Origin of the sequence: Streptomyces sp. NPDC055243, assembly GCF_044544025.1 — a bacterium.
Taxonomy (GTDB): Bacteria; Actinomycetota; Actinomycetes; order Streptomycetales; family Streptomycetaceae; genus Streptomyces.
The window spans coordinates 1-227,410 of record NZ_JBITWR010000007.1 but is presented as its reverse complement, the minus strand read 5'-3'; the positions used below and the strand labels follow the sequence as shown (position 1 = coordinate 227,410).

The window sequence follows — 227,410 nt, the reverse complement described above, 5'->3', positions numbered from 1 at the left end:
GCGTGGTGCGGAGCCGCGGGGGCGACCCCGGCCTGGTCCCGGGCCGTGCGGGCCTAGGCCCCGGGGCCCAGCCTCCGGGCGGGTCTTCTCCCCTGGCCGCCCTCATCACCGGCTCCGCCGAGTCCGTCCTCGTACGCCGGACGGGCCGGAGATCCAGGCCCCGGGGCGGCACCCTCCCGCAGGCACCGCCCCGGCCCCCTCAGCCCGCCACCGCGGCCTCCACCGCGGCGACGACCTCTCCCGGCGCCTCCATCTGCGCCATGTGACCCACCCCCTCGATCACCCGGACGGCGGCCCTCCCCTCCAGGGCCGCCGCGTTCGACGCCGGGATCACCTGATCCGCCGCTCCCCACAGCGCGATCGTCCGTACGCCGTCCGGGAGCAGGGACGCCACGTCCAGGGCCGCCCCGCCGCCCGGGGCCACCAGTGTCGGCAGGAGCGTGCGCAGCGCCGCGTCGACGCCGTCCAGGCGCTTGTACTTCAGGAGGTCGTCGACCAGCTGCCGCGTCACGAGCCCCTCGTCGGCGAACAGCTTGCCCAGGTGCGGGCGGAGTGCGCGCCGGTTCCCGGCCTCCGCGAAGCCCCGCAGGTAGGCGGCGTCCACATCCGGGCCGTACCCGGCGGGCGCGATCAGCGTCAGGGAGCGGACCCGGTCGGGGATTCCCGCCGCCACCGCCGTGACCACCGCACCGCCCAGCGAATGCCCCACCAGGTGCGCCCGCTCGATGCCGAGCGCGTCGAGGAAGCCCGTGACCACCGTCGCGAGGGAGGCCAGGCTGCCGTCCCCCACCTCCTTGGCCGACTCTCCGTGACCGGGCAGGTCGAGCGCGTACACGGTGTGCCGGGCCGCGAGCGGCTCCTGCACGAAGAGCCAGGAGTTCTTGTCGCCGCCGTACCCGTGCACCAGGACGACCTCCTCCGCGCCGCCGCCCGACGTCGCGTACGCCAGCGCCCTGCCGTCCACCTCCGCGATGCCGCTCACCGGGCTGCCCTCGTCCTCCGCGGGAACCCCGCGCGCCAGCTGCTCCCGTGCCTCGGCGGCCACCCGCTCGATCTCCGCCTCCGGGACCTCCGGCCCGGCGATGACCGCGATGACACAGCCGACGGGCGCCTCACCGCCCGCCTCCGCGACGATCCGCCGCAGGACACCGCCGCGCGGCGCCTCCAGCGTGCCCGCGATCTTGTCCGTGTCTATCTCGGCGAGATCGTCGCCCTCCTCGACCTCGTCGCCCTCCCGCGCGATCCACTCGGTGATCTTTCCGGTCTGCATGGACAGGCCCCACTTGGGCATGGTGACCCGCTCGACGAACGGCATCCTCACGGGCTTCCTCACGGCTTCCAGTCGACGACCGACGTGACCGCGGCGGCGACCCGCGCGGCGTCCGGCATATAGAGGTCTTCGAGCGCCGGACTGAACGGCACCGGCGTGTGCGGCGCGGTCACCGTCCCGATCGGCGCCCGCAGCGCCCCGAACGCCTCGCGCGCGACGAGCGCCGAGATGTCGGCCGCCATGCCGCAGCGCGGTCCCGCCTCGTCGACCACCACCAGGCGCCCGGTCGCCGTGACGCTCTCGATGATCGTCTCGGCGTCCAGCGGGCTCGTGGTGCGGGGGTCGACGACCTCGCAGCTCGTCCCGGACGCGGCCAGACCGTCCGCCGCCTCGCAGGCGACGGCCACCATGCGGCCCAGCGCCACGATCGTCACGTCCCGGCCCTCGCGCACGATGCCCGCCTCGCCGAAGGGGATCGTGTAGCTCTCGGCGGGGACCTCGCCCACCTCGTCGTACATCGCCTTGTGCTCGCAGAAGATCACCGGGTCGTCGTCCCTGATCGCCTGGATCAGCAGACCCTTCGCGTCGTACGGCGACGACGGCAGGACGACCTTCAGTCCTGGCACGGCCGTGAACGCCGGGTACATGGCCTGCGAGTGCTGGGCCGCCGCCCGCAGACCGGCCCCGTACATCGTCCGGATGACGACGGGAGTGACGGCCTTGCCGCCGAACATGTACCGGAACTTCGCCGCCTGGTTGAAGATCTGGTCGAAGCACACCCCCATGAAGTCGATGAACATGAGCTCGGCGACCGGCCGCAGGCCGCGTGTCGCGGCGCCGATCGCCGCGCCGATGAACGCGGACTCCGAGATCGGGGTGTCCAGGACCCGTCCGGGGAAGCGCGGATGGAGCCCCTTCGTCACGCCCAACACCCCGCCCCAGGCATCGGATTCGCCGGGCGCGCCCGCGCCGCCCGCGTTGTCCTCGCCCATGACGACGACCGAGGGGTCGCGCTCCATCTCCTGCGCAAGGGCTTCGCCCAGCGCCTCGCGATAGCTGATGCTGCGTGCCACGGTCGGCTCCCCTCAGAGGTACGAGATGTAGACGTCGGTCTCCAGGTCCGCGGCGGTCGGCGGCGGCGCCGCCCGAGCCTGCGCCACGGCCTCGTCGATCAGCCGGGCGACCTCGGCGTCGACCGCGTCGAGCTGCGCCGCCGTGAGGTGGCCGGCCACCTGCTCCCGGAAGCGTTCGATGCAGTCGAGTTCGGCGCGGGCGTGGCGCACCTCGTCCGCCCGGTACGTCTGCTGGTCGCCCTCGAAGTGCCCGTAGTAGCGGGTCAGTTGGACCTCGATGAGGGTGGGACCGCCACCGGTACGCGCCCGCTCGACCGCCTCGCCCACCGCCCGGTGCACGGCGAAGAAGTCGAAGCCGTCGACCGTGACCCCGGGCATCCCGAAGGCCGCGGCGCGGGCCGCGATGGAGCCGCCGCCCACGGACCACTCGGCCGAAGTGGCCTCCGCGTAGCCGTTGTTCTCGGCGACGAAGACGGCGGGCAGCTGCCACACGGAGGCGAGGTTCAGGGATTCGAGGGTGGTGCCCTGGTTGCTGCCGCCGTCACCGAAGAAGGCCACGCCGACGCCGCCGTCCCCGCGCACCTTCGCGGCGAGCGCGGCGCCGCAGATCAGGGGCGGCCCGCCGCCGACGATGCCGTTGGCGCCGAGCATGCCCTTGGAGAGGTCGGCGATGTGCATGGAGCCTCCCTTGCCGCGACACGCCCCGGTCGTGCGCCCGTAGATCTCGGCCATCATCGACTTCACGTCGACGTGCTTGGCGATGCAGTGGCCGTGGCCCCGGTGCGTGGAGGCGATGACGTCGCGGTCGTCGTCGAGATGGGCGCACACCCCGGTGGCGGAGGCCTCCTCACCTGCGTACAGGTGGACGAAGCCGGGAATGTCGCCGGTGGCGAACTCCGCGTGGAGCCGCTCCTCGAAGTCACGGATCGTACGCATCGTGCGGTACGCGTCAAGGAGTGCGGGGCCGTCCAGGCCGTGCTCATCAGGGACTTGAGGTGTCCGGAGAGTGTCGGTCACGGAAGAACTCCTTTGCCTGCGCGGGTGCGGAGTTGCGTGCATGGGGTATGGCACTGCGGCCTGGGCCGACCGGCAAGGGTTGCCCGGGGTTGCAAGCCCGCACAGGACGTACGCAATCGACTGAGGAGAAGCAGACGAACGACAAGCAGAGCAACACCCGGAAACAAGACAACTCACGCGTACCGAGCGGCACTTCGGAGTCCGAGAAGCTGCTCTTCGGCGGACCCCTGCGGTACGACACCGGCTGGGCCCAGCACGAGGAGGCCGTCCTGCAGCTGGGCTTCCTGCCCATGCTCAAGCGCCTGCCCGCGCTCCTCTCCGCCAGCTTCCGGCTCGCCTGGCAGGCCGACCGGCGCGCCGCGCGCATCGTCATCGGCGCCGAGGTGGGCCGCGGGCTCGCCCAGGCCGTGAGCCTGCTCGCGGTCAACAGCATCCTCGGGCGCCTGATGACGGACGCCCCGGTGGCCGACCGGCTGCGCGGCGCGGCCCCCGCCCTGGTGACGGTGGCGTCCGTCCTGTTCGTCGCCGCGCTGCTGCGCGCCGCGTCGACGTACGCGACGGGACGCCTCGAACCGAAGGTCGAACGCGTCGCCACCGAGCAGTACTTGGAGCGGTCCGCGGCGGTGGAGCTGTCGGCCATCGAGGACGACGCGTTCCACAAACTGCTCGACACCGCGCAGTACGGCGCCGCGTCCGCCCGCCGCATGATCGGCATCTCCACGCGCGTGGTGAACGCGCTGATCTCCCTGATCGCGGCGGCGGGCGTCCTCACCGTCCTGCACCCGGCGCTGCTCCCGCTCCTGGTGACCATGACCCTGCCGAGCGCGTGGAGCGCCCTGACGATCGCCCGGCGCCGCTACATCTCCTTCCACGCCTGGGTGCAGCACGCCCGCGCGGGACGCCTCATCGGCAGCCTGCTCACCGAGGCGCGGGCGGCCCCGGAGATCCGGGTGCACGGGGTGGGGCCCTTCCTGCTGCGGCACTTCCGGTCCATGTCGGAGGCGGCGGAGGAGGAGCAGGCGCGGCTGGCCCGGCTCGCGGCGCGGACGGGTCTGATCGCGGCGGCGTGGACGGGTGTCGCCACCGTGGCGACGTACGCGACGCTCGGCGGGCTGCTGCTCGCCGGGGCGATGGCGCTGTCCGTCGCGGGCACCGCCGTCATCGCGATCCGCACCGGCGCGTCCAATCTCGACACGCTGGTCCTTGAGGTCAACTCCCTGCACGAGGACGCCCTGTTCGTCGGCGACCTGGAGCGACTCTTCGTGGAGGCGGCGCAGCGAGCGATCCCCGTGGGCGGGGCCGAACTGCCGCCCGATCCACGGGAGATACGGTTCGAGAACGTCACCTTCCGCTATCCGGGGGCCTCGGGCAGGGACGCGCTCAGCGACGTCTCCCTCACCCTGCCCACCGGGAAGATCGTCGCCCTCGTGGGTGAGAACGGCTCCGGCAAGACCACGCTGGTGAAGCTGCTCGCCGGGCTGTACCCGCCGAAGGACGGCCGCATCCTGTGGGACGACGTCGACGCGGCCACCGCGGACCGGCAGCAACTGGCGGAGCGCATCGCGATGGTGGCGCAGGACTTCAAGCGCTGGCCGTTCACGGCGCGCGTGAACATCGCGATCGGCCGGTCGTCGGTGCCGCTCACGGACGACCGGATCGGCGCCTCGGTCGGTGAGGCCGGTGCCGGGGACGTCGTGGCCGACCTGCCGCGCGGGCTCGACACGCTGCTGGCCCGCGCGTTCACCGGCGGGCACGAGCTGTCGGGCGGTCAGTGGCAGCGGCTGGGCATCGCACGCGCCGCGTACCGGCGCGGCAGCATCCTCATCGTGGACGAGCCGACGGCGGCGCTCGACGCCCGCGCCGAGCTGGAGGTCTTCGAGAAGATCAGGGCCCTGGCAGGGACGGGCCAGACCGTCATCCTCATCACCCACCGCCTGGCGTCGGTGCGCCACGCGGACCTGGTCCATGTCCTGGACGGCGGGCGCCTGGTGGAGTCGGGCACTCCGGACGAGCTCCTGCGCACGGGTGGTGTCTACGCGGAGCTGTACGCGCTGCAGGCCGACCAGTTCACGGCGAAGATCCCCTCCCCGAACGGACACGCCGAGCGCTGAGGGGCGCGCCGAACGCGGAGGGGCGCCTCGAGCGCTGAGGGGCGCGCTCGGGCGGCCTACGCGGCGGCGGCCACCTCGCTGATGTCGGTCACCGTGCTCGCCTCCGTCTCGCGCACGATCACCAGGAAGGCGTCGGAGGCGAGGTCCATCACGACCTCGGCCTGCTGCCCCTCCATGCGGCGTGCGCGCGCGAACTCCTCCGCGGGCCACGATCCTCGCGGCCCACCGGCCGGAAAGCGTTCCAGAACCACTCGGTTGTTCATGATTGTCCTTCTGCTCCCCCGTTGGCAGTCCTCACGGACTCTTTCGGAGTAGAACGCGCCGAGGGGCCAAAAGGACTCGCAACGTGACGGACCTGACACCTGGTTGTGCCGGTTCGTCACATCTCGTACTCGTCGTGGTAGCGCACTCGCGGACTGCCGGCCGGCGCCCCGAGCCCGGTCGCCCTGCCCTTCGGCTCCTCCCACTCCTCCTGGCGGCCGAGCGCGGTGAGGTCGAAGAGGCTGGAGTACGAACCCACCCAGTCGAGGCCGCGTGCGTACGTCGAGTACGTGTGGAAGACGCGGTCGCCGTCGCGCAGGAAGCAGCTGAGGCCGGGCTGCTCGAAGGAGTCGTCGCCCTCGCCGACGGTGGCGTCGAAGTCACGGTTGAAGTCGCTGTCGTTCGAGGAGTACCACGGCACCGTCCAGCCCATCCGCGCCTTGAAGGGCAGGATCTTGGTGAACGGCGCGCGCGAGACGGCGATGAAGTTCGTGCTGCGGGCCCGCAGGTGGGCCAGGTGCCCGATCTGGTCGAGGAAGGCCGAGCAGCTGCGGCAGCCCGCTTCCCAGTCCGGGGCGAACATGAAGTGGTAGACGATCAGTTGGGCGTCTCCGTCGAAGAGGTCGAACAAGGTCGCCTTGCCGTCGGAACCGTCGAACAGATACTCCTTGTCGATCTCGACCATCGGAAGCCGACGCCGCTCGGCGTTGAGCGCGTCACGCGCCCGGGTCTCCGCCTTCTCCTTGGCGAGCAGTTCCTTGCGCGCGGCGAGCCACTCCTCGCGCGTGACGATGCCGGGAAGTCCCATGGTCCCTCAGTCCCTCCTGCGGACCCGCCCCTCGGATCCGTACTTCTGCGAGGGGTGACCTGCGCAATCGCCGGAACTCATCGGTCTGGGCGAAGAATCTTCAAAAGAATCCGGAACGCCGCCCCGGGCGCTCCCGGTCCTGCGCTCCCGGTCCTCAGCCCTCGTAGTCCTGGATGCGCTTGCCGTGGCTGCGGTCGATCAGCGCGGGCAATTCGGCACCCAACTCCCGCACGATCTCCGGCACATCGAGGGTCAGGAGCCGGCGGTCGCGCATCAGGACCCGTCCGTCGACGATCGTCGTGGTGACGTCCGCCGAGCGCGCGCTGTGCACGAGGGTGGCCGCGAGGTCGTGCACCGGCTGGGTGTGCGGCCCCGCGAGGTCGACGAGGACGATGTCGGCGCGGCGGCCCGGCGCGAGGCTGCCGATCTCGTCGCCCAGGCCGACGGCCCGCGCGCTCTGCAGCGTGGCGTGGTCCAGGGCCTGGCGCGCGGTCAGCCAGGCCGGATCGCGCTGCGTGGACTTCTGCACGAGGGCGGTGAGCGCCATGGACTCCCACACGTCCAGGGTGTTGTTCGACGCGGCGCCGTCCGTGGCGAGGCCGACGGGGACGCCGATCTCGCGCAGGGCGCGCACGGGCGTGGTGTCCCAGCCGAACTTGAGGTAGCCGCGGGGCGCGGACGCCACGGCGACGCGGCCCGCGGCCTGCCGCAGCACGGGCAGGTCGCGGTCGAGGATGCCGGTGCCGTGCGCGATGAGGACGTCGACGTCGAGGAGTCCGGTGCGGTGCAGGATCTCGATGGGGGTGCGGCCGTGGCGCTCCAGGCTGTTGTCGGTCTGGGCGCGGTTCTCGGCGGCGTGCAGATGGACCATCAGGCCGTGTTCGCGGGCGAGTTCGGCGGTCGCGGCGAGGTCAGCGTCGTCGACCGTGTACGGCGCGTGCGGGGCGAGCGAGGTGGTGATGCGGCCGTCGGCGGCGCCCCGCTGCCGCAGCGCGAACTCCAGCGAGGCGGCGCGGCCCTCGGGCCCCTGCGAGGAGAAGAAGGCCGCTCCGAGGTTGGCGCGCAGGCCGCTCTCCGCGACGGCGGCGGCCACGGTGTCCATCGAGAAGTAGTGGTCGGCGAAGGTCGTCACGCCGCCCCGGATCATCTCGGCGCAGGCGAGCCGCGCACCGAGCCCGACGACGCGCCCGGTCAGATTGGACTCGATGGGCCAGATCCAGTCGTTGAACCACTCGTGCGCCGGCAGATCCTCGGCGAGGCCGCGCAGCGCCACCATCGGGGTGTGCGTATGGCAGTTGATCAGGCCCGGCAGGGCCGCCTGGCCGCGTGCGTCGATGTGCTCGGCGGCCTGGAGTCCGGCCACGGCCGGGGTGGTGGTGACGGCGTCGATGACACCGCCGCGTACGACGACGGCCGCGTCGTCGAGGAATCCGATCTGACCTCCTTCGTCGTGGACGAGGGCCGTGCAGCCCGTGATGACGAGATCGGCGGGGCCGTGCGCGGGATGCGGCGTCATCTCTTCACGGTACGGGGAGTGCGCATCCCGTGCCCTGTCGCGTCGCCCGTTTCGCGAGCACCCTGTCGTCAACCCACCGACCGCTCGCGACCAGTTGGAGCCCGTCATGCTCGTCGGCACGTGGAACCTGGAGAACCTCTACCGGCCCGGCGGCAGGTTCGGGCCCAAGGACAAGGCCGCGTACGAGGCGAAGCTGGCCTCGCTCGCGGCGACGATCAGGGCGCTGAACCCGAGCGTGCTCGGCGTGCAGGAGGTCGGCGACCCCGAGGCCCTCACCGATCTGGCCGGGATGCTGGAGGGCACCTGGCACACCACGCTCTCGGAGCACACGGACGAGCGCGGCATCCGCGTCGGCTTCCTCAGTCAGCTGCCGGTGTTCGTCGTGGCCGACGAGACCCCCTTCCCCGCGCCGCTGCGTCCGGTGCAGGTCAGCGACACGGGCGAGCCCGTGGCGCAGGCGGGGCGCGGGGCGCTCGCGGTGACGGTGACGACGCGCGCCTTCTTCTTCGACGCGGCCGTCTGCCATCTGAAGTCGAAGCTGCTCTCGTATCCCGGCGGCCGGTTCCAGCCGCGAAACGAGGGCGAGCGGGCCCGCTTCGGGGCGTACGCGCTCTACCGGCGCGCGGCCGAGGCGACGCTGGTGCGCTCGCTGGCCGACCGGCTCCTGAAGGGCGACGGCCGCCACCACGACGTGGTGGTCCTTGGCGACCTGAACGACGAGGTGTCGGCGGCGACGACCCAGATCCTGCTCGGCCCGCCCGGCTCCGAGATCGGCACCCCCGGATTCGACCAGCCGGACAGGGGCGACGCGCACCGGCTGTGGAACGTCGCCCCGCTCATCCCCGCCGAGCAGCGCTACTCCCGCATCCACGCGGGGCGCCGCGAGCTGATCGACCACGTCCTGGTGAGCCGCGGCTTCCTGAACCTGGTCAAGGCGGCGGGCACGGGCATGCCGGGCGCGACGGCGACCGCGCTGCCGTCCGTCGGGGACGGGGACCCGGCGGAGCGCAGGAACGCGACGGGCTCGGACCACGCTCCGGTGTGGATACGGATCGAGCGCTAGCCTCGCCCGTTCCCTTCCCGGCGGTGCTTCGTCCCGGCGGAGCTTCATCCCATCAGTGCTTCATCCCAGCAGTGCTTCAGCCCTTCGCCGCCATCGCCGCTTCCTGGCGCCGCCAGGCCTGCTGGAGCCGCAGCGTGTCCTCCAGGACCGTGTCCTCGACCATCCGTCCCCAGCGGATCTTGACCCACTGGATGCCCTCGTTCTCGTACGCGCTGCCGTCCGCGAGGGTCGCCTCGATACGCAGCCGGACGACGACGGTGGTGTTCCAGGGCCAGCCCTTGACGACCACGTCGACGAGGCTGAGCCGCATGCCGGGGAAGCACCGGCCGGCCTTCTCGAACCAGTCGGCGAAGGCTTCGCGGCCACGCAGTTCGGCGCCCAGGATGGTGTCTCCGATGAAGCGGAACCGCAGGTCGGGGGCTGCCATGGCGACGGCGGGGTGGTAGTTGCCGCTGCCGTCGCCGGTGGTGCGCCAGAGGGCTCGGACCTTGCTGCGGACGATGGCGTGGTACATCGGGGCGCCTCCAGTGGCCGTGACCGTGACCGAGTAGCTTGCATTTCGCAAGGGACCATCACCTGCCACCCTAGGCTGGTCACTTGCAAACAACAAGCGAGTACCGTGGGCGCCATGAGAGGCGAACGCTTTGCCCGGATGCACTGCTCGGTGGCCCGCGCGGCGGCCGTGACGGCCGACCAGTGGACAGTGCTGATCCTGCGCGACCTGTTCCTGGGCCTGAACCGCTACGAGGACCTCCGCGGCGACCTCGGCATCGCGACGAACATCCTGGCGGACCGCCTCGACCACCTGACCGCCGAGGGCATCGTGGAGCGCCGGGCGTACCAGGAGCGTCCGGTACGCCACGAGTACGTCCTGACCCCCGCGGGCCGGGACCTCTACGGCACCGTCCTGACCCTCATGACCTGGGGCGACCGCCACCGCCCCGAAGGCGGCGGCCCGCCCCTGCTGCCCGTCCACGACACCTGCGGCCACCCGGCCGAGCCCCGGGTGACGTGCGCGCACTGCGGCGGGGAGCTGACCCCGGAGACGGTGACGCACACGCCGGGGCCCGGCGGGCGGACGGCACCGGGCACGGCGCTGGTGCACACGGTGCTGGGCGCACCTCGGCCCGCTTCGGCCCCCTAAGCGGCCGTCCCCTCCACCGCTCCGGTCAAGTCCTGGGAAACGTATGAGAGTTGTGTGCCGGTAGGGAGGACGGCGGCCTACGGGCAGGGAGAGATATCCAGCCGTGCGGCCGGGCGGGAGAGGGCGGGGAGCGTGGCGTGTCCGCTACCGTCTGCGCCCGTTATGGATCAACGTACTCAGAGATCCGCAGAGCTGTAGATCAGGGATCCGCACAGCTGTAGAACCTCGAGAACCAGAAAGGGACCCCCCATGGCCCTCACCCTCTCCCGCATCTCCCGCACCCGTCTCGCCGTGACCGCTGCCGCCGCCACGGTCCTCGCCGTCGGCGCCCCGGCCGCGTACGCCTCGCTCGACACCGACACGCGCCCGTCCGGCCCGACCACCACGTCGCAGGTGTCCCGCGGCGAGGCCTACACCGAGACCCGGCTCTTCTTCGGGACCGAACGCCCCGACGGCGGGCCCGATGTGACCGACAAGCAGTTCATGGAGTTCATCGACAAGGAGGTGACGCCGTCGTTCCCCGACGGGCTCACCGTGCAGGACGGCCGCGGCCAGTGGCGGGACTCGAACGGCAAGATCGAGCGTGAGCGTTCGTACGAGCTGATCCTGCTGTATCCGACGAAGCAGGCGCCCAAGCGCGACGCCCTGGTCGAGGAGATCCGCGAGGACTACGTGAAGAAGTACGCGCAGGACTCGGTGGCGCGGCTCGACGACCGGCTGCGCGTGGACTTCTGACGCCGGGTCGGCCGACCGGGGTCACGCCACCGTGGTGAGCTCCGCTAGCAGCGCGTCGAGGCGCTCCGCGTGCCGCCGCGGCAGGCGCCCCGTGTCGTCCACGTGCACCGCGCAGGCGGTGGTGGTGTCGACGAGGCGTTCGAGGGTGGCCGCCACCTTCTCCGAGCCCTCGGAGTGCCGTGCCAGGGTCGGGAGTTCGGCGGCCGCCAGGTCGATCGCGGCGCGGGCCTCGGCCAGCGTCCGGTAGGCCTCGCGGCGCAGGGCCCAGCGGGCGGCGCGGTGGTCGGCGCCCGCGGGCCCGCCCTCGCCCGCGCCGCTCAGGACGTGGCGCAGATACGCGTGCGCGGACGCGCGGGCGGCCGACAGCCGGTCCTGCACGCGGCCGCCGCGCTGCGCCGGCCACGGCAGGTGCCCGACGAGCAGGACGATCCCGCAGGCGAGCAGGGTCTCGCCGATCCGCCCCCAGGAGGCCTGCGGCTCCCCGCCCACCATGACGAGGGCGAGGACCAGGACGGTGACGACGGCGGTCTGGGCGGCGAAGTGCCGGGTGGCGACGGGGATCAGCGCGCCGCACACGGCGACGACGGCGACGAGCCCGGCGGGCCGTGGCAGCAGGGCGGCGAGCCCCGCGAAGAGGACGGCGCCCAGGACGGTGCCGAGTGCGCGGCACAGGACGCGCGACACCAGCGGCCCGAGGTCGGGCTTGACCAGGAAGACGGCGGTGGCGGGCAGCCAGTACCAGTGCGGGTGGTGCAGGGCCTGCGCGACGGCGGTGCTCGCCCCGAAGCAGAGCGCGACCCGCACGCCGTACTCGCGCCCGCCGGGCCCCGCCACCGTGCGCAGTACGTCGACGGGGCCGTGCCCGCGGCCGTGCGGGGGCCTTGCGGTGCCGCTGTCGAAGGCCTCGGCGGCGTGCAGCAGCGCGTCGTCGAGGGCGCGGAGCCCGGCGCCGGAGCGGGCGGGCGCGGGCAGCGGCCCGCAGGGAACGCCGTCGCGGACGGCGGCGGCGAGGCGGCGCGGCCCCTCCCCCGTACGCGCCGGGAGCGGCTCACCGGCCCAGGCGAGCGCGGTCGCCGCCTCACCGAGCGGCAGGGCCGCGAGGTACTGCGCGTGCAGCCGCCGCTCGGCGGCCGAACTGGCATGCCGTCGCAGGCGCGGCCCGGTGAGGGCGTCCTGCGCCTGGTCGAGCGCGGCGGTGAGGGCGGCGCGGCGGGCGGTGGAGTGCGGAGTACCGGCGGAGTCGAGCAGCGAGGCGACGGCTTCGTAGACGGCGGACACGGCGGCGCGCTCGCCGTCCAGGCGGTAGGGCCGACTGGCTCCCGCGGCCGAGGCGGCACCGGTCCACCCCTTGCCGGGCGCCGGTGAGGGCAGCACGAGCCGCAGCACGATCAGCCACCCGGCACCGGCGAGGAAGAACAGCGCACGCTGCCAGCCGGGCTCGGGCAACGGCATGCCGGCCCCGATGGCTGCGGCGACGAGCAACTGCGTGCCGGCGGCCGAGGCGACGGGCCCGACGGCGCTGAAGGCACCGGCGAGAAGTCCGAGCAGGGCGAACAGGAGGGGCAGCGGATACGACACCCCGCCGACCCGCTCACCGACGTACGCCCCGATGACGAGCCCGCCCGCTCCCGCGAGCGCGGGCACCCCGAGCCGCCGCACGGCGGCCCGACGGCTCCCGGGCCGGTCGTTGATCCCGGCCAGCATGGCCCCGAGCGCGGCCACCACCCCCACGGAAGCGCGCCCGGCGACCACGCCCGCGCACAGCACCGGCCCCGCGGCCAGCGCACCCCGCACCACGGAGTGCCACGGCACGGGCCCACGCTGCGTACGCAGGGCATGGCCGAGCCAAGGCGGAAGAGAAGCGGACGTCGGGCGCGGGATCACCGGGCTCACCGTGTTCCTGTCGTCGTCGGGACGGGTACGTGCCGCCGGACGACTTCGGCCTGGGCTTGTGATCAACCGTAAACGGTGTTCCTGGTGAGAAAGGGACGTAAGTATTTCCGTGATGTGACGATCTCGCGGACGCCACGGTCGGTGGCCGACGGATGGTCAGCGGCTGGTCTGCGGTGGTCCGTCTCCGGCTGGTCTGCGGTGGTCTCCGGATGCCCTGCGGATCAGGCGACCCGCCCCGGCTGCTTCCTGAGCACCTCGACCAGGGCGGAGATGCTGTGGTCACGGTGGCCTTCGGCGACCGCGCGGCGCAGCAGGTCGTTCATGGGCTCGTGCCAGGAGAGGTCGATGCCCGCCTCCGTGCCCGTCTGGTCCTCGTATCCGATCGCGTCGTGGAAGAGACCGACCGAGGAGGCGGGCTCGGTGTAGTCGCCGGAGTCGATCTCCGCCGCCAGGCCGGGCAGGATGGCGGCGATCATCTCCAGCCATTTGACGCTGTACCGCACCATCGTGCGCGCTTCCAGGCCGCGGGCCGTGATGAGCGCGGCGCCCTCGAAGAAGCCGAGGAGGGCGGGGAGCAGGGTGGCGCCCACGGCTGACTCGTAGAGCGCGGCGAGGTCCACGTCGGTGCCGAGGTGGACGGTGTCGCCGCCCAGGACGCGCAGGGTCGCCGCGTACTCGTCGAAGACGGCCCTGTCACCGCTGTAGTAGAGGAGCGTGTCCGGCTTCCCCACGGCCGCGGGTACGTTCTTCACCGCTCCGTCGAGGAACCGGGCACCGCGCGCGGCGGCCCAGGCGGCCGTCTCACGGGCCCCGGCCGGGGTTCCGCTGTTGAGCGTCACGAGAGTACGTCCGGCCAGCGCGGCGGAGGCCGATTCCAGGCTCCGCATCGTGGCGTCGTACGTCGAGAGGCAGGCGACGACCAGCGGACTCGCGGCCACGGCTGCCGCGATATCCGGCTGGTGAACCGCTCCCTGGTCGACGAGCGGGGCGGCTCTCTCGGGGCTGCGGTTCCACACGGTGGCTGGATGCCCGGCATCGAGGTACGCGCCGGCCAGCGCGCGCCCCATCGAGCCAAGCCCTATGAGGGTCACGGGGGTTGAGGTGTGTGCAGAGGCGTGTGCAGACATCAGTCACTCCGGTCCGAAGGGGGCGATCGGGGGCGTGATCCATGCTGGGTCTTCACGGAAATTCCGACAAGTACCTACAATTTTGTTAGGTACTCACAGTTTTGTCAGTGAGAACGGAGATGGGAATGCCGACGCAGAAACGGACGTACACGTGCGGCCTGGACGCCGCCATCGATGTCATGGGCGGCAAATGGAAGGGCCTCATCCTCTTCGCCCTCCACGAAGGGCCCGTACGCTTCGGCGAGTTGCGGCGAGCCGTGCCCGGCATCAGCGAACGAATGCTGATCCTCCAGCTGCGGGAGATGGAGAACAGCGGCCTGGTGCACCGCGAGGCATACCACCAGGTCCCGCCGAAGGTGGAGTACTCCCTGACGGAGTTCGGCCAGTCGCTCAACACGGCGATGGCGCCGCTCGGCGAGTGGGGCGAGGAGCACATGGAGCGGATCGAGGCGATTCCCTGAGCGGGGCCTACGACGAACCCAGGCTTCAACTCTTCGCAGGCGCAGGCGCAGGCGGCAGCAACAGCGCCCGCGCCGCGGCGTAAGCAACGCCCAGGGAGTCCGAGTCCTGCCCCATCCCCGCCACTGCCGCGGCCCGCTTACCCACCCCGCCTTCCCGCCACCGCGCCGTCACCGCGCCGAGTCGAGCTACCGGCCGCTCACGCCTCCCACCGTCCCGCTCTGGATCACCGTGCCGTGATACTCGCCGCCATGGATGGTGTTGTGTACGGCTCCGATGCGCCCCTGCCCCGCGTCCGGTGGCGTCAACTCGTCCAGCAATGCCCGGAGTTCAGCGGCTGCCGCCGGATCGGCGCGCAGCGTGCGCCGCATCCGCGCGCGCCACTCCGCCAGCACGTCCGCCGCGATCTCCTCGCCCTCCCCCTCCGGCGCCGCGACAAGCTCGGCGCGTGCCGCATCGAGCTCTCCGGCGACGGCGTCCGCGTCGCCCTCGCTCCCCCGCGAGAAGAACCCGGCGACGCGTCCCCTGACCTGCGCCCATCCATCGGTCACCATCTGCTGCACGAGAGCGGTCGCCCCCGCCGTCGCCAGTGCGGTCAACTCAGCGTCCACCGGGCCCCCCTTCGGCTCGCCACGGGTCGCGGTCCGGTTCTTGACCCGTGCTTCACGGTAGCGCGCACCACCGACAATCGGGTGGCGAGCGGGGGCGCACAGGCCGCAGGCTGGCTGCCATGAACCGCACCGACTCCGCCGATGCCTCCACCGACACCGTCACCACCACCGCACCGCCCACCCGCCAGATCCGCGCCCTGCACACGGAGTCGACCGTCACCGTCTACCAGGCGTACGCCCCCGGGATCGGCGCGCCCGCGGCCCGCACCGGACGCTTCCCCGACGCCTGGAAGCGGGACCGCATGACGTGGACCATGCCGCGCTCATAGCCTTTTTCCATGACAGCAGACGACAAGGACCAGCAGACAGACGCCCGATTACGCCGAGCCTTACGGGCCAGGCAGGCAGCCGGGACGGAGCGGTCCAAGAAGCACCGTTCCGACTGGGCAGGCGAGTCCGCAGCAATCTACTGCCGGATCTCGCACGCCAACGATGACGATCAGACAGGCGTAGAGCGCCAAGAGGGCATCTGCCGAGACGTGGCCGAACGTCTTGGGCTCACCGTCGTGGAAGATCAAGTCTTCGTGGACAACAACCGGTCGGCATGGCAGCGGAACCGGAAGCGGCCGGGGTGGGAATCGCTTCTCGCCGAGGCCAGCAAAGGCCGTGTCCGCCACGTACTCACGTACCACCCAGACAGGTTGATGCGTCAGCCGCGCGATCTCGAAGAGCTGTTGCAGATCGCCGACGATCACGACATCACCTTGCACGGCCAGGCGAACCGGCGTGATCTCGCGGACCCTGATGACCGGTTCTTCCTGCGCATCGAGGTGGCGCACGCCTGCCGGTCCAGTGACGACACGTCGCGCCGACTGATCGATTCAATGATCGACCGAGTGCAGGACGGAAGGCCGCACACCGGCAGACGCCGCTACGGGTACGACAAGACCGGCACCGTGATCGTTCCCGAAGAGGCCGCCATCGTGCGGGAGATCTTCACCCGATTCCTGGACGGGGAAAGCCCGGTTCAACTGGCGAAGAGGCTGTACAACCGTGGCGAGAAGACCGCCCAGGGGCGCAACTGGACAGCTCCGCGCGTGCGCGATGTCCTGGACAACCGCCACGTTGCCGCAATCCGCGTCTTCCGAGGCGAGGAGATCGGCGATGGCGAGTGGCCCGCGATCATCGACCGGGGGCTGTGGAGGGAGGTGCGGGAACGCCGCGCCTATCGAGCCGCAGCACTGGCGAAGGGTAAGCAGCCGGGCAGGTTCTACCTGCTACGCGGCGTGGTCACCTGCACAGGATGCGGGAGGGTGATGGGCGGATCCGGAGGGTCTGGGGCCAAGTACGTCTGCAACCACACCCATCGGCTCGATGTTCCGCGCTGCAACAGGGCAGTCTCCGCCCCCATCTTGGAGGACTTCGTGACGGAGGCCGCGATCAACCTCCTTGAGCGTCTTGATCTCGCCGAAGCGCCGACGCCTTCCGCCCTGTCGGAAGAAGATCAGGCAGCCATCGAAGCCGATCGCCAGGAACTCGATGATCTCAAAGACATGTGGGAGAGCCAGGAGTTGAAGACGCGGGAGTACCGCGTCATGCGCAAGACGGTTGAGGCGCGCATCGCCGAGGTGGAGCGCAAGATGATCGTCCGCCCGACAACGGAGGTTCTTGAGGGGCTCGTCGGCTCGAATGCCCGGGAGAACTGGAAGGCTCTGGAGGAAGCCGAGAACTACAAGCGCATGAATGCCGTCATGCGCTTCCTGTTTGCTGCCGTCAAGATCAAAGAGGCCACGAAACGAGGCCGCCAGTTCGATTACGGCAGGATCGACATTGAGCAGAATCCCATCTGGACCTGATCGAGAGAGACGAGAAGGGGCCCTCACTGAGGGCCCCTTCTGTTGTGTCACGCAGTCCGCCTCACTCGATCTTTCCTCCTGACTGGCGATCCAGAAGCCTGGCCAGGCGTCTCGCCGCTGACGGGCTGATCTTGGTCGAGAACTTCCCGCAGACTCGCTCCAGGTGACGGGCCCGCTCTGCCTCGCGGTTGTGCTTCGTCATCAGTACGACACCTCCCCGCAGGCCAGGGCATCGCGCACGAGCTCACGGTTGAGTGCGATGTCTTCGGCGATGCCTGCGGCGAAGAGAGCAGCGCCGGGGGTGTAGCCGGATCCGAAGTAGCGCCAGGCGGATTCCTTGATCAGGTTCGGATCATCGTCAGGTCCGGAGCCGCCACGAGCGAAGTCGGCCCGTTCCTCGCGCAAGGCCGTGTACGTGGTCGAGTAGCGGCGGGACTTGGTGAGGATGTGGCCCCGGTAGCCGAGCGTGTGAGCCCACCCGCGCAGCCGCAGAGGCTCCAGTTCCACCAGGCCTCCCAGGCGCCAGCAGGTGCCCATCAGGGCCCGGATGTGAGGCGGGACGACCGCAGCCCGGATGTCCGTCAGGCTCCGCACCGCGTAGTCGAGTCCGGCCCCAGTATCGGCGGCTCCCTTGGACACGTACTTGGCCACATACGCGGCTACCGCGTCATCACTCAAGCCGTCGTCATCGCCGAACGCCTGGATCGGCCGGACATCCAACTGAGCGCCCAACGACAGGATTTCAGTCCCGTACGCCTGTGATTCGGGCACCCGCACACTGGCCGACGCGGCAGCCGCCCGAACCACGTCCGTCAGCAGTTGACCCGTGGCCCAGTCCGGGGGTGGATCACCGGGACCGCTTGGACCGTCGAGGCGGACCACGGCATGGAAGTGCACCGCCGCTCGCTTCTGGTACTCGGCAACCTTCGCGAACGACACCACCAGGTGCTCACCGAGCCGGGAGCGCGGTATCCCGCCAGCCGACGCCAGGAAACGGCGCACACCAGTGGTGAACCGGTCCCAGAGCCGCCCCGCGTGCGCATGCCACAGCACGTGGCCCACGTAGTCGTAGCAGTCCACACACAGCGGCCGACCCACCAGCGGATCATCCTCACCGTGCAGACGGGCACAGCCGAGCCGCCGCCCGTGCTCGCACCGCGGATCATCCCGACGAGGACGGCACCGCTCTCCCTCTCGATGGACCATCCCGAATGAGGGCGCAGTCAAGGTGACGAACAGGCGGGGCCGCTCCCTGACTTGATCAGGCACACTCTTGCCGCCGAGCAGGCCCGAACGCACCAGATGGAAGGTGTCCCCGGAGTGCTGATACGAGCACGGCGCACAGACCGAGGAACGCCGGTTGCGGCAGCGCACGGCCAGCCGTTCACCGGGCTCATCCGCAGTCGAGTAGGCCGAGACCGCCTCACCCGTCGTGGTGTCCCATGTGGTGGTGGAGCCGGACAGGTGCACCGGATGAGCACAGCCGCCGATAGCTTCGATCTGCTCTAACCAGCGGGAGAACCGAGGGTCACTGACGATTCTTATGACGTCACGGTCCACCTCTGAGAGGGCATGCATTCGTTTCTCGCGTTCCAGCTCCGCAGAGCGTTCCTGCGGGGCGGACGTTGATACGGACGGACGGGTATTGCGTGTGGTGCTGGAGTCGAATTCGGCAGACATGACGCGGCCTCCAAAGCCGGAAGTCGGGAAGTAGGTTGCGTGTATCCATGAGCAGTTCTCTCCTCTGCGCTAACAGGGCGCTTAGATCTCAGAGCGCCCAGTCCAGGCGCGTTCAACTTGCCTTCCAATTATACGAGTTGAGCCCGGTAATGGTTCCCGAATTTATCCCCGGAGGAGCCTCAGGGAGGACGCCCCGACGAAGGGGGTTCCGCGCTGAAGCCAGAAGGCTCCACGCCACATCAGCTCGTGCCGCACCCAGGCTGTACGCTCCCCAGACGCCCGCGATCGGACCTTGCGGGGCAGGGGTGGCGGAGACTGTCTTCACTTACTCAAGGGCGCGCCTGCGGCGCGCCGGGCGGCTTCGGCCGCACCGGCCGGGCTTGCGGCCTTCGGCCGGTCCCGTCCGCACGGCCACCACCCGGCGACCGCAGGCAACCCCACGACGTGAACAGCAGCCGCATCCCTCCCACTGACCCATCGCGGCCACCAGGAGCCGCAACCAAGAGCGGACGGCCTCAGGCTGTGAGCCACCTCCCCGCACGGAACCCCGCACCAGGCGACCCCCAGAGCCCGCCCGAGCAGCAACCGGGGTCCACCCAGACCCTTGCTGGGGCCGACGGCCTTCGAGGCTTTAGGCAGCCACCATGGGGCGAGCCTCGAAGAACAGGGGGCCGATCGGGCTACTGCGGGCAGGCTCCAAGAGACTGCCCGATCCGCTGGCGAGCGTAAGGCCCCCTGTTCACTCGCCCCATGGCAGCTCCCGCCCAAAGCCTCTGCGGCCGGCGGCGCGATCACCGTGCACCATTACCCCAGCTCAGCCCAGGTACGGTGTCGACCTGTCATCGAGAAAGTGCGCCAGCCGCAGCCGCTGCGTGTGATGTATGTCGAGCCCCGCCAGCTCTCCGGGGTCGACGAATCGGAGCTCGGTCGACTCGGCCGAGATCGTCAGCTCACCGCCGATCACACGGGCACGAAAGCAGACGTTGAACTGTCGCCGGACCTCACCATCGGTGTAGGCGATCACGTGCCGGGGATCGGTGTACGTGCCGACAAGCCCCGTGATCTCTACGTCCAACCCAGTCTCTTCCTTCACCTCCCGCACGGCCGTGCCGGGCAGGCTGTCGCTCATCTCCATGCCACCGCCCGGCAACGCCCACAGGCCGCTGTCGGACCGCCGCTGAAGCAGAATGCGGCCCTTGTCGTCCGTGACGACGGCTGAGGCTGCGACAACGAGACTGTTGGGCTCAGGAGCCGCCGGGTCGTCGTAATACTCGGTCCGCGCCACTAGCTCACACTTTCCACGGGCCTGGCGGTCTGCCAGACAGCATCGAAGCTCTCTGCGTAGGTGTCGAACATGCCACCTCGACCAGAGCGGCGAAGATGCCATACCGGTGAACCGTACGCATTCACGCCCCACACATGGGAATTGACCAACACTTGATCGTCAGCCCGGTAGATCGAGTTGTAAAGCGTAGTTCCGTGTGTGCGCAGTTCGATGTTCGGCGCCCCGACCAACGGGCGATAGTGCATCAGCGCCAGTCGGCACCGAGACTCAATGCCGTGACCGAACTTCTCTTCGGTACCCCGCTGCTGAACATTCGGAGATTCCGCGTCACCCAGGGAAATGCGGACGGCACAGCCCGCCTCTGCCCGTTCCTTCAGGAGGTCATTGAGCCGGGGGTAGGCCTCATGCAGGAACACCGCCGCGTAGACGAGCACGTCGATCCGTTCACGCGCTTCGGCGAGCAGGTCGACGAACATCGACACGGGCAGGTCGGCCCGCTGGTCGTACAGCGCCACCAGTTCGGGACTCACTGCCCGCGCAGCGCGTGGCTGTCGCAGGGCTGGCCAGAGTGCATGCACGTCTTCTCCCAAGGTCTCAGCGGCTTTGAGCGCCGTCGTCCGCCTCGGAGTGCGACCCAGATTGACCCAGCGTTCCACCGACTTGGGATCAACCCCCGACGCTTCGGCAAGGCTGGCATGCGTCCAGCCACCCACCGCCATCACAGCCCGCAGACGTTCGTTCGGCATGGTCAGTGTCACCCCGCACCATTGGACGTTGGTAGGGACGTTCTACACCCTGTGGGACGTCCCAAAGTGGGAAACGTTCGAGGTTCCTACGTCCCAGCGACCAACGCGACGATCCTGCGTATGGAGACGTGCGAGGGGACGGCGAACGAGATGAGCAAGGCACCAACACCCCGGACGCAGGAGCGTCCGCCCATCCCAGCAGGTGCGGTCTGCACCCGCTGCAATCAGTCGATCAATTCTGGCGAACCAGCGGAGCACTACACCCCTGAACGGGCGTCAGGAGGCGGGAACACCTTCTACCACCACACTCGCAACTGCCCGGGGCGAGGTGGTCGACCGTGACCCGAACCGTCTTCCGCTTCGTGCCGTTCACCATCACCCAGGACACGACCGCCGAGCCCACATACGAGGCCGTCTGCGTGTCAGGGGACGGGAAGGAGTGCGGTGAGCGGTCCGACGAGTGGATCACACCCCACCCCGTCGAAGTCTGGATGCGGGATCACATGAAGATCACCGGCCATGCCCGCTACCGCAGAACATTCGTCGACTACGCAGATGTGACCCGCGCCGACCAGGACCCTGGCCGCTGAACGACGGCGAGCAACGCCAGCCGCGAACCGGCAGACCCCACCAGCTATCCACGCTGGTGGGGTGTCGGCATGCAGCAGGTAAGAAAGGTCTGTGAGCGAGGCTTGACGTGGATCAAGCCGTCCTTCCTCTGGATGATGTATCGCTGCGGCTGGGCCACGAAGGAGGGGCAGGAGACCGTCCTCGCGGTGGAGATCACGCGTGAGGGCTTCGAGTGGGCCCTTCGCCACGCGTGTCTGTCGCACTACGCGCGCGGGGTGCACGCCTCCCAGGACGCCTGGAAGCGGGACCTGCGGCACGCGCCGACCCGGGTCCAGTGGGACCCGGAACGCGACCTGCACCTGCACGCCCTCCCGCACCGCTCCCTGCAGTTGGGCCTGGCGGGCGACGCCGCGCGCCGCTACGCGGACGAGTGGACGGTCTCGATCACGGACGTCACCGAGCGGGCCAGGGCCATCCACACCCACGTACGCGAGAACGACCTCGCAGCCGCCGAAATCCTCCTCCCCGAGGAGCGGCCGTACCCGGCGGGGGACGATCTGCTGGCTCACCTGCGGGCGCGAAGCGTGAGTGAGGAACGAGGACGCGTCGGGGCGCCATGGCGTCATGGCGTCATGGCGTCATGGCGTCATGAGCTGATCATGCCCGTCACCGCACCCACCGGGTCCATGTCCGCCTCCCCCTCCGGCCACCAGTCGTCGCGGCCCGGTTCGCTTCGGTAGGGGTACCAGCGGCCATCCCTCCCGTAGCGGAGTTGCAGGGAGCCGGACGCGTTCGTGAGGTGGTTGCGGTGGATCGTCATGCGGGGGAGGTCTGCCGCGATGAGGGCGCCGCGGGCCCGGTCGAAGGGGCCCGCCGGGGGGTCCCACGGGGATTCGAGGAGGGCCAGGCCCTCCTCTCCGCCCTGCCGCCAGGCCGCCGCCGCGCGGGCCAGGTCCGCGGGGGTGTGGTCCACCGACGTGGCCAGCTCCGCGAACTGGCGGCTGAAGCTGCGGCGGCCCGTCAGGCCGGGGTGGGACGCGGCCAGGCGGACCGCGTCGTGCCAGGGGTCGGCGGCGGAGAAGGGGTCGGCGCCGGTGGTGAGGTACGCGTAGGCCCGGTTCGCCGCGTCCGTGGCCAGGAACTCCAGGGACGTGGGGTTGGGGGCGCCCGGGAGGGAGGGGAGGAGCGGGGGCTCGCCCGGGTGGGCGGGTGGTGCCAGTGGGGGTGGGAGCGGGGGGCGGTAGTCCGTCGCCAGGACGTCTCGGGCCAGGGTGCCGGGGAGGGACGCGCCGCTCTCGCCCTGCGTGGTGGCGGACTGCTCGCGGGCCGCTTGGTGTGCGTTGCGCTGGGCCAGTTCGTCGAGCAGCGCCTGTTCGTCCCCGCCTCGCAGGAGGAGGAGTACGAAGGGGTCGGCGTCCAGCAGCCTGGCCGTCTGGTAGGTGAGCGCTGCCGCGTGCTTGCAGGGGCGACCGTGGTCCGGGCAGGTGCAGGACGGAACCAAGTCGCCCGCGCCGGGGAGGAGTTGGACCCCGGCTCGCTCCGCCGCCTCCACCAGCGCGTGCGGCATGTCCTTGTCCAGGAGCGCCGCGATGTGGGCGGGTTCCGTGGCGACCGCGTCCAGGAAGTTGTTCCAGTCCTCCGGCGTGAGGGTGCGCATGCGGATCTCGGCGCGGTAGGGGCGGGGGCGACTGCCGTGTACGTACGCCACGATGCGGCCCGGTGCGACCGTGATCGTGTCGACGTGCCCCTCACGTGCATAGGCCCGCCCGCGCGCGAGGCGCCCCGCGTCGAGCGACGTCCCTTCCAGCGCGCCGATCCAGGCGTTGCCCCACCAGGAGGTCGCGAACGGGGCGTGGGGGTCAGGGTGTTGCGGGAGGGGCGGGAAGACGCGCCCGGCACCGGTGGCACGACTTGCGGAGGTCATACCGGTCCGCCCGCCACGACTACCGCCACCACTCACCCCGGCACGGACAGAACCGCTACCGCCACCCATCCCGGCACGGTCGGCACGGCTGCTACCGCCCGTCCCGGCACGGTCAGCACGACTGACGCCACCGGCTTCGGTCCCGCCGGCACGGCCGCCACCGGCCTCGGTCCCGCCGGCACGGCCGCCACCGGCCTCGGTCCCGTCGGCACGGACGTCACCACCCCCGCCCCTCACGACACCCTCCGCAACGACACCAGATCCGCCAGCTCCGCATCAGACAGTTCCGTCAGTGCTGCCTCGCCGCCGCCCAGGACCGCGTCCGCCAGTGCCTGTTTCGCCGACAGGAGTTCGGCGATGCGGTCCTCCACCGTGCCCTCCGCGATCAGGCGGTGGACCTGGACCGGCTGGGTCTGGCCGATGCGGTAGGCGCGGTCCGTTGCCTGTTCCTCGACCGCCGGGTTCCACCAGCGGTCGTAGTGGATGACGTGGCCCGCCCGGGTGAGGTTCAGGCCCGTGCCCGCCGCCTTCAGGGAGAGGAGGAACACCGGGGCCTCGCCCGACTGGAAGCGGTCCACCATCTCCTCCCTTCGCGGCACCGGCGTACCCCCGTGCAGGAGCTGCGTGCCGATGCCCCGCCCCGCCAGGTGGGATTCGAGCAGGCGCGCCATCTCCACGTACTGCGTGAAGATCAGGACCGCGCCGTCCTCCGCCAGGATCGTGTCCAGGAGTTCGTCGAGCAGCTCCAGTTTCCCCGAGCGGGAGCGGCCCCCGCGCGTCGTGATCTCGCCGTCCTTCAAGTACTGCGCCGGGTGGTTGCAGATCTGCTTCAGCGCCATCAGGAGCTTCATGACCAGGCCCCTGCGCGCGATGCCCTCGGAGGCCTCGATGCGGGCGAGCGTCTCGCGTACGACCGCTTCGTAGAGCGACGCCTGTTCGCGGGTGAGCGTCACCGGGTGGTCCGTCTCCGTCTTCGGAGGCAGCTCCGGGGCGATCCCGGGGTCCGACTTCTTGCGGCGCAGGAGGAAGGGGCGGACAAGGCGCGCCAGACGCGCCATCGCCTCCTCGTCCTCGCCGCCCTCCACCAGGCGGGCGTGGCGCGCGCGGAACGACTTGAGCGGGCCGAGCAGACCCGGCGTCGTCCAGTCCAGCAGGGCCCAGAGCTCGGAGAGGTTGTTCTCGACCGGGGTTCCGGTGAGGGCGACTCGCGCCTGCGAGGGGATCGTGCGCAGCGCCTTCGCCGTCGCCGCGTGCGGGTTCTTGACGTGCTGCGCCTCGTCCGCGACCACCAACCCCCAGGCGCGGGCAGCCAGTTCGGACGCGCTCGTACGCATCGTGCCGTACGTCGTCAGGACGAAGCCGCCCGTCAGGTCGCCGTCGAGACTGCGGCCCGTGCCGTGGAAGCGGCGCACCGGCACGCCGGGCGCGAAGCGCTCGATCTCCCGCTGCCAGTTGCCGAGCAGCGACGCGGGGCAGACCACCAGCGTCGGTTCCGTGCGGGCGCGGTGCAGGTGGAGGGCGATCAGGGTGACCGTCTTGCCCAGGCCCATGTCGTCGGCGAGGCAGCCGCCGAGGCCGAGCGACGTCATCCGGTCCAGCCAGGCAAGGCCCCGCAGCTGGTAGTCGCGGAGGGTGGCGGCGAGCGCGGGCGGCGGGGCGACGGGGCGCAGGTCGTCGGTCAGACGCCCCCGCAGCCGGGCCAGGGCGCCGATCGGGACCACCTCGACCCTCTCGCCCTCCACCTCCGCCGCCCCCGTCAGCGCGACGGACAGCGCGTCCACCGGGTCCAGGAGGCCCAGATCCCGTTTACGTGCCTTGCGTACGAGTTCGGGGTCGACCAGGACCCATTGGTCACGGAGGCGTACGACCGGGCGGTGCGCCTCCGCCAGGATGTCCATCTCCGCCTCGGTAAGAGGCCCCCCGTCGCCGTCCCCATCACCGTCGGCGGGACCCAGCGCCAACTGCCATCGGAATTCCAGCAGTTGCTCGGTCTTGAAGAAGTCGAAGTTGTCGGCCGCCGTGCCGGGCGCGGGACGCACGACCGCGGTGGCCGTCAGGCCGCGCGTCAGCTCGCGCGGCCAGTGCACGGCCACGCCCGCCGCGCCGAGCCTGGTGGCCGCCGTGCCGAGGAGTTCGTACAACTCCGCCTCGCTCAGCGGCAATACGTCGGGACGCGGGCGTTCCAGAAGGCGGGTCAGCGGCGGCCACACGCGGGCCGCGCGCCGCACCGCGAGCAGCGTGTCGACGCGGGCGCGCGGCCCGAAGTGGTCGGCTCCCGACCAGAGTTGGGACGCATCCGCGACGAGGGTGGGGTCGGCGAGGCTGTGCACCTGCACCACGGCCGCCGCCGGGCTCGCCATGCTCTCGCGGGGCCCGCCCGCCTGGCCGCCGGACGCGCCGCCGTCGGACACGTATCCGGATACACCTCCGGATGCGGCATCGCCGGGCGTGTCGTCCGTCGCTCCGTCGAACACCTCATCCGCCTGGAGGTCGAACACCTCACGCGCCTGGAGATCGAGCCGCAGCGACACCCGCACCCCGGCGTCCATCCCGGCCGCCACCTCCGCGGCCCACTCCCGCGCGCCCGGCAGCCGCTGCGGCTCCCGCGCGGCGAAGGGCGCGCCGACCGCGTGCGCCGCGGCGGGTGTACGCGGCAGGGTGTCGACCACCGCGTCGACGAAGGCCCTGACCAGGGCGAACGACTCGGGGAGCAGGAGGGGCTTGCTGCCGGGCAGGGGTACGGCGTGCGCCTCCGCCGGCAGCGCGGCCGCGATCGCCCGCAGCTGCGTGACGTCGGCGGTGTCCAGCGGCCCGGCCCGCCACGCGTCCAGGTCGTCGCCCGTCAGACCGGGCAGCAGCCTGCCCCGCGCGGCCAGGTGCAGGGCGTGCCGAGCGGCGGCGGCCCAGCAGGCGACAGCGGGGTGCGCGGGCCCGGCGCGCAGCAGGAGCGCGGCGGCTTCGGCCACCGGCAGGATCAGCGCGGGGACGGTACGCGTGCGGACGCCCTTGCCGTGGGGGCGCACGACGGCGATCTCGCCCTCGGCGGCCCCGGACAGCCGGCCCTCGCCCTCGGCGGCCCCTGGCAGCCCGCCTTCGCCCCCGCCGAACGACTCGGATGGCTCGGATGGATCGGATGGATCGGACGATGCGGACGATGCGGGCGACGCGGGCGAATCGGAAGACTCGGCCACCCCAGCCAGCCCGGCCGCACCCTCGGAAAGCCCGGCAGGCAGCTTCCCCTCCGGCGCCCAGAACGCGAGCCGCCCCTCCCTCGGCACCTCGGCCGGGAGGAACACGGCGGCGCAGGAACGCATGAGCTCCCCGAGCCTCCCGGCGGCAGACGGCATCTGCCCACCGGTCGCCCCCTGCCCGCCAGCCGGCATCTGCCCGCCGGCCGATCCCTGCCCGCCAGGACGCATCCGCCCGGCCGAAGGCATGCCGGTGGCGGCATTCGTGGCCGCGGCAACCCCCGCCATCACGTTCACCACCTCGCTCACCCTCAGTCACCCTCACATCATTCCCGCACGCCACCCTAGGCCAGCCGCCCCGAGGCGAGTGGTGGTAGGAAACTTTCCTAACAATTATCGGGCGAAGTCATTGACGCGCACATGACGCCTCGACAAGATGCCTGCGAATGGCCTACGCACCGCTCACGGCCCCCCACGCCGATCTAGGAGACGGACATGCCGCCCACCCCCCGCGCCATGAACTCCCGTACCGACAAAGCTCGTTGGAACAAGACCCGTTGGGCCGTCCCGCTGGCGGCGGGCGCCTCGCTCGCCCTCGTCGGCGGGGTCCTCCTCTGGTCCCCCGCCGGCGAGGCCGACGCCGCGCCGAGCGGCAAGGACAACGCGCGGGCCGCCTTCACCGCGGTGGCCGCCGGAGACATCGCCGAACAGTGCACCTCGGACGACAGCGGCTGCGCGCACCCGAAGACCGCCGCGCTCGTCGAGAAGCTCAACCCGTCCTTCGTCCTGACGATGGGTGACAACCAGTACGACGACGCCCGGCTTCAGGACTTCGAGGACTACTACGACACCAGCTGGGGCGCGTTCAAGGACAAGACGCGCCCGGTGCCGGGCAACCACGAGACGTACGACCCGGACGGCGCCCTGGAGGGCTACAAGTCCTACTTCGGGGACATCGCCTACCCCAAGGGCAAGAGCTACTACAGCTACGACAAGGACAACTGGCACTTCATCGCCCTGGACTCCAACAGCTTCGACGACAGGGCGCAGATCAACTGGCTCAAGGCCGACCTCGCCGCCAACTCCAAGAAGTGCGTGGCCGCCTACTGGCACCACCCGCTCTTCTCCTCGGGCGAGCACGGCAACGACCCGGTCAGCAGGCCGATCTGGAAGCTCCTGTACGCCAACAAGGCCGAGCTGGTGATGAACGGCCACGACCACCACTACGAGCGGTTCGCGCCGCAGAACCCGGACGGAAAGGCCGACGCCAACGGCATCGTCGAACTGCTCGGCGGCATGGGCGGCGCCAACCCGTACAAGATCGAGGAGGTCCAGCCCAACAGCAAGAAGCGGATCACCAAGACCTACGGCGTGGTGAAGCTCAACTTCACCGACACCGGCTTCTCCTGGAACCTCGTCGGCACGGACGGCTCGACGAAGGACAGCAGCCCGTCCTACAACTGCCGCTGAGCCGCCGAGATGTATCTGGCATCGACGGACGCGGTCGCCAAGGCCAAGACCAAGGCCGGAGCCGAGGCGGAAGCCGGAGCCGAGGCTGGAGCCGAGGCCGAGAGCACCGAGCCCAAGCCCAAGCAGCGCGCCAAGACCAGGCGCGGCCGCGTCGCCGGTCCCGTCATCGCCCTCGGCGCGGTCAGCCTGGTCACCGACATCTCCTCGGAGATGGTCACGGCGGTCCTTCCGCTCTACTTCGTGCTCCAACTCGGGCTCTCGCCACTCCAGTTCGGTTTCCTCGACGGTCTCTACAACGGCGTCACGGCCTTCGTGCGACTCCTCGGCGGGTACGCCGCCGACCGCGGCGGGCGGCACAAGCTCGTCGCGGGCGGCGGTTATGCCCTCTCCGCGCTCTCCCGGCTCGGTCTGCTCCTCGCGGGCGGCGCCACGGCCGGGATCGGCGCGGCGCTCGCCGCCGACCGCATCGGCAAGGGCGTGCGGACCGCGCCGCGCGACGCGCTGATCTCGCTCAGCAGCCCGCCGGACGCCCTGGGCAGGGCGTTCGGCGTGCACCGCGCGATGGACACGACGGGCGCGCTGCTCGGGCCGCTCGCCGCGTTCGCGCTGCTCTGGGCGACGGCGGACGCGTACGACGCCGTGTTCGTGGTCAGCTTCTGCTTCGGGCTGCTCGGCGTGCTGATGCTGGTGGCGTTCGTGCCGGGGCGGGGTGACGCGCCGCCGACCCGGGCGTCGCACACGGGGACGGCATCGCACCGTGGCAAGGTGGCCGACCTCCTCCGCCTGCCCGACTTCCGGCGCATCCTCGGCGCCGCGTCCCTCCTCGGCGCCGCCACCATCGGCGACGCCTTCCTCTACCTGCTCCTCCAGCGGCGGCTCGACTTCGCGGTCAGCTGGTTCCCGCTGCTGCCGCTGGGCGCCGCCGCGGTCTATCTGCTGCTCGCGGTGCCCGCCGGGCGTCTCGCCGACCGCACGGGCCGCCGCGTCCCGTTCCTGGCCGGACATGTCGCGCTGCTCGGCGGATACGTCCTGCTGCTCTCCCCCGCCGACGGCTGGGCCCTGCTCATCGGCGTACTCCTGCTCCTCGGCATCTTCTACGCGGCCACCGACGGCGTCCTGATGGCGCTCGCCACGCCGGTGCTTCCGCAGGGGCGCCGGGCCAGCGGCATGGCGGTCCTGCAGACGGGCCAGGCGCTGGCCCGCCTCGTCGCGGCCGCCGGGTTCGGCGCGGCCTGGACGCTGTGGGGCATCGGTCCGGCGCTGACCTGCGCGGCACTCGCACTGACGGCGGCACTGGCGGGGGCCACGGCGCTCCTCCCTCGCCGGGAAAGGCAGACACAGTCATGAAGCCCCCCACCCCCTCCGAACCGAATCCGGAACCGGAACCGAAACCGGAGCCCGAACCCCAACCCGACACCCACCTCAGCCCCAGCCCCAGCCCCAGCCCCAGCCCCGACCCTGAAGCCGGCCCCGGCGCCACTCTCACCCCCAACTCCCTCCGCACCCGCATCATCGCCGTCGCCGCGGCTGCCGCCCTCCTCGCGACCGTGGCCGTCGTCTACACCCTGCGCGCGGCCGAGCGCGCCGAACCGACCGCCGCCACCTCGGAGTTCGCACTCGACCCCGGCCACCTCTACTTCCGCAGCACGGAAGCGGGCGCGGGCCGCGTAGCCCGTATCAGCGCCCCGTCCGGCGCGGGCCCCCAGGAACCCCGTGGCCCGCGCGGCCCCTCCTGCGAGCGGTTCTACGCCGCCGCGGGCACGGCGCTCTGCCTCCAGCGCCGCTCCGGCATCCCGCCCAAGTCGTACGCCCTCGTCCTGGACCGGCAGTTGCGCGAGAAGCGCCGCATCGCGCTGACCGGCATCCCCAACCGGGCCCGGGTCTCGGCGTCGGGCCGGATGCTGTCCTGGACGATGTTCGCGACGGGGGACTCGTACGCGGGGTCGTCCTTCTCCACCCGTACCTCGATCCTGGACACCCGCACGGGCTACTTGATCAAGAACATGGAGGAGATCCCCCTCACCCTCGACGGCCGCCGCTACCACTCCCCCGACGTCAACTACTGGGGCGTCACCTTCGCCAGGGACGACAACCGCTTCTACGCGACCGTCTCGACGAAGGGCAAGACCTACCTGGTCCAGGGCGACATGAAGAAGTGGGCGGCTCGCACCCTGCGCACGAACGTGGAGTGCCCCTCGCTCTCCCCCGACAACACGCGCATCGCCTTCAAGAAGCGCGTACGCAAAGGCACTTCGGACCCCTGGCGCCTCTACGTCCTCGACCTCCGCACGATGCGCGAACACTCCCTCGCCGAGACCCGCAACGTCGACGACCAGGCCGCATGGCTGGACGACGACACCCTGGCGTACGCCCTGCCGGGTGCGGAAGGCAGAAAGCAGGACATCTGGACGGCACGGGCCGACGGCGAAGGCGCCCCGAACTTGCTGGTGAAGGGCGGGACTTCACCGGCGGAGGTGCGCTGACACGCGTACGGCCGGCGCTCGCGCGGAATTCGGATGCGCACGGCGGCCCGACTCCCGCAGGATCGGACCCATGACCACCACTCGCCGCACCGTCGTGCCCACCCTCTTCCCGCCGCCCGGATACGCTCACGCCGCCGTCGTCGAGACCGGCACCAGGATCGCCTTCATGGCGGGCTCGGTGCCGCTCGACCCCGGGGGGAATCTCGTCGGGGAGGGTGACGTCGCGCGCCAGACCGAGCAGGTCGTCGCCAATCTCGACGAGGCCCTGCGCGCGATCGGCAGCGACCTGACGCAGGTGGTGGCCAGCACGGTGTACGTCGTGAGCGACGAGCCCGGCCCGCTGACCGAGGCGTGGGAGGTCGTCCGCGCCTCCGACCTGCTCGCGAAGGGCCCGCACACCTCGACGCTGCTCGGCACGACGTGCCTCGGCTACCCGGGCCAGCTGGTGGAGATCACCGCCACGGCCGTGGTCCCGTAGCACCCGGGGAAGGGGCAGGAGAAGGAATTACCCCTTCCTGGGCGCCCCAGTAGACCCCCGCACCACCAGCTTCGGATCGAGCACCGCCTCCCGGGGTTCCAGGCCCTCCCCCTCGAGCCGCTCCACCACGAACCGCACCGCGTGCTCCGCCAGGAGCGCCGCGTCCTGGCGGACCGTGGTGAGGCCGACCGGCATCAGGTGCGAGAGGTGGCTGTCGTCGTAGCCGACGACGGAGACCTGGCCGGGGATGTCCACGCCGGCCCGCGTGAACGCCATCAACAGGCCGAGCGCGCAACGGTCGTTGCTCGCCAGGACCGCGGTCGGCAGGCTCTCCTCGGCGAGCAGCAGGCGGGCCGCCTCGACGCCCGCCTCCTCCGTGTGACGTCCGGCCACCACCCGGCTCTCCGCCGTCAGGCCGTGGCGCCGCATCGCCGCGCGGTACGCCTTGCGGCGGTCCGCCGAACCCGCGTCACGGCCGCCGTCGACGTGCACGATGCGCCGGTGGCCCAGCTCCACCAGGTGGTCCATGGCCTGGCGCACGCCCTTCGCCTCGGCCGTGTGGACGTTGTCGAGCCGCGCGTCGGGGACCCTGCGGCCCACCGAGACCGCGACCGTGCGCCGCCCCACCTCGGCGAGCTCCGCGGGCTCCCCGCCGGGGCCGAGCAGGATCAGCGCCTCGCAGCGGTGGCTGAGCAGGGCCTCGATCGCCTTGCGTTCGCTGCGGCCCGGTGCGTTCGCCGACAGCAGGACGTCGTAGCCGAGCTTCTCCGCCTCCGGGTAGACCGCTTCGACCAGGTCCGCGTCGAAGGGCTGGTGGACCGTCAGCAGGACGCCGAGGGTGCGGCTGTGGCCGCGGGCCAGCAGCCGGGCCGCGTTGTCGGGGCGGTAGCCCAGCTCCTCGGCGACGCGGTGCACCCGGTCACGGGTCTCCTGGCTCGCCCCGGGCTGGTCCCGGAAGACGATCGAGACCAGCGCGCGCGACACCCCCGCCTTGGCGGCGACATCCGCCATCGTGGGGCGCCGATTGCCCGATACATCCGCCTGTGAACCCATCCGCGTCGCCGTTCCCCGTCTCACAACCTATTGACATGTCATTTGAGCAAGGATCATCCTACTGCCACTAGAGCGCACTACTAGAGCGCGCCAGTCACCGGAGGCTGAGGCCCGGGCGCCTCACGCCTTCAGCCCTGCGCCTTGGCCCCGCGCCTTCAGCCCCGTACCTTCAGCCCCGCGCCCTGCTCGCGAGCCCGAGCGCGTACTGCGGCCACCACTGCCCCGCCCTCGGCCCGCCCCGGCAGGTTCCGTCGGACTCGCCGGGCCGCTTGATCCACAGGTAGGCGTCGAGGGCGGGGTCGCCGGTGGCGGTGGTGGGCGGGATGCCGAGGGCCCGCCCCGGCGGGTTGCACCAGGCCTCGTCGCCGCCTCCGGTGTAGGGGCCGTTGCCGTTGCGGCTGCTGTCGACGACGAAGTGCTTGGCGCCGCCCAGTGCTGCGGCGATGCGGTGCCCGTACTCCGAACTGGCCGCATTGGTCTGGTAGTTGGACACGTTGACGGCGAAGCCGTCGGCCCCGGCGATCCCGGCCTGCCGCAGCGGGGCCACCAGCCGGCTCTCGTCGGGGATCCAGCCTGAGTTGCCCGCGTCGAGGTAGACCTTGGCGTGCGGACGGGCCTTGAGCCGCTCGACGGCGTAGGCGAGAAGGCCGTACCGCTCGCGGGCGTCGGCCTTCGCGCAGCCCGCGATCTTCTGCGCGACGGCGTCCGGTTCGACGATGACGTACGCGGCGCGCTCCCCGATGCCCGCGGCGAACTCGTCGATCCACCGCCGGTACTCCGCCGCGGTCGCCGCCCCGCCTCCGGAGTAGTCACCGCAGTCGCGGTGCGGGATGAAGTAGGCGACGAGCACCGGGGTTCTCCGCGCCGCGGCCGCCGCCTCCGTGGCCGCGCGGACCGTGGACCCCGGCCCCGGGCTGTGCAGCCACACGGCCTGGGGGCGGCCCGCGATGCGCTCGATGAGCCGGGCGTCGGCGGTGCGGCCCTGGCTGCGCCACGCGATGGCCTGGCGGGCGGCGTTACTGTTCGGGTCGACCCAGAAGGCGGTTTCGGGGGCGTCACCGGGCGCGGTGGCCGCTCGGGGGTCGGGGCCTGCCGCCCGCGCGCCGCCGGACGCCGCCGCGCTCAGGAGCAGCGCGGCGGCGAGGAACCGGACAAGGCGGGGGCGAGCACCACGGGTACGGGTGCGGGAACGCTCAAGTGATCGGAAGGGCGGCTGCGACACCGGGCACCTCCAGCTGCTCGGCACCGGATGGCCCCGGCGCGTTCCCCGGAGTCTGCGGTCGCCCGGCCCCCGCGAAGCCCCGTACACCGCCGTACCGGTGACAGTTCACCCGAAGAATCACTCCGACGGCGGCGCCCAAGTACGCGCGTTCGGGAGGGATTTGGCATAGCGGTCCGTCGCCGCCACCAGCTCGTCCGCGATCCCCCGCGCCCCCGCGTTGTGCCCGGTGTCCCCGACCAGGGTCAACTCAGCGTCCGGCCAGGCCCGCTGAAGCCGCCAAGGAATCCCCACCAGATTCCCGAAGTCGAGAACCCCCTGCACCACCGTCCCCGGAATCCCGGCCAGCGCCCCCGCGTCCCGGAGAACGACCTCGTCCCCGCCCAGCCAGTGGTCATGGGCGAAGTAGTGCGTGACGGTCCGGGCGAACCCCGCCCGGAACTCCTTGTCCTCGTACCGGGGAACGGACCGGGGCGCCTGCGACGCGAACGCGGTCTCCCAGTCGGTCCACGCCCTCGCGGCCGCGGCCCGCACCCCCGCGTCGGGAGACTCCAGCAACCGGTTGTACGCGGCGGCCAGATCACCGTCCCGCTCCCCCTCGGGAACCCCGTCCCGGAACGCCTCCCACGCCTCCGGGAAGATCCGGCCGAGGCCCCGGGTCAGCAGCTCCACCTCGGCGCGGCTCCCCGTGGCCAGCCCCGTGAGCACCAGCTCCGACACCCGCTCGGGATGCTTCTGCGCGTACCGGAGTCCCAGGACCGACCCCCAGGACGCGCCCCACACCAGCCACCGCTCGATCCCCAGATGCCGCCGCAACAGCTCCAGATCGGCCAGCAGATGCCCCGTCGTGTTGACGCTCATGTCGGTACGGGGATCACTCGCGGGCGGCGTCGACCGCCCGCACCCGCGCTGGTCCAGGAGCACCACCCGGTACGCGTCGGGGTCGAAGTACCGCCGGAAGAACGGCGTGCACCCCGACCCCGGCCCCCCGTGCAGCACCACCGCCGGCTTCCCAAGCGGATTGCCGCAGACCTCCCAGTACACGCGGTTTCCGTCGCCGACTTCGAGCATGCCGTGGTCGTACGGCTCGATCTCCGGATAAAGGCCCATCGGCCGAAGATAACCCGCGCCCCGCACACCCCACCGGCGGCATCGACCGCCGACATCGACCGCCGACACCGACCGCTATCCGGCCCGCAGCCCCCGCATCCGCCCGTACGCGTACACGCACCCGGCGAGCGCCAGGTCCGAGAGCAGCATGAAGCCGATCGAGTACGAGTCCTTGGCGCTGTAGATCGCCCCCATGACCAGCGGCGGGACGAAGCCTCCCAGGCCTCCCATCGCCCCGACGATGCCCGTCACGGACCCGACCTGCGCCTGTGGCGTCACCTGCGAGACGAGCGCGAAGACGCTGCCGCTCGCCGTGCCGAGGCCCGCCGCCATCACCAGGAAGCAGATCGTGCCGCCCGGATTCAGCGACGGCTCGAAGGCCTGCGCGATGGCGAAGACCGCGACGACGCACAGCGCGACCGAGGTGACCGTCGCCGGGTGGATCCGGTCGGAGAGCCAGCCGCCGATGGGCCGGAAGATGACCGTGACCAGCGCGAACCCGGCGGCCTTGGTGCCCGCGTCGGTGGGCGAGAGGTCGTACCAGGTCTTCAGGTACGTGGGCAGATAGACGCCGAACGCGACGATGCCGCCGAACCCGATCGCGTACAGCGCGGACAGCTCCCACGTCACCCGCAGCCGCCCGGCCTCCCCGAGCCGGGTCGTCAGCGGGCTCGTCGGCACCGGGCGGTCGGGCCGGTCGGTGATGAGCAGCGCCGCGAGCACGGCGAAGGCCGCCAGGCCTACCGCCACGACCAGGAACGGCAGGTTGTCGCCGTGCTTGGCGATCCGCGGCGTGAAGTACCCGGAGAGCGCCACGCCTCCCATGCCCATCCCGAAGACGCCGAGCGCGAAGCCCCGGTGGGCGGGCGGGAACCAGGAGTTGACCAGCGGGATGCCGATCGCGAACGTCGTGCCGCCCAGGCCGAGCAGGAAGCCGACCGCGAGCATCGCGACGTAGTTGTCCTTGGCCGGGATGATCAGCAGCACCGGCACGATCGTGAGCGCCGAGACCAGCGGGAACATCAGCCTCGCGCCGTAGCGGTCGGTGAGCGCGCCGACCGGGACGCGGCCGAGCGAGCCGACGATGACCGGCACGGCGACCAGCAGGGACTGCGAGAACGACGAGAGCCCGAGCCGGTCCCCGAAGTCGCTGCCGAGCGGCGCGATCAGGTCCCAGGCCCAGAAGGTGAGCGTGAACCCGACCGTGGCGACCGCGAGGTTGCGATAGGCGGCGGCCGATGGCCGAACGGTTTCGTTGGGGGTATGCGTCATGTCATCACCGCTCCGAGCGCCACGAACACGCAGATCAGTACGAACAAGATGGCGAGCAACGGCCAGACGAAGCGCAGGTACTTGTCGTAGCCGACTTTGGCGAGTGCGACGCCGCCGATGGTGACGGCCGTCGTCGGCACCCAGAGGTTCATCCAGCCGCTGGCCGCCTGCCAGGCCGTGACGACGACCGAGCGCGAGACGTCGGCGAAGTCGGCGAGCGGGGCGAGGATCGGCATGGCGAGGGTCGCGTGGCCGGAGGTGGAGGGGATCAGGAAGGCCAGCGGCAGGTTCACGACGAAGACGATGATCGCGAAGAGGCCGGAGGACGTGCCCTTCACCACGCCCTCGATGGAGTGCAGGACGGTGTCCGTGACCTTCGCGTTGTTCATGATCACCGTGACGCCGCGCGCGAGCACGATCACCAGCGCGGGCGAGATGAAGTCGGCCGCACCCTGGATGATCGTCGAGCTGAGCTTCTGCTCGCCCATCCGTGCCACGCATCCCACGAGCACGGCCGCGCAGAAGAAGAGCGCCGCCAACTGCGGGAAGGACCAGCCGAGTTCGAATCCGTACGGCTTGGCGTCCGCGTCGCCCGTGAGCGCGCTCGCCCAGGGCACCACCGAGAAGATCATGAAGGCGAAGACCAGGCCGACCAGGACGAGGACGGCCTTGTGCAGGCGCGTCAGCTCCGGCACCTCGCCCGCGTCGTCGGCGGTCTGCTCACGGTCTCCGGGCAGGAAGCCGCTGAGGGAGCGCTCCGGGTTCTTCTGTACGCGCTTCGCGTAGCGGATGACGTAGGCGATGGTGACCGCGGTCAGGACGACCCACATCACGAACCGCAGCACGATGCCGTCGCCGAGCGAGATGTCCGCGGCGGACGAGGCGACTCCGGTCGCGAACGGGTTGACCGTCGAGCAGAGCACGCCGATCCCGGCCCCCAGGATGATCGCGCCGACCGCGACCATCCGGTCGTAGCCGAGGGCGAGCATCAGGGGCACGATCAGGCCGTAGAAGCCGAGCGTCTCCTCCGCGAACCCCTCGACCGTGCCGAGGACGGAGAAGACGAGCATCACGCCGGCGATCAGCATCGCGCCGCGGTCGCGCAGCCGGTGCGCGAGACGGCCGATGCCGCGGTCGAGGGCGCCGGTGGCGAAGACGACGGTGATGAACGCGCCGATGGCGAGCACGAACAGGAACACGCCCGCGCTGCCGTAGAGCTCACCGGCCAGGTCGGGCCCGACGACGCCCGACTTCTCGTCCTGGATGCCGTACAGGCCGTTGACCGGGGCGAGGAAGAGGTCGTTGAGCCGGTCGACGAAGCTCTGGTCCGAGTCGACGCGGTGGTAGCTGCCCTCGACCGGGGCGCCCTTGCCGTCACGGTCGTAGGCGCCGGAAGGAATGAGGAAGGCGAGCAGCCAGACGGCCACGGTGACGATCGCGAGGATGGTCAGAGCGCTGGGGAAGGTGAACTTCCGTTTGTGCCGCGGCTCTTCGGTGCCGGGATCGGTCGCCGTGGTGCTCATGCTCGGCTCTCCCCGGCGGCACCGGAGCCGGTTCCTGAGCCTGAGCCTGAGCCTGAGCCGTTGAAGTCGGCCGCGTACTCACGCACGAAGGCGGCCATGGCGACGACCGTGTTGCGCAGCTCGGAGAAGAGGACACGCTCGTTCGGGGCGTGCAGATTGCACATGCTGTCCTGGGCGCCGAAGAGCAGCACCTCGGCGCCGGGTGCCGCCTGCGCGAGGCCGTTGACCAGAGGGATGGAGCCGCCGGTCGCCACGTACGAGGCGTCCTCGCCCCAGGCCTCCTTGAGGGCGGCGCGCGCGGCGCGGTAGGCGGGGCCGCCGGTGGCGGCCTCGTAGCCGGGGCCGGTGTCGCCCGGCGTGACGGTGAGGTGGACGCCGAAGGGCGTGAGCGAACGCAGGTGGTCGACCAGCTTGCCCTGCGCCTCCCTCGCGTCCTGCCGGGGGTGGAAGCGGAGGTTCAACTTGGCGCGCGCGTACGGCACGACGGCCGACGCGGCGTGCTCGACACTGGGTGCGTCCAGACCGATCACCGTGATCGCGGGGCCGCTCCAGAGCCGCTCGCCCAGGCTGCCGCTGCCGATGAGCGGCACCCCGTCGCGCACACCGGCGAGCGAGCGGAACTCGTCCTCGGTGTAGCTCGTGCCGCTCCAGTCCTCCCGCCGCAGCCCTTCCACGGCCACGTCTCCGTGTACGTCGTGCAGGGTGGATAGGGCCTTGAGGAGCACGAGCAGCGCGTCGGGTGCCGCACCGCCGAACTCACCGCTGTGGCGCGGCTCGTCCAGGGTGCGCACCTCTACGACCACTTCGGACGCGCCGCGCAGCGCGGTGGTGAGCGTGGGGGTGCCGGGCCGGAGGTTGCCGAGGTCGGCGACGACCATGGCGTCGCAGGCGAACCGCTCCGGGTCGGTGGGCGGATAGTCGTCGAAGGCGCTGCCGTACTCCTCCTGGCCCTCGATGACGATCTTGATCCCGACGGGCGGCCTGCCGCCGTAGGCCCGCAGCATGCCCAGGTGTGCGATGACGTTGGACTTGTCGTCCGCGATGCCCCGGGCGCGCAGCCCGCCCTCGATCGGGGTCGGCTCGAAGGGCGGCGACTTCCACAGGCTCTCGTCGCCGGGCGGCTGGACGTCGTAGTGGCCGTAGAGCAGCACCGTCGGAGCGTCGGGGGTCGGCGGCGGGATCTCTCCGTAGATCACGGGTGAGGTGTCCGGCAGGTCGAGCCGCTCGACGGTCGGCACCCCCGCTCCCCGCAACAGCTCGACCAGCAGGTCGTGCGCCTCCTGCACCGGTGCGGCCGGGAAGCCGGGGAAGGCGATCGAGGGGATCGCGGCGAGCCGTTCGAGGTCGGCGCGCAACGTGTCCATCAGGTCATCGACGGTGGCTTCGAGCTTCATAGGCGGCACCCCTGGGTCTGCATCCGGCTTTGTGGTGATTAGCCCGAATTATCAGACTCCGAGGGGAGCGGTATCCGAACGGCTCGCCGTGCGGCCGGGGATGCCGCACTGCTGCCGCACAGCGCCCGGCCATGAACCACCGGGCAGGCACTAAAGTCGGTGCATGGCTTCGGAGACTTCAGGCGGTGGCGACAGCGGCAACGGCAACGGCAGTAACGGGGCCGTTGGCGCTCCGGCAGGCGCGGGTCCGGGAGCAGGTCCGGGCGGGGGCGCGGGTGCGGCCGGGGGTTCCGTGCGGGCCGACGTCTGGATCTGGTCCGTCCGTCTGGTCAAGACCCGCTCCATGGGCGCGGCGGCCTGCAAGGGCGGCCATGTGCGGGTCAACGGCGAGCGCGTGAAGCCCGCTTACGGCGTGCACGTCGGCGACGAGGTACGCCTGCGTCACGCGGACGGCCGCGAACACGTCGTCGTCATCAAACGCCTCATCCGCAAGCGCGTGGGCGCTCCGGTGGCCGTCGAGTGCTACATCGACAAAAGCCCTCCGCCGCCGCCCCGCGAGGCCGTGGCCCCCGCGGGCGTACGCGACCGGGGAACGGGCCGCCCCACCAAGCGCGACCGCCGGGAGATGGAACGACTGCGCGGCTTCGACGGCTAGCCCCCGCCACGGGAGGGCTAGCCCCCACCACGGCCCCGTCCCCGCATCGAGGGCTCACCCGGCAGTGCGGGGTGGACCCTCGACACGGGGACGGAACTCCACCCCGGTGCGCCGTCCTTCACTCCCCGCGCCGCAGGACGAGACGGACCAGCTCCGCCGTCTGCCCGCGCCGCGCCCAGGCGATCCAGGCCAGCGGCAGGATCAGGACGAGCGGCGTGGCGGCGTTCTCCCCGCCGAGCGCGGTCACGCTCACGATGAACGCGCCGACCATCAGCCCGATGAGAGCCGTCGCCCCGACGGAACTGAGCACCGGAACCAGCAGCGCGATCCCGCCGAGCACCTCCAGCGCGCCGATCGTGTACATCCCCGGATCGCCCCACCCGAGCTCCTCGAAGGCCTCGACCGCCGTGGGGTGCGCGATCAGCTTCGGCGCCCCGCTCGCGAGCCCGAAGAACAGGGCGAGCACCACCTGAAGCGTGCGCAGCGTGATGCGGACGGACCGCCGACCGGCCTCGGCGGAGCCGCCGGTGACAGTGGCGGTGCTGACGGAGGCGCTGGGGGCGGAGGCGGCGGCGGTGGTGTCGGTGGCCGTGGTCATGGTGATCTCCTCGGTGAACAGGGGCTGTTGTGCTGTCACCGAGATAGACCGCCCCACCGCGCAGAACTCATCGCCCTGCGGCACCCAATCCCCACACCGGAGACACGGGGCCTCAGGAGCCACGGGGGTCATAGGGGTCATGGGAGTCATGGGAGTCATGGGGGTCACCAGAGCCACCAACACCGTTGACGCCACCGAGGTCACCGGAGCCACCACACCGTTGATGCCACCGGAGCCCCCGCGGCCCGCGTCAGCGCACCGGCACCGCCCGCACCCAGATCCCGTCCTCCGTCAGGTACTTGTCGACCCTCAGTCCCGCCTCCTCCAGCGCCTGCTCGAACTGCTCCTTCGTGAGCGGCCGGGCGCGGAACGTCTGGGTCCATACGGCGTCCGGGAAGACGTACTCCGCGTGCACCTCGTTCACCCCGTCCCCGACCGGCTCCGCCGACACGATCCGCACCGTGTATCCACCCGGATCGACCCGCTCCCTCGGCAGGTTCGTGTGGTAGTCCGCCCCCTCCCGCTGGATCAGCACACAGCCGTCGTCCGTCACATGGCTCCGGCAGGCCCGCAGCATCCCGCGCCGCACCGCCACGTCACCGGTGTGCACGAGGAACGACGCGAGCGTCACCACCTCGAACCGCTCCCCCAGGTCGAGCGTCTCGATCGGGCTCCGGATCGTGCGCACCCGCCCGTCGAGCGCGGCGACCTTCTCCAGCATCTCGGCGGACTCGTCCACGGCCGTGATCCGGAACCCCCGCTCGAGCAGGGGCCGCGTCACCCGCCCCGCCCCGCTGCCCAGCTCCAGAATGTGCGCCCCAGCCGGCACCGCACCGGCGATGACATCGGGCTCGTCCCCGGCGGTCATGCGCGCGTACAGCTCCACCGCGCAGCCGTCCGGCGTGATCGCTCCGGGGCCCGTCCCCTCGTATCCCTCACGCATCTCAACAGTCATGCCCCCTCAACGAAGCTCTCCGAGGCCCCGTTCCCACCTCTCCCCGTGGCCCCAGGGTCTACAGCGGGAACCAGCCACGCCCCCCGTAAGTACGTCCAGCACGGCCTTACCCCCGATCGACACATCTACGATCTTGAAGCCTCCGCCCCTTCCGGTCCACCACCCACGGGTGGATCCTGGAAGGTGGAGACGCGCAGGAAGCAGGGTGGAGAGGGAGGAGACGGCCTCTCATGATGCGCACAGGCAGTGAACCGGTGACCGCGCGCAGTCCGCTGCGCATGCGCTTCTGGCTCAGCGTGTGGGGCCTGATCTGGGCCACGTTCGGCACGATCGCCTTCGCCTTGGTGGGACGCCCCGAATGGGCCGCGGCCTGCGGCGTGCTCTGGCTGATCATCACCGCCGACATGGCGATGATCCTTCGCCACATCCATCAGGGCCCGCACTACCAGCCGGGCCGCGACATTCCGCCGTACGAGCCCCCGTACGAGACGCCGAGGACCGGTTAGCCCTCGGCACCCGCCCGGCCGGCGTCGCCGTCGTCGAAGCGCGCCGCCGCCAGATACTCCGGCTGCGGGTCGAGCGCCGCGGCCAGGCGGAAGTGGCGCCGGGCCTGGTCGGGCCGCGCCGCGCGTTCGTAGGTGCGGGCGAGCGCGAAGTGGGCGAACGCGTTGTCCGGCTCGCGCTCCAAAACGATGCTGAACTCCAGCTCGGCGGCGCGCAGTTGGGCCGCGGCGAAGAAGGCACGGGCCCGCAGCAGCCGCGCGGCCGTGTTCTCGGGGTGGGCCGCGATGACCGTGTCGAGCAGCTTCACCGCGCCTCGGGGGTCCCGCGCGGCAAGGAGCTGCTCCGCCGCACGGAAGTCGATGACATGGGTCTCCGGGGTAATTTCGGGCACGCGTGACTCCTTCCCTCGCTGCTCTGCGTCAACGCCCGTCACGCCGACGCCTATTCCGTCGATTCTCCCCGTGACGCGGCCCCTACACTCCGGCACCCGCCACTCACCATCCGGGACTCACCGTCCGGGACTCGCCCTTTAGGGGCCACCCCATCCAGGGCCCATCACCCTGGACTCACGGCGCCAGGACCGCCAGCGCGAGCCCGAGCACCACGACTGCCGCGCCCACCGCCACGAATCCGCGGTCGACGCCCCTGCGCTCGCGCCCCAGCAGGACGGCCTCCCGAGGGTCGTCACTGTCGTACGCGATGCGCACCCGCTCGCCCGCGGCGAGCGGCCGCTTCCTGCTCGGCGGCACCGGCGAGACGACCTCGACCACGCGCCCGTCCCCCGTCTCGAACTGCAGCAACGGCCGCTCGGCGCCCGGTCGCACCTCCTTGACCAGGGCCTGTGCCACCTCGCCCGCGGCCGTGACGCGCCGGGTCCGCCGCAGGCCGTACGCACCGGCAAGGAGCGCGACCAGACCGCCCAGAGCGGTGAACACCCCCAGTACGACCACGCCCCGCCTCCTCCTAGGCCGCCCGAGCCCGCCGCGCGAGGTCCGCCCATACGGCGCCGACCCGCTGCTCCAGGCCCTCGATCGGGCCGTCGTTGTCGATCACGACGTCGGCGATCTCCAGACGCTTCTCGCGGGTGGCCTGCGCGGCCATCCGCGCGCGGGCGTCCTCCTCGCTCATGCCGCGCAGCCGCACGAGACGGTCGAGCTGGGTCTCGGGGCTCGCGTCGACGACGACCACTAGGTCGTACAGCGGCGCCAGGCCGTTCTCCGCGAGCAGCGGCACGTCGTGGACCACCACCGCGTCCCGCGAGGCCGCCCCCTCCAGCTCGGCGGAGCGGGCGCCGACCAGCGGATGCACGATCGAGTTCAGCACGGCGAGCTTCTCGGGGTCGGCGAAGACGATCGAACCCAGCTTCGGCCGGTCGAGGGTGCCGTCCGGAGCCAGAATCTCCTGCCCGAAAGCCTCAACGACCTTCGCCAGACCCGGAGTTCCCGGCTCCACCACCTCGCGCGCGATTTTGTCGGCGTCGATCAGCACGGCTCCGGACGCGACCAGGAGACGCGATACTTCACTCTTGCCGGCGCCGATACCGCCGGTCAGGCCCACCTTCAGCATGACCGGCAGCTTAGGGGGTGGCGCCACGCGCCGCCCTCCCGGCCACACCCAGCCCTCCCAGCTACGCGTCGCCCTCGCGCTCGGCGAGGAAGCGCTCGAATTCCTGGCCGATCTCGTCGGCCGACGGGATGTCCACGGGCTCCGCGAGCATGTTGCCGCGCGCGTCGGCGCCTGCCGCGGCGTCGTACTGGTGCTCAAGTCCCTGCACGAGGGCGACCAGTTCCTCGTCGCCCTCCTGGATCTGCCGGTCGATCTCGGTCTGGGTGCGGTGCGCCTCGGTGCGCAGGCCGTGCGCGACGCTCGGCAGCACGAGGCCCGTCGCGCCGGTGATCGCCTCGAGGACCGTGAGGGCGGCGTCCGGGTACGCGGAGCGCGCGATGTAGTGCGGGACGTGCGCGGCGACGCCGAGCACGTCGTGACCGGCCTCCAGGAGGCGGTACTCGACGAGCGACGCGGCACTGCCCGGCACCTGCGCCTCGTCGAAGGGGCTGCGGTGTCCCGGCACCAGGTCGGTGCGGTTGCCGTGCGGGGTGAGGCCCACGGGACGGGTGTGCGGCACGCCCATGGGGATGCCGTGGAAGTTCACCGAGAGGCGTACGCCGAGCCGCTCCACGATCTGCCGGATCGCGGCGGCGAAGCGCTCCCACTCGATGTCCGGCTCGGGACCGGAGAGCAGCAGGAAGGGCGCGCCCGTGGCGTCCTGGAGGAGCCGCACGTCGAGCGTGGGCACCTCGTAGTCGGTCCAGCGGTCGCGTCGGAAGGTGAGCAGCGGGCGGCGGGCGCGGTAGTCGACGAGCCGGTCGTGGTCGAAGCGCGCCACCACCTGGCCGGGCAGGCTCTCCGTGAGGCCTTCGACGATCTGGTCGCCGGTCTCGCCCGCGTCGATGTAGCCGTCGAAGTGGTAGAGCATGACCAGTCCGGCCGATTCCTGGGCGAGCGCCATGTCGACGACGGCGAGGCCCTTCGGCTCCCATGCGTACAAACCCTGCGGATCAAGCACTGTGACCGCTCCTCGCCCTCTTCATCGTGACTCGTACAGCAGAACGCCCGCACGGGCGTGGGCATTCCCTCCCCCACCTCTTCACAGCGGCTTCTTGCGTCCCGTACGCGCAAGAAGTGCGTCGAGGTTCGTATGCGTGAACGCCCGCAAGGGGACGCCGAGTTCACGCATCCGCCCCGCGCACACCCGGCTTAGTCCAGACCTTGACGCGGACATGCCCCACCTCTACGTTCAGATGCACACCCAGTGTTCACGTACGAGAACCGGAGGGTCACCCCCATGCGCACCCGACGCACTCTGCTCATCGCGACACTCGCCACGCTCGCCGCGACGGCCGCCACCGGAGGCCTGGCCGTCGTGGCCACCGCCTCCCCCGTGCCGGCGGCAGCCGGGACCATCGAGGTCTCCACCGCGGCCCAGCTCAAGTCCGCGCTCTCCAGTGCCTCCCCGGGCGACACGATCCGCCTCGCCGACGGCACGTACACCGGCAACTTCAAGACGAGCACGGCCGCGAGCTCAGGCGCCCGCATCACCCTGACCGGCTCGTCGAAGGCGGTGCTCACGGCGGGCGGCGGTTACGGCCTGCACCTGAACGGCGCCTCCTACTGGACGGTCAAGGGCATCACCGTCACGGGCGGCCAGAAGGGCATCATGATCGACTCCGCGAAGGGCGTCGTGGTGGACACCGTCACGGTCCACGGCCTCGACATGGAGGGCGTCCACTTCCGGAAGTCGAGCACCGACGGTGTCATCAAGGGCTCGAAGATCTACGACACCGGGAACGACGACCGCGGCATGGGAGAGGGCGTCTACGTGGGCAGCGCCAACACGCTCTCCGACAAGAGCGACAACGTACAGATACTCGACAACACGATCGGCCCCGACGTGGGCGGCGAGGCCGTCGACCTCAAGGAAGGCACCACCGGCGGCAAGGTCTCCGGCAACACCTTCGACGGCAAGGGCCTGACCGGCAACAACTACGACGACTCGTGGATCGACGTGAAGGGCAACAACTACGTCATCGAGAACAACACCGGCAAGAACACCACGAACAACGGCTACGAGACCCACAGCCAGCAGTCCGGCTGGGGCTGCGGCACGGTCTTCCGCGGCAACAGGTCGAACCTGTCCGGCTCGACGGGCGACAAGCAACTGGCCATCAACGTGACCAACTTCAGCGGCAGCTGCAAGACGACGGTCCACGCGAGCAACACGGTGACGGGCGGCAAGGGCCTGACCAACATCACGGTCACTCCGTAGCCCTCAACTCCGTAGCCCTCGACAACGCACTGCGGGCCCGCACCCCCGAAGGGGTGCGGGCCCGCAGCGTTCAGCTGTTACCGCCTGGGGCGAGCCTCAGCTCTGGCCGCCCGCGAGCTTCTCGCGCAGCGCGGCAAGCGCCTCGTCCGACGCCAGGGCGCCGGAGTTGTCGTCCGACTCCGAGGAGTACGAACCGCCGCCGCCACCGGTGCCACCGGCAGCCGGAGTGCCGGTCGAGGAAGCGGGAGCCGCAGCGCCCTCAGCCTCGGCCTGGGCGTCCGCCTCACGGGACTTGATGACCTGCGCCTGGTGCTGCTCGAAGCGCGTCTGCGCCTCGGCGTACTGGGTCTCCCACACCTCACGCTGGGACTCGAAGCCCTCGAGCCAGTCGTTGGTCTCGGGGTCGAAGCCCTCGGGGTAGATGTAGTTGCCCTGGTCGTCGTACGACGCGGCCATGCCGTACAGGGTCGGGTCGAACTCGACGACCGACGGGTCGGCGCCGAAGGCCTCGTTGGCCTGCTTCAGCGAGAGGCTGATGCGGCGGCGCTCGAGGTCGATGTCGATGACCTTGACGAAGATCTCGTCGTTGACCTGGACGACCTGCTCCGGGATCTCCACGTGGCGCTCGGCCAGCTCGGAGATGTGGACCAGGCCCTCGATGCCCTCGTCGACGCGCACGAACGCACCGAACGGAACGAGCTTGGTGACCTTACCGGGAACAACCTGCCCGATCTGGTGCGTGCGGGCGAACTGCTGCCACGGGTCTTCCTGCGTCGCCTTGAGCGACAGCGAGACGCGCTCGCGGTCCATGTCGACGTCGAGGACCTCGACGGTGACTTCCTGGCCGACCTCGACAACCTCGGAGGGGTGGTCGATGTGCTTCCAGGAAAGCTCGGAGACGTGCACGAGACCGTCGACGCCACCGAGGTCCACGAACGCACCGAAGTTGACGATCGAGGAAACGACGCCGGAGCGGACCTGGCCCTTCTGCAGGGTCGTGAGGAAGGTCTGGCGGACCTCGCTCTGGGTCTGCTCGAGCCAGGCACGGCGGGACAGGACCACGTTGTTGCGGTTCTTGTCCAGCTCGATGATCTTGGCCTCGAGCTCCTTGCCCACGTAGGGCTGGAGGTCGCGGACGCGGCGCATCTCGACGAGGGAAGCCGGCAGGAAGCCACGGAGGCCGATGTCGAGGATGAGACCACCCTTGACCACCTCGATGACGGTGCCGGTGACGATGCCGTCCTCTTCCTTGATCTTCTCGATCGTGCCCCAGGCGCGCTCGTACTGTGCGCGCTTCTTGGACAGGATGAGACGGCCTTCCTTGTCCTCCTTCTGGAGAACAAGAGCCTCGATCTCATCGCCCACGGCGACGACCTCATTGGGGTCGACGTCGTGCTTGATGGAAAGCTCGCGGGACGGGATGACGCCTTCGGTCTTGTAACCGATGTCGAGCAGGACCTCGTCCCGGTCGACCTTCACGATGACGCCGTCGACGATGTCGCCGTCGTTGAAGTACTTGATCGTCTCGTCGATCGCGGCGAGGAAGGCTTCCTCGTTACCGATGTCGTTGACCGCTACCTGCGGGGTGGTGGAAGCGGTGGTCTCGGTGCTGCTCGTCATGTGGGTAAGGGCTCCGGTACGGACGGTGAGTCGTAGGTACTGCTAGCGCCGGAGCCGATTTCGCTCTGAAGAAGCCGGACAGCCTGGGAAGCGCCGATTCAGTTTCCGAAGAAACGGAAGGCGCCTCGACAACCGAGGGGACATGCAACAGATGCGAGCGCATCCTGCTATGTCTGAGGAAGGCAGGCTCGCAGCGCAACTTGTAGCATACGGGGGCAGCCGGACAGGGTCAATGCGCGAAGGCGCACACCCGGGGCGGAACGCCGCATACCCGGCACAAACTCTGTCGCATGAGGCCACACGGGCCGCACGGCGCCCTGTCGCGACGCTTTCACGCGACCCCGCTACTGTCCCGCTGCGGCGCAGAGCCACGACAAGCCAGACGGAAGAGTACGACGATGGAGCCGATCATCCAAGAGTCCGAGCTGCCCGAGACGCCCGAACCGGAAGCCACCCGCCGTGAGGCCGACGTCACGGAGAGCAGTCGCGCCAACCGCGGCTGGTGGGACAGGAACGCGGACGACTACCAGATCGAGCACGGCACCTTCCTGGGTGACGACCGTTTCGTGTGGGGTCCCGAAGGACTCGACGAGGTGGAGGCCGAGCTGCTGGGTCCACCCGAGGAGCTGAAGGGCAAGGACATCCTGGAGATCGGCGCGGGTGCGGCGCAGTGCTCGCGCTGGCTCGCCGCGCAGGGCGCGCGCCCGGTCGCCCTCGACCTCTCCCACCGGCAGCTTCAGCACGCGCTGCGGATCGGCGGCGGGGTGCCGCTGGTGGAGGCGGACGCGGGGGCGCTGCCGTTCGCCGACGGCAGCTTCGACCTCGCGTGCTCGGCGTACGGCGCGCTGCCGTTCGTCGCCGACCCGGTGCGGGTCCTCAAGGACGTGCACCGCGTGCTGCGGCCCGGCGGCCGGTTCGTTTTCTCGGCGACGCACCCGATGCGCTGGGCCTTCCCCGACGAGCCGGGCCCCGAGGGCCTGTCGGTCGCGGCCTCGTACTTCGACCGCACTCCGTATGTGGAGCAGGACGAGGAGGGGAACGCCGTCTACGTGGAGCACCACCGGACGTTCGGCGACCGGGTGCGGGACATCGTGGCCGCCGGTCTGCGCCTGGTCGACGTGGTGGAGCCGGAGTGGCCCGCGTGGAACACCCAGGAGTGGGGCGGCTGGTCCCCGTTGCGCGGGAATCTGATCCCGGGGACGGCGATCTACGTCTGCGTACGAGACTGAGTGCGTGATCCGTCTCCGTAACGAAGCCCTGGACCTGCCCGTGCGCGGTGCGCTGCCCGCGCTGCGCTCCGCCCTGGAGGGACCGGGCAGCGCCGTGCTGTGCGCGCCTCCCGGCACGGGCAAGACGACGCTGGTGCCGCTGGCCCTGGCGGGGCTTCTCGGGGACGGGCCGGAGCGTCGTGTGGTGGTCGCCGAGCCGCGGCGCATCGCCGCTCGGGCCGCCGCGCGGCGGATGGCGTGGCTGCTCGGCGAGAAGGTCGGGGAGAGCGTCGGGTACACGGTGCGCGGCGAGCGGGTGGTGGGCCGCCACGCGCGCGTGGAGGTCGTCACCACGGGTGTCCTGTTGCAGCGGCTCCAGCGGGACCAGGAGCTGACCGGTGTCGACGTGGTGATCATCGACGAGTGTCACGAGCGGCATCTCGACGCCGACACCGTGGCGGCGTTCCTGGTCGACGTGCGGGCCGCGCTCCGGCCCGAGCTGCGGCTGGTCGCGGCGTCCGCGACGACGGACGCGAAGGGGTGGGCGCGGATCCTCGGAAACGCTCCGGTGATCGAGGCGCACGGCACCTCGCACCCCGTGGAGGTCGTCTGGGCGCCGCCGCTACGGCCGGTGCGGCCGCCGCACGGGATGCGGGTGGATCCGGCGCTGCTCACGCACGTGGCGTCGGTGGTGCGGCGGGCGCTCGCCGAGCGGGACGGGGACGTGCTGTGCTTCCTGCCCGGGGTCGGTGAGATCGCGCGGGTGGCGGGGCAGCTGGGGGACGCGCCCGCGGAGGTCCTGCAGGTGCACGGGCGGGCGCCCGCGGCGGTGCAGGACGCGGTGCTCGCGGGCTCGGCGGGAGGCACGCGGCGGGTGGTCCTCGCGACGTCGGTGGCGGAGTCGTCCCTGACGGTGCCCGGGGTGCGGGTGGTCGTCGACGCGGGGCTCGCGCGTGAGCCGCGCGTCGACCACGCGCGCGGGCTGAGCGCGCTGACGACGGTACGGGCTTCGCAGGCGTCGGGCCGGCAGCGGGCGGGCCGCGCGGGGCGCGAGGCGCCGGGGGCCGTGTACCGGTGCTGGGCGGAGGCGGAGGACGCCCGTCTGCCGCGTTTTCCGGCGCCGGAGATCAAGCTGGCGGACCTTGCCGCGTTCGCCCTGCAGACGGCCTGCTGGGGGGATCCCGACGCCTCTGGTCTCGCCCTGCTCGATCCGCCGCCGGGTGGCGCGATGGCGGCGGCGCGGGCCGTTCTGACGGCGGTCGGTGCGGTGTCCGCGGAGTCGGGCCGGGTCACGGAGCGGGGCGAGCGGATGGCGCGGGTGGGGCTGCACCCCCGCCTGGCGCGGGCGCTGCTCGACGCGGTTCCCCTCGTGGGGGCGCGCAGCGCGGCCGAGGTGGTGGCCCTCCTGAGCGAGGAGCCGCCGCGCGAGTACGGGGACGACATCGCGGCGGCGTGGCGCGCCGCCCGGCGGGGCGGGGACGGATACGCGGCGCGGTGGCGCACGGAGGTGCGGCGGCTGACCGCTGCCGCGGGGGCTTCGCCGCCGGAGGCCGGTGCGCCGCCGGCGCGGGAGTCGCGGGCCGGCGGAAGCGACGAGCACGTCGCCGGACTCGTCGCCGCGCTCGCCTTCCCCGAGCGGGTGGCCCGGGGGCGCGGGGACGGGACGTATCTCATGGTGAACGGGACGCGGGCCGAGGTGCGGGCGGGGTCCGCGCTCACCGGGGCCGAGTGGATCACCGTGGCCGTGGCGGACCGGCCCGTGGGCGCCGGGCACGCGCGCGTGCTGCTCGGCGGGCACATCGACGGGGACGTCGCCCGGAGCGCGGCCGCGCCCCTGTACAGCGAGGGGGACGAGGTCGCCTGGGCCGACGGGGATCTCGTCGCGCGCCACGTCGAGCGGCTCGGTGCCGTGGAGCTGACGGTGCGGCCCCTCAAGAAGCCCGCCCCCGGACTCGTACGAGAAGGGCTGTTGGCGGGGCTCAAGGAGGAAGGGACCGCGCTTTTGAACTGGTCCCAGGGCGCGCGGGAGCTGCGGCAGCGGCTCGCCTTTCTGCACCGGCATCTCGGGGCGCCCTGGCCCGACGTCTCCGAAAGCGCCCTGCACGCGCGCGTGGACGAGTGGTTGGAGCCCGAGCTGTCGAAGGCGCGGCGCAGGGCCGACCTGCGGCGCATCGACGCGGGGCAGGCCCTGGGCCGGCTCCTGCCGTGGGCGACCGGCGAAGCCACCCGCCTGGACGCGCTCGCCCCGGAGCGGGTGGCCGTACCCAGTGGGTCCAGAATCCGGATCGACTACTCCGACCCCGAACAGCCCGTGCTCGCGGTGAAGTTGCAGGAGATGTTCGGGCTCGCCGAGACCCCGCGCATCGCGGACGGCGGCGTGCCCCTTCTCGTGCATCTGCTCTCCCCCGCCGGACGCCCCGCCGCCGTCACCGCCGATCTCGCCTCGTTCTGGCGGGACGGCTACCGGGCGGTGCGGGCCGAGCTGCGCGGGCGGTATCCGAAGCATCCGTGGCCGGAGGATCCGGCGGCGGTCCAGGCGACGCGGTTCACCAACGCGCGGCTCAGGCGTTGACCGGTTCCGGCTCGGGCGCCGCCGTGGCCTGCGGGTCGCCGGGCCTGCGGCTGCGGGCCTCCAGCCACAGGGAGAGGGCGAGCAGGAGCAGGCCGAGGCCCAGGAAGCCCCAGGGGAGATAGGACGTCAGGAGGAGGACCAGGACGCGCTGGGACTTCACCAGGTCGACCGTGCTCTCGATGTAGTCCTCGCGCATCTTCACGTGGCCCGCGAAGACCGTCACCTTGTCGCGTCCACCGAGGAGCGTGCCGCCGCGCAGCTCGTTCCGCTGGATCTCCTCGCCGTAGACGGGCGCCCCGGTCGTCGGGTCGACCCAGAACTTGCGGACCGTGGTGTACCAGCGCGTCGTGCCCGTCTTGGCGAGGGACTCCGGGGTGATGCCCTTGACCGGCATGGTCTTGGGGAAGGGCACCTTGGTCCAGGGGATGGTCTGCTCGAAGTAGTAGACCTCCACGCCGCGGAACGTCTGTGTGCCCTTGTAGTGGATGGGCTTGGTGACGCGGGCCTGGGCGTCGAAGTACTCGTAGTCCCGCTTCTCGGTCAGGAAGGGCCACTTGAACTCGATGCCCTCGCGCTTGACCGCGTCGCCGTCGACCATCTCGCCCTTGGCGTGCACCGGCTCCTGGCTGTGCGCGTCGAAGATGTAGCGCTCGGGGACCTTGGAGACCATCTTGCCGTCGGCGTCCTGGACGTAGGAGAGGGCGTCCCAGACGACGACGTCGCGGTCCGCGGTCTTCTCGATCTTCTCGGACGCCTCCACGTTGCCCTTGAGCGTCTGCACGATGGTGACCTTGTCGACCTTCTTGGCCTTCATCGAGCCGTAGTCGATGAGCGTCGGGTTCTTCGCCTCGAGGACCGCCTCCTGGTACTGGCTCGGCGGGATCTTGGCGAGGCGCGGGAAGGCGTACCAGCGCATGAGCGGGGACATCGCCGTGAAGAACACGGCGAAGGCGAGCAGGATCAGGCTGGCCTTGCGGCGCATCGCGGCGGCCCTCCCTACGGAGACGGGCGGTTGACGGTCACGGGTGCTCGGGGACGGTGGTGAGCAGCGGCTCGGGCGACGTCTCGCCGGGCGGGGCCCCCATCGCCGTGATCGTCAGGACCAGGGCGACGGCGACGGCAAGACCGGTCGCGGCGGCGATGAGAGCACGCATGCGGATCCTCCCGAGGCGGGAAAGCTGATGACACGGCCGTGAACTGACAGGGCGTCAGGGGTTCAGGGCTGGGGCACCGTAGCAACGCGGCGGCCAGATGAGAACACGTTGCACACATACGAACGCGCGCACACGAACGCCCCCGCGCCGGGCGGGCGCAGGGGCGTTGCGTTCAGGACGTGCGTACGTGCGGGACGTGCGGCTAGGCCGCGGGTGCCGCCACCTTCAGTTCGACCGTGAGCGTCGCGCCGCCCGCGGTGGTGACGCGCAGCAGGTACGTGCCCGCCGCGTCGTCCGCGTACATCTTGGGGAGCTTGAGCACGCCGTTCGCGTCCGTCTTGAGGGCCTTGAGCGTGCGGACCGGCTTGCCGTCCGCGTCCTTGAAGTACGGACCCTTGTCGTTGACCGTGGCGTCGGTGGCCGACGTGACCATGGTGGCCGTGGCCGCGACGCGGTCGGCGACCTCTCCCTTGTACGTCGCCTTGACCTCGACCTGGTCGGCGAATTCGCCGCCCGGCGCGCAGGTCAGCGCCTTGTCGCTGGTCCTGGCCAGGGTGTCGGCCTGCCGCGCGGCGACCGTCGCGGTGTAGTCGAGGCCGGGCAGCGAGCGGCCGACGACCGTGGCCCTGACCTTGAACGTGCCCGTCTTCTCGCCCGCCTTGAGCACCGGCGCGGTGGCCTTGCCCGTGGCGCTCGTGGTGACGGTCGCGCTGGTGGCGCCGCCCGGGAAGCGCGCGTCGGTGTCGCCGACGATCGCGAACCGCACCTTGGCCTTGGCCACGGCCGAGCCCGACGCGGACTCCGTGCGCACCTCGACGCGCTCGGCGAAGGCGTCGCCCGCCGTCGCGGAGAGCTTGCCGGTGCCGGCGTCCTCCAGGCTCGCGACCCGGTCGGTGGGCGAGGGGCCCGGGTCCGGGGTCTCGGAGCCGCCGCCGTTCGACGGCGGCGTGCTCGGACTGCCGCCTCCATTGCCGGGCTTGGAGGGCTTGGAGGGCTTGGAGGGCTTCGACGGCTTGGACGGGTCGGACGGCTTCGGCGAGGGCGAACCGGACGCCGGGGGCGTGGGGCTCGGACTCGGGCTCGCGCCCGGGGCGTTGTCGTCGCTGCGGTCGCCCGGCAGGTCACCCGTGCCGTCCGGGATCTCGTCGACACCCTTGCGGTAGTGCTCCAGCCACGTCAGGACCGTGTTCAGGTAGTCCGTCGAGCGGTTGTAGCTGAGGATTGCCTTGTGCAGATCGGCCTCGACGGACAGGTCGCGGTCGTTCGCGCAGAGGTAGCTTCCCGCGGCGAGCGCGGCGTCGTAGATGTTGTTCGGGTCCGTCTTGCCGTCGTCGTTGCCGTCCTGCGCCCAGGTGGCCCACGTCGAGGGGATGAACTGCATGGGGCCGACCGCGCGGTCGTGCGTCTTGTCGCCGTCGTACGCGCCGTCGTCGGTGTCGGTGATCTTCGCGAAGCCGTTGCCGTCGAGAACCGGGCCGAGGATCGGTGCGATCGTCGTGCCGTTCGCGTCCACGCGACCGCCACGCGCCTGGCCCGACTCGACCTTGCCTATCGCGGCGAGCAGTTCCCAGGGGAGGTTGCAGCCCGGCTTGGAGCTGGCCAGGGACGCCTCGGCCTTCTTGTACGCGTCGAGGACGGTGGCCGGGACTTCCGAGTCATCGGTTGCGGCGTCGCCGCCGTCGGGCGCCCCGGTCGGCGGGACCGGGGTCTTCAGGGGCGGCAGGTCGGTGTAGTAGGGGGAGTTGCCGGTCGCGGAGTTCTCCGGAGGCGGCGTGGCGTCGGATGCCCCGGCCCGCTCGTCGCGAGAGACGTCCGCCACGCCCGGGGCCTGGGACGCCGCGAGCGCGGCCACCGCCGCCGCGGCCACCGCGGTGGTCACCGCTCCCCTGCGCAACCGCCTGCCGAATACCGCCGCCATGACCGTGAATCCCTCCCCTTGACGACTGTGCCTGTCGCCGCCCCGCTCTGCTGTGCTCCCCGTTGTGCTCCCCAGCGGGCCGACTCAGGCGACACTACGACAACTTCCGGCGCCCAGACACCCGTTCGTGCCCGATTTTCACCGGTTGGCCGCGTCCTGTTCGGGCGGGGACTCGGGCCCGGTGTCGGGTCCGGTGTCAGACCCGGTGTCGGGCCGGGCGTCGGCCGGTACCGATCCGTCGGGCACTTCGCTGATCTCGTTCTCCGGGGTGAGCTCCTGCCCTGCGGAGCGGCCCTTGTTGAGCGCGCGGTGCACGGCTTGGGCAACGCGTTCGATGGTACGGACTCCGTACTTCATCGTGGGGTTGTCGTGCGAGAGGACGACGATGCGGTACGTGCGGCTGCGGGCCTTCCCCGCCCCGGCCCCCGTGCCCGTGCCCGCTTCCTTGGTCTTGCCCTTGCCCTTGCCCTTGTCGGCTCCGGTGAACGCGCCGATGCTGTGCACCCGCCAGCCGTGCGTGGACCGGGGCAGCCAGCCGTTCTTGAGGTACGCCTTCGTGCCGCGCGGCATGCCCGCGGGCACGCCCCAGCGCTGGTCGCGCCGCACCTCGTTCAGCTGCTTGAGGCCGTACGCGCGTGAGGTCGGGCTCAGCAGGGCGCGGGCCCTGGCTCCGGTGAGGACGCCGAGGAGGCGGAGCTGGTCGGCCGCCGAGGTGCGGGTCAGGCCCCAGAGTCCGTACGGGTTGAGGGTGGTGGCGGCGGTGCCGGCGCGGCCCAGGAAGCGGGCGATGTAGGACTGGCCCAGGTCGTCGAAGAGGCGCCGGGCCGCGGTGTTGTCCGAGCGGATGATCATGGGGCGGATCTTGCGGCGCTCCCAGGTGGTCAGGCCGCGGCCCCAGTCCTGTGCGCGGCGGAGGGCGGCCTCCATGATCATGACCTTGGCGATGCTCGCGGTGTCGTAGCGGTGGCTGCTGCCGAGGGAGCAGCTGAGACCGGTGGCGGGGTCGTGGAGGGCCACGGAGACGGTGCTCCGCCGGGCGACCAGGACGGCACGGATCTCGCGGGCCAGCTGGGCGGCGAGGGCGGGGTCGCTGCGAGCCGTGCAGGAGCCAGCGCGTTGCGCCGCGCTTGCCCCGGCGGCGGTGGCGGGGAGGGGGGTGAGGAGCGTGGTGACCAGTGCCGTGGCCATCGCTATTCGGCACTTTCGCAGGTGAAGAGCCATGCGGTCATCGTGGCGGGGGCGTCTTTGCGGGGCTCGGGGGCGAGGGCCACCCGGGTGAGGGCGGGTTTCCCCCTGGCCCGCCCCTCCCTGGCACCGGGCGGCTCCGCCCCTGGGCCCCCGGCAAAGATGTGCTCGAACTCGAAAAGGATGTCCTCGAACGCCGGACGGGCTGACATCTTCCTGCCTGCCCCCCTGGCCCCAGGCCGTTCCCGCCCCACAAGCCGTTCCCGCCCCGCAAGCCGCCCCGGGCCGCAAGATGTCAGCCCGGGGCTGCGAAGCAGGGACCAAGCAACGCCTAGTGCGCCGCGGACTCCCAGTCCGGGCCCACTCCCACCGACACGTCCAGCGGCGCCCGCAGCGACACCGCGCCCGCCATCTCGCGGCGGACGAGCTCCTCGACCTTGGCGCGCTCGCCCGGGGCGATCTCCAGGACGATTTCGTCGTGGACCTGGAGCAGCATGCGGGAGTCGAGCTTCGCCTCCGTCAGCGCGCGGTGCACGTTCAGCATGGCGATCTTGACGATGTCCGCGGCCGTGCCCTGGATGGGCGCGTTCAGGGCCATCCGCTCGGCCATCTCGCGGCGCTGGCGGTTGTCGCTGTTGAGGTCGGGGAGATACCGGCGGCGGCCCAGCATCGTCTCCGTGTACCCCGTCGCGCGGGCCTCGTCGACGGCTCGGCGCAGATAGTCGCGTACGCCGCCGAACCGCTCGAAGTAGGTGTCCATCAGGGCACGGGCCTCGCCCGCCTCGATGTTCAGCTGCTGGGAGAGGCCGAACGCGGAGAGGCCGTACGCCAAGCCGTACGACATGGCCTTGATCTTGCGGCGCATCTCGGCGTCGACGGCGGAGCCCTCGACGGAGAAGACCTGGGAGGCGACCGTCGTGTGCAGGTCCTCGCCCGAGCCGAACGCCTCCAGGAGGCCCTCGTCCTCGGAGAGGTGGGCCATCACGCGCAGTTCGATCTGGCTGTAGTCGGCGGTCATCAGGGACTCGAAGCCCTCGCCGACCACGAAGCCGCGGCGGATGGCCCGGCCCTCGTCCGTGCGGACCGGGATGTTCTGGAGGTTCGGGTCGGTGGAGGACAGGCGGCCCGTCGCCGCGACCGTCTGGTTGAACGTCGTGTGGATGCGGGTGTCCGTCGCGATCGCCTTGATCAGGCCCTCGACCGTGACGCGCAGCTTCGCCTGCTCGCGGTGGCGCAGCATGATGACCGGCAGTTCGTTCTCGGTCTGGGCCGCGAGCCAGGCCAGGGCGTCCGCGTCCGTGGTGTACCCGGTCTTCGTCTTCTTCGTCTTGGGGAGGTTCAGCTCACCGAAGAGGACTTCCTGGAGCTGCTTGGGCGAGCCGAGGTTGAACTCGTGGCCGGCCGCCTCGTGCGCCTCCTTCACGGCCTGCTGCACCGCGCCCGCGAACTGCTGCTCCATCGCCTCCAGATGGGCGCGGTCCGCCGCGATGCCGTGCCGCTCCAGGCGGGCCAGGAGGATGGACGTCGGCAGTTCGATGTCCGTCAGGAGATCACCGGCGCCGACCTCCTTCAGCTTCTCGCCGAAGGCCGTGCCCAGGTCGAGGATCGTGCGGGCCTGCGCCATCAGCGAATCGGCCTCGGCCTGGTCGTCCTCCTCCGTGCCGAAGGCGAGCTGCCCCTCGGCCGCCCCGGCGGGGGCCAGCTCACGGCCCAGGTACTCCAGGGACAGGGCGTCCAGGGCGAAGGAGCGGCGGCCCGGCTTGACCAGGTACGCGGCGAGCGCCGTGTCCATGGCGACGCCGTCCACGCTCCAGCCGTGCTCCGGGAAGACCCGCATCGTGGCCTTGGCGTTGTGCAGGACCTTGGGCTTGTCCGGGTCGGCGATCCAGGCCGCGAACGCGTTCTCGTCGGCCTCGTCCAGGCGGGACGGGTCGAACCAGGCCGCCGCTCCGCCGGCCGCCGCGAGGGCGACCTCGGTCACCGAGCCCGTGCCGAGCTGCCAGGTGTCGACCGTGGCCACACCGAGGACCGCGTTGCCGTGCTCGGCGAGCCAGGGTGCGACCTCTCCCGCGCCGAGCACCGAGCCGTCCAGCTCCACGCCGGGCTCGGCCGGGGTCTCCTCGGCCTCCTCCGCGCCGGGGTCGACGGCCAGGAGGCGCTCGCGCAGCGAGGGGTTGCGGATCTCCAGGGTGTCGAGGACCAGGGCGAGGGCCGTGCGGTCGTACGGAAGGCGCTCCAGGTCGGTGACCGTCTTGGGGAGCTCCACGTCGCGCACCATCTCCGTGAGGCGGCGGTTCAGCTTCACCGCGTCCAGGTGGTCGCGGAAGTTCTGCCCGGCCTTGCCCTTGACCTCTTCGGCGCGCTCGACGAGGTCCGCGAAGGAACCGAACTGGTTGATCCACTTCGCGGCGGTCTTCTCGCCGACTCCGGGGATGCCGGGGAGGTTGTCCGAGGGGTCGCCGCGCAGGGCGGCGAAGTCGGGGTACTGGCTGGGCGTGAGGCCGTACTTCTCCTCGACCTTCTCCGGCGTGAAGCGCGTGAGCTCGGAGACGCCTTTCGTGGGGTACAGCACGGTCACGTGGTCGGTGATCAGCTGGAAGGAGTCGCGGTCACCGGTGACGATCAGGACGTCGAAGCCGGCCGCCTCGGCCTGGGTGGCGAGCGTGGCGATGACGTCGTCCGCCTCGAAGCCGTCCACCGCGAACCGCACCGCGTGCATCGCGTCGAGCACCTCGCCGATCAGCTCGACCTGGCCCTTGAACTCGTCCGGGGTCTTGGAGCGGTTCGCCTTGTACTCCGGGAACTCCGAGGAGCGCCACGTCTTGCGCGAGACGTCGAAGGCCACCGCGAAGTGCGTGGGCGCCTCGTCGCGCAGGGTGTTCGCCAGCATCGACGCGAAGCCGTAGATCGCGTTCGTCGGCTGGCCCGTCGCGGTCGTGAAGTTCTCCGCGGGCAGCGCGAAGAACGCCCGGTAGGCCAGGGAGTGCCCGTCCATGAGGAGCAGGCGCGGACGCTGCTCGCCACTCGGCTTCGGCGCGGTCTCGGACTTCTTCTTCGCTGCTTTTTCTGCCACGTCCCCGATCCTGCCACGCCCCACTGACACTCAGGCCCAACCCTCACCCGCGACCGCGCTGTCGGCGTCGCGTGGGAGGATCGGAGACATAGCTCACGCACGTGCTCGAAGGGGAGCCGACCATGGCAAGGAAGTCGCCCAAGGGTGATCCGGTCCAGGACGCGCCGCAGGTCGCGGAGGTCCAGCACGCCGCGGCGGGCCTTCCCGCCATCGGGCACACGCTGCGCATGGCGCAGCAGCAGATGGGGGTGCGCCGCACGGCGCTGACGCTGCTGCGGGTCAATCAGAAGGACGGCTTCGACTGCCCGGGCTGCGCCTGGCCCGAGCCGGAGCACCGGCACAAGGCGGAGTTCTGCGAGAACGGCGCGAAGGCGGTCGCCGAGGAGGCCACGCTGCGCCGGGTCACCCCGGACTTCTTCGCCGCGCACCCGGTGGCCGACCTCGCCACCCGCAGTGGGTACTGGCTGGGGCAGCAGGGCCGCCTCACCCACCCGATGTATCTGGCGGAGGGCGCCGAGCGCTATGAACCCGTTCCCTGGGAGCGGGCCTTCGACATCATCGGCGAGGAACTGGCCGCCCTTGACAGCCCGGACGAGTCGGTCTATTACACCTCGGGCCGCACGAGCAACGAAGCGGCGTTCCTGTACCAGCTGTTCGCCCGCGAGCTGGGCACGAACAACCTGCCCGACTGTTCGAACATGTGCCACGAGTCGTCCGGCTCTGCCCTCACGGAGACCATCGGGATCGGCAAGGGCAGCGTCCTCCTGGAGGACCTGTACAAGTCGGACCTGATCATCGTCGCCGGGCAGAACCCGGGCACGAACCACCCGCGCATGCTCTCCGCCCTGGAGAAGGCGAAGAACAACGGCGCGAAGATCATCACGGTCAATCCGCTGCCCGAGGCCGGCCTGGAGCGGTTCAAGAATCCGCAGACCCCGCAGGGCATGCTCAAGGGCACCGCCCTGACCGACCTCTTCCTGCAGATCAGGCTCGGCGGCGACCAGGCCCTGTTCCGCCTCCTGAACAAGCTCATCCTGGAGACCGAGGGTGCCGTGGACGAGGACTTCGTCCGCGAACACACCCATGGGTACGAGGAGTTCACCGCCGCCGCGCGGGACGCCGACTGGGACGAGACCCTTGAGGCCACGGGTCTGGAGCGCGAACGCATCGAGGAAGCGCTCGCCATGGTGCTCGCCTCGAAGCGCACCGTCGTGTGCTGGGCGATGGGCCTGACCCAGCACAAGCACGCCGTGCCGACCATCCGCGAGGTGGTCAACTTCCTTCTGCTGCGCGGCAACATCGGCCGTCCCGGCGCGGGCGTGTGCCCGGTGCGCGGGCACTCGAACGTGCAGGGCGACCGCACGATGGGCATCTTCGAGCGGCCCGCCCCGGCCTTCCTCGACGCCCTGGAGAAGGAGTTCGGCTTCGCGCCGCCGCGCGAGCACGGCCTGGACGTCGTCCGCGCGATCAAGGCGCTGCGGGACGGCGAGGCGAAGGTGTTCTTCGCGATGGGCGGCAATTTCGTGGCGGCGTCGCCCGACACGGAGGTGACGGAGGCGGCGATGCGCAAGGCCCGCCTGACCGTCCACGTGTCGACGAAGCTGAACCGCTCGCACGCCGTCACGGGCGCGCGTGCGCTGATCCTGCCGACGCTCGGCCGCACCGAGCGGGACCTCCAGGGCAGCGGCGAGCAGTTCGTGACCGTCGAGGACTCCATGGGCATGGTGCACGCCTCGCGCGGCCGACTGGAGCCCGCGAGCCCGCATCTGCTCTCCGAGCCGGCCATCGTGTGCCGCCTGGCCCGCCGCGTCCTTGGCCCCCAATCGGCCACGCCCTGGGAGGAGTTCGAGAAGGACTACGCCACGGTGCGCGACCGCATCGCGCGCGTGATCCCCGGCTTCGAGGACTTCAACGCCAAGGTGGCCGACCCCGCGGGCTTCGCCCTGCCGCACGCCCCGCGCGACGAGCGCCGCTTCCCCACGGCCACCGGCAAGGCCAACTTCACCGCGGCGCCCGTGGAGTTCCCCGCCCTGCCCAAGGGACGGCTGCTGCTCCAGACGCTGCGCTCGCACGACCAGTACAACACCACGATCTACGGCCTCGACGACCGCTACCGCGGCATCAAGAACGGCCGCAGGGTCGTCCTGGTCAACCCCGACGACGCCCGCGAGCTGAACCTCGCCGAAGGGTCGTACGCGGATCTGGTGAGCGAGTGGAAGGACGGCGTCGAGCGGCGCGCGCCGGGCTTCCGGATCGTGCACTACCCGACGGCCCGTGGCTGCGCGGCCGCGTACTACCCGGAGACGAACGTCCTGGTCCCGCTGGACGCGACGGCCGACACGAGCAACACCCCCGCCAGCAAGTCCGTCGTCGTCCGCCTGGAACAATCGGGCACCGACTGAGCGTTCGCTCAGCGACAAGTGAGGACGACGAACGGAGCCGGGCCCCATGGGCGAGCAGCACAGCGTGAAGTTCCCGCAAGAGGTCATCGACGAGTACGCCGCGCTCGGCGTCGACCTGCCCGCCCTCTTCTCCGCGGGCGACCTGGGCAACCGGATGGGCGTCGAGATCGTCGAGGCGTCCGCCGATCGTGTCGTCGGCACCATGCCGGTCGAGGGCAACACCCAGCCGTACGGCCTGCTGCACGGCGGCGCGTCCGCCGTCCTGGCCGAGACCCTCGGCTCGGTGGGCTCGATGCTGCACGGCGGGAGCAAGAAGCTCGCCGTCGGCGTCGACCTGAACTGCACGCACCACCGCGGCGCGCGTTCGGGCCTGGTCACCGGCGTGGCGACGCCCGTGCACCGGGGCCGCTCCACGGCGACGTACGAGATCGTCATCACCGACGAGCAGGACAAGCGGGTGTGCACCGCGCGGCTGACCTGCCTGCTGCGCGACGTGGAGCCCAACGGCTCCGCCGGATAAGGCGGTCGAGGGCGGGCGCGCGCCCGCCGACCCGGCCCGCCCCACGCATTGTCGGAGCGTGGGGCGCCGGTCTAGCGTCCTTGCATGAGGCACCGGAAACCGCTCTGTGCGCTCGCCTTCGCCACCCTCCTCTCCACCACCCTCCTCGCCGTCACCGGATGCGGGAGCTCCCCTTCCGCCGATGACGCCCCCAGCAGGAGCACCGCACCCTCCCCCGCCACCACCTCCCCCGAGGACCTCTGCACGGCCCTGATCACCAAGTGGGGCCGGCAGATCTACGACTCGGGCAAGGAGACCTACGGCGACTACCAGTCGATGGGCCTCTCCAACGGGCAGTACATGATCCTGCGGGACACCCTCGACCTGGCCCGCGCCGAGCGCGAGCGCCACGGAGCCGACGCGGGACGGAAGTTGCTCGCCCGGGAGGCCCGCGAGCGGTGCGAGAAGCGCTACCGCCACGGGCAGCCGAGCGGCGGGCCGTGGGTGTGAACGCCATCGGCCCCATCGAGCCGGGCGACGACACCTACGAGACCCGGGCCACCGGCACCGCCTCCGCCGGCCAGGCCTGGACGCAACCCCTGCGCTCCCGCCCGCTCCTCACCCGGCACCGCCGCACCGCCCTGGCCCTCGCCACGGCCGCGGTCGTCGGGGCCGCCGGGCTCAGCCTCTACCTGACCCGTCCGCGGCCCCCGGAGCCGCCGCCACCGCTCTACCCGTCGCAGACCGTGGCCGTGACGTACAAGGGCGAGATGACGCGTCCCCGGGCCGGTGACCGCTCGTTCAGCTTCACCGTCAGCCTCAGCCAGGACTCGGGACCGCCGGTGTCCGTCCGACGGATCACCCAGCCGACGACGGCGCTGTCGGTCACCGCCGCTCCCCATACCCCATTCACGGTGAAAACCGGAACCCCTCGTACGGCACGCATCACGATGCACATTCGCGAATGTGGAAATGTGCAGCGGAATGCCGGACTCCCTTTCCTGGTCGTAACACTGCGTAATGTGCGCGCAATGCAGATACAGAGCTTCATCCTCGGCTCGGCGTACGCAAAAGATCTTTCCGCGGCCCTGACAGCTGCATGCCCCCCGAACACTGATGTCATGAGTAAAACACCCTGACAGTCCTGCAAGTTCTCAGCATGCGGGATGCACCGAAGGTGGCGTATTCCGCCACAACCGCCCCCTGAGTTCCAGCGCGGAATACTCCGTGGCATAACAAGAGCGTCACACCTTTGGCCTGACCACTCCACCAGGAACAAAGCGCCCCTTAGAGTCACGGCCAGTCACCGCGCCCACCGGATTCCTGTCAGTTCGGTTCTGCGCTCGACTCGGCCACCCAACAGGGGACGGCCGTGCCAGGGGAAAGGACTGATCGTGCGTCAACGTTCGCTCATAGCCATCACCGCTGCACTCACCGCGGGGGCACTCACCCTCACCGCCTGTGGCTCACGCGACGACAAGGACAAGGACGAGGCCGGGGGCGGCGGCACCACCGTGGTCATCGGCGTCGACGCGCCGCTGACCGGCGACTTGTCCGCGCTGGGCCTCGGCATCCGAAACTCCGTGGATCTCGCCGCCAAGCAGGCCAACGAGAAGAAGTACGTCGACGGCATCACCTTCAAGGTGCAGCCCGCCGACGACCAGGGCCAGCCCGCGTCGGGCCAGACCAACGCGACCAAGTTCGTCGCCAACAAGGAAATCCTCGGCGCCGTCGGCCCCCTGAACTCCTCCGTCGGCGAGTCGATGCAGAAGGTCTTCGACGACGCGAAGCTCGTCCAGGTCTCCCCCGCCAACACCAACCCGGCCATGACCCAGGGCCAGGACTGGAACGGCGGCAAGAAGGTGCGCCCGTACAAGGCCTACTTCCGTACGGCCACCACGGACGCCATCCAGGGCCCGTTCGCCGCGCAGTACCTGTTCAACGATGCGAAGAAGAAGAAGGTCTTCGTCATCGACGACAAGAAGACCTACGGTGCCGGCCTGGCCGCCACCTTCAAGGACGAGTTCACCAAGCTCGGCGGCAAGGTCGCCGGCACCGAGCACGTGAACCCGGACACCAAGGACTTCGGTGCCGTCGCCACCAAGATCAAGAACTCGGACGCGGACGTCGTCTACTACGGCGGCGAGTACCCCGCGGCCGGCCCGCTGAGCAAGCAGATGAAGAAGGCCGGTGCCAAGATCCCGCTCGTCGGCGGCGACGGCATCTACAGCGCCGACTTCGTCAAGCTCGCCGGCAAGGAAGGCAAGGGCGACTACGCCACCTCCGTCGGCCAGCCCGTCGAGGAACTGCCCTCCGCCAAGGAGTTCATCGCGAACTACAAGAAGGCCGGCTACAAGGAGGCCTACGAGGCCTACGGCGGCTACTCGTACGACTCGGCCTGGGCGATCATCGAAGCGGTCAAGAAGGTCGTCGAGGACAACGACGGCAAGCTGCCCGACGACGCTCGCGCCAAGATCGTCGAGGCCATGCAGAACGTCTCCTTCGACGGCGTGACCGGCAAGGTCTCCTTCGACGAGTACGGCGACGCGACCAACAAGCAGCTCACCGTGTACCAGGTCAAGTCCACCGAGGACCCGACCAAGGGCTGGAAGCCGGTCAAGTCCGGCACCTTCACCGGCTGATCCACCCCGCAGCACGACACCACCGCGCGGGGCGCTGCCTCTGCAGCGCCCCGCGCGGCGTCGCATCCGTCACCTAAGCCGTCCGGCCGGCGAGGCCCACAGCCACCGCAAACAGGCCGCACGACACCGAAAGACTCGGAGGACCTGCGGTGCACGAACTGCCGCAACAGCTGGTCAACGGCCTGCTACTGGGATCCATGTACGGCCTGATCGCCATCGGCTACACAATGGTCTACGGCATTGTCCAGCTCATCAACTTCGCCCATGGCGAGATCTTCATGGTCGGCGGCTTCGGCGCTCTCACCGTCTGGCTGTGGCTTCCGGGCGGCACCAGCATGTGGCTCGCCCTGCCGCTCATGCTCATAGGCGCCGTCATCGTCTCCACCCTGATAGCGGTCGGAGCCGAACGCTTCGCCTACCGCCCGTTGCGCGGCGCACCCCGCCTCGCACCCCTCATCACGGCCATCGGCCTCTCGCTCGCGCTGCAGCAGGCCGTCTGGGCCTGGTACCCCAACGCGAAGTCGTCCCGCACCTTCCCCGAGATGCCCGGTGACTCCATCCACCTGGGCTCCGTCACCATCCAGCCCGGCGACATCTTCCTGCTGATCACAGCCCCGATCTGCATGTTCGCCCTCGGCTACTTCGTGATGAAGACCCGCGTCGGACGCGGCATGCAGGCCACCGCGCAGGACCCCGACACCGCCAAGCTCATGGGTGTCAACACCGACCGCGTCATCGTCGTGGCCTTCGCGATCGGCGCCGCCTTCGCCGGCATCGCCGCCGTCGCCTACGGCTTCCGCTACGGAGAAGTCCAGTTCCGCATGGGCTTCCTCTGGGGCCTCAAGGCCTTCACGGCCGCCGTGCTCGGAGGCATCGGCAACATCTACGGCGCGATGCTCGGAGGCCTGGTCCTCGGAGTCGCCGAAGCCATGGCCACCGCCTACATGAACGACATCCCCGGCATGAGCCAGCTCGGCGGGCAGTCCTGGGCCGACGTCTGGGCCTTCGTACTCCTCATCGTCGTACTCCTCGTCAGGCCACAAGGTCTCCTTGGCGAGCGCGTCGCGGACAGGGCGTGACAACCATGACCACACAGACCACCGCGGCCGACGCGCCCACCCCCAAGCAGGACGACACCCCCACCGGTCTCATCGCCATCCCCGTGGGCCCCGCCCGCGCACTGGCCACCGGCGGCGGCATCCTGACCGTCATCTCCACGTTCCTCGCCTGGACCTGGACCTCCTCGTTCCCCGGCGACCTCACCGTCTACGGCTACCCCGGCGGCCTCCAGGTCCTCGTCCTGATCGCCGGCCTCCTGACGACGCTCTTCGGCCTCGCCTCGTACGGCGTCAAGGGCGTACGAGCCCTCGCTCCCGGCGGAGCCGACGCCGCGCTGAAGTACGCGGCGCTCGCCGCCTTCGCCACCACCTGGTACACGATCATCTCGATCAGCTACCAACTGGGCGGCCTCGCCAACCTGGAGCCCGGCGGCTGGGTCGCCGCGCTCGCCACCCTCGCCGCCTTCGTCGGCACCCTGGCCCTGCCCTTCACCCGGCCGCACACCTACGCGGTCGACCCCGAGGACACCGGCAGCGAGCAGTTCAAGCACCGCATGCGCAACGGGCTCATCATCTTCAAGGGCGCCTTCGCCGCCGAGGCGCCGCCCACGCCGCGCAAGCTCCCCAGCTATGTCGAGATCCTGATCATCGTCGCCGCGCTCGCCGTGGGCCTCCTGGTCTTCACGTACGGCATCGGCACCGAGTACGACGAGCTCTTCATCGGCTTCCTGATCACCGTGGCGTTCAGCTTCGCCGCGCTGTCCAAGGCGGGGCTCGTCGCCCAGGTCTCCACCTACACCGCGCGGCACCGCAACATCACACTCGGCGGTGCCTTCGCCGCAGCCGCGGCCTTCCCGTTCACGCAGAGCGACGACCAGTACGCCACCATCGGCGTCTACATCCTCATCTTCGCCACCGTCGCGCTCGGCCTGAACATCGTCGTCGGCCTCGCCGGACTCCTCGACCTCGGATACGTCGCCTTCCTCGGCGTCGGCGCCTACGCGGCGTCCATGGTCTCCGGGTCGCCGTCCTCGCCCTTCGACGTCCATCTGCCGTTCTGGGGCGCGATCCTGGTCGGCGCGAGCGCATCTCTCATCTTCGGTGTGCTCATCGGCGCCCCGACGCTGAGGCTGCGCGGCGACTACCTCGCCATCGTCACCCTCGGCTTCGGAGAGATCTTCCGGATCGTCGCGATGAACGCCGACGGCACCTCGGGTCCGGACATCACGAACGGCTCGAACGGCATCTCCTCGATCCCGAACCTCAAGATCCTCGGCTTCGACTTCGGCATCGAGCACTCCATCCTCGGCGTCACCATCGGCCGATTCGCGAACTACTTCTTCCTGATGCTGCTCATCACCCTCGTCGTCGTCCTGGTCTTCCGGCGCAGCGGCGACTCCCGCATCGGGCGCGCCTGGGTCGCCATCCGCGAGGACGAGACCGCGGCACTCGCCATGGGCATCAACGGCTTCCGCGTGAAGCTCATCGCCTTCGCGCTCGGCGCCACGCTCGCCGGACTCGCGGGCACGGTGCAGGCGCACGTCACCTACACCGTGACGCCCGAGCAGTACCAGTTCGCCAACACAGTCCCGCCGAACTCGGCGTTCCTGCTCGCCGCCGTCGTCCTCGGCGGCATGGGCACCATCAGCGGACCGCTCGTCGGCGCCGCGCTGCTCTACCTGATCCCGAGCAAGCTCTCGTTCCTGGGCGACTACCAGCTCTTCGCCTTCGGCCTCGCGCTCGTGCTCCTGATGCGCTTCCGCCCCGAGGGCCTGATCCCCAACCGCCGCCGCCAGCTCGAGTTCCACGAGGCCGACCTGGCTCCCGGCGACACGCCGCCACCCACAGTCCTCAGCAAGACAGGGGCCTGAGCCATGACCACCGACACCACCACCAGCAAGGACAGCGCCGCCGCTTCGCCGGCCGGAGAGGCTGTTCTCGATGCCCGGGGCGTCACGATGCGCTTCGGCGGCCTCACCGCCGTACGCTCCGTCGACCTCACCGTGAACAGCGGCGAGATCGTCGGCCTCATCGGCCCCAACGGCGCGGGCAAGACGACCTTCTTCAACTGCCTCACCGGCCTGTACATCCCCACCGAGGGCGAAGTCCGGTACAAGGGCAAGGTCCTGCCCAGCAAGTCCTTCAAGGTCACCGCGGCCGGCGTGGCCCGCACCTTCCAGAACATCCGTCTCTTCGCGAACATGACGGTCCTGGAGAACGTCCTCGTCGGACGCCACACGCGTACGAAGGAAGGCCTCTGGTCGGCCCTCCTGCGCGGCCCCGGCTTCCACAAGGCGGAGGCCAAGTCCAAGGCCCGCGCCCTGGAACTGCTCGAGTTCGTCGGGCTCGCCGAGAAAGCGGAGCACCTCTCCCGCAACCTGCCCTACGGCGAGCAGCGCAAGCTGGAGATCGCCCGCGCGCTCGCGAGCGAGCCGGGCCTGCTCCTCCTGGATGAGCCGACCGCGGGCATGAACCCGCAGGAGACCCGCGCCACCGAGGAACTCGTCCTGGCCATCCGGGACATGGGCATCGCCGTACTCGTCATCGAGCACGACATGCGCTTCATCTTCAACCTGTGCGACCGCGTGGCCGTACTCGTCCAAGGCGAGAAACTCGTCGAGGGCGACAGTGAGACCGTCCAGCAGGACGACCGCGTCATCGCCGCCTACCTGGGCGAGCCCTTCGAAGGTGCCCCCGGCAGCACAGAGGCCGACGCGACGGGCAACGAGGAGACCAGCTGATGACCGCACTGCTCGAAGTCGAGGACCTCAAGGTCGCCTACGGCAAGATCGAGGCCGTCAAGGGCATCTCTTTCAAGGTCGAGGCCGGCGAGGTCGTCACCCTGATCGGCACGAACGGCGCGGGAAAGACCACCACGTTGCGCACGCTCTCCGGACTGCTCAAGCCGGTCGGCGGCTCCATCAAATTCAACGGAAAAACGCTGCGGAAATACCGCGCCGACCAGATCGTCGCGCTCGGCCTCGCCCACTCCCCCGAGGGCCGGCACATCTTCCCGCGCATGACGATCGAGAACAATCTGCGCCTCGGCGCATATCTGCGCAGCGACAAATCAGCCATCGAAAAGGACATCGCGCGCGCCTACGAGCTCTTCCCCATTCTCGGGGAGCGCAGAAAGCAGGCGGCGGGCACACTCTCCGGCGGTGAGCAGCAAATGCTCGCCATGGGACGCGCGCTCATGTCCCAGCCCAAACTGCTCATGCTCGACGAGCCCTCCATGGGACTTTCGCCGATCATGATGCAGAAGATCATGGCGACGATCTCCGAGCTCAAGTCCCAGGGCACGACCATTCTGCTCGTCGAACAGAACGCCCAGGCGGCGCTCTCGCTCGCCGACCACGGTCATGTCATGGAGGTCGGCAAGATCGTCCTGTCCGGGACGGGGAACAACCTGCTGCACGACGAGTCCGTGCGCAAGGCGTACCTCGGCGAGGACTAGGGACTCCGTCCCGGCATACGAGAAGGCCCGCACCCCGAAGCCGGGGTGCGGGCCTTCCTCGTACGGTCCTGGGGCTACTGCCCCTTCGCCGCCTTCTTCTCGTCGGCGTCCTCGATGACCGCCTCCGCGACCTGCTGCATCGACAGGCGCCGGTCCATCGACGTCTTCTGGATCCAGCGGAACGCGGCGGGCTCGGTGAGGCCGTACTCCGTCTGCAGGATGGACTTCGCGCGGTCCACCAGCTTCCGCGTCTCCAGACGCAGGGTGAGGTCGGCGACCTCCTTCTCCAGCGTCTTCAGCTCCGTGAAGCGCGAGACGGCCATCTCGATGGCGGGCACCACGTCGGTCTTGCTGAACGGCTTGACGAGGTACGCCATCGCGCCGGCGTCCCTGGCCCGCTCGACGAGGTCACGCTGCGAGAACGCGGTCAGCATGAGCACCGGGGCGATGCTCTCCTCGGCGATCTTCTCGGCCGCCGAGATGCCGTCCATGACGGGCATCTTCACGTCCAGGATCACCAGGTCCGGCTGGTGCTCGCGGGCCAGCTCGACGGCTTTCGCACCGTCACCGGCCTCGCCGACGACGGTGTAACCCTCTTCCTCAAGCATCTCCTTGAGGTCGAGCCGGATAAGAGCCTCGTCCTCGGCGATGACGACACGGGTCGTCAGCGGAGGCACGTGCGACTTGTCGTCGTCGTCGGCTACGGGCTGGGGCGACTCGGGGGAAGTCACGGGGGCTCCTAGGTACGGGGCAGGTTACTGCTTGCCCTGAGCCTACCTAGCTCATGTATGTTTGAGACACGGCGGGTCTCCGCTAACCTTCATTCTGAAGGATGCCCCGGTAGCCCAGTGGCAGAGGCAGTGGTCTCAAACACCATCCAGCGTGGGTTCGAATCCCACCCGGGGCACTTTACCTTCAATTCGAAGGTCAGGCGCTAAGTTGGCGATCTTCACTCCTCGCGGTGAACGCGGCGTTGTATCGCCTCGATGCCCGCCAAGATCCAGCCAAGCTCAGCCACATGTACGACATGGGCGCTCGTGAACGAGCACTGGAACTGGTCTCTGCAGGACGCAGCCTGAACTCCGTCAGCAAGGGCACCGGCATTTCGCGCGCCGCGATCCGCTCCTGGCAAACCCGTATCGAACCGGTCGGTCGGGTGACTCCGTGCCCGAGGTGCCGCGATATCCCCGGCAAGCCCGAAGACCCGGTCGCGTACTCCTACTTGCTGGGCCTCTACCTCGGAGACGGCTGCATCAGCGCAGGCCGAAGAGGCGTCTACTTCATCCGCATCGTGTGCGCTGACGCCTGGCCCGGCTTGATCGACGCGTGCGAGAACGCCATCCGCGCCGCGCGCCCGGACAATCGCGTCTGCCGCGTCAAGAAGCAGGGCTGCGTCGCAGTCACTTGCTCCAGCAAGCACTGGCCCTGTCTCTTTCCCCAGCACGCTCCAGGGAAGAAACACAACCGCACCATCGCCCTCGAATCCTGGCAACAGGAGATCGTCGACGACCACCCCTGGGAGTTCATCCGCGGCCTCATCCACTCCGACGGCTGCCGCGTCACCAACTGGACGACCCGCCTCGTCGGCGGGGAGCTCAAGCGTTACGAGTACCCCCGGTACTTCTTCACCAACCTGTCGGGCGACATCACCCAGCTCTTCACGGACGCCCTCGACAAGGTGGGCGTCCACTGGAAGGCCGCCAACCGCCGCAACATCTCCGTCGCCCGCAAAGCCTCAGTAGCCCTCATGGACGCCCACATAGGCCCCAAGTACTGAACGACGTACCGACCCCACCCCCGCCCGCGCAATATGACGCGTCACTCCCCTCCCCCGCCCTCCCTGGGAGCTGCCCCAAATCCGCGGCGAACCCTTGCCCCGCCCCGTACCCCGCTGCGATCTTCGGCCCCATGACTCCCCTGAACAGGCGCAGCTTCGTTGCCGCCGCCGCGGGTGCTGCCGCGGCAGCCGTGGCCATGAATCCGCAGACTGCCTCCGCCATCGACCGCGAGGGCACGAGCACGGGCGGGGACGACTTCGCCGACGCGGACAAGGGGTTCATCGCCGCCCTCACTCCGGGCGTGGTGAAGAACGCCAAGGGCCAGGTCGTCTGGGACAGCGACGCGTACGACTTCCTTGAGAAGGACGCCCCCAAGACCGCGCACAAGAGCCTGTGGCGCCAGTCGCAGCTCGTGTCTAAGCAAGGGCTCTACAAGGTCACCGATCGCATCTATCAGGTGCGTGGCCTGGATCTGTCGAACATGACGATCATCGAGGGCGACACCGGTGTCATCGTCATCGATCCGCTGATCTCGGCGGAGACCGCGGCCGCCGCGCTCAAGCTGTTCCGCGCGCACCGCGGCGACAAGAAGGTCACCGGGCTCATCTACACCCATCCGCACGTCGACCACTTCGGCGGCTGCCGTGGCGTCCTCCCGGACGGGCGCGGGGCCGGTGACGTGCCGATCCTCGCGCCCGAGCACTTCATGGAGCATGCCGTCTCCGAGAACGTGTACGCCGGGACCGCGATGCAGCGGCGTTCCGGCTATATGTACGGGGCGTTGCTGCCCAAGTCGCCCACCGGGCAGATCGGTTGCGGCCTCGGGCAGACCGTGTCGGTGGGGTCGATCGGGCTGATACCGCCGACCAAGGACATCACCGAGACCGGTCAGGTCGAGACGGTCGACGGCGTGACGTTCGAGTTCCAGATGACGCCGGGGACCGAGGCGGCGGCGGAGATGAACTTCGTGCTCCCCGAGCTGCGCGCCGTCTGCATGGCGGAGAACGCGACGCACACGATGCACAACATCATCACGCTGCGTGGCGCCCAGGTGCGGGACGCACGGCAGTGGGCGCACTACCTGAACGAGTCGGTGGTCCTGTTCGACGGGCGGGTGGACGTCGCCTTCGCCTCGCACCACTGGCCGACGTGGGGCGGGGAGACGATCGTGGAGCTCCTGGAGCAGCAGCGGGATCTGTACGCGTACATGCACGACCAGACGTTGCGGATGATCAACAAGGGGTTGACCGGGCGGGAGATCGCTGAGGAGATCGAGCTGCCGCCCGCGCTGGCCGGCGTATGGGCGAATCGCGGGTACTACGGATCGCTGAGCCACAACGTGAAGGGCATCTACCAGCGGTACATGGGCTGGTTCGACGGCAATCCCGCGCACCTGTGGGAGCACCCGCCGGTTGAGGAGGCCAAGCGGTACGTCAAGGCCATGGGCGGCCGGACGGCGACGGTCGCCAAGGCCAAGGCGTTCGCGCGCGGCGGCGATCCGCGGTTCGCGGTGACGCTGCTCAACCACGTGGTGTTCGCGGACCCCGGTCACAAGGCGGCCAGGTCCGAACTGGCCAGGCTGTACACCCAGTTGGGGCAGGCGTCGGAGAACGCCGTGTGGCGGAACTTCTACCTGATGGGTGCTCAGGAGCTGCGCGAGGGAGTGAAGGAGTCCCCCACCTCCGTGGCGAGCGCGGACATGTTGATGGCGCTCTCCGTGGACCAGCTGATCGATTCGGTGGCGATCCGCGTGAACGGCCCGAAGGCCTGGGACCTGAAGCTGCGCATGGACTGGAGCCTTCCGGCCCTGGGCAGGATCTGGCATCTGACGTTGCGAAACGGCGTGTTGACCTACCGCGGCGACACGAAGAAGGACCCGCAAGCGGGCGTCACGCTGACGATGACCAAGCCTCAGCTGCTCGCGATGCTGGGCGGCAAGGGCCTTGGTGACATCAAGGTGGAGGGCGACGCGTCGCTCCTCGCGAAGCTGCTCGGCGTGGTGGAGAAGCCGGACCCGAATTTCGCGATCGTCACGCCGTAAGGGGCCGTACATGGCCGAGGGGCCGCTCCCCCCGAAGCGGCCCTTCGTCACCCGTACACGATCCGCCTACTTGGGGCTGTCGTCCTCGCCGATGTGGTGGATGCGTACGAGGTTGGTGGAGCCCGCGACTCCGGGCGGGGAGCCCGCGGTGATGACCACCACGTCGCCCTTCTCGCAGCGGCCGAACTTCAGGAGCAGCTCGTCGACCTGCTTGACCATGGCGTCGGTGGAGTCGACGTGCGGGCCGAGGAAGGTCTCCACGCCCCACGTGAGGTTCAGCTGCGAGCGCGTCGCCCGGTCCGGGGTGAAGGCGAGCAGCGGGATGGGCGAGCGGTAGCGCGAGAGGCGGCGGACCGTGTCGCCGGACTGTGTGAAGGCGACCAGGAACTTGGCGCCCAGGAAGTCGCCCATCTCGGCGGCGGCGCGGGCCACGGCACCGCCCTGGGTGCGGGGCTTGTTCCGCTCGGTCAGCGGCGGCAGGCCCTTGGCGAGGATGTCCTCCTCGGCGGCCTCGACGATGCGGCCCATCGTGCGGACCGTCTCGATGGGGTACTTGCCGACGCTGGTCTCGCCGGAGAGCATCACCGCGTCCGTGCCGTCGATGACGGCGTTCGCCACGTCCGAGGCCTCCGCGCGCGTGGGGCGGGAGTTGTCGATCATCGAGTCGAGCATCTGGGTCGCCACGATGACCGGCTTCGCGTTCCGCTTGGCGAGCTTGATGGCGCGCTTCTGGACGATCGGCACCTGTTCAAGAGGCATCTCGACGCCCAGGTCGCCGCGGGCGACCATGATCGCGTCGAAGGCGGCGACGATGTCGTCGATGTTCTCGACGGCCTGCGGCTTCTCCACCTTGGCGATGACGGGGAGGCGGCGGCCCTCCTCGTCCATGATGCGGTGCACGTCCTCGATGTCGCGTCCGCTGCGGACGAAGGACAGCGCGATGACGTCGAACCCTGAACGCAGGGCCCAGCGCAGGTCCGCCTCGTCCTTCTCGGAGAGCGCGGGCACGGAGACGGCGACACCGGGGAGGTTGAGCCCCTTGTGGTCGGAGACCATGCCGCCCTCGACCACGGTGGTGGTGACGCGCGGACCGTCGACCGCGGTGACCTCCAGGGTCACTTTGCCGTCGTCGACGAGGATGCGCTCACCCGGGGTGACGTCCTCGGCGAGACCGTCGTAGGTCGTGCCGCAGGTCTGGCGGTCGCCCTCGACGCCCTCCTCGACGGTGATGGTGAACTCGTCACCGCGTTCAAGGAGTACGGGGCCTTCGCTGAAGCGGCCGAGGCGGATCTTCGGGCCTTGAAGGTCGGCGAGGACGCCGACGCTGCGGCCGGTCTCGTCCGATGCCTTTCGTACGCGCTGGTAGCGCTCCTCGTGCTCGGCGTACGTGCCGTGGCTGAGGTTGAAGCGGGCCACGTCCATTCCGGCTTCGACCAGTGCCTTGATCTGGTCGTACGAGTCGGTGGCGGGGCCCAGGGTGCAGACGATTTTTGCTCGGCGCATACTTCGAGCCTAGGCCTTACCGGCCGGTAGAGAATTGGCTGGGCGTGACTACTCAACAACCTTTGCATGAAAGGTTATTGACAAGTGTTGAATTGTGCGGGGCGCTGCTCTGATGAGCGATTTACCGCGCACCCCGCACTGTCGAACCCCTGCGTGACTACAGCCGCGGCGGTGTCATCGTGAAGCGCGCGTTGACCTGTGCGTAGACGTGCTGCCGCTGGGGTTCGAGGTCCAGGGGGGCCGCTTCCTGGACCATGTCGGCCGCGCCGCCGTACGCGACGGTGCGCATGGCGGGCGACGGGCCGCCGTAGCCGTACGGCTGGGCGTTCTCGGCGCCGATGTCGGCGAGCTCGACGAGCGCGGCGAGACCGGTCCCCAGCGCCTCTGCGTACTCCCGGCCCCGCTGCACCGCTTCCCTGACCGCCTGCTGGCGGGCGTCGCGGTGGGTGGGCGAGTCGGGGCGCAGCGCCCAGTAAGGGCCGTCGACACGGGTCAGTTCGAGGTCCGCCAGGCGTGTGGTGAGCTCGCCGAGCGCGGTGAAGTCGGTGAGCTCGGCGGTGATGTGGACGCGGCCGTGGTAGGCGCGGACGCGTTCGCCGCGGCCGTGCTTGGTCAGTTCGGGGCTGATGGAGAAGGCGCCGGTCTCCAGCGTCTCGACGGATTCGCCGTACGTCTTCACCAGGTCGATGACGGTGGCGTTGCGGCGCGTCAGGTCGTTCAGGGCGTCGCGCCGGTCGGTGCCGCGCGCGCTGACTGTGATGCCGATGCGGGCGATCTCGGGGTCGACCTCCAGGTGCGCCTCGCCCTTCACGGCCAGGCGCGGGGCGTCGGGGGTGCCGTAGGGGGCCGGAGTGCGGGTGGTCTCGGGGGTGGTGTCGTCCATGCGGCCACTCTCGCACTGGGGGGCGGCACCGGACAGTCATCGGGACACGGCACCGGACAGTCATCGGATCGAAACCTGCGGGGTCTGTTGCCGGTGGGGCGGTCGGGGTCAGAATCTACGCGCGTTACATCGATCGACCAAGATCCAAGGGGAGTACGAAATGCCGCTGAACCGCCGCAAGTTCCTGGGCAAGTCCGCCGCCGCCACGGGCGTGGCGCTCGCGGGCGGCGTGGCCGCCGCGCCCGCTGCCTCCGCGCAGGCGCCCGGGAAGCCCGCCAAGCGGAAGAAGCGGTACTCGTTCACCGTCATGGGCACGACGGACCTGCACGGCAACGTCTTCAACTGGGACTACTTCACGGACAAGGAGTTCGACGACAAGGACCACAACGACGTGGGCCTGGCGAAGATCTCCACCCTCGTGAACGAGATCCGCGAGGAGAGAGGCCGCCGCAACACGCTCCTCATCGACGCGGGCGACACCATTCAGGGCACCCAGCTCTCGTACTACTACGCCAAGATCGACCCGATCACCGCCGCGCACGGCCCGGTCCATCCGATGGCGCAGGCGATGAACAGCATCGGATACGACGCGGCGGCGCTCGGCAACCACGAATTCAATTACGGCATTCCCGTCCTGCGGAAGTTCGAGGAGCAGTGCGACTTCCCGCTGCTCGGCGCCAACGCGCTCGACGCGAAGACGCAGAAGCCCGCTTTCCCGCCGTACTTCATGAAGCGGCTGCGCACCCCGCACGGCCGTGACGTGAAGGTGGCGGTCCTGGGTCTGACGAACCCCGGCATCGCGATCTGGGACAAGGCCAACGTCCAGGGCAAGATGACGTTCCCGGGCCTGGAGGAGCAGGCGGCGAAGTGGGTGCCCAAGCTCCGCTCCATGGGCGCCGACGTCGTGATCGTCTCGGCGCACTCCGGCTCCAGCGGCACCTCCTCGTACGGCGACCAGCTCCCGCACATCGAGAACGCGGCGGGTTTGGTGGCCGAGCAGGTGCCCGGCATCGACGCGATCCTGGTCGGGCACGCGCACACGGAGATCCCCGAGTACTTCGTTCAGAACAAGGAGACCGGCAAGAAGGTCGTCCTGTCCGAGCCGCTGAAGTGGGGTCAGCGCCTGACGCTCTTCGACTTCGACCTGGTGTGGGCCAAGGGCCGCTGGACGGTGGAGAAGGTCGGCGCGCAGGTCCTCAACTCCAACACGGCGGCGGAGGACAAGAAGGTCACCCGCCTCCTTGCCGACGAGCACAAGAAGGTCGTCGCGTACGTCAACCAGGTCATCGGCACCTCGACGCAGGCGATGAGCACGGCCGAAGGCCCGTACAAGGATGTCGCGATCATCGACCTGATCAGCCACGTCCAGGCGGAGACGGTCAAGGAGGCGCTCAAGGGCGGCCAGTACGCGGCGCTGCCGGTGCTCTCGCAGGCCTCGTGCTTCTCGCGCACGGCGGGCATCCCGGCGGGCGAGGTGACGATCAAGGACGCGGCGGGGCTCTACCCGTTCGAGAACACCCTTGAGGCGCGGCTCATCACGGGCTCGCAGCTCAAGGAGTACCTGGAGTTCTCGGCGCGCTACTACGTGCGGACCGCGGCCGGCGCCCCGGTGGACCCGGCGAAGCTGACGAACGCGGACAACACCCCGGACTACAACTACGACGCGCTGTACGGCGTGACGTACGAGATCGACATCGCCAAGCCCGTGGGTTCGCGGATCGTGAAGCTCAGCTTCGACGGCAAGGGCATCGACCCGAAGGCCGAGTTCGTGCTCGCGGTCAACAACTACCGCGCCAGCGGCGGCGGCAACTTCCCGCACGTGGCCGCCGCCAAGCAGCTGTGGGCGAACTCGGACGAGATCCGCAACACGATCATCCAGTGGGTCCAGGCGAAGGGAACGGTCGACCCGGGCCAGTTCGCGTCGGTGGACTGGAAGCTGACCCGGGACGGCACGCCGGTGTTCTGAGGCGGGTGTTCTTGAGGCCGCGTCAGTTCTTCAGGGGCACGAGGTTGCCGCGCTGTTCGCCGATGAGGCCGGCGGCGGTGCGGGCCCGGGACTCCTGGAGGCCGAAGCTGGTGAACGCGGTGCGCTGCGGGAGGGGGTAGGGGGCCCTGCCCGTCAGGGAGTTGAGGATGGTGGCGCTGCGCCAGGCGGCGAGGCCCAGGTCGGGGGCGCCGACGCCGTGGGTGTGGCGCTCGGCGTTCTGCACGTAGACGTTGCCGCCCCCGCCGGTGACGGAGGGGTCCAGGACGAGGCGGTACTGCTCGTCGATGCGGGGGCGCTCCGAGGAGTCCCTGCGGATGTAGGGGTCGAGGCCCGCGAGGAGCTGGTCCAGGGGGCGCTCGCGGTAGCCCGTGGCGAGGACGACCGCGTCCGTGGTGAGGCGGGAGCGGGTGCCCTGCTGGAGGTGTTCCAGGTGGAGCTCCACGCGGGTGGTGGCGACGCGGCCCGCGGTGCGCACGCAGACGCCCGGCGTGAGGACGGCGTCGGGCCAGCCTCCGTGCAGGGTGCGCTGGTAGAGCTCGTCGTGGATGGCCGCGATGGTGTCGGCGTCGATGCCCTTGTGGAGCTGCCACTGGTGGGGGACGAGACCGTCGCGCACGGATTCCGGCAGCGAGTGGAAGAAGCGGGTGTAGTCCGGGGTGAAGTGCTCCAGGCCGAGCTTGGAGTACTCCATGGGCGCGAAGGCTTCGGTACGGGCCAGCCAGTGGATCTTCTCGGCGCCGAGCGGCCGGTGCTTGAGCAGGTCGAGGAAGACCTCGGCGCCCGACTGGCCCGAGCCGATGACGGTGATGTGGTCGGCGGCGAGCAGCCGGTCGCGGTGCAGGAGATAGTCCGCGGAGTGGATCACGGGGACGGCGGGGGCCTCCGCGAGGGGCTTCAGGGGTTCGGGGACGTAGGGCGCGGTGCCGATGCCCACGGCGATGTTCTTCGTGTACGTCCGGCCGAGCGCCTCGGCCTCGCCCTCGGCGTCGAGCTGTGTGAAGTCGACTTCGAAGAGGTCCTTTTCGGGGTTCCAGCGCACCGCGTCGACCTGGTGCCCGAAGTGCAGCGCGGGCAGGTTCTCGCTGACCCAGCGGCAGTAAGCGTCGTACTCGGCGCGCTGGATGTGGAACCGCTCGGCGAAGTAGAAGGGGAAGAGCCGCTCACGGGTCTTGAGGTAGTTGAGGAAGGACCAGGGGTTCGCCGGGTCGGCGAGGGTCACCAGGTCGGCGAGGAAGGGCACTTGGAGGCTCGCGCCGTCGATGAGGAGCCCCGGGTGCCAGTGGAAGCCGGGCCGCTGTTCGTAGAAGGCGGCGTCGAGTCCGGCCAGCGGCTGGGCGAGGGCGGCGAGGGAGAGGTTGAAGGGGCCGATGCCGATGCCGACCAGGTCCCGGGGGTCCTCGGGTGTGGTGAGCGGCGGGGCGGGCTTGTCGTTCTGGCCGGTCATCGGGGGGTGGTTCCTTCCACGAGCTTCAAGAGCTCGGCGAGGTCGCCGGGCCGGGTGTGCGGGTTGAGCAGAGTGGCCTTGAGCCAGCGGCGTCCGTCGATCCTGGCCCGCCCGAGCACGGCACGGCCCTGGGCGAGCAGCTCACGCCGTACGTACGCGATGTGCTCGTCGTCGGCGTCCACGGGCCGGAACAGGACCGTGCTGATGACGGGCGCGTCGTACAGCTCGAAACCGGGGTGCGCGGCGATGAGCCCGGCGAACTCCCGCGCCTGCTCGCAGACTTGGTCGACGAGTGCGCCGATCCCCGCACGGCCCAGGGCCTTGAGGGTGACGGCGATCTTCAGCACGTCGGGCCTGCGCGTGGTGCGCAGGGAGCGGCCGAGGAGGTCGGGCAGGCCCGCTTCGGTGTCGTCGCCCGCGTTGAGGTAGTCGGCGCGGTGGTCGAGCGCCGTGAGGTCGTGCGGCTCGCGGACCAGGAGCAGACCGGCGGCGACGGGCTGCCAGCCGAGCTTGTGCAGGTCGAACGTGACGCTGTCGGCGCGCTCCATGCCGCGCAGCAGCCCTCTTCGTACGTCGCTGAAGAGGAGCGGACCGCCGTACGCGGCGTCGACGTGCAGGCGGGCGCCGTGCTCCGCGCAGAGGCCGGCGATCTGGTCGAGGGGGTCGACGAGCCCGGCGTCGGTGGTGCCCGCGGTGGCGGCGACGAGGAACGTGCCGGGTGGACCGGTGAGTTGGGACAGCGCCTCGTCGAGTGCGGCCGGGTCGAGGACGCCGGCGGGCGCGGGGACGGTGACCGGCTCCGGCATGCCGAGGAGCCAGGCGGCGCGGCTCAGGGAGTGGTGGGCGTTCTCACCGACGATGAGCTGGACGGGGCCGTGCGCGGCGGTGCGCTCGCGGGCCAGGAGGAGGGCCAGCTGATTGGCCTCCGTGCCGCCGGTGGTGACGAGGGCGTCTCCCCTGCCGGGGCCGTAGGCCTCCGCGGCGAGGGCGCGCGTGACCAGGGTCTCGATCTCCGAGGCGACGGGCGCCTGGTCCCAGGAGTCCATGGAGGGGTTGAGCGCGGACGCGGCCAGGTCGGCGGCGACGGCGAGCGCGAGCGGCGGGCAGTGCAGGTGGGCCGCGCACAGGGGGTCCGCGGGGTCGGCGGCGCCTTCGGCGAGCGCGTGGACCAGCGTGCGCAGGGCCGCTTCGGCTCCGTCCCCCCGGTCGGGCAGGACCTCGCCCGCGGCCTCGCGCACCCGGGCGGCGACGGCGGTGGGGCCGCCCGCCGGGAGCGGTCCGCCACGCGCGGTCGCCCCGGTGCGCAGGGCGTCCAGGGTGGCGGTGAGCAACGGCCGCAGCGCCTCGGGTCCTCGGGCGCCTCCGGCGAGGGGCGGCGGAGTGCTCATGGGCGACGTCCTTCGGGTGCGCGTGGGCGGGGACATCCAGCCTGTCCGCCGAGCGGACGGCACGCCCGGAGAGCTCAACGATCCGAACCCGAAAGTGGTACTGCCGTGCGGAGAAACGGTGTTGGCGGGACCTTGAGTGCTAGAAGCCCCGCCGGAGGTGCGAAGGATCTTGTGCGGGACCTTCGACCCAGGGCGGGTCGGTCGGCCGGCCGCGGGATCGTCCGTTGGGGCCAGGCCCAGGTGGTTCTCTCCCCGGACCTGGCCCCCGCACCCTCCGGGACTAGGACCCCGTTGCCTCCCGCACCTTCAACGCCCTTGCCAGGTCGTCCAGTTGGTCGGCCAGCTTGCGGCGCAGGGCAGGGATGGGGTCGGCGTCGCGCAGGCACTCCCGGCCCAGGCGGAGCGTCTGGGCGTCCACCGAGGACGCGGGGAAGGCCCACCGTCCCGCGACGTCGGCGATGGCGGGGCCGCGCCGGGCCGCCACGGCGACCGCGTCCTCGAAGTAGCGGGGGACGTACTCCCGTACGAGATCGGCCTGTTCGGGCTGCCAGAAGCCCTGGGCGGTGGCGGTGAGGAGGTAGTTCGAGAGGTCGTCGGACGCGAACATCGCCTCCCACGCGCGGCGCTTGGCCTCCGGCTCCGGCAGCGCGGCACGGCAGCGGGCCGCGCCCTCCTGCCCGGTGGCGCTGGGGTCGCGCTCCAGCTCGGCGGCGATCGCGGACTCGTCGGCGGCGCCAAGGACGGCGAGGCGGGTCAGGACGCGCCAGCGCAGCTCGGGGTCGAGCTCGGGACCGCCGGGGACGGTGCCCTCGGCGAGCCACTCCTGGAGCGGGTCGGGGCGCGTCGCCACGTCGATGAAGCCGCGCACGGCGGTGAGCCGCAGACCCGCGTGCGAGCCGTCCTCCGTGCGCCGGATCAGGTCGCGGCACAGCTCGGTGAGCGTGGTGAGGGCGAAGGGCCGCTCGGCCGGTGACAGGAAGCGGCCCGCGACGTGGGTGGTGGCGAAGGCGAGGACGCCCTGGACGAGGGCGAGGTCGGTCTCCTCGGGCAGATGCGCGCGGGCCGCCTCCAGGTAGGTCCTGCCCGCGAGTTCGCCGTCGCGGACCATGTCGCGCAGGCTGTTCCACAGGACGGCGCGGGTCAGGGCGTCGGGGACGCGGGAGAGGCTGCGCAGGGCGGTCTCCATGGAGACCTCGTCGAGGCGGACCTTGGCGTACGTGAGGTCCTGGTCGTTCGGGACGATCAGGGCGGGGCGCCCGCCGTCGCGCGGCGGGGCAGCAGCTCCGGAGCGGGGCACGTCCGTCTCGTACCGCTCGCGCAGGACCAGGCCCTGGGGGTCGGTGAGGTCGCGGTCGAAGACCCCGACCGCGACGCGGTGGGGGCGGCTGCCCGCGCGGTCGACGGCGAGGGTCCACTCCCGTGCGTCGTGCGTGACCGTCGAGGTGAGCGTGTCGACGCCGGTGGTGCGCAGCCAGGCGTCGGCCCATCCGTGCACGTCGCGGTCGGTGTTGTGCGCGAGGGATTCGATGAAGTCGGCGAGGGTGGCGTTGGCGAACTTGTGCCGGGCGATGTGGGTGTTGATGCCGGCGAGGAAGTCCTTCTCGCCCAGCCAGGCGACGAGTTGGCGCAGGGCGGACGCGCCCTTGGCGTACGAGATGCCGTCGAAGTTGAGCATCGCGGACGCGGTGTCGGGCACGGCGTCCGGGTCGGGCGCGACGGGGTGCGTGGAGGGGCGCTGGTCGGCGTCGTACCCCCACGACTTGCGGGCGACGCCGAAGTCGGTCCAGGTGTCCCGGAAGCGGGTGGCCTCGGCGGTGGTCTGGAAGCCCATGTACTCGGCGAAGGACTCGTTCAGCCAGATGTCGTCCCACCAGCGCAGCGTCACGAGGTCGCCGAACCACATGTGGGCCATCTCGTGGGCGATGACCATGGCGCGGGTCTGCCGCTCGGTCTCGGTGACCGCCGAGCGGTAGATGAACTCGTCGCGGAAGGTGACGAGTCCGGGGTTCTCCATCGCGCCCGCGTTGAACTCCGGGACGAACGCCTGGTCGTAGGAGTCGAAGGGGTAGGGCTCCTCGAACTTCTCGTGGTACCGGTCGTAGCACGCGCGCGTGACGTCGAGGATCTCGTCGGCGTCCGCGTCCAGGAAGGGCGCGAGCGAGCGGCGGCAGTGGATGCCGAAGGGAAGGCCGCGGTGTTCGGTGCGGACCGAGTGCCAGGGGCCCGCGGCGACGGCGACGAGGTACGTGGAGATCAGCGGGGTGGCGGCGGCCCGCCACGTCCCGCCGCCCACGTGCTCGGTCACGCCGTTCGCGAGGACGGTCCAGTCCTCGGGGGCGGTGACGGTCAGCTCGAAGACGGACTTCAGGTCGGGCTGGTCGAAGGCGGCGAAGACGCGCTGCACGTCCTCCATGAACAGCTGCGTGTACGTGTACACCTCGCCGTCCGTGGGGTCGGTGAAGCGGTGCATGCCCTCGCCGGTGTGCGAGTAGCGCATGGCCGCGTCGACGCGCAGTTCGTGCTCGCCCGCGGTGAGTCCGGTGAGCGCGAGCCGGTTCTCCACCAGGCCCGCCGGGTCGAGCGGCTGCCCGTCGAGGGTGACGGAACGCAGCTCGGCCGGCTTGAGCTCGACGAAGGTGTCCACCGTGGCCGCGCTCTCGCCGAGCGCCGTGAACCGGATGACGGTACGGGAGCCGAAGGTCTCGGCACCCCGGGTGAGGTCGAGCTCGACCGTGTACCGCTGGACGTCGATGAGCCGGGCTCGGGTCTGCGCTTCGTCGCGCGTCAGTACGGGCATGCGTCCATGCTGCCTGATGACCCCGCCGGTGACGCGGGGTGCCCTCAGATCATCAGGAAGACTTGGCGATCGTCTCGTGGTGGCGGATGACCTCCGCGATGATGAAGTTCAGCAGCTTCTCGGCGAACGCCGGGTCCAGCTTCGCGCTCTCCGCGAGCTCGCGGAGCCGGGCGATCTGGCGGGCCTCGCGGTCCGGGTCGGCGGGCGGGAGATGGTGGTTGGCCTTGAGGTGGCCGACCTGCTGGGTGCACTTGAAGCGCTCGGCGAGCATGTGGACGACGGCGGCGTCGATGTTGTCGATGCTGTCGCGCAGGCGGGACAGTTCGGCGCGCACGGCCTCGTCCGCGGCACCGGCACCGTTCGCGTCACTCGTGTGGCTGGTGGTCATGGTCCACGAGCCTACGTTGCCTCTCCTTCGCCGCCGACGGCGGAAGAGCGCAAAATCGGCGGATGGTCGGGGTCGGGAATCTGCTGCGACCAGCCGCCGGGGACCGTGCGTCCCTGCTGCTCGCGGAAGCGGACGGGCGCCATGCCCACGCGGCGCGTGAACAGCCGCGAGAAGTAGGCGGGGTCGTCGTAGCCGACGCGGCGCGCGACGGCCGCCACCGGCAGCTCCGTGGCGGCGAGCAGCTCCTTGGCGCGCCCCAGGCGGATGCCGAGGAGATAGTCCTTGGGACTGCAGCCCGCTCCCCTGCGCACCGCCGTGCGCAGCTCCGCGGGTGTCATGCCGTGCCGGGACGCGTGCTCGGCGACGGAGAGTGGCTGGAAGGCGTCGCGGGCCAGGGCCTGGAGCACCGGGTCGCCGTCGGGGGCGATGTCGGCGCGGGCCCGGCGCAGCGCGACGAGGAGCTCATGGACGGCGGCGCCCGTCTCGACCTCCAGGAGCGGATTGCCGCGCCGTGCCGCGCGCGCGATGCGCCCGACGGCGGCCCGCGCCCCGGTCGCGTCGGAGAGCGGCACCACGGGCCGGCCGGGTTCGATGTAGCCGAGTTCGGTGTACGTCGCCGTGGCGGGCCCGGTGAAGTCGACGAAGCACTCGTCCCAGCCGCTCTCCGGGTCGGGCCCGTAGTGGTGGCGCACCCCGGGGGTGAGCCAGATCAGCGCGGGCGCCGTCACCGTCGTACGCCGGCCGTCGGTCCCCTGGAACCAGCCGCCGCCCGCGCTCACCACGACGGCGACGTGGTGGTCCAGGGTGCGCGGGCCCACGGTCGGCAGGGCGCCGTGCTGGAGGCCGACCCCGAGGCAGGCCAGGCCGAGGCGGTGGTGGGCCGGGCTCGGCGTGAAATACCGCATCCACGTGTGGTACATCCGCTGGTGCCCCTTTCGTCCGGGCCGCGGCCCGCTCGCTGCGTCCAACCCGCCTCGATCTTTGTCCATGGACCCTGCCGCCCGCCAGAGGTGATCGTGGCGGAGCAGTACCTGAGCGAGAGGGACACAGGGACACGATGAACGGCTTCAGGGTGGGCGAGGACGATTTCGAACTGGACGGGCGGCCCGTACGGCTGCTCTCCGGCGCGCTGCACTACTTCCGGGTGCACGAGGCGCAGTGGGGCCACCGCCTCTCGATGCTGCGCGCGATGGGGCTCAACTGCGTGGAGACGTACGTCCCGTGGAACCTCCACGAGCCGCGCCCCGGCGAGTTCAGCGACGTCGAGGCGCTCGGCCGCTTCCTGGACGCGGCCCGGGACGCGGGGCTGTGGGCGATCGTGCGGCCGGGGCCGTACATCTGCGCCGAGTGGGAGAACGGCGGGCTTCCGCACTGGCTGACGGGCGCGGTGGGATCGCGCGCGCGGACCCGCGACGCGGAGTACCTGGGGCACGTGGACCGCTGGTTCGGCCGCCTCCTGGCGCAGGTCGTCCCGCGCCAGCACGACCGGGGCGGTCCCGTGATCATGGTCCAGGTGGAGAACGAGTACGGCAGCTACGGCTCGGACCAGGTCTACCTCCGTCACCTCGCCGATCTGCTGCGCTCCGAGGGCGTGAGCGCCCCCCTCTTCACGTCCGACGGCCCCGAGGACCACATGCTCACCGGCGGGTCCGTCCCCGGTGTCCTGGCGACGGCCAACTTCGGCTCGCAGGCCCGCGCGGGCTTCGAGACGCTGCGCAGGCACCGCCCCAAGGGGCCGCTGATGTGCATGGAGTTCTGGTGCGGCTGGTTCGACCACTGGGGCGCGGAGCATGTCGTGCGGGACGCGGCGGACGCCGCCGGGGCGTTGCGCGAGATCCTGGAGTGCGGGGCCTCGGTCAACCTCTACATGGCGCACGGCGGCACGAACTTCGCCGGGTGGGCGGGGGCGAACCGGGGCGGCGGCGCCCTGCACGACGGCGTTTTGGAGCCGGACGTCACCTCGTACGACTATGACGCGCCCATCGACGAGTTCGGACGCCCCACCGAGAAGTTCCGGCTCTTCCGCGAGGTGCTCGCCGCGTACGCACAAGGCCCGCTGCCCGAGCTGCCCGCGCCGCCGCCCTCGCTGCGGGAGCACACCCCGGTCGACCTCACCGACTGGGCGCCGCTGTCCGCCGTCATGGAGTCGCTCGGCGGCCCCGTGGCGGAGTACGCCGTGCCGCCCACCTTCGAGGAGCTCGACGTCGACCGCGGCCTGGTCCGGTACGCGCTGACGGTGCCGGGTCCGCGGCGGCCCTACCCGCTGAGCGTGCGGGGGCTTCGGGACCGGGCCGTGGTGTCCGTGGACGGGGTGCGGGCGGGTGTCCTCACCGAGGAGGAGCCGACCCTGCCCGAGCCTGTCGCGGGGCACGCGCGCGTGGAGCTGTGGGTGGAGTCCCTGGGGAGGGTCAACTACGGGCCGCGGACCGGTGAGGCGAAGGGCATCACCGGTGGGGTGCTCCATGAGCGGCAGTATCTGCACGGGGTGCGGGCGCAGGGGCTGCGGCTCGACGCGTTCGACTCGGCGGAGGGCGTGCGGGGGGTTCCCGCCAGCGGGAGCGGGGACGGGCGTCCCGGCCTGTACCGGGGGTCGGTGGAGGTGCGCGGGGCCGGTGACGCACTGCTCGAACTGCCGGGCTGGACGCGGGGGTTCGTGTGGGTGAACGGCTTCAATCTGGGGCGGTACTGGGAGGTGGGCCCCCAGACCTCGTTGTACGTTCCCGGGCCGGTGCTGCGCGAGGGCGCCAACGAGGTGTGGGTGCTCGAACTGGAGGGGGCGACGGAGACGGGCCCGATGACGCTCTCCCCGATCCCGCCCCTGCCCCTGCCCCCGCCCGAGAAGTAGAAGTAGAAGTAACCATCCCCGGACGGACGGTCTCCGGCCCGTCCGTCCGGGGAGGCGGTCACCTGCGGCCCCCTCAGACCTCGCGCACCTCGAAGGCGTCCAGGACGAACTCAGCGGTCCCGTCGTCCCCGCTCTTGCGCAGCCCGACCCACGCCTCGCCCTTGGCCGGAGCGGTGAACTCGTAGCTCAGGACGGTCGGTGCGGTCGCGACGGGCAGCTCCTTGCGCTCGATCTCACGGGCCGCGGGCTCATCGACAGCGGTGATCCACGCGTACTGCCCCGCCTTCTCGTTCTCGTACCGGAAGGAGACGCGGTAGCGCTTGCCGGGCTCGAAGCGGGCGGTGTGCGGGACGGTGCGGTAGACGAGACCGGCGTTCTCGCCCCGGGACTTGAGGGACTGCCCGCCGTCGATGACGTCGTCGATCACCTTGCCGTTCCAGCCGCGCTGCGTGAACGGCGCGTGCCGCTGCGCGATGTGCGTACGCGGGTCGGTGACGTCGCCCGCGTCCCCCTTCACGAACGGCCCCCAGCCCTGCGGCACGTGCTCGAAGTCCTCGGAGACCAGGCGCCCCTCCCCGGGGGCCGCGCCGCGCGCGGCGGGGACGACACGCACGTTGTCGAAGCGCACGCGCGCGTCGCCCGCCTCGGCCCGGAGCGTCAGCTCGGCCGAGCCGCCGCCCTCGGGGACGGTGAAGGACACGAACATGCGCTGGAAGCGGGTGCCGTGCTTGCGGTCGGCCGCCACGTAGTTGCCCGCCGTGGAGGTGCGCGTCCAGTTGGCGGCGGTGACCCCGTCGGCGGTACGCACCTCCAAGGTGGCCTTCCGCTCGTCCCCGGCCTTCTCGCCGACCTCGACCTGCACGGAGGCGACGTACCTCCCTGCCTTCAGGCGCCGCAGCCGCTGGCCGACGGCGGCCTTGCCGCCCGAGGGGACGACGAGTTCGTAGTCGCCGAGCTCGCTGCGCTCGACGGACGCGGCCCCGGACACCTTCCAGCCGCGCAGGGAGCCGGAGTTGAAACCGGGGTCGTACAGCGGGGTGCCCTGCCCCCAGCGGGGATCGGGCACGGCGGCGGCACGCGAGCGGTAGAGGACGTAAGGCTGCTTGGCCTGGGCGTCGAGGGTGACCTTGCCGCCGCGGACCGGCACATCGGCGACGAAGACGCGCCCTTGATCGGTGAGCCGGTAGAGGGCGACCCTGCTGAGCCCGGCCCACCCGCGCGGCAGCTGCCAACTCCCCTTTCCGCCCTTGGGGTTGTAGTGATAGAGCTTGCCGGGGTCGGTGGCCTTGCGAGGCTCCCAGGGAAGCAGATAGCTCCCGCCCTCATAGACGACACGGCCGTCGGTGACGACCCGACGACGTCCCCCCGCGTCGGAGACGGTCGTCCCGCCCTCTCCGAAGAAACTGATCTCGTGCTCGCCCCAGGTCTTGATGGGATAGGCCTGGAGATACTTGGCGGGCAGCGAGTCGGTCCAGATCAGGTCATAGAAATAAGCCCAGTCGGTCTTGCCGACCCACCCTTCGAAGTTGCCCATGCGAGCGATGCCGAGAAGCGTCGGCCATTTGTCGGCGAAGACATCCTTCTGATGATTCCGGACGAAGCGAATCAGCCGTGAATTGATGCCGCGGGACGTGTCGGGACCGTAATCCGGCTCAGTGGCCCAGTGCGACCAGACAGAAGAGCGCTCGAATCCGTGACCCCATTCGCTGGTGACGATCCAGCCCTGCTCGCGCAGGGCGCGCTGGAGCCGGTCGGAGGTCCATCCGGACTCGCGGAAAACATCGATGTAGAGAGCGTTGAGCGCGCCGTCGGCTTCCTTCCGCAGGTCGGCGAAGCGCTTGACGATGTCGCCGGACACCAGGTCCCGCCGCTGATCGATGCGGTAGCTCTGATCCAGCCAGTCCCACTGCTCATTGGCCTTGTCGACGAGTTTCTCGGAGAAGGCGTTCGCGACGGGATAGGACTCCGTGGCATTCACATGGACACTGAAGTCGCTGTTCCACTTCTTCCCTTCCACGACCAGGGTGTTCATGTCGTCGAGCCCGCCCGCGCGGACGTTGTAATTGCCCGCGTAGTCGGGGTGCGCGGAGTCGTGACCCTCGGACTGGTAGCCCTTGAGCAGCGTGTACTGCCGCAGACCATCCGTGGCCAGGTGAATCCGCTTCACCTGGTCGAGGGTCGCCAGGAACGGATTCGTGGCCTGCGAGGCGAAGTTGAACGGAATGTGCGGGACGACGCGCAGATGCTGCTCGTCGGCGCCGAGCGGCTTCACCATGATGTCGCGGAACGCGATGGCGGCGTCCTGCCAGTCGACCTTGCCGTCGCCGTTGCGGTCGCCGGTGATGACGACGGTGGCGTACGGCAGGGGCTCGGTGTCGCCGACGGCGGCGGTGGCCGCGCGGTGCGTCCACTGGCCGGGGGCGAGGCGGGCCTCCACGTAACCGCTCTTCTTGACCGTCTCCCGCCAGAGCCGGCCGTTGTCCCAGGTGGTTCCGGCCTCGGTGGTCGGCTTGTCGTAGACGGTGTTGGTCTCGAGGGCGCCGCCCAGCGTGTCGTGCGCGACGACGGCGTAGGCGCAGCCGGTGGCCGCTTCCGCGGCGGTGTCCGGCGCGAGCCTGACCTCGGTGTCGCCGCTCTTGGCCTTGTCGAGCTGGATCTTGGCGGCGAGGAGGGTGGCGCCGGGCTGATCGCTGCGTACGGAGAGGAGGGCGAGGCCGGGGATGCGGAGGGTGCCGACGCGCAGGGCATCGGTGTCATCGATGCCCGTGACGCGCCAGTGCAGTTGTCGCCCCTTCAGGGCGATCTCGACATGGATGGTGGCGCCCCCACGGAGGCCAAGGACGTACGCGACCCGACCCTCCCCATCGACCGTGCTCGTCACCGTGGGGGTGTGCGCCACCTCGTCCACCAGGAGGGTGGTGACGGCCTCCGACTGCGCGTGCAGGACCGCTTTGGTGGAGCGGTCCGTGTACGAGATGACGCGGGGGAAGTCGGTGGCGACGCGCACGTCGAGGTCGGCGGAGCGGAGGACGGCTTCTCCCGCCGCGGCGGCTGCGGTGCCGCCGAAGCCGATGGCTGCGGTGACTCCGGCCAGCGCGCCCGTGGCGACGACGGCTCTGCGGCTTGGACCGGACGTGTCTGACGGCTGCATGGCACCCCTCCGTGGGACGGATCTCGGTGCGGTCACCCTGCGCCGGAAGGCCCACGTGCGCCCATGGACAAAGCGGAAGCAGGTCTTGGACTCTCCCACCCACCCACCCGATCACCCCGCATCCACCCCTCAACGAACAACCTTTCCCGCCCACCCACCCGATTGCCCCGCAGCGCCAAGAGTGATCCGAACAGCGGGTGGGGGGGCGGGGGCGGAGGCGAAGAGACGGGGCCCGATTGCCCGCAGCACCAAGGGGTGGCCCGTACAGCAAGTGGGGGGCGGGGGCGGAAGCCAAGAGACGGGGCCCGATTTCAAAGGTGATCCGTACATCGGGTGGGGGCGGAGGCGAAGAGGCTGGTAGGGCTTGGGCGGGGCAGTGAATGGCGGCGCAGGTGTGACGCACGCCTGCCACGTGAGCCCGACCCTCGCGCACCCGCAGTCGGCAGCGCACGCGAGGGGACGTGCCGGTATGTCCGCCCGGAGCACAGCTCGCGGCGCTCCGGCGCCGAAGCACCCAAGCGGCCACCGGACGATAGCGAGGACGGACATACCGGCGCGGCACCGCACCCACACACAGACCAACCCCGCAGCACGCCCCACGACCCGCAGCCGGCCGCCCACGCAAGGGGACGCGGCGGTGTGTCCGCCCGGAGCACAGCTCCCGACACTCCGGAGCCGCAGCAACCCCACGGCCACCGGACGATAGCGAGGACGGACATACCGGCGCGGCACCGCACCCACCCACAGACCGACCCCGCAGGCCCCGCACCCGCACCCGCACAGACGAACGCGGGGCCGGACCAACCCGCTGGTCCGGCCCCGCGCAGCGTCCAGCGGAAGCTCAGAGCTCCGACGCCGCCTTCTCTATGTCACCGGCGAACGTCGACACCTCGGTGTACACGCCGGGGAACTTCGGCCGAGCACACCCGTTGCCCCAGCTCACGATGCCCACCTGGACGTACTCACCGGCCTCGTCCTTGCGGAACATGGGGCCACCGGAGTCACCCTGGCAGGTGTCCGTGCCGCCCTCCGCCAGCCTCCCGGCGCAGAGCTCCTCGCCGGGCGTGAGGTCGGCGCCGTACGCGGCCTCGCAGTCCGCGTCGCTGATGAACGGGACCTTCGCCTTGAGGAGGTAGCGCTGCTGCTCGCCGCCCTCCTTGTCGGCACCCCAACCGGCGATGTCGAAGTCGCCCTCGTTGTACTTGGTGTCCTTGGCTATCTTCAGCGTGGGCTGGTCGATCGGCTTCTCGAGCTTGATCAGCGCCCAGTCCTTGCCCTTGCCGTTGTAGCCCGGCGCCTGAAGCACCTTCGTGGACTTCACGGTGATCGCGTCCGGGCTCTCCAGGTCCACGACACCACCGGTGGCGGTGATGCTCGTGTTGTCGCCCGAACCGTCCACACAGTGGGCGGCGGTCAGCACGATGTCCTGGGCGTACAGCGCGCCGCCACAGCCCATCGACAGACGGACCATGAACGGGAACTCACCCTGCTCGGCGGGGGTGCCGCCGACCACGCGCTCACCCGGAGTGGGGCCGGGGTGCGGGGCCGCGGAAGCGGCGACGGGCTGGAGACTGACGGCGGCGAGGGCGATGGCACCGAGGGTGGCGGCTCTCTTGACTCCACGCAGCTTGGTGTTCAACGGGCTTCCCTTCGTGGGGGGTTCGTGGGGGGTTCGTGGGGGTTGCTCGCGTCCGCGGGCCCATTCCCACCCCGCAGAAGCACCGGAATGGCATGAGCCCGCCAAAGCGTTGTTGCGGATTATGGAGATCGGTGTCCGCATAGAGCAAGGGGCGGTTTTCGGCCACGCCCCCGCGCGTGGGCTGGTTCCGGATACGGGGGTGCGCCTTACAGTGGAAGCGAGTTGGGGCGAGTTGCGGCAACTCGCCACGAGCTGACACGACTCGAACCGCCTTATGGGGGTGTGCGCGTGACGGACGGCGGGCCGGTGGTGCACGGCTACCCCCACCTGGAGACGGTGCGCTCCGCGATCACCGCGCTCTACAAACGCCTGTCGTACGACACCGTCCACACCTTCGACACCAGCATCACCCCGGCCGACGTCGCCTTCTCCGACCAGGACGATCTGCATCTGGGCGTACAGCGCGTGGCCCGCGAGATGGTGCGGCACCTCCACCTTCCGGACGCCCGCATGATCGTCAGCTTCCGCGAGATGGAACACGCGGCGTACGTCGAACTCGCCGCGGGCCCCGAGTACTTCATCGAGCTCAACGACCGGTTCCGCACGCACCGCAGGGACATCGGCGCGGCACTCGCCCACGAGGTCATGCACGTCTACCTGCACCGGCTTGATTTGGCTTTCCCCGGCACCCGCGACAACGAGATCCTCACGGACACCGCCACCACCTACTTGGGCGCGGGGTGGCTCCTCCTGGACGCCTACCGCGAGGACGGCGCCTCGTCACAGAAGCTGGGCTATCTCACGCCGGAGGAGTTCGGGTACGTACTCGCCAAGCGGGCCATCGCCTTCGGCGAGGCGCCGGAGACGTGGTTCACCAGCGCGCAGGCCTACACCGCGTACACGAAGGGGCTCGCGCAGGCCCGGCGCGACGAACAGCAGCCGCCGCTGACGGCCGCGGGGTGGGCGGGCCGACGGCGGTACGCGAAGGATCGGCGGTACGCGCAGGAGCACGGCTCCGGCGGAGCGGGGGCGAGCGCGGGGGCGGGGGCCGGTGCGGGCGCGGCGCCCCGCGGCGGTGCGTACTCGTTCTCCCCCGCGCCGGGCGGGGCCGGGCCGCTGCGGGTCTCGTTCCCCTGCCCCACGTGTCAGCAGCGGATCCGGCTGCCTGCCCGGGGCAGGATGCGGGCGCGGTGCACGTTGTGCCGGACGGTGCTGGAGTGCGACACGTGAGGGTGCGCGGCAGAGCAAGCCGAGCGAAGGGCGGTTGGGCACAAGGGACTTGAGCGCAGGGAGTCAGCCCTGACCCCAGTGCGCGGGGCGCGCCAGGGCCGGCGGCAGCTTCGTCCCGGCGTCGCCCTTCGCCGCGTTCACCTGCGACTGGGTCAGGAAGATGCTGCCGGTGAGGTCCGCTCCCCGCAGGTCCGCGTCCCGGAGGTCAGCGCCGATCAGATCGGCCTGGCGGAGGTCGGCGCCTCGGAGGTCGGCGGCGATGAGGTAGGCGCCGCGGAGGGTGACGCCCCGGAGATCGGCACCCTTGAGGCGGGCGCCGAACAGGTCGGCTCCCCGGCGGTCCTTCTTCTTCTGCCGGATGCCCGTGCGGACGAGTTCGCTGGTGCGCAGGAGGAGGACGTTGACGTCCTCGCGGTGCGCGGCCACGTCCGTCTCGGCCACGGCGGCGGGGGTGCCCCGGGTGAGGTGCTCGGTCTTGTCCAGCGCGCTGCGGAGCTCGGCCCGGATCGGGCGGGCCTGCGGCAGGGCGATCGCCTCGGTCAGGTACCAGAGCAGTTCGTGGAGTTGGCGCATCACCGGGAAGACGTCGAACATCTGGCGGGCGGTGTCGGGGTCCTGCCGCCAGTCGACGCCGCCGTAGGTGGACCGGGAGACCTTCTGGCCGGCGCCGAAGCAGTCGTAGACCGTGCAGCCCGAGAAGCCCTTCTGGCGCAGCTTCTGATGGATGCCGCAGCGGAAGTCCTGCTGGAGGTTGGTGCAGGGAGTGCCCGCGGCCTTGTTGACGGGGAAGTCCGAGGACTTGGAGAAGGTGAGGGCCACGCAGCAGAGCCCGAAGCAACTGCCGCAGTCGGCCCGCAGATCCTGCCGGTCGTCGCCCCGGCCGTCACCGACCACGGGCAACAGCTGACGCTCACGCTCACGCTGCTCGGACATCAGGGCCTTCCTCGGGGCGCTGCGGGGCAATCGGTCGGGTGGGCGCGAAGGCCCGTTTCATCCAGAGGCGGAGCGGGGCGATCAGGTGGGAGGACGGGCCGGCGGAAGGGCGAGGCCTGTCCGGCGGCGGGGTACGGAACCCCGCCGCCGGGCACACGCACTACGCCGCCCGGCGCCCCGCGCCCCCGCTGGAGCGACCGCCGCCACGCCTCGCGCGGCCACCGCCGCCACCGGCGCCACCGCCCGCGGAAGGCCTGCCGCCCGCGGAGGGCCTGCCCCCGGCAGCGGGCCTGCCGCCGCCCTGGGACTGGGACCTGGACTGGCCGCCGCCCTGGCCGCCGCCGCCCTGGGAGGACTGCGACTGCCCCTGCGGGCGAGACCTGCGCTGGCCCTGGCCACCCTGGCCACCGCCGCCGCCACCGGCGGGACGCCGCCGCCCACGCTGCTGCGGCGAGGCCTGCTGCTGGGGCACGTCGATGACCACCGGCACGCCGGAGGGCTCGCGCGCACCGGTGATGCGCGACAGTTCCTCGTCCGTGGACTTCACCCGCGCCGTCCGCGGGCTGATCTCCGCGTCGGACATCAGCCGCGTCATCTCGCGCTTCTCGTCCGGCAGGACGAGCGTGACGACACTGCCCGACTCCCCGGCGCGCGCGGTGCGCCCACCGCGGTGGAGGTAGTCCTTGTGGTCGGTGGGCGGGTCGACGTTCACGACCAGGTCGAGGTCGTCGACGTGGATGCCGCGGGCCGCCACGTTCGTGGCGACGAGCGCGGTGACCTGCCCGGTCTTGAACTGGTCCAGGGTCCGGTTGCGCTGCGGCTGCGAACGGCCGCCGTGCAGCCCGGAGGCCCGTACGCCGTTGGCGAGCAGCCGCTTGGTGAAGCGGTCCACCGCGCGCTTGGTGTCCAGGAACATGATCACCCGGCCCTCTCGGGCGGCGATGCGCAGGGCCACGGCCTTCTTGTCGGTCTCGTCGGCGACGTACAGAACGTGGTGTTCCATCGTCGTGACCGCGCCCGCGGACGGGTCGACCGAGTGCACGACCGGGTCCGTCAGGAACATCCGGACCAGACGGTCGATGTTCTTGTCGAGCGTCGCCGAGAAGAGCATCGTCTGGCCGCCCTGCTCCACCTGCTTCAGGAGCGCGGTGACCTGCGGCATGAAGCCCATGTCGGCCATCTGGTCGGCTTCGTCGAGGACCGTCGTCCGCACCTGCGAGAGATCGGCGTCGCCGCGCTCGATGAGGTCCTTGAGACGGCCGGGGGTCGCCACCATGATCTCGGCGCCGCGGCGGAGCGTGCCCGCCTGCTTGGTGATGGAGAGGCCGCCGACGACCGTCGACATGCGCAGGTTCACGGACGTCGCGTACGGCGTCAGCGCGTCCGTCACCTGCTGGGCGAGCTCACGCGTGGGGACCAGGACCAGGGCGAGGGGAGAGCGCGGCTCGGCGCGGCGGCCCGCGGTGCGGGCCAGGAGCGCGAGGCCGAAGGCGAGGGTCTTGCCGGAGCCGGTACGGCCGCGGCCGAGGATGTCGCGGCCCGCGAGCGAGTTGGGGAGCGTGGCTGCCTGGATCGGGAAGGGCTCGGTCACGCCCTGCGCGGCCAGCGTCTTGAGCAGCGCCTCGGGCATGTCGAGGTCGGCGAACGCCTCGACGGCGGGCAGCGCGGGCGTGATGCTCTCGGGCAGCGCGAATTCGCCGCCGACGGGCTTCGCCTTGGGGCGGCCGGGCTTCTTCGCGGCGCCCCTCGCCTGGCCGCCGGCCACCGGAGCCTTTCCGCGTGCGTTCGTGGAGCGCCCGCGGGCAGGACGTGCGGGGCGATCGGAGCGATTCATACGGAAATGCCTTCCTGGGCCTGGTGACAGCACAAGCCGGGACCCGCACCTTTCCGGTGCGGGCCCCGGCTATGAGGTTCGCGTGCTACGACGATCAGGCGGGAACGATGTTCTCCGCCTGCAGGCCCTTCTGGCCCTGCGTGACGTCGAAGGAGACCTTCTGGCCCTCGAGGAGCTCACGGAAGCCCGAGGACGCGATGTTCGAGTAGTGGGCGAAGACGTCGGGGCCGCCGCCGTCCTGCTCGATGAAGCCGAAGCCCTTTTCAGCGTTGAACCACTTAACGGTGCCAGTTGCCATGTCAATCTCCTCAACAGGGGCAGAGTAAGGAAAACCACGGAATTGTGGATTCCAAGCGCTGCAATGACCCCCATCCCGGAGAGACCGGAAAAAAACAATAATGCGCCCTCGGAGCATTCCCGTCAGGCGCACATAAAGTTCATGGGTACCAAAACTGCGACGCATAAGCCTAACACGGACGAGGGACCCGTTGTTCCAAGGTCCCCACAGGCCGCACGGGACAAGGGCGAACCCCTTACGCCACTCGCCGCGCGGCCGGGCCGGCCGCCGGGCGAGATACCTGCCGCACGCACCTTCCTCCTGCGGGGGCACCCCGCTACCTTCAACCAAACAATCGCTTGGTTGAGCGACGAGTGGCCATGGCGACCGCTACCGAGGAAGGCGGCCCAATGCGCATCACCCGAACACGTACGGCAGTCGGCGTCGCGGTGTCCACGCTCGCCCTGGGCGTCCTGCCCGCCTGGGCGGCCCACGCCGAGCCCGCCGCACCCACCGCACCCGAGCGCGGCACGGCCCGGCACGCCCCGCACCACCCCTCCCGACCCGCATCCGACGGCGTACGCCAGATCCCCCTCCAAGGCGCCGTCAACGTGCGGGACCTGGGCGGCTACCGCACCTACGACGGGGAGCGGGTCCGCTACGGCCAGATCTTCCGCGCGGACGCCCTGGCGAAGCTCACCGACGCCGACGTCGCCACGCTCGGCGGACTCGGCCTGAAGAAGGTCGTCGACTTCCGGGTGCCCGCCGAGGTCCAGTACGACGGGCCCGACCGGCTGCCCGCCGGGCTCACCCCGACCTCCCGGCCCATCAGCGACAACGGCCTCTTCACGACGCTGATGACCGTGATCGGCTCCAGGGACCCGGTCAGGCAGGAGGAGATGCTGGGCAACGGCAAGGCGGACGCCTTCATGCGCGACGTCTACCGCACCTTCGTCACCGACGCCCCGAACCGCGCGCAGTTCGCCGCGACGCTGCGCGACATCGCCCACGGCGGCAAGGCGTCGCCGCTGCTCTACCACTGCACGGCGGGCAAGGACCGCACCGGCTGGACCAGTTACTTGCTGCTGCGTGCCGTCGGCGTCCCCGAGCACACCGCCGTACGCGACTTCCTGGCGTCCAACACCTACCGGGCGGCGTACGACGCGAAGGTGCGCGAGGGCCTGAAGCAGGCCGGTCTGATGCAGAACCCGGATCTGCTGATCCCGCTCCAGGAGGTCCGCACCGGCTATCTGGAGGCCGCGCTGGCCGAGGTGAAGGGGACGTACGGGAGCCTCAACGGCTATCTGAGGAAGGGACTCGGGCTTGATACGCGGACGATTCTCGCGCTGCGGGAGCGGATGGTCGACTAGGGCGCTCGGTACGCGGGGGTCGCAGGGGCCGCGGGAGCCGCAGCGGTCAGGCGGTGGTCACGATCCCCTGCGCCCGTGCCGCCGCGAGCCAGGTCGGGAACTCCCCCACCAGTTGGTCGTACAGGCGGTCGTCCGGGACCGCGAGAGGGTCGTGCCCCGCGTGGAAGAAGCCCGCGTTGTCGACGGCGCGCTTGGCGGGAACGGCGAGTTCGTCGAGCTTGCGGAGGTAGTCGAACTGCTTGCTCTGCGCGTCGCCGAAGCCGATGAACTGCCAGAACAGCGGCAGCTTCGACGCCTTGCACAGATACCGCTCGGCGGCGAGCTTGTTGATGGGGCCGCCGTCGGTCTGGAAGACGACCAGGGCGGGCGCCGTGGAGCCGCTGTCCACGTAGTGGTCGATCACGGCGTCCATCGCCAGGTGGTAGCTGGTCTTGCCCATGTGCCCGAGCCCGGCGACGATCTCCTCGATCCTGCCGTGGTGGCGGTCGAGGGCGATCTCCGTGACGGCGTCGACGTCCGTGGAGAAGAAGACCGTGGGCACGGTGCCGTCGTCGTCGAAGTGCGCGGACAGGCCGAGCACGCGGTCGGCGAGGGCCTGGACGGTGCCGTCCTTGTAGTACGGCTTCATGGAGCCGGAGTAGTCGACGACGAGGTAGACCGCGGCGCGCTCGCCCGCAAGGCCGTGCTTGTGGAGGCTGACTCCGGCGGTCTTGTAGAGGCTCACCAGGGCGGGCGCCGTTTCTTCCACCTTGCGCAGGCTGATCGCCGATCCCATGAGCCGCTCCGCCCTGCCGTCCGTTTCGAGGAGCCGAGAGTACTGGAGAGACCGGAGGCGTGACGTGATCTCTTACGGGCTCGAGGGCAAGGCCGTACTGATCACCGGCGCGGGCCGGGGCCAGGGGGCGGCCGAGGCGCGGCTCTTCGCGGAGGCGGGGGCGCGGGTCGTGGTCACGGACGTGCGGGAGGAGGAGGGCCGGGAGGTCGCCAAGTCCCTTGACGGCCAAGGCCTGTTCGTACGCCATGACGTCACGGACGCGGAGAGCTGGGCGTCGGCGGTCGCGGCCGGGGTGGCGGCCTTCGGGCGCCTGGACGCGCTCGTCAACAACGCCGCGCTGTGGCGGACGGCGCCCGTGGAGGACGAGACGTACGAGAACTTCGAGACCCTGATCCGGGTCAATCTCCTGGGCCCGTTCCTGGGGATCCAGGCGGTGCTGCCCGCGTTGCGGGAGGTGGGTGGCGGGTCGATCGTGAACGTCTCGTCGACGGCTGGGCTCGTGGGGATACGGGGGCATGCGGCTTACGGGTCGACGAAGTTCGGGCTGCGGGGGCTGACCCGGTCCTCCGCGCTGGACCTCGCGGGGTACGGGGTGCGGGTCAACTCCGTGCATCCCGGGGCGATCGACACTCCGATGATCTCGGCGGCGTCGGCCGGGCGGGACTGGTCCCATCTGCCGCTGGGGCGGATGGGCCGCCCCGAGGAGGTCGGGGAGCTGATTCTCTTCCTTGCGTCCGAGGCGTCCTCGTACATCACGGGGGCGGAGTTCGCGGTGGACGGGGGTTCGACGGCGGGGTGAATTGTCCCCAACCTGCATTGTCCCCAACCCCGCCCCTTCCCGAAAACCCGCTCGGCGCGGGGGCCTTGGTGACCGTCGTCACCGGCTCCGCCGAGTTCGTCCTCAAACGCCGGACGGGCTGGAAATCCAGCCCGTCCGGCGTTTGAGGACCGGGGTCTTGGACCGCCTTACCCCGCCTGCTCCTGGAACGCCGGCAGCTCGAAGATCCGCGTCTTGGCCTCGTCGTCCATCAGCTCGACCAGCGGCATGACCAGCTCCCACAGGTCCTGCTTGTCCACCTCCAGGGCGAGCGCGTCGAGGTCGGAGGCGGGCAACGCCCCCGCCTCGTCCGCCACCACCTTCCGCCCCGCCTCCGGCAAGAGCCCCACCAGCGGCAAGAACTCCGCCCAGAGCCCAGTCGTCACCACCGCCCGCACCACCCCACCCAGCACCCCCGCGTCCCGCAGCGAAGGAAGCACGGCCACCGCTCTCCGTTCCTCGTCCCCCAGCAGCGCCACCAGCGGCAGCAGCGACTCCCACAGGTCCTGCTCCGCCACCGTCACCACCAGGGAGTCCAGCCGCTCCTGCGGCTGCGCGGCGGCGAGCGACGCGATGCGCCCGCGCTGCTCCCCCGTCACCATCCCGGCCACGGCCAGCGCCTCCGGCCACAGCCCCTCCCCCGACGCCGAGGCGATGACCGAGGCCAGCCGCTCCGCGCCCATCAGGTCGATGATCTGGCCGAGCCGTTCGGGCACGTCGATCGTGAAGCCGGTCCGCAGGACCGCCGCGTCGTCCACCTGCGGCAGGATGCGGGTCAGTGCGGAGTCCCGGAGGTAGCCGACGAAGCGGCCCATCGTCAGGTAGTCGCCCCGCTCGGCCAGCGCCACCGCGATCCGTACCACCAGGCCCTCGTCGAGCCGGTCGACGATGCCCTTGATCCTGCGCGGGTCGAGATGCCCGCACGACTCCGCCGTGAACGGCACCGGCAGCTTCTCGATGATGTCCGCGGCCCGGGTGGGTTCGAGCCGTCCGGCGACCCCGGCGGCGAGCCGTGGCCCGAGCGCCTTCTGCGAGATCGCGGCCGCGACCCCGGCAGGCACCAGCTTCGTCGCGGACGCGATCCGGTCCAGCATCTCGGGCGTACGGTCGAAGAGCGCCGCGACGCAGCTCTCGCGGAAACGGCGTACGTCCTCGACGGGCAGTGCCTGGAGGAAGGCGAGGTCGTCCGGCTCCACGTCGAGCAGGCGCGCGATCTTCAGGGTCTCCGCCCTGTTCCGCAGCTTGTCCATGGTCTGCTCCCCTCCCTGTCGCTATCGGAACAGAATCCGGCGTACGGGACCCCGGGCCAGCGCGGGCACCAGTTTCAGCGCCTCCTCGGCGGCCTCGTTCAGGCCCGATGCGCGACTCTCGCGTTCCCGCTTCAGCGCGTCGGACAGGAGCGCCAGCTGCTCGGGCGCCAACTGCCCGAAGGATTTGGGTGGTTCGTCCCGCAGCTCCTTGCTCATCCGCTCCCGCTCTTCGGTGCTCATAGGGCCTCCCATGACCAGTACGGATGCCGAGACTGGTCCCGAGACTGAGGCGAAATTGACTAATAGTCAATAGAGCCGGATCCGGAAGGCGCGCTACCGCAAAACCACCCGTAATCTTGTGCGAATGAAACGTGCAGGCCTCCTTCTTCTCGCCGTCGCCCCGCTCGCCACCGTCGCCGTCTACCTCATGGGCGGGGACTCGGACAGCGATGCCGCCGGAGCGGACCAGCGGGGGCCAAGCACCCAGCGGCCCTACGACAAGGACAAGTCGGCGGCCGAGATCAAGGCCGACGACGAGCTGATCGCGGACCTCCCCGCGGGCCTCGCGTCGCCCGCCAAGAAGGAGCTGGCCCAGCAGCTGATCGCCAGCGCGGAGAACTCCACGCTGAACTGGCGCGGGCAGTACGGCTACATCGAGGACATCGACGACGGGCACGGCTACACCGCCGGGATCATCGGATTCTGCACCGGCACGCACGACCTGCTGACCCTCGTCGAGCGCTACACGAAGGACCACCCGGACAACGGCCTCGCCCGCTATCTGCCCGCCCTGCGCAAGGTCGACGGCAGCGACTCGCACGAAGGACTCGACCCGGGCTTCACCAAGGCCTGGAAGGCGGAGGCCCAGGAGCCCGACTTCCGCAAGGCCCAGAACAGCGCGCGCGACCGCATCTACTTCGACCCGGCGGTGCGTCTGGCCAAGCTCGACGGGCTGGGCACGCTGGGGCAGTTCATCTACTACGACGCGATGGTCCTGCACGGCCCCGGCACCGGCCCGCGCGGCTTCTACGGCCTGCGCGAGGCGGCCCTGAAGGAGGCGAACACGCCCGCGCAGGGCGGCAAGGAGAAGGCGTACCTCGACATCTTCCTGGACATCCGCCGCGCGGCGATGAAGTCCGAGAAGGCGCACCGCGACACGACACGCGTGGACACGGCGCAGCGGCAGTTCCTCTACGACGGCAATCTGAGCCTGAAGACGCCGCTGACCTGGAAGGTGTACGGGGAGACGTTCAGGGCTCCGTAACCCTGTGCCCCTGAACGCCCCCCGCAGGGCTCAGCCCTTCACCGCTCCCGCCGCCAGGCCCGAGCCGAGCTTCCGGTGCACGATCACGAAGAAGATCATCACCGGCACGGTGACCAGCGTGGAGCTGGCCATGACCGGGCCCCAGGCCGTGGAGTTCTCACCGAAGAACTGGTAGATGCCCACGGCGGCCGTGTACTTGTCGCTGCCCTTCATGAAGGTGTACGCGAAGACGAACTCGTTCCACGCCGTGATGAAGGCGAAGATCGAGGTCGCGACGAGTCCGGGCGCCACCAGCGGCAGCAGCACCGACCGGAACATCCGGAACCAGGAGGCACCGTCGATGTACGCCGCCTCCTCGACCTCCTTGGGCACGGTCTGGACGAACCCGCGCAGGGTCCAGATCGCGAAGGGGAGCGAGAGGGCGATGTAGACGATGGTCAGGCCGAGCAGCGAGTTGAGCATGTCGTAGTCCCGCATCTGGATGAAGAGCGGGATGACGAGCGCCTCCAGCGGCACCATCTGCACGATCAACACCATGATCAGTACGGAGGTGCGGAAGCGGAACTTGAAGCGGGCCACCGCGATGGCCGCGAAGAGCGAGAGCACCGCGGCGGCCAGGATCGTGCCGAAGCCGACGAGCACCGAGTTCAGCAGGTAGGTGCCGAAGTTGCCCTTCTCGAACACGTAGGTGAAGTGCTCGAAGCTGATGCCGCTGGGCAGCACGTCCGAACCGCGGGTGACTGCCTTCGGGTCGAGTGCCGTGGAGATCATCCAGTACACGGGGAAGAGCGTGAAGAGCAGCAGCGCGGCGACCGCCACGGGCAGGCCGAAGCGTGCGGCGGGTGTGGTGCGACGGGAGCTCACAGGTCCTCCTCCCCCTGGCGGAACAGCGTACGGATGTAGACGATCGTGATGGCGAGGAGCAGCAGCGTCAGCAGGACCGCGGCCGCCGCGCCCGTGCCGTAGTCGTTCTTGGCGAAGGCTTCGATGTACGAGAAGACGCCGAGGTTGTAGACGTCCGGATTGGAGCCGTCGCCGCCCGGCATCAGATAGATCTGGGTGAAGACCTTGAAGTCCCAGATGGTGGAGAGGATGGTCACCACGAGGAAGACCGGCTTGATCGTCGGCACCGTGATCTTCCAGAACCGCTGCCAGGCGTTCGCCCCGTCCAGCTCCCCCGCTTCGTAGAGCTCCTTGGGGATCGTCATCAGGCCCGCGAGGACGGTGATGGCGACGAAGGGGAAGCCGTGGTGGATGACGTTCAGCGTCGCGATCGCGTAGAACGGGCCGCGCTCGGTGAACCAGTTGGTGGTCTCGGGATCGATGAGCCCCATCGAGCCCGCGATCTGGCTGACCATGCCGTCCTGCGGCTGGAAGAGCCAGATCCACACGTACGTGCCGGTGACGGCGGGCATCGCCCAGGCCGCGAGGATCGCGATGGAGCAGATCAGCCGCCAGGCCGGGCCCAGGCGGTTGAGCAGCAGCGCGACGAGCGTGCCCAGGGCGACGGTCAGGCCCACGCAGGCGATCGCGAAGAACGCCGTGTTGGGCAGGACCGTCTTCCACAGGAGCCCGCTGCCGAGCAGGTCGGTGTAGTGGTCGAAGCCGATGAAGGTGCCCACTCCGCCGCCGAACTTGACGGCGTAGTCCTGCATCGAGAGCTTGCCGACCTGGATCAGCGGCCAGAGCAGCAGGCCCGTGAGGACCAGGAGGGAGGGGGCGAGGAGCAGCCACGGCCGGGCGATGCCGACCAGCTTCTTCTTGCGGATGGCTGCTTCGTGTTCCGGTCGGGTGGCGGGGCGGCGGTCCGTGGTGTCTTCCTTCGGACCGCCGCCGACGAGCGTGTCTTTCACAGTGCCGACTCGCCCCTGCCTACTTGTCCTTGGCGAAGATCGCGTCCATGTCCTTGGCGGCCTTGTCCGCCGCCTCCTGGACGGAGGACTTCCCGGTCAGGATGGACTGCACCATGCCGGGGATGACCTTCGAGGCCTGGATCTCGCCGTACGCCTTGGTCTTGGGGACGGTCGCGCCGGCCTCCAGCATCTGCTTGGCGAACGGCTCGACCAGCGGGTCCTTCTTCGCCTCGATCTTCTTCAGCTCGGAGTTCTGACCCGGGAAGTAGTTGGTCTCCTCGGCCCACTTGGCCGCGAAGTCACCCGTGGTCAGCATCTTCACGAACTCCCAGGCGAGGTCCTTCTTGTCCGTGTTGAACGTGGACAGGTAGGAGCCGCCGAGGAAGGACTTGCTCATGCCGCCGGTCTGGCCGGGGATCGGCACGGCGCCGAGCTTGCCCTTGAGGTCCGGGTTGGCCTCGACGATGGCCTTCGGGGTCCAGTTGCCGTTGACGGACATCGCGACCTCGCCCTTGCCCCAGGCGTCGCCGACCTCCTTCTCCGTCCAGGTGTTGACCTTGGCCGGGGAGACCTTGTCCTTGGTGGCGAGGCCCGTGTAGAACTCGATGCCCTTCACGGCCTCCGGGGAGTTGATGCCGGACTTCCACGAGCCGCCCTGCTCCGTGGCGAGTTCGCCTCCGGCGCCCCAGATGAAGGGGGTGGCGAACATTTCGGCGCCGCCCGCGACCGGGAAGGGGATCATCCCTGGCTCCTTGTCCTTCAGCGTCTTGGCCGCGGACTGGAGCTCCTTCCAGGTGGTGGGCGCCTTCAGGTCGTGCTTCTCGAAGACGTCCTTGCGGTAGACGATGCTGCGTACGCCCGCGTACCACGGCATGCCGTACTGCTTGCCGTCGAGCGTGCCCGCGTCCTGGAGGCCCTCGACGAGGTCGTCGCCGAGGCCCGACTTCTTGACCTCGTCGGTCACGTCGACGAGCGCGTCGGTCTCCGCGAACTGCGGGACCCAGGTCGTGCCGACCTCGGCCACGTCCGGGACCTGGTCCTCGCCGCCCTCGATGGCGGTGGTGAACTTCTTCTGCGCGGTGGCCCACTGCTGGTACTCGACGTGGATCTTTGCGCCGGTCTTCTTCTGGAACGCCTTCCCGGCCTCCTTGAAGAAGGGCCTGGCGTCGGGGTTCGTCCCCTCCATGATCCATACGGTCAGGGTCTTGCCCTTGCCGTCGGTCGCGCTGTCGCCGCCGTCGCTCCCGTCATCGCTGCCGCATGCCGTCGCGGTCAGTCCGAGCGTCATGGCGATACCTGCCGCGATGACCCGTCGCTTCATACCGGCCCCCTCATGGGTTCGTGCTGAATCCTGCGCCGATCCGTTCGTGGGAGCGATTGTGGTCACAGGCGCTCGGCGCGGTCTAGACCCATTCGGCTAAGCGGGGCCGAAACGTGATTTGCGTTGCAAGCAATGCGCGTTGCGCAGGATGCAACGCATGGGTACGCCTTCACGGACCGGAAACGCCACGACGCCCGCCCAAGTCCGGTCGGGGACAAGGCGGGCGTCGCTCAGTTCCGTACGCCGTTGTACGGGACGTATCAGGGGGCGTACTAGACCATCAGTGAACGGTCCGTGGGGCGGATCGGCGACGGCAGGTCGCTCGCGCCGGTGAGGAAACGGTCCACGCCCTGCGCGGCCGAGCGGCCCTCGGCGATCGCCCAGACGATGAGCGACTGACCGCGGCCCGCGTCACCGGCGACGAAGACGCCGGGAACGTTGGTCTGGAAGTCGCCGTCGCGGGCGACGTTCCCGCGCTCGTCGAGCTCCAGGGAGAACTGGTCCACCAGACCGTTCTCGCGGTCCGTACCCGTGAAGCCCATGGCGAGGGTGACCAGCTGGGCGGGGATCTTGCGCTCCGTGCCCGGCTTCGGGGTCAGCTTGCCGTCGATGAACTCGACCTCCGTGAGGTGCAGGAACTGGACGTTCCCGTCCTCGTCGCCCTCGAAGTGCGTGGTCGAGACGGCGTAGACCCGCTCGCCGCCCTCCTCGTGCGCGGAGGTCACCTTGTAGAGCATGGGGAAGGTCGGCCACGGCTGGTTGGCGCTGCGCTCCTCGCCCGGACGCGGCATGATCTCCAGCTGCGTGACCGAGGCCGCGCCCTGGCGGTGGGCGGTGCCCACGCAGTCCGCGCCGGTGTCGCCGCCGCCGATGACCACGACGTGCTTGCCCTCGGCCGTGATCGGGGGCGCCACGAAGTCGCCCTCCTGGACCTTGTTGGCGAGCGGCAGGTACTCCATGGCGAAGTGGATGCCGTTCAGCTCACGGCCCGGCACCGGCAGGTCGCGGGAGATCGTGGCGCCCGCGGCGATGACCACCGCGTCGTACCGCTTGCGCAGCTTCGCCGCGTCGATGTCGCGGCCGACCTCCACACCCGTACGGAACTTGGTGCCCTCCGCGCGCATCTGCTCGATGCGGCGGTTGATGTGGCGCTTCTCCATCTTGAACTCGGGGATGCCGTAGCGCAGCAGGCCGCCGATGCGGTCCGCGCGCTCGTACACGGCGACCGTGTGACCGGCGCGGGTCAGCTGCTGGGCGGCGGCGAGACCCGCCGGGCCCGAGCCGATGACGGCGACCGTCTTGCCGGACAGGCGGTCGGGCGCCTGGGGCAGCACGTCGTTGGCGTCCCACGCCTTGTCGATGATGGAGACTTCGACGTTCTTGATGGTGACGGCCGGCTGGTTGATGCCGAGCACGCACGCCGACTCACAGGGCGCCGGGCACAGCCGCCCGGTGAACTCCGGGAAGTTGTTCGTGGCGTGCAGCCGCTCGGAGGCGGCCGACCAGTCCTCGCGGTACGCGAAGTCGTTCCACTCCGGGATCAGGTTGCCCAGCGGACAGCCCTGGTGGCAGAACGGGATGCCGCAGTCCATGCAGCGCGACGCCTGCTTCGAGATGATCGGGAGGAGGGAGCCCGGAACGTAGACCTCGTTCCAGTCCTGGACGCGCTCGCCGACCGGGCGGGTCTTCGCGACCTCGCGGCCATGGTTCAAAAAGCCCTTGGGATCAGCCATTGGTCGCCGCCTCCATCATCTTCTCGGTGATCTCGGTCTCGGAGAGACCGGCTCGCTCGGCGGCGTCCTTGGCGGCGAGCACTGCCTTGTACGTGCTGGGGATGATCCTGCTGAAGCGCTCCACGGCGGTGTCCCACTCGGCGAGCAGCTTCTCGGCGACGGTCGAGCCCGTCTCCTCCTGGTGGCGGCGCACGACGTCGTGCAGCCACTGCTTGTCGGAGTCGTCCAGGGCCTCGACGGCGCCCAGGTTGCCGGAGTTGACGTTGTCCCGGTCGAGGTCGATGACGTACGCGATGCCGCCCGACATGCCGGCCGCGAAGTTGCGGCCCGTCTCGCCGAGGACCACCGCGTGGCCACCGGTCATGTACTCGCAGCCGTGGTCGCCCACGCCCTCGGACACGACCGTCGCACCGGAGTTGCGGACGCAGAACCGCTCACCGGTACGGCCACGGAGGAACAGCTCGCCGCCCGTCGCGCCGTACGCGATGGTGTTGCCCGCGATCGTCGAGTACTCGGCGAGGTGGTCGGCGCCGCGGTCCGGGCGGACGATGATCCGGCCGCCGGAGAGGCCCTTGCCGACGTAGTCGTTGGCGTCGCCCTCAAGCCGCAGGGTCACGCCGCGCGGCACGAACGCGCCGAACGACTGGCCCGCCGAGCCGGTGAAGGTGATGTCGATGGTGTCGTCGGGCAGGCCCGCGCCACCGAACTTCTTCGTCACCTCGTGGCCGAGCATGGTGCCGACCGTGCGGTTGATGTTGCGGATCGCGACCTGGGCGCGGACCGGCTGGGCGTCGGTCGCGCTGGAGGCGGAGAGCGCGTCGGCGGCGAGCTTGATCAGCTCGTTGTCGAGCGCCTTCTCCAGGCCGTGGTCCTGGGCGGCGATCTGGTGGCGCACGGCGCCGCCGGGCAGCGAGGGCACGTGGAAGAGGGGCTCCAGGTCGAGGCCCTGCGCCTTCCAGTGGTTCACGGCGCGCTCGGTGTCGAGGAGTTCGGCGTGGCCGACGGCCTCCTCGATGGTGCGGAAGCCCAGCTCGGCGAGGATCTCGCGGACCTCTTCGGCGATGAACTCGAAGAAGTTGACGATGTACTCGGCCTTGCCGGAGAAGCGCTCGCGCAGCGCCGGGTTCTGCGTGGCGATGCCGACCGGGCAGGTGTCCAGGTGGCAGACGCGCATCATGACGCAGCCGGAGACGACGAGCGGCGCGGTCGCGAAACCGAACTCCTCGGCGCCCAGCAGCGCGGCGATGACGACGTCACGGCCGGTCTTGAGCTGGCCGTCGGTCTGCACCACGATGCGGTCGCGCAGACCGTTGAGCAGGAGCGTCTGCTGGGTCTCGGCGAGGCCGAGCTCCCAGGGACCGCCCGCGTGCTTGAGCGAGGTCAGCGGCGAGGCGCCCGTACCGCCGTCGTGTCCGGAGATCAGGACGACGTCCGCGTGCGCCTTGGAGACACCCGCGGCGACCGTGCCCACGCCGACCTCGGAGACCAGCTTCACGTGAATCCGCGCCTGCGGGTTCGCGTTCTTCAGGTCGTGGATCAGCTGGGCCAGGTCCTCGATGGAGTAGATGTCGTGGTGCGGCGGCGGGGAGATCAGGCCCACGCCCGGCGTCGAGTGACGCGTCTTGGCGACCCACGGGTAGACCTTGTGGCCGGGCAGCTGGCCGCCCTCGCCGGGCTTGGCGCCCTGCGCCATCTTGATCTGGATGTCGTCCGCGTTGACCAGGTACTCGGAGGTCACGCCGAAGCGGCCGGAGGCGACCTGCTTGATGGACGAGCGGCGGGCCGGGTCGTACAGGCGCTCGGCGTCCTCGCCGCCCTCACCGGTGTTGGACTTGCCGCCCAGCTGGTTCATGGCGATGGCGAGGGTCTCGTGCGCCTCGCTGGAGATCGAGCCGTACGACATGGCGCCGGTCGAGAACCGCTTGACGATGTCGGCGGCCGACTCGACCTCGTCGATGGAGATCGAGGGGCGGTCCGACTTCAGGTTGAACAGGCCGCGCAGCGTCATGAGGCGCTCGGACTGCTCGTTCACGCGGTCCGTGTACTTCTTGAAGATGTCGTAGCGGCGGTTGCGCGTGGAGTGCTGAAGGCGGAAGACCGTCTCGGGGTCGAAGAGGTGCGGCTCGCCCTCGCGGCGCCACTGGTACTCGCCGCCTATGTCGAGCGCGCGGTGCGCGGAGGCGACGCCGGAGACCGGGTACGCCTTGGCGTGCCGGGCGGCGACCTCCTGCGCGACGACGTCGATGCCGACTCCGCCGATCTTGGACGTCGTGCCGACGAAGTACTTCGCGACGAAGTTCTCCTGGAGGCCGACGGCCTCGAAGACCTGCGCGCCGCGGTAGGAGGCGACGGTCGAGATGCCCATCTTGGACATGACCTTCAGGACGCCCTTGCCGAGCGCGTAGATCAGGTTCCGGATGGCCTGCTCGGCCTCCATGCCCGGCAGGAAGGTGCCCGCACGGACGAGGTCCTCGACGGATTCCATCGCGAGGTAGGGGTTGACCGCCGCCGCGCCGTAGCCGATGAGGAGGGCCACGTGGTGGACCTCGCGGACGTCGCCCGCCTCGACGAGCAGGCCCACCTGGGTGCGCTGCTTCGTACGGATGAGGTGGTGGTGGACGGCCGCGGTGAGCAGCAGCGAGGGGATCGGCGCGTGCTCGGCGTCGGAGTGCCGGTCGGAGAGCACGATCAGGCGGGCGCCCGCCTCTATGGCGGCGTCGGCCTCGGTGCAGATCTCCTCGATGCGGGCGGCAAGGGCGTCGCCGCCGCCGCTGACGCGGTAGAGACCGGAGAGGGTCGCGGCCGTCATGCCGGGCATGTCGCCGTCGGCGTTGATGTGGATGAGCTTGGCGAGCTCGTCGTTGTCGATCACCGGGAAGGGCAGCGTGACGCTGCGACAGGTCGCGGCGGTCGGCTCCAGGATGTTGCCCTGCGGGCCCAGCGAGGAGTGCAGCGAGGTGACGAGCTCTTCACGGATGGCGTCCAGCGGCGGGTTGGTGACCTGCGCGAACAGCTGCGTGAAGTAGTCGAAGATCAGCCGCGGGCGCTCGGAGAGTGCCGCGATCGGGGTGTCCGTGCCCATGGAGCCGAGCGGCTCGCCGCCGGCCTTGGCCATCGGCGCCAGGATGATGCGCAGCTCTTCCTCGGTGTAGCCGAAGGTCTGCTGGCGGCGCGTGACGGAGGCGTGCGTGTGCACGATGTGCTCGCGCTCGGGCAGGTCGGAGAGCTCGATCTCGCCGGCTTCCAGCCACTCCTGGTACGGGTTCTCCTCGGCGAGGGCGGTCTTGATCTCGTCGTCCTCGACGATGCGGTGCTCGGCGGTGTCGACCAGGAACATCTTGCCGGGCTGGAGGCGGCCCTTGCGGACGACCTTCGCGGGGTCGATGTCGAGGACGCCGACCTCGGAGCCGAGGACGACGAGGCCGTCGTCGGTGACCCAGTAGCGGCCGGGGCGCAGACCGTTGCGGTCGAGAACGGCGCCGACCTGGGTGCCGTCGGTGAAGGTGACACAGGCCGGGCCGTCCCAGGGCTCCATCATCGTGGAGTGGTACTGGTAGAAGGCGCGGCGGGCCGGGTCCATCGAGCCGTGGTTCTCCCACGCCTCGGGAATCATCATCAGGACCGAGTGCGGAAGCGAACGTCCACCGAGGTGGAGGAGTTCGAGCACCTCGTCGAAGGACGCCGAGTCGGACGCGTCCGGCGTGCAGATCGGGAAGACGCGGTCCAGCTTGTCGGTGCTGCGCTCCCCGGCGGAGGCGAACAGGTCGGAGGCGAGCTGCGACTCGCGCGCCCGCATCCAGTTCCGGTTGCCCTTGACCGTGTTGATCTCGCCGTTGTGCGCGACGAAGCGGTAGGGGTGCGCGAGCGGCCAGCTCGGGAACGTGTTGGTGGAGAAGCGCGAGTGGACGAGCGCGACGGCCGTGGCGAAACGGCGGTCGGACAGGTCGGGGAAGAACGGCTCCAGCTGGCCGGTGGTCAGCATGCCCTTGTAGACGATGGTCCGGGCGGAGAGCGAGGGGAAGTACGTCCCGGCCTCACGCTCGGAGCGCTTGCGCAGGACGAAGGCCTTGCGGTCGAGCGCGACGCCGGAGCTCTCGCCGTCGGCCACGAAGATCTGCCGGAAGACCGGCATCGTCGAGCGGGCGGTGGCTCCGAGCAGCTCGGGGGCGACGGGAACGTCGCGCCAGCCGAGGACCGTCAGGCCCTCCTCGGAAGCGATCGTCTCGATCTGCGAGACAGCGGCATCGGTCGTACCCGCGGTGTCGACCGGCAGGAAGGCGATGCCGACGGCGTAGGAACCGGCCTCGGGAAGCGCGAAACCGGTGACCTCGCGCAGGAAGGCGTCCGGCACCTGGAGCAGGATGCCCGCGCCGTCACCGGAGTCCGGCTCGGAACCGGTGGCACCACGGTGTTCGAGATTGCGCAGTACGGTCAGCGCCTGTTCGACCAGCTCATGGCTGGCTACACCGGTGAGGGTGGCCACGAACCCGACACCACAGGCGTCGTGCTCGTTACGGGGGTCGTACATGCCCTGAGGGGCGGGGCGACCGTCCATGGGCGACCAGGCGTGCGTACGCATTGGCTCTCCCGTCGTCGTCGTGGCATAGGCAAAAAGCGAGGGACGACGTTGGCCCAGGCGAAATTTCGTGCAGGTTACATGATGGAACGCTTCTCGAAAAGCGGATAGCTCATTCCACCATGTGGACACCGCTCATGGCTGTGGAGAGCGGCAGGGAAGGGACCTATGCGGACAGATCCATGACCGAAGGGCCCGAGAGCGGCACAGGCCTCATTGCCCGCAGCGCTTACGGCTCATGCCCGGTGGTTAAGGACTCGAAACCGCCGAGTAACGGCTAGTTATGCAGGACCCCGCATAGGACTGCAAGGGTTCATCCTACGGCGGTACCGAACAAGCTGCCCAGGGCGTACGTCACACCCGCCGCCGCGCCGCCCAGCGCCAACTGCCGAAGCCCGCTGAACCACCAGGACCGCGCGGTCACCTTCGCCACCACCGCACCGCAGGCGAAGAGCCCGATCAGGGCGAGGAGCAGCGCGGGCCAGAGCGTCTGGGCGCCGAGCAGATACGGCAGCACGGGAAGCAGCGCGCCGAGCGCGAAGGCACCGAAGGAGGAGACCGCGGCGACGGTCGGCGAGGGCAGATCTCCGGGATCGATGCCCAGCTCCTCGCGCGCGTGGATCTCCAGGGCCTGCTCGGGGTCCTTGGAGAGCTGCTTGGCGACCTCGCGGGCGAGCTTCGGCTCGACGCCACGCGACTCGTACAGCTCGGCGAGCTCCTTCTCCTCGTCCGCGGGGTGCTTGCGCAACTCCCGCCGCTCCACGTCGAGTTCGGCCTCGACGAGCTCACGCTGCGAGGCGACGGAGGTGTACTCGCCGGCCGCCATGGAGAAGGCGCCCGCGGCGAGGCCGGCAAGACCCGTGATGACGATGGTCTGCTGCGAGACGGCTCCACCGGCGACACCGGTCATCAGGGCCAGGTTGGACACCAGGCCGTCCATCGCGCCGAAGACGGCGGGGCGCAGCCAGCCGCCGTTCACGTCGCGGTGGGTGTGGTTGTCGCGGTGCGCTTCGTGCAGCGTCGCTTCGGTCTCGATGATCGCCATGGTGGGCCCCCTCAGTGCTTGGACGATCTCGAAAGTACGCGCGAAAAATCGCCCTCGCCAGCAAGGAAGGCCGTACTTACCTGCGCGAACGCGGGTTCCTCGAACCGGTGATCGCATGCGTCGGAGGGGTGATGTCGGCGGTCCGGATGCTCGCGTCGGGGGTGCCGCGTGGGAGGGATACAGCCACACGTCTCGGCACCATGGAGGCACAGCATGACGGGCTTGACCGGTGTGACTGAAGTGACCGGCGCGACCGGAGCGACCGGCCTGAGAGAGCGGGCGCGCGGCGCGCTCCTGGGCCTGGCGGTAGGCGACGCGCTGGGCGCGCCCGCCGAGAACATGAAGCCGTCGGAGATCCGCCGCCGTTGGGGACGCATCACCGGGTACGTCGCCGAGCATCCCTCGGGCACGGACGACACCGAGTACGCGATCTTCTCGGGGCTCCTCCTGGCCCGGCACGGCTCGGCGCTCACCGTCGCGCACGTCGAGGCGGCCTGGCACGAGTGGATCGCCGACCTGGACGAAGGCCCCTTCCGGGGCGCAGGTTTCAGCGAGCGCGGCACGCTGGAGAACCTGCGCCGCGGCCTTGCGGCGCCCATCTCGGCGCAGCACCGGCACGCGTGGAGCGACGGCCTCGCGATGCGCGCCGCCCCCTTCGGGATCTTCGCCGCGGGACGGCCCGCCGAAGCGGCCCGGCTCGTCGCGATCGACGGCTCGGTCAGCCATGACGGCGAGGGCATCTACGGCGGGCAGGCGGTGGCGGCGGGCGTCGCGGCCGCGATGGTCGGGGCGCAGGTGGCGTCCGTGGTGGCCGCGGCCCTCTCCGTCATCCCGATGGACTGCTGGACGTCCCGTTCGCTGCGGCGGGCGGTGGCGGTGGCCCACCGGGGCGAGCGCGCGGTGCGCTCCGCGGTGGTGATCGGCGGCTACCCCTGGACCGACCTCGCCCCCGAGGCGGTGGGGCTCGCCTTCGGCGCGTACGCGTCGGCCTCCGGCCGATTCCCTGACGCGGTGCTGACCGCGGTCAACATGGGGCGGGACGCGGACACGACTGCCGCGGTGGCCGGGGCGCTCGCCGGTGCCACCTGCGGGGCCTCGGCGATTCCACCGCCGTGGGCGGCGGCCATCGGCCCCGCGCGGGGCAGCTGCCTGCCTTCGATGCGGGGGCATCATGTGCTGGACGTGGCGGAGTTGCTCGTTCCTGGCCAGGGGGCCTCGTGACCGCCGACAAGCCTGCAGTAGACGCCCTCGCTGTGGGCAGGCGTTCCGCACGGCGGAACGGGTGGGCACAGCCCACGATGCCGGGTGCGGATACACGAGGCGCTCAGCAAATCGAGGGCCTGCTCCTGGGCCTCGCGGCAGGCGACGCCGCCGGTTGGCCCGCCGCCAGGCACCGCGCGGCACGCATGCCCGAGTGGACCCGCAGACTCACCCGCGAACTGGACACCTTCGCCGAGCAGAACGCCACCACCACCCTCCCCGTCCCCATCGCCCTCAACCAGCCCCCGGAACCCCTCCGCCTGGGCCCCTCCGACGACGCCGAATGGGCCGTCTTCACCGCCGAATCACTGCTCCGCGCCGCGGACGGGACGCTGGACCCCCAGCTGCCCCCGGACCGCCGGGTCCGCGCGGCGCTGGACCTCGCCTGGAACTCCCTCGCCGGCAAAATCGCCGCCGCGGCGGCCCGCGCCCCCGAGGTCGAGTCCGCCGTACTCCCCCTGCGCGCCCGCATCTCCGTCCGCGCGGGCCTCGGCAACCTCGCCGCCGGTCTGCGCCCGCCCGCCACCGGCCACGACAACCCCCACTACTTCGACGACGCGGCCTGCGTACGCGCCTGCGTCCTCGCCCTGGTGCACCCGGGCGACCCCGAACAGGCCGCCGACCTCGCCGAGTTCGACGCCCGCTACACCCAGGACGGCGACGGCGTGCACGGCGCCCGCGCCATGGCCGCGGCGATCGCGGCGGCGCTGGGCGGCGCGGACGTCGACGCGACCGTGGACGCCGCTCTCGCCCAGCTCCCCGAGCACACCGAGATCGGCCGCAACGCCTGGCACGCCGTCAAGCTCGCCCGTACCCAGCCGGAGGACGGCGCCTTCGGCATCGTCCCGCTCCTGGAGCACCAGATCGTCGACCACGTCTACAGCTACGGCATCGCCGCCGCCGAGACCGTCCCGGTCGCCCTCGCCTTGGCCACCGCGGCCCGCGGCCGCATCCGCGACGCGGTGCCCGCCGCCGCCTGCCTCTCCCGCGTCGCCGACTCCGCGCCCGCCCTGGCCGGCGCCCTGACCGGCACGCTCGGCACGGCCGCCGCCGTCCCCGAGGCCTGGCGCGACGCCTGCCGCACCCTCTCCGGCTGCGCGCTCCCCCGCCTCGCGGGCACCGACCTGGTGGAACTCGCCGGGCACCTGGCAGCCACGGAACCGACCACCCCGGGAGGACAATTCCGACATGACGTCACCAACGCCCCGGACCCGGCCCATCGACCCCCTCCCCACTGACCTGACCCTCCCCGAACGCATCACCGCCTGTCTGGTCGGAGCCGCCGTCGGCGACGCCCTCGGCGGTCCGGTCGAGGGCTACTCCCCCGAGCAGATCGTCGAACGGCACGGCGGTCGCGTACACGGCATCGTCGGCCCCTGGAACGGCGACCGATGGCGCACCGCCCGCCCCATCGCGCCGTACCACAAGGGCGACGGGAACGTCACCGACGACACCTTGATGACGCACGCGCTCATCCGCGTGTACGCCGCCGTCCGCGACCACTTGGATGCCTACGCGGTCGCCAACCACCTGGTCCCCGACCTCATGACGAACCCCCGCTGGATTCCGGAACTGGAGACGGAGACCATCCCGCTCCACCGCGTCTTCCTGGCCGAGAAGTGGATCGTCGCCCGCATCCACTACGGCCACGTCGACCCGCGCGAGGCGGGCACCGGCAACATCGTCAACTGCGGTGCGGCGATGTACATGGCGCCGGTCGGCCTGGTCAACGCAGCGAACCCGGCGGCCGCGTACGCCGAGGCCCTCGACGTCGCGGGCGCGCACCAGTCGTCGTACGGACGGGAGGCGGCCGCGGTCTTCGCGGCGGCGGTGGCCGCCGCGTGTGCGCCGGGCGCGACGCCGACCTCCGTGATCGACACCGCCCTCTCCCTCGCGAAGGACGGCACGCGGGCCGCGATCGAGTCGGTGGCCGAAGTCGCCGCGCACCACCGGGACTTCGAGTCGGCGCTCGTCCCCCTCCGCACCGCGGTCAGCCCCTTCGACACGGTCGGCCAGGACTACCGCGCCCCGTCCCTCGGCGCCCGCCGCCCCTCCCGCCTGCACGCCATCGAGGAACTCCCGATCGCGCTCGGCATGCTCCTGGTGAACGACGGCGACTACCGCCACACGGTCCTCGGCTCGGTCAACTACGGCCGCGACTGCGACTCCATCGCCACGATGAGCGGCGCGATCGCGGGCGCCCTGGGCTCGGTCGCACCGCCCGAGTGGTCGAAGACGGTCGCGGAGGCCAGCCGCCTGGACCTGCACGCCCCCGCGAGGACGCTCACGGAGGTCACCCAGGAGATCTTCATCCGCGACGTACGCCGCCGCCGGGCCCACGAATCGGCGTACGCGGCCCTGACGGCAACCCCATGATCCGCCTCACCTGGGTCCAGCCGGAGGACTTGATCGGCCACGAACTCCACCAGTCGGAACAGGAGGGCAAGGACGTACGCGACATCCGCTCCCGCTGGCAATCAGCAGGCGGCCACCTGGCTCCCCCCAGAGCCGGAGCCTCCCCAACGCCCCCTTCCCCCCACCTACGGGCCTTGGCGGAGCAGCTCCTGAACGAACTGTCCACACCGTTGTGGGCAGGCGTTCCGCAGGGCGATGGGGGTCCCCCCGCTCGAACGAAGTTGAGCGTGGGGGAGGGTGGGCACAACACCACCCACCGACCCGCACCCCAGAACAAGGCCCCGCGGCAGGCGGTTTCGGGAAGGGGCGGGATTGGGGAGGAGAACGCCCTACGCCACCGCCTGCACGCGGCCTGGCTAGGCCGAGCCGCAGGCTGCCTCCTGGGCAAACCGGTGGAGAAGCTCCCCCTGGCCGCCATCAGAAGCCTCGCCAAGGCCACAGGCAACTGGCCCCTCACCACGTGGTTCACGGAAAAGGGCCTCCCCCCGGAGCTCGCAGCGGCCCACCCCTGGAACAAGCGCTCCGCACAAACCTCCCTCGCCGAGAACATCAACGGCATGCCCGAGGACGACGACCTCAACTACCCCCTCCTCAACCTCCGTCTCCTCCAACGCCACGGCCGAGACTTCACCACCACGGACGTGGCGAAGCTGTGGCTGGACGAGCTCCCCGCGGCCCGCACCTTCACCGCCGAACGCATCGCCTACCGCAACCTCCTCAACGGCATCGAGCCCCCGCACACCGCCACCCACCACAACCCCTTCCGCGAATGGATCGGCGCCCTGATCCGCGCCGACGTGCACGGCTGGACCCACCCCGGCGCGCCCCGGGCCGCGGCCGACAGCGCGTACCGCGACGCGACGCTCACCCACACCGCCAACGGCGTGTACGGGGCGATGTTCGCCGCGGCCACCATCGCCGAGGCGGCGGCGGGCACCGGCGACGTCCACCACTGCCTGCGCACGGGCCTCGGCGTCGTACCGCCGGACTCCCGCCTGGCCCGAGCGATCCGCCACGCCGTCCAACTGGCCACCCGGACACCGGACTTCGACCACGTGGTGGACGACCTGCACGCTGCCTACGGTCACCATCACTGGGTACACGTCATCCCCAACGCCGCCCTCCTGTCCGCCGCCCTCACCCACGCCGAAGGCGACTTCACCGGCTCCATCACCCGCGCCGTCTCCGGCGGCTGGGACACCGACTCGAACGGCGCGACCGCGGGCTCGATCGCGGGCCTGCTCGCGGGCCACCCGGACGCGCTGCCCGACCGCTGGACGTCACCGCTCGACAACCGCATCGCCAGCTCCGTCCCGGGCTTCGACGGCATCGGCTTCGACACCCTCGCGGACCTCACCACCGAACTCGCCGCCCTCCCCGAATACGCCCAGGAGAGACCCCACCCATGACCCACATCGCCGTGCTCGGCAGCACGAACATGGACCTCGTCGCGTACGTCGCCAAGGCCCCGCAGCGCGGAGAGACCGTCACCGGGCGCGAGTTCCCGTACACTCCCCGGCGGCAAGGGTGCCAACCAGGCCGTCGCCGCGGCCCGCGCGGGCGCCGACGCCGTGTCGATGATCGGCGCGGTCGGCGCCGACGCCTTCGGCACCCAGCTCCGCGCCGCACTCGACCACTCCGGCGTCGACACCGACCTGCTGCGCACCGTCGAGAAGACCGCCACCGGCACCGCGCACATCGTGGTCGACGACGAGGGCGGCAACGCGATCGTCGTCATCCCCGGCGCCAACGGCACCCTCACCGCGCTCGCCCCCGGCGACGAGGGCCTGATCGCCTCCGCCGACACCCTCCTGCTCCAGCTGGAGATCCCCGTCGAGGGGGTGCTCGCCGCCGCGCAGGCCGCCCGCAGGCACGGCGTGCGCACCATCCTGACCCCGGCTCCCGCCCAGCCCCTGGACCCCGAACTCCTCGCCGCCGTCGACCTGTTGGTCCCGAACGAGCACGAGGCCGCCACGCTCACCGGCCTGACCGACCCGCACGCGGCCGCCCGATCTCTCCTCTCCCAGGTGCCAGAAGTCGTCGTCACGCTCGGCGCGCGCGGCAGCCTGTACGCCGCCCGGGGCGCCGAGCCGGTCCTGGTGGAGGCCCCGCACGTCACCGCCGTGGACACGACCGGGGCGGGCGACACGTTCGTCGGCACCCTCGCGGTGGCGCTCGCCGAGGGCGCTTTGGTGCCGGACGCGCTCGCGTGGGCGTCGTCGGCGGCGGCGCTCTCCGTCCAGCGTCCGGGGGCGTCGGCGTCCATGCCGTTCCGCTCCGAGATCGACACCGAGGCGAACGGAACGGCTTCATGACGGCCCCCCTCACCGGCCTGCGCGTCCTCGACCTGGCGACGCTCTTCGCGGGCCCCCTCGCCGCCACGATGCTCGGCGACTTCGGCGCCGAGGTCATCAAGGTCGAGCATCCGCGCAAGCCAGACCCGTCCCGTGGGCACGGCCCGTCGAAGGACGGCGTCGGCCTCTGGTGGAAGCTCCTGGGCCGCAACAAGCGCACGATGACGCTCGACCTCTCCACACCCGGCGGTCGCCAGACCCTCCTGCGCCTGGCCGCCACGGCGGACGTGGTCGTCGAGAACTTCCGCCCCGGGACGTTGGAGAAGTGGGACCTGGGCTGGGAGGAGCTGAGCGCGGCGAACCCCCGCCTCGTCCTGACCCGCGTCACGGGCTTCGGCCAGTTCGGCCCGTACTCCCGCCGCCCCGGCTTCGGCACCCTCGCGGAGGCCATGAGCGGCTTCGCCGCGATCACCGGCGAACCGGACGGACCGCCGACCCTGCCGCCCTTCGGCCTCGCCGACTCGATCGCGGGTCTCGCCACGGCGTACGCGGTGATGACGGCGCTGGCGGCCCGCGACCGGACGGGCAGGGGCCAGGTGGTGGACATGGCGATCATCGAGCCGATCCTCACGGTCCTGGGCCCGCAGCCGCTCTGGTACGACCAGCTGGGCCACGTCCAGCCCCGCACCGGCAACCGCTCCGCCAACAACGCGCCCCGCAACACCTACCGCACGGCGGACGGCAGTTGGGTCGCCGTCTCCACGTCGGCCCAGTCGATCGCGGAACGCGTGATGCGCCTGGTGGGCCGCCCGGAGCTGATCTCCGAGCCGTGGTTCGCGACGGGCGCGGAGCGCGCGGCCCACGCGGACGTCCTCGACGGAGCGGTCGGCGGCTGGATCGCCCTGCACACCCGCGCGGAGGTGATCGAGGCCTTCGAGAAGGCCGAGGCGGCGGTCGCCCCCATCCAGGACGTACGCGACGTGATGACGGACCCCCAGTACGCGGCCCTGGACACCGTCACCACGGTCGACGACCCGGAGCTCGGCCCGCTGCGCATGCAGAACGTCCTCTTCCGCCTCTCCGAGACCCCCGGCTCGATCGGCTGGGCCGGCCGCCCGCACGGAGCGGACACGGCGGAGGTCCTGACCGAACTGGGCCTGACGGAACGGGAGATCGTGGGCCTGCGCGAGGAGGGCGCACTGTGAAGGACACTCCTCTGACCTGGCTGTACGCGCCCGGCGACCGGCCGTCCGTAGTGGCGAAGGCCCTGCTCGCGGGCGCCGACGTCGTCATCGTCGACCTGGAGGACGCGGTCGGCCCCGACCGCAAGGAGTACGCGCGAGCGGCCACGGCCGAGCTGCTCTCCGAGACTCCCCCGGTCCCGGTCCACGTCCGCGTGAACGCCCTGGACGGCCCGCTGGCCGATGCCGATCTCCGGGCGATCGCGCACCTGCCCGGGCTCTCCGGCCTGCGCCTGCCCAAGGTGACCTGCCCCGCCGACGTCGTCCGCGTCGCGGAGCGGTCGGCCCCGGCGGACGGCGGCGCCCCCGCCCTGCACGCCCTCATCGAGTCGGCCGTCGGCCTGGAGCACGCCTTCGCCATCGCCACCGCGCACCCGGCCCTGCACGGGCTCTCCATCGGCGAGGCGGACCTCCGCTCGGACCTGGGGGTACGTGACGACGCGGGCCTCGACTGGTCCCGTTCGCGCGTGGTGGTGGCCGCACGGGCGGCGGGTCTGGCACCACCCGCGCAGTCCGTCCACGCCGACATCCGTGACACCGCGGGCCTGACGGCGTCCTGCGCGCACGGCCGTGCCCTGGGCTTCCTGGGCCGCGCCGCGATCCACCCCCGCCAGCTCCCGGCCATCGAGCGCGCCTACCTCCCCACCCCGGAGGAGATCGACCACGCCGAGCAGATCGTCAAGGCTTCCACCACGGAGGCGGGCGCGCTGGCCCTCCCGGACGGCACGTTCGTGGACAAGGCCGTGGTGGAGGGCGCGCGGCGGGTCCTGGACCTCGCGCGGCGGTGCCCATAGCGACGGGGCCGCCGGATCGGTGATCCGGCGGCCCCGTCGACGTACGCGGCAGGGAGCGTGTCAGCCCTTCTTGGCCGACTCGGCTCCGGCGCCGTCCTTGTCCGTGCCCTTGTCCCCTGCGTCCCTGGCGGCCCCGGCGGCCCCGGTGTCCGCCGAGTCCTCGGCGTCCTTGGACGGTTCGGCGTCGTCGTCCTTGGAGGAACCCTCCGAGGGCTCCTCGCCGTCGGGCACGGGCTCGACGATCTCCTCGCGCCCCGGACGCTTCTTCGCCGAGAGCACGAAGTACACGACGGCGAGCACGAACACCGCGATCGCGGTCCACACGTTGAGCCGCAGCCCCAGGACGTGGTGGGCGTCGTCCACCCGCATGTACTCGATCCAGCCGCGCCCGGCGCAGTACGAAGCGACGTACAGGGCGAACGCCCGGCCGTGGCCCAGCTTGAAGCGGCGGTCGGCCCAGATGACCAGGAAGCCGACGCCGATGCACCAGAGCGACTCGTAGAGGAACGTCGGGTGGTACGTGCCCGGTACCCGGCCGTCCTCCGCCGACGTGATCTTCAGCGCCCACGGCAGGTCCGTGGCCTTGCCGTAGAGCTCCTGGTTGAACCAGTTGCCCCAGCGGCCGATCGCCTGGGCGAAGGCGATGCCGGGGGCGAGGGCGTCGGCCCAGGCCGGCAGCGGGATGCCGCGCCGGCGACAGCCGATCCAGGCACCGACCGCGCCGAACGCGATCGCGCCCCAGATACCGAGGCCGCCCTCCCAGATCTTGAAGGCGTCCACCCAGTCACGGCCCTCGCTGAAGTACAGCTGGTAGTCCGTGATCACGTGGTAGAGACGCCCGCCGACGAGGCCGAACGGCACGGCCCAGACGGAGATGTCGGCCACGGTGCCTGGGCGGCCCCCGCGAGCGATCCACCGCTTGTTGCCGAGCCAGACGGCGACGAAGACGCCGATGATGATGCAGAACGCGTAGCCGCGCAGCGGAATGGGTCCGAGTTCGACCACACCGCGCGACGGGCTGGGAATGAAGGCAAGGTCCATGGCAGGTCCGACGCTACCGTGCCGGGCGGTGCCCCAGGCAACCAGCCCGGCTACGTCTCCATAACAGGGGTTCATGACAGGGGTTCCCGAGAGGGCCCCGCGAGAGGCCCGATCCCAGGCTCCTAGCCCCTGTTCGCCTCCTCCACCTTCGCCTTCAGCTTCGCCGGGGTCAGCGGATTCTTCTGGTCACCGAAGATGTTCTTGCCGTCGAGGAGCACGCTCGGCGTGCCCTGCAGGCCCGCCTCCTGGAAGGCCTTGTTCGACTTCGTGGCCCAGCTGTCGTGCTTGCCGTCGTTCACGCACTTCTTGAAGGAGTCGGTGACGAGGCCGTCCACCTTGCCCGCGAGCTCGAGCAGCTTGCTGTTCTTGCTGAACGCGTCGTCCGTCTCCGCGGGCTGGTTCGTGAACAGCGCGTCGTGGTACGGCGTGAACTTCCCGGCGTCCTGGGAGCAGGCCGCCGCGTTGGCCGCGCGCAGGGAGCCGCTGCCGCCCATGTTCCCGTCGATGATCGTCGCCAGGTGGTACTCGACCTTGAGCTGGCCCTTGTCGGTGAGCTCGTGGATCGTGCTGCGGTAGGTGTCCTCGAACTGCTTGCAGGCGGGGCAGCGGAAGTCCTCCCAGATGGTGAGGGTGGACTTGGCGCTGTCCTTGCCGACCGGGATCGCGAGCTGATCCTCGCCGGTCGCCCCCTTGGGGACGGACAGCGGGCCCGAGGTGTCCTTGTCGTCACCCGAGTTGGCGGCGACCAGACCCGCCACGGCGGCGAGCGCCAGGACGCCCACGACGGCGGCGCTCACGATCAACACCCTGCGCTGCTTGTCCCGCGACTTCTGCCGCTCTCGCTCTTCCGCCAGCCGGTCGCGGGCCGCGCGCTTTCCCTCACGGTTCTTGTCGCTCACACCCCGCCAACGAACCGGGGAGGCACGAGCATGCCTCCCCGGTCCCAAGTCCACCCGTACGAGTTACGCGTTGCCGCGAACTCCCTGGGCGAGGTCACTCGCGAGCGCGCGGACGGCGGCAAGGCCCGCCGCCTCGTCCTCGGCGTCCAGCATCCGCTGGACGAAGGCGGAGCCGACGATCACGCCGTCGGCGAAGCCCGCGACCTCGGCGGCCTGGCGGGCGTTGGAGACGCCGAGGCCGACGCAGACCGGCAGGTCGGTGGTGGCCTTGGTGCGCCGCACCAGTTCCTGCGCCTGCTCCCCGACGGACTCACGGGTACCCGTGACGCCCATCAGCGACGCCGCGTAGACGAAGCCCGATCCCGCCGCCGTGATGGTGGCGAGCCGCTCGTCCTTGCTGCTCGGCGCGACCACGAAGACCGTGGCGAGGCCGTGCTTCTCGGCGTGCTCCCTCCAGAGCGCCGACTCCTGGACGGGCAGGTCGGGCAGGATGCACCCGGCGCCGCCCGCCTCGGCGAGCTCGGCGGTGAAGCGCTCGACGCCGTAGCGGTCGATCGGGTTCCAGTACGTCATGACGAGCACCGGCTTGCCGGTCGCCTCGTACGCCTCACGCACCGTGCGCATCACGTCGGCGATCTTCAGGCCCGCCTTGAGCGCGATGTCGTCGGCGGTCTGGATGACGGGACCGTCGAGGACCGGGTCGCTGTGCGGCAGACCGACCTCCACGACGTCGGCGCCGCCCTCGAAGACGGCCTTGATGGCCGCGATGCCGCCGTCCACGGTCGGGAACCCGGCCGGGAGGTAGGCGATGAGGGCGGACCGGCCCTCGGACCTGGCCGCGGCGAGAGTCTCGTCCAACAGCTGGATGTTGCCGCTCACTTGGCGTCCCCTTCGATCTCCGCGCCGGTGCCGGCCGCGTCCGCCTCGACGGCGGCGTCCGTGTCGTACAGGCCGAAGTAGCGGGCGGCCGTGTCCATGTCCTTGTCGCCGCGCCCGGACAGGTTGATGATGATCAGCCCGTCCTTGCCCAGCTCCTTGCCGACGTCGAGCGCCCCGGCGAGCGCGTGGGCGCTCTCGATGGCCGGGATGATGCCCTCGGTGCGCGACAGGAGACGCAGGGCCTGCATCGCCGCGTCGTCGGTGACCGCGCGGTACTCGCCGCGGCCGCTGTCCTTGAGGTAGGCGTGCTCGGGGCCGATGCCCGGGTAGTCGAGTCCGGCGGAGATCGAGTAGGGCTCGGTGATCTGCCCTTCCTCGTCCTGGAGGACGTACGACCTGGAGCCGTGCAGGATGCCCGGCTCGCCGGCGGTCAGCGTGGCCGCGTGCTCGCCGGTCCCGATGCCGTGGCCCGCGGGCTCGCACCCGATGAGCCGGACGTCGGCGTCCGGGATGAAGGCGTGGAAGAGGCCGATGGCGTTCGAGCCACCGCCCACGCACGCGACGGCGGCGTCGGGGAGCCGTCCCGCGCGCTCCAGGATCTGGCGCCTGGCCTCCACCCCGATGACGCGGTGGAAGTCGCGCACCATGGCGGGGAAGGGGTGCGGTCCGGCCACGGTCCCGAAGAGGTAGTGCGTGCGGTCCACGTTGGCGACCCAGTCGCGGAACGCCTCGTTGATGGCGTCCTTCAGGGTCCTGCTGCCGGACTTCACGGCGATGACCTCGGCGCCGAGCATGCGCATGCGGGCCACGTTCAGGGCCTGGCGCTCGGTGTCGATCTCGCCCATGTAGATGGTGCATTCGAGGCCGAAGAGCGCGCAGGCGGTGGCAGTGGCGACGCCGTGCTGTCCGGCGCCGGTCTCCGCGATGACGCGGGTCTTGCCCATGCGCTTGGTGAGCAGGGCCTGGCCGAGCACGTTGTTGATCTTGTGCGAGCCGGTGTGGTTCAGGTCCTCGCGCTTGAGGAAGACCCGCGCGCCACCTGCGTGTTCGGCGAACCGGGGCACTTCGGTGAGGCTGCTGGGGCGGCCGGTGTAGTTGACCAGGAGGTCGTCGAGCTCGCGGGCGAACTCGGGGTCGCTCTTGGCCTTGTCGTACTCGACGGCGACCTCGTCCACGGCGGCGACGAGGGCCTCCGGGATGAACTTGCCGCCGAACGCGCCGAAGTAGCCTTCGGCGCTGGGGATGTGACCCTCGGGGTCGGGATGGAAGTACTCGCTGGACATGCCTCTACCTCACGTGGCGTGAATGGGTGATCTGCGATGCGATCGACCCCGCCAGGGGCGCGGGGAACTGCGTGAGCAAGCCCCACCGGGGTGAGGACGGCTACGCGCCGTGAAGGGCAGACGATTCGTCCGGCCGACGCGACGCCGTGGCTGGTCGCGCAGTTCCCCGCGCCCCTGACGGGGCGCTCGGCCATCGCATCCCGTTCACCTGGCCCGGCTCATCGCCGATGACGTACCGCACCCTGCGGCCCCGCACGCGCCGCGCGGGCGCCCGGCAGCCGCGAGGGCGGCAGCCGGGTGCGAGGCGGGCGAAGGCGGTCATCGGGACGGGTCAGCTCCGCCCGTGCCGCAGGGCCGGGTGCGCGCCCGCGGCGACCAGGTCGGAGACCGCGGACTTCGGGTCGCGGCCGGTCACCAGGGACTCGCCGACCAGCACCGCGTCGGCGCCGGCGTTGGCGAACGCGATGAGGTCGTGCGGACCGCGCACACCGGACTCGGCGATCTTGACGACGCTGTCCGGCAGCTCGGGCGCGACGCGCTCGAAGGTGGAGCGGTCGACCTTCAGGGTCTTGAGGTCGCGGTTGTTGACGCCGATGACCTTCGCGCCCGCGTCCACGGCCCGCTCGGCCTCGTCCTCGTCGTGCACCTCGACGATCGGCGTGAGGCCGATCGAATGGGCGCGCTCGATGAGCGACTCCAGGGCGGGCTGCTCCAGGGCGGCCACGATCAGCAGGGCGAGGTCGGCGCCGTACGCCCGCGCCTCCCACAGCTGGTACGAGGTGACGATGAAGTCCTTGCGCAGCACCGGGATGTCGACTTTGGCCCGGACGGCCTCCAGGTCGGCGAGCGAACCGCCGAAGCGGCGCTCCTCGGTGAGCACGGAGATGACGGCGGCGCCGCCCGCCTCGTAGTCGGCGGCGAGTCCCGCGGGGTCGGCGATCGCGGCGAGCGCGCCCTTGGACGGGCTGGAGCGCTTGACCTCGCAGATGACCTTGACGCCGTCGCCGCGCAGCGCGGCGACCCCGTCCTTGGCCGCAGGAGCCTTCGCCGCGCGCTCCTTGAGCTCGTCGAGGCTGACGCGCGCCTGCCGCTCCGCGAGGTCGGCACGGACTCCGTCGATGATCTCGTCGAGCACACTCACGCGAGCGGCCCCCTTCCCAGACGGTGAAGCTTTTGTTTGAACCTCAAGCTGTCGGCTGCCTCATCAGGCATTCCGATGGTCACTGCGATGGTATCCGCAGGAGGGCGAAGGCCCCGCATCCGGTTGACGCCAGTCCCACGTCCTGGACACTCCGCACCGCTGCGGCCTGCGGTTTCGTCGTACGTCAAGGGTGCAGCCATGCCCCGAACGGCAGATTGCGCACGAGGGTGAACACGGCGATCAGCACGCCGATTCCGTACAGCTGTACGGGCCCCAACTCGATCCGCAGCCGTCGTCCGCGCGCCGCGCGGGCCGCCCAGAGGCTCCACACCACAGCGAAGACGCCGTACCCGACGACGGCGAGCGCGTTGGCGCCCAGTGCCGCGGTGAGGTCGCCGTGGACGAAGGCGTGGGCGCTGCGCAGTCCGCCGCAGCCGGGGCAGAACACGCCGGTGAGCTGGAGCAGCGGACAGGTGGGGTAGTGCCCCGGCTCGTTCGGGTCGACCGTCCCGACGTAGGTGAAGGCGGCGATCACCGAGCCGAGCACGCCGACGGGCACGGCCAGCCTGCGCAGTGCGGTGCCGGCGGGTGGTGCCGCGCTCCCGGGTTCAGCGTTCACCCGATGCATTCTGCCCTTCGGCGGTGGCCCGTGCCCGGCAGGGAAACGCGAAAAAGGAGGCCGCCCCGGCACCTGCCGGGACCGCCTCCCACGTGCGTCGGTGGAGCTCAGCCCTCGGAGTGCGCGAGCTGACCCTGCGGCTGCCGCTGGCGCTTCGCCTGGCCGAGGCCCGCGGCGCGCATGACCATGCCCACGACGCCACCGGCGGCGACGATGACCATGCCGGCCCAGAAGCCCAGCGGGTTGGCCATCACCATGAAGGCACCCGATACGCAGAAACCGATGAAGGCGATGATGACACCGGTCCAGGCGGCCGGGGTGTGTCCGTGGCTCGTGCCCGCCATGACTTGCTCCTCGTTGCTGTATGCGTGGTGGTGATGCGTGGGGTGAGCCGAACGCTCACCGCTCCATTGTCCCGTACTCGCGCGCGTGCCGTGAGCGCGGGGTCATGCCTCGCGCGTCGGGTCCTCGCCGCGGTCCAGGGCCTTCCACAGGTCCTCGGGCCGGTTGGGGTCGACCGTGGGCGGCGCCTTGCGCGGACGCGGCGCGCCGTCGCGTTCGTAGCGTCCCGACATCGCGGGCCAGGACCTGCCGTACGTGAGGGCGAGCAGTCCGGCGATCAGGAGCAGCACGCCCGCGCCGGCCGCGGCGTAGGGCCAGGCCGTGTGGCTGAGATCACCGATCGTGGCGGCGGTGTCGCCGGAGGCCTCGGCGGCCTTCTCGTCGAGCGCGCCGCTGTCGTTCGCGGCGAGCAGGGCGGCGGCCACGGTGCCCGCGCCGCTCAGCGCGAGCAGCAGCGAGACCAGCGTCCGGCCGGCCTTGCGGACGGCGAAGACGGCGACGAGCGCGGCGAGCCCCACTATCGCCAGGGCCGCGGGCACGCCCGTGACATCGCTGCCCGTGGCGCTCAGCGGCAGGTCGCCGCCGGCCACCGAAGCGGTGCCGTTGGCCCACGTCTGGCGGGACGCGAGCAGGGCGAGGGCCGCGCCGACTGCGCCGAACAGCAGGGCCACGGCGATGCTGCGTCGGCCGCTGCGCTGGGCCCGGGTCTCGGGCTCTGCGTCGGGCTCGGCGGCGTCGGCGGCCTGGGTGCGGGGCGGTGGTACAGCAGAAGTCACGCCTCCACTATCCCTCACGTCCGTCGGGGCGCCGCAGCCGGTTGGCCGTGTGGACGGCCCGCAGGACCGCCGCCGCCTTGTTGCGGCACTCGGTGTCCTCGGCGACGGGATCGGAGTCGGCGACGACCCCGGCTCCGGCCTGGACGTATGCCGTGCCCTTGCGCAGGAGCGCGGTGCGGATGGCGATGGCGGTGTCGGAGTCGCCGGCGAAGTCGAGATATCCGACACAGCCGCCGTACAGGCCGCGCCGGGAGGGTTCGAGCTCGTCGATGATCTGCATCGCGCGGGGCTTGGGGGCGCCGGAGAGGGTGCCCGCGGGGAAGCAGGCGGTGAGCACGTCGAAGGCGGTGCGTCCCTCGGCGACCCGTCCCGTGACGGTCGACACGATGTGCATGACGTGCGAGTACCGCTCGATGGACATGAAGTCGACGACCTCGACGGAGCCCGGCTCGCAGACGCGCCCCAGGTCGTTGCGGCCCAGGTCGACCAGCATCAGGTGCTCGGCCCGCTCCTTGGGGTCGGCGAGCAGCTCGTCGGCGAGCGCCTGGTCCTCCTGCGGGGTCGCGCCGCGCGGCCGGGTGCCCGCGATGGGGTGCACCATGGCGCGCCCGTCCTCGACCTTGACGAGGGCCTCGGGCGACGAGCCGACGACGTCGAACCCGTCGAAGCGGAAGAGGTACATGTACGGCGAGGGGTTGGTGGCCCGCAGCACGCGGTAGACGTCCAACGCGCTGGCGTCACAAGGGGTTTCGAAGCGCTGCGAGGGCACGACCTGGAAGGCCTCGCCCGCGCGGATGCGCTCCTTGATGTCCTCGACGGCCTCTTGGTACTGCTCGCCGCCCCACAGCGCGGTGTACGCCGGGAGCTCGGACGGCGGGAGGGCGGCCGGGGGCTGCGAGACGGCCCGCGACAGGTCGGCCTCCATGGCGTCGAGCCGGGCCACCGCGTCGGCGTACGCCTCGTCGACGCCCGTCTGAAGGTCGTTGTGGTTGATCGCGTTGGCGATCAGGAGCACCGAGCCGTCCCAGTGGTCGAGTACGGCGAGATCGCTGGTGAGCAGCATGGTCAGCTCGGGCAGCTGGAGGTCGTCGCGCTCACCGGGGCCGATCTTCTCCAGGCGCCGCACGATGTCGTAGCCGAGGTATCCGACCATCCCGCCGGTGAAGGGCGGCATCCCGGACGCCAGGTCGCGCGGCGTGTGCAGGGCCTCGACGGTGGCACGCAGGGCGTCGAGCGGGTCACCGGAAGTGGGGACGCCGACGGGCGGGGTGCCCAGCCAGTGGGCGTCGCCGTCGCGGGTGGTCAGGGTGGCGGCGCTGCGGACGCCGACGAAGGAGTAGCGAGACCAAGAGCGGCCGTTCTCCGCGGACTCCAGGAGGAACGTGCCGGTCCGCTCTGCGGCCAGCTTGCGGTAGAGCCCGACCGGAGTGTCGCCGTCCGCGAGGAGCCTGCGGCTGACGGGGATCACTCGGCGGTCGCTCGCGAGCTTGCGGAAGGTCTCGAGATCCATGGGAGGAGCTTACGGCCGTGCGGGTGGCCGCCGGTGTTTCTGGCCGACAGGTGGAACACCGGCCACTAGAACGGGACGATGACCAACCGCCGTACGCTGCCCGCCCTCGCCCTCCTCCTCGCGTCGACCGCGTTCGCGGCCGCCGCACCCGAGCCCGTGGTGTGGCCCGCCCCCAAGGACGTACCCGAGAGGGTGCGGGCCGCGGGCCTGACGATGCTCGACTCCGAGGCGATGGACATGCACATCCACACCACCCTGAAGGTGTTCTCCGGCCGCAGTCCCGTCACGGTCCCCGCGGACATCGGCATCGACCGCTCGGGCCCCAGGCCCCGCTACAGCCCGCTGCACACGCACGACACGACGGGCACCCTGCACGTGGAGTCGGAGGAGTGGCGGGACTTCACCCTGGGTCAGTTCATGACCGAGTGGGGCGTGAGCGGCGTACGGGAGAAGTGCCGCGCCGATGTCGCCGGGCGCGCCTGGGCCGGCGATCCGTCCCGCATCGTGCTGCGGGACGGCGAGACGATCACTCTCCGATGCCGGTGAAGGACACCGTGAGGGAGTCGGAGTCGAAGCACGTGCGGGTGCCCGTGTGACAGGCGGCGCCGATCTGGTCGACCTGGACCAGGACGGTGTCCGCGTCGCAGTCCAGGGCCACGGACTTCACGTACTGGAAGTGCCCGGACGTGTCGCCCTTGACCCAGTACTCCTGGCGGCTGCGCGACCAGTACGTGCAGCGGCCCGTGGTGAGCGTGCGGTGCAGCGCCTCGTCGTCCATCCAGCCGAGCATCAGCACCTCGCCGGTGTCGTACTGCTGGGCGACGGCGGGGACGAGTCCGTCCGCGCCGCGCTTGAGGCGGGCGGCGATCTCGGGGTCGAGGCTGCTGGGCGGGGGCGTGGCGGTCATGGCCCCATTGTGCCGCGCCCTCGGCGCCCCGCCGGGCCACGTCCACTGGGCGGACCCCGTACCGAGTCGTAGGCTGGGTGGCATGTCGACCCATGCCAAGCGTGAACGACTTCTCCTCGCCGACCTGTTGGAGGCCGAGGGTCCCGATGCCCCCACCCTCTGTGAGGGCTGGAACACCCGTGATCTCGCGGCCCATGTGGTGGTCCGCGAGCGCCGCGCGGACGCCGCGGGCGGGCTGCTGATCAAACAGCTGGCCTCGCGCCTGGAACGGGTGCAGGCCGAGTTCGCCGCGAAACCGTACGAGGAACTGATCCAGTTGATCAGGACCGGCCCGCCGCGCTTCTCCCCCTTCTCCCTCAAGCAGATCGACGAGGCGTCGAACGCCGTAGAGTTCTACGTCCACACCGAGGACGTGCGCCGCGCCCGGCCCGGCTGGACGCCGCGCGAGCTCGACCCGGTCTTCGCGGACGCCCTGTGGTCCCGCCTGGAGAAGATGGCCCGCCTGGTGGGCCGCAAGGCTCCGGTGGGCGTGGTCCTGCGGCGCCCGGACGGCCAGACGGCGGTGGCGCACCGCGGCACTCCCGTGGTGACGGTGACCGGAGAGCCGTCCGAGCTGCTGATGTTCGTGCACGGACGGCAGGACGCGGCCGACGTCGAGCTGGACGGGGACAAGGACGCGATCGCCCGACTGCACGAGACGAAGCAACTGGGCATCTGATGATCAAGATCGCCATGACCGGCGTGTACGTCGACGACGTGGCCAGAGCCCACGCCTTCTACACGGACGTACTCGGCTTCGAGACCCGCCACCACGTGGACATGGTGGGCGGGCAGGTGTTCGTCACCGTGGGGGCGGCGGGCGGTCAGGGCGATGTGGAACTGCTCCTCGAACCGGGCGAGGGCCCCATCGCGGAGCCCTACCGCAAGGCGCTGCACGAGGCGGGAATCCCGTGCATCGTCTTCGGGGTCGACGACGTACGGGCCGAGCACGAGCGGCTGCGGGGCCTCGGGGTGCGGTTCGCCCAGGGGCCGGAGGAGCAGGGGCCGGTGATCACCGCGGTGCTTGACGACACGGTGGGGAATCTGGTGCAGCTGATGGAGACCAAGGCGTAGGCCTCCCCCGGCTCCGTTGCCCGGCCGTGTGTCATGGCCGGGGCGGGGCGGTCACGGCCGGGGTGGTCGGCAGCTCGGCCGCACGAAGCCCTCGCGAGCCCAGCCCGTAGAGACCGGCGAGCGCGCAGGTCGCCGCGCTGGCGGTGAACACGGGGGCCGTCCCCCAGACGCCCACGGCCCATCCCGTCAGGGGGTACGTCAGCGGCGCCACGCCCAGGCTGACGAGGCCGGCGACCGCGGTGACCCGGCCGATGTACGCGGGGTCCGACTCGGTCTGCACCAGCGCCGAGGACAGGGCACCGGTGAGTCCCACCAGGAGACCGACCAGGAGCGCCACCCCGGCCGCGACCGGCAGGCTCGGCAGATAAGCCACGGCGGCGATCCCCGCGGCCCCCACGGCACACGTCCCGGACAGCACGAGGCCCGCCCGCGGCAGCCTCCCCCGCACGGTCAGCAGCAGCGCCGACACCCCTGCCCCCAGACCGAACCCGGCGAGCACCACGCCCATGCCCGACGCACCCCAGCCGCGCTCGTCGGCCAGCATGGTGAGCCCGATGTTCAGGGGTCCGACGAAGCCGAGATCCCCCAGGGCGACGACCACCATCAGCGGGGCCAGGACGCGGTGGCGCCGGATGTACCGGAGCCCGTCGCCCAGTTCGCTCCACGCGGTCCTGCCGCCCTGCGCCGTCTCCTCGGCGGGCAGCTCGGCCATGCGGACGGACACCAGCAGCGGCAGCGACACCGCGAAGAGCAGCCCGGCGACGCCGAAGGCCGTGGCCGCCCCGCCGAGTGCCACGCCGAGGCCGCCGAGCGGCGCCCCCACCACGTTGGCGAGCCGGATCACCAGGCCCCGCATGCCCTGCACGCGCGCCAGCTGGTGCCGCACGGTGATGCGTGCGGGCAGCGCGCCCACGGCAGGCATGAACAGCGCGTCGACCACACCGAAGACGAACCCGAGCGCGGCGAGCAGCCACACCCCGGGGCTCGTCCCGATGAGCGCCCCCGCCACCGCGAACACCGCGACGCACCGGACCGCGTCGCTGCCGATGACGACCTTGCGCGGCCCGAACCGGTCGGCGACGACCCCGCCGCCCAGCATCAGGAGCGCACGCGGCACGGCGCTGACGGCCATGACCACGCCCGCCTGCGCAGGGCTTCCGGACTGGAGGGCGGCCCAGGAGAGCGCGAGGTAGTAGACGTTGTCGCCGACCGCGGACGCGCTGTACGCGCCGAGCCAGCGCAGGACGTTGGCGTCCCGGTACGCGGGCTTCTCGGGGGCGGGGACGGGAGCCGTACGTATGCCGGTGGTGGTCATGGCGCCGCCCTCTCAGATCCGGAACGGGAAACTGGCCAGATGCACCGCGACGTTCTCGCGCCCCTCGGTGTCGCCCGCCGCCTCGGCGGCCTTGCCCTGCTCCTCGTACGTCTTGACCAGGGCGTGGATCTCGGCGTTGAGCCGGGTGAGTTCGGCGGGGTTGAGGCGGGCGAGGAAGTCCGACTGGTCCGCCGCCGTGCGCCACTCGGCGCCCCAGGCCGCCTGCTGGTCCAGATAGGTGTTGTACTGCTCCTCCCGCTGGGCGATCAGAGCGCGGACGACGGCCGTGTGCGTGGCCGCCCCCTCCGGCGTGTCCTTGAAGTCCTCGTGCCGGAAGCTCAGGGTGTCCTGCGCCGCCTGCCACCATCGCTCCCGCGCGTCCCCGCTCTGCACCTCCGCCTCCACGATCAGGCCGTGCTCCGCCAGCTTGCGGAGGTGGTAGCTGACCAGTGAGACGGCCTCGTCGACCTGCGAGGCGAGTTGGGACGCGGTCGACGGGCCCGCCACCCGCAGCGTGCCGTAGACCTTCAGACGCAGCGGATGCCCGAAGGCCTTGAGCGTGCCGACGTCGGTGATGCGGCGGGACTCTTCACGCTTGGGCTTGGGATTGGGCTCGGGCTGCTTGTCGTTCATGGCTTCACCGTAGATAGAAAAGAAAACTTGCGCAATATAAATTGCGCAAGTTTCCCTTCCTATCTGGGCGACGCAAAGCCCTGGCCACCCAGTGACCAGGGCTTGTGCGAGGAACCGCTCAGCGGACCGGGTTGCCCGCCTCCCGCAGGGCGTCCTTCACCTCGCCGATCCGCAGATCACCGAAGTGGAAGACCGACGCGGCGAGCACCGCGTCCGCGCCCGCCGCGATCGCGGGCGGGAAGTGTTCCAGGCGGCCCGCGCCGCCGGACGCGATCACCGGGACGGTGACGTGACGGCGTACCGCCGCGATCATCTCGATGTCGTAGCCGTCCTTCGTGCCGTCCGCGTCCATCGAGTTGAGCAGGATCTCGCCCGCGCCCAACTCGGCGGCCTGGTGCGCCCATTCGACGGCGTCGATCCCGGCGGACTTGCGGCCGCCGTGGGTGGTGACCTCGAAGCTCCCGGACGGAGTGCGCCTCGCGTCCACCGAGAGGACGAGCACCTGGCGCCCGAACCGCTCCGCGATCTCGCGGATCAGCTCCGGGCGGGCGATGGCGGCCGTGTTCACGCCCACCTTGTCCGCGCCCGCGCGCAGCAGCTTGTCGACGTCCTCGGCGGTGCGGACGCCGCCGCCCACCGTGAGCGGGATGAAGACCTGCTCGGCGGTGCGGCGGACCACGTCGTACGTCGTCTCGCGGTTGCCGGAGGACGCGGTGATGTCCAGGAAGGTGAGCTCGTCGGCGCCCTCGGCGTCGTACACCTTGGCCATCTCGACGGGGTCGCCCGCGTCGCGCAGGTTCTGGAAGTTGACGCCCTTGACGACGCGGCCGTTGTCCACGTCCAGGCAGGGGATCACGCGTACGGAGAGGGTCATGCCGTCACCCCTGCCCGCGGGCCGTACGCCTCGACCTCGACCTCGACGACCAGGCTCGGGTCGATGAAGCCGGAGACGATGAGCATCGACGCGGCGGGGCGGACGTCGTCGAAGAGCTCCTTGTGGGCCCGGCCCACCTCCTCCACGTCCCGCGCGTGCGTCAGGTACATACGGGTGCGTACGACGTGCTCGCGGCCCAGGCCCAGCTTCTTCAGCGCCTCGATGGCCACGTGGAAGGCGTTGGCCGCCTGCTCGTAGGGGGTTCCGGCGTCTATCACGCCGTCCACCACCGACGTGCAGCCCGACACCAGGACAAGGCCGTTGGGCAGCTCGACGGCGCGGGAGTAGCCGATCGCCTCCTCCCACGGTCCGCCCGAGCTCACCCTGCGGACGACGTCACTCATGACGACGCCACCGCCGCGAGGGCCTCTTCGAGCGTGAAGGCCTTCGCGTACAGCGCCTTGCCGACGATGGCGCCCTCGACGCCCTGCGGGACGAGCTCGGCGATCGCGCGCAGGTCGTCCAGGGACGAGACGCCGCCGGAGGCCACCACCGGGCGGTCCGTGGCCGCGCAGACGTTGCGCAGGAGCTCCAGGTTCGGGCCCTGGAGCGTGCCGTCCTTGGCGATGTCGGTGACGACGTAGCGGGCGCAGCCCTCGGAGTCGAGGCGCTCAAGGGTTTCGTAGAGGTCGCCGCCGTCGCGGGTCCAGCCGCGGCCGCGCAGGGTCGTGCCGCGCACGTCCAGGCCCACCGCGATCTTGTCGCCGTGCTCGGCGATGACCTTGGCGACCCACTCCGGGGTCTCCAGGGCGGCGGTGCCCAGGTTCACGCGGGTGCAGCCGGTGGCCAGGGCCGCGGCGAGCGTGTCGTCGTCGCGGATGCCGCCGGACAGCTCGACCTTGATGTCCATGGCGCCCGCTACCTCGGCGATCAGCGCGCGGTTGTCGCCGGTGCCGAACGCGGCGTCCAGGTCGACCAGGTGCAGCCACTCGGCGCCCGACCGCTGCCAGGAGAGGGCGGCCTCCAGCGGGGAGCCGTAGGAGGTCTCCGATCCGGACTCGCCGTGGACGAGGCGCACGGCCTGGCCGTCGCGGACGTCGACGGCGGGAAGGAGTTCGAGCTTGCTCACAGAGATCCCTGACATTCCTAGAGGGTTCCGATCCAGTTGGTGAGGAGCTGGGCGCCGGCGTCGCCGGACTTCTCGGGGTGGAACTGCGTGGCCCACAGCGCGCCGTTCTCGACGGCGGCCACGAAGGGCTCGCCGTGCGTGGTCCAGGCGACCTTCGGGGCGCGGAAGGCGGGGTTGCCCGCCTCGAAGTCCCAGTGGTGCACGGCGTACGAGTGCACGAAGTAGTAGCGGGCGTCGGCGTCCAGGCCCGCGAACAGCTGCGAGCCCTCGGGCGCCTGGACCGTGTTCCAGCCCATGTGCGGGACGATGTCGGCCTTGAGCGGCTCGACGGTGCCGGGCCACTCGTCGAGGCCCTCGGCCTCCACGTCGTGCTCGATGCCGCGCGCGAAGAGGATCTGCATGCCCACGCAGATGCCCATCACGGGGCGGCCGCCCGCGAGCCTGCGGCCCACGATCCAGTCGCCGCGCGCCTCCTTGAGCCCCTGCATGCAGGCGGCGAAGGCGCCGACACCGGGGACGAGGAGACCGTCGGCGTTCATGGCCGTGTCGTAGTCACGGGTTATCTCGACCTCCGCGCCCGCGCGCGCGAGGGCGCGCTCGGCGGAACGGACGTTCCCGAAGCCGTAGTCGAAGACGACGACCTTCTTGGGAGCGGTCATACGTGGATCAGCTCCCCTCAGTTCCAGTAGTCGAGCCGCATGACGCCCGCGACGATGCACATGGCCGCGCCGATGGAGAGCAGCGTGATCAGGCTCTTGGGCATCCCCTGCTTGACGAAGGAGATGATGCCGCCGACCAGGAAGAGACCGACGACGATCAGGATGGTGTTGAGACCGGTCATGGCTTTACAGCGCGCCCTTCGTGGAGGGGAGGATCCCGGCGGCACGCGGGTCGCGCTCGGACGCGTAGCGCAGCGCGCGGGCGAGGGCCTTGAACTGGCACTCCACGATGTGGTGGGCGTTGCGGCCGTAGGGCACGTGCACGTGCAGGGCGATCTGGGCCTGCGCGACGAAGGACTCCAGGATGTGCCGGGTCATCGTCGTGTCGTACGTGCCGATCATCGGCGCCATGGTCTCGGGCTCGGTGTGCACGAGGTAGGGGCGGCCGCTGAGGTCGACGGTCACCTGGGCGAGCGACTCGTCCAGCGGGACCGTGCAGTTGCCGAAGCGGTAGATGCCCACCTTGTCGCCGAGCGCCTGCTTGAAGGCGGCGCCCAGGGCGAGGGCGGTGTCCTCGATGGTGTGGTGCGTGTCGATGTGCAGGTCGCCCTCGGTCTTGACCGTGAGGTCGAAGAGGCCGTGGCGGCCGAGCTGGTCGAGCATGTGGTCGTAGAAGCCGACACCCGTCGACACCTCGACCTTGCCGGTGCCGTCGAGATCGATCTCGACGAGGACCGACGTCTCCTTGGTGGTGCGTTCGACCCGTCCAACGCGGCTCATGCCTGCTGCTCCTTCTTCAGTTCGCGTACCGCATCGAGGAACGCGTCGTTCTCTTCGGGGGTTCCTGCGCTGACGCGCAGCCAGCCCGGTACTCCGTTGTCCCGGACCAGGACGCCCCGGTCGAGGATCCGCTGCCAGACCGTGTGGGAATCTTCGAATCGCCCGAACTGCACGAAGTTGGCGTCGGAGTCGGTCACTTCATAGCCGATCGCACGCAGCTCGCCCACCAGGCGGTCGCGCTCCCGCTTCAGCTGCTCGACGTACTTCAGGAGCGTGTCGGTGTGCTCCAGGGCGGCGAGCGCGGTGGCCTGCGTGACGGCCGACAGGTGGTACGGCAGGCGTACGAGCTGTACGGCGTCGACGACCGCCGGGTCGGCCGCGAGGTAGCCCAGGCGCAGCCCGGCCGCTCCGAAGGCCTTCGACATGGTGCGGGAGATCACGAGGTTCGGCCGTCCCGCGAGCAGCGGGAGCAGCGAGTCGCCGTGGCTGAACTCGACGTACGCCTCGTCCACGACCACCATCGACGGCTTGGCGGCCTGCGCGGCTTCGTAGAGCGCGAGGACCGTGTCGCCGGAGACGGCGTTGCCCGTGGGGTTGTTGGGCGTGGTGATGAAGACGACGTCGGGCCGGTTCTCGGCGATGGTCTTCGCCGCCGCCTCGACGTCGATCGTGAAGTCGTCGCCGCGGGGGCCGGAGATCCAGCCCGTGCCGGTGCCGCGCGCGATGAGCCCGTGCATCGAGTACGAGGGCTCGAAGCCGATGGCGGTGCGGCCGGGCCCCCCGAAGGTCTGCAGGAGCTGCTGGATGACTTCGTTCGAGCCGTTGGCCGCCCAGACGTTCGCCAGGGTGACCTCGTGGCCGCCGGTGTCCGTGAGGTAGCGCGCGAGCTCGGTGCGCAGCTCGACCGCGTCGCGGTCGGGGTAGCGGTTGAGGTCGCGGGCCGCATCGCGGACGCGCTCGGCGATGCGCTCGACGAGGGCGTCGGGGAGCGGGTAGGGGTTCTCGTTCGTGTTCAGTCGTACGGGTACGTCGAGCTGGGGCGCGCCGTAGGGGGACTTGCCGCGCAGCTCGTCGCGTACCGGAAGGTCGTCGATGTGGGTCACTTGGTCTCCGGCACCTTCCATCCGAACCGGGCCTTGATCGCCGCGCCGTGCGCCGGCAGGTCCTCGGCCTCGGCGAGCGTCACCACGTGGCGGGCCACGTCGGCGAGCGCGTCACGCGTGTAGTCGACGATGTGGATGCCGCGCAGGAAGGACTGGACGCTGAGCCCCGAGGAGTGGCAGGCGCAGCCGCCCGTCGGCAGGACGTGGTTGGACCCGGCGCAGTAGTCGCCGAGCGAGACGGGCGCCCACGGTCCGACGAAGATCGCGCCCGCGTTCGTCACGCGCTCCGCGACGGCGGCGGCGTCCGCGGTCTGGATCTCCAGGTGCTCGGCGCCGTACGCGTTCACGACGCGCAGGCCCTCCTCCAGGCCGTCGACCAGGACGATCGCGGACTGCCTGCCCTCCAGGGCGGGGACGATCCGGTCCTCGACGTGCTTGGTCGCCGCGACCTGCGGCTCCAGCTCCTTGGCGACCGCGTCGGCCAGGGCCACGGAGTCGGTGACCAGGACGGCTGCCGCGAGCGGGTCGTGCTCGGCCTGGCTGATCAGGTCGGACGCCACGTGCACGGCGTCGGCCGTGTCGTCGGCGAGGACCGCGATCTCGGTCGGGCCCGCCTCGGTGTCGATGCCGATGCGTCCGGTGAAGTAGCGCTTGGCGGCGGCGACCCAGATGTTGCCGGGTCCGGTGACCATGTCGGCGGGTGCGCAGGTCTCGGTGCCGTACGCGAACATGGCGACGGCCTGGGCGCCGCCCACGGCGTACACCTCGTCGATGCCCAGGAGCGCGCAGGCGGCGAGGATCGTCGGGTGCGGGAGGCCGCCGAAGTCCTTCTGCGGCGGGGACGCGAGCGCCATCGACTCGACGCCCGCCTCCTGCGCCGGGACGGCGTTCATGATCACGGAGGACGGGTACACGGAGCGGCCGCCCGGGGCGTACAGCCCCACGCGCTCGACCGGCACCCACTTCTCGGTGACCGTGCCGCCGGGCACGACCTGCGTGGTGTGCGGGGCGCGGCGCTGCTCGCGGTGGACGATGCGGGCCCGCCGGATCGACTCCTCGAGCGCCTCGCGCACGAGTGGGTCGAGGCCGGTCAGGGCCTCGGCGATGGCGCTCGCGGGGACGCGGATCCGCGTCAGGCCCACCCCGTCGAACCTCTCCGCGTAGTCGATCAGCGCCGCGTCGCCACGATGATGCACGTCCTCGCAGATGGGCCGCACCTTCTCCAGGGCGGCCGCGACGTCGAAGTCGGCACGGGGCAGCAGGGCGCGCAGGGCGGGGCCCTCGGGGAGGGCGTCGCCGCGCAGATCGATTCGGGAGATCACAGGGCCAATTCTCGCAGACCCTGATTGCGGGTCGAACGCCGTATCACTGGCTGATATAGATCCCGGAAGACACCGTTCACCACTAGCGTTCAGGCCGTCACGGAACGGGCATGAAACAGGTGTACGAGACACGGGCGCATCGCGGCACGGGATCGCAGTACGGGGAGGACAACAGCAGTGGTCGACGACACCGGCATCGGGGACCCGCCGGACGGACTGACTGCCGCCGAGATCGGCATGTGGCAGGCCTTCCGCAACGGCAGCGTCTACGACCTCCGGTCGGGGGACGCGATGGCGGACGATCCGCACGGCGGCCACCCCTGGGGTCCCGAGCGCAGCGTGCGCGCCCGCATCGTGTGCTGGCTGCTGCTCGAAGGGCCGCCCGCGCTCTCCGGCCGGGTCTCGTCGCTGAAGCTCTCGGGCCTCCAGATCACGGACGTGCTCGATCTCGCGGGCGGCGAGATCCTGCCCTACGCCGAGCTGAAGCACTGCCGCTTCGAGAAGGAAGTCCTCGTCCCCGAGGCCAAGTTCACCACCCTGCGCCTGGTCAACTGCTCGATCCCGCGCGTGGAGGCGGCCCGCGTGCACACGGAGGGCGACCTGCATCTGCCGCGCTGCCGGATCCACAACGGCATGCGGCTCACGGACGCCCAGATCGGCACCGACCTGCTGATCAACCAGGCCGTGATCTACCGCGACCGGCGCGGCAACTCGATCATGGGCGACGGCCTCTCGGTCGGCCAGGACCTGCAGGCCGAGATGATGGAGTCGCACGGCCAGCTGAGCCTGCGCGGCGCGAAGGTCGGCGTCTCCTTCAGCCTGCGCGGCAGCAAGCTCGCCAACCCCTACGGCCAGCGGGCGCTCAACGCCCCGCAGATGACCGTGGAGCGCACGCTCTACATGACGCCCGCCGCGCTCGGCGATCCCCCCATGACCAGCGGCACCACTCCCCCGCGCGGCACCCGCGTCCAGCGCTTCGAGTGCCAGGGCGGCATAAGGCTCGACGACGGGCGCTTCGGCGACGCCGTGGACCTGGCCCAGGCCCGCTTCACCCTGGAGAACGACCAGGAGGTGTCGCTGCGCCGCGTCCAGACCCCCGAGCTGCGCTTCCTCGGCGAGGCCCCGCAGCGCGGCAAGATCATTCTGTCCGGCGCCAAGGTCGTCAACCTCATCGACAAGTCGACCAGCTGGCCGGGGCCCGGCGGCCTCCAGATGGGCGGCTTCAGCTACGAGAACCTCGTCCCGCAGGGCAGCTTCCCGCTCTCCCGGCGGCTGGCCTGGGTGGCGGCGGCGACCGCCGAGTACAACCCCGAGCCGTACGAGAAGCTGGCCACCGTCCTGCGCAACGGCGGCGAGGACGCCGACGCCCGCGAGGTCCTGCTGGCCAAGCAGCGCCGCCGCCGCGAGACCCTGCCGCTCGCGGCCAAGCTCTGGGGCTTCGCCCAGGACTGGACGGTGGCCTACGGCTACCGGCCGGGCCGGGCCGCCCTGTGGATGGCGGTGCTCTGGGCGGTGAGCGCGGTGGCCTTCACGCGCGCCGACCACCCGGCGATCAAACCGGGCGAGCACCCGAACTGGAACCCCGCGCTCTTCTCCCTCGACCTGCTGCTCCCGGTCATCAACCTCGGCCAGGACAGCTACTGGCAGCTGCGCGGCGGCTGGCAGTGGTTCGCGGCGATCCTGATCCTGCTCGGCTGGGTGCTCGCGACGACGGTGGCGGCGGGGGCGACGAGGCTGCTGCGGAGGAACTGACGGGGCCGGGACGGCTCCGGGGGCGGTCGAAAAGCCGCAGGGAGCCGCAGGGAGCCGGCGAAAGCCGAGGGAAGCCGACGGGAGCCGCAGGGCAGCTGACGGGCGGCCAGATATTTTGCCTTCCCTTGACCATCGGGCAGGCAACCTGACGACCGATGCAAAAGCTTCACCGGCCACCCCCTGGTACTGCCCCGACCTGCGGTTTTCAATACCCACACGATGGCACTCCTGCGCGCCCTGATCCGCACCGCACGAATGGTCAGGAACACCCCCCTCCTGGCCGCCGACCTGACCCCCGACGACGAGGTGCTCCTCGACGCACCCGACGACCGGCTCGGCCCCGCCCTGGTCGCCGCGGGCCGGGGCGACTACGACCCCGCGGCCAAGCTCCTCGCGATGACCCGCGAGGGCAACGAATGGGAGAACCGCGACCGCTACACCACGCGCCTCGCCACCTTCGCCCGCTCCCGCCCGGAGTGGTTCGACGCCTGGCAGTGCGCCGCGCCGCACGACCCGGACGCGCTGCTCGTCAAGGCCGAGCTCGCGGTCGTCCGCGGCTGGGAGTCGCCCGCCCACGCCGAGCTGCTGCGCGAGAGCGCGCCGCTGCTCGTCGCGGCCGCCGAGGCAGACCCGCGCGACCCCGTCCCGTGGCGCATCGCCCTGGACCACGCGCGCGGCACCCATGCCCCGCACACGGTCTTCGACGAGATCTGGGCCGAGGCGGTGCACCGCTCCTCGCACCACTACGGCTGCCACACCTCGGCGCTCCAGTACCTGTCGGCCGCCTGGTACGGCTCGCACCGCCAGTGCTTCGACTTCGCCGAGCGCGCGGCCCGGGACGCGCTGCCCGGCTCGCTGATCCAGGCGCTGCCCGCGCGGGCCGCGCTCGCCTACCTCACCAGCGCGTCGGGGAGCGTGCCGCGCGAGCGCCTGGACGCCGCCGCGGACCTCGGGATCGCCGTCTCCCACGAGTACGACGCCGGGGACCCCTGGCCCGCGGAGGTGCGCAACCTCCTCACCTACGTCCTCGTACGCCTGGAGCGGTGGACCGACGCCCTCGAACAGGTGCGCCTCATCGGGCCGCACGCGACATCCTTCCCCTGGGACCGGATGGCCGACGATCCACTGGGCCAGTTCCTCGAACTGCGCGACGGCATCCGCATCGAGGTGGCCTCCGAGACCCCGCTGCGCACCGGTGGCGGACGTCCCCGCTCCGGCGACCATTAGGCTTGAGGCTCGTGACCACCGTCCGGCTTCCGCTCTTCCCGCTCAACTCGGTGCTGTTCCCGGGACTCGTGCTCCCGCTGAACGTGTTCGAGGAGCGTTATCGCGCCATGATGCGCGACCTGCTCAAGACTCCCGAAGAGGAGCAGCGCCTCTTCGCGGTCGTCGCGATCCGTGACGGGCTCGAGGTGGCGCCGAGCGCCCCGGGCCTGCCCGACCCCACCGCCCAGCCCGAACAGGGGCCGACCGCCGGCTTCGGCGACGACCCGCTCAAGGCCTTCCACGCGGTGGGCTGCGTGGCGGACGCGGCGACGATCAGGGAGCGCGCCGACGGCGGCTTCGAGGTCCTCGCCACCGGCACCTCGCGCGTGCGCCTGCACTCGGTCGACGCGTCGGGCGCCTTCTTGACCGCCGAGGTCGAAGAGCTGCCCGAGGAGCCGGGCGAGGAGGCCGGCGCGCTGGCGGCGGGCGTGCTGCGGGCGTTCCGCGCCTACCAGAAGCGGCTCGCCGGGGCGCGCGAGCGGTCCCTCTCCACGGGCGCCGACCTGCCGGACGACCCGTCCGTGGTGTCGTATCTGGTCGCCGCCGCTGCCGTCCTCGACACCCCCACCAAGCAGCGGCTCCTGGAGGCGCCGGACACGGCCTCGCGCCTGCACGAGGAGCTGAAACTCCTTCGCGCCGAGACCGCGATCATCCGTAATCTGCCGTCGTTGCCCGCGACGGACCTCACGCGCGGCACCACGAGCCTCAACTGAACGAGCCGCAACTGACGTAAGGCGCGAGCGCTTTGGCGAAGAAGCAGAAGAAGCAGTCGGGCACGGGCGGCACCCCCGCGACGGTCGCCCTCACCGCGGCGGGCGCCGACTACACGGTGCACGCCTACGAACACGACCCCGCGCACCCCTCGTACGGCGAGGAGGCGGCGCAGGCCATGGGCGTCTCCCCCGACCGGGTCTTCAAGACCCTGGTGGCGGAGGTCGACGGCGAGCTGACGGTGGCCGTGGTCCCCGTGGCGGGCACCTTGAACCTCAAGGCCCTGGCCACGGCGGTCTCCGGCAAGCGCGCGGTGATGGCGGACCCCGCGGCCGCCGAGCGCACCACGGGGTACGTGCGGGGCGGCATCTCGCCGCTCGGCCAGCGCAAGAAGCTCCGCACGGTCCTGGACGACTCGGCCTCCGCGCACGCCACGATCTGTGTCTCCGCGGGCCGCAGGGGCCTGGAAGTGGAGCTGGCACCCGGCGACCTCGCCCGTCTCACCGGCGCGGTACTGGCACCGATCGGGCGTGAATAGGCCCTCGACGGGGGCCCCGGGCTCGACTAGTACCACCCTCATGTCGAAGAAGACGCGCAAGAGGAAGTGGCGGGTGCGCAAGGGCAAGGCGAACCACGGGAGGCGCCCCGCCTGACGTCAGCTCAGCTGCCGTCGGCCCGTCCGGGGTCTCCGTAGGGCAGGGGATACGGCTCGGGGTCGCGCGGCCCGAAGAGCGCGGTGAGACCGAGGTGGACCAGCAGGGCCGCCACGGGCCAGGCCAGCAGCGCGCCCTTGGCCTTGAGCTCCAGGGGCGCGTCGAACACGACGCCCTTGCCCACCGCCTTCGCGTGGGCGACGACATCGGTCTCCGGCCCCAGGAAGATCCCGAGCCGCCAGCCGAGCACCGCGCCGAGCAGCCCGCCGGCCGTGAGGCCGACCACGAGCGGAATCCCGCCGCGCTTGCGCAGCAGGAACACGACGGCGCCGCTCACCGCGCCGAAGGCGAGCGCGAGCAGGGTGAACGTTCCGTCGACCCCGATCGCCTGCTCTCCCTCGGTGTCCTTGAGGTACACCGCGTCGCTGTCGGTCACCAGCGGGACCCGTGGCGCCAGCCACAACCACAGGAGGCCGAGCAGTACGCCACAGACAGCGACCGCGACCATGATCACAGCGGCCTGCCGCACTTCGGTCTTCATGCCGGGACCGTCCTCCTCGTGCGCCGACAGGGGAACGGCTCCGGACGGCTCAGCGGCTTGCTGCCAGGGGTCGTGCGGGGGCTGGTCACGGGGCGGCTGGGAGGGCGTCAGCGGTGCAGTCACCCCAACATGGTGCCAGTCCTGCCTGAGGACCGCGTCACCGCACAGCCGCTCGGCGGTAGGCCCAGGTGGCGATCGCCAGCGAGGCGACGCCGACCCCCGCGCAGACCGCGAGATCCAGCGCGACGGCGGCCCAGTCGGGATGCGGTCCGAAGGTGCGGGCGAACGCCTCGACCCCGTACGTCGAGGGCAGCAGGTCACGGGCGTACTGCAGGAAGCCGGGCATCCGCTCGGCCGGAAGCACACCGAGGAGCAGCGCCGCCGACATGCCCAACTGTCCGAGCAGCGTGGCCAGTTCGGGCCGGGGCGCGAGCAGTCCGAGGGCGGCGCCGAGACCGGCGAGCGCGGCACCGGCCAGCGGGATCACCGCGGCGAGCACCCACAGGTTGGCCAGCGGAAGCCCGAAGAGCCCGCATCCGACGACCGCGGTGACCAGCGTGCCCGGCACGGTGAACGAGGCGTAGGCGGCCGCCGCTCCCAGGACCACCGACGCGGGCGGCACGGGCAGGGTGGCGTAGTGGTCCAGGCCGCCGTCGGCCCGCAGCTGCCCGAAGTACTGCGCGAGCAGGTTGAGCGCGACGAACGCGACGACGAGCACGGAGGAACCGGCGACGACGGCACGCGCCTCACCGCCCCCGTCGACGACGCCCCGCATCAGGATCATGATCCCGACGGACTGGAAGGTCGCCACGAAGAGCAGCGGGATGCGCGCGACCCGCGCCCGGGACAGCTGTGCCCGGTAGACGGCCGCGAGCGCGGGAAACAGCCGCGCACGGGGCCCCAGGGGCGCGGCGGCGTCGGCCTGCCGCTCGCGGTCGTCGGCCCGCACCGCGGCTTCCAGGGGAACGGCACTCACCGAACGACCCTCCTGTTGCTGTTCCTGCGCCTGGCGAAGGTCACGCCTTCACCAGCCCTTCCCCGTTCCCGCCCAGCGCGAGATACACGTCCTCCAAGCTCGGTGTGGCCAATGTGAAGTCGTCCAGGGCGGAGAAGGCGGCTCCGCCGGTGACCGCCGCGACAGCGGCGCGCGCCTCGTCGGGGGCGAGCCGCAGGGACCACCGCCGCCCGGATTCCACCGCGGAGGAGCGCAGCGCGGCGACCTCGGGGACGTCCAGCGGCGCCCGCTCCCGCCAGACGAGCTCCACCCGGACCTCGCCCGCGACCTGCTCCTTCAGCCCCAGGGGGCTGTCGCAGGCGATGACCTTGCCGTGGTCCAGGACGGCGACGCGGTCCAGGACCGTCTCGGCCTCGATGACGTTGTGGGTGACGAGCAGCACCGTGGTGCCGCGCTCGGCCCGGCGCCGGTCGACCGCGCCCCACACGGCGCGCCGCGCGATGGGGTCCATGCCGGTCGTCGGCTCGTCGAGGACGAGCAGCGGCCGCTCCCCCACCAGGGCGGTGGCGAAGCAGGCGAGCCTGCGCTGCCCGCCGGAGAGCTTCTTCAGGGGGCGCGACGCGAGCGGGAGGAGCGCGAGCTCTTCGAGTACGGCGTCCCGCTCGGCCCGCGCGGCGCGCACATCGAGGCCGCGCAGCCGCGCGGTCGTCTCGACGGCGAGCGAGACGGTCAGTTCGTCGAGGGCGGTGGACTCCTGCCCCAGGTAGGCCAGGATTCGCGCGGCCCGCTCGGGGTGGCGCAGGATGTCGTGCCCGAGGATCTCGACGCTCCCGCTGTCGGGCCGCATCAGGCCGGTCAGCTGGCGTACGAGGGTGGACTTGCCGGCGCCGTTGGGTCCCAGGAGGCCGAAGATCTCGCCGCGCCTGACCTCGAGACTGATGCCGTCGGTGGCGCGCACCTCGGGCGTCGCGGGCGTGCCGCGCCTGCCACGGGCGGCGGGATACGTCTTGACGAGGTCGCGCACCGCGCAGACGACATCACTGCCGTGACCCTGTCGGAGCCCTTGTCGGACTGCCTGTGCCGAGCGCGTACTCACGAAGGACGAGGGTACGGGGTCCCGTGCCCGCAGCGACGCCCGGGGCGCCCCGTACGCCCCGTATCAGTCGTCTGCGGACGTGTTCGGTCACTCATCTGCGGACGTGCCCCGCTGTTCGTTCGCGTATCCGTTCGGTCACTCGCCGGAGCGGTCGCCCACCGGGGCGTGCTCGACGGCCGTGTGGACGTCGATCTCGCGCCAGAAGCCCGCCCGGATCGCGTACCGGTCGTGCTCGTCGATCTGGTCGTCCTTGTGGGCGAGCAGACCGAAGCGGGCCGCGTACCGCAGGAGCTCGCCGTCGACGCGGTGCGGGATGCGCGGGTACATCGTCGAGAGCTTCTGGAGGTTGTGCTGTTCCGGCAGGCGGGCCATCCAGCGGCGCGCGAACACCTGCCCGACCTCGAAAGGATCACCGCCGACGGTGGTGATGTCCTCCTCCCGGTCGGCCCAGCGCTGCTCGGCCGTCGTCAGCTGGGCGAGCGTCGGCAGGGCGGCGGCCTCCGGGCTCTCCGCGGCGCCGCCGGGGCGCTCGACCCAGCCCTTGTCGGAGGACCAGCGCAGCGTGGCGTTGGTGGGCTGCGGGGCGGCCTGGGTGCCGGGGCCGCGCAGGGCGGCCAGGTCCTTGGGGGTGGGCACGCCCTTGCCCGGCGGGTGGTGGGCGCCGGCGCCGTCTCCGTTGGCCCCGGCCTCGGCGTGCTGTCCGTGCTGGGCGTGGTGCACTCCCGCGGCCTCGTCGGCGGCGCGCTGGGCGCTGGCGGCGAGCGCGGACTCCGGCAGGGGCGCGGAGAGGATCGCGGCGATCTCGGGGCGCGGGGCGGGAGGGGGCGCGCAGACGCCGGTGAGCTCCTTGGGGCGTACGGCCTTGGTGATCCAGGCGCGGTCCAGGACGCGGCGCTCGTCGGCCTCGGCGACGAGGTCCTCGGACTGGTTGTAGTCCCCGTCGGCGGCCTGCACGGCCCACAGGTGGACGGCGACGCCGTGCTCCTTGGCGGCCATCATGCCGGGCAGCAGGTCCCCGTCGCCGGTGACGAGCACGATGTCCGAGCAGGCGCGGTTGCGGGCCAGCTCCGTCAGCTCGGCGTGCATGGCGGCGTCGACGCCCTTCTGGGCCCACCGTCCGTCGCTCCGGGTCAGGGCGCCGAGCCGGACCGTCACGCGGGGCATGACGCGCAGCCTGCGGTGCTCGGGCTGCGGGACGCGGTCGGGGGCTCCGTCGAACCAGTAGATCCGCAGCAGGGGGCGCTCGGTGTCGGATTCGGCGCGCTCACGGATGCCCTGGATCAGGGCGGTGTGATCGACGGTGATCCGGGACCGCGACGGCTCGCCCGCGAGGAGACTCGCGGCCGCACCCAGCAGATACCCGGCGTCCACCAGGACGATGCAGCGGTCCACGCGATCCACCCTCTTTCCCTGGAGATTCCCTGGAAGCAATGGTTCGGGTTTCCTTCGAGTCTGCCCGACCCTGCGGAGGTTAACGGCCGGAACTCGATCTTCGGCGTGGCGTAGCTCCACTTCATTTTCCGGCGGGGCTCCGACGGGCCTCCGACAGGGCTTATTACGCACGGTAATTCTCTGAAATGCGCAGCTTGTCGCCATATGTGAATCTGGTCGCATCCTGGCCCCCAGATCCCCCTCAGGAGGAAGATCACTATGGCCAAGAACAAGAACCGCAAGCAGGGCGGCGACGAGAACCGCGCCTCGGCAGCGGAGCAGGCGTCGGAGCAGGCCAAGTCGTCGGCGGAGCAGGCCGAGTCGCGGATGAAGGACGCCGTGCAGTCGCAGGGCAGCCCGGCCGAGGTCGCGCGCAAGCACCAGCGTCGCTTCGGCCACAACTGACGCGCGCACAGGCGCATATGCGTGAAGGGGCGCACCCGGACTTCCGGGTGCGCCCCTTCGACGTGGATCGGACCTACCCGGCCAGACAGGACGCGCCGAGCAGCACCTTCAGGTCACCGAAAAGGGCGGGATCCGGCTGTACGCGGTGGCGGTCGAGCCGCAGCACCGTCGTCTTCTGCGCCCCCTGGAGCTTGATCCGCACCTCGCTGTTGCCGCGGTGGTGGCTGAGGATCTCGCCGAGGCGGGTGACCATCGGCGGGGTCACCTTCACCGTCGGAATGGTGATCAGGACGGGCGCGTTGGTGCCCGCGTTCGACAGGTCGGGGACCTGCATCTCCATCGCGACCAGGCGCGGCACGTCCTCGCGCTTGTCGAGGCGGCCCTTGACGAACACCACCGCGTCCTCGACGAGTTGGGTCGACACCAGCTGATAGGTCGCCGGGAAGAACATGCACTCGATGGAGCCCGCGAGGTCCTCGACCGTGGCGATGGCCCAGGCGTTGCCCTGCTTGGTCATCTTGCGCTGGAGGCCGGAGATGATGCCGCCGATGGTGACGATCGAGCCGTCCGAGTAGTCACCGCCGGTGAGCTGCCCGATGCCCGCGTCGGCCTTGTCGGACAGCACGTGCTCCAGGCCGAAGAGCGGATGGTCGGAGACGTACAGACCGAGCATCTCCCGCTCCTGGGCGAGGAGATACGTCTTTTCCCACTCGTCGGTGGAGAACTCCACGTCGAGCCCGAAGCCCGGCTCGTCCCCGCCGTCCTCGCCCCCTCCGAAGAGGTCGAACTGCCCTTCCGCCTCCTTGCGCTTGACCTGCACGACGTTGTCGATCATCGGCTCGTACTGCGCGGTCAGGCCCTTGCGGGTGTGCCCCATGGTGTCGAAGGCGCCCGCCTTGATCAGCGACTCCGTGGTCCGCTTGTTGCAGGCGGCGGCCTCGACCTTGTCGAGGTAGTCCGGGAAGGAGGCGAACTTCCCCTTCGCCTTGCGCGAGCGGACGATCGACTCGACCACGTTCGTACCGACGTTGCGGACCGCCTCCAGGCCGAAGAGGATCACGTCGTCGCCCTGCGCGGCGAAGTTGTGCACGGACTCGTTCACGTTCGGCGGCAGCACCTTGATGCCCATGCGCCGGCACTCGTTCAGATAGACGGCCGACTTGTCCTTGTCGTCCTTGACCGAGGTGAGCAGCGCGGCCATGTACTCGGCGGGGTAGTTCGCCTTGAGGTAGGCCGTCCAGTACGTGACCAGGCCGTACGCCGAGGAGTGCGCCTTGTTGAACGCGTACCCGGCGAAGGGCACCAGGACGTCCCACAGCGCCTGGATCGCGGCGTCCGAATAGCCGTTCTTCTTCGCTCCCTCCTGGAAGAGGACGAAGTTCTTCGCCAGCTCGTCGGGCTTCTTCTTGCCCATCACGCGGCGCAGGATGTCGGCTTCGCCGAGGGAGTAGCCGGCGATGATCTGCGCGGCCTTCTGCACCTGCTCCTGGTACACGATGAGGCCGTAGGTCAGGCCCAGCGTCTCCTTCAGGGGCTCTTCGAGCTCCGGGTGGATCGGCGTGATCTCCTGGCGGCCGTTCTTGCGCTCCGCGTAGTTGATGTGCGAGTTCATGCCCATCGGGCCCGGCCGGTAGAGGGCCGATACGGCGGAAATGTCCTCGAAGTTGTCGGGCTGCATCTGGCGCAGCAGCGAACGCATCGGGCCGCCGTCGAACTGGAAGACGCCGAGCGTGTCACCGCGGCAGAGCAGTTGGAAGGTCTTCGGGTCGTCGAGCGGGAGGGAGAGCATCTCCAGGTCGATGCCCTTGCCCGCCCGCACCATCTTGACGGCGTCGTCCATGATGGTGAGGTTTCGCAGGCCAAGGAAGTCCATCTTGAGCAGGCCGAGTGACTCGCACTGGGGATAGTCCCACTGCGTGATGGTGACGCCGTCCGTGTGGCGCGTCCAGAGCGGCGCGTGGTCCACGATCGGCTCGCTGGACATGATCACGCCGGCCGCGTGCACGCCCATCTGCCGGACCAGGCCCTCCACACCCTTGGCGGTGTCGATGACCTTCTTCACGTCCGGCTCGTTCTCGTACATCCCCCGGATCTCGCCCGCCTCGCTGTAGCGCGGGTGCTTGGTGTCCGTGATGCCGGAGAGGTCGATGCCCTTGCCGAGGACGTCGGCGGGCATCGCCTTGGTGAGGCGGTCGCCCATCGCGTACGGATATCCGAGCACGCGCGCGGAGTCCTTGATGGCGTTCTTCGCCTTGATCTTGCCGTACGTGCCGATCATGGCGACCTTGTCGGCGCCGTACTTCTCGGTCACGTACCGGATGACTTCCACGCGCCTGCGCTCGTCGAAGTCGATGTCGACATCGGGCATGGAGACGCGCTCGGGGTTGAGGAACCGCTCGAAGATCAGGCCGTGCGTGATCGGGTCGAGGTCGGTGATGCCCATGGCGTACGCGACGATCGAGCCTGCCGCGGAGCCACGCCCTGGACCCACCGCGATGCCGTTGTTCTTGGCCCACATGATGAAGTCGGCGACCACGAGGAAGTACCCCGGGAACCCCATCTGGATGATGATGTCCATCTCGTACTCGGCCTGCTTCTGCCGGTCGTCGGGGACACCGCCCGGGTAGCGGCGGCCCATGCCGACCCGGACCTCCTCCTGGAACCAGGTGACTTCGGTGAAGCCCTCCGGGATCTCGAACTTCGGCATGAGGTCGCGCTTCTCGAACATCCCGGTGGTGTCGATCTGCTCGGCGACCAGGAGCGTGTTGCGGCAGCCTTCCTGCCAGGCGTCCGAGGAGTCGATGGCGTACATCTCGTCCGTGGACTTCAGGTAGTAGCCGGTGCCGTCGAAGCGGAAGCGGTCGGGGTCCGAGAGGTTCTTGCCGGTCTGGATGCAGAGCAGGGCGTCGTGCGCGGTCGACTCGTGGGCGTACGTGTAGTGCGAGTCGTTCGTGACCAGGGGCGGGATGCCCAGCTCCTTGCCGATCTTCAGGAGGTCGTCGCGGACCCGGCGCTCGATGTCGATGCCGTGGTCCATCAGCTCCAGGAAGTACCGGTCCTTGCCGAAGATGTCCTGGTACTCACCGGCGGCCTTGCGGGCCTCCTCGTACTGGCCCAGGCGCAGGCGGGTCTGGAGCTCTCCGGAGGGGCAGCCGGTGGAGGCGATCAGGCCCTCCGACCACTGGGAGATCGTCTCCTTGTCCATGCGCGGCCACTTCTGGAGCCAGCCCTCGGCGTACGCGTCCGAGGAGAGCCGGAAGAGGTTGTGCAGGCCGGTGCTGTTCGCCGCCCAGATCGTCTTGTGGGTGTAACCACCCGAACCGGACACGTCGTCACGCTTCTGGTGCGGCTGGCCCCACTTGATCTTCCGCTTGTTGCGGCGGGACTCCGGGGCCACATACGCCTCGATGCCGATGATCGGCGTGACGCCCGCCTTCTGCGCCGAGTGGAAGAAGTCGTACGCCCCGTGCAGATTGCCGTGGTCGGACATGGCGATGTGCGTCATGCCCATCTCATTACAGGCGTTGAACATGTCCTTCAGCCGCGCGGCACCGTCCAGCAGCGAGTACTGGGTGTGGACGTGGAGGTGCGTAAAGGGCGGCTTGGTCACGGCGGGAGGCCTCCGGAGAACATCGGCAACGGACTGCGGGCAGTCTGGGGGGACAGCGTGGAAGTCTAATCCGCGGCACTGACAACCGGCGGGCACTCGGGGGTACCGTCGTGCGTTGGACAGGTCGGAACACCTGTCCCAAATGTCATGCACGACCTGGCACCACCCGTTACCTGGAGGCACCCCGCGATGTCGGACCCGCAGCCCACCGCTGAGCAGCGCGGCGAGCAGATCCTCTCCGTCTTCGACACCGCGTTCGGCGAGCTGCTCGCCGCGGACCCCGCCGCGTTCCGGGTGAAGTTCCGGAAGATGGCCGCCTCCGCCTTCGCGTTCTACCGCGGCACGGCCTGCCTCTTCTACGGGGACCTGGAGCGCGAGCAGCACGGCGGTCCGTACCTGGACGAGCGCACGGGACGGGTGTGGATCCACGGCGACCTGCACGCGGAGAACTTCGGCACGTACATGGACGCCCAGGGCCGCCTGATCTTCAACGTGAACGACTTCGACGAGGCGTACGTCGGCCCCTTCACCTGGGACCTGAAGCGCTTCGCCGCCTCCGTGGCCCTGATCGGGTACACGAAGGCGCTCAGCGACGAGCAGATCACCGACCTGGTGCGGATCTACGCGGCGGCCTACCGCGAGCGCATCCACGACCTGGCGGCCGGCGCCAAGAGCGACGAGGTGCCGCCCTTCACGCTTGACACCGCCCAGGGCCCGCTCCTGGACGCGCTGCGCGACGCGCGCTCGCTGACCCGCTTCGGGCTCCTGGAGTCCATGACGGAGATCCGCGACTTCGAGCGCCGCTTCGCCCCGGGCGGCGGCTCCATCGAGCTCGACGCGGCCACGCGCTACAAGGTGCTCGCGGCCTTCGACGGCTATCTGGAGACGCTGCCCGAGTCCTCGCTCACCCGGCCCGACTCGTACCGGGTGAAGGACGTCGTCGGACGCCGCGGCATCGGCATCGGCTCCGCGGGGCTGCCTTCGTACAACATCCTTCTCGAGGGCAACAGCGACGCGCTGGAGAACGACGTCGTGATCTACCTCAAGCAGGCCCAGACCCCGGCCGTCTCGCGGCACATCACCGACGGCGCGGTCCGCGACTACTTCCAGCACGAGGGCCACCGCACGGTGATCTCGCAGCGCGCGCTCCAGGCGCACGCCGACCCGTGGCTGGGCTGGACCGAGCTGGACGGCGCGGGCCAGCTGGTCGCCGAGGTCTCTCCGTACGCGGTGGACCTGGACTGGTCGGACATCGACGACTGGGACGAGATCGCCGCGGTCATCGCCGACCTGGGCCGCGCGACCGCCACGATGCACTCCGCAGCGGACGACGAGAGCGGCCACTCGGACCTGGTGCCCTTCTCCACGGAGCGCGCGATCGACGCCGCGATCGCAGCGGACGAAGAGGGCTTCGCGGGCCTCCTGGTGGACTTCGCGCACGAGTACGGCGCACGGGCCCGCAGGGACCACCAGATCTTCGTCGACCTGTTCCGCAACGGTCGGATTCCGGGTCTGTAGGCACGAAGAGGGCGCCGCGTAACTCATAGCCACCCTTTAGGGCTGCCTTATGGGAGCACATGGCACACTCGGCTGCGCGATGGACATATCCGGGACCCAGCTCAGAGCCGTGCGCGCGGCGCTCTTCACGACGCTCGTCGTGACGCTCTCCGCCGCGTCGCACGTCCTGCTGTCCCGCGTTCCGCTTCCGCTGACGACCGTCGCCGTGATCGCCGCGGCGGTCTTCGTCATCGCGTACGCGCTGGCGGGGCGCGAGCGCGGCTTCGGCCGCATCGCCGCCCTGCTGATCCCGCTGGAACTGGCCGCCGACACGGTGTTCACCACGGGGCAGCACGTCTGTTACGGCCAGGCGGGCGGCCCCGTCGCGGGCCCGCTGCGCTCCGTCGGCTTCGACGTGCTGTGCGGCGGTACGAGCGTCGGCACCCCGCTGGCGCAGATGACCGGCGGCGACGGACACCGTGCCGCCGTGCTGCTCGCCGACGCCGATCCGGGCGCCGCCTGGCTGCTGCTCGGCGCGCACATCGGGATCGGCCTGCTCGCGGCGGCCTGGCTGCGGCGCGGCGAGCGCGCCCTGGCCCAGGTGCTTCACGCGATGGCCGCGGCCACCTTCCGGCCGCTGCTGATCGCGGTCGCCGCGGTCGGCGTCCGCCTTCGTCCCGTACGCCGCCTGCCGCGCCCCGTCCGCCGGGTGCGGACCGCGCGTACGCGGCTTCTGGTGCACTGCGTGGGACGGCGTGGACCGCCGTGCTCGGCCGTCTTCGCCTGAGCACCACCGTCCCCACGCATGTCACCCCTACGGAGAACATCACCATGAGCAAGCGCAACAGCCAGGCCGCCAAGTCCGCGGCCCGCGAGCGGATCCGCGCCCAGCAGGAAGCCGAGCGCAAGCGGCAGAAGCGGAAGCGGTCGATGATCGTCGGCGTCTCGGTCGTCGCGGTCCTCGCGATCGCGGGCGGCATCGGCTACGCCGTCATGCAGGCCAACAAGCCCGACCACTGGGAAGCCGCCAAGGACGAGAAGCTCGTCAAGCCGGCGAACTCCTCGGGCACGGACGGCACCACCGTCGTCATCGGCAAGGACAGCGCCAAGAAGACCCTCAAGGTCTACGAGGACCCGCGCTGCCCGATCTGCGCGAGCTTCGAGCAGACGGTCGGCCCGACGGTCGAGAAGGACGTCGAGGACGGCAAGTACAAGATCCAGTTCATCGGCGCCTCGTTCCTCGACCGCAACCTCACGGGTGAGGGCTCCAAGAACGCGCTCAGCGCGCTCGGTGCCGCCCTGAACGTCAGCGACCAGGCCTTCGTCGACTACAAGAAGGCGCTGTTCTCCAAGGAGAACCACCCCTCCGAGACGGAGGACAAGTTCAAGGACGACGCGTACCTGACCAAGATCGCGAACGAGGTCCCGGAGCTCAAGAAGAGCAAGACCTTCGCGAAGGACGTCAAGAACGGCACGTACGACCGCTGGGCCCTGGAGATGTCGAAGAAGTTCGACGACAACAAGGACGACGTCGACGGCACGCCCTCCTTCGTCATGGACGGCAAGAAGCTGACCGGCGCCGACAAGAAGAACGCCCCCTCGACGGTCGAGGAGTACAAGACGGCCATCGACGCGGCGCTCAAGGGCTGACCGGCCGGAAAGGCCGCACCCGCGGCGGCGGCGCCCCGAGGGCCGGGCGCGCCTCGCCCCCGGGGCGCCGACCCGGGTCACGCGTGCCGTCGGCGCCCCTTACCCTTGCGGCATGAGTGGCCAGGGGGACGTGGTGGACGGGCGCTTCGAGCTGCTGGAGCGGCTCGGCAGCGGCGGTATGGGCACGGTGTGGCGAGCGCGCGACACCGTGCTGCACCGCGAGGTGGCCATCAAGGAGGTGCGGCCCACCGAGCGGGAGCTGACGGTCGAGGAGTCGCGCGTCCTGCGGGAGCGCGTGCTGCGCGAGGCCAGGGCCCTTGCCCGGCTCAACCACCCGCATGTGGTGACGATCCATCACATCGTGGACACGGGCCCGCACCCCTGGCTGGTGATGGAGCTGCTGCCGGGCCGCACCCTCCAGGACCTCCTGGAACAGGGCACGTTGCCCCCGCACGAGGCGGCGCGCATCGGCCGCGAGCTGCTCTCGGCGCTGCGCGTCGCCCACGCGGCGGGCATCCTGCACCGGGACGTGAAGCCCGCCAACGTCCTGCTGCGGGGCGAGGTCCCCGGCGGCGCGGGCCCCTCCGTGGTCCTCACGGACTTCGGCATCGCCTCGCTGCACGGCTCCACGCAGCTCACCGCGACCGGCGACCTGATCGGCTCGCCGGAGTACATGGCGCCCGAGCGCATCCGCGGCACGGACCAGGGCCCGGCGGCCGACCTCTGGTCGCTCGGCCTCGTCCTCTACCTCGCCGTGGAGGGCGTCAGCCCGCTGCGCCGCGCCACGACCCTGGCCACGCTCGCCGCCGTGCTCGACGACCCCGTGCCGCCGCCGGTGCGCTCCGGGCCGCTCGCCCCGGTCCTGAGCGCCCTTCTGGTGCGGGATCCTGCGCTGCGCCCGGACGCGGAGCGGCTGGACGCGATGCTCGCCGCGGTGGCGAACGGCATCGCCTGGCAGCCGACGGAGACCGCGGAGCGCCCTCCCGTCACGGTGGGGCCGCTGCCCGCCGTGCCCCGCAGGCGTACGCCGGTGATCGCCGCGGTGGTCGCCGTGGCGCTCGCCCTGGCGGGCGGTGCCGCGCTGGTGCTCGCGCTGAGCGGCGGGGACGAGACGGGCGGCAAGGAGGGCAAGGGCGGCGGGAGTTCCTCCGCCTCGGCTTCCGCGTCGGCCTCCACGGCTGCCTCCTCCTCGGCGTCACCGAGGCCCACGAAACCGTCCAAGAGCCCCGAGCGGAGCGAGAGCCCCGACCCGAGCACGTCACCGCCGTCCTCGCCGGGCGCACCCCCCGCTTCGGGCAGCTGGATCGCCCAGCTCTTCTCCGAGCCCGTCGGCACGGGCGCGGACGCCCGCGACCGCCGGCTCGCGGCGGTGCGCAAGGACGTGCCGGAGGCGGAGTACCTGCGCAGCGACGACTACGCGTCGCTGCGGCCGGGCTTCTGGGTGATCTACGCTCCCGGGCCGTTCGCGGACGGCAGGGCCGCCCTGCGGTTCTGCGACGAGCGCGGCAGGTCCGCGGGCAACGAATGCGTCGGGCGGTACGTCAGCTCCAGCGGCGGCGACTACGACCTGCAGTGCAAGCCGCCCGCGAGCGCCCCGGTGGGCCGCTGCACGCGCGCGTGAACCGCGGCGGGAGCGTGCGGGGCGTGCGCGACCGGGGGCACCGGCTCCGGCGCTAGAGCGTCTCCAGGAAGCCGATCGCCGTGCGCCACGTCGACTCCGCCGCCTCGGCGTCGTAGTCGTCCAGGTCGGGGTCGGTGTAGAGGTGACCGGCGCCCGCGTAGCGGTAGACCTCGACGTCGGCTCCGGCCCGGCCCATCTGGAGGTACCACGCGCTCAGCCAGTCGTCCGTCTCGAACTGGTCCGGCTCGGCGACGTGCAGCTGCACCGGCAGCTCGTCCACCGTCGTGTTCTCCGCGATGTCGGACGTGCCGTGCAGGAGCAGCAGCCCGCGGGCCTTGTCGTCGCCCAGGGCGAGGGTCTGCGCGGTGGCCGCGCCGAGCGAGAATCCGGCGTAGACCAGGCCCCGCTCGGAGTAGGGCGCCGCGGCCAGGATCGCCCGCTTCAGGAGCTCGTCCTTGCCGAGCTCGTCCTTGAAGGCCATGCCTTCCTCGACGGTGTCGAAGGTACGTCCGTCGAACAGATCCGGCGTCCACACCTCGTGCCCTGCGGCGCGCAGCCGATCGGCCGCCGCGTGCACCGCGGGCCGCAGCCCGTACGTCGAGTGGAAAAGCATGATGTTCATGAGGCCATCGTGCCACCTACCCTCGGGGGCATGGAGAACGTACTGCGTCCGTTGATCGTGGTCGGCGGCTCGGTCGTGCTCACGCTGGCCGTGGTTTGGCTGGCCGATGTGCTGCTGCGCCGGACCGATGACCGCCACCCCGACAACCCACTGTGGGGTCTGCTGCGCCGCTGCCGACTGCCGCTCCAACTTGCCCTCTGCGCCGCCCTGCTGCGCGGCTCATTCGAACAGGCGAAGATCGCCGAGGACCATTCGGCGGGCCTCGCCCAGACACTGACCCTGGTGCTCATCGGGTCGGTGGCCTGGCTCCTCGTCCGCATCGCGACCGCCATCGTCGAGGCCTCCTACGCGCGCTACGCGGGCGCCCACCGCGATCCGGCCCGTGTTCGCCGTGTGCGTACGCAGGTCACCCTCATCCAGCGGGTGGTCACCGCGATCGTCGGTGTCGTGGCCGTCGGCGCGATGCTGCTGACCTTCCCCGCCATGCAGGCCGCCGGGACATCGCTGCTCGCCTCCGCGGGCGTCCTGGGCATCGTCGCGGGCGTCGCGGCCCAGTCCACGCTCGCCAACCTCTTCGCGGGGCTGCAGATCGCCTTCGGCGACATGGTGCGGATCGGCGACACGGTCGTCGTGGACGGCGAGTGGGGCACGATCGACGAGATCACCCTGACCTTCCTGGCCGTACGGACCTGGGACGAGCGCCGGATCACGATGCCGGTGTCGTACTTCGTGTCGAAGCCCTTCGAGAACTGGTCGCGCGGCGGCTCCCAGATGACCGGCACGGTCTTCTTCCAGCTGGACCACACGGCGCCGATCACCGAGATGCGCGAGAAGCTCCAGGACATCCTGCGCGAGTGCGCCGCCTGGGACGGCAGGGACTGGGGCCTGGCGGTCACGGACACCACGCCGAACACGATCCAGGTCCGTGCCCTGGTCACCGCCAAGGACGCGGACGACATCTGGACGGTGCGCGTCACGGTGCGCGAGCACCTGGTCCGCTGGCTGGCCGAGCACCACGCGTACGCGCTGCCGCGGGTCAACACGGCCTGGGCCGAACCGCCGCCGGACGGCGACCACCCGCATCCGCCCCCGCCGATCGTGCCGCGCACGGGCCGGGGCTGAGCCGTATCCGAAGGCCCGACCCCCGGGTCAGGACCGCAGGCTGCGTACGTCGAGGTGGTGCAGGACCCGGTCGACGATCTCGGGGTCGGCGCCGGGTTCGCTGCGGGCGGCGAGGATCTCGTGGCGGGCGGCCGACATCATGTCGCGCTGGATGCGCTGGACCGCCTTGAGGCGGTCGGCGCGCTTGGAGTACCGCTCGCGCCGTTCGTCGTCGACGATGTCGGGGCTGATCCTGGCCCCGATGTCGAACGCCCCGCGCAGCAGCCGCTCCGAGAGGTCCTCCGGCAGCTCCTCGACCTCTTCGATCTCCTTGAGGCGGCGCTTGGCCGCCTTGGCCGCCCGGATGGCGAGCTCCCGCTCGATGGCCCGCTCGGCGTCGGTGTCCGCGCGCACCCCGAGCTTCCGTACCAGCCAGGGCAGGGTGAGCCCCTGGACGACGAGGGTCGCCATGATGACGCAGAAGGCGATGAAGATGATCTCGTCCCGGGCCGGGAAGGGATCTCCGTTCTCCGTCTTGAGCGGAATGGCGAGGGCGAGGGCGACCGACGCCACGCCACGCATCCCGGACCACCACATGACGACGGTCTCGCGCCAGGTCGTCGGGATCTCCTCGTCGACGTCCCGCAGCTTGTGCAGCCGCTTGGCCAGCCAGGTCGCGGGCAGCAGCCACAGCAGCCGTACGCCGACGACGACCGCGACGACCACCGCGCCCCAGCCGAGCATCTGCGCCTCCCGGCCGCTCGCCGTGCCGAAGACGTTGTGCAGCTCGAGCCCGATGAGTCCGAAGGCGACGCCGGTGACCAGGGTGTCGACGATTCTCCAGAACGTCTGCCCGGTGATCCGGCCGAGCACGTCGTCCGCGTCGGCGGCGTGCTCCGCGAGGTAGAGCGCGGTGGTCAGTACGGCGAGCACTCCGGAGCCCATCAGCTCCTCGGCCAGGACGTAGCTCACGAAGGGCACGAGCAGCGTCAGGCCGGTCTGCAGGGTGGCATCGCCGAGCAGCCCCATGAGCTTGTTGGTGAGCCAGCCGAGCGCGATGCCCATGGCGACGGCGACCACCGCGGAGAGCACCAGCTGCCCCACCGCCGACGGCCACGAGAACGTTCCGCTCACCGCCGCCGCGATCGCCACGTGGTAGAGCACGATCGCCGTGACGTCGTTGAAGAGCCCCTCGCCCTCCAGGATCGACACGAGCCGCCGCGGCAGCCCGAGCGACCCGGCGACGGCGGTCGCGGCCACCGGGTCGGGCGGCGCCACGAGCGCGCCGAGCGCCACGGCGGCGGCGATCGGCAGTCCGGGGACGACCGAGCCCGCGATCGCGGCGACGGCCGCTGTCGTCACGAAGACGAGCGCGACCGCGAGCAGGAAGATGGGGCGTCTGTTCGCGGCGAACTGCCGCCAGGAGGTGCGCTGGACGGCCGCGTACAGCAAGGGCGGAAGGACCAGCGGAAGGATGTAGTCGGGCGGGATCTCGACGTTCGGGACCCAGGGGGCGAAGGCGAGAACGATCCCGGCCAGCGTCATGAGGACGGGCGCGGGCAGCCCGAGCCGGTCCCCCAGCGGCACCGTCACCACGGCCCCGAGCAACAGAACGAGCAGCAGCGCCAGTTGGTCCACGGTGCGCCCTCCGGCGTTTCGAGACAGGTCGGACGATCAAGACCTCAACCCTGCCACGCGCTCCCCGCGAACCGGGCGAATGCCCTAGGTCAGCGTCTTTTGCATCGCCCGGTGCGGGATGCCCGCGTCGGGGAATTCGGGGCCGTAGACCTCGTACCCCAGGCGTTCGTAGAACCCCAGTGCGTGCGTCTGGGCGTGCAGGTCGACCGCGGTGAGGCCACGCGCGCGTGCCGCGTCCTCGATCGCCCGCACCAGGGCGGCGCCGACGCCGAGTCCGCGCGCGGCCCGCGTCACCGCGAGCCGGCCGAGCGCGCCCACGTCGGGGTCTCCGCCGTTCTTGGCCGCGGCCGCCGCGCCGGAGAGGAGGCGTCCGGTGCCCAGCGGCGTCCCGTCGTCGCGGACCGCCAGGACGTGCACCGCCCCGGCGTCGTACGCGTCGTACTCAAGATCCTCGGGGACCTGCTGCTCGACGACGAAGACTTCCTTGCGGACGGCGAAGCAGGCCTCCAGGTCGTCGGTCTCGACCGCGACCCGGCAGGTGACCCCGGCGCTCATGAGCTCTCGGCCCGCACCCGGTCGAGTGCCAGCTGGAGGTCGTCCGGGTAGGTGCTCTCGAACTCGACCCACTGCCCGTCACCGGGGTGCTCGAAGCCGAGCCGCACCGCGTGCAGCCACTGGCGCGTGAGGCCGAGCCGCTTGGCGAGGGTCGGGTCCGCGCCGTACGTCAGGTCGCCCACGCACGGGTGCCGGTGGGCCGCCATGTGCACGCGGATCTGGTGCGTGCGGCCCGTCTCCAGCTTGATGTCGAGCAGCGAGGCGGCCCGGAACGCCTCGATGAGGTCGTAGTGCGTGACGGAGGGCTTGCCCTCGGCGGTGACCGCCCACTTGTAGTCGTGGTGCGGGTGGCGGCCGATGGGGGCGTCGATCGTGCCGCTCATCGGGTCGGGGTGGCCCTGCACCAGCGCGTTGTAGCGCTTGTCGACCGTGCGCTCCTTGAACTGGCGCTTCAGGGAGGTGTACGCGCGCTCCGACTTGGCGACCGCCATCAGACCGGAGGTGCCCACGTCGAGGCGGTGCACGATGCCCTGGCGCTCGGCGGCGCCGGAGGTCGAGATGCGGTACCCGGCGGCCGCGAGGCCGCCGATCACCGTGGTGCCGGTCCAGCCGGGGCTCGGGTGCGCGGCCACGCCGACCGGCTTGACGATCACGAGGATGTCGTCGTCGTCATGGATGATCTCCATGCCCTCGACGGGCTCGGCCACGATCTGCACCGGAGCGGGCGCCTGCGGCATCTCCACCTCCAGCCAGGCGCCGCCGTGCACACGCTCGGACTTGCCGACCACGCTGCCGTCGACCATCACCTTGCCTGCCGCCGCCAGCTCGGCGGCCTTCGTGCGGGAAAAACCGAACATGCGAGAGATGGCGGCGTCTACGCGCTCGCCCTCCAGGCCGTCCGGCACGGGCAGGGTACGGATCTCGGGAATCGTGCTCACCCATTGAGTATGCAGGAGGCCACTGACACTCCCGCACCACGAGGCTCCGCCATGAGCCCGGTCCGTGATCGGTCCTTGCTCGTTCCCGTGCGGCTCAGTCCTTGTGGACGGTCCCGTCCGGGTCCAGGCCGCGGAAGGACAGGATCACGATCAGGAAGCCGCCGCACACGATCGCCGAGTCCGCGAGGTTGAACACCGCGAAGCCCTTCGGCGCGATGAAGTCGACCACCGCGCCCTCGAACACTCCGGGGGCCCGGAAGATCCGGTCGGTGAGGTTGCCCAGGGCGCCGCCGAGCAGCATGCCGAGGGCGATCGCCCAGGGCATGCTGTAGAGCTTGCGCGCCAGGCGGGCGATCACCACGATCACGGCCGCCGCGATGCAGGTGAAGATCACGGTGAAGGCCTCGCCGATCCCGAAGGCGGCGCCCGCGTTGCGGATGGCGTTGAACTGGAGCCAGTCGCCGATGATCTCGATCGGCTCGTGGTGCTCGAGCTTCGCGACGACGATCATCTTGCTGACGAGGTCCAGGGCGTACGCGAGCACGGCCACCACGAACAGGACGAGGATCTTGCGCTTGCCCTTGGACGGCTGCTCGTCGGGCGAGGCCTGCTCGTCCGGCGAAGCCGTCTCGCCGGACGAAGCCGTCCTCTCGGACAAGGCCTGCTCGTCCTTGGAGGCCCGCTCGCCCTGCTCGTCCTGCCCCGCCGCCGCGCCGGAGCCCGAGGCGGACTGCTCCGGCTCGGCCCCAGCCGCCTCAGGGGTATCCGGCGTACCGATGATGCGCTCCGCCTCTGCCACGTGAGTCCCTCAACCTAGGTACCTGACTGGGGACGAGAGTACGGCACACACGTACGGCACCAGGTGGTCAGGCCGCGTTCAGTAGCGCCGTTCCTGCTTCTGCTTGCAGTCCATGCACAGGGTCGCGCGAGGGAAGGCCTGCATCCGGGCCTTGCCGATGGGATTGCCGCAGTTCTCGCAGATGCCGTACGTACCGGCATCCAGCCGCTCCAGGGCGCGCTCGGTCTGGACGAGCATCTCGCGCGCGTTGGCGGCCAGCGACATCTCGTGTTCCCGCGTGATGTTCTTGGTGCCGGTGTCGGCGTCGTCGTCGCCCGCGCCGTCCCCGGAGTCCCGCATCAGCCCCGCCAGGGCGTCCTCGGAGGAGGAGATCTCACTGCCGAGCCGCAGTGCCTCGCTCTGGAGCTCCGCGCGGGCCTCCTCGACCTCCTCCGGGGTCCAGGGGTCCTCGCCCGGCCTGACCGCGAGCTCACCGGGCTCCGCGGCGGCGACACGCGCCTTGGGCACCGCCGTCGGCTTCTTCGCTGCCGTCGCCGTGCCCGGAGTCTTCTTCGTGACCACTGTCGTGGCTCCCGTCGTCTCCGCGGCCTGAGCCGCACCATCGGCCGCACTCGCGGCCGTCTTCTTGGCTGTGCTCTTCTTGGCCGTGCTCTTCTTGGCAGCTGTTTTCTTCGCCGGCGGGGCCTTCTTCGCGGCGGGCGCCTTCTTCGCCGCGGCGGACTCCTTGGCGGGGCCTTCCCCGGCCGGTGTCTTCTTGCCGGCATCGGCGACCTTGACGACCGCCTTCTTGGCGACGGCCTTCTTGACGGCCGCCTTCTTGGCCACGGCCTTCTTGGCCGCCGCCTTCTTCGTGGTCTTCTTGGCCGCGGACTTCTCGCCCGCGGCCTTCTCGTCCGTCGGCTTCACGCCCTCGTGCGCGCCGTGGGAACCGTGCGTCCCGCCTGCTCCCTGTGTGGCCGCGCCCGTGGATCTGCCTGACGCCGAATGCTGTACGGCGGTCTTCTTCGCCACCATGGCCGCGGCCCCTTCACATTTTGTGATCTTGCTCGCGCAATCGTGCTGGGACGATAAATCGACTCAGGGCCCGCGGCAACGGGGCACGCCGCTCCATACGCCCGCCCCACGGGTACAGAGCGGCAGGCATGCATGCGTTGTGCCCAGCTCCCAGCCGGGTAATCCGGCCGGACGAGGGGTCGGGATCCGCACGCTCCGGATGGCGGCATTCGGGTCAGTCACCGCGGTCCCGTCGGCATCGGCCGCCGGCCCGCCGCAAGGCTGAAACCAAGCATAAAATGGGACATGACACAAGAAGGTGCGCCATGCGCAAAACAGCCGACTGCCGAGAATTCCCGAGCGAGACCAACTGCACCCTCGCCATCTCCGGCGAGGAGGAGGAAGTGGTCCGCGCCGCCAGCGAGCACGCCGTGTCCGTCCACGGGCACACCGACAGCCCGGAGCTGCGGAAGATGGTCCGCGACTCCCTCCGCGACGAGATCCCCCAGCACGCCTGAGCAGCACGCCCCATCAGCACGCCTGGGGGCGCCCGAATAACCGGTCGGCCGCGTCCGCCCCGGCCCCGTACACTGGGCCCAGCGAGAAGCGTGGATGGGGACGAGTAGCGGCGTACGCGGCCATGAGCGACCCGGGGACGGTGTGAGCCCGGGGGCAGGCACGACGCGAAGATCACCCCGGAGCCGCCGGAAGAACCACCGGCAGCGGGCCCTCCAGCCCGCCACCGGCCAGTAGACCCGGCATCGCGACCCCAATGAGGGGGCTTTCCCGAGCGCCACCCGCGCATCAGGAAGGCCAAGGAGGGTGGTACCGCGGGAGCGCGACAAGCGGCTCTCGTCCCTCCGACGGAACGGAATCGTCCGCCGGAGGAAGCGCGTTGAACACGCAGCCGTTGCACACGCAGCCGCAGTACCGCCAGGTGCCCGCCCAGGTCGACCTGCCCGCCCTCGAGCACGCCGTGCTCGACTTCTGGCGCGAGCAGAAGATCTTCGCCAAGAGCCTGGAGCAGTCCGAGGGGCGCCCCGAGTGGGTGTTCTACGAGGGCCCGCCCACCGCCAACGGCATGCCGGGCGCCCACCACATCGAGGCCCGCGTCTTCAAGGACGTCTTCCCGCGCTTCCGCACCATGCGGGGCTACCACGTCGCCCGAAAGGCCGGCTGGGACTGCCACGGCCTCCCGGTCGAGCTCGCGGTCGAGAAGGAGCTCGGGTTCAACGGCAAGAAGGACATCGAGGCGTACGGCATCGCCGAGTTCAACGCCAAGTGCCGCGAGTCCGTGACCCGGCACACCGACGCCTTCACCGACCTCACGAACCGCATGGGGTACTGGGTCGACCTCGACGACGCGTACCGCACCATGGACCCGGAGTACGTCGACTCCGTCTGGTGGTCCCTGAAGGAGATCTTCAACAAGGACCTCCTGGTCCAGGACCACCGCGTCGCCCCCTGGTGCCCGCGCTGCGGCACCGGCCTCTCCGACCACGAGCTGGCGCAGGGCTACGAGACGGTCGTCGACCCGTCCGTCTTCGTCCGCTTCCCGCTCACCGGCGGCCCGCTCGCGGGCGAGGCGGCCCTCCTGGTGTGGACGACCACTCCGTGGACCCTCGTCTCCAACACCGCGGTCGCCGCGCACCCGGATGTCACGTACGTCGTCGCGACGAACGGCGAAGAGAAGCTCGTGGTCGCCGAGCCGCTCCTCGAGAAGGCGCTCGGCGAGGGCTGGGAGAGCACGGGACAGACCTTCACCGGCGCCGAGATGGAGCGCTGGAACTACCAGCGCCCCTTCGAGCTCGTGGAGTTTCCGGCTCCCGCGCACTACGTGGTCAACGCCGACTACGTGACCACCGAGGACGGCACCGGTCTGGTCCACCAGTCCCCCGCCTTCGGTGAGGACGACCTCAAGGTCTGCCGGTCGTACGGTCTCCCCGTCGTGAACCCGGTGCGCCCCGACGGCACCTTCGAGGAGGACGTCCCGCTCGTGGGCGGTGTCTTCTTCAAGAAGGCCGACGAAAAGCTGACCGAGGATCTCCAGGAGCGCGGTCTGCTCTTCCGTCACATCCCGTACGAGCACAGCTATCCGCACTGCTGGCGCTGCCACACGGCGCTCCTCTACTACGCGCAGCCGTCCTGGTACATCCGCACCACGGCCGTCAAGGACCGCCTCCTCCAGGAGAACGAGAAGACCAACTGGTTCCCGGACTCGGTCAAGCACGGCCGCTTCGGCGACTGGCTGACCAACAACGTCGACTGGGCGCTCTCCCGCAACCGCTACTGGGGCACCCCGCTGCCCATCTGGCGCTGCGAGGAAGGCCACTTGACGTGCGTGGGTTCGCGCGCCGAGCTCTCCGACCTGACGGGCACCGACCAGTCGGAGCTCGACCCGCACCGCCCGTTCATCGACGCGGTGACCTTCCCCTGCCCGACCTGCCAGGAGACAGCGACGCGCGTCCCCGAGGTCATCGACGCCTGGTACGACTCGGGTTCGATGCCGTTCGCGCAGTGGGGCTACCCGCACAAGAACAAGGAGCTCTTCGAGAGCCGCTACCCGGCGCAGTTCATCTCGGAGGCCATCGACCAGACCCGCGGCTGGTTCTACACGCTCATGGCGGTAGGCACCCTGGTCTTCGACAAGTCGAGTTACGAGAACGTCGTGTGCCTCGGCCACATCCTCGCCGAGGACGGCCGCAAGATGTCCAAGCACCTGGGCAACACCCTGGAGCCGATCCAGCTGATGGACCAGCACGGCGCCGACGCGGTGCGCTGGTTCATGGCGGCCGGCGGCTCCCCGTGGGCGGCCCGCCGCGTGGGCCACGGCACGATCCAGGAGGTCGTGCGCAAGACGCTCCTGACGTACTGGAACACGGTCGCCTTCCAGGCGCTGTACGCCCGTACGTCGAAGTGGGCCCCCGGCGACGCCGACCCGGCGCCCGCCGACCGCCCGCTCCTGGACCGCTGGCTGCTCAGCGAGCTGCACGCGCTCACCGACCAGGTCACCCAAGCCCTGGAGGGCTACGACACCCAGCGCGCGGGCAAGCTCCTGTCCACGTTCGTCGACAACCTCTCGAACTGGTACGTACGCCGTTCGCGGCGCCGCTTCTGGCAGGGCGACAAGGCGGCCCTGCGCACCCTGCACGAGGTCCTGGAGACGGTCACGCGCCTGATGGCCCCGCTGACGCCGTTCATCGCGGAGCGCGTCTGGCAGGACCTGGTGGTGCCGGTCACCCCGGACGCCCCGGAGTCGGTCCACCTGACGTCGTGGCCCGAGGCCGACCTGTCGGCGATCGACCCGGACCTGTCGCGCCAGATGGTGCTCGTGCGCCGCCTGGTGGAGCTGGGCCGCGCCACGCGCGCGGAGTCGGGCGTCAAGACCCGCCAGCCGCTCTCCCGCGCCCTGATCGCGGCCACGGGCTTCGAGTCGCTCAACCCGGAGCTGCACGCCCAGATCACCGAGGAGCTCAACGTCTCCTCGCTGGCGTCACTCTCCGAGGTCGGCGGCTCACTGGTCGACACGACCGCGAAGGCCAACTTCCGTGCCCTGGGCAAGCGCTTCGGCAAGGGCGTCCAGGCGGTCGCCAAGGCCGTCGCCGACGCGGACGCGGCAGCCCTGTCCCTGGCCCTGCGCGAGGGCACGGCGTCGGTCGAGGTCGACGGCGAGAAGGTGACGCTGGCCCCGGACGAGGTCATCATCACCGAGACCCCGCGCGAGGGCTGGTCGGTGGCGTCCGACTCCGGTGCCACGGTCGCCCTCGACCTGGAGATCACCGAGGAGCTGCGCCGGGCGGGCCTGGCCCGTGACGCGATCCGCCTGATCCAGGAGGCCCGCAAGAACAGCGGCCTGGACGTCGCGGACCGGATCGCCCTGCGCTGGACCTCCACGGACCCGGCCGTGATCACGGCCCTGTCCGACCACGCCGACCTCATCGCGGACGAGGTGCTCGCCACGGACTTCTCCCAGGGCGAGGCCGACGGCGCGTACGGCGAGACGTTCACGGACGAGTCCCTGTCCCTGACGTTCCGCCTCCGCAAGGCGTAGCCACCGAGAACCGGCGAAGGCCCGGTCCCGCCAGAGATCCTGGCGGGACCGGGCCTTCGGCGTTCCGGGCAGAGCAGGTGGAGACGGAAAAGGGCGAGGCCCCCAGGAGTACTGGGGGCCTCGCCCTGAACGCTGCCGACGCCTAAGGCGTGGAAACGGCCGTCAGTTGTCGTCCTCGTCGATGAGGAAGCCACGCATCGGCGACGGGGCCTGCTGCATGGGCTGCGGGGCCTGCGGCCGCACCGGCGCCATCGGCTGGGTCATCGCCGGGGACATCTGCTGCTGGCCGCCGTAGGACGGACCGGCGTTCTGCTGGTTGCCGCCCATCGACTGGTTGCCGCCGTACGACGGGGCGCCCGCGCCGGCCGGTGCCATGGAAGGCGCCGGGGACGGCGGAAGGGAAGCCGTGGCCGGCGTCCGCGGCGGGGCCAGCGAGTCGTCGGCCTGGGTCTCCAGCTGACGGAGCTGCGACTCCAGGTAGGACTTCAGACGCGTGCGGTACTCGCGCTCGAAGCCGCGCAGGTCCTCGACCTTGCGCTCCAGCGTGGCGCGAGCGGACTCCAGGGAGCCCATCGCCACGCGGTGCTTCTCCTGCGCGTCCCGCTCCAGGGCGTCGGCCTTGGCACGGGCGTCACGCTCGAGGCCCTCGGCACGCGAACGGGCCTCGCCGACGATCTTGTTGGCCTCGGAACGGGCCTCCGCGATCGCCTGGTCGGCGGTCTGCTGTGCCAGGGAGAGCACACGCGCGGCGCTGTCGCCGCCGGGGCCCTGACCGGGCTGGGGCATCTGCGGACCGTGGCCGCCCATGGGACCGCCCATGGGGCCGCCCATCGGACCCTGACCCATCGGGCCGGGTCCCTGCGGACCACCCTGCGGGCCGTGCCCACTGGGGCCTGCGGGCAGCTGCGGCGCACCACCGGGAAGCTGCGGCGGACCGCCCATCTGCTGGTGCTGCTGCGGGTGCTGCTGCTGCGGCGGCACCGGCTGCGGGCCCGATATTGCGGCGGGCACCGGGGCGCCCGGACCGCGCTGGTCCTGGGGTTCCGGAGGCTTTCGCATCCCGCCCTGTTGCTGGTTCTGCGCAGCGGCGCGGGTCGCTGCGGCCAGTTTGGCGCGCAGGTCCTCGTTCTCGCGGAGCAAGCGAGTCAGTTCGGCTTCGACCTCATCGAGGAAGGCATCGACCTCGTCCTCGTCATAGCCTTCTCGGAGGCGGACGGTCGTGAACTGCTTGTTCCGCACGTCCTCGGGGGTCAACGGCATCTCTTCACCTCAACGTAGTCGTCGGCATTCGGCAAGACCGTATCGTTCACAAGCCGCTCACGACGGTGATCAGGATGTAGACGATGATCATCAGTACGAAGAAGGACAGGTCGAGCGCCACGCCCCCGAGACGCAGCGGCGGAATGAACCGCCGCAGAAGCTTGAGCGGTGGATCAGTGACAGTGTAGGTGGCCTCCAGAACGACCACCATCGCCTTGCCGGGTTGCCATGAGCGGGCGAACTGGAAGACGTAGTCCATGACCAACCGGAAGATCAGCACGATGAGGAAGCACATCAGCGCGATGTAAAGCACTTGCAAGACCACGCTCATGTTCGCGGTTCCCTCTCCCCTGTTACTCGTGCTGCGTCTGCCGGTTCTGCGTTACTGCGTCACTTACGTCTCAGCTCTGGTTGAAGAACCCGCCCTCTGCGATGCGAGCCTTGTCCTCCGCCGTTACATCGACGTTAGCAGGCGACAACAGGAACACCTTCTGCGTCACTCGCTCAATGCTGCCATGGAGACCGAACACGAGACCGGCGGCAAAGTCGACAAGTCGCTTCGCATCCGTGTCGTCCATCTCGGTCAGATTCATGATCACCGGAGTGCCCTCGCGGAAGTGTTCCCCGATGGTACGGGCCTCGTTGTACGTCCGCGGGTGCAGCGTGGTGATGCGGTAGGGCTCCCGCTCGGACACGACCTTGGGCATGATCACCGGTGCGTTCTTCTCCAGGCTCTGGCGTTCAGGTGTGATGGATGCCACGGGGGCGATTCGTGCCGGACGTCCGGATTCCGCGGCTAGCGAAGCGGAATGGGCGACCGGCTCACGCTGTGCGGGGGGCTGTACCACTCGTACCGATTCGTCCCTTTCGGGCACGTGTGCCTGACGGGATTGGTGCGACTGGTGGGGCGGCTCATGCCGCCGGCGGTCCCGCTCGGGCTCCGGCTCGGGTTCGAACTCGTCATCGGGGTCGAACCCCGGACCGTCGTACCCGTCGTCCTCCACGAGGCCGAGGTAGACCGCCATCTTGCGCATCGCGCCGGCCATGCTCTGAGTCCTCCGCTCTGTGGTGGATCGGCTGTCGTCAACCAACTGCCCGCGATCCACGAGGTCTCCCCGCCCAACAGCGAGAATGACCATATTTTCTGCTGTGGTCCGACTTCTTGGCGACGTTACCCGAGCCCGGGTCGGACTCCGAGTACCGCCGTACCGACGCGCACATGTGTCGCTCCGGCCGCCACGGCCTGTTCGAGGTCCGCACTCATCCCTGCCGACACCATGTTCGCAGCCGGATGAGCCGCGCGCATGAGGGTTGAGAATTCCATCAGCCGCTCGAACGCCGCCTGTTGCCGCCCCGCGTACGGACCGGTGAGCGGCGCCACGGTCATCAGACCGTCGAGCCGCAGCCCCGGGGCCCGCGCCACGAGTCCGGCCAACTCTTCGATGCCGCCGGGGCCAACGCCCCCGCGCTCGCCCCGCCCGTTCTCCTCGGCGTCGAGGGCGACCTGGATCAGACAGCCGAGCTCCCGCTCCGCGCGCACGGCGCCCGCCGACAGGGCCGTGACGAGCTTGGGACGGTCCACGGACTGGACCACATCGGCATAACCGACCACAGAACGGACCTTGTTGGTCTGCAATTGACCCACAAAGTGCCAGGCAAGGGGAAGATCCGCGCAGTCGGCGGCCTTGGGGGCCGCGTCCTGGTCACGGTTCTCGGCGACATGGCGCACACCGAGCTCCGAGAGAATCCGCACATCGCTCGCGGGGTAGGTCTTGGTGACCACGATCAGGGTCACCTCCTCCCGCTTGCGCCCGGCCGCCGCGCACGCCGCGGCGATGCGCTCTTCGACCTCCGCCAGATTTGCGGCGAGTTGAGACTTACGGTCCGTCATGCCCTATCAGTCCAGCCAGACATAGCCCGCGAGACGACCGGTGGTCCGGTCGCGGCGGTACGAGAAGTGGTCACCGGATTCCAGGGTGCACACCGGCGACTGCTCCCGGTCGCGCACCCCGAGCCGCTCCAGCTGGGCGTGCACCCCCGCGGTCACGTCGACCGCCGGAGTGCCCCAACTCGTCTCGGCGTACGCCGCGGGCTCGATCGCGGCGGCATCGGCCCGCATCTCCTGGGGCACTTCGTAGCAGCGGCCGCAGACGGCGGGTCCGGTGCGGGCGATGACACGGGCCGGGTCCGCGCCCAGCTTCACCATCGCCTCGACGGCGGCGGGGACGACCCCCGCCAGCATGCCCGGCCGTCCCGCGTGGGCCGCCGCCGCGACCTTGGCGACCGGGTCGGCGAGCAGGACGGGCGTGCAGTCCGCGGTGAGGACCGCCAGGGCCAGGCCCCGGCGGGCGGTCACCACGGCGTCGACCGCCGGGATCTCGGCGTCGGAACCCCAGGGTCCGTCGACCACGACGACGTCGGGGCCGTGCACCTGGTTCATCCAGACGACCCGCGCCGGGTCGATGCCCAGCGACGTGGCGGCCAGCGCGCGGTTCGTCCGCACGGCCCGGGGGTCGTCGCCGACCGCGCCGCCGAGATTGAGCTCTTCGTACGGAACGGCGCTCACCCCGCCCCACCTGTCGGTGAAGGCGAAGTGCGCGCCGCTCACAGTGCTGTGCTTGCTTATCACTTCAGGAAGTCCGGCACGTCCAGCTCTTCGGCCTGGCTGTCCGAGTACGGACGGGCCGGCGGCACCTGCGGCGGGGCCACGGGCGCGGACGGGGTCTCGTTCACCGGAGTCACCTCGACGGGCTCCGGGGTGGAGGGCTCGTCGTGCGACGTGACGCTGCCCAGACCGCCGTACGGCGAACGGGACTCGGCCGGACGGCTGGTGGCCGCGGGCTGTTCGTCGCGCTGCTTGCCCGACGACGCGCTCAGGACGGTGTCCCGCTTGGACGGCGGCTGGCCGCCGTCGAAGCCCGCCGCGATGACGGTGACCCGGACCTCGTCGCCCAGGGCGTCGTCGATGACGGCGCCGAAGATGATGTTGGCCTCGGGGTGGGCCGCCTCGCTGACCAGTTGGGCCGCTTCGTTGATCTCGAAGAGGCCGAGGTCGGAGCCGCCGGAGATGGAGAGCAGGACTCCCCGCGCTCCGTCGATGGACGCCTCCAGGAGTGGCGAGGAGATCGCCATCTCGGCGGCGGCCACCGCGCGGTCGTCGCCGCGCGCCGAACCGATGCCCATCAGGGCCGAACCGGCCTCGGACATGACCGACTTGACGTCGGCGAAGTCGAGGTTGATCAGACCCGGGGTCGTGATGAGGTCGGTGATGCCCTGGACACCGGAGAGCAGGACCTGGTCCGCCGACTTGAAGGCGTCCAGAACGCTGACCTGCCGGTCCGAGATGGACAGGAGCCGGTCGTTGGGGATGACGATGAGGGTGTCGACCTCTTCGCGCAGCTCCGCGATCCCGTCCTCGGCCTGATTGGCGCGACGACGGCCCTCGAAGGTGAACGGCCGGGTGACGACGCCGATGGTGAGCGCGCCCAGGGAGCGAGCGATGTTGGCGACGACAGGTGCGCCGCCCGTGCCGGTGCCACCGCCTTCGCCGGCGGTGACGAAGACCATGTCGGCCCCCTTGAGGACCTCCTCGATCTCCTCGCGGTGGTCTTCTGCCGCCTTGCGGCCGACTGCCGGGTTGGCTCCGGCGCCGAGGCCACGGGTGAGTTCACGGCCGACGTCGAGCTTGACGTCGGCGTCGCTCATCAACAGGGCTTGCGCGTCGGTGTTGATGGCGATGAACTCGACGCCCTTGAGACCGACCTCGATCATCCGGTTGATGGCATTGACACCACCGCCGCCGACACCGATGACTTTGATGACTGCGAGGTAGTTCTGCGGTGCTGCCACGTCGAAGGCCTCTCGCCTCGAGTTACGTGTCGCCGCCTCGCGGTCAAGCGCCGCGACGACTGATGCCGAATGGGACGGTCCGAACGCCGACCCGAACCCTAACGCTGAAGTTTAGGGTTACCAGTGTGTCTGTTCCTTGGACTCTTCCGAACAGGACACTAAGTCGACAAGTGGCGCACGTTCAACGAACACGCCGAACCTCCCGTTTTTCTTTTCACCCTATGTGATCAGCCGTAGCGCTGCCGAACCAGGGTGCTGGCCTGCGACGATATGCGTCAACTCGCCGATGACGCAGGGGCGGTGGGGACACTCACATCGAAGTGCCGTGCCTTGGGGGCGGCTTTCATCAGTGCGGTGAGTGTGCTTGCCTTCGTTCGGCCCTTCTCACTGCTGCCCCACGCTACGGTGCGTCCGCGGCTCAACTCCAGCGAGATCGAGTCGTACGAACGGACCTTTACGGACCGTGTATCGCGGGCCACCGCGGGCGGCAGCGCGCCCGCGACCCGTACCGACTCGCGCCGCAGGCGGTGGGAGTCGAAACGGCGCAGACTCGCCGCCGCGTTCTCCTGATCCGGGGTCAATTCCAGGAGCGGAACACCCTTCGGCGCGTGACCGACCGTGGCGAATCGCACTCCCTCGGCGTCCACTTCGACGAACTTTCCGCCCTTTTCGATAAGGAGAACCGGCTTGCGTTCGGTCACTTTCAGACCGATTCCGTGCGGCCAGGAACGGACGACGTCGACCGAATCGATCCGCGGAAGCTTCTTCCGCAGCCGGTTCTCAAGGGCGTCGGTGTCGACCGAGATCAGTGGTGCGCCGACCGGGGCCGCGGCGGCCTCGCGCACCTCTTCGGGCGTAAGGACCCGGGTGCCGGACGTCGTCACGCGCTCCACGCGCAGCCACTGCGAGCCGTAGAGCAGCCAGACGCCTCCCGCGCCGACCAGCACGAAGGCGATCAGCGAGAGGACCAGGGTGCGCGTCCGCGGCACGCGCAGGCGGGAGCGCGGTGTGCGGGGCGGGCCGGAGTCGAGCTTCTGCCGTTCGGCGGTGGTCGGTCCGGCCACGGTCCCTGCCTTCTGTGTGCCTTCTAGTGCCGTCTCACGCGTTGCGGCGCGACGCGATCGCCTCGTACACCATGCCGACGAGGAGGTCGTCGGCATCCCTGCGGCCGAACTCCGAGGCCGCGCGGGACATCTCGTACAGCCGGTGCGGATCGGCGAGCACCGGGAGTACGTTGCCCTGCACCCACTCGGGCGTCAGTTCGGCGTCGTCCACCAGGAGTCCGCCGCCCGCCTTGACCACCGGCTGGGCGTTCAGCCGCTGTTCGCCGTTGCCGATGGGCAGCGGGACGTAGGCGGCCGGAAGCCCGACGGCGGAGAGTTCGGCGACGGTCATCGCGCCCGCACGGCAGAGCATCATGTCCGCCGCGGCGTACGCGAGGTCCATCCGGTCCACGTACGGTACCGGGATGTAGGGCGGCATACCGGGCATGTTCTCGACGTACGGCATTTCGTTCTTCGGGCCGACCGCGTGCAGGATCTGGATCCCCGCGCGCTGGAGCACCGGAGCGACCTGCTGGACGACCTCGTTGAGCCGCCGCGCGCCCTGCGAACCGCCGGAGACGAGCAGCGTCGGCAGGTTCGGGTCGAGGCCGAAGGCGGCACGCGCCTCCGGGCGGACCCGGGCCCGGTCGAGCGTGGCGATGGTGTGCCGCAGCGGGATGCCGATGTAGCGGGAGTTGCGCAGCTTGCTGTCCGGGGTGGCGACGGCCACCCCGTGGGCGTACCGCGACCCGATCTTGTTGGCGAGGCCGGGACGCGCGTTGGCCTCGTGCACGACGATCGGCGTCCCGGTCCGCTTGGCCGCGAGGTACCCGGGCAGCGCGACGTAGCCGCCGAAGCCGACCACGCAGTCCGCCTTCGTCCGCTCCAGGATCTGCTCGGCCGCCTTGATCGTGCCGCGCAGCCGTCCCGGGACGGTGATCAGCTCAGGGGTGGGCTTGCGCGGCAGCGGGACGGCCGGGATCAGCGCGAGTTCGTAGCCCCGCTCGGGTACGAGTCGGGTCTCCAGACCACGCTCCGTGCCCAGGGCCGTGATGCCCACGGTCGGGTCCTGCCTCCGCAGGGCGTCCGCGAGGGCGAGCGCGGGCTCGATGTGGCCGGCGGTCCCCCCACCGGCGAGTACGACATGCACCGAAATTCACCGCTCTCCGGACGAACGCGCCTTGACGCGCCGTCTCATCGTGTTCCATCTCACCCGAGGTTGCCGCATGGCCAGGGCCGCCTTTGCCGCCGGGTCCTCCCGCGCGAAGGCGATGAGGAGTCCGATGGCGAACATGGTCGGCAGCAGGGCCGAACCCCCGTAGGAGAACAGCGGGAGCGGGACACCGGCGATCGGCAGCAGACCGAGCACCGCACCGACATTGATCACGGCCTGCGCCGTGATCCAGGTGGTCACGCCTCCCGCGGCATACCGTACGAAGGGGTCCTCCGTGCGTCCGGCCACGCGGATACCCGCATAGCCTAGAGCCGCGAACAGAGCGAGCACCGACAGTGTCCCCGCCAGGCCGAGTTCCTCCCCCGTGATGGCGAAGATGAAGTCGGTGTGCGGTTCCGGCAGTTGACCCCATTTTTCCACACTCGCGCCGAGCCCGGAACCGAAGAATCCGCCGGAGGCCAGGGCATAGATCCCGTGCACGGCCTGCCAGCACTGGTCGCCAGGACCGGGATCGGTGGCACCGATGCAGGCGAGCCTCGCCATGCGGTTGGGGCTGGTCTTGATGAGGATCACGCCGAGCAGGGCCGCGATCGAGAGCACCCCCGCGAAGAGCCGGGTGGGCGCCCCCGCGAGCCAGAGCAGACCGAAAAGGATCGCCGTGAGAATGATCGCGGTGCCCATGTCGCCGCCCAGCATGATCAGTCCGAGCAGCATGAAGGCGACCGGCACGAGCGGCACCAGCATGTGCTTCCACTGGGTCAAAAGGCGCTTGTCCTGCTTGCGGGCGAGCAGGTCCGCGCCCCACAGGACCAGGGCGAGCTTGGCGAACTCACTGGGCTGGAGCTGGAACGGGCCGCCCAGGTAGATCCAGTTCTGGTTTCCGTTGACACTGCGCCCTATCCCGGGGACCTGCACGAGCACCATCAGGAAGACGGTCACCGCGAGGATGGGATAGGCCAGCGCCCGGTGCAGCTTGATGGGCATGCGCATGGCCACGAGCAGCAGGATCGAGCCGAGCACGGCCGCCACGAACTGCTTGCGGAAGAAGTACGCGGCGGGCAGGTCAAGCTGCAGCGCCTGGATCATCGACGCCGAGTAGACCATCACCAGGCCGAGCACGGTGATCAGCAGGCTGCTGCCGAAGATGAGGTAGTACGCGGTCAGCGGCCGGTCCCAGGCGCGCTTGGCCCGGGTGTAGGACCGCCGCACCGGATTCTCCCGCGGCGGGCGCGGCGCGCCCGCGGAACGGACCGGCGCGGGGCGCCGTGCGAGGCGCGTGGGCGCTCGCCCGCTACTGCCTGCCATCAGGACCCCCGCCGAGACACCACGACGCTGCCACGTGCCCTCCTAAGGGTGCCGGGCGCCCCCGGACCGCTGGGGCCCGCGTCAGGCGCTCGCGCCGAGTTCGCGGACCGCGTCCGCGAACGCGTCACCACGCTTGTTGTAGTTGGTGAACATGTCCATCGACGCACAGGCCGGAGCCATCAGTACGGTGTCCCCCGGCTCGGCGAGCCGTGCCGCCTGCCGTACCGCCTCGGACATCGCCCCAGTGTCGGTCCGGTCGAGGTCGACGACCGGGACCTCGGGCGCGTGTCGCGCCAGGGCTTCGCGGATCAGCGCGCGGTCGGCGCCGATCAGGACGACACCCCGAAGTCGCTTGGCCGACTTGGTGACCAGCTCGTCGAAGGTGGCGCCCTTGGCGAGCCCGCCCGCGATCCAGACGATCGATTCGTACGCCGCCAACGACGCTTCCGCGGCGTGGGTGTTGGTGGCCTTGGAGTCGTCGACGTACGCCACTTCGGCCACGTCGGCGACGTGTTCGATGCGGTGGGCGTCGGGACGGAAGGCGCGCAGGCCGTCGCGCACGGCCGTCGCCGGCACGCCGTAGGCGCGCGCGAGAGCGGCCGCGGCCAGGGCGTTGGCGATGTTGTGCGGCGCGGGCGGCTGCACGTCGGAGATCTCCGCGAGCTCCTGCGCCTGCTTCTGGCGGTCCGGCACGAACGCACGGTCGACCAGGATGCCGTCCACGACGCCCAGTTGCGAGGGCGCGGGCGCGTTCAGCGTGAAACCGACGGCGCGGCAGCCCTCTTCGACGTCGGCCGCGCGGACCAGGTCCTCGGTCGCCTTGTCGGCGACGTTGTAGACGCAGGCGACCTGATTGCCCTCGTACACCCGGCCCTTGTCGGCGGCGTACGCCTCCATGGAGCCGTGCCAGTCCAGGTGGTCGGGGGCGAGGTTCAGGACCGTCGCGGAGTGGGCGCGCAGCGAGGGCGCCCAGTGCAGCTGGTAGCTGGAGAGCTCGACGGCGAGCACGTCGTACGGCTCGTCGCCGGTGACGACGTCGAGCAGCGAGACCCCGATGTTGCCGACGGCGGCGGTGCGCAGCCCTGCCGCCTCCAGGATCGAGGCCAGCATGCGCACGGTCGTGGTCTTGCCGTTCGTGCCGGTGACCGCGAGCCACGGCGCGGCATCGGGGCCGCGCAGGCGCCAGGCCAGCTCCACGTCGCCCCACACCTCGACACCCGCCGCGGCGGCCGCCGCGAAGAGCGGCTTGTCCGGCTGCCAGCCGGGCGTGGTGACGATCAGTTCGGTGCCTTCGGGCAGGGTGGCCCCGTCGCCGAGGCGGACGGTGATGCCCTCGGCCGCCAGCTCGTCGGCCTGCGTACGGGAGCGCTCGTCGTCGCCGTCGTTGACGACCGTGACGACCGCGCCCAGGCCGTGCAGCACGCGGGCCGCCGGGATACCGGAGACACCGAGCCCGGCGACGGTGACGTTCTTCCCCTGCCAGCTGGTCACTTCTTGGCTGCCCATCCTGCGTAGAAGAGGCCGAGTCCGACGATCACGCACATGCCCTGGATGATCCAGAAGCGGACCACCACAAGGACTTCGGACCACCCCTTGAGTTCGAAGTGGTGCTGCAGTGGCGCCATGCGGAAGACGCGCTTCCCGGTCATCCGGAAGGAGCCGACCTGGATGACGACGGACATCGTGATCAGGACGAAGAGGCCGCCGAGCAGGGCGAGGAGCATCTCCGTGCGCGAGCAGATCGCGAGTCCGGCGAGCGCGCCGCCGAGGGCGAGCGAGCCGGTGTCACCCATGAAGATCTTGGCGGGCGAGGTGTTCCACCACAGGAAGCCGAAGCAGGCGCCCATCAGCGCGGAGGCCACGACGGCGAGGTCGAGTGGGTCTCTGACCTCGAAACACGCCTGTGGGTTGGTCAGCGTGACCGCGTTGGCGCAGGACTCCTGGTACTGCCAGACACCGATGAAGGTGTACGCGCCGAAGACCATCACGGAGGCGCCGGTGGCGAGTCCGTCGAGGCCGTCGGTGAGGTTCACGCCGTTCGACATCGCGAGGATCATGAACAGCGCCCAGACCACGAAGAGCACCGGGCCGATCGACCAGCCGAAGTCCGTGACGAACGACAGCTTGGTGGAGGCCGGGGTCTGGTTGCGGTTGTCCGGCCAGTTGAGCGCGAGCACGGCGAAGCCGATGCCGACGATCAGCTGGCCCGCCATCTTCGCCTTGGCGCGCAGACCGAGCGAGCGCTGCTTGACGATCTTGATGTAGTCGTCGAGGAAGCCGACGAGGCCCATGCCCGCCATCAGGAAGAGCACGAGGAGCCCGGAGAGCGTGGTCTCCGTGCCCGTGATGACCTTCGTGAGGAAGTACGCGATGAGCGTGGCGAGGATGAAGGCGATGCCACCCATGGTCGGCGTACCGCGCTTGCTGTGGTGCTCGCGCGGGCCGTCGTCCCGGATGAACTGCCCATAGCCCTTGCGGGCAAGGAACTTGATAAGGAGCGGGGTTCCGACCAGGGTCAGGAAGAGCCCGATCACACCCGCGAAGAGGATCTGCCTCATCGGCCGGCGACCTGCCCCTCGGACGACGCGGAGTCGTCGAGCAGCGCCGTGGCGACCCGCTCGAGACCGACCGATCTGGAAGCCTTCACCAGCACGACGTCTCCCGGGCGCAGCTCGCTGCGCAGCAGGTCGATCGCCGCCTGTGCGTCGGACACGTGCACCGACTCCTCACCCCACGAACCCTCGTTGTATGCGCCCAGTTGGAGCCAGGACGCTTCCCTGCCCCCGACTGCCACGAGCTTGCTCACGTTCAGTCGGACAGCGAGCCGTCCGACCGCGTCGTGTTCGGCGAGCCCCTCGTCACCGAGCTCGGCCATGTGACCGAGCACCGCCCACGTACGACGTCCCTTGGCCATGGCCGCGAGCGCGCGCAGGGCGGCTCGCATGGACTCGGGGTTCGCGTTGTAGGCGTCGTTGACGACCGTCACGCCGTCCGGGCGCTCGGTGACCTCCATCCGCCAGCGGGACAGCGTGCCCGCCTCGGAGAGCGCGCGGGCGATCTCGTCTGCGGACATGCCCAGCTCATGGGCGACGGCGGCCGCGGCAAGCGCGTTCGACACGTGGTGCTCACCGTACAGCCGCAAGGTCACGTCGCTGCACCCGGAGGGTGTGTGCAGCGTAAAGGCAGGCTGTCCGACGTCTGTGAGCCGGACATTCTCGGCGCGTACGTCGGCGTCGGCGCGCTCTCCGAAGAACAGGACGCGCGCCTTCGTGCGTGAAGCCATGGCGCGGACGAGGGGGTCGTCGGCGTTGAGGACGGCGGTGCCGTCGGCGGGCAGGCTCTCGACGAGTTCACCCTTCGCCTCTGCGATCTGCTCGCGTCCGCCGAACTCGCCGATGTGGGCGGTGCCGACGTTGAGCACGAGGCCGATCTTCGGCGGGGTGAGGCCGGTGAGGTAGCGGATGTGGCCGACTCCGCGGGCGCCCATCTCCAGGACGAGGAACCGCGTCTCGTCGGTGGCGCTGAGGGCGGTGAGCGGCAGGCCGATCTCGTTGTTGAGCGAGCCCGGCGTGAAGACCGTGGGCGCCTTGCTCCGCAGGACCTGGGCGAGCAGGTCCTTGGAGCTGGTCTTGCCGACGGAGCCGGTGAGCGCCACGAGCGTCGCGCCGAGGCGCTCCACGACGTGCCGCGCAAGGGCACCGAGCGCCGCCTGCACGTCGTCCACGACGATGGCCGGTACGCCGACGGGGCGCGAGGCCAGGACGGCGGCGGCGCCCGCTTCGACCACCGCCGACGCGTAGTCGTGGCCGTCGACGCGTTCACCGACGAAGGCGACGAAGAGGCTGCCGGGCTCCACTTCACGGGAGTCCCTGACGACCGGTCCGGTGACCTGGACGGACGGATCCGGTATGTCGTACGTCTGCCCGCCGACGACAGTTGCGATCTCGGCGAGGGAGAGGGCGATCACAGATTCATCCCTGGGTTTGCTGGATAGCTTCGCGAAGTACCTGGCGGTCGTCGAAGGGACGCACCACCCCGGCGATGTCCTGCCCCTGCTCGTGGCCCTTGCCCGCGACGAGCACCGTGTCGCCCGGTTCGGCCCGGGCGACGGCGGCGCGGATGGCGGCGGCGCGGTCCTCGAAGACGGCGACCTCGCCGCGCTCGTGGGCCGGCACGTCGGCGGCGCCGGCGAGCATCGTGGCGAGGATCGCCAGGGGGTCCTCGCCGCGGGGGTTGTCGGCGGTCAGTACGGCGGTGTCGGCGAGCCGGGCCGCGGCGGCGCCCATCGGCATCCGCTTGGTCTTGTCCCGGTCGCCGCCGCAGCCGAGCACGATGTGCAGCTTGTTCTCGGTGACCTTGCGCAGGGCGCGCAGGACCGATTCGACGGCGTCCGTCTTGTGGGCGTAGTCGACGACCGCGAGGTAGGGCTGGCCCGCGTCGATGCGCTCCAGGCGGCCGGGGACGCCCGGCACCGCGGCGACGCCGTCGGCGGCCTGCTGCGGGTCGATCCCCGCGACGGCCAGCGAGACGATCGCGGAGAGCGTGTTGGCCACGTTGAAGGGACCGGCCAACGGGGACTTCGCGGTGATCCGCTCGCCCTTCGGGCCGACCACGACGAACGTGGAGTCGAACGGCGTCACCTCGACGCCTTCCGCTCGCCAGTCGGCGTCGGGGTGGCCCTCGGCGGAGAAGGTGGTGACGGGGACCTCGGACTCGGTGATGAGCCGGCGCCCGTACTCGTCGTCGAAGTTGACCACGCCGAGCCGGGAGCGCTGTTTGGTGAACAGCTGCGCCTTGGCCTGGAAGTAGTCCTCCATGTCGGAGTGGAACTCCATGTGCTCCGGGCTGAGGTTGTTGAAGACGGCGACATCGAAGATGCAGCCGTCCACCCGGCCGAGCACGAGGGCGTGGCTGGAGACCTCCATGGCGACGGCCTCGACGCCGCGCTCGCGCATCACCGCGAACAGCGCCTGGAGGTCGGTCGCCTCGGGGGTCGTGCGTTCGGACTTGATCCGCTCGTCACCGATGCGCATCTCGACCGTGCCGATGAGGCCGGTCGACTTGATGCCCTTGAAGCCGCCCTCGACGAGGTAGGCGGTGGTGGTCTTGCCGGACGTTCCGGTGATGCCGATCTGCAGCAGATCGCGCCCCGGATGGCCGTACACCGTGGCCGCGAGCTCCCCCATGGAGCCGCGCGGGTCGGCGACGACCAGGACCGGCAGGCCCGTGACGGCCGCGCGTTCGGCGCCCGTCGGGTCGGTGAGGATCGCGGCGGCACCGAGGTCGGCGGCCTGCGCGACGAAGTCGGCGCCGTGCAGCCGGGCGCCGGGCAGGGCAGCGTAGATGTCGCCCGGCCGGACCGCGCGGGAGTCGTGCGTGATGCCGCTGACCTCCCCCGTGCCCGGGGCGGCGACGCCCAGCTGATCGGCGATCCTGGCGAGCGGCGTCGCGGAGACCTGGACCGGCCGCGGCGGTCCCGGATATGTCACGGGAACGCCCTTCTGGGTGGTTTGGGACTGATCGGCGTGTGGCACGGCGGTGAGCGTACCGGGCGCACCGGCTGTTGGGCGAAGCGGGCGGTGTGGCGGGGGCTGGTTCCCCGGCCGCGGGGTGATCGTTGTCACGGGTTTGTCCTGGTGGGGCTCAGGGTTCGAAGGTGACGGGGAGCCGGGCCGCGCCCTTGCCGGTGGGCGGGACCTGGAGCGTCTTGAGGGCGAACTGCATGACTTCCTTGTAGATGGGGCCGCAGATCTGGCCGCCGAAGTAGCTGCCCTTGGTGGCGTTCTGGATGGCGCAGTAGACGGTGACGCGCGGCTTGTCGGCGGGCGCGAACCCGGCGAACGACGAGGTGTAGCCCTTGTACCGGCCGGTCTCGGGGTCGACCCGGTTGGCCGTACCCGTCTTGCCCGCGACCCGGTAGCCGGCGATGCGGGCCTTGGTGCCCGTGCCCTCTTCGTCGTCGACGACGGACTCGAGCATCTGCGACACGGTCCTGGCGGTCTTCTCGCTCACCACGCGGGTCTTCTTGGGCTTGGGCGCGGGCGTGAAGCGGCCGTCGGGGCCCTTTATGCCGCGCACCAGCGTGGGCTCGACGCGTACGCCGCCGTTGGCGATGGTCGAGTAGACGGAGGTCGCCTGCATCGCGTTGATCGAGAAGCCCTGGCCGAACGGGATCGTGTACTGCTGCGAGGTGGACCACTTGTCGGGGGGCGCGAAGATGCCGGACGTCTCGCCGGGGAAGCCGAGCCCGGTCTCCCTGCCGATGCCGAACTTGCGCAGGTAGGAGTAGAGCGACCGGTTGGCTTCCTTCTGGGTCTTGCCCAGCTCGCCGGTGGCCAGGATGGTGCCGATGTTGCTGGACTTGGCGAGCACGCCGCTGAGCGTGAGGTGCCAGGTCGGGTGGTCGATGTCGTCCTTGAAGAGCCGGTCGCCGCGGTGCAGCCGGTTGGGGACCGTGACATGGGTGCCGGGGGTGGCCGCGTTCTCCTCGAGGACGGCGGCCATCGACATGACCTTGGCGGTCGAGCCCGGCTCGAAGGCGTCCTGGAGCGAGGCGTTGCCCAGTGCCGTGCCGTCGGCCTGCGAGAGGTCGTTCGGGTCGAAGCCCGGCGAGTTCGCCATCGCGAGGATCTCGCCGGTCTTGTTGTCCTGCACTATCACGTAGCCGCGGTCCGCCCTGGACTTCTCCACTTGCTCGGTGATCGCGTTCTGGGCGGCCCACTGGATGTCGCGGTCGATGGTGAGCTCGACGTCCGAGCCGGGCACGGCGGGCGTCTCCGTGCTGCCGGCGGTCGGCACCTGGTGGCCGCCGGACTGGGCGTACCTGATCTTGCCGTCCTTGCCCGCGAGCTCCTTGTCGAGCTGCTGCTCCACGCCGCCCGCGCCCTTGCCCTCGGCGTTGACCCAGCCCAGTATCCCGGCGGCCAGGGTGTCGTTCGGGTACACGCGCTTGCTGCTGGGGTCCTGGAAGACGCCCGCCAGGACGTTGGCGCTCTTCTTGTCGGTGCCCTCCTTGTCGGCGAGCGCGCCGCGCAGGTCCTTGATCTGCTTCCAGACCTGCGGGGTCTGCCGGCGCGCGAGCAGGACGTAGCGCGTCTTGGGGGTCTTGAGCTGCTCGGTGAGCCGGTCGACGTCCTTGTCGAGGATCGGGGCGAGGAGCGCGGCGGCCTGCTCGGGCCCGTCCTTGATGCCCATCTCCTTGGCCGTGAACATCGTGGGGTCGGCCGTGATGTCGTACGCGTCCACGCTGGCGGCCAGCTCGACGCCGCGGCGGTCGGTGATGCCGCCGCGCTCGGCGGCCAGGACGTGGCTGAAGTAGCGGTTCTTCTCGGCCTTGGTGGTGTAGACGCTCGCGTCCACCGCCTGCACCTGCAGGAGGCGTACGACGAAGGCCAGCATCACCAGGGTCAGACCGAGGCTCACCATGCGCAGGCGGGGCCGCGGGCTGCCGAGCCGGATGGTGCGGGTCTTGGAGGCGGCCGTGCGCGGGCGGCGGGCGGGCCCGGCTCCCCCTCCTGTGCGGCGCTGCTGGCCGGGGCGGGCGGGGCGCGAGGGCCGCGCGGGACCCGGGACCCTGCGTCGCGGGGGTTGGCGGTCCGTCACTTACGTCACCTGCCGGAGGTCGTGGGGCCGGGCTTCGCGGAAGGGGTGGGCGTGGGCGGGGCAGCTGAGGGGGCCGATTCCGTGGCGGCGGGCGCCGGGGACGCCGGGAGCGGTTCGGGGGCGGGCGTCACCGGGATCGAGACCGAGGGGGCCGGTGAGGCCACCTCCTGCGGGCGCGGATCGGGCCCCGCCGCGGACTGCTCGGCGGCTCCGGGAACGCCGCGCACGGTGCCGTCCGGGTTCAGGAAGGCCGGGTCGCCGCCCGGCACCATGCCGAGCTCGCGGGCGCGGCGCTGGAGGGCGTCAGGAGCCGCGTAGGCGTCCACGTCCCGCTGGAGTTCCTGCTCCTGGTCCGTGAGCTCCGTCGTCTCCTTCTTGAGTTCGCTCAGCTGGAACGAGCCTTCGTTGAGCGAGGAGTTCAGGATGAGGAGGCCGATCAGACCGCCGCCGAGCAGCAGCACGACGAGCAGGACGAACGGCGTGCGCGCGGCCTGGCTCGGCCCCGACGGCAGCAGCCGGGCGAGCCGGGCGGCCCTTCCGCGCAGCTCGGGCTTCTTGCTCATGGGGCCTCCTCAGGGACGCCGATCACGGATGCTCCCGGCGGGCGCGCTTCACGGGGTCTCCTCGCGGATGCGCTGCGCACCCCGCAGCCGTGCCGGGGCGGCCCGGCGGTTCTCGGCGACCTCTTCCTCGGTGGGCAGTTCCGCGCCGCGCGTGAGGAGCTTGAGCCGGGGCTGGTAGCGCTCGGGGACGACGGGCAGGCCGGGCGGCGCGGTGGTCGCGGCGCCGGCCGCGAGGACCTGCTTGACCAGGCGGTCCTCGAGCGAGTGGTACGAGAGGACGGCGATGCGGCCGCCGACGGCGAGCGTCTTCACGGCCGCCGGGATGGCCGCCTCCAGGACGCTCAGCTCGCCGTTGACCTCGATGCGCAGGGCTTGGAAGGTGCGCTTGGCGGGGTTGCCGCCGGTGCGCTTGGCGGCCTGCGGCAGGGAGTCACGGATCAGCTCGACGAGCCGCGCGCTGTTGCTGAACGGCTCCTTCTCGCGCTCGCGCACGACGGCGCTCACGATCCGCTTGGCCTGCTTCTCCTCGCCGTACTGGCGCAGGATGCGCACCAGTTCGCCCGGCGCGTACGTGTTGAGGACCTCGGCGGCGCTGACGCCGGTCGTCTGGTCCATGCGCATGTCCAGGGGCGCGTCCTGCGCGTAGGCGAAGCCGCGGTCCGCCTCGTCGAGCTGCATCGAGGAGACGCCGAGGTCGAAGAGGACGCCCTGGACCTTGGCGATGCCGAGCCGGTCGAGCACCTCGGGGAGTTCGTCGTAGACCGCGTGCACCAGCTCGGCCCGGTCGCCGAACGGGGCGAGCCGCTCCCCGGAGAGCCGCAGGGCCTCCTTGTCGCGGTCCAGGCCGATGAGGCGGGCCGACGGGAAGGTGGACAGCAGCGCCTCGCTGTGGCCGCCGAGTCCCAGGGTGCAGTCGACGACGACCGCGCCCGGCTCGGCGAGCGCGGGGGCCAACAGGTCCAGGCATCGCTGGAGCATCACCGGGACGTGTCGGGTCTGGCTCAAAGGGCCCTCTCAGATCCGGCGCGGCGAGACGTGCGCACGGCCGGGTCCCCGCCCGCTCGGGAAGGGGAATGGCCTGCTGGCGCCGGGGAAGTGGCGTCAGCCGACCGGGAGCGGGAGGAGGCCGAGCCGTACGTACGCGCCGCGCACGCGGGGGGATTCGGGAATCCCCGGTGTGAACTGTCCAGCGGGGAGCAGGTCACGGCCCTCCCACTTCGCGTCACTTTAGTCCACCCTGTCGCCCGGTCAATCAACTGGCCTGCGCGTCGCGGACGGGTCCTCGACGAGCCGTGGAACGTGCCTCGTCACCCGTTCGGGGGTAGGCACCGCAGCTCTGTGGGTTAGCTCACAACAAGACTCATTGACGTTCTTTGTCCCTTCTCACAGCGGGCCCGGTCGATCAGTGCCGACTAACGTCATAGCCATGTCGACTTCCGCATCCCCTACGGGCCGCACTCCCGCAGAGCCGAGCGGTGACATAGCCGCCGGCACCGTCACGGACCGCCTCGTCGAGGCGAACCAGCGCTACGCCGCCGGCTTCACCGATCCCGGCATGGACGCCCGTCCCGTGCTCGGCGTGGCCGTCGTCGCCTGCATGGACGCCCGCCTCGATCTCCACGACGCGCTCGGCCTCGAACTGGGCGACTGCCACACCATCCGCAACGCGGGCGGCGTGGTCACCGACGACGTCATCCGCTCCCTGACGATCAGCCAGCGCGCCCTCGGCACGAAGAGCGTCGTACTGATCCACCACACCAGCTGCGGTCTGGAGAGCCTCACCGAGGAGTTCCGGCACGAGCTGGAGCTCGAGGTCGGCCAGCGGCCCGCCTGGGCGGTGGAGGCCTTCCGCGACGTCGACCAGGACGTGCGGCAGTCGATGCAGCGCGTTCGGACCTCGCCGTTCCTCCTGCACACCGACGATGTGCGGGGATTCGTCTTCGATGTGACCACGGGTCTGCTCCGGGAGATCGACCCTGGGTGACCGGGTCCGGACCGGACCTTTCCGGACCGGCTCGACGGCCAAAAGGCCGCAAGACCCGACATATCGCCGCCAGTTATCCACGGGCGAGTGACACAACCCGGTATGCCCAACAAGAATGCGGGGTGGGCACCACGCTGAACGATTCGTGCGTGGTGTCCGTGATTCGGGGTGGGCCGGGCCGCACACACATGCGTCGGCCCGGAGAACGTGTCCGAGGAGGGCCGGGTGACGACCTATGACGATCGAGCGAGCCTCACTGATCTGACCGCCACAGCGGAGCGTGTCCGCAGGTCGGTCGAGGGTGTGATCGAAGGCAAGCCAGAGGTCGTACGGCTTTCGCTTACCGTGCTCCTCGCCGAGGGGCACCTGCTGATCGAAGACGTGCCTGGCGTGGGCAAGACCATGCTCGCCAAGGCACTTGCACGGTCCATCGACTGCTCCGTGCGGCGCATCCAGTTCACGCCCGACCTGCTGCCGTCGGACATCACCGGTGTGTCCATCTTCGACCAGCAGCGCCGGGACTTCGAGTTCAAGCCCGGCGCGATCTTCGCGCAGATCGTGATCGGCGACGAGATCAACCGCGCGTCCCCCAAGACGCAGTCCGCGCTCCTGGAGTCCATGGAGGAGCGCCAGGTCACCATCGACGGGCAGACCTACGAACTGCCGAGCCCCTTCATGGTGGTGGCGACGCAGAACCCCGTCGAGATGGAGGGGACCTATCCCCTGCCCGAGGCGCAGCGCGACCGCTTCATGGCGCGCGTCTCGATCGGCTATCCGAACCCGGAGGCCGAGCTGCAGATGCTGGACGTGCACGGCGGTGTCTCGCCGCTGGACGACCTCCAGCCGGTGGCGCACGCGCACGACATCGTGAAGCTCATCGACGCGGTCCGCACGGTCCACGTCGCGGACACCGTGCGGCGGTACGCCGTGGAACTGGTGGGGGCGACCCGCAACCACCCGGACCTGAGACTCGGGGCCTCCCCGCGCGCGACGCTGCACCTGCTGCGGGCCGCCAAGGCGTCCGCGGCGCTCAGCGGCCGCGAGTTCGCCCTGCCGGACGACGTCCAGGCCCTCGCCGTGGCGGTGCTCGCGCACCGGCTGCTGCCCACCGCGCAGGCCCAGTTGAACCGGCGTACGGCCGAATCGGTCGTCCTGGAGATCCTCCAGCGCACGCCCGTCCCGGCCGCCGTGCAGCCGGGCAGCGGCTACTTCAACCAGCAGCCGCCCGGCGCACGGAGGCTGTGATGGCGGCCGGGGGGCCGCAGCCGGCGCAGGCCGAGGAGGGGAAGGGCGGACTGCGGACCGCGCTCGCGGGTCTGACCACGCGCGGGCGTTCGTTCCTCGCGGCCGGGATCGCCGCCGCCGTCTGCGCGTACGTCCTGGGCCAGAGTGATCTGCTCCGGGTCGGGCTGCTGCTCGCCGTCCTGCCGCTGGTGTGCGCGACGGTGCTCTACCGCACCCGTTACCGCGTCGCGGGCAGCCGCAGGCTCTCCCCCGCGCGCGTGCCCGCCAGTTCGGAGGCCCGGGTCCATCTGCGGATGGACAACGTCTCGCGGCTGCCCACGGGCCTCCTCATGCTCCAGGACCGGGTGCCCTACGTCCTGGGGCCACGGCCCCGGTTCGTGCTCGACCGGGTGGAGGCGGGGGGCCGCCGCGAGGTGTCCTACCGCGTCCGCTCGGACCTGCGGGGGCGCTATCCGCTGGGTCCGCTCCAGCTCCGCCTGACGGACCCCTTCGGGATGTGCGAACTGACCCGCTCCTTCTCGACGTACGACACCTTGACGGTCATTCCGCGCGTGGAGGCACTGCCTCCGGTGCGCCTCACCGGCGAGGCCAAGGGGTACGGCGACGGGCGGCACCGCTCGCTGGCCCTGGCGGGCGAGGACGACGTGATCCCGCGGGGCTACCGCCACGGCGACGACCTGCGCCGCGTCCACTGGCGCTCCACGGCCCGCTACGGCGAGCTGATGGTGCGCCGCGAGGAGCAGCCGCAGCGGGCCCGCTGCACGGTGCTCCTGGACACCCGGGCGCACGCCTTCCGGGGCGCGGGTCCGGACTCGGCCTTCGAGTGGGCGGTGTCGGGCACGGCGTCCGCCCTGGTGCACATGCTCGAACGGGGCTTTTCGGTACGGCTGTTGACCGACACCGGGAACTCCGTGCCCGGCGAGGGCTCGGACGGTTTCGCGGGCGCCAGCCAGGAGTCGGCGGACGCGGCGGGACTGATGATGGACACCCTCGCGGTGATCGACCACTCGGACGGCGCGGGGCTCTCCCCCGCGTACGACGTGCTGCGCGGGGGCAACGAAGGCCTGCTGATCGCCTTCTTCGGCGACCTCGACGAGGAGCAGACGACGGTGGCCGCCAAGATGCGGCAGCGCAGCGGCGCCGCCGTGGCCTTCGTCCTGGACAGCACGGCCTGGGCCCAGGGCCCGGGCGGCGCCGTCCCGGGCCCCGGCGACGAGCGGGTCCGGATGCTGCGCGAGGCGGGCTGGACGGCCGTGGCCGTGCCTCCCGGGGTCGCGCTGGTGGACCTGTGGCGCCAGGCGGACCATCTGCGGGCGAGCACGGGCCCAGCTCCGGCGGCGGGGACGACGACCGGGGGCTGGGGATGAGCGGCCGAGCCCGCGCACGTACGACAGCACGTACGACAACAGGGGGAACCGCATGAGTGGGCGCACGCGACTGGCGCTCTGTGCCACGGCGGCCACACTGATGGCGTCGGGGGCGCTGCTGCCGCTCGTCGATCCGGCGACGTGGTTCATCCAGGCGGCGATCCTGCTCGCGCTCCAGAGCGGCGTGGGCGCGCTCACCCGGCGCGTCCCGCTGGCCCGGCCGGTCACGGTCGCGGTGCAGGCCCTGGTGACGCTGCTGCTGCTCACCCTGGTCTTCGCCCGTGAGCAGGCCGTCGCCGGTGTGCTGCCGGGCCCCGAGGTGTTCCGGGAGTTCGGGCTGCTGCTCGAGGCGGGCGGCAACGACGTCGGGCAGTACGCGATCCCGGCGCCGCTCAGTGACGGCATCCGGCTGATGCTGGTCGGCGGCGTCCTGGTGATCGGCCTCGCGGTGGACGCCCTCGCGGTGACCTTCCGTACGGCGGCGCCCGCGGGGCTTCCGCTGCTCGCGCTGTACTCCGTCGCCGCCGGGCTCTCCGGGGACGGGGCGGGGTGGCTGTGGTTCCTGCTCGCGGCCGCCGGGTATCTGCTGCTGCTCCTGGCGGAGGGCCGGGACCGGCTCTCCCAGTGGGGGCGGGTCTTCGGGGGCGCGGCGCGTGCGCCCGGCCGGGTCGCGGGAGGCCTGGAGACCGACAGCGGCGCGGTCGCACCGGTCCGCACGGGGCGGCGCATCGGCGCGGTCGCGCTGGGCATCGCCCTGGTGGTGCCGCTCGCGCTGCCCGCCCTGGACGGCGGGCTCCTCGACGGTTCCGGCGGCGCCGGGGGCTCGGGTTCCGGCGGTGGCGGCACGATCTCCGCGGTGAATCCGCTGGTCGCGCTCCAGGACAGCCTGAACGAACCGGACGACCGCGAGGTCATCTCGTACAAGACGAACGCCAAGGAGACCGAGAACCTCTATCTGCGGATCGTCTCTCTCGACCAGTTCGACGGCACGGCCTGGAAGACCACCGTCCGCAGCATCGAGGACGTGCCTCCGCGCCTCGAGGACCCGCCGGGGCTCTACCCCGACGTCCCCAGGAGCGAGATCCAGACGAACATCTCGGCCGCCGAGGGCTACGCGCAGAACTGGCTGCCGATGCCTTATCCGGCGAGCGAGGTCAAGATCAACGGCCGCTGGCGGTACGAGCCGGTGGGGCGCGCCCTGGTGGGCGACCGCGGTCAGACGACGCGCGGCGCGCAGTACGAGGTCAAGAGCCTGATCGTGCAGCCGACGGCCGAGCAGCTCGCGGGCGCCGCCGAGCCGCCCAAGCAGCTCGCGGACGAGTTCACCAAGGTGCCCGAATCGCTGCCGCCCGTGGTGGCGACCGAGGCCCGCCGGATCACCAAGGGCACGTCGAACGACTACGAGAAGGCGGTCAAGCTCCAGGACTGGTTCTCCTCGGAGGGCGGCTTCACGTACAACACGCAGGTACGGGCGGGCAGCGGCCCGGCGGCGATAGCCCGCTTCCTGGAGCAGAAGGAAGGCTTCTGCGTCCACTTCTCGTTCGCGATGGCCTCCATGGCGCGGACGCTGGACATCCCGGCGCGCGTCGCGGTGGGCTTCACGCCCGGTGCCGCGCAGGCGGACGGTTCGATGTCGGTCGGTCTGCGGGACGCGCACGCCTGGCCCGAGCTGTACTTCGAGGGCGTGGGCTGGACCCGCTTCGAGCCGACCCCGAACCGCGGCACGGTGCCCGACTACACGCGCCCGGACACCCCCTCCGACGGTGCGAGCGACCCGGCGGCGCCCGAGTCGAGCGAGTCGGCGGCTCCGTCGGACGCGCCGTCGGCCTCCACGAGCTGCCCGCCCGACCAGCAGAAGCAGGGCGGCTGCGCGAGCACGGCCCCGGCGATCGCGGGCGCTTCGGGCGGCGAAGGGCCGCCGATCGGCATGATCGTGGCCATCGCCCTGGGGGCGCTGGTGGCGCTCGGCCTGCCCTTGCTGCCGATGCTGTGGCGCAAGCGGATCCGCGCGGTGCGCCTGGGCTCACCAGGGCGTACGGAGGCGGACGCGGCTGCACGGACCCTGGCCGCCTGGCTCGAGGTGACGGACACCGCCTGGGACCACGGGATCGCGCCGGACGAGTCGCAGACCCCGCGCAAGGCGGCGGCCCGGATCGTCCGCGTCGGACAGCTCGCCGACGCACCCGCGCAGTCCGTCCACCGCCTGGCCGCCGCCGTCGAACAGGTGCTCTACGCGCCACGGCCCCAGCCGACGGCCGGCCTGGCCGACGACGTGCGCCGTGTCTGTGACGGCCTGGAGGCCACCTCCAGCCGTCCGGCCCGGCTGCGCGCGACACTGGCCCCGCGTTCGGCCGCACGGGTGGTGTGGGCGGTCTCGGACCGCTGGACGGCTCTCAAGGAGCGGTGGTCGGAGCGGATCACCAAGCGGTGGACGGCGCTGCGGAGGCCTTCGGGGCCGTCCCAGCCGTCGCAGCAGGAGGGCTGAGTCGCGGCAGGAGGAGCAGGGGGCTGCCAGCGGGCTACAGGCGCTGAGCAGCCCATGCGTAAGGGGTGACCGCCCAGGCGGTCACCCCTTACGTGCAGCAGTACGTACTGCTGTGAACTGCTGTGAAGAACGAAAAGCTAGAAGCTCATTGGCCCTGTTCGTCGCGGCGACGCTGCCAACGCTGCTCGATCCGGTCCATCATCGACCGGCGCTGCCTGGTCTGCCGACGTGCGGCCGGGGCGCCGCCCGGTGCCGTGGGCGTACCGGCGGCCGGCTGTTCACCTGGCTTGGGCGCTTTGCGCCATCCGGTGACGGCGAGCACCGCACATCCCAGCATGACGAGGAATCCCACCACGCTCACCCAGATCTGCTGGGCGACCATTCCGGCCATGAGAAGGGCGATACCTACAAGGAAGCCCGCGACCGCTTGGTAGACCCGTCGCCGGGTGTACGTACGCAGCCCGCTTCCCTCGAGCGCTGTCGCGAACTTGGGATCTTCGGCGTACAGCGCTCGCTCCATCTGCTCGAGCATGCGCTGCTCGTGCTCCGAGAGCGGCACGGAGTCCTCCTCATCGTGCAGTCGCCGGGGCGACCGGGGGTCCCCTTCAGGATAGGCAGGGAATCGCCCCCGTGAAACCCGCCCCTCTGCGCCAACTTCGCCAAACCGGACCGCCCTGCCGCTCCGGCTCGCTGAAGCGTGCATTCCCCAGCGGCCGATCCGGCATGCCGGACGGTCTGCCTCGATCATACGGCGCCCATAGCCCGTTCGGGGGGTATGTGCCGTACTCCATGTGCGGCTGCGCTGCTGATCAGCGGCCAGCCGGGCAGGTTTCAGGCCTCGTCGGCATCCCGGGTCTCACCGAGCACATGCAGCTGAGTGGCCACGGAGTGGAAGGCGGAGAGCTCCGCCGCGGCCGCCTCCAGCTTGAGGAGGGCCTCCAGGGCGCCGGGCTCGGTGTCCACCAGGACGCCGGGGACGAGGTCGGCGAAGACCCGCACTCCGTGCACCGCGTCGACCCTGACGCCCGAGGCCTCGACCAGGTCGGTGAGCTGCTCGGCGGTGAAGCGCCGCGGCACGGGGTCGCCGTCGCCCCAGCGTCCCGCCGGGTCGCCGAGCGCCTGCCTGGCCTCGGTGAAGTGCCCGGCCAGCGCCCGGGCGAGTACGGCTCCGCCCAGACCGGCGGCGAGCAGGCTGAGGGTGCCGGAGGGGCGCAGCGCGCCGACCGCGTTGCGCACGCCCTCGGCGGGGTCGTCCACGTACTCCAGGACGCCGTGGCACAGGACGGCGTCGAACCCGGCGCGCTCCACGACGTCGAACAGGCCGTGTACGTCGCCCTGGACACCGCGCACCCGATCGGCGACGCCCGCCTCGGCGGCCCGGCGCTCGAGCGCGAAGAGGGCGTTCGGGCTGGGGTCGACGACGGTGACGCGGTGGCCGAGCCGGGCGACGGGCACGGCGAAGTTGCCGCTGCCGCCTCCGGTGTCGAGCACGTCGAGGGAGTGTGACTCCCGGCCCGTGGCCTTGACCCGGCGGTCGAGGGCGTCCTTGAGGACCTCCCAGACCACGGCGGTACGGAGAGAAGCGCGGGGGCGCATCGGGTCCGACACGGCAGTTGACTCCTCGGCGCGTCCACCGCATGTCGGCGGCGGAGCTAGGGGGTTCCCTCCGCCTGCTCTTGCCGCAGACAGGAGGATGCGGGCGCTCCCACCCTATTGCCTTCGGCCGACTGCCCCGTCACCCGTCCCGGGTCGCGTCCGGCGGCTCCTGCCTGGGCTGGGGCAGCACGGGCTGGAGCACCAGCATCCGCTCGACGAGGCGTAAGAACATCGCCACGTCACGCAGCAGGTCGTCCGCGTCCCGGACGGTGGCCGCGCCCTGTATGCCGGCCTCCGCGCGGGCCCTGCGCGCCGCGCCGGAGGCGAACAGGGCGCTCCACTCGGTCAGTTCGGGCGCTATCTCGGGGAGCACTTCCCAGGCGCTGCGGATCCGCTGCCTGCGTCGCGGGGTCGCCTCGGGGCGGCCGCGGGCGGCGAGGACGGCGGCGGCGGTGCGCAGGGCGGCGAGGTGGGCCGTGGCGTAGCGCTCGTTCGGAGTCTCCAGGTGCGCGGCTTCGTCGATGCCGGCGCGGGCCTGGGCGAGCAGTTCGAGTGCGGCGGGCGGGGCCGTGGCCCGGCGCAGGACGGGGTGGACGTCGCTCGCGGGGCCGGTGGCTGCGGGGGCGGGGCCGACGGGGCGGTGCCGACGTGCGGCTGCTGCGGAAGTGCTGGCCATGACGAACCTCCTGTCGTCGCGTAACGGCTATGTGGCCGTATGTGCACATCGTGTAGTACGCCACTGACAATCGGCTCTGACCTGCGACTTTGCCCCGATCGCGGGTTCGCGTTAGTTTTTGCACTGACCAGTCAGTTCAAAAGAAGGTGCGAGGGGGGAACTGTGGACGGGCCGAACGACGGCGCGCGGGGAGCCGCCGTCACAGCGCAGGGGTTCGGGCTCAAGGGACCGCGGGGCTGGGCGTTCCGCGGGGTCGATGTCGAGGCCGGGGCCGGGGCGCTGATCGCGGTCGAGGGGCCTTCGGGATCGGGCCGGACCTGTCTGCTGCTCGCGCTCACCGGGCGGATGCGCCCCACGGAGGGAGAGGCTTCCGTGGGGGGCTTCCGGCTGCCCAAGCAGCTCGCGGCGGTGCGCCGGATCAGCGCGCTGGGGCCCGTGACCGGCGTGACGGATCTCGATCCGGCGCTGACCGTGGCCGAGCACCTGCACGAACGGGCGCTTCTGGAGCGGCGGTTCGGCGGCTCCCTGCGGGGGCTGCTGAAGCCGCGCGCCGAGCGGGCCGCCGAGGCGCGGCTGCGGGTGGACACCGCGCTGGCGGCGGCCGGGCTCGACATGGAGGCGCTGCCCAAGGGGCGCCGGACCTCCGTACGTGACCTGGAGCGTCTCGAGGCGCTGCGGCTCTCCGTGGCCCTGGCCCTGATCGGGCGGCCCCTGCTGCTGGGCGTCGACGACGTCGACCTCAAGCTGTCGGACGCCGAACGGGACGAGGCCTGGGCGCTGTTGAGGTCCATCGCAGAGAGCGGCACCACGGTCGTCGCCGTGTGCGCCGAGGCGCCCGACGACGCGATCTCCCTCTCCACGGACCGGAAGCCCACCGAGGCCCCGACCGAATCAGCCGACGCGAACGACGACGACAAGGAGACGGCGGATGCGCTCGCCGAAGCTGGCCGCTCTTGAGCTCAGGCGCTTCGGCAGGGGGAAGATGCCGCGTGCGGCGCTCGTCGCGCTCCTGCTGCTCCCCCTGCTGTACGGCGCGCTGTACCTGTGCTCGTTCTGGGACCCGTACGGCCGTCTCGACCGCATCCCGGTGGCCCTCGTCAACGACGACAAGGGCGCCACGGCCGCGGGCAAGAAGCTCGAGATGGGCGACGGCATCGTCGACGGGCTCCAGGACAGCAAGACCTTCGACTGGCACGAGGTGAGCTCCGCCGAGGCGCGCGAGGGCATCGAGGACGGCACGTTCTACCTGTCCCTGACGATGCCGTCCGACCTCAGCAAGCGCGTCGCGTCGAGTTCGGGGGACTCCCCGGAGACGGGCGCGCTCCAGGTCCGTACGAACGACGCCAACAACTACATCGTCGGGCAGATCTCCCGGACGGTCTTCTCCGAGGTGCGCACGGCAGCCTCCACCAAGGCCTCGCGCTCCTTCCTCGACAAGATCTTCATCTCGTTCTCCGACATCCACGGGGAGACCGAGAAGGCCGCCAAGGGTGCCGACAAGCTCGACAGCGGCATCGGCGAGGCCAAGAAGGGCTCGAAGAAGCTCGTGACCGGCCTCAAGGACGCCAAGAAGGGCAGCGGCGACCTGGCCGGGGGCATCAAGAAGCTCGACAAGGGCGCCGGTGACCTTCAGAGCGGCTCGAAGAAGGTCTCGGACGGCACCCAGAAGCTGGCCGACAAGGTCAACGGCACCGCGGACCAGGTGCGGCCCTTCCTGAAGGACAACGGCAAGACCGTCGGGGACACGGCCCAGCTCGTCGCCGACTCCTCCAAGGCCCTGCGCGGCAACCTGGACACCTGGGTCAAGCTCGCCCCCGTGGCGGCCGACGGCGCCAAGAAGGGCTCCGAGACGATCGGCGACTTCTACACGAAGCGCTGCGAGAACCTCCCGGTGCCCGACCCCGCCTGCCCGGAGATCAAGAAGGCCAAGACGGCGGCGGAGAACGTGTCGACCATCGCGGACGACATGAACACCGTGGTCAAGGACCAAAGCAGCGACATCAAGAAGCTCGACAAGCACCTGGCCGCGCTCCAGAAGAAGTCCCAGGCGCTCGCCGACCGCGCACCGCACCTGAACGAGGACCTGGACAAGGCCGTCACCCAGATCAACGACCTCAACACGGGCGCGGGCAAGGTCGCCAAGGGCGCCAAGAAGCTGCACACCGGCCTCGGCACCGCCAAGACCGGCGCCACGGACCTCGACGCGGGCGTGGGCAGGCTCAAGACGGGCGCGACCGACCTCAAGGGCGGCCTGTTCAAGCTGGCCGACGGCTCGGAGAAGCTGTCCGGCGGGCTGCACGACGGCGTCAAGAAGATCCCCGACTACGACAAGAAGGACCGCGACGAGCGCACCGACGTCATGGCCGACCCGGTGCAGCTCGCCTCCCAGTCGATGCACAAGGCGCCCAACTACGGCACCGGCTTCGCCCCGTACTTCATCCCGCTGTCCCTGTGGGTCGGCGCGATGGTGGCGTACATGCTGATCCAGCCGCTCAACCGGCGCGCGCTCGCCGCGGGCGCGTCCGCCTGGCGGATCGCGTTCGCCGGCTGGCTGCCGGTCGCCGCCCTCGGTGTGCTCCAGGTGGCGGCCCTGATGTCGGTCCTGCACTGGGGCCTGGGCCTGCAGATGACGCGGGCGGCCGGGACGGTGGGCTTCCTCTGCCTGGTGACGTGCTGCTTCGCGGCGATCGTGCAGTGGCTGAACGCGCGTTTCGGGGCGGCCGGGCGAATCCTCGTCCTCGCGGTCCTGATGCTCCAGCTGACCTCGGCGGGCGGCACGTACCCCGTCCAGACGAGTCCGTCGTTCTTCGGCTGGATCCACCCCTTCTTGCCGATGAGTTACGTCGTCGACGCCCTCCGCAGGCTCATCACGGGCGGCGGTCTGGGCCCCGTCTGGCAGGCGTGCGCAGTGCTCACGGCCTTCACCGCGGGCGCCCTGGCGCTCACCGCGCTCTCCGCGCGCCGCAAGCAGGTGTGGACCCTGGACCGCCTGCACCCGGAGCTGAGCCTGTGAGACCTGGAACCGGGCCTGTCCGGGCGGCAAGACCTGTGAGAATCAGGCCCATGGACAGCAGCGCAACCAGCACCCGGCGTGAGGCCACCCGGCAGAAGCTCTACGAAGCGGCCGTCACCCTCATCGCGGAGCAGGGCTTCTCGGCCACGACGGTCGACGAGATCGCCGAGCGGGCCGGGGTCGCGAAGGGCACGGTCTACTACAACTTCGCGAGCAAGTCGGTCCTCTTCGAAGAGCTGCTGCGGCACGGCGTCGGCCTGCTCACCGCCTCCTTGAAGGAGGCGGCCGAGAAGGCGGCGGGGACCGGCGGCAGGCAGGTCGACGCGCTGGACGCGATGATCCGGGCGGGCCTGGTCTTCATCGACCGCTATCCGGCCTTCACCCAGCTGTACGTCGCCGAGCTGTGGCGCACCAACCGTGCCTGGCAGTCCACCTTGATGGTGGTCAGGCAGCAGGCGGTCGCCGTCGTCGAGGACGTGCTGCGCGCGGGCGTCGAGAACGGCGAGCTCAGCGAGGAGATCGACATCCCCCTGACGGCCGCCGCGCTCGTCGGGATGGTCCTGGTGGCGGCGCTCGACTGGCAGGCCTTCCAGCCGGAGCGCTCCCTGGACGACGTGCACTCGGCGCTCTCACGGCTGCTGCAGGGCCGGGTGAGCGGCGGGCGCTGAGCCCTCCCGAAGCAGCGCCGTCCCGGAAGGCACGCCGTCCCGGAAGGCACGCCGTCCCGGAGGCCGCGCACACAAGGGCGCCGGTCCGGTGTCACCTGATCTCCAGGCGGCACCGGACCGGCGCTTCTCGCGTTCCCCCGCAGTCCCCCGTTCGGCCCCCCGGGTGGTCATCCCCCGAGCGGCCGCCCGTCACCCCGTGCCTCACTCCCACCTTCGGCGGGGTGGGAGGAGCGGTTAAGGGCGCCGCGCCGTTCCGCCGCCCCGTGTCGGCGGTACGGGCGCTGCGCCCTTCTCCGTGTCCCTCACTCTTCCGTCCGCGCAGGTCGGGACCCATCCGCGCTACTACTCATCTCCATCACTAGGTACGGATACTCAGACCTGGGTGCTCATCCCCAGGCCGGGACGTTCCCGACTGGTTACGATCGCGTCCGTGTCCGTACTCCCCCTGGTCTTCACCAGCGGCTGGGCAAGCGGGATCAACGCGTACGCCGTGGTCCTGCTGCTCGGTGTCTTCGGCGCGACCGGGATCACCGACGAGGTTCCCGAGTCGCTGCAACGTCCTGATGTGCTGATCGTCGCCGGGGTCCTCTTCGCCTGCGAGGCCGTCGCCGACAAGATCCCGTACGTCGACTCGGTGTGGGACACGGCGCACACCGTGATCAGGCCGGTGTCCGGCGCCGTGGTGGGTGCGCTGCTCGCGGGCCAGAGCGGTTCGCTCCCCGACCTGGCGGCGGGCGCGGTGGGCGGTTCCACGGCGCTGGCGAGCCACTGCGTGAAGGCCGGGACGCGGATGGCGATCAACACGTCGCCCGAACCGTTCAGCAACGTCATCGTGAGCACGGCCGAGGATCTCGGGGTCGGCGGGATCATCAGCTTCGCGATGTTCTATCCGGAGGCGGCGGCGATCATCGCGGCCGTCCTGCTGGTGCTCGGTCTGATCCTGCTGTACTTCCTGATCTCGCGGATCCGGCGGTTCCTGCGGCGCAGGGCGCAGCGGCGCGAGGAGAAACAGCTCGCGGCGCACAGTGGACGGCCACCGGACTGAGGGCTCCCGGCAGGACTGTCAGTGGCGGCGGATAAAGTCCCTGGCATGGCACGGATTGTGGTGATCGGCGCCGGGATGGGCGCGATGGCGGCCGCTGCCCGGCTGGCCGTCGCGGGCCACCGGGTGGTGGTGCACGAGCGGTCGGGTACGTACGGCGGCGCGCTCGGCAGCGTCGAGCGGGACGGCTTCGTCTTCGACACGGGGCCCGGCCTCCTGCAGCTCCCCGCCGTCTATCGCGACCTGTTCGTCAAGACGGGCAAGGAGCCGCTGGAGAAGTGCGTCGAGCTCTCCCAGGTGGAGCCCGCCGTGCGGCACGTCTTCGCGGACGGCACGGCGGCCGATCTGCCCAACGCCTCGCGCGCGGGCGTCGGCGAGGCCCTGGACGCGGCGCTCGGCAGCGGCGCGGGCGCCGCCTGGTCGGCGTACATGAACCGCGCCCGTGAGGCATGGGACCGCACCCGGCGCCCGCTCCTGGAAGAGCCGCTCTGGCCGAACTGGCAGGTTCTCGCCGACCGCGAGCCCTACCCCTCGGTGCCGCACAAGCGCCTCCTGCGGCGCGAGCGGCGCGCGACCACCCTCACCGAGGTCGGCGAGCTCGAACTGGGCGGCGACGCACGGCTTCTGGCGCTCCTCGAGCAGTACGCCCTCGCGTGCGGCCTCGACCCCCGGGCGACCCCGGCGAGCGCGGCCGTCCTGCCCTACCTGGAGCACACCTTCGGCGCGTGGTCCGTGCGCGGCGGGATGCGCGCGCTCGCCACGGCCGTGTACGAGCGGTGCCTCGCCCGGCGGGTCGAGTTCGCGTTCGACTCCCCCATCACCCGGATCATCGAGAAGGACGGCCGCGCGGCCGGCGTCGAACTGGCGGACGGGACGGCGCAGGAGGCGGACTTCGTGGTCGCCGGTGTCGCGCCCGGCGCACTGGACGGCTTGCTGTCCGGTGTATCCGGCATGTCCGCCGCCTCCGGTGTGAACATACGGGCGGAGGGTGAGGTGCAGGCCCGGTCCGGACTGCCCAGCCGCCTCACGGTCTTCCTCGCCCTGCGCGGCTCCCGGCCGGAGGGCACGCCCCACCGGACGGTGCTGCACACACCCGACCGCCAGGACGAGCTCGACCGGCTCTTCGGGCACCGCCCCAAACTGCCCGCCGCCCCCACCCTCACGGTGCTGCGCCCGGACGACCCCGCCCTCACGCCGGACACCGAGCACGAGGCGGTCACCCTGACGGCCACGGTGCCCGCGCACACGGAGGTCACCGAGGCCGACGTGGAGCGCCTGCTGGACCGTGCCGAGTCCGCCGTACCCGGCCTGCGCGGGCGGCTGCTGTGGCGCGAGGTCCGCACCCCCGCGGACGTCGCGGAGGCCACCGGTGCCGAGGGCGGCGCGGTCCCGCCCCCGTCCCTCGCGGCAGGAGAGGGCCGGCTGCTGCATCCGGCCAACAGCACCCGGCTGCCGGGGCTGTTCGCGGTCGGCGGCTGGGCGCATCCCGGCGGCGGACTTCCGCACGCGGGCATGTCGGGCACGCTGGTCGCCGGGTTGATCGTGGAGGGACCGGAGTTCCGCGGCTCCCAGTGAGCTCGTGAGCTTCCGGCCTCGGATCCTGATCCGGGTCCGGACCGGATCAGTACCGGATCAGTACCGGTACTGCTCGTTGTACCCCGCGTCGTAGCCGTTCTCCTGGGCCTGCTCGCCCTGGTACGGATACGGCTGCTCCGGCGGGAGTTCGCCGCCGTACTGGCCGTAGGGGTCCTCGACGTTGCGCTGCTGGGGCACCCAGACCCCGCCGGGCGGCGTCTCGTTGTACGTATCGGACCCGGCGCCGTACGGATCGGCCGCCGGGTAGGACGCGTACTGCTGCTGGTCGCCGTACGCGTCGTAGCTCTGCTGGCCGCCGTACGTCTGGGTCCCGATGTACGGGTCGGAGTACGCGGCGTACTGCTGCTGGCCCGTCTCGCCGTACGCGTAAGGCTGCTGGGGGTCATAGCCCGCGGTGGCGTACGTGTCGTAGCCGTAGCCGCTGTCCGCCGGGGCGGACTGCTGCTGTGCGTACGCCGTGTCGCTGTAGACGCCGTACTGCCCGGTGTCGTCCGGCAGCGGCTCCGGGGCGTAGACCCCGGTGCCGGGAGCGGTCTCGGGCGGCGGCCCTGCCGGGCCCGCGTCCTCGTACTCCAGGTCGGAGACCTGGAGCGTCGGCTCCTGGGGAGCCTCGCCACCCACGCCCCGCGGCGACTTGCGGCGCTTACTCAGACCGGGCTGGCCGCCGAGCGCCCAGCCGGTCGAGAAGCCGCGGCGGAACGACAGCGTCACGTACGTCTGTCCCGTGGCGAAGGCGATCGCACCGAGCCCGATGACCACCACCGACGGCAGCAGCACGCCGATGACCACGCCGAGGAAGCCGCCGAAGGCCAGCAGCCGCCAGCGCAGCCGCGCCTTGTACTGCAGCAGCACCTCGCCGAGCAGCCACAGCGCGACGCATCCGAACGCGATGTAGAGGACCGTCCAGCCCATGTACGCCCCTCTCCCCGCGGCCGCCGCCCCCAGGGGTACGGCCGGTCAGGCCTGCGGGTGATGCAGGCCCAGATTCTCGTAGATTTCCAGAGTCGCCGTGGAGTTGTTGAGCGTGATGAAGTGCAGCCCCGGGACACCCTCGGCCAGCAACCGCGCGCAGAACTCCGTCGCGAACTCGATGCCAATGGAGCGTACAGCCGCCGGATCGTCTTTGGCTGTGAGGATGCGCTCTTTGAGCGCCGGAGGGAAGGAAGCGTTGCTGAGCTGGGGCAGCCGCTCCAGCATGCGCACGTTCGTCACCGGCATGATCTCCGGGATGATCGGAGTCGAACAGCCCGCGGCCTCGACCCGGTCGCGCAGGCGCAGATACTCCTCCGGATAGAAGAACATCTGTGTGATCGCGTAGTCGGCGCCCGCGCGGCACTTGTCGACGAAGTGCCGGACGTCGGTGTCCCAGTCGGCCGAGCGCGGATGCATCGCGGGGAAGGCCGCGACGCCCACGCAGAAGTCGCCCGACTCCTTGATCAGCTCGACCAGTTCGGCGGCGTAGGTGAGGCCCTTGGGGTGCTTGACCCAGTCGGCGAGGGGGTCGCCGGGCGGGTCGCCGCGGACCGCGAGCATGTTCCTGATGCCCGCGTCCGCGTACTGCCCGATGATGTTGCGCAGCTCGGCCACGGAGTGGTCGACCGCGGTCAGGTGCGCGACCGGCGTGAGCGTGGAGTCGGCGACGATCTGCTGCGTCTCCTTGACCGTGCCCGCACGCGTCGAGCCGCCCGCTCCGTACGTCACGGAGACGAAGCTGGGAGCCACCGCCTCGACCCGGCGCAGGGCGTTCCACAGGTTCCGCTCGCCCTTCGGGGTCTTCGGCGCGGAGAACTCGAACGAGTACGTCGTCTTGCCGGTGGCGAGCATGTCGCGCACGGTGCGTGCGCGATCAGATCTGGTGGAAGCAGTGCCTAGGGCCATACGGGCAGGTTAGCGACGGGGCACCGCTACCGGCCAATCTCCGTCCAACCTGCGGACAACCTGGCCGAAGTTGGCCGAAGATCGCCGGTCAGGCCGTACGCAGGCGCTTCGCGAAGTCGGCCGCCGCGGCCGCCGGATCGTCGGCCTCGGTGATGGCCCGTACGACGACGACGCGGCGGGCGCCCGCTTCGAGCACCTCGTCCAGATTGCCCGCGTCGATGCCGCCGATGGCGAACCAGGGGCGGTCCGTGCCGAGCGAGGCCGTGTACCGGACGAGGTCGAGTCCAGGGGCGTACCGGCCCGGCTTGGTGGGGGTCGGCCAGCAGGGGCCCGTGCAGAAGTAGTCCACGCCGTCCTGCGTCGCGGCGGCCGCCGCCTCGGCGTCGGCGTGCGTGGAGCGGCCGATCAGGACGTCCTCGCCGAGGATGCGGCGGGCCGCGGGCACCGGCAGGTCGCCCTGGCCCAGGTGGAGCACGTCGGCGCCGATGGCGTGCGCGACGTCCGCGCGGTCGTTCACCGCGAGGAGCTTGCCGTGCCGGCGGGCGGCGTCGGCGAAGACCTGGAGGTGGTCGAGCTCCTCGGCCGCCTCCATGCCCTTGTCGCGCAGCTGCACGATGTCCACGCCGCTGCCGAGGACGGCGTCGAGGAACTCCGGGAGGTCTCCCTGGCGCTTACGGGCGTCCACACACAGGTAGAGGCGGGCGTCGGCGAGCTGCTCGCGGGCAGGCTTGGCGGCCATGGAAAGGTCCCCCCGGTCGTCGGTGGCCTACGGGCCGCGGGTCCCCTGGGGGACGCGCGGCCCGTACGCAACGGTTTTCCGTGTCGGTCAGACGGCGAGCGCCTGGGCGCGGCGCTTCACCTCCGTCCCGCGATTCTCGCTCAGGGCCTGCGCGGGGGTGCCGGGCAGGGTCTCGTCGGGAGTGAAGAGCCACTCCAGCATTTCCTCGTCGGAGAAGCCGTCGTCCCTCAGGAGCGTCAGGGTGCCGGTGAGGCCCTTGACGATCTTGTCGCCGTCGATGAAGGCGGCCGGCACCTGAAGCGCGCGGTTCTCACCACGGCGCACGGCGATCAGCTGGCCCTCCTTGACCAGCTGGCGCACGCGCGTCACCTCGACGTCGAGCAGTTCCGCGATGTCGGGGAGGTGGAGCCAGGCGGGGACAAGAGCATCAGTCTTTGCGTCAATCTCGGTCACGGGGTCAAGCGTAGCTCCGGGCACCGACAGCGGCCGGTCACCGGGTCCCGTCGGCTACGGCAGCACGGCCTTCTTCAGCGGCACCGCGGGGTCCGCCACCAGCTCAGGGGCGAGGCGGGCGCCCGCCTCGATCAGCTTGCGGCCCTGCGCCAGGTCCCGGGGGCGGCCCACCGCGAGGACGGCCACCAGGGCGCCCCGCAGGAACCAGCACACGGTCCAGGCGGCGCCCGAGGGGTCGCCGCGCCACACCAGCTCGTCGGCGGAGGCGTGGTGTCCCGCGTACTGGACGAAGCGGCCGAACTGCTCGGACCAGAAGTACGGGACGGGGTCGTACGCCGAAGGGGTCTCGCCGATGATGTTCGCCGCCACCGTGCGCGGTCCCTGGAGGGCGTTGTCCCAGTGGTGCACGAGAAGGCGCTCGCCATACCTTCCCGAAGGGAAGGAGGAGCAGTCGCCGACCGCGTACACATCGGGTTCCGACGTGCGCAGGTGGTCGTCGGCGAGGATCTCCCGGTGGGCGCCCAGGGCGATGCCGGAGTCCGCGAGCCAGTCCGTGGCGGGGCGGGCGCCGATGCCGACGACGACGGCGTCCGCGGGCAGCCGGGTGCCGTCGTCCAGGAGGACGCTGCCGGGCTCGACGCGATCCACGCGCGCGTGGGTGCGCAGTTCGGCGCCGGAGTCGGCGTACCAGGAGGCCATCGGCGCCGCGACCTCCGCGGGGAGTGCCCCCGCGAGCGGTCGCCCGGCGGCTTCGACGACGGTGACCGAGCAGCCCGCCTCACGGGCGGCGGTCGCGAACTCGGCGCCGATCCAGCCCGCGCCGACGACCACGATGCGGTGCTGCTCGGCGAGCACGGGCCGCAGCCGCTCGGCGTCGTCGAGGGTGCGCAGCAGATGGACGCCGGGGACCCCGGAGGCGCCGGGCAGCAGGATCGGTTCGGCTCCGGTGGCGATCACCAGGGCGTCGTACGGGACCGGGCCCCGCTCGGTGTCCAGTTCGTGGTCCGCGGTGCGGACGCCCGTGACCTCGCGGCCCAGGCTCAGCTCGATGCCGAGCGCCTCGAAGTCGATGTCGAAGGCGGAGCCCTCCGCCTTGCCGAGCAGCACGGCCTTGGACAGCGGCGGTCTGTCGTACGGCTGGTGGGGTTCCGCGCCGATCAGGGTGACCGCACCGGGGAACCCCTGCTCGCGCAGGGCCACGGCGGTCTGCACCCCGGCCATCCCCGCGCCGACGACGACCACCCGGCGCTCTTCCTGCCTCCGCTGCTCACTCACCCGATCACTCTAGGGCGGCGGGCGACGCCGGACTCAGTGCGCGACGGGGAGATCTCTGACACACCGTCACCGCCCATACCCGGACAGCTCCCCTACTGCCGCCGGACGCCAGGGGCTAGGGTGGCCGATGCAGAGCACTCGCGGGAGCCCGGACGCACCGGGCTGAGAGGGAGGCTGGACGGCCTCCGACCGTACGAACCTGATCCGGGTCATGCCGGCGAAGGGAGGGGCTGGACGCCCATGCATCCACGGACACCACCTCACGCGACGACCGACGTCGTGGTCGTAGGCGGCGGCATCATCGGCCTGGTCACGGCCTGGCGGGCGGCCCAGCGCGGCCTGTCCACCGCGGTCGTGGACCCCGAACCGGGCGGCGGCGCGGCGCAGGTCGCCGCGGGCATGCTGGCCGCGGTCACCGAGCTGCACTACGGCGAGCAGACGCTGCTGGCGCTGAATCTGGCCTCCGCGCAGCGCTATCCCGCGTTCGCGGCCGAGCTGGCCGAGGCGAGCGGCCGCGATCTCGGCTACCGCGCGTGCGGCACGCTCGCCGTCGCGCTCGACTCCGACGACCGCGCCCACCTGCGCGAACTGCACACCCTTCAGCAGCGGTCGGGGCTCACGTCGGAGTGGCTGAGCGGGCGCGAGTGCCGCCGTCTGGAGCCGATGCTCGCACCGGGCGTCCGGGGCGGCCTGCGCGTCGACGGCGATCACCAGGTCGACCCGCGCAGGCTCGCCGCCGCGCTCGTCGTGGCCTGCGAGCGGGCGGGAGCGATCTTCCACCGCACCTGGGCGGAGCGCCTGACCGTCGCGGGCGACCGGGCCACCGGAGTCGTCCTCGCCGACGGCACCACCCTGGAGGCCGGTCAGACCGTGCTCGCCGCGGGCAGCCTCAGCGGGCGCCTCGCCGGGGTTCCGGAGGGCGTACTGCCGCCCGTGCGCCCCGTGAAGGGGCAGGTCCTTCGGCTCACGGTGCCGGAGCGGTACGCGCCGTTCCTGAGCCGCACCGTGCGCGCCGTCGTGCGCGGCAGCCACGTCTACCTGGTGCCGCGCGAGAACGGTGAGCTCGTCGTCGGCGCGACCAGCGAGGAGCTCGGCTGGGACACGACGGTCACCGCGGGCGGCGTGTACGAGCTGCTTCGGGACGCCCACGAGCTCGTACCGGGCATCACGGAACTGCCGCTGACCGAGACCCGCGCGGGCCTGCGCCCCGGCTCCCCCGACAACGCGCCGCTGCTCGGCCCGACCGCGCTCCCCGGCCTCCAGCTGGCCACCGGCCACTACCGCAACGGCGTACTTCTGACGCCGGTCACCGGTGATGTGATGGCGCACGCCCTGACCACCGGTGAACTGCCCGACGATGCACGGGGGTTCACCCCCCTGCGCTTCGTCCGCACCCCCCTGACGCAGCCCTTCGTGGAGCAGCCCGCATGACTCTCTCAGCCGTTACCGCCGTCTTCGTCAACGGAGAGGCACGCGATGTGGCCGCGGGCACCACGCTCGAAGCCCTCGTCGCCACGCTCACCGCGGCCCCTTCGGGGGTCGCCGCCGCGCTCAACGAAACCGTCGTACCGCGCACCCGGTGGTCCACCACCCCGCTCACCGACGGGGACCGCGTCGAGGTCCTCACCGCGGTCCAGGGAGGCTGAACCGACATGGCGGACGATCCCTTCGTCATCGGCGGGCTCACCCTCTCCTCGCGCCTGATCATGGGTACGGGCGGTGCGCCGAGCCTGGACGTGCTCGAACGTTCCCTGGTCGCCTCCGGTACGGAGCTGACGACGGTCGCGATGCGCCGCCTCGACCCCGGGGTGCAGGGCTCGGTGCTCTCCGTGCTCGACCGGCTCGGCATCCGCGTCCTGCCGAACACGGCGGGCTGCTTCACCGCGGGCGAGGCCGTCCTGACCGCCCGGCTCGCGCGGGAGGCGCTCGGCACCGACCTGATCAAGCTGGAGGTCATCGCGGACGAGCGCACGCTGCTTCCCGACCCGATCGAGCTCATCGACGCCGCCGAGACCCTGGTCGACGACGGCTTCACGGTCCTTCCGTACACGAACGACGACCCGGTCCTCGCCCGGAAGCTGGAGGACGTGGGCTGCGCGGCGATCATGCCGCTCGGCTCCCCCATCGGCTCCGGGCTCGGCATCCGCAACCCGCACAACTTCCAGCTGATCGTCGAACGCGCGGGCGTGCCGGTGATCCTGGACGCGGGGGCGGGCACGGCGTCCGACGCGGCGCTCGCCATGGAGCTGGGGTGCGCGGGTGTGATGCTCGCCTCCGCCGTGACGCGGGCGCAGGAGCCGGTCCTCATGGCCGAGGGCATGCGGCACGGGGTCGAGGCGGGGCGGCTCGCGTACCGGGCCGGGCGAATCCCCCGGCGGCACTTCGCCGAGGCGTCGTCGCCCGTGGAGGGCATGGCCCGGCTCGATCCGGAGCGGCCCGCGTTCTGAGCGTCGCGTGCCTGTCACAGCTCGGCTGCAGTCGGGGCCCGGGCCAACCCGGGCGGGCACCGGTGTCGGCGGTGGCTCGTAGACTCCCTTCGTGGACACGACCCTTCAGGACCCGCTCGTCGGGCAGGTGCTCGACGGCCGCTATCGCGTGGACGGGCGGATCGCGGTGGGCGGGATGGCCACGGTCTACAGGGCCGTGGACACCCGCCTCGACCGCGTGCTCGCGCTCAAGGTGATGCACCCGACGCTGGCCGCCGACGTCTCGTTCGTCGACCGCTTCATCCGCGAGGCGAAGTCGGTCGCCCGGCTCTCGCACCCGAACGTGGTGGGGGTGTACGACCAGGGCGCCGACGGTGCGTACGTCTATCTCGCGATGGAGTACATCGCCGGCTGCACCCTGCGTGACGTGCTCCGCGAGCGCGGCGCCCTGCAGCCGCGCGCGGCCCTCGACATCCTGGAGCCGGTCCTCGCCGCGCTCGGCGCCGCGCACCGCGCCGGGTTCGTGCACCGCGACATGAAGCCGGAGAACGTCCTCATAGGGGACGACGGCCGGGTCAAGGTCGCCGACTTCGGCCTCGTGCGCGCGGTGGACACCGTCACGAACACGACCGGCACGGTGCTCGGCACGGTCTCCTATCTCGCACCCGAGCAGATAGAGCACGGCACGGCCGACACCCGCGTGGACGTGTACGCGTGCGGCGTCGTGCTCTACGAAATGCTGACCGGCGCCAAGCCGCACTCCGGTGAATCGCCCGCCCAGGTGCTCTACCAGCACCTCCACGAGGACGTGCCGCCCCCGTCGGCGATCGTCCCGGGGCTCGCCGTCGAGCTGGACGAGCTGGTGGCCTCCGCCACCGCCCGCACGCCCGACGTCCGCCCGCACGACGCGGTGGCGCTCCTGGGGCAGGCCAGGCAGGCGCGGGCCGCGCTCTCCGTCGAGCAGCTGGACGCGGTGCCTCCGCAGGCGCGCGCTGACCACGGAGAGCATGACAACTCCGACGACCGTACGAGCGTGATCCCGCGCGCGGTGCGATCCGTGCAGCTGCCGCTCCCGACGGACGACGATCAAGGCCGGCAGGACCGGCAGGACCAGCTCAACCGCACGAGCGTCCTGCAGACTCCGCCGCCCGCTCCCCCGGCCGCCCCCGGCCGCGGACGGCCCGGCAACCCGCGCCGCGGCGTGCTCGCGGTGGTCGCCGCCGTCCTGCTCGCACTGGGGCTCGGCGCGGGCGTCTGGTACATCAACTCAGGCCAGTTCACGAAGGTCCCGCCGCTCCTGGCGAAGACCGAGTCGGCGGCCAAGAAGCGGCTCGGCGAAGCCGGGCTGGACGTGAAGGACGTCAAGCGCGCGTACAGCGACACCGACAAGCGCGGCACGGTCATGGCCACCGACCCCGGGGCCGGCGAGCGCATCCGTGACAACGGCCGGGTGACGCTGACCGTCTCCATGGGCCCCGAGATCGTGAAGGTCCCGAGCCTCAAGGGCACTTCCCTGGCCGAGGCCAGGAGCAAGCTCAAGGACGCCGGTTTCGCTCCCGGGATGACGAACAAGGCCTTCAGCGAAGAGGTGCGCAAGGGCTCCGTGATCAGGACGGACCCGAAGTCGGGCACCAAGCGCAAGGCGGGCTCCGCGATCGCGATCGTCGTCAGCAAGGGCCCCGCGATCGACGTTCCGGACGTCACGGGCGAATCCCAGGCCGACGCGACCGCCGAGCTGGAGGACCTGGGCCTCAAGGTCAAGACCAAGACGGAGCGGGTCTACTCCGACGAGGACAAGGGCACCGTCCTCGAACAGTCCCCCACGGAGGACCAGCGGCAGCTCGCCGAGGGCGACACGGTCACGCTCACGCTCTCCAAGGGCCCGGAGATGATCGAGGTCCCGGACGTCGAGGGCATGAGCGTGGACGACGCCACGAAGGAGCTCAAGGACGCGGGCTTCACGGTCGACGAGGACCGCGGGCTGCTGAACATCTTCGGGGATACGGTCAAGGGCCAGTCGGTGGAAGGCGGCGACGAGGCGCCCAAGGGCTCCGAGATCACCATCGAGATCCGTTGACGGGACGCTCACGCGCGCATGCCACCCTTGAGCGCGTGAGCAGCAACAAGTCCCCCATCGCAGCGTCCCGCAATCCCGTCGGCGGCCATGTCCCCGTGGCCGGCGGCCTCGCCTCCGTCGGACTCTCGTACGCCCGTGAGCTGGGCGCCGAGGCCGTCCAGGTCTTCGTCGCCAATCCGCGCGGCTGGGCGACCCCGCCCGGCAATCCGAAGCAGGACGAGGAGTTCCGCGCGGCCTGCGCCGCGGAGAACATCCCGGCGTACGTCCACGCGCCCTACCTCATCAACTTCGGCTCGCACACCGAGGCGACCGCCGAGAAGTCCGTGGAGTCCCTGCGCCACTCGCTGCGCCGGGCCCGCGAGATCGGCGCGCTCGGCGTCGTCGTGCACACCGGCTCGGCGACCGGCGGCCGGGAGCGCTCCGTCGCGCTGCGGCAGGTGCGCGAGCGGATGCTGCCGCTCCTGGACGAGCTGACGCACGACGACGACCCCTTCCTCCTCCTGGAGTCGACCGCGGGCCAGGGCTTCTCGCTCTGCTCCCGCACCTGGGACTTCGGCCCGTACTTCGACGCGCTGGACGCCCATCCGAAGCTGGGCGTCTGCCTGGACACCTGCCACATCTTCGCGGCGGGCCACGATCTGGCCGGTCCCGGCGGCATGAAGCAGACCCTCGACCTGCTGGTCGACACGGTCGGCGAGGGCCGCCTGAAGCTGGTGCACGCCAACGACTCCAAGGACGTGGTCGGCGCCCACAAGGACCGTCACGAGAACATCGGCACCGGCCACATCGGCGAGGACCCCTTCCGCGAGCTCATGCTCCACCCCGCGACCGAGAACGTACCGCTGATCGTCGAGACCCCCGGCGGCAAGGAAGGCCACGCGGCGGACGTGGCACGGCTGAAGGAGCTCAGGAGCAGCTAGGGACCCGGAGATCCCTTGAGGAATACCCCCTAGGGGTATACAGTTCTTGCCAGGCGGCAGGAACCGTTGTCCGACGTTGGGGGATTCTCATGCAGCACGATCACGCCACCGAGCACGACCACCACACCCACGAGGGCCATCAGGGCCTGGGCAAGGTCAGCTGGCGGACGGCGGCCCAGGCGACCCTGCACTGCCTCACCGGGTGCGCCATCGGCGAGGTCCTCGGCATGGTCATCGGCACCGCGCTCGGCTGGGGCAACGTACCGACGATGATCCTCGCGATCACCCTGGCCTTCTTCTTCGGATACGCGCTGACCCTGCGCGGCATCCTCAAGGCGGGCGTCGATTTCAGGACGGCGTTCCGGGTCGCGCTCGCCGCGGACACCCTGTCCATCGCGGTGATGGAGCTCATCGACAACGGCGTGATCGCGCTCTGGCCCGGAGCGATGGACGCCCACCTCTCGGACCCCATGTTCTGGTGGATCCTCGCCATCGCCCTGGCCGCCGCGTTCGTGATCACGACCCCGGTCAACAAGTGGATGATCGGCCGCGGCAAGGGCCACGCCGTGGTGCACCAGTACCACCACTGACCAGGCACGACAGAGGTACGCGGGACTAGAGCTCGGGGCCGTCCCCGGGCTCTTCCTGGTACGAGTAGCGCTGCTCGGTCCAGGGGTCGCCGACGTTGTGATAGCCGCGCTCCTCCCAGAAGCCGCGGCGGTCGGCGGTCATGTACTCGACGCCGCGGACCCACTTGGGGCCCTTCCAGGCGTACAGATGAGGCACCACGAGCCGCAGCGGAAAGCCGTGCTCCGCGGTCAGTAGCTCGCCCCCTTTGTGGGTGGCGAAAATCGTGCGCTCGTCCATGAAGTCGGCCATCCGCAGATTCGAGCTGAAGCCGTACTCGGCCCAGACCATCACGTGGGTGGCGTCGGGCGCGGGCGGCGCGATCTCAAGGAGCGCCCTCGCGGGCACCCCGCCCCATTCGGCGCCGAGCATGCTGAACTTGGTGACGCAGTGCAGGTCGCCGACCACGGTGGCGTACGGAAGGGCCGAGAACTCCTCGTGCGTCCAGCAGTGCTTGTCCCCGTCGGCGGTGGCCCCGAAGACCCTGAACTCCCAGCGCTCCGGGCGGAACTTCGGCACCGGGCCGTAGTGTGTGACCGGCCAGCCGCGCTGGAGTCGCTGACCCGGTGGAAGCTCCGGCTCCACTGCTTCCCGAGATGCGCGATCCGCCGGCTGACCCATGCCACCATCCTGACAGACCCGGGGCGGTGGACGTGACCAGGAGGCCACTGACGGGCGCCGGCCGGACGTTGATTGGGGCAACTCCTACTAAGCGTGCACTTACTGGACGGCCTCTCGCACCGGTGCAAGGATGCGCGGAACCTGCCCAGTTACCACGTGGAAGGAGCCTCTGCGATGCAGGGCGACCCCGAGGTCATCGAATTTCTCAACGAGCAGCTGACCGCCGAGCTCACGGCGATCAACCAGTACTTTCTCCACGCCAAGATGCAGGAGAACTTCGGCTGGCCCAAGCTCGCCAAGTACACCCGGTCCGAGTCGATCGACGAGATGAAGCACGCGGAGATCCTGACCGACCGGATTCTCTTCCTCGACGGCCTGCCCAATTACCAGCGGCTCTTCCACGTGCGCGTGGGCCAGACCGTGACGGAGATGTTCCAGGCCGACCGGCAGATCGAGGCGGAGGCGATCGACCGCCTCAAGCGCGGCATCGAGGTGATGCGCGGCAAGGGAGACATCACTTCCGCGAACATCTTCGAGTCGATCCTCGCGGACGAGGAGCACCACATCGACTATCTCGACACCCAGCTCGAACTGGTCGAGAAGCTGGGCGAGCCGCTCTACATCTCGCAGCTCATCGAGCAGCCGGAGAGCTGACAGCGGGCCAGACGGGCTAGGCCGCCTCGTCCAGGCCGACGTCCAGGCCGGTGAGGACGGGCTCACCCTGGTCGGCCAGCTCCCTGCGGGGGCACGCGCCCCGGCCCAGGAGCGCCTGAATGCTCCGTACACACGAACCGCAGTCGGTGCCCGCCTTGCTGGCGGACGCTATCTGGCGGGGTGTGCAGGCACCGTCCGCCGCGTGCTGTTTCACCTGGGCCTCGGTGACCCCGAAGCAGTTGCAGACGTACACGCGGTTCACCTCCCGGACAGGATTCAATCGGCGGCGCCGCTCCGATTGAATCGGTGAGGCTAACCTAACCTTACCCATGACCCGAGGTCCACAAAAGCCCCCGATACGCCGGTGGGGCACGGATCACATGGATCCGTGCCCCACTCGTACGTTCACCGGAAATACCGGAAGATCACTGGTCGCGGTACATCTCCGCGACCAGGAACGCCAGGTCCAGGGACTGGCTGCGGTTCAGGCGCGGGTCGCAGGCCGTCTCGTAGCGCTGGTGCAGGTCGTCGACGAAGATCTCGTCGCCGCCGCCCACGCACTCGGTGACGTCGTCACCGGTGAGCTCGACGTGGATGCCGCCCGGGTGCGTGCCCAGGGCCTTGTGGACCTCGAAGAAGCCCTTGACCTCGTCGAGCACGTCGTCGAAGCGGCGGGTCTTGTGACCGGATGCCGCCTCGTAGGTGTTGCCGTGCATCGGGTCGGTGATCCAGGCGACGGTCGCGCCGGAGGCGGTGACCTTCTCGACGAGCTCGGGGAGCTTGTCGCGGACCTTGTCGGCGCCCATGCGGACGATGAAGGTCAGGCGGCCGGGCTCGCGGTCCGGGTCGAGGCGCTCGATGTACTGAAGCGCCTCCTCCGCGGTCGTCGTCGGGCCGAGCTTGATGCCGACCGGGTTGCGCACCTTGGAGGCGAACTCGATGTGCGCGCCGTCCAGTTGGCGGGTGCGCTCACCGATCCAGACCATGTGGCCCGAGGTGTCGTAGAGCCGCCCGGTGCGCGAGTCCACGCGGGTGAGGGCCGACTCGTAGTCGAGGAGCAGCGCCTCGTGCGAGGCGTAGAACTCGACGGTCTTGAACTCCTCCGGGTCCGTCCCGCAGGCGCGCATGAAGTTGAGCGCGTTGTCGATCTCACGCGCCAGCTGTTCGTAGCGCTGGCCCGAGGGGGACGACTTCACGAAGTCCTGGTTCCAGGCGTGCACCTGGCGCAGGTCTGCGTAGCCGCCGGTGGTGAAGGCGCGCACCAGGTTGAGCGTCGACGCGGACGCGTTGTACATCCGCTTCAGGCGCTCGGGGTCCGGGATGCGGGCCTTCTCGTTGAAGTCGAAGCCGTTGACCGAGTCGCCGCGGTACGTCGGCAGGGTCACGCCGTCGCGGGTCTCGGTGCCCTTGGAGCGCGGCTTCGAGTACTGCCCCGCGATGCGGCCGATCTTCACGACGGGCACGGAGGCCGCGTACGTCAGGACGGCGCCCATCTGGAGCAGCGTCTTCAGCTTGTTCCGGATGTGGTCGGCCGACACGGCGTCGAAGGCCTCGGCGCAGTCGCCGCCCTGAAGCAGGAACGCCTCTCCCTTGGCGACGGAGGCCAGTCGGGCGCGCAGCTGGTCGCACTCGCCCGCGAAGACGAGCGGCGGATACGACTCGAGGTCCGCGATCACATCGCGCAGAGCCTCGGCATCGGGGTACTCGGGCTGCTGCGCCGCGGGAAGGTCTCGCCAGGTGTTGCCACCGGTAGGGGTGGTCTTAGCGTTCACGGTCACCCGCACAACATTACGGGGTGATGTCCGCCGTCCATTCACCCGCTCACCAAGTGAGACGGACCAGACACAGCCGAGCGTCGGCGCTCCAGCTCCCGCTCGCCGGCGTGCGGCGCCGCCAGGGCGAGCGCGCGGTGCGTGCGGCGCAGCATCGTGCGGGCCATGAAGGGGTGCGCGCGCCTGACCGCTCCCCAGTAGATCCGGCCGCGCAGGGTGTCGGCCCGTGCCGCGGTACTCAGCGTGACGTGCCGGTCGTCGACCAGGATCGAGGCGCGCGCCGTCAGGCCCGCCGTGTCCACGTCCAGGAGGAGTTCGCCGCCCTCGCGGGCCAGGACGGGGAAGGCGTCGCGCAGGATGCCGGTCCAGGCCGCGGGGTCGCGCGGCTGCCCCGGGAGCAGCTCCATGCGGTACGCGTCCTGGTAGCCGGGGCTGTCGACGGCGGCGCGGATCAGGCGGGCGGCCTCGGGTGTCCCGATCGCCTCCGGGCGGCTCCACATGAGCCGGTTGCACAGGCGCACCAGGGGCGACCACCGGACGGGCCGGGCGCAGCCGCCCGTCGCCGCACGCTCGACGTTGTCGAAGACCTCTTCGATGATCGTGTCGTGCAGGGGCCGGACGAGGGCGGGCCACAGCAGCCGGTCCCGGCCGCGCGGTTCGGTCTCCAGGACATGGCGCACGCGGTAGCGTCCCTCGCCCATCGGCTCGACGGTCATCTCGTGGAAGCCGTTGTCCGGCGGGGTGAAGGCGAAGCGCACGCGGCGCCCCGGCTCGTACTCCGTGACGCTGTAGCGGACCGGGCCGTGGCCGCCGGTCGCGCCCACGCCGAGCGGGCGGTCGAAGATCATCGCGGCCCAGGCCGGCGTCGGGAAGAGGGGGTCGTCCTCGGCGGAGAGCCGGTCGAGGAGAGCGCCGACCACCTCCGCCGGAGCCTCGATCACACGCTCGTGTTCGTTGAGTACCGTGCCCATCGCACACCTCCATACGCCGCCGTATGGTCGACCATACGGTACCGTACGGACATGGCGCAACGGCAGCAGAAGAAGCCTGCGGGCAAGCCCCGGCTGACCGCTCAGGACTGGGCGGACGCCGCCCTCACCGCGATCGGCGAGGGCGGTCTCGCCGCCGTCGCCGTGGAACCCCTGGCCGTCCGGCTCGGCACCACCAAGGGGAGCTTCTACTGGCACTTCGCCAACCGTGACGCGCTGATCGAGGCCGCCCTGAACCGCTGGGCGGAGCTCCACACCGAGGGGATCATCACCGAGGTCGAGGCCGAGCCCGACCCGCGCCGGCGCATCCGCCTCCTCTTCGGCGAGGCCATCGCGTCGGCCACCTCCGACCCCCTGGAGGTGGCGCTCCTGGCGACCGCGTCGCACCCCCAGGTCGCCGAGGTGCTGCGCCGCGTCACCGATCGCCGGGTGGCGTACGTCGCCGAGCTCTTCGCCGGGCTCGGCTTCCCCGACGCGGAGGCGCGGCGTCGGGGACTGCTCGCGTACACGGTCTATCTGGGGCACGCGCAGCTCGGGCACGCGGTGCCGTCGGCGCTGCCCCCGGCCGACGAGTTCGGCGCGTATCTCGACGAGGCCCTGGACGTCCTGATGATGCGCTAGGGTGCGGACCATGCACGCGCAGACAACCCGAAACTGGTGGTGGCCCGCTCATCCGGCGGCCCACTGATTCTGCGCGTATCGAGACTCGCGAAGGCCGCCCGAGGGGCGGCCTTCAGTGTTTTCCGGGACCAGGATCTCCAGATCCCCGGACCGCGGGGCCGTTCCTCTCCGAGTGAGAAGGAACCGAACCCATGCATTCCCAGGCGCACCACCTGCTCGACCTGATCAAGGACGACCGCCCCTTCGCCGTGCTCCGCCGCCGCACGCCCGGCCACGACCACGACACGGTCGAGGTCCTGATCGGCTCCGTCACCGCGTACGACCGGCTCGCCGACATCCCCGACGAGGGCCTCGCCCTGATCCCCTTCCGGCAGATCAGGGAGCGCGGCTTCGACGTACGCGACGACGGCACGCCGCTCACGGTCCTGAGCCCCGATCAGACGTACGAACTCCCGCTCTCCGATGCCCTGTCGACGCTGCCCGCCCATGACGTGCGCGTCGAGGGCGGCGCCTTCGACGTCGACGACGCCGCGTACGGAGAGATCGTCGGGCGGGTCCTGCGCGAGGAGATCGGGCAGGGCGAGGGCGCCAACTTCGTCATCCGCCGGACGTACGAGGGCGAGATCCCCGGCTTCGGCAGGGCGGACGCCCTGGCGCTCTTCCGCAGGCTGCTCGTGGGCGAGCGGGGCGCCTACTGGACGTACGTCGTGCACACCGGGGAGCGGACCCTGGTCGGGGCGAGCCCGGAGGTGCATGTGCGGATGTCCGGCGGGACCGTCGTCATGAACCCGATCAGCGGGACCTACCGCTACCCGGCAGAGGGCCCCACCGCGGACGATCTGCTCGGCTTCCTCGCCGACGGCAAGGAGACCGAGGAGCTGTCGATGGTCGTCGACGAGGAGCTCAAGATGATGTGCACGGTCGGCGACATGGGCGGTGTCGTCGTGGGGCCGCGGCTGAAGGAGATGGCCCATCTCGCGCACACCGAGTACGAGCTGCGGGGCAAGTCGTCCCTCGACGTGCGCGAGGTCCTCAAGGAGACGATGTTCGCGGCGACCGTCACCGGCTCGCCCGTGCAGAACGCCTGCCGCGTCATCGAGCGCCACGAGGCGGGCGGGCGCGGCTACTACGCGGGCGCCCTCGCCCTGATCGGCCGTGACGCGGGCGGCGCGCAGACCCTCGACTCCCCCATCCTGATCCGCACCGCCGACATCTCCCCGGACGGCAAGCTGCGGGTCCCGGTCGGCGCGACGCTGGTGCGCGGCTCGGACCCGGCGGGCGAGGTCGCCGAGACGCACGCGAAGGCGGCCGGCGTCCTCGCCGCCCTCGGGGTGCGTCCCGGCCGGCCCCGCGACGAGCGCGTACGCCCGGCCCTCGCCGACGACCCGCGGGTGCGGGCGGCGCTCGACAGCCGGCGGGCCGGGCTCGCGCCGTTCTGGCTGCGGATGCAGGAGCAGGTGGCCGAGCTGTCGGGGCACGCCCTGGTGATCGACGGCGAGGACACGTTCACGGCGATGCTGGCGCATCTGCTGCGCTCCTCGGGCCTCACGGTCTCCGTGCGCCGCTACGACGAACCGGGCCTGCGGGAAGCGGCCCTGGCCCACGAGGGCCCGCTGGTCCTCGGTCCCGGCCCCGGCGATCCGTCGGACCTCACCGACCCGAAGATGACCTTCCTGCGCGCACTGACCGCCGAGGTGATCCTTCCCCAAGCTCTCGGCTTCGCTCGAGCAGGGGAGGCCCCAGTCCACCGCCACGGCGTCCTCGGCGTCTGCCTCGGCCATGAGCTCCTGGCCGCCGAGCTGGGTCTGGAGATCGTCCGCAAGGAGGTCCCCTACCAGGGCGCCCAGACGCGGATCGACCTCTTCGGGCGGCCGGAGACGGTCGGCTTCTACAACAGCTTCGTGGCCCACTGCGACGAGGAGACGGCGCTGGAACTGGCCGCGCACGGCATCGAAGTCAGCAGGGACACCGCCACGGGAGAGGTGCACGCGCTGCGGGGCCACGGCTTCGCGGGGGTCCAGTTCCACCCGGAGTCGGTGCTCTCGCTGCGCGGGACGGCGATCGTGCGCGAACTGCTCTCCGGGGTGCTCGTCTAAGCCGTGGGGGCCGCCGGGACCAGGACGTTCTCGCTGCGGCGGCCCTCCTTGTAGTCCAGGACGTTCCGCACCGTGGCGTCGATGATCTGGCCGACCGCGTCGGCGGTGTAGTAGGCCTGGTGCGAGGTGACCACGACGTTCGGGAACGTCACCAGGCGGGCCAGGGTGTCGTCCTCGACGGCTTCGAGCGACTTGTCGAGGAAGAAGAGCCCGGCCTCCGCCTCGTACACGTCGAGCCCGACCCCCGCGAAGCGCCCCATCCGCAGCTCCGAGACCAGGGCGTCGGTGTCGATCAGGCCGCCGCGGCTGGAGTTCACCAGGATCACGTCGTCCTTCATCATCCGCAGCGCGTCGGCGCCGATGATGTGCTGCGTCGAAGGGAGCAGCGGGACGTGCAGGCTGATCAGATCGGCCTCGGCGAAGAGCCGCTCCTTCGCCACGTACTTCATGCCGAGCTCGACGCACGCCGGGTTCTGGGCGACGTCCCAGCCGAGCAGATTCATGCCGAAGCCGTGCGCGATCCGGGTGAACGCCTCGCCGATCTTCCCGGTGCCGAGCACGCCGACCGTGCGGCCCCGCAGGTCCCGGCCCATCAGGCCGTCGAGCCTGAAGTCGAAGTCACGGGTGCGGTTGCTCGCGCGGACGATGCGGCGGTTGACGGCCATCGCCAGGGTCCAGGCGAACTCGGCGACGGAGTACGGCGAGTAGTACGAGACGCGGGCGATGGTGAACCCGAGGCGCTCGGCGACCTGGAGATCGATGTTGTTGAACCCGGTCGAACGCTGGGCGACCATCTGCGTCCCGCCCGCTGCGAGGGTCTGCAGGACGCGGTTGCCGAGATCGGCGTTCACGCTGGTGGAGACGATCTCGTAGCCGGCGGCGATGGGGGCGGTGTCCTCGGTGAGGAAGACGTCCAGGCAGCGGACGTCGTGGTGGCCCTCGAAGGCCCTCTCGATCAACGGCTTCTCATCGGCCTGCACGCCGAAGGCGAGGATCTCCATGCGGCGAGTCTAGGTATCTCGGGGCAGGACGGCACCACGGGGAACGGGTGGGCGGGTGGGAGAGACCCGCCGCGAAGCGGCGGTACAGGGCACCCGCCCACCGGGGGTCAGCCGAAGAACACCCCGACCTCGGCGTACAGCGCCGGATCCACCGTCTTCAGACGGGCCGTCGCCTCGGCGATCGGGACCCGCACGATGTCCGTGCCCTGCAGCGCGACCATCTTCCCGAAGTCGCCGTCCCGCACGGCCTCGATCGCGTGCAGGCCGAAGCGCGTGGCGAGCCAGCGGTCGAAGGCGCTGGGCGTCCCGCCGCGCTGGACGTGACCGAGGACGGTCGTCCGCGCCTCCTTGCCCGTGCGCCCCTCGATCTCCTTGGCCAGCCACTCCCCCACGCCCGAGAGCCGCACATGCCCGAAGGAGTCCTGCGTCCCGTCCTTGAGGACCATCTCGCCGTCCTTGGGCATGGCCCCTTCGGCGACGACGACGATCGGCGCGTACGACGCCTTGAACCGCGAGGTCACCCAGGCGCACACCTGGTCGACGTCGAAGCGCTGCTCGGGGATGAGGATGACGTTCGCACCCCCGGCGAGCCCGGAGTGCAGCGCGATCCATCCCGCGTGCCGCCCCATGACCTCGACCACGAGGACCCGCATGTGCGACTCGGCGGTGGTGTGCAGCCGGTCGATCGCCTCGGTGGCGATGCCCACCGCGGTGTCGAAGCCGAAGGTGTAGTCCGTGGCGGAGAGGTCGTTGTCAATGGTCTTCGGTACGCCGACGACGTTGATGCCGTACTCGTCGGTGAGCCGCGCGGCGACGCCGAGGGTGTCCTCGCCGCCGATCGCGATGAGGGATTCGACCTCGTACTTGGCGAGGTTCTCCTTGATCCGGCGGACGCCGTTCTCCGCCTTGAGCGGGTTGGTGCGCGAGGAGCCGAGGATGGTGCCGCCGCGCGGCAGGATGCCCCGCACGGCAGGGATGTCGAGCTGGACGGTGTCGCCCTCCAGTGGACCGCGCCAGCCGTCCCGGAAGCCGACGAAGTCGTAGCCGTACTCCTGCACGCCCTTGCGGACGACGCCCCGGATGACGGCGTTGAGCCCGGGGCAGTCGCCGCCTCCGGTCAGTACTCCGATTTTGTTGGCCGTCATGGAAACGTCCCTTCGCCTCAGTGACCTGATGCGAGTCACGCTAATGGTGATCCAGGTCACTCAGGGACGGTGCGGACGGTCAATTCCTGGCCGGATCAAGGGAGTTGATCACGCGAGTTCACCCTTATGAGGGTCACGCGTCGTCGAGACCCCGCTCGATCGCGTACCGCACGAGCTCCACGCGGTTGTGCAGTTGGAGCTTGCCCAGGGTGTTCTGCACGTGGTTCTGCACGGTGCGGTGCGAGATGACCAGGCGCTCGGCGATCTGCTTGTAGCTCAGCCCCTTGGCGACGAGCCGCAGCACCTCGGTCTCGCGGTCGGTGAGCTGCGGGGCCTTCGGCTCGTCCGGGGTGCCGGGCGCCGGATCGGACGCCAGGCGGCGGTACTCGCCGAGGACCAGACCCGCGAGACCCGGCGTGAAGACCGTGTCGCCGACGGCCGTGCGGCGCACCGCGTCGGTCAGCTCGGCGGTGGAGGCCGACTTCAGGAGATAGCCGGTGGCGCCGGACTTGACCGCCTCCAGGACGTCGGCGTGCTCGCCGCTGGCCGACAGGACGAGCACGCGCAGGGCCGGGTTGGCGCCGACGAGCTCCTTGCAGACCTGGACGCCCGGCTTCAGGGGCAGGTTCAGGTCGAGTACGAGGACGTCGGGTGCGACGGCCTGTGCGCGCCGCACGGCCTGCTCGCCGTCGCCCGCCGTGGCGACCACGTCGAAACCGGCCTCCGCGAGGTCGCGGGCGACCGCGTCCCGCCACATCGGATGGTCGTCGACGACCATGACCCTGACCGGGTCCTTGCCGCCCTCGCCGTCCTGCTGCCGCTGCTCGTTCATCGTTCCTTTCCTGCCTTCCCCCGTGTGCTGCCTGCGTTCGACGGGCCCGCTGCGTGCCGCGGGACCCTCAGTTCCACTTCCGTGCCCTGGCCCGGCACCGAGATCAGCTCGGCCGTGCCGCCGATGTCCCGCAGCCGCCCCCGGATCGACAGGGCGACACCGAGCCGCCCCTCCCCCTCGGCCTCCGCGAGACGGCCGTCGGGAATGCCGGGGCCGTCGTCCCGCACCGTCACGATCACGCAGTCCGGCTCGTCCTCGACGAGGATCCAGGCACCGGCGTCCGGGCCCGCGTGCCGGTGGACGTTGTCCAGGGCGGCGCCCACCGCGGCGGCCAGTTCCCGCGCGGCCTTCGGGGCGAGGGCGACCGGGGCGCCCGGCTCCGAGACGGTCACCTTCGCGCCCGCGTACGGGAAGAGCAGCGACCGCAGGTCACAGGGCTCCTCGTCGTCCGTGCCCTCGGTGGCGTCCGGCTCCTCCACCGCGCGGACGACGGCCCCCATCGAGGCGTCCTCCGACTCGTGCGACGTGCGGACCAGGCCGCCCGCCACCAGCGTGCGCAGCGCGACCTCCTGCTCCCCGGCCATCCTGCCGAGCTCCGCGGCCTCGCCGCCGAGCGCGCTGCCGCGCCGCTGCACCATCGCGAGGACCTGGAGCACGCTGTCGTGGATGTCGCGGGCCAGGCGCTCCCGCTCGCGGGTCGCGGCCTCGATCTCCAGGGCGCGGGCGAGGGTGCGCTCGGAGGCGCGGGCCACCTCGACGACGTAGCCGATGGCGATGGACGCGATGCAGACGAGCAGGACGTTGTGGAGCGTGTCCTGGGTGGGCCTGCCGCGCTGCGCGATGTTGGCGACGCCGACGAGGGCCGACGCGAAGGCCGCCCACCGCCAGCCGCCCTTGATCGCGAACGCGAGGACCGCGCCGGCCGTCCATATCGACGGCAGCGTCGGCCCGTCGTGCACGATCCGCTGGTGCGAGTCGGCGACCGGCGTGAGCAGGATGCCGACCAGCGCGATGGTCAGATCGGTGACCAGGAACCGCTTGGTGCAGTTCGCCGCGTTCGCGACCTTCGGCAGCGTGCCGATGGTCCAGCCCGCGAGCACCACGTAGTAGGCGACGGCCACCCAGGGGCGGTCGAACTTCTCGTGCGCGGCCACGAAGAGGCCGATCGCGTACAGCATCGTCAGTACGCGGTATCCGGTCAGAGCGCGCCACAGCGGCTGCTCGACCGACATCCTCATGACGCGAACGCGCTTGGTCATGTCCCCCACCCCTTGGGTCGCCCCTCGGGTCCCCCGTGCACCCGGCTCCCCCTCACAGCGACGCGATTACGCGCCGGACCGTTCCTTCTCGGCCGCCGCGGCCGCTTTCTCCGCCTTCTTCTCCGCTTCCTTCTCGGCCTTCGCCGCCTCCGTGAGCTGGCGCTTCGCAGCGGTCGCGTACACGTCGACATACTCCTGGCCGGAAAGCTTCATGATTTCGTACATGACCTCGTCGGTCACCGCCCGCAGGACGAACCGGTCGTGCTCCATGCCGTGGTACCGGCTGAAGTCGAGCGGCTTGCCGATCTTGATGCCCGGCCGCATCAGCTTCGGCACCACCTTGCCGGGCGGCTGGATCTTCTCCGTGTCGATCATCGCCACGGGGAGCACGGGCGCCCCGGTGGCGAGGGCCACGCGCGCGAGGCCGCCGGGCTTGCCACGGTAGAGCCTCCCGTCGGGCGAACGCGTGCCTTCCGGGTAGATGCCGAAGAGCTCACCGCGCTCCAGGACCTCGATGCCGCTCTTGATGGCGGCCTCGCCCGCGCCGCGGCCGCCGGAGCGGTCCACGGGCAGCTGGCCCACGCCCTTGAAGAAGGCCGCCGTGAGCTTGCCCTTCACGCCCGGGGACGTGAAGTACTCCGCCTTCGCGATGAAGGTGACCTTGCGGTCGAGGACCGCGGGCAGGAAAAAGGAGTCGGAGAAGGAGAGATGGTTGCTCGCCAGGATGGCCGGTCCCTCGGCGGGTACGTTCTCAAGGCCCTCCACCCAGGGCCTGAAGCCGAGCTTCAGCGGCCCTCCGATGGCGACCTTCATTGCGCCGTAGATCAAACCGAGTGCCTCCTGTTATGTGTGGATCAGACCTTAACCCGCAGTAAGCCCAAAGGGCCCGACGGCCCTGGTCGGTGTCAGTCCGGTCGCGTACGGTGAAGTACTCCTCCACATCTCACGAAGGAGACCGAAGTGCCGGTCCTCCCCGGAGCCGAGCCGTACCGCCACGAGGGCGGCGAGGTCGGCGTCCTCCTCTGCCACGGCTTCACCGGAACCCCGCAGTCCCTGCGCCCCTGGGCCGAGTACCTCGCGGACCGCGGCCTGACCGTCTCCCTGCCGCTGCTGCCCGGGCACGGCACGCGCTGGGAGGACCTCCAGGTCACCGGCTGGCAGGACTGGTACGCGGAGGTGGAGCGCGAGCTGCGCGCGCTCCTGGAGCGGTGCACGGAGGTCTTCGTCTTCGGCCTCTCCATGGGCGGGGCGCTGGCGCTGCGGCTCGCCGCCAAGCACGGCGACGAGGTGCGCGGCATCGTCGTGGTCAACCCGGGGAACAAGGTGCACGGCCTCGCGGCGCACGCCCTGCCGGTCGCCCGGCATCTGGTGCCGTCGACGAAGGGCATCGTGAGCGACATCGCCCTGGAGGGCTCGGAGGAGGTCGGCTACCACCGGATCCCGCTGCACGCGGCGCACTCCCTGCGCCGGTTCTTCCAGCGGGTGGACGGTGAACTGCCGCAGGTGACCCAGCCGTTGCTGCTGCTGCACAGCCCGCAGGACCACGTCGTGCCGCCCGCCGACTCGGCCAGGATCCTCAGCCGGGTGTCGTCCACGGACGTCACCGAGACGATCCTGGAACAGAGCTACCACGTCGCGACGTTGGACCACGATGCGGACCGGATCTTCGAGGAGAGCTACGCGTTCATCGGCCGGCTCGCCCCCAGTGTCGGTAAGGAAGGGACGGCCACCGGTGGCTGAGCAGGACCGAATCGAACCCGACGGCGACGAGAGCCGCGAGCCCGAGAAGCGGCAGGAGCCCTCCGAGGGCCTGCCGCTGGACGAGGACGCGGCCTGGCAGGCGATCGTCGCGGGGTACGGCCAGGAGCCGGCGGACCCGCCGGGCGCCAAGCCGTTCAAGTCCATCGAGGACCTGGCACTGCTCGAACCGGAGACGAACGACACCCCGGAGACCGACAAGACCGATAAGACCGACAAGAGCGGCAAGGGCTCCAAGGGTCCCGAGGACTCCGGGTCCAAGAAGCCGCTCGGCGGCTCCGTCTCCTTCGCCCCCGGCGTCGGCGGCCCGCGTGACTACGACGCGCCCGAGGCGTCGGACGACGACCTGGGCGCGGACGACGAGGGCCACTTCGTCCCGCCGGAGCCGCCGCCGCTGCCCGCCGCGGACGTCACGGCGAAGTTCGCCTGGCTCGCCGTGCTCGGCGGCCCGTTGCTGCTGCTGCTCGCGGTGCTGCTCGGCTGGCAGATGACGTGGTGGCTGACGACGCTCAGCATCGGCGGCTTCCTCGGCGGCTTCGGCACACTGGTGGCGCGGATGAAGGGCGACGACGAAGAGGACGAGGACCCGGGCCGCGGCGCGGTGGTCTGAGCGGGCTAGGCGCCCTTGGCCGCGGGAATCCTGAGGGCGGCGAGCACCGGCAGGTGATCGGTGGCCGCCCGCAGGTCCGCCTCGCTCACCCCGTCGAGCTCCAACGGCACGCCGCAGCCGAGGATGTCGACCCCCGCGGTGGCGAAGATGGCGTCGATGCGCTGATGCGGGTCGCCCGGCGTCGAGGTGTTCTCGCCGCCCCAGGGCGCGGCCTCCCAGCAGTCCCGCAGCTCCGAGGCGAGCCGGCGGAACGTACGGCCCTTGGGCCGGTCGTTGAGGTCGCCGCCCGCGACGGCGTGCTCCACGCCCATCCCGGCGAGCCGGTCGAGGAGCATCCCGCCCTGTGCGTAGCGCTCGTCGGTCTGCAGGCTCAGGTGGCAGCTCAGGACGCCGAGCCGGGCGCCGCCGAACCGCACGACGGCGGTCGCGAAGCCGCGCCGGTGCAGTCCCGGCGTCAGCGGAAGCAGCACGTCGTCGGTCCGCTCGACGGTGGCCCGCAGCGAGCAGAGCAGCGCGGGCCCCGCCGCGGTGCCGCCGCCCGAGAGCATCACCAGATCGGCGGCGCGCGCGAGCCGCGCCAGCTTCTTGCGCCACCGGAAGAAGCGGGGCGCCTCCTGGACGAGTACGAGGTCGGGTGCGCAGGCGGCGATGACCCGGGCCAGCGCGTCGGTGTCGTCCCGCATGGACCGGATGTTGTAACTGAGCACCCGGACCACGGCTGAACCGTCGTCTTCGGTCCGGGAGTTGGGCAGCGTCACCATGGAGATCAAGATACGCGCTGCGGGGTGCCGCGACGACGAGGCCCGCCGCCCCGAAGGGGACGGCGGGCCTCGTACGAGATCGGTCGGAACTATCCCTGCCGGGCCAGGTCGGCCGCGCCGACGAGCCCCGCCTTGTTGCCCAGCTGCGCTGCCAGCACCTGCGCGTGCGGACGCCACTGTCCGCCGATGAGCCAGCGCCGGAAGGACTTGCGGATCGGGTCGAGCACCAGCTCGCCCTCGTCCGAGAGCCCGCCGCCCACGATGAACGCGGAGGGGTCGAAGAGCGAGGCCAGGTCGGCGAGGCCCGCTCCGGCCCAACGGGCCAGCTCGCGGTAGGAGTCGACGGCGACCGGGTCGCCCTGGCGCGCCGCCTCGCTGATGTGCTTGCCCTCGATGCCTTCCACCGTGCCGTCGCCGAGCCCGAGGAGGATCTCCGCGGCCTCCGGCGTCGCGTTGGCCCGCTGCTGTCCGTACCGCACGAGGGCGCGCCCCGACGCGTACTGCTCCCAGCAGCCCTGGCTGCCGCAGCCGCAAAGGAGACCGTCCGGCACCACCCGGATGTGCCCGAACTCGGCGGCCACGCCGAAGCGCCCGCGCCGCAGCTTGTTGCCGATGATGACGCCGCCGCCCAGGCCCGTGCCCAGCGTGATGACGATGACGTCCTCGTGGCCCTGGCCCGCGCCGAAGCGGTACTCGCCCCAGGCCGCGGCGTTCGCGTCGTTCTCGACGACGACCGGCAGTCCGACCCGCTGCTCGACCTTGTCCTTGAGCGGCTCGTGGCGCCAGTCGATGTTCGGTGCGAAGAGAACGGTGGCGCGCTTGTCGTCGACGTAGCCGGCGGCGCCGATGCCGACGGCCTCCACGTCGTTCCCCTTGCCGGCCCCGGAGACGGCGGCACAGATCGCGTCCACGATGCCTTCGGCGGTCGGCGGCGTGGGCACCTTGTGGGTGTCGAGAATGGTGCCCTCTTCGTCGACCACTCCGGCCGCGATCTTTGTGCCGCCGATATCGACGCCGATGGTGAGTCCCATGTGTCCCTCAGTTTCGGTCGAGCCCCGCTATGGGCAACCGTACCCGAGGGGTGTTCAGTCCAGGTCGATGTGTTCGGCGGGACCGGGGCCCTCGTCGCGCGGGTCGGGGCCCTTCGCGGCGTCGCTCCCGCGGGTCCAGCGGCCCTCCTGGCCCTCGACCGCGGAGCGGTAGGCGGCGAGCAGTTCACTGCCCGCGGCGGCGAGGTGGTCGAAGACGTCGGGGTTGCGCTCGATGACCGGTTCGACCGCGGCCTTCGCCTGCTGGACGACCTGCTTCACGGTCTGCTCGACGGCGCCCGACGCGACCGCGCCGAGCAGCGGACCCTGGAGTCCGGTCAGCTTCTCCGAGACGGCGTCGACGAGCTTGCGCAGCTCCTCGCCGGCCGATCCCGGCGGCGGCCCGTACTGCGCACGGCGCCGGGCCTTCTCCGCCGCGAGATCCTCGGCGCACGCCTTCTGCCACGCGTCGGCGTCGGTGTCGGCCGCTTCGGGTTCGGGCACTTCGCGCTCGGTGGCATCGCTCATGACGGACAGACTCCTGCGGAGGGCGGTTATGGATTCGTACTCTCGACGTTACCCGAACGGCGGTAGCCCGTTCACCGTGTCCGCGGCCACAGATCCGGGTCGGGCGCGAACCGCACCCGCAGCTCGCCGTCGCGCAGTCCGGCGCCCGCGACGGTGCAGCGGCGCAAGGCCGAGGGCAGGGTGACGATGCGCCGGAACGGACCCGCGGTGACGACCAGTTCGTCGCCGCGCCGGATCAGGCCGAGCTCTTCGCGTACGACTCCGGGGAGCGGGATGTGCCAGACCAGGACGCCGTCGTCGGCGAGGGCGTCGACGAGCGGCCAGGTCACGGGCTCGGGGGCCGCCCCGGGGGCGGGCACGCCGAGGGCTGCCAGGTCGTCGGCGCCGCGCGGATCGTGCCCCAGGTGCGCCAGAGGGACGAGGCGTTCGCCGTACGTCTGCGCCCACTCGGCCAGCGTCTTGCGCTGCTGGGCGACGGGCCCGGCGAACCAGGTGCCCGCGGCGTCGTCGGGCAGTACGCGGTTGGCGGTCAGGGCCTCGGTGCGCAGGCCCTGCAGGGCGAGGCCGGTGGCGGCGGCGTGCACGGCGTCGGCGCCCGCGGGGCCCGGCTCGGCGACCAGGCCGACCGTCGTGCCCGGGTCCTCGATCACGGCCTGCGCGGCGGCGAGTTCGGTCTCCCAGCGGGCCGCGGTCTCGTACAGCCAGGCCGAGGGCATCGGGACGCCCGCGATGCGGCCGAGCATGGGCCGCAGGGCGCGGGCGGCCTGGCGCTCGGGCGGCAGGAGCCTGCGGAGGTAGCGGCGCAGCTGCTCGGGGAGTGCGAGGACCGCGAGGGCGCGGGGCGTCGGGGGCAGGTCCACGACCACGGTGTCGTACGCGCCCTGCCCGGCGTCGCGCAGGGCGCGCAGCAGGGCGAGCTCGTCGCTGCCGGGCAGCGGGGTGAGCTCCTCGCCCTCCAGGCGTCCGGCGCCGAGCAGGTCGAGCGCCGCTCCCACGCGCTTCTGGAGGGCCAGGAGGTCGTCACGGAACTCGTCGCCGGGGGCCAGTCGCCGGACGGTGAGGCCGTGCTCTTCGCCGCCGAGTACGCCGAGCACGTCGTCGACCCGGTCGGCGGTGATCAGGAGGGTCCGGTGCCCGGTGCGGGCGGCGGACAGCGCGGTGGCCGCGGCGACAGTGGTTCGGCCGGAGCCGCCGGGGCCGGTGAGCAAAAGGGTGCGCATAAGGGTGAACGGTAGCCCGGCCGCCCGAGCACCCCGTGGTGTCAGGCCTTCGGGCCGGACTCCACCCGCTTCTTGAGCCCCGCCAGCGCCCGGTCGATGATGACCTTCTCGGCCTTGCGCTTGATCATCCCGAGCATGGGGATCTTGACGTCGACGGTCAGCTTGTACGTGACCTCCGTGCCGGTCCCCGCGGGCTTCAGGAGGTACGACCCGTCGAGCGAGCGCAGCATCTGCGACTTGACGAGGGTCCAGCTGACTTCGTTGCCGCCGGTCCAGGTGTAGCCGAGCGTCTGGTCGTCCTTGATCGCGCCCGCGTCCATGACGAGGCGGACCTGCTTGGCGCGGCCCTGCTCGTCGGTGTCGAGCACCTCGGCCTCCTTCACCTCACCCGTCCAGTCCGGGTAGCGCGCGAAGTCGGCGATCACCGCCATCACCTCGGCCGGTGCCGCCTCGATCGTGATGCTCGAGCTGGTGTGTTCCGCCATCGCTGTGGCTCCTCCAGATGCGGTCCGGTACGGGGCGTGGTGTGTACGTGTGTGACGCGTGAAGGCTACCGCGCACGAAGTGGCCCGCCTTCACCACTCCAGGGCCCACGGCCTGCCCGAGCTCGCGAAGTGGCCCACGTTCACACACTCCGTCGCCCCGATCCTCATCCGCCGGGTCAGCGGTTGGTGGACGTGGCCGAAAAGTGCGTACCGCGGGCGGGTCTTGTGAATGGCCGAGAGCAGTGCACGGCTGCCGCGCTCGAAACGGCGCGCGACGGTGTCGTACACGAGCTCGGGGACGTCCGGCGGGATGTGCGTGCAGAGCACGTCGACCTCGCCGACCGCCTCGATCTTGGCCGCGTACTCCTCGTCGCTGATCTCGTAGGGCGTCCGCATGGGAGTGCGCAGGCCACCGCCGACGAAGCCGAAGATCCGCCCGCCGATCTCGGCCCGGCCGCCGTCCAGGACGGTGGTGCCGGGGCCCGCGTACTCGGACCAGAGGGCCGGTATGTCGACGTTGCCGTAAGTGGCGTACGTAGGTGTGGGGAAGGCGGCGAACATCTCGGCGTACTGCTTGCGCACCGCTTTCTCGATGGCGGACCCGCGGTCTATCCCCGCCCACAGCCGGGCGCCGAAGTCCCTGGCCTCGTCGAACCGGCGGGCGGTGCGCAGCTCGACCAGGCGGTCGGCGTTCTCCTTGCCGAAGAGGTCGGGGAAGATGCCGCGCGCGTGGTCGGCGTAGTCGAGGAAGAGGACCAGGTCACCGAGGCAGACGAGCGCGTCGGCTCCCTCGCCCGCGCGGGCGAGGTCCTTCGTGTTGCCGTGCACGTCACTGACCACATTGACCCGGAAACCTGGCATGCCGATCACCCTAGAACGAGCGGGCAAACGTGGGTAGAGGCCCCGAGAGGCACCGAGAAGGGGGCGGACCTGCGGTTACTTCCGAGTCGGGAATGGCGTGGCGTACTGTGCGGTTCAGACCACAACGTCGTGTGACGCACCGAACATCTGGCCCGGACCCCCTACCGAACAAGCCATACCCATGGGTAACGTCCGGGCAGTCCAGTAGTGCTCCAGCCTTCTTTCCCCCCATTTCCACGGAGCACCTGCCCGATCTTGGACCGCACCGTCGCATCGCACAACGTCGTGGCGCCGGCGCCCTATGTAGGAGCAGCAGTCTTGCGCGAGTTCAGCCTTCCGGCCCTGTACGAGGTCCCTGCGGACGGCAATCTGACCGACATCGTCCGCAGAAATGCCGCGCAGCACCCGGATGTCGCCGTCATCGGCCGCAAGGTGGACGGCAGCTGGCAGGACGTCGACGCCAAGACCTTCCTCGTCGAGGTGCGAGCCGCCGCGAAGGGGCTCATCGCCTCCGGTGTGCGCCCCGGCGACCGCGTCGCCCTGATGTCCCGCACCCGCTACGAGTGGACGCTCCTGGACTTCGCGATCTGGAGCGCGGGCGCGGTCACCGTGCCGGTGTACGAGACGAGCTCGGCCGAGCAGATCCAGTGGATCCTGGGCGACTCCGGCACCGTGGCGATCATCGTCGAGCTTGACGCGCACAGCGCCGCCGTCGAGTCCGTGCGCGATCGGCTCCCCGACCTGGTCAACGTCTGGCAGATCGACCGCGGTGGCGTCGACGAGCTGAACCGCGCGGGCGCCGACGTCTCGGAGGAGACCGTCGACGAGCGCAGCGCGGTCGCGGGCGCCGACGACCCGGCCACCATCGTCTACACCTCGGGCACGACGGGCCGCCCCAAGGGCTGTGTCCTCACCCACCGCAGCTTCTTCGCGGAGTGCGGCAACGTGGTGGAGCGTCTCAAGCCGCTCTTCCGCACCGGCGAGTGCTCGGTGCTCCTCTTCCTTCCCGTCGCGCACGTCTTCGGCCGCCTGGTCGAGGTCGCCGCGCTGATGGCGCCGATCAAGCTGGGCCACGCGCCCGACGTGAAGAACCTCACGGACGAGTTGGCGTCGTTCCGGCCGACCATGATCCTGGGCGTCCCGCGCGTCTTCGAGAAGGTCTACAACTCGGCGCGCGCCAAGGCGCAGGCCGACGGCAAGGGCAAGATCTTCGACAAGGCCGCGGACACGGCGATCGCGTACAGCCGCGCGCTGGACACCCCGAGCGGCCCCTCGCTCGGCCTGAAGATCAAGTACAAGACGTTCGACAAGCTGGTCTACAGCAAGCTGCGGGCCGTACTCGGCGGGCGCGGCGAGTTCGCGATCTCGGGCGGCGCGCCGCTCGGCGAGCGCCTGGGCCACTTCTTCCGCGGCATCGGCTTCACGGTCCTGGAGGGCTACGGCCTGACGGAGTCGTGCGCGGCCACCGCCTTCAACCCCTGGGACCGCCAGAAGATCGGCACGGTCGGCCAGCCGCTGCCCGGCTCGGTCGTCCGCATCGCCGACGACGGCGAGGTGCTGCTGCACGGCGAGCACCTGTTCACGAAGTACTGGAACAACGAGGGCGCGACCGAAGAGGCGCTCGCCGACGGCTGGTTCCACACCGGTGACATCGGCACGCTCGACGAGGACGGCTACCTCCGGATCACCGGCCGCAAGAAGGAGATCATCGTGACGGCGGGCGGCAAGAATGTCGCTCCCGCGGTGATCGAGGATCGCATCCGCGCGCACGCGCTCGTCGCGGAGTGCATGGTCGTGGGCGACGGCCGGCCCTTCGTGGGCGCGCTGGTCACGGTGGACGACGAGTTCCTCGGCCGCTGGGCCTCGGACCACGGGAAGCCGGCCGGTTCCACGGCGGCGTCGCTGCGGGACGACGCGGATCTCCTCGCGGAGATCCAGAGCGCGGTGGACGACGGGAACGCGGCCGTCTCCAAGGCGGAGTCGGTGCGCAAGTTCCGTGTCCTGTCCTCGCAGTTCACGGAGGAGTCGGGGCACTTGACTCCGTCGTTGAAGCTGAAGAGGAATGTGGTGGCGAAGGACTACGCGGACGAGATCGAGGCGATTTACCGCGGGTAGCGTTGGCGGGGCCGCCCACTCGCCGTGGGGGGCCTCCTTCGTTTGCGACGTGCGGTCGTGGCTGGTTGCTCGCGCAGTTCCCCGCGCCCCTGAAGGGGGGGGGGGGGGGGGGGGGGCGGCCCCCCGCGGGGGGGGGGGGGGGGGGGCCCCCCCGGGGGGGCGAAAGCAAGACCCCCCGGGGGCGGGCCCC

203 protein-coding genes, 1 tRNA gene, 3 pseudogenes and 1 riboswitch (1 of these 208 cut by a window edge) are annotated in these 227,410 nt (G+C 70.9%); of the genes and pseudogenes, 81 read left to right on the top strand and 126 right to left on the bottom strand.

Translation table 11 applies throughout. From position 1 onward, the window contains the following. On the top strand, nt 1–57 hold the final stretch of the coding sequence (locus tag ACIGXX_RS21980; protein ID WP_351162126.1) for a hypothetical protein. The gene continues 396 nt to the left of window position 1, outside the view; 57 of the gene's 453 nt are visible here — the last part of the coding sequence; its start codon lies beyond the left edge, outside the window; the stop codon is at nt 55–57. A 142-nt stretch (nt 58–199) separates the two neighbouring features. Here the strand turns inward: ACIGXX_RS21980 and ACIGXX_RS21975 are convergent, their stop codons facing one another. Genes ACIGXX_RS21975 through ACIGXX_RS21965 form a run of 3 tightly spaced genes read right to left on the bottom strand, consistent with a single transcriptional unit; the run spans nt 200 to nt 3,360 of the window. Continuing rightward, entirely contained in the window at nt 200–1,333 is a 1,134-nt protein-coding gene (locus ACIGXX_RS21975) for an acetoin dehydrogenase dihydrolipoyllysine-residue acetyltransferase subunit (RefSeq protein ID WP_399977893.1), read from the bottom strand. Then, nucleotides 1,330–2,343 (bottom strand): alpha-ketoacid dehydrogenase subunit beta, encoded by a 1,014-nt coding sequence (locus ACIGXX_RS21970; RefSeq protein ID WP_351162130.1) that lies wholly within the window; start codon nt 2,341–2,343, stop codon nt 1,330–1,332. Before ACIGXX_RS21970 ends, ACIGXX_RS21975 begins: the two co-directional genes overlap by 4 nt. 12 nt (nt 2,344–2,355) lie before the next feature. Then, the gene (locus ACIGXX_RS21965) at nt 2,356–3,360 is read right to left on the bottom strand and encodes a thiamine pyrophosphate-dependent dehydrogenase E1 component subunit alpha (protein WP_399977889.1); all 1,005 of its coding nucleotides are present in this window, start codon (nt 3,358–3,360) and stop codon (nt 2,356–2,358) included. Between the two features lie 290 nt (nt 3,361–3,650). Between ACIGXX_RS21965 and ACIGXX_RS21960 the strand changes: the two genes are divergently transcribed. Next, complete coding sequence (locus tag ACIGXX_RS21960) at nt 3,651–5,471, top strand: ABC transporter ATP-binding protein (protein WP_351162512.1); 1,821 nt, start codon at nt 3,651–3,653, stop codon at nt 5,469–5,471. Nucleotides 5,472–5,527: 56 nt separating this feature from the next. On the opposite strand, the gene ACIGXX_RS21955 is transcribed toward ACIGXX_RS21960, so the two are convergent. The 3 genes from ACIGXX_RS21955 to ACIGXX_RS21945 all read right to left on the bottom strand — a co-directional run bounded on the left by ACIGXX_RS21955 (nt 5,528) and on the right by ACIGXX_RS21945 (nt 8,056). Next, nucleotides 5,528–5,734 carry a hypothetical protein gene (locus ACIGXX_RS21955; protein WP_351162134.1) on the bottom strand — a complete coding sequence of 69 codons (207 nt, stop codon included), beginning with the start codon at nt 5,732–5,734 and terminating at the stop codon, nt 5,528–5,530. 116 nt (nt 5,735–5,850) lie between these two features. Continuing rightward, nucleotides 5,851–6,540: a DUF899 domain-containing protein gene (locus tag ACIGXX_RS21950; protein WP_361463618.1), complete on the bottom strand. Its 690-nt coding sequence runs from the start codon at nt 6,538–6,540 to the stop codon at nt 5,851–5,853. A gap of 154 nt (nt 6,541–6,694) precedes the next feature. Next, nucleotides 6,695–8,056 carry an amidohydrolase gene (locus ACIGXX_RS21945; protein WP_399977884.1) on the bottom strand — a complete coding sequence of 454 codons (1,362 nt, stop codon included), beginning with the start codon at nt 8,054–8,056 and terminating at the stop codon, nt 6,695–6,697. A 106-nt stretch (nt 8,057–8,162) separates the two neighbouring features. On the opposite strand from ACIGXX_RS21945, the gene ACIGXX_RS21940 reads away from it, so the two are divergent. Then, nucleotides 8,163–9,119 (top strand): endonuclease/exonuclease/phosphatase family protein, encoded by a 957-nt coding sequence (locus ACIGXX_RS21940; RefSeq protein ID WP_399977881.1) that lies wholly within the window; start codon nt 8,163–8,165, stop codon nt 9,117–9,119. A 76-nt stretch (nt 9,120–9,195) separates the two neighbouring features. On the opposite strand, the gene ACIGXX_RS21935 is transcribed toward ACIGXX_RS21940, so the two are convergent. Further along, complete coding sequence (locus tag ACIGXX_RS21935) at nt 9,196–9,684, bottom strand: nuclear transport factor 2 family protein (RefSeq protein WP_351162142.1); 489 nt, start codon at nt 9,682–9,684, stop codon at nt 9,196–9,198. Between the two features lie 63 nt (nt 9,685–9,747). Between ACIGXX_RS21935 and ACIGXX_RS21930 the strand changes: the two genes are divergently transcribed. Then, nucleotides 9,748–10,263 carry a winged helix-turn-helix transcriptional regulator gene (locus ACIGXX_RS21930; RefSeq protein WP_383819636.1) on the top strand — a complete coding sequence of 172 codons (516 nt, stop codon included), beginning with the start codon at nt 9,748–9,750 and terminating at the stop codon, nt 10,261–10,263. 249 nt (nt 10,264–10,512) lie between these two features. Next, nucleotides 10,513–10,998, top strand: coding sequence for a DUF3574 domain-containing protein (locus ACIGXX_RS21925; protein WP_351162146.1), 486 nt, complete (start codon nt 10,513–10,515; stop codon nt 10,996–10,998). Nucleotides 10,999–11,019: 21 nt separating this feature from the next. Here the strand turns inward: ACIGXX_RS21925 and ACIGXX_RS21920 are convergent, their stop codons facing one another. Both ACIGXX_RS21920 and ACIGXX_RS21915 read right to left on the bottom strand, forming a co-directional pair. Then, entirely contained in the window at nt 11,020–12,879 is a 1,860-nt protein-coding gene (locus tag ACIGXX_RS21920; RefSeq protein WP_361463808.1) for an FUSC family protein, read from the bottom strand. A 233-nt stretch (nt 12,880–13,112) separates the two neighbouring features. Beyond that, nucleotides 13,113–14,018: an NAD(P)-dependent oxidoreductase gene (locus tag ACIGXX_RS21915; RefSeq protein ID WP_399977876.1), complete on the bottom strand. Its 906-nt coding sequence runs from the start codon at nt 14,016–14,018 to the stop codon at nt 13,113–13,115. 125 nt (nt 14,019–14,143) lie between these two features. Between ACIGXX_RS21915 and ACIGXX_RS21910 the strand changes: the two genes are divergently transcribed. Continuing rightward, on the top strand, nt 14,144–14,479 hold the full coding sequence (locus ACIGXX_RS21910) for a helix-turn-helix domain-containing protein (protein WP_351162150.1): 336 nt from the start codon (nt 14,144–14,146) through the stop codon (nt 14,477–14,479). 186 nt (nt 14,480–14,665) lie between these two features. Here ACIGXX_RS21910 and ACIGXX_RS21905 read toward each other — a convergent pair whose 3' ends face one another. After that, nucleotides 14,666–15,088: a hypothetical protein gene (locus ACIGXX_RS21905; RefSeq protein WP_399977872.1), complete on the bottom strand. Its 423-nt coding sequence runs from the start codon at nt 15,086–15,088 to the stop codon at nt 14,666–14,668. Nucleotides 15,089–15,207: 119 nt separating this feature from the next. Here ACIGXX_RS21905 and ACIGXX_RS21900 point away from each other — a divergent pair. Both ACIGXX_RS21900 and ACIGXX_RS21895 read left to right on the top strand, forming a co-directional pair. After that, nucleotides 15,208–15,408 (top strand): annotated as a pseudogene (locus tag ACIGXX_RS21900) (DUF4291 family protein); the annotation flags it as partial. 18 nt (nt 15,409–15,426) lie between these two features. Further along, nucleotides 15,427–16,944, top strand: coding sequence for a recombinase family protein (locus tag ACIGXX_RS21895; RefSeq protein WP_399977869.1), 1,518 nt, complete (start codon nt 15,427–15,429; stop codon nt 16,942–16,944). Between the two features lie 201 nt (nt 16,945–17,145). Here ACIGXX_RS21895 and ACIGXX_RS21890 read toward each other — a convergent pair whose 3' ends face one another. The 3 genes from ACIGXX_RS21890 to ACIGXX_RS21880 form a co-directional block, all read right to left on the bottom strand. Beyond that, the gene (locus tag ACIGXX_RS21890) at nt 17,146–18,522 is read right to left on the bottom strand and encodes a replication initiator (protein WP_399978207.1); all 1,377 of its coding nucleotides are present in this window, start codon (nt 18,520–18,522) and stop codon (nt 17,146–17,148) included. 916 nt (nt 18,523–19,438) lie between these two features. Further along, complete coding sequence (locus tag ACIGXX_RS21885) at nt 19,439–19,909, bottom strand: NUDIX domain-containing protein (RefSeq protein ID WP_399977866.1); 471 nt, start codon at nt 19,907–19,909, stop codon at nt 19,439–19,441. Beyond that, entirely contained in the window at nt 19,909–20,655 is a 747-nt protein-coding gene (locus tag ACIGXX_RS21880) for an XRE family transcriptional regulator (RefSeq protein ID WP_399978204.1), read from the bottom strand. Before ACIGXX_RS21880 ends, ACIGXX_RS21885 begins: the two co-directional genes overlap by 1 nt. Nucleotides 20,656–20,993: 338 nt before the next feature. On the opposite strand from ACIGXX_RS21880, the gene ACIGXX_RS21875 reads away from it, so the two are divergent. Both ACIGXX_RS21875 and ACIGXX_RS21870 read left to right on the top strand, forming a co-directional pair. Beyond that, a complete protein-coding gene (locus tag ACIGXX_RS21875; protein WP_399977862.1) occupies nt 20,994–21,245 on the top strand; it encodes a hypothetical protein in 252 nt (83 codons plus the stop codon). A gap of 69 nt (nt 21,246–21,314) precedes the next feature. Next, nucleotides 21,315–21,797 (top strand): annotated as a pseudogene (locus ACIGXX_RS21870) (DUF4291 domain-containing protein); the annotation flags it as partial. Between the two features lie 74 nt (nt 21,798–21,871). On the opposite strand, the gene ACIGXX_RS21865 reads toward ACIGXX_RS21870, so the two are convergent. Together ACIGXX_RS21865 and ACIGXX_RS21860 are read right to left on the bottom strand one after the other, a co-directional pair. After that, on the bottom strand, nt 21,872–23,149 hold the full coding sequence (locus ACIGXX_RS21865; RefSeq protein ID WP_366462185.1) for an SWIM zinc finger family protein: 1,278 nt from the start codon (nt 23,147–23,149) through the stop codon (nt 21,872–21,874). Between the two features lie 233 nt (nt 23,150–23,382). Continuing rightward, nucleotides 23,383–26,496 (bottom strand): DEAD/DEAH box helicase, encoded by a 3,114-nt coding sequence (locus ACIGXX_RS21860; RefSeq protein WP_399977858.1) that lies wholly within the window; start codon nt 26,494–26,496, stop codon nt 23,383–23,385. Between the two features lie 336 nt (nt 26,497–26,832). Here ACIGXX_RS21860 and ACIGXX_RS21855 point away from each other — a divergent pair, with 336 nt between their 5' ends. From ACIGXX_RS21855 to ACIGXX_RS21840, 4 genes are all read left to right on the top strand, one after another. Further along, nucleotides 26,833–27,807 carry a metallophosphoesterase gene (locus ACIGXX_RS21855; protein WP_351162160.1) on the top strand — a complete coding sequence of 325 codons (975 nt, stop codon included), beginning with the start codon at nt 26,833–26,835 and terminating at the stop codon, nt 27,805–27,807. A 9-nt stretch (nt 27,808–27,816) separates the two neighbouring features. After that, nucleotides 27,817–29,154, top strand: coding sequence for an MFS transporter (locus ACIGXX_RS21850; protein WP_399977855.1), 1,338 nt, complete (start codon nt 27,817–27,819; stop codon nt 29,152–29,154). Next, nucleotides 29,151–30,290 carry a TolB family protein gene (locus tag ACIGXX_RS21845; RefSeq protein WP_399977852.1) on the top strand — a complete coding sequence of 380 codons (1,140 nt, stop codon included), beginning with the start codon at nt 29,151–29,153 and terminating at the stop codon, nt 30,288–30,290. Before ACIGXX_RS21850 ends, ACIGXX_RS21845 begins: the two co-directional genes overlap by 4 nt. 70 nt (nt 30,291–30,360) lie before the next feature. Continuing rightward, nucleotides 30,361–30,768 (top strand): RidA family protein, encoded by a 408-nt coding sequence (locus ACIGXX_RS21840; protein ID WP_351162166.1) that lies wholly within the window; start codon nt 30,361–30,363, stop codon nt 30,766–30,768. Nucleotides 30,769–30,795: 27 nt separating this feature from the next. Here the strand turns inward: ACIGXX_RS21840 and ACIGXX_RS21835 are convergent, their stop codons facing one another. The 6 genes from ACIGXX_RS21835 to ACIGXX_RS21810 form a co-directional block, all read right to left on the bottom strand. After that, entirely contained in the window at nt 30,796–31,779 is a 984-nt protein-coding gene (locus ACIGXX_RS21835) for a LacI family DNA-binding transcriptional regulator (protein WP_399977848.1), read from the bottom strand. Between the two features lie 211 nt (nt 31,780–31,990). Continuing rightward, nucleotides 31,991–33,043, bottom strand: coding sequence for a glycoside hydrolase family 6 protein (locus ACIGXX_RS21830; protein ID WP_399977845.1), 1,053 nt, complete (start codon nt 33,041–33,043; stop codon nt 31,991–31,993). Between the two features lie 117 nt (nt 33,044–33,160). Continuing rightward, nucleotides 33,161–34,150, bottom strand: a complete 990-nt coding sequence (gene pip / locus ACIGXX_RS21825) for a prolyl aminopeptidase (RefSeq protein WP_399977843.1) — start codon at nt 34,148–34,150, stop codon at nt 33,161–33,163. Between the two features lie 75 nt (nt 34,151–34,225). Beyond that, nucleotides 34,226–35,422, bottom strand: coding sequence for an MFS transporter (locus ACIGXX_RS21820; protein ID WP_351162172.1), 1,197 nt, complete (start codon nt 35,420–35,422; stop codon nt 34,226–34,228). Further along, a complete protein-coding gene (locus ACIGXX_RS21815; RefSeq protein WP_351162174.1) occupies nt 35,419–36,945 on the bottom strand; it encodes a Na+/H+ antiporter NhaC family protein in 1,527 nt (508 codons plus the stop codon). The genes ACIGXX_RS21820 and ACIGXX_RS21815 overlap by 4 nt, the downstream gene beginning before the upstream one ends. Next, entirely contained in the window at nt 36,942–38,339 is a 1,398-nt protein-coding gene (locus ACIGXX_RS21810; protein ID WP_399977838.1) for a M20/M25/M40 family metallo-hydrolase, read from the bottom strand. The genes ACIGXX_RS21815 and ACIGXX_RS21810 overlap by 4 nt, the downstream gene beginning before the upstream one ends. Nucleotides 38,340–38,502: 163 nt before the next feature. On the opposite strand from ACIGXX_RS21810, the gene ACIGXX_RS21805 reads away from it, so the two are divergent. Further along, nucleotides 38,503–38,994, top strand: a complete 492-nt coding sequence (locus ACIGXX_RS21805) for an RNA-binding S4 domain-containing protein (protein ID WP_399977835.1) — start codon at nt 38,503–38,505, stop codon at nt 38,992–38,994. Between the two features lie 118 nt (nt 38,995–39,112). Here the strand turns inward: ACIGXX_RS21805 and ACIGXX_RS21800 are convergent, their stop codons facing one another. Together ACIGXX_RS21800 and ACIGXX_RS21795 are read right to left on the bottom strand one after the other, a co-directional pair. Continuing rightward, nucleotides 39,113–39,592, bottom strand: a complete 480-nt coding sequence (locus tag ACIGXX_RS21800) for a DoxX family protein (protein ID WP_399977832.1) — start codon at nt 39,590–39,592, stop codon at nt 39,113–39,115. A 250-nt stretch (nt 39,593–39,842) separates the two neighbouring features. Next, nucleotides 39,843–40,535: a class I SAM-dependent methyltransferase gene (locus tag ACIGXX_RS21795; RefSeq protein WP_361463812.1), complete on the bottom strand. Its 693-nt coding sequence runs from the start codon at nt 40,533–40,535 to the stop codon at nt 39,843–39,845. A gap of 245 nt (nt 40,536–40,780) precedes the next feature. Here ACIGXX_RS21795 and ACIGXX_RS21790 point away from each other — a divergent pair, with 245 nt between their 5' ends. Then, nucleotides 40,781–41,053, top strand: coding sequence for a DUF6343 family protein (locus ACIGXX_RS21790; RefSeq protein WP_399978201.1), 273 nt, complete (start codon nt 40,781–40,783; stop codon nt 41,051–41,053). Here ACIGXX_RS21790 and ACIGXX_RS21785 read toward each other — a convergent pair. The 4 genes from ACIGXX_RS21785 to ACIGXX_RS21770 all read right to left on the bottom strand — a co-directional run bounded on the left by ACIGXX_RS21785 (nt 41,050) and on the right by ACIGXX_RS21770 (nt 43,617). Next, a complete protein-coding gene (locus ACIGXX_RS21785; RefSeq protein WP_361463649.1) occupies nt 41,050–41,442 on the bottom strand; it encodes a tetratricopeptide repeat protein in 393 nt (130 codons plus the stop codon). The genes ACIGXX_RS21790 and ACIGXX_RS21785 overlap by 4 nt on opposite strands. A 175-nt stretch (nt 41,443–41,617) precedes the next feature. Further along, a complete protein-coding gene (locus ACIGXX_RS21780; RefSeq protein WP_399977828.1) occupies nt 41,618–42,001 on the bottom strand; it encodes a DUF3592 domain-containing protein in 384 nt (127 codons plus the stop codon). Between the two features lie 13 nt (nt 42,002–42,014). After that, nucleotides 42,015–42,617: a dephospho-CoA kinase gene (coaE, locus tag ACIGXX_RS21775; RefSeq protein WP_351162525.1), complete on the bottom strand. Its 603-nt coding sequence runs from the start codon at nt 42,615–42,617 to the stop codon at nt 42,015–42,017. 61 nt (nt 42,618–42,678) lie between these two features. After that, complete coding sequence (locus ACIGXX_RS21770; protein WP_351162186.1) at nt 42,679–43,617, bottom strand: PAC2 family protein; 939 nt, start codon at nt 43,615–43,617, stop codon at nt 42,679–42,681. A gap of 279 nt (nt 43,618–43,896) precedes the next feature. On the opposite strand from ACIGXX_RS21770, the gene ACIGXX_RS21765 reads away from it, so the two are divergent. Continuing rightward, nucleotides 43,897–44,877 carry a sheath polysaccharide-degrading enzyme gene (locus ACIGXX_RS21765; RefSeq protein WP_351162188.1) on the top strand — a complete coding sequence of 327 codons (981 nt, stop codon included), beginning with the start codon at nt 43,897–43,899 and terminating at the stop codon, nt 44,875–44,877. A gap of 96 nt (nt 44,878–44,973) precedes the next feature. On the opposite strand, the gene rpsA is transcribed toward ACIGXX_RS21765, so the two are convergent. Then, nucleotides 44,974–46,497, bottom strand: coding sequence for a 30S ribosomal protein S1 (gene rpsA / locus ACIGXX_RS21760; protein WP_351162190.1), 1,524 nt, complete (start codon nt 46,495–46,497; stop codon nt 44,974–44,976). Between the two features lie 398 nt (nt 46,498–46,895). Here rpsA and ACIGXX_RS21755 point away from each other — a divergent pair, with 398 nt between their 5' ends. Both ACIGXX_RS21755 and hrpB read left to right on the top strand, forming a co-directional pair. After that, a complete protein-coding gene (locus ACIGXX_RS21755) occupies nt 46,896–47,726 on the top strand; it encodes a class I SAM-dependent methyltransferase (RefSeq protein ID WP_351162192.1) in 831 nt (276 codons plus the stop codon). A 4-nt stretch (nt 47,727–47,730) separates the two neighbouring features. Continuing rightward, nucleotides 47,731–50,277 carry an ATP-dependent helicase HrpB gene (gene hrpB, locus ACIGXX_RS21750; RefSeq protein WP_399977822.1) on the top strand — a complete coding sequence of 849 codons (2,547 nt, stop codon included), beginning with the start codon at nt 47,731–47,733 and terminating at the stop codon, nt 50,275–50,277. On the opposite strand, the gene ACIGXX_RS21745 is transcribed toward hrpB, so the two are convergent. The 5 genes from ACIGXX_RS21745 to polA all read right to left on the bottom strand — a co-directional run bounded on the left by ACIGXX_RS21745 (nt 50,267) and on the right by polA (nt 57,607). Further along, a complete protein-coding gene (locus ACIGXX_RS21745; protein ID WP_351162196.1) occupies nt 50,267–51,259 on the bottom strand; it encodes a DUF3068 domain-containing protein in 993 nt (330 codons plus the stop codon). The two genes, hrpB and ACIGXX_RS21745, sit on opposite strands and share 11 nt — an antisense overlap. Nucleotides 51,260–51,296: 37 nt before the next feature. Beyond that, nucleotides 51,297–51,431, bottom strand: coding sequence for an SPW_0924 family protein (locus ACIGXX_RS21740; protein ID WP_351162198.1), 135 nt, complete (start codon nt 51,429–51,431; stop codon nt 51,297–51,299). 202 nt (nt 51,432–51,633) lie between these two features. Continuing rightward, on the bottom strand, nt 51,634–53,349 hold the full coding sequence (locus ACIGXX_RS21735; protein WP_399977817.1) for a lytic transglycosylase domain-containing protein: 1,716 nt from the start codon (nt 53,347–53,349) through the stop codon (nt 51,634–51,636). 138 nt (nt 53,350–53,487) lie between these two features. Beyond that, on the bottom strand, nt 53,488–54,570 hold the full coding sequence (locus ACIGXX_RS21730) for a serine hydrolase (RefSeq protein WP_399977814.1): 1,083 nt from the start codon (nt 54,568–54,570) through the stop codon (nt 53,488–53,490). Between the two features lie 295 nt (nt 54,571–54,865). Next, on the bottom strand, nt 54,866–57,607 hold the full coding sequence (gene polA, locus ACIGXX_RS21725; protein WP_361463659.1) for a DNA polymerase I: 2,742 nt from the start codon (nt 57,605–57,607) through the stop codon (nt 54,866–54,868). A 122-nt stretch (nt 57,608–57,729) separates the two neighbouring features. Between polA and ACIGXX_RS21720 the strand changes: the two genes are divergently transcribed. The 9 genes from ACIGXX_RS21720 to ACIGXX_RS21680 all read left to right on the top strand — a co-directional run bounded on the left by ACIGXX_RS21720 (nt 57,730) and on the right by ACIGXX_RS21680 (nt 67,665). Continuing rightward, complete coding sequence (locus ACIGXX_RS21720) at nt 57,730–60,009, top strand: FdhF/YdeP family oxidoreductase (protein WP_383819581.1); 2,280 nt, start codon at nt 57,730–57,732, stop codon at nt 60,007–60,009. Between the two features lie 46 nt (nt 60,010–60,055). Continuing rightward, nucleotides 60,056–60,529: a hotdog fold thioesterase gene (locus tag ACIGXX_RS21715; protein WP_351162210.1), complete on the top strand. Its 474-nt coding sequence runs from the start codon at nt 60,056–60,058 to the stop codon at nt 60,527–60,529. Between the two features lie 84 nt (nt 60,530–60,613). Continuing rightward, nucleotides 60,614–61,018, top strand: coding sequence for a hypothetical protein (locus ACIGXX_RS21710; RefSeq protein ID WP_351162212.1), 405 nt, complete (start codon nt 60,614–60,616; stop codon nt 61,016–61,018). Then, nucleotides 61,015–61,647, top strand: coding sequence for a Tat pathway signal sequence domain protein (locus ACIGXX_RS21705; protein WP_383819577.1), 633 nt, complete (start codon nt 61,015–61,017; stop codon nt 61,645–61,647). The genes ACIGXX_RS21710 and ACIGXX_RS21705 overlap by 4 nt, the downstream gene beginning before the upstream one ends. Nucleotides 61,648–61,902: 255 nt before the next feature. Next, on the top strand, nt 61,903–63,150 hold the full coding sequence (locus tag ACIGXX_RS21700; protein ID WP_361463666.1) for a branched-chain amino acid ABC transporter substrate-binding protein: 1,248 nt from the start codon (nt 61,903–61,905) through the stop codon (nt 63,148–63,150). A gap of 149 nt (nt 63,151–63,299) precedes the next feature. After that, a complete protein-coding gene (locus ACIGXX_RS21695; protein WP_351162218.1) occupies nt 63,300–64,229 on the top strand; it encodes a branched-chain amino acid ABC transporter permease in 930 nt (309 codons plus the stop codon). Between the two features lie 5 nt (nt 64,230–64,234). Beyond that, nucleotides 64,235–66,079, top strand: a complete 1,845-nt coding sequence (locus tag ACIGXX_RS21690; RefSeq protein ID WP_361463669.1) for a branched-chain amino acid ABC transporter permease — start codon at nt 64,235–64,237, stop codon at nt 66,077–66,079. A gap of 3 nt (nt 66,080–66,082) precedes the next feature. Then, the gene (locus ACIGXX_RS21685) at nt 66,083–66,949 is read left to right on the top strand and encodes an ABC transporter ATP-binding protein (RefSeq protein WP_351162222.1); all 867 of its coding nucleotides are present in this window, start codon (nt 66,083–66,085) and stop codon (nt 66,947–66,949) included. Next, the gene (locus ACIGXX_RS21680; protein ID WP_351162224.1) at nt 66,949–67,665 is read left to right on the top strand and encodes an ABC transporter ATP-binding protein; all 717 of its coding nucleotides are present in this window, start codon (nt 66,949–66,951) and stop codon (nt 67,663–67,665) included. The genes ACIGXX_RS21685 and ACIGXX_RS21680 overlap by 1 nt, the downstream gene beginning before the upstream one ends. Before the next feature lie 74 nt (nt 67,666–67,739). On the opposite strand, the gene ACIGXX_RS21675 is transcribed toward ACIGXX_RS21680, so the two are convergent. Next, on the bottom strand, nt 67,740–68,396 hold the full coding sequence (locus ACIGXX_RS21675; RefSeq protein WP_361463671.1) for a response regulator: 657 nt from the start codon (nt 68,394–68,396) through the stop codon (nt 67,740–67,742). Between the two features lie 103 nt (nt 68,397–68,499). Between ACIGXX_RS21675 and ACIGXX_RS21670 the strand changes: the two genes are divergently transcribed. From ACIGXX_RS21670 to ACIGXX_RS21660, 3 genes are all read left to right on the top strand, one after another. Then, a tRNA-Leu gene (locus ACIGXX_RS21670) sits at nt 68,500–68,572 on the top strand. A 111-nt stretch (nt 68,573–68,683) separates the two neighbouring features. Beyond that, on the top strand, nt 68,684–69,442 hold the full coding sequence (locus tag ACIGXX_RS21665) for a transcriptional regulator (RefSeq protein WP_361463817.1): 759 nt from the start codon (nt 68,684–68,686) through the stop codon (nt 69,440–69,442). Between the two features lie 131 nt (nt 69,443–69,573). After that, nucleotides 69,574–71,484, top strand: a complete 1,911-nt coding sequence (locus ACIGXX_RS21660; RefSeq protein WP_399977803.1) for an alkyl/aryl-sulfatase — start codon at nt 69,574–69,576, stop codon at nt 71,482–71,484. Nucleotides 71,485–71,550: 66 nt separating this feature from the next. Here ACIGXX_RS21660 and pyk read toward each other — a convergent pair whose 3' ends face one another. Then, nucleotides 71,551–72,987, bottom strand: a complete 1,437-nt coding sequence (pyk, locus tag ACIGXX_RS21655; protein WP_351162230.1) for a pyruvate kinase — start codon at nt 72,985–72,987, stop codon at nt 71,551–71,553. A gap of 157 nt (nt 72,988–73,144) precedes the next feature. Continuing rightward, the gene (locus ACIGXX_RS21650) at nt 73,145–73,870 is read right to left on the bottom strand and encodes an SIMPL domain-containing protein (protein ID WP_361463675.1); all 726 of its coding nucleotides are present in this window, start codon (nt 73,868–73,870) and stop codon (nt 73,145–73,147) included. Nucleotides 73,871–74,030: 160 nt separating this feature from the next. On the opposite strand from ACIGXX_RS21650, the gene ACIGXX_RS21645 reads away from it, so the two are divergent. After that, nucleotides 74,031–75,836, top strand: a complete 1,806-nt coding sequence (locus tag ACIGXX_RS21645; protein ID WP_399977798.1) for a bifunctional metallophosphatase/5'-nucleotidase — start codon at nt 74,031–74,033, stop codon at nt 75,834–75,836. Between the two features lie 22 nt (nt 75,837–75,858). Here ACIGXX_RS21645 and ACIGXX_RS21640 read toward each other — a convergent pair whose 3' ends face one another. From ACIGXX_RS21640 to ACIGXX_RS21620, 5 genes are all read right to left on the bottom strand, one after another. Then, nucleotides 75,859–77,301 carry a SidA/IucD/PvdA family monooxygenase gene (locus ACIGXX_RS21640; protein WP_351162236.1) on the bottom strand — a complete coding sequence of 481 codons (1,443 nt, stop codon included), beginning with the start codon at nt 77,299–77,301 and terminating at the stop codon, nt 75,859–75,861. After that, nucleotides 77,298–78,689, bottom strand: a complete 1,392-nt coding sequence (locus tag ACIGXX_RS21635; RefSeq protein WP_399977794.1) for a pyridoxal phosphate-dependent decarboxylase family protein — start codon at nt 78,687–78,689, stop codon at nt 77,298–77,300. Before ACIGXX_RS21635 ends, ACIGXX_RS21640 begins: the two co-directional genes overlap by 4 nt. Nucleotides 78,690–78,969: 280 nt before the next feature. Then, a complete protein-coding gene (gene pepN / locus ACIGXX_RS21630; protein ID WP_399977791.1) occupies nt 78,970–81,486 on the bottom strand; it encodes an aminopeptidase N in 2,517 nt (838 codons plus the stop codon). Between the two features lie 52 nt (nt 81,487–81,538). Next, nucleotides 81,539–81,874 (bottom strand): chorismate mutase, encoded by a 336-nt coding sequence (locus tag ACIGXX_RS21625; RefSeq protein WP_351162242.1) that lies wholly within the window; start codon nt 81,872–81,874, stop codon nt 81,539–81,541. Nucleotides 81,875–81,885: 11 nt separating this feature from the next. Then, the gene (locus ACIGXX_RS21620) at nt 81,886–82,794 is read right to left on the bottom strand and encodes an AraC family transcriptional regulator (RefSeq protein WP_351162244.1); all 909 of its coding nucleotides are present in this window, start codon (nt 82,792–82,794) and stop codon (nt 81,886–81,888) included. 137 nt (nt 82,795–82,931) lie between these two features. On the opposite strand from ACIGXX_RS21620, the gene ACIGXX_RS21615 reads away from it, so the two are divergent. Beyond that, nucleotides 82,932–84,719 (top strand): beta-galactosidase family protein, encoded by a 1,788-nt coding sequence (locus tag ACIGXX_RS21615; protein WP_399977786.1) that lies wholly within the window; start codon nt 82,932–82,934, stop codon nt 84,717–84,719. Nucleotides 84,720–84,792: 73 nt separating this feature from the next. Here the strand turns inward: ACIGXX_RS21615 and ACIGXX_RS21610 are convergent, their stop codons facing one another. Both ACIGXX_RS21610 and ACIGXX_RS21605 read right to left on the bottom strand, forming a co-directional pair. Beyond that, nucleotides 84,793–87,870, bottom strand: a complete 3,078-nt coding sequence (locus ACIGXX_RS21610) for an endo-alpha-N-acetylgalactosaminidase family protein (RefSeq protein WP_399977783.1) — start codon at nt 87,868–87,870, stop codon at nt 84,793–84,795. A gap of 841 nt (nt 87,871–88,711) precedes the next feature. Then, the gene (locus ACIGXX_RS21605; RefSeq protein ID WP_399977780.1) at nt 88,712–89,509 is read right to left on the bottom strand and encodes a S1 family peptidase; all 798 of its coding nucleotides are present in this window, start codon (nt 89,507–89,509) and stop codon (nt 88,712–88,714) included. Nucleotides 89,510–89,797: 288 nt separating this feature from the next. Between ACIGXX_RS21605 and ACIGXX_RS21600 the strand changes: the two genes are divergently transcribed. After that, nucleotides 89,798–90,739, top strand: a complete 942-nt coding sequence (locus ACIGXX_RS21600; RefSeq protein ID WP_366464532.1) for a hypothetical protein — start codon at nt 89,798–89,800, stop codon at nt 90,737–90,739. A gap of 63 nt (nt 90,740–90,802) precedes the next feature. Here the strand turns inward: ACIGXX_RS21600 and ACIGXX_RS21595 are convergent, their stop codons facing one another. The 3 genes from ACIGXX_RS21595 to ACIGXX_RS21585 all read right to left on the bottom strand — a co-directional run bounded on the left by ACIGXX_RS21595 (nt 90,803) and on the right by ACIGXX_RS21585 (nt 93,804). Continuing rightward, nucleotides 90,803–91,672 carry a pentapeptide repeat-containing protein gene (locus tag ACIGXX_RS21595; protein ID WP_361463690.1) on the bottom strand — a complete coding sequence of 290 codons (870 nt, stop codon included), beginning with the start codon at nt 91,670–91,672 and terminating at the stop codon, nt 90,803–90,805. Between the two features lie 160 nt (nt 91,673–91,832). Then, on the bottom strand, nt 91,833–93,506 hold the full coding sequence (locus tag ACIGXX_RS21590) for a DEAD/DEAH box helicase (RefSeq protein ID WP_399977775.1): 1,674 nt from the start codon (nt 93,504–93,506) through the stop codon (nt 91,833–91,835). A 94-nt stretch (nt 93,507–93,600) separates the two neighbouring features. Next, complete coding sequence (locus ACIGXX_RS21585; RefSeq protein WP_160504463.1) at nt 93,601–93,804, bottom strand: cold-shock protein; 204 nt, start codon at nt 93,802–93,804, stop codon at nt 93,601–93,603. Between the two features lie 389 nt (nt 93,805–94,193). Between ACIGXX_RS21585 and ACIGXX_RS21580 the strand changes: the two genes are divergently transcribed. Further along, complete coding sequence (locus ACIGXX_RS21580; protein ID WP_361463694.1) at nt 94,194–95,153, top strand: tyrosine-protein phosphatase; 960 nt, start codon at nt 94,194–94,196, stop codon at nt 95,151–95,153. Nucleotides 95,154–95,199: 46 nt separating this feature from the next. Here ACIGXX_RS21580 and ACIGXX_RS21575 read toward each other — a convergent pair whose 3' ends face one another. Continuing rightward, nucleotides 95,200–95,928 (bottom strand): vWA domain-containing protein, encoded by a 729-nt coding sequence (locus tag ACIGXX_RS21575; RefSeq protein WP_399977770.1) that lies wholly within the window; start codon nt 95,926–95,928, stop codon nt 95,200–95,202. 67 nt (nt 95,929–95,995) lie between these two features. Between ACIGXX_RS21575 and ACIGXX_RS21570 the strand changes: the two genes are divergently transcribed. Then, nucleotides 95,996–96,727, top strand: coding sequence for a glucose 1-dehydrogenase (locus ACIGXX_RS21570; protein ID WP_351162529.1), 732 nt, complete (start codon nt 95,996–95,998; stop codon nt 96,725–96,727). A 167-nt stretch (nt 96,728–96,894) separates the two neighbouring features. Here the strand turns inward: ACIGXX_RS21570 and ACIGXX_RS21565 are convergent, their stop codons facing one another. Beyond that, the gene (locus ACIGXX_RS21565) at nt 96,895–97,995 is read right to left on the bottom strand and encodes a hypothetical protein (RefSeq protein ID WP_399977767.1); all 1,101 of its coding nucleotides are present in this window, start codon (nt 97,993–97,995) and stop codon (nt 96,895–96,897) included. A gap of 21 nt (nt 97,996–98,016) precedes the next feature. Next, entirely contained in the window at nt 98,017–98,235 is a 219-nt protein-coding gene (locus tag ACIGXX_RS21560; protein ID WP_399977765.1) for a hypothetical protein, read from the bottom strand. Nucleotides 98,236–98,359: 124 nt separating this feature from the next. Here ACIGXX_RS21560 and ACIGXX_RS21555 point away from each other — a divergent pair, with 124 nt between their 5' ends. Beyond that, nucleotides 98,360–99,259, top strand: coding sequence for a chitosanase (locus ACIGXX_RS21555; RefSeq protein WP_351162267.1), 900 nt, complete (start codon nt 98,360–98,362; stop codon nt 99,257–99,259). 30 nt (nt 99,260–99,289) lie between these two features. Here ACIGXX_RS21555 and ACIGXX_RS21550 read toward each other — a convergent pair whose 3' ends face one another. From ACIGXX_RS21550 to ACIGXX_RS21525, 6 genes are all read right to left on the bottom strand, one after another. Beyond that, a complete protein-coding gene (locus ACIGXX_RS21550) occupies nt 99,290–100,123 on the bottom strand; it encodes a carbohydrate ABC transporter permease (protein WP_399977762.1) in 834 nt (277 codons plus the stop codon). After that, a complete protein-coding gene (locus tag ACIGXX_RS21545) occupies nt 100,120–101,112 on the bottom strand; it encodes a sugar ABC transporter permease (RefSeq protein ID WP_351162271.1) in 993 nt (330 codons plus the stop codon). The genes ACIGXX_RS21550 and ACIGXX_RS21545 overlap by 4 nt, the downstream gene beginning before the upstream one ends. 19 nt (nt 101,113–101,131) lie before the next feature. Then, on the bottom strand, nt 101,132–102,433 hold the full coding sequence (locus ACIGXX_RS21540; RefSeq protein ID WP_351162273.1) for a sugar ABC transporter substrate-binding protein: 1,302 nt from the start codon (nt 102,431–102,433) through the stop codon (nt 101,132–101,134). A 272-nt stretch (nt 102,434–102,705) separates the two neighbouring features. Next, nucleotides 102,706–104,166 (bottom strand): glutamate synthase subunit beta, encoded by a 1,461-nt coding sequence (locus ACIGXX_RS21535; RefSeq protein ID WP_351162275.1) that lies wholly within the window; start codon nt 104,164–104,166, stop codon nt 102,706–102,708. Further along, nucleotides 104,159–108,745 carry a glutamate synthase large subunit gene (gltB, locus tag ACIGXX_RS21530; RefSeq protein ID WP_351162277.1) on the bottom strand — a complete coding sequence of 1,529 codons (4,587 nt, stop codon included), beginning with the start codon at nt 108,743–108,745 and terminating at the stop codon, nt 104,159–104,161. Before gltB ends, ACIGXX_RS21535 begins: the two co-directional genes overlap by 8 nt. 310 nt (nt 108,746–109,055) lie before the next feature. Further along, complete coding sequence (locus ACIGXX_RS21525) at nt 109,056–109,787, bottom strand: VIT1/CCC1 transporter family protein (RefSeq protein WP_351162279.1); 732 nt, start codon at nt 109,785–109,787, stop codon at nt 109,056–109,058. A gap of 213 nt (nt 109,788–110,000) precedes the next feature. Here ACIGXX_RS21525 and ACIGXX_RS21520 point away from each other — a divergent pair, with 213 nt between their 5' ends. The 7 genes and pseudogenes from ACIGXX_RS21520 (at nt 110,001) to ACIGXX_RS21490 (ending at nt 117,791) form a co-directional block, all read left to right on the top strand. Then, nucleotides 110,001–111,008 (top strand): ADP-ribosylglycohydrolase family protein, encoded by a 1,008-nt coding sequence (locus ACIGXX_RS21520; RefSeq protein ID WP_351162281.1) that lies wholly within the window; start codon nt 110,001–110,003, stop codon nt 111,006–111,008. A gap of 77 nt (nt 111,009–111,085) precedes the next feature. After that, a complete protein-coding gene (locus ACIGXX_RS21515) occupies nt 111,086–112,285 on the top strand; it encodes an ADP-ribosylglycohydrolase family protein (RefSeq protein ID WP_351162283.1) in 1,200 nt (399 codons plus the stop codon). Beyond that, the gene (locus ACIGXX_RS21510; protein ID WP_399977754.1) at nt 112,236–113,423 is read left to right on the top strand and encodes an ADP-ribosylglycohydrolase family protein; all 1,188 of its coding nucleotides are present in this window, start codon (nt 112,236–112,238) and stop codon (nt 113,421–113,423) included. Before ACIGXX_RS21515 ends, ACIGXX_RS21510 begins: the two co-directional genes overlap by 50 nt. Then, complete coding sequence (locus tag ACIGXX_RS21505) at nt 113,420–114,871, top strand: ADP-ribosylglycohydrolase family protein (RefSeq protein ID WP_399977751.1); 1,452 nt, start codon at nt 113,420–113,422, stop codon at nt 114,869–114,871. Before ACIGXX_RS21510 ends, ACIGXX_RS21505 begins: the two co-directional genes overlap by 4 nt. Beyond that, nucleotides 114,868–115,777: pseudogene (rbsK, locus tag ACIGXX_RS21500) on the top strand (ribokinase). The gene ACIGXX_RS21505 and the pseudogene rbsK overlap by 4 nt, the downstream one beginning before the upstream one ends. Beyond that, nucleotides 115,774–116,961 carry a CoA transferase gene (locus tag ACIGXX_RS21495; RefSeq protein ID WP_366462288.1) on the top strand — a complete coding sequence of 396 codons (1,188 nt, stop codon included), beginning with the start codon at nt 115,774–115,776 and terminating at the stop codon, nt 116,959–116,961. The pseudogene rbsK and the gene ACIGXX_RS21495 overlap by 4 nt, the downstream one beginning before the upstream one ends. Beyond that, entirely contained in the window at nt 116,958–117,791 is an 834-nt protein-coding gene (locus ACIGXX_RS21490; protein ID WP_399977748.1) for an HpcH/HpaI aldolase/citrate lyase family protein, read from the top strand. Before ACIGXX_RS21495 ends, ACIGXX_RS21490 begins: the two co-directional genes overlap by 4 nt. A gap of 60 nt (nt 117,792–117,851) precedes the next feature. Here ACIGXX_RS21490 and lgt read toward each other — a convergent pair whose 3' ends face one another. The 10 genes from lgt to ACIGXX_RS21440 all read right to left on the bottom strand — a co-directional run bounded on the left by lgt (nt 117,852) and on the right by ACIGXX_RS21440 (nt 126,281). Beyond that, on the bottom strand, nt 117,852–118,832 hold the full coding sequence (gene lgt / locus ACIGXX_RS21485; protein WP_399977745.1) for a prolipoprotein diacylglyceryl transferase: 981 nt from the start codon (nt 118,830–118,832) through the stop codon (nt 117,852–117,854). 122 nt (nt 118,833–118,954) lie between these two features. Beyond that, on the bottom strand, nt 118,955–119,731 hold the full coding sequence (locus ACIGXX_RS21480) for a DsbA family protein (protein ID WP_399977742.1): 777 nt from the start codon (nt 119,729–119,731) through the stop codon (nt 118,955–118,957). Between the two features lie 63 nt (nt 119,732–119,794). Beyond that, nucleotides 119,795–120,610: a tryptophan synthase subunit alpha gene (gene trpA / locus ACIGXX_RS21475; protein WP_361463711.1), complete on the bottom strand. Its 816-nt coding sequence runs from the start codon at nt 120,608–120,610 to the stop codon at nt 119,795–119,797. After that, the gene (gene trpB / locus ACIGXX_RS21470) at nt 120,607–121,893 is read right to left on the bottom strand and encodes a tryptophan synthase subunit beta (RefSeq protein WP_351162301.1); all 1,287 of its coding nucleotides are present in this window, start codon (nt 121,891–121,893) and stop codon (nt 120,607–120,609) included. Before trpB ends, trpA begins: the two co-directional genes overlap by 4 nt. 100 nt (nt 121,894–121,993) lie before the next feature. Next, nucleotides 121,994–122,215, bottom strand: a complete 222-nt coding sequence (trpM, locus tag ACIGXX_RS21465; protein ID WP_383819517.1) for a tryptophan biosynthesis modulator TrpM — start codon at nt 122,213–122,215, stop codon at nt 121,994–121,996. Between the two features lie 9 nt (nt 122,216–122,224). Continuing rightward, nucleotides 122,225–123,034: an indole-3-glycerol phosphate synthase TrpC gene (trpC, locus tag ACIGXX_RS21460; protein ID WP_351162303.1), complete on the bottom strand. Its 810-nt coding sequence runs from the start codon at nt 123,032–123,034 to the stop codon at nt 122,225–122,227. A 184-nt stretch (nt 123,035–123,218) separates the two neighbouring features. Next, nucleotides 123,219–123,662, bottom strand: coding sequence for a DUF2752 domain-containing protein (locus tag ACIGXX_RS21455; RefSeq protein ID WP_399977736.1), 444 nt, complete (start codon nt 123,660–123,662; stop codon nt 123,219–123,221). Between the two features lie 98 nt (nt 123,663–123,760). After that, nucleotides 123,761–123,997: an HGxxPAAW family protein gene (locus ACIGXX_RS21450; protein WP_351162307.1), complete on the bottom strand. Its 237-nt coding sequence runs from the start codon at nt 123,995–123,997 to the stop codon at nt 123,761–123,763. Nucleotides 123,998–124,099: 102 nt separating this feature from the next. Continuing rightward, a complete protein-coding gene (locus ACIGXX_RS21445; RefSeq protein WP_351162309.1) occupies nt 124,100–124,771 on the bottom strand; it encodes a TIGR02234 family membrane protein in 672 nt (223 codons plus the stop codon). Nucleotides 124,772–124,778: 7 nt separating this feature from the next. Beyond that, complete coding sequence (locus ACIGXX_RS21440; RefSeq protein ID WP_351162311.1) at nt 124,779–126,281, bottom strand: anthranilate synthase component I; 1,503 nt, start codon at nt 126,279–126,281, stop codon at nt 124,779–124,781. Nucleotides 126,282–126,359: 78 nt separating this feature from the next. On the opposite strand from ACIGXX_RS21440, the gene ACIGXX_RS21435 reads away from it, so the two are divergent. Beyond that, complete coding sequence (locus tag ACIGXX_RS21435) at nt 126,360–126,827, top strand: hypothetical protein (protein WP_351162313.1); 468 nt, start codon at nt 126,360–126,362, stop codon at nt 126,825–126,827. Here ACIGXX_RS21435 and hisI read toward each other — a convergent pair. Then, nucleotides 126,808–127,188: a phosphoribosyl-AMP cyclohydrolase gene (gene hisI, locus ACIGXX_RS21430; RefSeq protein WP_351162315.1), complete on the bottom strand. Its 381-nt coding sequence runs from the start codon at nt 127,186–127,188 to the stop codon at nt 126,808–126,810. The genes ACIGXX_RS21435 and hisI overlap by 20 nt on opposite strands. An 82-nt stretch (nt 127,189–127,270) precedes the next feature. On the opposite strand from hisI, the gene ACIGXX_RS21425 reads away from it, so the two are divergent. Beyond that, entirely contained in the window at nt 127,271–127,906 is a 636-nt protein-coding gene (locus ACIGXX_RS21425) for a TIGR03085 family metal-binding protein (protein ID WP_383819510.1), read from the top strand. Beyond that, nucleotides 127,906–128,301 (top strand): VOC family protein, encoded by a 396-nt coding sequence (locus ACIGXX_RS21420; protein ID WP_351162319.1) that lies wholly within the window; start codon nt 127,906–127,908, stop codon nt 128,299–128,301. The genes ACIGXX_RS21425 and ACIGXX_RS21420 overlap by 1 nt, the downstream gene beginning before the upstream one ends. A 31-nt stretch (nt 128,302–128,332) precedes the next feature. Here the strand turns inward: ACIGXX_RS21420 and ACIGXX_RS21415 are convergent, their stop codons facing one another. The 10 genes from ACIGXX_RS21415 to hisD form a co-directional block, all read right to left on the bottom strand. Next, a complete protein-coding gene (locus ACIGXX_RS21415; protein WP_351162321.1) occupies nt 128,333–129,616 on the bottom strand; it encodes an MFS transporter in 1,284 nt (427 codons plus the stop codon). 12 nt (nt 129,617–129,628) lie between these two features. Next, complete coding sequence (locus tag ACIGXX_RS21410; RefSeq protein WP_361463721.1) at nt 129,629–130,249, bottom strand: helix-turn-helix domain-containing protein; 621 nt, start codon at nt 130,247–130,249, stop codon at nt 129,629–129,631. Between the two features lie 118 nt (nt 130,250–130,367). After that, the gene (gene hisF, locus ACIGXX_RS21405) at nt 130,368–131,123 is read right to left on the bottom strand and encodes an imidazole glycerol phosphate synthase subunit HisF (protein WP_351162325.1); all 756 of its coding nucleotides are present in this window, start codon (nt 131,121–131,123) and stop codon (nt 130,368–130,370) included. Beyond that, complete coding sequence (locus tag ACIGXX_RS21400; RefSeq protein ID WP_361463723.1) at nt 131,120–131,527, bottom strand: RidA family protein; 408 nt, start codon at nt 131,525–131,527, stop codon at nt 131,120–131,122. The genes hisF and ACIGXX_RS21400 overlap by 4 nt, the downstream gene beginning before the upstream one ends. Next, on the bottom strand, nt 131,524–132,252 hold the full coding sequence (gene priA, locus ACIGXX_RS21395) for a bifunctional 1-(5-phosphoribosyl)-5-((5-phosphoribosylamino)methylideneamino)imidazole-4-carboxamide isomerase/phosphoribosylanthranilate isomerase PriA (RefSeq protein WP_351162531.1): 729 nt from the start codon (nt 132,250–132,252) through the stop codon (nt 131,524–131,526). Before priA ends, ACIGXX_RS21400 begins: the two co-directional genes overlap by 4 nt. A gap of 17 nt (nt 132,253–132,269) precedes the next feature. Next, nucleotides 132,270–132,911: an imidazole glycerol phosphate synthase subunit HisH gene (gene hisH, locus ACIGXX_RS21390; protein ID WP_351162329.1), complete on the bottom strand. Its 642-nt coding sequence runs from the start codon at nt 132,909–132,911 to the stop codon at nt 132,270–132,272. Between the two features lie 17 nt (nt 132,912–132,928). Continuing rightward, nucleotides 132,929–133,093: a hypothetical protein gene (locus tag ACIGXX_RS21385; protein WP_351162331.1), complete on the bottom strand. Its 165-nt coding sequence runs from the start codon at nt 133,091–133,093 to the stop codon at nt 132,929–132,931. 4 nt (nt 133,094–133,097) lie between these two features. After that, complete coding sequence (hisB, locus tag ACIGXX_RS21380) at nt 133,098–133,691, bottom strand: imidazoleglycerol-phosphate dehydratase HisB (protein ID WP_135330188.1); 594 nt, start codon at nt 133,689–133,691, stop codon at nt 133,098–133,100. Further along, complete coding sequence (locus tag ACIGXX_RS21375) at nt 133,688–134,815, bottom strand: histidinol-phosphate transaminase (RefSeq protein WP_399977722.1); 1,128 nt, start codon at nt 134,813–134,815, stop codon at nt 133,688–133,690. Before ACIGXX_RS21375 ends, hisB begins: the two co-directional genes overlap by 4 nt. Continuing rightward, a complete protein-coding gene (hisD, locus tag ACIGXX_RS21370) occupies nt 134,791–136,116 on the bottom strand; it encodes a histidinol dehydrogenase (RefSeq protein ID WP_351162335.1) in 1,326 nt (441 codons plus the stop codon). The genes ACIGXX_RS21375 and hisD overlap by 25 nt, the downstream gene beginning before the upstream one ends. 237 nt (nt 136,117–136,353) lie before the next feature. Here hisD and ACIGXX_RS21365 point away from each other — a divergent pair, with 237 nt between their 5' ends. The 4 genes from ACIGXX_RS21365 (at nt 136,354) to ybaK (ending at nt 140,383) form a co-directional block, all read left to right on the top strand. Further along, nucleotides 136,354–137,868 carry an oxidoreductase gene (locus ACIGXX_RS21365; RefSeq protein ID WP_383819935.1) on the top strand — a complete coding sequence of 505 codons (1,515 nt, stop codon included), beginning with the start codon at nt 136,354–136,356 and terminating at the stop codon, nt 137,866–137,868. Between the two features lie 219 nt (nt 137,869–138,087). Next, nucleotides 138,088–139,095 (top strand): hypothetical protein, encoded by a 1,008-nt coding sequence (locus ACIGXX_RS21360; protein ID WP_351162339.1) that lies wholly within the window; start codon nt 138,088–138,090, stop codon nt 139,093–139,095. A gap of 11 nt (nt 139,096–139,106) precedes the next feature. Then, nucleotides 139,107–139,847, top strand: coding sequence for an LON peptidase substrate-binding domain-containing protein (locus tag ACIGXX_RS21355; protein WP_361463731.1), 741 nt, complete (start codon nt 139,107–139,109; stop codon nt 139,845–139,847). 32 nt (nt 139,848–139,879) lie between these two features. Next, a complete protein-coding gene (gene ybaK, locus ACIGXX_RS21350; RefSeq protein WP_361463733.1) occupies nt 139,880–140,383 on the top strand; it encodes a Cys-tRNA(Pro) deacylase in 504 nt (167 codons plus the stop codon). Between the two features lie 122 nt (nt 140,384–140,505). Here the strand turns inward: ybaK and ACIGXX_RS21345 are convergent, their stop codons facing one another. The 4 genes from ACIGXX_RS21345 to ACIGXX_RS21330 form a co-directional block, all read right to left on the bottom strand. After that, nucleotides 140,506–141,162 (bottom strand): DUF2567 domain-containing protein, encoded by a 657-nt coding sequence (locus tag ACIGXX_RS21345; protein WP_351162345.1) that lies wholly within the window; start codon nt 141,160–141,162, stop codon nt 140,506–140,508. Between the two features lie 34 nt (nt 141,163–141,196). Beyond that, a complete protein-coding gene (locus ACIGXX_RS21340; RefSeq protein WP_383819494.1) occupies nt 141,197–142,015 on the bottom strand; it encodes an ABC transporter permease in 819 nt (272 codons plus the stop codon). Nucleotides 142,016–142,055: 40 nt separating this feature from the next. After that, complete coding sequence (locus ACIGXX_RS21335) at nt 142,056–143,090, bottom strand: ABC transporter ATP-binding protein (RefSeq protein ID WP_383819491.1); 1,035 nt, start codon at nt 143,088–143,090, stop codon at nt 142,056–142,058. 135 nt (nt 143,091–143,225) lie between these two features. Next, entirely contained in the window at nt 143,226–144,482 is a 1,257-nt protein-coding gene (locus tag ACIGXX_RS21330; protein ID WP_366462279.1) for an NYN domain-containing protein, read from the bottom strand. Nucleotides 144,483–144,740: 258 nt separating this feature from the next. Between ACIGXX_RS21330 and ACIGXX_RS21325 the strand changes: the two genes are divergently transcribed. Next, on the top strand, nt 144,741–144,926 hold the full coding sequence (locus ACIGXX_RS21325) for a hypothetical protein (protein ID WP_351162349.1): 186 nt from the start codon (nt 144,741–144,743) through the stop codon (nt 144,924–144,926). 73 nt (nt 144,927–144,999) lie between these two features. Here ACIGXX_RS21325 and dnaE read toward each other — a convergent pair whose 3' ends face one another. After that, on the bottom strand, nt 145,000–148,536 hold the full coding sequence (gene dnaE / locus ACIGXX_RS21320) for a DNA polymerase III subunit alpha (protein WP_351162351.1): 3,537 nt from the start codon (nt 148,534–148,536) through the stop codon (nt 145,000–145,002). 189 nt (nt 148,537–148,725) lie between these two features. Between dnaE and ACIGXX_RS21315 the strand changes: the two genes are divergently transcribed. The 4 genes from ACIGXX_RS21315 to ACIGXX_RS21300 all read left to right on the top strand — a co-directional run bounded on the left by ACIGXX_RS21315 (nt 148,726) and on the right by ACIGXX_RS21300 (nt 153,304). Next, nucleotides 148,726–150,054, top strand: a complete 1,329-nt coding sequence (locus ACIGXX_RS21315; protein ID WP_351162353.1) for a DUF2252 domain-containing protein — start codon at nt 148,726–148,728, stop codon at nt 150,052–150,054. 79 nt (nt 150,055–150,133) lie between these two features. Continuing rightward, nucleotides 150,134–150,820: a hypothetical protein gene (locus ACIGXX_RS21310; RefSeq protein WP_351162355.1), complete on the top strand. Its 687-nt coding sequence runs from the start codon at nt 150,134–150,136 to the stop codon at nt 150,818–150,820. 44 nt (nt 150,821–150,864) lie between these two features. Beyond that, complete coding sequence (locus ACIGXX_RS21305; RefSeq protein WP_351162357.1) at nt 150,865–151,683, top strand: thioredoxin domain-containing protein; 819 nt, start codon at nt 150,865–150,867, stop codon at nt 151,681–151,683. Nucleotides 151,684–151,795: 112 nt separating this feature from the next. Further along, nucleotides 151,796–153,304, top strand: a complete 1,509-nt coding sequence (locus tag ACIGXX_RS21300) for a serine/threonine-protein kinase (RefSeq protein WP_351162359.1) — start codon at nt 151,796–151,798, stop codon at nt 153,302–153,304. A 52-nt stretch (nt 153,305–153,356) separates the two neighbouring features. Here the strand turns inward: ACIGXX_RS21300 and ACIGXX_RS21295 are convergent, their stop codons facing one another. After that, on the bottom strand, nt 153,357–153,926 hold the full coding sequence (locus ACIGXX_RS21295; RefSeq protein ID WP_351162361.1) for a dienelactone hydrolase family protein: 570 nt from the start codon (nt 153,924–153,926) through the stop codon (nt 153,357–153,359). Between the two features lie 30 nt (nt 153,927–153,956). On the opposite strand from ACIGXX_RS21295, the gene ACIGXX_RS21290 reads away from it, so the two are divergent. After that, on the top strand, nt 153,957–155,048 hold the full coding sequence (locus ACIGXX_RS21290) for a mechanosensitive ion channel domain-containing protein (protein ID WP_351162363.1): 1,092 nt from the start codon (nt 153,957–153,959) through the stop codon (nt 155,046–155,048). Between the two features lie 27 nt (nt 155,049–155,075). Here ACIGXX_RS21290 and ACIGXX_RS21285 read toward each other — a convergent pair whose 3' ends face one another. From ACIGXX_RS21285 to ACIGXX_RS21265, 5 genes are all read right to left on the bottom strand, one after another. After that, a complete protein-coding gene (locus ACIGXX_RS21285) occupies nt 155,076–156,665 on the bottom strand; it encodes a Na+/H+ antiporter (protein ID WP_351162365.1) in 1,590 nt (529 codons plus the stop codon). Between the two features lie 84 nt (nt 156,666–156,749). Continuing rightward, a complete protein-coding gene (locus ACIGXX_RS21280; RefSeq protein WP_351162367.1) occupies nt 156,750–157,220 on the bottom strand; it encodes a GNAT family N-acetyltransferase in 471 nt (156 codons plus the stop codon). After that, entirely contained in the window at nt 157,217–158,158 is a 942-nt protein-coding gene (locus tag ACIGXX_RS21275) for an RluA family pseudouridine synthase (RefSeq protein ID WP_351162369.1), read from the bottom strand. Before ACIGXX_RS21275 ends, ACIGXX_RS21280 begins: the two co-directional genes overlap by 4 nt. Nucleotides 158,159–158,252: 94 nt before the next feature. Further along, nucleotides 158,253–158,957 carry a signal peptidase II gene (gene lspA, locus ACIGXX_RS21270; protein WP_361463744.1) on the bottom strand — a complete coding sequence of 235 codons (705 nt, stop codon included), beginning with the start codon at nt 158,955–158,957 and terminating at the stop codon, nt 158,253–158,255. Between the two features lie 78 nt (nt 158,958–159,035). Continuing rightward, a complete protein-coding gene (locus tag ACIGXX_RS21265) occupies nt 159,036–159,971 on the bottom strand; it encodes a TraR/DksA C4-type zinc finger protein (protein WP_351162373.1) in 936 nt (311 codons plus the stop codon). Between the two features lie 305 nt (nt 159,972–160,276). Here ACIGXX_RS21265 and ACIGXX_RS21260 point away from each other — a divergent pair, with 305 nt between their 5' ends. Together ACIGXX_RS21260 and ileS are read left to right on the top strand one after the other, a co-directional pair. Further along, nucleotides 160,277–160,468 carry a DUF1059 domain-containing protein gene (locus ACIGXX_RS21260; protein WP_160504522.1) on the top strand — a complete coding sequence of 64 codons (192 nt, stop codon included), beginning with the start codon at nt 160,277–160,279 and terminating at the stop codon, nt 160,466–160,468. A 392-nt stretch (nt 160,469–160,860) separates the two neighbouring features. Continuing rightward, nucleotides 160,861–164,001, top strand: a complete 3,141-nt coding sequence (gene ileS / locus ACIGXX_RS21255) for an isoleucine--tRNA ligase (protein ID WP_361463823.1) — start codon at nt 160,861–160,863, stop codon at nt 163,999–164,001. Nucleotides 164,002–164,163: 162 nt separating this feature from the next. On the opposite strand, the gene ACIGXX_RS21250 is transcribed toward ileS, so the two are convergent. From ACIGXX_RS21250 to rsmH, 16 genes are all read right to left on the bottom strand, one after another. Continuing rightward, nucleotides 164,164–165,261 carry a DivIVA domain-containing protein gene (locus ACIGXX_RS21250; RefSeq protein WP_351162375.1) on the bottom strand — a complete coding sequence of 366 codons (1,098 nt, stop codon included), beginning with the start codon at nt 165,259–165,261 and terminating at the stop codon, nt 164,164–164,166. Nucleotides 165,262–165,307: 46 nt separating this feature from the next. Further along, on the bottom strand, nt 165,308–165,592 hold the full coding sequence (locus tag ACIGXX_RS21245) for a YggT family protein (protein ID WP_249590439.1): 285 nt from the start codon (nt 165,590–165,592) through the stop codon (nt 165,308–165,310). Between the two features lie 70 nt (nt 165,593–165,662). Next, nucleotides 165,663–166,307 (bottom strand): cell division protein SepF, encoded by a 645-nt coding sequence (locus ACIGXX_RS21240; RefSeq protein WP_351162378.1) that lies wholly within the window; start codon nt 166,305–166,307, stop codon nt 165,663–165,665. A gap of 125 nt (nt 166,308–166,432) precedes the next feature. Further along, complete coding sequence (locus ACIGXX_RS21235; RefSeq protein ID WP_351162380.1) at nt 166,433–167,152, bottom strand: YggS family pyridoxal phosphate-dependent enzyme; 720 nt, start codon at nt 167,150–167,152, stop codon at nt 166,433–166,435. 6 nt (nt 167,153–167,158) lie between these two features. Next, a complete protein-coding gene (gene pgeF, locus ACIGXX_RS21230; protein WP_383819471.1) occupies nt 167,159–167,869 on the bottom strand; it encodes a peptidoglycan editing factor PgeF in 711 nt (236 codons plus the stop codon). A 17-nt stretch (nt 167,870–167,886) separates the two neighbouring features. Continuing rightward, on the bottom strand, nt 167,887–169,110 hold the full coding sequence (gene ftsZ, locus ACIGXX_RS21225) for a cell division protein FtsZ (RefSeq protein WP_351162384.1): 1,224 nt from the start codon (nt 169,108–169,110) through the stop codon (nt 167,887–167,889). Between the two features lie 275 nt (nt 169,111–169,385). Then, nucleotides 169,386–170,174 carry an FtsQ-type POTRA domain-containing protein gene (locus ACIGXX_RS21220; protein ID WP_351162386.1) on the bottom strand — a complete coding sequence of 263 codons (789 nt, stop codon included), beginning with the start codon at nt 170,172–170,174 and terminating at the stop codon, nt 169,386–169,388. A gap of 34 nt (nt 170,175–170,208) precedes the next feature. Next, entirely contained in the window at nt 170,209–171,303 is a 1,095-nt protein-coding gene (gene murG / locus ACIGXX_RS21215) for an undecaprenyldiphospho-muramoylpentapeptide beta-N-acetylglucosaminyltransferase (RefSeq protein WP_361463752.1), read from the bottom strand. A 6-nt stretch (nt 171,304–171,309) separates the two neighbouring features. Further along, a complete protein-coding gene (ftsW, locus tag ACIGXX_RS21210) occupies nt 171,310–172,632 on the bottom strand; it encodes a putative lipid II flippase FtsW (protein WP_351162390.1) in 1,323 nt (440 codons plus the stop codon). Nucleotides 172,633–172,713: 81 nt separating this feature from the next. Continuing rightward, a complete protein-coding gene (gene murD / locus ACIGXX_RS21205; protein ID WP_361463755.1) occupies nt 172,714–174,138 on the bottom strand; it encodes a UDP-N-acetylmuramoyl-L-alanine--D-glutamate ligase in 1,425 nt (474 codons plus the stop codon). Further along, nucleotides 174,120–175,190, bottom strand: a complete 1,071-nt coding sequence (mraY, locus tag ACIGXX_RS21200; RefSeq protein WP_351162394.1) for a phospho-N-acetylmuramoyl-pentapeptide-transferase — start codon at nt 175,188–175,190, stop codon at nt 174,120–174,122. The genes murD and mraY overlap by 19 nt, the downstream gene beginning before the upstream one ends. After that, nucleotides 175,187–176,599, bottom strand: coding sequence for a UDP-N-acetylmuramoyl-tripeptide--D-alanyl-D-alanine ligase (gene murF / locus ACIGXX_RS21195; protein WP_351162396.1), 1,413 nt, complete (start codon nt 176,597–176,599; stop codon nt 175,187–175,189). Before murF ends, mraY begins: the two co-directional genes overlap by 4 nt. Nucleotides 176,600–176,603: 4 nt before the next feature. Next, a complete protein-coding gene (locus tag ACIGXX_RS21190; RefSeq protein WP_351162398.1) occupies nt 176,604–178,256 on the bottom strand; it encodes a UDP-N-acetylmuramoyl-L-alanyl-D-glutamate--2,6-diaminopimelate ligase in 1,653 nt (550 codons plus the stop codon). 19 nt (nt 178,257–178,275) lie between these two features. Further along, nucleotides 178,276–180,234 (bottom strand): penicillin-binding protein 2, encoded by a 1,959-nt coding sequence (locus ACIGXX_RS21185; RefSeq protein ID WP_351162400.1) that lies wholly within the window; start codon nt 180,232–180,234, stop codon nt 178,276–178,278. Nucleotides 180,235–180,239: 5 nt separating this feature from the next. Beyond that, entirely contained in the window at nt 180,240–180,797 is a 558-nt protein-coding gene (locus tag ACIGXX_RS21180; protein WP_366462273.1) for a hypothetical protein, read from the bottom strand. Nucleotides 180,798–180,845: 48 nt separating this feature from the next. Continuing rightward, complete coding sequence (rsmH, locus tag ACIGXX_RS21175; RefSeq protein WP_351162404.1) at nt 180,846–181,802, bottom strand: 16S rRNA (cytosine(1402)-N(4))-methyltransferase RsmH; 957 nt, start codon at nt 181,800–181,802, stop codon at nt 180,846–180,848. 358 nt (nt 181,803–182,160) lie between these two features. On the opposite strand from rsmH, the gene ACIGXX_RS21170 reads away from it, so the two are divergent. The 4 genes from ACIGXX_RS21170 (at nt 182,161) to ACIGXX_RS21155 (ending at nt 187,878) form a co-directional block, all read left to right on the top strand. Continuing rightward, entirely contained in the window at nt 182,161–182,781 is a 621-nt protein-coding gene (locus ACIGXX_RS21170; RefSeq protein WP_383819462.1) for a beta-class carbonic anhydrase, read from the top strand. Nucleotides 182,782–183,006: 225 nt separating this feature from the next. Then, entirely contained in the window at nt 183,007–184,026 is a 1,020-nt protein-coding gene (locus ACIGXX_RS21165; RefSeq protein ID WP_351162408.1) for a MoxR family ATPase, read from the top strand. Beyond that, nucleotides 184,026–185,393: a DUF58 domain-containing protein gene (locus ACIGXX_RS21160; protein WP_351162410.1), complete on the top strand. Its 1,368-nt coding sequence runs from the start codon at nt 184,026–184,028 to the stop codon at nt 185,391–185,393. The genes ACIGXX_RS21165 and ACIGXX_RS21160 overlap by 1 nt, the downstream gene beginning before the upstream one ends. A 52-nt stretch (nt 185,394–185,445) precedes the next feature. Then, nucleotides 185,446–187,878 (top strand): DUF3488 and DUF4129 domain-containing transglutaminase family protein, encoded by a 2,433-nt coding sequence (locus ACIGXX_RS21155; protein WP_399977687.1) that lies wholly within the window; start codon nt 185,446–185,448, stop codon nt 187,876–187,878. 145 nt (nt 187,879–188,023) lie between these two features. On the opposite strand, the gene ACIGXX_RS21150 is transcribed toward ACIGXX_RS21155, so the two are convergent. From ACIGXX_RS21150 to ACIGXX_RS21140, 3 genes are all read right to left on the bottom strand, one after another. Beyond that, the gene (locus ACIGXX_RS21150) at nt 188,024–188,437 is read right to left on the bottom strand and encodes a DUF3040 domain-containing protein (RefSeq protein WP_351162414.1); all 414 of its coding nucleotides are present in this window, start codon (nt 188,435–188,437) and stop codon (nt 188,024–188,026) included. 272 nt (nt 188,438–188,709) lie between these two features. Continuing rightward, nucleotides 188,710–189,486 (bottom strand): methyltransferase, encoded by a 777-nt coding sequence (locus ACIGXX_RS21145; RefSeq protein ID WP_351162416.1) that lies wholly within the window; start codon nt 189,484–189,486, stop codon nt 188,710–188,712. Nucleotides 189,487–189,613: 127 nt separating this feature from the next. Next, nucleotides 189,614–190,150 carry an SAV_6107 family HEPN domain-containing protein gene (locus ACIGXX_RS21140; protein WP_351162418.1) on the bottom strand — a complete coding sequence of 179 codons (537 nt, stop codon included), beginning with the start codon at nt 190,148–190,150 and terminating at the stop codon, nt 189,614–189,616. A 162-nt stretch (nt 190,151–190,312) separates the two neighbouring features. Between ACIGXX_RS21140 and ACIGXX_RS21135 the strand changes: the two genes are divergently transcribed. The 5 genes from ACIGXX_RS21135 to ACIGXX_RS21115 all read left to right on the top strand — a co-directional run bounded on the left by ACIGXX_RS21135 (nt 190,313) and on the right by ACIGXX_RS21115 (nt 196,448). Further along, on the top strand, nt 190,313–191,107 hold the full coding sequence (locus ACIGXX_RS21135; protein WP_399977682.1) for an ATP-binding cassette domain-containing protein: 795 nt from the start codon (nt 190,313–190,315) through the stop codon (nt 191,105–191,107). Further along, a complete protein-coding gene (locus ACIGXX_RS21130; RefSeq protein WP_399977679.1) occupies nt 191,079–193,163 on the top strand; it encodes a YhgE/Pip family protein in 2,085 nt (694 codons plus the stop codon). The genes ACIGXX_RS21135 and ACIGXX_RS21130 overlap by 29 nt, the downstream gene beginning before the upstream one ends. A gap of 50 nt (nt 193,164–193,213) precedes the next feature. Next, nucleotides 193,214–193,831, top strand: coding sequence for a TetR/AcrR family transcriptional regulator (locus ACIGXX_RS21125; RefSeq protein ID WP_383819451.1), 618 nt, complete (start codon nt 193,214–193,216; stop codon nt 193,829–193,831). A 430-nt stretch (nt 193,832–194,261) separates the two neighbouring features. Beyond that, nucleotides 194,262–194,876, top strand: coding sequence for a DUF4126 domain-containing protein (locus tag ACIGXX_RS21120; RefSeq protein WP_361463770.1), 615 nt, complete (start codon nt 194,262–194,264; stop codon nt 194,874–194,876). A gap of 45 nt (nt 194,877–194,921) precedes the next feature. Then, complete coding sequence (locus ACIGXX_RS21115; RefSeq protein WP_351162428.1) at nt 194,922–196,448, top strand: NAD(P)/FAD-dependent oxidoreductase; 1,527 nt, start codon at nt 194,922–194,924, stop codon at nt 196,446–196,448. A gap of 57 nt (nt 196,449–196,505) precedes the next feature. Here ACIGXX_RS21115 and ACIGXX_RS21110 read toward each other — a convergent pair whose 3' ends face one another. The 5 genes from ACIGXX_RS21110 to ACIGXX_RS21090 all read right to left on the bottom strand — a co-directional run bounded on the left by ACIGXX_RS21110 (nt 196,506) and on the right by ACIGXX_RS21090 (nt 200,760). After that, complete coding sequence (locus tag ACIGXX_RS21110; RefSeq protein WP_399977674.1) at nt 196,506–197,381, bottom strand: hypothetical protein; 876 nt, start codon at nt 197,379–197,381, stop codon at nt 196,506–196,508. 45 nt (nt 197,382–197,426) lie between these two features. Further along, nucleotides 197,427–198,347: a methylenetetrahydrofolate reductase [NAD(P)H] gene (gene metF, locus ACIGXX_RS21105; RefSeq protein ID WP_399977671.1), complete on the bottom strand. Its 921-nt coding sequence runs from the start codon at nt 198,345–198,347 to the stop codon at nt 197,427–197,429. A gap of 88 nt (nt 198,348–198,435) precedes the next feature. Beyond that, nucleotides 198,436–199,086 carry a thiamine phosphate synthase gene (thiE, locus tag ACIGXX_RS21100; RefSeq protein ID WP_351162434.1) on the bottom strand — a complete coding sequence of 217 codons (651 nt, stop codon included), beginning with the start codon at nt 199,084–199,086 and terminating at the stop codon, nt 198,436–198,438. 87 nt (nt 199,087–199,173) lie between these two features. Next, entirely contained in the window at nt 199,174–199,539 is a 366-nt protein-coding gene (locus ACIGXX_RS21095; RefSeq protein ID WP_351162436.1) for an Rv2175c family DNA-binding protein, read from the bottom strand. Between the two features lie 54 nt (nt 199,540–199,593). Further along, nucleotides 199,594–200,760 carry an NAD(P)/FAD-dependent oxidoreductase gene (locus tag ACIGXX_RS21090; protein ID WP_399978195.1) on the bottom strand — a complete coding sequence of 389 codons (1,167 nt, stop codon included), beginning with the start codon at nt 200,758–200,760 and terminating at the stop codon, nt 199,594–199,596. A 184-nt stretch (nt 200,761–200,944) separates the two neighbouring features. After that, nucleotides 200,945–201,057: riboswitch (TPP riboswitch) on the top strand. On the opposite strand from ACIGXX_RS21090, the gene thiO reads away from it, so the two are divergent. The 6 genes from thiO to ACIGXX_RS21060 all read left to right on the top strand — a co-directional run bounded on the left by thiO (nt 201,055) and on the right by ACIGXX_RS21060 (nt 206,827). After that, nucleotides 201,055–202,245 (top strand): glycine oxidase ThiO, encoded by a 1,191-nt coding sequence (gene thiO / locus ACIGXX_RS21085; protein ID WP_399977666.1) that lies wholly within the window; start codon nt 201,055–201,057, stop codon nt 202,243–202,245. It overlaps the preceding riboswitch by 3 nt. Continuing rightward, nucleotides 202,242–202,460, top strand: a complete 219-nt coding sequence (gene thiS / locus ACIGXX_RS21080; RefSeq protein ID WP_366462269.1) for a sulfur carrier protein ThiS — start codon at nt 202,242–202,244, stop codon at nt 202,458–202,460. Before thiO ends, thiS begins: the two co-directional genes overlap by 4 nt. A 6-nt stretch (nt 202,461–202,466) precedes the next feature. After that, entirely contained in the window at nt 202,467–203,261 is a 795-nt protein-coding gene (locus ACIGXX_RS21075; protein ID WP_351162442.1) for a thiazole synthase, read from the top strand. 91 nt (nt 203,262–203,352) lie between these two features. Continuing rightward, nucleotides 203,353–205,317, top strand: a complete 1,965-nt coding sequence (gene pknB, locus ACIGXX_RS21070; RefSeq protein WP_399977661.1) for a Stk1 family PASTA domain-containing Ser/Thr kinase — start codon at nt 203,353–203,355, stop codon at nt 205,315–205,317. Nucleotides 205,318–205,352: 35 nt separating this feature from the next. Further along, the gene (locus ACIGXX_RS21065) at nt 205,353–206,237 is read left to right on the top strand and encodes a deoxyribonuclease IV (RefSeq protein WP_399977658.1); all 885 of its coding nucleotides are present in this window, start codon (nt 205,353–205,355) and stop codon (nt 206,235–206,237) included. Between the two features lie 89 nt (nt 206,238–206,326). After that, nucleotides 206,327–206,827: a DUF4396 domain-containing protein gene (locus ACIGXX_RS21060; RefSeq protein WP_351162448.1), complete on the top strand. Its 501-nt coding sequence runs from the start codon at nt 206,327–206,329 to the stop codon at nt 206,825–206,827. Between the two features lie 25 nt (nt 206,828–206,852). Here ACIGXX_RS21060 and ACIGXX_RS21055 read toward each other — a convergent pair whose 3' ends face one another. Further along, complete coding sequence (locus tag ACIGXX_RS21055; protein WP_351162450.1) at nt 206,853–207,485, bottom strand: sulfite oxidase-like oxidoreductase; 633 nt, start codon at nt 207,483–207,485, stop codon at nt 206,853–206,855. Nucleotides 207,486–207,659: 174 nt separating this feature from the next. On the opposite strand from ACIGXX_RS21055, the gene bfr reads away from it, so the two are divergent. Next, nucleotides 207,660–208,139 (top strand): bacterioferritin, encoded by a 480-nt coding sequence (gene bfr, locus ACIGXX_RS21050; protein WP_351162452.1) that lies wholly within the window; start codon nt 207,660–207,662, stop codon nt 208,137–208,139. Nucleotides 208,140–208,155: 16 nt separating this feature from the next. Here bfr and ACIGXX_RS21045 read toward each other — a convergent pair whose 3' ends face one another. The 3 genes from ACIGXX_RS21045 to ACIGXX_RS21035 form a co-directional block, all read right to left on the bottom strand. Beyond that, complete coding sequence (locus ACIGXX_RS21045) at nt 208,156–208,401, bottom strand: (2Fe-2S)-binding protein (protein ID WP_351162454.1); 246 nt, start codon at nt 208,399–208,401, stop codon at nt 208,156–208,158. Between the two features lie 163 nt (nt 208,402–208,564). After that, on the bottom strand, nt 208,565–209,917 hold the full coding sequence (locus ACIGXX_RS21040) for a class II 3-deoxy-7-phosphoheptulonate synthase (RefSeq protein WP_351162456.1): 1,353 nt from the start codon (nt 209,915–209,917) through the stop codon (nt 208,565–208,567). A 35-nt stretch (nt 209,918–209,952) separates the two neighbouring features. Further along, nucleotides 209,953–210,882, bottom strand: coding sequence for a DUF2867 domain-containing protein (locus tag ACIGXX_RS21035; protein WP_399977651.1), 930 nt, complete (start codon nt 210,880–210,882; stop codon nt 209,953–209,955). A gap of 51 nt (nt 210,883–210,933) precedes the next feature. Here ACIGXX_RS21035 and ACIGXX_RS21030 point away from each other — a divergent pair, with 51 nt between their 5' ends. The 3 genes from ACIGXX_RS21030 to ACIGXX_RS21020 all read left to right on the top strand — a co-directional run bounded on the left by ACIGXX_RS21030 (nt 210,934) and on the right by ACIGXX_RS21020 (nt 213,617). Then, nucleotides 210,934–211,521, top strand: a complete 588-nt coding sequence (locus tag ACIGXX_RS21030; RefSeq protein WP_351162460.1) for a TetR/AcrR family transcriptional regulator — start codon at nt 210,934–210,936, stop codon at nt 211,519–211,521. 10 nt (nt 211,522–211,531) lie between these two features. Continuing rightward, nucleotides 211,532–211,588, top strand: a complete 57-nt coding sequence (locus ACIGXX_RS21025) for a trp operon leader peptide (RefSeq protein ID WP_351162541.1) — start codon at nt 211,532–211,534, stop codon at nt 211,586–211,588. A gap of 124 nt (nt 211,589–211,712) precedes the next feature. Further along, complete coding sequence (locus ACIGXX_RS21020; RefSeq protein WP_399977648.1) at nt 211,713–213,617, top strand: anthranilate synthase family protein; 1,905 nt, start codon at nt 211,713–211,715, stop codon at nt 213,615–213,617. Here ACIGXX_RS21020 and ACIGXX_RS21015 read toward each other — a convergent pair. From ACIGXX_RS21015 to ACIGXX_RS20995, 5 genes are all read right to left on the bottom strand, one after another. After that, nucleotides 213,614–214,618 (bottom strand): 2-hydroxyacid dehydrogenase, encoded by a 1,005-nt coding sequence (locus ACIGXX_RS21015; protein WP_351162464.1) that lies wholly within the window; start codon nt 214,616–214,618, stop codon nt 213,614–213,616. The genes ACIGXX_RS21020 and ACIGXX_RS21015 overlap by 4 nt on opposite strands. Nucleotides 214,619–214,725: 107 nt before the next feature. After that, the gene (locus ACIGXX_RS21010) at nt 214,726–215,763 is read right to left on the bottom strand and encodes a 6-phosphofructokinase (RefSeq protein WP_351162466.1); all 1,038 of its coding nucleotides are present in this window, start codon (nt 215,761–215,763) and stop codon (nt 214,726–214,728) included. A 133-nt stretch (nt 215,764–215,896) separates the two neighbouring features. Continuing rightward, nucleotides 215,897–216,595, bottom strand: coding sequence for a response regulator transcription factor (locus ACIGXX_RS21005; RefSeq protein ID WP_351162468.1), 699 nt, complete (start codon nt 216,593–216,595; stop codon nt 215,897–215,899). Further along, entirely contained in the window at nt 216,592–217,854 is a 1,263-nt protein-coding gene (gene macS / locus ACIGXX_RS21000) for a MacS family sensor histidine kinase (RefSeq protein ID WP_383819431.1), read from the bottom strand. The genes ACIGXX_RS21005 and macS overlap by 4 nt, the downstream gene beginning before the upstream one ends. A 66-nt stretch (nt 217,855–217,920) precedes the next feature. Further along, nucleotides 217,921–218,667 (bottom strand): 1-acyl-sn-glycerol-3-phosphate acyltransferase, encoded by a 747-nt coding sequence (locus ACIGXX_RS20995; RefSeq protein WP_249593080.1) that lies wholly within the window; start codon nt 218,665–218,667, stop codon nt 217,921–217,923. A 147-nt stretch (nt 218,668–218,814) separates the two neighbouring features. Here ACIGXX_RS20995 and ACIGXX_RS20990 point away from each other — a divergent pair, with 147 nt between their 5' ends. After that, the gene (locus tag ACIGXX_RS20990) at nt 218,815–219,594 is read left to right on the top strand and encodes an alpha/beta fold hydrolase (protein ID WP_351162472.1); all 780 of its coding nucleotides are present in this window, start codon (nt 218,815–218,817) and stop codon (nt 219,592–219,594) included. After that, nucleotides 219,506–220,222 carry a hypothetical protein gene (locus ACIGXX_RS20985; protein ID WP_383819428.1) on the top strand — a complete coding sequence of 239 codons (717 nt, stop codon included), beginning with the start codon at nt 219,506–219,508 and terminating at the stop codon, nt 220,220–220,222. The genes ACIGXX_RS20990 and ACIGXX_RS20985 overlap by 89 nt, the downstream gene beginning before the upstream one ends. A gap of 5 nt (nt 220,223–220,227) precedes the next feature. Here the strand turns inward: ACIGXX_RS20985 and ACIGXX_RS20980 are convergent, their stop codons facing one another. From ACIGXX_RS20980 to ACIGXX_RS20955, 6 genes are all read right to left on the bottom strand, one after another. Next, nucleotides 220,228–220,983, bottom strand: a complete 756-nt coding sequence (locus ACIGXX_RS20980; protein WP_399977641.1) for an endonuclease/exonuclease/phosphatase family protein — start codon at nt 220,981–220,983, stop codon at nt 220,228–220,230. 89 nt (nt 220,984–221,072) lie between these two features. Continuing rightward, complete coding sequence (locus tag ACIGXX_RS20975; RefSeq protein ID WP_351162478.1) at nt 221,073–222,014, bottom strand: ROK family glucokinase; 942 nt, start codon at nt 222,012–222,014, stop codon at nt 221,073–221,075. 54 nt (nt 222,015–222,068) lie between these two features. After that, nucleotides 222,069–222,539 (bottom strand): DUF5304 domain-containing protein, encoded by a 471-nt coding sequence (locus ACIGXX_RS20970; protein ID WP_351162480.1) that lies wholly within the window; start codon nt 222,537–222,539, stop codon nt 222,069–222,071. 71 nt (nt 222,540–222,610) lie between these two features. Then, nucleotides 222,611–223,759, bottom strand: a complete 1,149-nt coding sequence (locus tag ACIGXX_RS20965) for an ArsA family ATPase (protein WP_399977636.1) — start codon at nt 223,757–223,759, stop codon at nt 222,611–222,613. 41 nt (nt 223,760–223,800) lie between these two features. Continuing rightward, entirely contained in the window at nt 223,801–224,244 is a 444-nt protein-coding gene (locus ACIGXX_RS20960) for an SRPBCC family protein (protein ID WP_351162484.1), read from the bottom strand. Between the two features lie 90 nt (nt 224,245–224,334). Beyond that, complete coding sequence (locus tag ACIGXX_RS20955) at nt 224,335–225,105, bottom strand: metallophosphoesterase (protein WP_351162486.1); 771 nt, start codon at nt 225,103–225,105, stop codon at nt 224,335–224,337. A gap of 318 nt (nt 225,106–225,423) precedes the next feature. Between ACIGXX_RS20955 and ACIGXX_RS20950 the strand changes: the two genes are divergently transcribed. Next, complete coding sequence (locus ACIGXX_RS20950; RefSeq protein ID WP_351162488.1) at nt 225,424–227,220, top strand: AMP-dependent synthetase/ligase; 1,797 nt, start codon at nt 225,424–225,426, stop codon at nt 227,218–227,220. The last annotated feature ends 190 nt before the right edge of the window (nt 227,221–227,410 follow it).

Coding starts and splice junctions, on each gene's coding strand:
- ACIGXX_RS21960 (WP_351162512.1), top strand. CDS start 3,651: ATGCTCAAGCGCCTGCCCGCGCTCCTCTCCGCCAGCTTCCGGCTCGCC.
- ACIGXX_RS21955 (WP_351162134.1), bottom strand. CDS start 5,734: ATGAACAACCGAGTGGTTCTGGAACGCTTTCCGGCCGGTGGGCCGCGA.
- ACIGXX_RS21950 (WP_361463618.1), bottom strand. CDS start 6,540: ATGGGACTTCCCGGCATCGTCACGCGCGAGGAGTGGCTCGCCGCGCGC.
- ACIGXX_RS21945 (WP_399977884.1), bottom strand. CDS start 8,056: ATGACGCCGCATCCCGCGCACGGCCCCGCCGATCTCGTCATCACGGGC.
- ACIGXX_RS21940 (WP_399977881.1), top strand. CDS start 8,163: ATGCTCGTCGGCACGTGGAACCTGGAGAACCTCTACCGGCCCGGCGGC.
- ACIGXX_RS21930 (WP_383819636.1), top strand. CDS start 9,748: ATGAGAGGCGAACGCTTTGCCCGGATGCACTGCTCGGTGGCCCGCGCG.
- ACIGXX_RS21925 (WP_351162146.1), top strand. CDS start 10,513: ATGGCCCTCACCCTCTCCCGCATCTCCCGCACCCGTCTCGCCGTGACC.
- ACIGXX_RS21915 (WP_399977876.1), bottom strand. CDS start 14,018: ATGTCTGCACACGCCTCTGCACACACCTCAACCCCCGTGACCCTCATA.
- ACIGXX_RS21910 (WP_351162150.1), top strand. CDS start 14,144: ATGCCGACGCAGAAACGGACGTACACGTGCGGCCTGGACGCCGCCATC.
- ACIGXX_RS21895 (WP_399977869.1), top strand. CDS start 15,427: ATGACAGCAGACGACAAGGACCAGCAGACAGACGCCCGATTACGCCGA.
- ACIGXX_RS21890 (WP_399978207.1), bottom strand. CDS start 18,522: ATGCATGCCCTCTCAGAGGTGGACCGTGACGTCATAAGAATCGTCAGT.
- ACIGXX_RS21880 (WP_399978204.1), bottom strand. CDS start 20,655: ATGCCGAACGAACGTCTGCGGGCTGTGATGGCGGTGGGTGGCTGGACG.
- ACIGXX_RS21865 (WP_366462185.1), bottom strand. CDS start 23,149: ATGACCTCCGCAAGTCGTGCCACCGGTGCCGGGCGCGTCTTCCCGCCC.
- ACIGXX_RS21860 (WP_399977858.1), bottom strand. CDS start 26,496: ATGCCGTCTGCCGCCGGGAGGCTCGGGGAGCTCATGCGTTCCTGCGCC.
- ACIGXX_RS21855 (WP_351162160.1), top strand. CDS start 26,833: ATGCCGCCCACCCCCCGCGCCATGAACTCCCGTACCGACAAAGCTCGT.
- ACIGXX_RS21850 (WP_399977855.1), top strand. CDS start 27,817: ATGTATCTGGCATCGACGGACGCGGTCGCCAAGGCCAAGACCAAGGCC.
- ACIGXX_RS21845 (WP_399977852.1), top strand. CDS start 29,151: ATGAAGCCCCCCACCCCCTCCGAACCGAATCCGGAACCGGAACCGAAA.
- ACIGXX_RS21840 (WP_351162166.1), top strand. CDS start 30,361: ATGACCACCACTCGCCGCACCGTCGTGCCCACCCTCTTCCCGCCGCCC.
- ACIGXX_RS21835 (WP_399977848.1), bottom strand. CDS start 31,779: ATGGCGGATGTCGCCGCCAAGGCGGGGGTGTCGCGCGCGCTGGTCTCG.
- pip (WP_399977843.1), bottom strand. CDS start 34,150: ATGGGCCTTTATCCGGAGATCGAGCCGTACGACCACGGCATGCTCGAA.
- ACIGXX_RS21820 (WP_351162172.1), bottom strand. CDS start 35,422: ATGACGCATACCCCCAACGAAACCGTTCGGCCATCGGCCGCCGCCTAT.
- ACIGXX_RS21815 (WP_351162174.1), bottom strand. CDS start 36,945: ATGAGCACCACGGCGACCGATCCCGGCACCGAAGAGCCGCGGCACAAA.
- ACIGXX_RS21810 (WP_399977838.1), bottom strand. CDS start 38,339: ATGAAGCTCGAAGCCACCGTCGATGACCTGATGGACACGTTGCGCGCC.
- ACIGXX_RS21805 (WP_399977835.1), top strand. CDS start 38,503: ATGGCTTCGGAGACTTCAGGCGGTGGCGACAGCGGCAACGGCAACGGC.
- ACIGXX_RS21800 (WP_399977832.1), bottom strand. CDS start 39,592: ATGACCACGGCCACCGACACCACCGCCGCCGCCTCCGCCCCCAGCGCC.
- ACIGXX_RS21795 (WP_361463812.1), bottom strand. CDS start 40,535: ATGCGTGAGGGATACGAGGGGACGGGCCCCGGAGCGATCACGCCGGAC.
- ACIGXX_RS21790 (WP_399978201.1), top strand. CDS start 40,781: ATGCGCACAGGCAGTGAACCGGTGACCGCGCGCAGTCCGCTGCGCATG.
- coaE (WP_351162525.1), bottom strand. CDS start 42,617: ATGCTGAAGGTGGGCCTGACCGGCGGTATCGGCGCCGGCAAGAGTGAA.
- ACIGXX_RS21765 (WP_351162188.1), top strand. CDS start 43,897: ATGCGCACCCGACGCACTCTGCTCATCGCGACACTCGCCACGCTCGCC.
- rpsA (WP_351162190.1), bottom strand. CDS start 46,497: ATGACGAGCAGCACCGAGACCACCGCTTCCACCACCCCGCAGGTAGCG.
- ACIGXX_RS21755 (WP_351162192.1), top strand. CDS start 46,896: ATGGAGCCGATCATCCAAGAGTCCGAGCTGCCCGAGACGCCCGAACCG.
- ACIGXX_RS21745 (WP_351162196.1), bottom strand. CDS start 51,259: ATGCGCCGCAAGGCCAGCCTGATCCTGCTCGCCTTCGCCGTGTTCTTC.
- ACIGXX_RS21740 (WP_351162198.1), bottom strand. CDS start 51,431: ATGCGTGCTCTCATCGCCGCCGCGACCGGTCTTGCCGTCGCCGTCGCC.
- ACIGXX_RS21735 (WP_399977817.1), bottom strand. CDS start 53,349: ATGGCGGCGGTATTCGGCAGGCGGTTGCGCAGGGGAGCGGTGACCACC.
- ACIGXX_RS21730 (WP_399977814.1), bottom strand. CDS start 54,570: ATGGCTCTTCACCTGCGAAAGTGCCGAATAGCGATGGCCACGGCACTG.
- ACIGXX_RS21720 (WP_383819581.1), top strand. CDS start 57,730: ATGGCAAGGAAGTCGCCCAAGGGTGATCCGGTCCAGGACGCGCCGCAG.
- ACIGXX_RS21715 (WP_351162210.1), top strand. CDS start 60,056: ATGGGCGAGCAGCACAGCGTGAAGTTCCCGCAAGAGGTCATCGACGAG.
- ACIGXX_RS21710 (WP_351162212.1), top strand. CDS start 60,614: ATGAGGCACCGGAAACCGCTCTGTGCGCTCGCCTTCGCCACCCTCCTC.
- ACIGXX_RS21690 (WP_361463669.1), top strand. CDS start 64,235: ATGACCACACAGACCACCGCGGCCGACGCGCCCACCCCCAAGCAGGAC.
- ACIGXX_RS21685 (WP_351162222.1), top strand. CDS start 66,083: ATGACCACCGACACCACCACCAGCAAGGACAGCGCCGCCGCTTCGCCG.
- ACIGXX_RS21680 (WP_351162224.1), top strand. CDS start 66,949: ATGACCGCACTGCTCGAAGTCGAGGACCTCAAGGTCGCCTACGGCAAG.
- ACIGXX_RS21665 (WP_361463817.1), top strand. CDS start 68,684: ATGTACGACATGGGCGCTCGTGAACGAGCACTGGAACTGGTCTCTGCA.
- ACIGXX_RS21660 (WP_399977803.1), top strand. CDS start 69,574: ATGACTCCCCTGAACAGGCGCAGCTTCGTTGCCGCCGCCGCGGGTGCT.
- pyk (WP_351162230.1), bottom strand. CDS start 72,987: ATGCGCCGAGCAAAAATCGTCTGCACCCTGGGCCCCGCCACCGACTCG.
- ACIGXX_RS21650 (WP_361463675.1), bottom strand. CDS start 73,870: ATGGACGACACCACCCCCGAGACCACCCGCACTCCGGCCCCCTACGGC.
- ACIGXX_RS21645 (WP_399977798.1), top strand. CDS start 74,031: ATGCCGCTGAACCGCCGCAAGTTCCTGGGCAAGTCCGCCGCCGCCACG.
- ACIGXX_RS21640 (WP_351162236.1), bottom strand. CDS start 77,301: ATGACCGGCCAGAACGACAAGCCCGCCCCGCCGCTCACCACACCCGAG.
- ACIGXX_RS21635 (WP_399977794.1), bottom strand. CDS start 78,689: ATGAGCACTCCGCCGCCCCTCGCCGGAGGCGCCCGAGGACCCGAGGCG.
- pepN (WP_399977791.1), bottom strand. CDS start 81,486: ATGCCCGTACTGACGCGCGACGAAGCGCAGACCCGAGCCCGGCTCATC.
- ACIGXX_RS21625 (WP_351162242.1), bottom strand. CDS start 81,874: ATGACCACCAGCCACACGAGTGACGCGAACGGTGCCGGTGCCGCGGAC.
- ACIGXX_RS21620 (WP_351162244.1), bottom strand. CDS start 82,794: ATGTACCACACGTGGATGCGGTATTTCACGCCGAGCCCGGCCCACCAC.
- ACIGXX_RS21615 (WP_399977786.1), top strand. CDS start 82,932: ATGAACGGCTTCAGGGTGGGCGAGGACGATTTCGAACTGGACGGGCGG.
- ACIGXX_RS21610 (WP_399977783.1), bottom strand. CDS start 87,870: ATGCAGCCGTCAGACACGTCCGGTCCAAGCCGCAGAGCCGTCGTCGCC.
- ACIGXX_RS21595 (WP_361463690.1), bottom strand. CDS start 91,672: ATGTCCGAGCAGCGTGAGCGTGAGCGTCAGCTGTTGCCCGTGGTCGGT.
- ACIGXX_RS21590 (WP_399977775.1), bottom strand. CDS start 93,506: ATGAATCGCTCCGATCGCCCCGCACGTCCTGCCCGCGGGCGCTCCACG.
- ACIGXX_RS21585 (WP_160504463.1), bottom strand. CDS start 93,804: ATGGCAACTGGCACCGTTAAGTGGTTCAACGCTGAAAAGGGCTTCGGC.
- ACIGXX_RS21580 (WP_361463694.1), top strand. CDS start 94,194: ATGCGCATCACCCGAACACGTACGGCAGTCGGCGTCGCGGTGTCCACG.
- ACIGXX_RS21575 (WP_399977770.1), bottom strand. CDS start 95,928: ATGGGATCGGCGATCAGCCTGCGCAAGGTGGAAGAAACGGCGCCCGCC.
- ACIGXX_RS21565 (WP_399977767.1), bottom strand. CDS start 97,995: ATGGACAAGCTGCGGAACAGGGCGGAGACCCTGAAGATCGCGCGCCTG.
- ACIGXX_RS21560 (WP_399977765.1), bottom strand. CDS start 98,235: ATGAGCACCGAAGAGCGGGAGCGGATGAGCAAGGAGCTGCGGGACGAA.
- ACIGXX_RS21555 (WP_351162267.1), top strand. CDS start 98,360: ATGAAACGTGCAGGCCTCCTTCTTCTCGCCGTCGCCCCGCTCGCCACC.
- ACIGXX_RS21540 (WP_351162273.1), bottom strand. CDS start 102,433: ATGAAGCGACGGGTCATCGCGGCAGGTATCGCCATGACGCTCGGACTG.
- ACIGXX_RS21535 (WP_351162275.1), bottom strand. CDS start 104,166: ATGGCTGATCCCAAGGGCTTTTTGAACCATGGCCGCGAGGTCGCGAAG.
- gltB (WP_351162277.1), bottom strand. CDS start 108,745: ATGCGTACGCACGCCTGGTCGCCCATGGACGGTCGCCCCGCCCCTCAG.
- ACIGXX_RS21525 (WP_351162279.1), bottom strand. CDS start 109,787: ATGGCGATCATCGAGACCGAAGCGACGCTGCACGAAGCGCACCGCGAC.
- ACIGXX_RS21520 (WP_351162281.1), top strand. CDS start 110,001: ATGACGGGCTTGACCGGTGTGACTGAAGTGACCGGCGCGACCGGAGCG.
- ACIGXX_RS21515 (WP_351162283.1), top strand. CDS start 111,086: ATGCCGGGTGCGGATACACGAGGCGCTCAGCAAATCGAGGGCCTGCTC.
- ACIGXX_RS21510 (WP_399977754.1), top strand. CDS start 112,236: ATGACGTCACCAACGCCCCGGACCCGGCCCATCGACCCCCTCCCCACT.
- ACIGXX_RS21505 (WP_399977751.1), top strand. CDS start 113,420: ATGATCCGCCTCACCTGGGTCCAGCCGGAGGACTTGATCGGCCACGAA.
- ACIGXX_RS21495 (WP_366462288.1), top strand. CDS start 115,774: ATGACGGCCCCCCTCACCGGCCTGCGCGTCCTCGACCTGGCGACGCTC.
- lgt (WP_399977745.1), bottom strand. CDS start 118,832: ATGGACCTTGCCTTCATTCCCAGCCCGTCGCGCGGTGTGGTCGAACTC.
- trpB (WP_351162301.1), bottom strand. CDS start 121,893: ATGTCCAGCGAGTACTTCCATCCCGACCCCGAGGGTCACATCCCCAGC.
- trpM (WP_383819517.1), bottom strand. CDS start 122,215: ATGACCGCCTTCGCCCGCCTCGCACCCGGCTGCCGCCCTCGCGGCTGC.
- ACIGXX_RS21455 (WP_399977736.1), bottom strand. CDS start 123,662: ATGCATCGGGTGAACGCTGAACCCGGGAGCGCGGCACCACCCGCCGGC.
- ACIGXX_RS21450 (WP_351162307.1), bottom strand. CDS start 123,997: ATGGCGGGCACGAGCCACGGACACACCCCGGCCGCCTGGACCGGTGTC.
- ACIGXX_RS21440 (WP_351162311.1), bottom strand. CDS start 126,281: ATGGATCTCGAGACCTTCCGCAAGCTCGCGAGCGACCGCCGAGTGATC.
- ACIGXX_RS21435 (WP_351162313.1), top strand. CDS start 126,360: ATGACCAACCGCCGTACGCTGCCCGCCCTCGCCCTCCTCCTCGCGTCG.
- hisI (WP_351162315.1), bottom strand. CDS start 127,188: ATGACCGCCACGCCCCCGCCCAGCAGCCTCGACCCCGAGATCGCCGCC.
- ACIGXX_RS21425 (WP_383819510.1), top strand. CDS start 127,271: ATGTCGACCCATGCCAAGCGTGAACGACTTCTCCTCGCCGACCTGTTG.
- ACIGXX_RS21420 (WP_351162319.1), top strand. CDS start 127,906: ATGATCAAGATCGCCATGACCGGCGTGTACGTCGACGACGTGGCCAGA.
- ACIGXX_RS21415 (WP_351162321.1), bottom strand. CDS start 129,616: ATGACCACCACCGGCATACGTACGGCTCCCGTCCCCGCCCCCGAGAAG.
- ACIGXX_RS21410 (WP_361463721.1), bottom strand. CDS start 130,249: ATGAACGACAAGCAGCCCGAGCCCAATCCCAAGCCCAAGCGTGAAGAG.
- hisF (WP_351162325.1), bottom strand. CDS start 131,123: ATGACCCTCTCCGTACGCGTGATCCCCTGCCTGGACGTGGACAACGGC.
- ACIGXX_RS21400 (WP_361463723.1), bottom strand. CDS start 131,527: ATGAGTGACGTCGTCCGCAGGGTGAGCTCGGGCGGACCGTGGGAGGAG.
- hisH (WP_351162329.1), bottom strand. CDS start 132,911: ATGACCGCTCCCAAGAAGGTCGTCGTCTTCGACTACGGCTTCGGGAAC.
- ACIGXX_RS21385 (WP_351162331.1), bottom strand. CDS start 133,093: ATGACCGGTCTCAACACCATCCTGATCGTCGTCGGTCTCTTCCTGGTC.
- hisB (WP_135330188.1), bottom strand. CDS start 133,691: ATGAGCCGCGTTGGACGGGTCGAACGCACCACCAAGGAGACGTCGGTC.
- ACIGXX_RS21375 (WP_399977722.1), bottom strand. CDS start 134,815: ATGGAAGGTGCCGGAGACCAAGTGACCCACATCGACGACCTTCCGGTA.
- ACIGXX_RS21365 (WP_383819935.1), top strand. CDS start 136,354: ATGTGGCAGGCCTTCCGCAACGGCAGCGTCTACGACCTCCGGTCGGGG.
- ACIGXX_RS21360 (WP_351162339.1), top strand. CDS start 138,088: ATGGCACTCCTGCGCGCCCTGATCCGCACCGCACGAATGGTCAGGAAC.
- ACIGXX_RS21325 (WP_351162349.1), top strand. CDS start 144,741: ATGGCCAAGAACAAGAACCGCAAGCAGGGCGGCGACGAGAACCGCGCC.
- ACIGXX_RS21315 (WP_351162353.1), top strand. CDS start 148,726: ATGTCGGACCCGCAGCCCACCGCTGAGCAGCGCGGCGAGCAGATCCTC.
- ACIGXX_RS21310 (WP_351162355.1), top strand. CDS start 150,134: ATGGACATATCCGGGACCCAGCTCAGAGCCGTGCGCGCGGCGCTCTTC.
- ACIGXX_RS21305 (WP_351162357.1), top strand. CDS start 150,865: ATGAGCAAGCGCAACAGCCAGGCCGCCAAGTCCGCGGCCCGCGAGCGG.
- ACIGXX_RS21300 (WP_351162359.1), top strand. CDS start 151,796: ATGAGTGGCCAGGGGGACGTGGTGGACGGGCGCTTCGAGCTGCTGGAG.
- ACIGXX_RS21295 (WP_351162361.1), bottom strand. CDS start 153,926: ATGAACATCATGCTTTTCCACTCGACGTACGGGCTGCGGCCCGCGGTG.
- ACIGXX_RS21290 (WP_351162363.1), top strand. CDS start 153,957: ATGGAGAACGTACTGCGTCCGTTGATCGTGGTCGGCGGCTCGGTCGTG.
- ACIGXX_RS21280 (WP_351162367.1), bottom strand. CDS start 157,220: ATGAGCGCCGGGGTCACCTGCCGGGTCGCGGTCGAGACCGACGACCTG.
- ACIGXX_RS21265 (WP_351162373.1), bottom strand. CDS start 159,971: ATGGTGGCGAAGAAGACCGCCGTACAGCATTCGGCGTCAGGCAGATCC.
- ACIGXX_RS21260 (WP_160504522.1), top strand. CDS start 160,277: ATGCGCAAAACAGCCGACTGCCGAGAATTCCCGAGCGAGACCAACTGC.
- ACIGXX_RS21250 (WP_351162375.1), bottom strand. CDS start 165,261: ATGCCGTTGACCCCCGAGGACGTGCGGAACAAGCAGTTCACGACCGTC.
- ACIGXX_RS21245 (WP_249590439.1), bottom strand. CDS start 165,592: ATGAGCGTGGTCTTGCAAGTGCTTTACATCGCGCTGATGTGCTTCCTC.
- ACIGXX_RS21240 (WP_351162378.1), bottom strand. CDS start 166,307: ATGGCCGGCGCGATGCGCAAGATGGCGGTCTACCTCGGCCTCGTGGAG.
- ACIGXX_RS21235 (WP_351162380.1), bottom strand. CDS start 167,152: ATGACGGACCGTAAGTCTCAACTCGCCGCAAATCTGGCGGAGGTCGAA.
- ftsW (WP_351162390.1), bottom strand. CDS start 172,632: ATGGCAGGCAGTAGCGGGCGAGCGCCCACGCGCCTCGCACGGCGCCCC.
- murD (WP_361463755.1), bottom strand. CDS start 174,138: ATGGGCAGCCAAGAAGTGACCAGCTGGCAGGGGAAGAACGTCACCGTC.
- mraY (WP_351162394.1), bottom strand. CDS start 175,190: ATGAGGCAGATCCTCTTCGCGGGTGTGATCGGGCTCTTCCTGACCCTG.
- ACIGXX_RS21180 (WP_366462273.1), bottom strand. CDS start 180,797: ATGAGCAAGAAGCCCGAGCTGCGCGGAAGGGCCGCCCGGCTCGCCCGG.
- ACIGXX_RS21160 (WP_351162410.1), top strand. CDS start 184,026: ATGGCGGCCGGGGGGCCGCAGCCGGCGCAGGCCGAGGAGGGGAAGGGC.
- ACIGXX_RS21155 (WP_399977687.1), top strand. CDS start 185,446: ATGAGTGGGCGCACGCGACTGGCGCTCTGTGCCACGGCGGCCACACTG.
- ACIGXX_RS21140 (WP_351162418.1), bottom strand. CDS start 190,150: ATGGCCAGCACTTCCGCAGCAGCCGCACGTCGGCACCGCCCCGTCGGC.
- ACIGXX_RS21130 (WP_399977679.1), top strand. CDS start 191,079: ATGCGCTCGCCGAAGCTGGCCGCTCTTGAGCTCAGGCGCTTCGGCAGG.
- ACIGXX_RS21125 (WP_383819451.1), top strand. CDS start 193,214: ATGGACAGCAGCGCAACCAGCACCCGGCGTGAGGCCACCCGGCAGAAG.
- ACIGXX_RS21115 (WP_351162428.1), top strand. CDS start 194,922: ATGGCACGGATTGTGGTGATCGGCGCCGGGATGGGCGCGATGGCGGCC.
- ACIGXX_RS21110 (WP_399977674.1), bottom strand. CDS start 197,381: ATGGGCTGGACGGTCCTCTACATCGCGTTCGGATGCGTCGCGCTGTGG.
- metF (WP_399977671.1), bottom strand. CDS start 198,347: ATGGCCCTAGGCACTGCTTCCACCAGATCTGATCGCGCACGCACCGTG.
- thiE (WP_351162434.1), bottom strand. CDS start 199,086: ATGGCCGCCAAGCCTGCCCGCGAGCAGCTCGCCGACGCCCGCCTCTAC.
- ACIGXX_RS21090 (WP_399978195.1), bottom strand. CDS start 200,760: ATGGCCGGGGTGCAGACCGCCGTGGCCCTGCGCGAGCAGGGGTTCCCC.
- thiO (WP_399977666.1), top strand. CDS start 201,055: ATGCATCCACGGACACCACCTCACGCGACGACCGACGTCGTGGTCGTA.
- thiS (WP_366462269.1), top strand. CDS start 202,242: ATGACTCTCTCAGCCGTTACCGCCGTCTTCGTCAACGGAGAGGCACGC.
- ACIGXX_RS21075 (WP_351162442.1), top strand. CDS start 202,467: ATGGCGGACGATCCCTTCGTCATCGGCGGGCTCACCCTCTCCTCGCGC.
- ACIGXX_RS21060 (WP_351162448.1), top strand. CDS start 206,327: ATGCAGCACGATCACGCCACCGAGCACGACCACCACACCCACGAGGGC.
- ACIGXX_RS21055 (WP_351162450.1), bottom strand. CDS start 207,485: ATGGGTCAGCCGGCGGATCGCGCATCTCGGGAAGCAGTGGAGCCGGAG.
- bfr (WP_351162452.1), top strand. CDS start 207,660: ATGCAGGGCGACCCCGAGGTCATCGAATTTCTCAACGAGCAGCTGACC.
- ACIGXX_RS21035 (WP_399977651.1), bottom strand. CDS start 210,882: ATGGGCACGGTACTCAACGAACACGAGCGTGTGATCGAGGCTCCGGCG.
- ACIGXX_RS21030 (WP_351162460.1), top strand. CDS start 210,934: ATGGCGCAACGGCAGCAGAAGAAGCCTGCGGGCAAGCCCCGGCTGACC.
- ACIGXX_RS21020 (WP_399977648.1), top strand. CDS start 211,713: ATGCATTCCCAGGCGCACCACCTGCTCGACCTGATCAAGGACGACCGC.
- ACIGXX_RS21015 (WP_351162464.1), bottom strand. CDS start 214,618: ATGGAGATCCTCGCCTTCGGCGTGCAGGCCGATGAGAAGCCGTTGATC.
- ACIGXX_RS21010 (WP_351162466.1), bottom strand. CDS start 215,763: ATGACGGCCAACAAAATCGGAGTACTGACCGGAGGCGGCGACTGCCCC.
- ACIGXX_RS21005 (WP_351162468.1), bottom strand. CDS start 216,595: ATGAACGAGCAGCGGCAGCAGGACGGCGAGGGCGGCAAGGACCCGGTC.
- macS (WP_383819431.1), bottom strand. CDS start 217,854: ATGACCAAGCGCGTTCGCGTCATGAGGATGTCGGTCGAGCAGCCGCTG.
- ACIGXX_RS20995 (WP_249593080.1), bottom strand. CDS start 218,667: ATGAAGGTCGCCATCGGAGGGCCGCTGAAGCTCGGCTTCAGGCCCTGG.
- ACIGXX_RS20985 (WP_383819428.1), top strand. CDS start 219,506: ATGCGGACCGGATCTTCGAGGAGAGCTACGCGTTCATCGGCCGGCTCG.
- ACIGXX_RS20980 (WP_399977641.1), bottom strand. CDS start 220,983: ATGGTGACGCTGCCCAACTCCCGGACCGAAGACGACGGTTCAGCCGTG.
- ACIGXX_RS20975 (WP_351162478.1), bottom strand. CDS start 222,014: ATGGGACTCACCATCGGCGTCGATATCGGCGGCACAAAGATCGCGGCC.
- ACIGXX_RS20970 (WP_351162480.1), bottom strand. CDS start 222,539: ATGAGCGATGCCACCGAGCGCGAAGTGCCCGAACCCGAAGCGGCCGAC.
- ACIGXX_RS20965 (WP_399977636.1), bottom strand. CDS start 223,759: ATGCGCACCCTTTTGCTCACCGGCCCCGGCGGCTCCGGCCGAACCACT.
- ACIGXX_RS20960 (WP_351162484.1), bottom strand. CDS start 224,244: ATGGCGGAACACACCAGCTCGAGCATCACGATCGAGGCGGCACCGGCC.
- ACIGXX_RS20955 (WP_351162486.1), bottom strand. CDS start 225,105: ATGCCAGGTTTCCGGGTCAATGTGGTCAGTGACGTGCACGGCAACACG.